Annotated in this window: 219 protein-coding genes and 3 tRNA genes (2 of these 222 only partly in view); 158 read left to right on the top strand and 64 right to left on the bottom strand. The window is 45.4% G+C overall.

The window, feature by feature from the left end:
- Positions 1-35 carry the end of an LPP20 family lipoprotein gene (locus LSG37_RS01360; protein ID WP_233078066.1) on the top strand. It extends 424 nt beyond the left edge of the window, so only the last 35 of its 459 coding nucleotides appear in the window; the start codon falls outside the window, past its left edge; it ends in the stop codon at positions 33-35.
- 67 nt (positions 36-102) lie between these two features.
- Here LSG37_RS01360 and flgN read toward each other — a convergent pair whose 3' ends face one another.
- The 3 genes from flgN to flgA form a co-directional block, all read right to left on the bottom strand.
- On the bottom strand, positions 103-537 hold the full coding sequence (gene flgN / locus LSG37_RS01355) for a flagellar export chaperone FlgN (RefSeq protein WP_233078065.1): 435 nt from the start codon (positions 535-537) through the stop codon (positions 103-105).
- On the bottom strand, positions 534-875 hold the full coding sequence (gene flgM / locus LSG37_RS01350) for a flagellar biosynthesis anti-sigma factor FlgM (protein WP_233078064.1): 342 nt from the start codon (positions 873-875) through the stop codon (positions 534-536). The genes flgN and flgM overlap by 4 nt, the downstream gene beginning before the upstream one ends.
- Positions 876-951: 76 nt before the next feature.
- Entirely contained in the window at positions 952-1,632 is a 681-nt protein-coding gene (gene flgA / locus LSG37_RS01345) for a flagellar basal body P-ring formation chaperone FlgA (RefSeq protein WP_233078063.1), read from the bottom strand.
- 168 nt (positions 1,633-1,800) lie between these two features.
- On the opposite strand from flgA, the gene LSG37_RS01340 reads away from it, so the two are divergent.
- From LSG37_RS01340 to LSG37_RS01160, 37 genes are all read left to right on the top strand, one after another.
- Positions 1,801-2,730 carry a chemotaxis protein CheV gene (locus tag LSG37_RS01340; protein ID WP_233078062.1) on the top strand — a complete coding sequence of 310 codons (930 nt, stop codon included), beginning with the start codon at positions 1,801-1,803 and terminating at the stop codon, positions 2,728-2,730.
- Between the two features lie 7 nt (positions 2,731-2,737).
- A complete protein-coding gene (locus LSG37_RS01335; RefSeq protein ID WP_233078061.1) occupies positions 2,738-3,577 on the top strand; it encodes a CheR family methyltransferase in 840 nt (279 codons plus the stop codon).
- Between the two features lie 61 nt (positions 3,578-3,638).
- Positions 3,639-4,040 (top strand): flagellar basal body rod protein FlgB, encoded by a 402-nt coding sequence (gene flgB, locus LSG37_RS01330; protein WP_233078060.1) that lies wholly within the window; start codon positions 3,639-3,641, stop codon positions 4,038-4,040.
- Positions 4,040-4,456, top strand: coding sequence for a flagellar basal body rod protein FlgC (flgC, locus tag LSG37_RS01325; protein WP_233078059.1), 417 nt, complete (start codon positions 4,040-4,042; stop codon positions 4,454-4,456). Before flgB ends, flgC begins: the two co-directional genes overlap by 1 nt.
- Before the next feature lie 10 nt (positions 4,457-4,466).
- Positions 4,467-5,210, top strand: a complete 744-nt coding sequence (locus LSG37_RS01320) for a flagellar hook assembly protein FlgD (RefSeq protein WP_233078058.1) — start codon at positions 4,467-4,469, stop codon at positions 5,208-5,210.
- Between the two features lie 20 nt (positions 5,211-5,230).
- Positions 5,231-6,532, top strand: a complete 1,302-nt coding sequence (flgE, locus tag LSG37_RS01315; RefSeq protein ID WP_233078057.1) for a flagellar hook protein FlgE — start codon at positions 5,231-5,233, stop codon at positions 6,530-6,532.
- A 127-nt stretch (positions 6,533-6,659) separates the two neighbouring features.
- Entirely contained in the window at positions 6,660-7,064 is a 405-nt protein-coding gene (locus LSG37_RS01310) for a hypothetical protein (protein ID WP_233078056.1), read from the top strand.
- Positions 7,065-7,224: 160 nt separating this feature from the next.
- Complete coding sequence (locus tag LSG37_RS01305) at positions 7,225-7,968, top strand: flagellar basal body rod protein FlgF (protein ID WP_233078055.1); 744 nt, start codon at positions 7,225-7,227, stop codon at positions 7,966-7,968.
- A gap of 21 nt (positions 7,969-7,989) precedes the next feature.
- The gene (gene flgG / locus LSG37_RS01300) at positions 7,990-8,778 is read left to right on the top strand and encodes a flagellar basal-body rod protein FlgG (protein WP_008898555.1); all 789 of its coding nucleotides are present in this window, start codon (positions 7,990-7,992) and stop codon (positions 8,776-8,778) included.
- Between the two features lie 10 nt (positions 8,779-8,788).
- Complete coding sequence (gene flgH / locus LSG37_RS01295) at positions 8,789-9,469, top strand: flagellar basal body L-ring protein FlgH (protein ID WP_233078054.1); 681 nt, start codon at positions 8,789-8,791, stop codon at positions 9,467-9,469.
- Between the two features lie 13 nt (positions 9,470-9,482).
- Positions 9,483-10,580 (top strand): flagellar basal body P-ring protein FlgI, encoded by a 1,098-nt coding sequence (locus LSG37_RS01290; RefSeq protein WP_233078053.1) that lies wholly within the window; start codon positions 9,483-9,485, stop codon positions 10,578-10,580.
- Positions 10,581-11,597, top strand: coding sequence for a flagellar assembly peptidoglycan hydrolase FlgJ (gene flgJ / locus LSG37_RS01285; RefSeq protein ID WP_233078052.1), 1,017 nt, complete (start codon positions 10,581-10,583; stop codon positions 11,595-11,597).
- A gap of 74 nt (positions 11,598-11,671) precedes the next feature.
- A complete protein-coding gene (gene flgK, locus LSG37_RS01280; RefSeq protein ID WP_233078051.1) occupies positions 11,672-13,699 on the top strand; it encodes a flagellar hook-associated protein FlgK in 2,028 nt (675 codons plus the stop codon).
- A 2-nt stretch (positions 13,700-13,701) separates the two neighbouring features.
- Entirely contained in the window at positions 13,702-14,928 is a 1,227-nt protein-coding gene (gene flgL / locus LSG37_RS01275; RefSeq protein ID WP_233078050.1) for a flagellar hook-associated protein FlgL, read from the top strand.
- Positions 14,929-14,968: 40 nt separating this feature from the next.
- Entirely contained in the window at positions 14,969-16,516 is a 1,548-nt protein-coding gene (locus LSG37_RS01270) for a glycosyltransferase family protein (RefSeq protein ID WP_233078049.1), read from the top strand.
- A gap of 310 nt (positions 16,517-16,826) precedes the next feature.
- The gene (locus LSG37_RS01265; RefSeq protein ID WP_233078048.1) at positions 16,827-17,657 is read left to right on the top strand and encodes a flagellin N-terminal helical domain-containing protein; all 831 of its coding nucleotides are present in this window, start codon (positions 16,827-16,829) and stop codon (positions 17,655-17,657) included.
- A gap of 249 nt (positions 17,658-17,906) precedes the next feature.
- On the top strand, positions 17,907-18,737 hold the full coding sequence (locus LSG37_RS01260) for a flagellin N-terminal helical domain-containing protein (RefSeq protein ID WP_233078047.1): 831 nt from the start codon (positions 17,907-17,909) through the stop codon (positions 18,735-18,737).
- Positions 18,738-18,974: 237 nt separating this feature from the next.
- On the top strand, positions 18,975-19,802 hold the full coding sequence (locus LSG37_RS01255) for a flagellin N-terminal helical domain-containing protein (RefSeq protein ID WP_233078046.1): 828 nt from the start codon (positions 18,975-18,977) through the stop codon (positions 19,800-19,802).
- Between the two features lie 327 nt (positions 19,803-20,129).
- Positions 20,130-20,963 carry a flagellin N-terminal helical domain-containing protein gene (locus tag LSG37_RS01250; RefSeq protein ID WP_233078045.1) on the top strand — a complete coding sequence of 278 codons (834 nt, stop codon included), beginning with the start codon at positions 20,130-20,132 and terminating at the stop codon, positions 20,961-20,963.
- A 77-nt stretch (positions 20,964-21,040) separates the two neighbouring features.
- Positions 21,041-21,451 (top strand): flagellar protein FlaG, encoded by a 411-nt coding sequence (locus LSG37_RS01245; RefSeq protein ID WP_233078044.1) that lies wholly within the window; start codon positions 21,041-21,043, stop codon positions 21,449-21,451.
- Between the two features lie 14 nt (positions 21,452-21,465).
- Entirely contained in the window at positions 21,466-22,926 is a 1,461-nt protein-coding gene (gene fliD / locus LSG37_RS01240; RefSeq protein WP_233078043.1) for a flagellar filament capping protein FliD, read from the top strand.
- A gap of 12 nt (positions 22,927-22,938) precedes the next feature.
- Positions 22,939-23,379, top strand: a complete 441-nt coding sequence (gene fliS, locus LSG37_RS01235) for a flagellar export chaperone FliS (protein ID WP_233078042.1) — start codon at positions 22,939-22,941, stop codon at positions 23,377-23,379.
- Positions 23,379-23,678 (top strand): hypothetical protein, encoded by a 300-nt coding sequence (locus LSG37_RS01230; RefSeq protein WP_233078041.1) that lies wholly within the window; start codon positions 23,379-23,381, stop codon positions 23,676-23,678. The genes fliS and LSG37_RS01230 overlap by 1 nt, the downstream gene beginning before the upstream one ends.
- A gap of 17 nt (positions 23,679-23,695) precedes the next feature.
- The gene (locus LSG37_RS01225) at positions 23,696-26,530 is read left to right on the top strand and encodes a 6-hydroxymethylpterin diphosphokinase MptE-like protein (protein WP_233078040.1); all 2,835 of its coding nucleotides are present in this window, start codon (positions 23,696-23,698) and stop codon (positions 26,528-26,530) included.
- A 180-nt stretch (positions 26,531-26,710) separates the two neighbouring features.
- Positions 26,711-27,661 carry a glycosyltransferase family 2 protein gene (locus LSG37_RS01220; protein WP_233078039.1) on the top strand — a complete coding sequence of 317 codons (951 nt, stop codon included), beginning with the start codon at positions 26,711-26,713 and terminating at the stop codon, positions 27,659-27,661.
- The gene (glf, locus tag LSG37_RS01215) at positions 27,658-28,833 is read left to right on the top strand and encodes a UDP-galactopyranose mutase (protein ID WP_233078038.1); all 1,176 of its coding nucleotides are present in this window, start codon (positions 27,658-27,660) and stop codon (positions 28,831-28,833) included. Before LSG37_RS01220 ends, glf begins: the two co-directional genes overlap by 4 nt.
- A 2-nt stretch (positions 28,834-28,835) precedes the next feature.
- Positions 28,836-31,121, top strand: coding sequence for an HAD-IA family hydrolase (locus LSG37_RS01210; RefSeq protein WP_233078037.1), 2,286 nt, complete (start codon positions 28,836-28,838; stop codon positions 31,119-31,121).
- Between the two features lie 7 nt (positions 31,122-31,128).
- The gene (locus LSG37_RS01205; protein WP_233078036.1) at positions 31,129-32,640 is read left to right on the top strand and encodes a glycosyltransferase; all 1,512 of its coding nucleotides are present in this window, start codon (positions 31,129-31,131) and stop codon (positions 32,638-32,640) included.
- On the top strand, positions 32,637-33,938 hold the full coding sequence (locus LSG37_RS01200; protein ID WP_233078035.1) for a glycosyltransferase family A protein: 1,302 nt from the start codon (positions 32,637-32,639) through the stop codon (positions 33,936-33,938). The genes LSG37_RS01205 and LSG37_RS01200 overlap by 4 nt, the downstream gene beginning before the upstream one ends.
- A complete protein-coding gene (gene rfbF / locus LSG37_RS01195) occupies positions 33,935-34,705 on the top strand; it encodes a glucose-1-phosphate cytidylyltransferase (RefSeq protein WP_233078034.1) in 771 nt (256 codons plus the stop codon). Before LSG37_RS01200 ends, rfbF begins: the two co-directional genes overlap by 4 nt.
- A 2-nt stretch (positions 34,706-34,707) precedes the next feature.
- The gene (gene rfbG, locus LSG37_RS01190; RefSeq protein WP_233078033.1) at positions 34,708-35,778 is read left to right on the top strand and encodes a CDP-glucose 4,6-dehydratase; all 1,071 of its coding nucleotides are present in this window, start codon (positions 34,708-34,710) and stop codon (positions 35,776-35,778) included.
- The gene (locus LSG37_RS01185; RefSeq protein ID WP_233078032.1) at positions 35,763-36,326 is read left to right on the top strand and encodes a dTDP-4-dehydrorhamnose 3,5-epimerase family protein; all 564 of its coding nucleotides are present in this window, start codon (positions 35,763-35,765) and stop codon (positions 36,324-36,326) included. The genes rfbG and LSG37_RS01185 overlap by 16 nt, the downstream gene beginning before the upstream one ends.
- Positions 36,323-37,546 (top strand): class I SAM-dependent methyltransferase, encoded by a 1,224-nt coding sequence (locus LSG37_RS01180; RefSeq protein WP_233078031.1) that lies wholly within the window; start codon positions 36,323-36,325, stop codon positions 37,544-37,546. The genes LSG37_RS01185 and LSG37_RS01180 overlap by 4 nt, the downstream gene beginning before the upstream one ends.
- Positions 37,543-38,658: a DegT/DnrJ/EryC1/StrS family aminotransferase gene (locus LSG37_RS01175; RefSeq protein ID WP_233078030.1), complete on the top strand. Its 1,116-nt coding sequence runs from the start codon at positions 37,543-37,545 to the stop codon at positions 38,656-38,658. The genes LSG37_RS01180 and LSG37_RS01175 overlap by 4 nt, the downstream gene beginning before the upstream one ends.
- On the top strand, positions 38,645-39,310 hold the full coding sequence (locus LSG37_RS01170; RefSeq protein ID WP_233078029.1) for an acetyltransferase: 666 nt from the start codon (positions 38,645-38,647) through the stop codon (positions 39,308-39,310). Before LSG37_RS01175 ends, LSG37_RS01170 begins: the two co-directional genes overlap by 14 nt.
- A 9-nt stretch (positions 39,311-39,319) precedes the next feature.
- Positions 39,320-40,105 carry a cephalosporin hydroxylase family protein gene (locus tag LSG37_RS01165; RefSeq protein WP_233078028.1) on the top strand — a complete coding sequence of 262 codons (786 nt, stop codon included), beginning with the start codon at positions 39,320-39,322 and terminating at the stop codon, positions 40,103-40,105.
- A gap of 236 nt (positions 40,106-40,341) precedes the next feature.
- Complete coding sequence (locus LSG37_RS01160) at positions 40,342-40,533, top strand: hypothetical protein (RefSeq protein ID WP_233078027.1); 192 nt, start codon at positions 40,342-40,344, stop codon at positions 40,531-40,533.
- Here LSG37_RS01160 and LSG37_RS21350 read toward each other — a convergent pair.
- The 10 genes from LSG37_RS21350 to pseC all read right to left on the bottom strand — a co-directional run bounded on the left by LSG37_RS21350 (position 40,530) and on the right by pseC (position 48,606).
- On the bottom strand, positions 40,530-40,721 hold the full coding sequence (locus tag LSG37_RS21350; RefSeq protein ID WP_366515539.1) for a TylF/MycF/NovP-related O-methyltransferase: 192 nt from the start codon (positions 40,719-40,721) through the stop codon (positions 40,530-40,532). The genes LSG37_RS01160 and LSG37_RS21350 overlap by 4 nt on opposite strands.
- A gap of 20 nt (positions 40,722-40,741) precedes the next feature.
- Positions 40,742-41,515 (bottom strand): TylF/MycF/NovP-related O-methyltransferase, encoded by a 774-nt coding sequence (locus LSG37_RS01155; protein ID WP_233078026.1) that lies wholly within the window; start codon positions 41,513-41,515, stop codon positions 40,742-40,744.
- Between the two features lie 119 nt (positions 41,516-41,634).
- The gene (locus LSG37_RS01150) at positions 41,635-42,360 is read right to left on the bottom strand and encodes an SDR family NAD(P)-dependent oxidoreductase (protein ID WP_233078025.1); all 726 of its coding nucleotides are present in this window, start codon (positions 42,358-42,360) and stop codon (positions 41,635-41,637) included.
- Positions 42,353-43,639 carry a class I adenylate-forming enzyme family protein gene (locus tag LSG37_RS01145; protein ID WP_233078024.1) on the bottom strand — a complete coding sequence of 429 codons (1,287 nt, stop codon included), beginning with the start codon at positions 43,637-43,639 and terminating at the stop codon, positions 42,353-42,355. Before LSG37_RS01145 ends, LSG37_RS01150 begins: the two co-directional genes overlap by 8 nt.
- Positions 43,640-43,642: 3 nt before the next feature.
- On the bottom strand, positions 43,643-43,903 hold the full coding sequence (locus tag LSG37_RS01140; protein WP_233078023.1) for an acyl carrier protein: 261 nt from the start codon (positions 43,901-43,903) through the stop codon (positions 43,643-43,645).
- Positions 43,904-43,919: 16 nt separating this feature from the next.
- Positions 43,920-44,504, bottom strand: a complete 585-nt coding sequence (gene pseH, locus LSG37_RS01135; RefSeq protein WP_233078022.1) for a UDP-4-amino-4,6-dideoxy-N-acetyl-beta-L-altrosamine N-acetyltransferase — start codon at positions 44,502-44,504, stop codon at positions 43,920-43,922.
- 4 nt (positions 44,505-44,508) lie between these two features.
- Positions 44,509-45,570 (bottom strand): pseudaminic acid synthase, encoded by a 1,062-nt coding sequence (gene pseI, locus LSG37_RS01130; protein WP_233078021.1) that lies wholly within the window; start codon positions 45,568-45,570, stop codon positions 44,509-44,511.
- Between the two features lie 28 nt (positions 45,571-45,598).
- A complete protein-coding gene (gene pseG / locus LSG37_RS01125) occupies positions 45,599-46,690 on the bottom strand; it encodes a UDP-2,4-diacetamido-2,4,6-trideoxy-beta-L-altropyranose hydrolase (protein ID WP_233078020.1) in 1,092 nt (363 codons plus the stop codon).
- Entirely contained in the window at positions 46,687-47,376 is a 690-nt protein-coding gene (gene pseF, locus LSG37_RS01120) for a pseudaminic acid cytidylyltransferase (RefSeq protein WP_233078019.1), read from the bottom strand. The genes pseG and pseF overlap by 4 nt, the downstream gene beginning before the upstream one ends.
- A gap of 6 nt (positions 47,377-47,382) precedes the next feature.
- Positions 47,383-48,606 carry a UDP-4-amino-4,6-dideoxy-N-acetyl-beta-L-altrosamine transaminase gene (gene pseC / locus LSG37_RS01115; RefSeq protein ID WP_366515538.1) on the bottom strand — a complete coding sequence of 408 codons (1,224 nt, stop codon included), beginning with the start codon at positions 48,604-48,606 and terminating at the stop codon, positions 47,383-47,385.
- A gap of 239 nt (positions 48,607-48,845) precedes the next feature.
- Here pseC and LSG37_RS01110 point away from each other — a divergent pair, with 239 nt between their 5' ends.
- From LSG37_RS01110 to galE, 59 genes are all read left to right on the top strand, one after another.
- A complete protein-coding gene (locus LSG37_RS01110) occupies positions 48,846-49,643 on the top strand; it encodes a flagellin (RefSeq protein ID WP_233078018.1) in 798 nt (265 codons plus the stop codon).
- 128 nt (positions 49,644-49,771) lie between these two features.
- Positions 49,772-51,223 carry a sigma-54 dependent transcriptional regulator gene (locus LSG37_RS01105; RefSeq protein ID WP_233078017.1) on the top strand — a complete coding sequence of 484 codons (1,452 nt, stop codon included), beginning with the start codon at positions 49,772-49,774 and terminating at the stop codon, positions 51,221-51,223.
- A gap of 122 nt (positions 51,224-51,345) precedes the next feature.
- A complete protein-coding gene (locus LSG37_RS01100; RefSeq protein ID WP_233078016.1) occupies positions 51,346-52,464 on the top strand; it encodes a sensor histidine kinase in 1,119 nt (372 codons plus the stop codon).
- The gene (locus LSG37_RS01095) at positions 52,451-53,806 is read left to right on the top strand and encodes a sigma-54-dependent transcriptional regulator (RefSeq protein ID WP_233078014.1); all 1,356 of its coding nucleotides are present in this window, start codon (positions 52,451-52,453) and stop codon (positions 53,804-53,806) included. Before LSG37_RS01100 ends, LSG37_RS01095 begins: the two co-directional genes overlap by 14 nt.
- Before the next feature lie 241 nt (positions 53,807-54,047).
- The gene (gene fliE, locus LSG37_RS01090; RefSeq protein WP_233078013.1) at positions 54,048-54,389 is read left to right on the top strand and encodes a flagellar hook-basal body complex protein FliE; all 342 of its coding nucleotides are present in this window, start codon (positions 54,048-54,050) and stop codon (positions 54,387-54,389) included.
- 16 nt (positions 54,390-54,405) lie between these two features.
- Positions 54,406-56,124, top strand: coding sequence for a flagellar basal-body MS-ring/collar protein FliF (gene fliF, locus LSG37_RS01085; RefSeq protein ID WP_233078012.1), 1,719 nt, complete (start codon positions 54,406-54,408; stop codon positions 56,122-56,124).
- The gene (gene fliG / locus LSG37_RS01080) at positions 56,117-57,151 is read left to right on the top strand and encodes a flagellar motor switch protein FliG (RefSeq protein WP_233078011.1); all 1,035 of its coding nucleotides are present in this window, start codon (positions 56,117-56,119) and stop codon (positions 57,149-57,151) included. The genes fliF and fliG overlap by 8 nt, the downstream gene beginning before the upstream one ends.
- Positions 57,152-57,173: 22 nt before the next feature.
- Positions 57,174-57,977: a flagellar assembly protein FliH gene (gene fliH / locus LSG37_RS01075; RefSeq protein ID WP_233078009.1), complete on the top strand. Its 804-nt coding sequence runs from the start codon at positions 57,174-57,176 to the stop codon at positions 57,975-57,977.
- A 42-nt stretch (positions 57,978-58,019) separates the two neighbouring features.
- Positions 58,020-59,357, top strand: coding sequence for a flagellar protein export ATPase FliI (fliI, locus tag LSG37_RS01070; protein ID WP_233078008.1), 1,338 nt, complete (start codon positions 58,020-58,022; stop codon positions 59,355-59,357).
- A gap of 3 nt (positions 59,358-59,360) precedes the next feature.
- Positions 59,361-59,801 (top strand): flagellar export protein FliJ, encoded by a 441-nt coding sequence (fliJ, locus tag LSG37_RS01065; protein WP_233078007.1) that lies wholly within the window; start codon positions 59,361-59,363, stop codon positions 59,799-59,801.
- 123 nt (positions 59,802-59,924) lie between these two features.
- Positions 59,925-61,820 (top strand): flagellar hook-length control protein FliK, encoded by a 1,896-nt coding sequence (locus tag LSG37_RS01060; RefSeq protein WP_233078006.1) that lies wholly within the window; start codon positions 59,925-59,927, stop codon positions 61,818-61,820.
- Positions 61,821-61,979: 159 nt separating this feature from the next.
- A complete protein-coding gene (gene fliL / locus LSG37_RS01055) occupies positions 61,980-62,504 on the top strand; it encodes a flagellar basal body-associated protein FliL (protein WP_233078005.1) in 525 nt (174 codons plus the stop codon).
- A gap of 12 nt (positions 62,505-62,516) precedes the next feature.
- The gene (gene fliM, locus LSG37_RS01050; protein ID WP_233078004.1) at positions 62,517-63,605 is read left to right on the top strand and encodes a flagellar motor switch protein FliM; all 1,089 of its coding nucleotides are present in this window, start codon (positions 62,517-62,519) and stop codon (positions 63,603-63,605) included.
- Between the two features lie 2 nt (positions 63,606-63,607).
- Positions 63,608-63,997 (top strand): flagellar motor switch protein FliN, encoded by a 390-nt coding sequence (fliN, locus tag LSG37_RS01045; RefSeq protein WP_008898500.1) that lies wholly within the window; start codon positions 63,608-63,610, stop codon positions 63,995-63,997.
- A complete protein-coding gene (gene fliO, locus LSG37_RS01040) occupies positions 63,997-64,443 on the top strand; it encodes a flagellar biosynthetic protein FliO (RefSeq protein WP_233078003.1) in 447 nt (148 codons plus the stop codon). The genes fliN and fliO overlap by 1 nt, the downstream gene beginning before the upstream one ends.
- The gene (gene fliP / locus LSG37_RS01035; RefSeq protein ID WP_233078002.1) at positions 64,444-65,190 is read left to right on the top strand and encodes a flagellar type III secretion system pore protein FliP; all 747 of its coding nucleotides are present in this window, start codon (positions 64,444-64,446) and stop codon (positions 65,188-65,190) included. It abuts the gene before it with no gap.
- A complete protein-coding gene (gene fliQ, locus LSG37_RS01030) occupies positions 65,187-65,456 on the top strand; it encodes a flagellar biosynthesis protein FliQ (protein WP_233078001.1) in 270 nt (89 codons plus the stop codon). The genes fliP and fliQ overlap by 4 nt, the downstream gene beginning before the upstream one ends.
- Positions 65,456-66,229, top strand: coding sequence for a flagellar biosynthetic protein FliR (gene fliR, locus LSG37_RS01025; protein WP_233078000.1), 774 nt, complete (start codon positions 65,456-65,458; stop codon positions 66,227-66,229). Before fliQ ends, fliR begins: the two co-directional genes overlap by 1 nt.
- Before the next feature lie 9 nt (positions 66,230-66,238).
- Positions 66,239-67,366 (top strand): flagellar biosynthesis protein FlhB, encoded by a 1,128-nt coding sequence (flhB, locus tag LSG37_RS01020; protein ID WP_233077999.1) that lies wholly within the window; start codon positions 66,239-66,241, stop codon positions 67,364-67,366.
- Between the two features lie 73 nt (positions 67,367-67,439).
- Positions 67,440-69,545, top strand: coding sequence for a flagellar biosynthesis protein FlhA (gene flhA / locus LSG37_RS01015; RefSeq protein ID WP_233077998.1), 2,106 nt, complete (start codon positions 67,440-67,442; stop codon positions 69,543-69,545).
- A gap of 10 nt (positions 69,546-69,555) precedes the next feature.
- Positions 69,556-70,962: a flagellar biosynthesis GTPase FlhF gene (gene flhF / locus LSG37_RS01010; RefSeq protein ID WP_233077997.1), complete on the top strand. Its 1,407-nt coding sequence runs from the start codon at positions 69,556-69,558 to the stop codon at positions 70,960-70,962.
- Positions 70,955-71,836, top strand: coding sequence for a MinD/ParA family protein (locus LSG37_RS01005; RefSeq protein ID WP_436286411.1), 882 nt, complete (start codon positions 70,955-70,957; stop codon positions 71,834-71,836). The genes flhF and LSG37_RS01005 overlap by 8 nt, the downstream gene beginning before the upstream one ends.
- Positions 71,833-72,552 (top strand): RNA polymerase sigma factor FliA, encoded by a 720-nt coding sequence (locus tag LSG37_RS01000; RefSeq protein WP_269836413.1) that lies wholly within the window; start codon positions 71,833-71,835, stop codon positions 72,550-72,552. Before LSG37_RS01005 ends, LSG37_RS01000 begins: the two co-directional genes overlap by 4 nt.
- Before the next feature lie 54 nt (positions 72,553-72,606).
- Positions 72,607-72,978 (top strand): chemotaxis response regulator CheY, encoded by a 372-nt coding sequence (cheY, locus tag LSG37_RS00995; RefSeq protein WP_008898490.1) that lies wholly within the window; start codon positions 72,607-72,609, stop codon positions 72,976-72,978.
- Positions 72,979-73,003: 25 nt separating this feature from the next.
- On the top strand, positions 73,004-73,756 hold the full coding sequence (locus tag LSG37_RS00990; RefSeq protein WP_233077996.1) for a protein phosphatase CheZ: 753 nt from the start codon (positions 73,004-73,006) through the stop codon (positions 73,754-73,756).
- A 15-nt stretch (positions 73,757-73,771) separates the two neighbouring features.
- Positions 73,772-75,979, top strand: a complete 2,208-nt coding sequence (locus LSG37_RS00985; protein WP_233077995.1) for a chemotaxis protein CheA — start codon at positions 73,772-73,774, stop codon at positions 75,977-75,979.
- 11 nt (positions 75,980-75,990) lie between these two features.
- Positions 75,991-77,187 carry a protein-glutamate methylesterase/protein-glutamine glutaminase gene (locus tag LSG37_RS00980; RefSeq protein WP_233077994.1) on the top strand — a complete coding sequence of 399 codons (1,197 nt, stop codon included), beginning with the start codon at positions 75,991-75,993 and terminating at the stop codon, positions 77,185-77,187.
- The gene (locus LSG37_RS00975; protein WP_233077993.1) at positions 77,180-77,923 is read left to right on the top strand and encodes a flagellar motor protein; all 744 of its coding nucleotides are present in this window, start codon (positions 77,180-77,182) and stop codon (positions 77,921-77,923) included. Before LSG37_RS00980 ends, LSG37_RS00975 begins: the two co-directional genes overlap by 8 nt.
- Positions 77,924-78,913, top strand: coding sequence for a flagellar motor protein MotB (locus tag LSG37_RS00970; RefSeq protein ID WP_233077992.1), 990 nt, complete (start codon positions 77,924-77,926; stop codon positions 78,911-78,913).
- Position 78,914: 1 nt separating this feature from the next.
- Positions 78,915-79,694 carry a ParA family protein gene (locus tag LSG37_RS00965; RefSeq protein ID WP_233008846.1) on the top strand — a complete coding sequence of 260 codons (780 nt, stop codon included), beginning with the start codon at positions 78,915-78,917 and terminating at the stop codon, positions 79,692-79,694.
- 1 nt (position 79,695) lies between these two features.
- A complete protein-coding gene (locus LSG37_RS00960) occupies positions 79,696-80,439 on the top strand; it encodes a chemotaxis protein CheW (RefSeq protein WP_233077991.1) in 744 nt (247 codons plus the stop codon).
- A 40-nt stretch (positions 80,440-80,479) separates the two neighbouring features.
- Positions 80,480-80,974, top strand: a complete 495-nt coding sequence (locus LSG37_RS00955; protein ID WP_127021573.1) for a chemotaxis protein CheW — start codon at positions 80,480-80,482, stop codon at positions 80,972-80,974.
- Entirely contained in the window at positions 80,974-81,462 is a 489-nt protein-coding gene (locus tag LSG37_RS00950) for a DUF2802 domain-containing protein (RefSeq protein ID WP_233077990.1), read from the top strand. The genes LSG37_RS00955 and LSG37_RS00950 overlap by 1 nt, the downstream gene beginning before the upstream one ends.
- 168 nt (positions 81,463-81,630) lie before the next feature.
- Positions 81,631-84,342 carry a PKD domain-containing protein gene (locus LSG37_RS00945; RefSeq protein ID WP_233077989.1) on the top strand — a complete coding sequence of 904 codons (2,712 nt, stop codon included), beginning with the start codon at positions 81,631-81,633 and terminating at the stop codon, positions 84,340-84,342.
- Positions 84,343-84,472: 130 nt separating this feature from the next.
- On the top strand, positions 84,473-85,888 hold the full coding sequence (locus LSG37_RS00940) for an MBL fold metallo-hydrolase RNA specificity domain-containing protein (RefSeq protein WP_233077988.1): 1,416 nt from the start codon (positions 84,473-84,475) through the stop codon (positions 85,886-85,888).
- A gap of 92 nt (positions 85,889-85,980) precedes the next feature.
- Positions 85,981-87,105: a non-hydrolyzing UDP-N-acetylglucosamine 2-epimerase gene (gene wecB, locus LSG37_RS00935; protein WP_233077987.1), complete on the top strand. Its 1,125-nt coding sequence runs from the start codon at positions 85,981-85,983 to the stop codon at positions 87,103-87,105.
- Between the two features lie 500 nt (positions 87,106-87,605).
- A complete protein-coding gene (locus LSG37_RS00930) occupies positions 87,606-90,248 on the top strand; it encodes an SLBB domain-containing protein (protein WP_233077986.1) in 2,643 nt (880 codons plus the stop codon).
- Between the two features lie 83 nt (positions 90,249-90,331).
- Complete coding sequence (locus tag LSG37_RS00925) at positions 90,332-91,276, top strand: Wzz/FepE/Etk N-terminal domain-containing protein (RefSeq protein ID WP_233077985.1); 945 nt, start codon at positions 90,332-90,334, stop codon at positions 91,274-91,276.
- Between the two features lie 118 nt (positions 91,277-91,394).
- Positions 91,395-92,582: an oligosaccharide flippase family protein gene (locus LSG37_RS00920; RefSeq protein WP_233077984.1), complete on the top strand. Its 1,188-nt coding sequence runs from the start codon at positions 91,395-91,397 to the stop codon at positions 92,580-92,582.
- Between the two features lie 25 nt (positions 92,583-92,607).
- Positions 92,608-93,612, top strand: coding sequence for a hypothetical protein (locus LSG37_RS00915; RefSeq protein ID WP_233077983.1), 1,005 nt, complete (start codon positions 92,608-92,610; stop codon positions 93,610-93,612).
- On the top strand, positions 93,613-94,635 hold the full coding sequence (locus LSG37_RS21345; RefSeq protein WP_366515537.1) for an EpsG family protein: 1,023 nt from the start codon (positions 93,613-93,615) through the stop codon (positions 94,633-94,635).
- Positions 94,636-94,638: 3 nt separating this feature from the next.
- Positions 94,639-95,835: a glycosyltransferase gene (locus tag LSG37_RS00910; RefSeq protein WP_233077982.1), complete on the top strand. Its 1,197-nt coding sequence runs from the start codon at positions 94,639-94,641 to the stop codon at positions 95,833-95,835.
- A 9-nt stretch (positions 95,836-95,844) separates the two neighbouring features.
- On the top strand, positions 95,845-96,879 hold the full coding sequence (locus tag LSG37_RS00905) for a polysaccharide biosynthesis protein (RefSeq protein ID WP_233077981.1): 1,035 nt from the start codon (positions 95,845-95,847) through the stop codon (positions 96,877-96,879).
- A 3-nt stretch (positions 96,880-96,882) separates the two neighbouring features.
- Positions 96,883-97,989 (top strand): UDP-2-acetamido-2,6-beta-L-arabino-hexul-4-ose reductase, encoded by a 1,107-nt coding sequence (gene wbjC, locus LSG37_RS00900; protein ID WP_233077980.1) that lies wholly within the window; start codon positions 96,883-96,885, stop codon positions 97,987-97,989.
- Between the two features lie 2 nt (positions 97,990-97,991).
- Positions 97,992-99,122 (top strand): non-hydrolyzing UDP-N-acetylglucosamine 2-epimerase, encoded by a 1,131-nt coding sequence (gene wecB / locus LSG37_RS00895; RefSeq protein ID WP_233077978.1) that lies wholly within the window; start codon positions 97,992-97,994, stop codon positions 99,120-99,122.
- Entirely contained in the window at positions 99,122-100,327 is a 1,206-nt protein-coding gene (locus tag LSG37_RS00890; protein WP_233077977.1) for a glycosyltransferase family 4 protein, read from the top strand. Before wecB (LSG37_RS00895) ends, LSG37_RS00890 begins: the two co-directional genes overlap by 1 nt.
- Entirely contained in the window at positions 100,328-100,930 is a 603-nt protein-coding gene (locus LSG37_RS00885; protein WP_233077976.1) for a GNAT family N-acetyltransferase, read from the top strand.
- A gap of 13 nt (positions 100,931-100,943) precedes the next feature.
- On the top strand, positions 100,944-102,110 hold the full coding sequence (locus tag LSG37_RS00880) for a DegT/DnrJ/EryC1/StrS family aminotransferase (RefSeq protein ID WP_233077975.1): 1,167 nt from the start codon (positions 100,944-100,946) through the stop codon (positions 102,108-102,110).
- Positions 102,103-102,696 (top strand): sugar transferase, encoded by a 594-nt coding sequence (locus LSG37_RS00875; RefSeq protein ID WP_233077974.1) that lies wholly within the window; start codon positions 102,103-102,105, stop codon positions 102,694-102,696. The genes LSG37_RS00880 and LSG37_RS00875 overlap by 8 nt, the downstream gene beginning before the upstream one ends.
- Before the next feature lie 309 nt (positions 102,697-103,005).
- Positions 103,006-104,346 carry a UDP-glucose dehydrogenase family protein gene (locus LSG37_RS00870; RefSeq protein ID WP_233077973.1) on the top strand — a complete coding sequence of 447 codons (1,341 nt, stop codon included), beginning with the start codon at positions 103,006-103,008 and terminating at the stop codon, positions 104,344-104,346.
- A gap of 139 nt (positions 104,347-104,485) precedes the next feature.
- The gene (locus LSG37_RS00865; protein WP_233077972.1) at positions 104,486-106,411 is read left to right on the top strand and encodes a polysaccharide biosynthesis protein; all 1,926 of its coding nucleotides are present in this window, start codon (positions 104,486-104,488) and stop codon (positions 106,409-106,411) included.
- Between the two features lie 247 nt (positions 106,412-106,658).
- Complete coding sequence (locus LSG37_RS00860; RefSeq protein ID WP_233077971.1) at positions 106,659-108,575, top strand: polysaccharide biosynthesis protein; 1,917 nt, start codon at positions 106,659-106,661, stop codon at positions 108,573-108,575.
- A 131-nt stretch (positions 108,576-108,706) separates the two neighbouring features.
- Positions 108,707-109,126, top strand: a complete 420-nt coding sequence (locus tag LSG37_RS00855) for a hypothetical protein (protein WP_233077970.1) — start codon at positions 108,707-108,709, stop codon at positions 109,124-109,126.
- Positions 109,127-109,198: 72 nt separating this feature from the next.
- Positions 109,199-109,885: a YjbF family lipoprotein gene (locus LSG37_RS00850; protein ID WP_233077969.1), complete on the top strand. Its 687-nt coding sequence runs from the start codon at positions 109,199-109,201 to the stop codon at positions 109,883-109,885.
- Positions 109,882-110,643, top strand: coding sequence for a capsule biosynthesis GfcC D2 domain-containing protein (locus LSG37_RS00845; protein WP_233077968.1), 762 nt, complete (start codon positions 109,882-109,884; stop codon positions 110,641-110,643). Before LSG37_RS00850 ends, LSG37_RS00845 begins: the two co-directional genes overlap by 4 nt.
- Entirely contained in the window at positions 110,640-112,736 is a 2,097-nt protein-coding gene (locus LSG37_RS00840) for a YjbH domain-containing protein (protein ID WP_233077967.1), read from the top strand. Before LSG37_RS00845 ends, LSG37_RS00840 begins: the two co-directional genes overlap by 4 nt.
- 60 nt (positions 112,737-112,796) lie before the next feature.
- Positions 112,797-113,342, top strand: a complete 546-nt coding sequence (gene rfbC, locus LSG37_RS00835) for a dTDP-4-dehydrorhamnose 3,5-epimerase (RefSeq protein ID WP_233077966.1) — start codon at positions 112,797-112,799, stop codon at positions 113,340-113,342.
- 22 nt (positions 113,343-113,364) lie between these two features.
- Complete coding sequence (rfbD, locus tag LSG37_RS00830; protein WP_233077965.1) at positions 113,365-114,258, top strand: dTDP-4-dehydrorhamnose reductase; 894 nt, start codon at positions 113,365-113,367, stop codon at positions 114,256-114,258.
- A 2-nt stretch (positions 114,259-114,260) separates the two neighbouring features.
- Positions 114,261-115,274, top strand: coding sequence for a UDP-glucose 4-epimerase GalE (gene galE, locus LSG37_RS00825; protein ID WP_233077964.1), 1,014 nt, complete (start codon positions 114,261-114,263; stop codon positions 115,272-115,274).
- A 44-nt stretch (positions 115,275-115,318) separates the two neighbouring features.
- On the opposite strand, the gene rfbA is transcribed toward galE, so the two are convergent.
- The 5 genes from rfbA to LSG37_RS00800 form a co-directional block, all read right to left on the bottom strand.
- A complete protein-coding gene (gene rfbA / locus LSG37_RS00820) occupies positions 115,319-116,200 on the bottom strand; it encodes a glucose-1-phosphate thymidylyltransferase RfbA (protein WP_233077963.1) in 882 nt (293 codons plus the stop codon).
- A complete protein-coding gene (gene rfbB / locus LSG37_RS00815; protein WP_233077962.1) occupies positions 116,187-117,254 on the bottom strand; it encodes a dTDP-glucose 4,6-dehydratase in 1,068 nt (355 codons plus the stop codon). The genes rfbA and rfbB overlap by 14 nt, the downstream gene beginning before the upstream one ends.
- A 66-nt stretch (positions 117,255-117,320) precedes the next feature.
- Positions 117,321-118,937, bottom strand: coding sequence for a response regulator (locus tag LSG37_RS00810; protein WP_366515536.1), 1,617 nt, complete (start codon positions 118,935-118,937; stop codon positions 117,321-117,323).
- A 95-nt stretch (positions 118,938-119,032) separates the two neighbouring features.
- Positions 119,033-120,058 carry an MJ1255/VC2487 family glycosyltransferase gene (locus LSG37_RS00805; RefSeq protein WP_233077960.1) on the bottom strand — a complete coding sequence of 342 codons (1,026 nt, stop codon included), beginning with the start codon at positions 120,056-120,058 and terminating at the stop codon, positions 119,033-119,035.
- A gap of 13 nt (positions 120,059-120,071) precedes the next feature.
- Positions 120,072-120,653, bottom strand: a complete 582-nt coding sequence (locus LSG37_RS00800) for a thymidine kinase (protein WP_233077959.1) — start codon at positions 120,651-120,653, stop codon at positions 120,072-120,074.
- A 158-nt stretch (positions 120,654-120,811) separates the two neighbouring features.
- On the opposite strand from LSG37_RS00800, the gene LSG37_RS00795 reads away from it, so the two are divergent.
- The 6 genes from LSG37_RS00795 (at position 120,812) to LSG37_RS00770 (ending at position 124,470) form a co-directional block, all read left to right on the top strand.
- Positions 120,812-121,231 (top strand): MAPEG family protein, encoded by a 420-nt coding sequence (locus tag LSG37_RS00795; RefSeq protein ID WP_233077958.1) that lies wholly within the window; start codon positions 120,812-120,814, stop codon positions 121,229-121,231.
- A 16-nt stretch (positions 121,232-121,247) separates the two neighbouring features.
- Complete coding sequence (locus LSG37_RS00790; RefSeq protein ID WP_233077957.1) at positions 121,248-121,679, top strand: YqaA family protein; 432 nt, start codon at positions 121,248-121,250, stop codon at positions 121,677-121,679.
- Positions 121,680-121,698: 19 nt separating this feature from the next.
- Positions 121,699-122,586 (top strand): peptidylprolyl isomerase, encoded by an 888-nt coding sequence (locus tag LSG37_RS00785; RefSeq protein ID WP_233077956.1) that lies wholly within the window; start codon positions 121,699-121,701, stop codon positions 122,584-122,586.
- Between the two features lie 87 nt (positions 122,587-122,673).
- The gene (locus tag LSG37_RS00780; protein ID WP_127685695.1) at positions 122,674-123,066 is read left to right on the top strand and encodes a DUF2750 domain-containing protein; all 393 of its coding nucleotides are present in this window, start codon (positions 122,674-122,676) and stop codon (positions 123,064-123,066) included.
- A 153-nt stretch (positions 123,067-123,219) separates the two neighbouring features.
- Positions 123,220-123,444, top strand: coding sequence for a bacterioferritin-associated ferredoxin (locus LSG37_RS00775; protein ID WP_233077955.1), 225 nt, complete (start codon positions 123,220-123,222; stop codon positions 123,442-123,444).
- A gap of 135 nt (positions 123,445-123,579) precedes the next feature.
- Positions 123,580-124,470: an aspartoacylase gene (locus LSG37_RS00770; protein WP_233077954.1), complete on the top strand. Its 891-nt coding sequence runs from the start codon at positions 123,580-123,582 to the stop codon at positions 124,468-124,470.
- Between the two features lie 53 nt (positions 124,471-124,523).
- On the opposite strand, the gene gloA is transcribed toward LSG37_RS00770, so the two are convergent.
- The 4 genes from gloA to LSG37_RS00750 all read right to left on the bottom strand — a co-directional run bounded on the left by gloA (position 124,524) and on the right by LSG37_RS00750 (position 128,752).
- The gene (gloA, locus tag LSG37_RS00765; RefSeq protein ID WP_233077953.1) at positions 124,524-124,925 is read right to left on the bottom strand and encodes a lactoylglutathione lyase; all 402 of its coding nucleotides are present in this window, start codon (positions 124,923-124,925) and stop codon (positions 124,524-124,526) included.
- Between the two features lie 466 nt (positions 124,926-125,391).
- Positions 125,392-126,372 (bottom strand): L-threonylcarbamoyladenylate synthase, encoded by a 981-nt coding sequence (locus LSG37_RS00760; RefSeq protein ID WP_233077952.1) that lies wholly within the window; start codon positions 126,370-126,372, stop codon positions 125,392-125,394.
- A gap of 30 nt (positions 126,373-126,402) precedes the next feature.
- The gene (locus tag LSG37_RS00755) at positions 126,403-127,233 is read right to left on the bottom strand and encodes a DUF6671 family protein (RefSeq protein ID WP_233077951.1); all 831 of its coding nucleotides are present in this window, start codon (positions 127,231-127,233) and stop codon (positions 126,403-126,405) included.
- Position 127,234: 1 nt separating this feature from the next.
- Positions 127,235-128,752: an NADP-dependent isocitrate dehydrogenase gene (locus tag LSG37_RS00750; protein ID WP_233077950.1), complete on the bottom strand. Its 1,518-nt coding sequence runs from the start codon at positions 128,750-128,752 to the stop codon at positions 127,235-127,237.
- Positions 128,753-128,888: 136 nt separating this feature from the next.
- Between LSG37_RS00750 and LSG37_RS00745 the strand changes: the two genes are divergently transcribed.
- A complete protein-coding gene (locus LSG37_RS00745; RefSeq protein ID WP_233077949.1) occupies positions 128,889-129,878 on the top strand; it encodes a LysR substrate-binding domain-containing protein in 990 nt (329 codons plus the stop codon).
- Positions 129,879-129,888: 10 nt separating this feature from the next.
- Here the strand turns inward: LSG37_RS00745 and nth are convergent, their stop codons facing one another.
- From nth to LSG37_RS00690, 11 genes are all read right to left on the bottom strand, one after another.
- Positions 129,889-130,521 (bottom strand): endonuclease III, encoded by a 633-nt coding sequence (gene nth, locus LSG37_RS00740; RefSeq protein ID WP_233077948.1) that lies wholly within the window; start codon positions 130,519-130,521, stop codon positions 129,889-129,891.
- Between the two features lie 25 nt (positions 130,522-130,546).
- The gene (locus tag LSG37_RS00735; protein ID WP_233077947.1) at positions 130,547-131,242 is read right to left on the bottom strand and encodes an electron transport complex subunit E; all 696 of its coding nucleotides are present in this window, start codon (positions 131,240-131,242) and stop codon (positions 130,547-130,549) included.
- 26 nt (positions 131,243-131,268) lie between these two features.
- Positions 131,269-131,901 carry an electron transport complex subunit RsxG gene (gene rsxG, locus LSG37_RS00730; RefSeq protein ID WP_233077946.1) on the bottom strand — a complete coding sequence of 211 codons (633 nt, stop codon included), beginning with the start codon at positions 131,899-131,901 and terminating at the stop codon, positions 131,269-131,271.
- Positions 131,901-132,965, bottom strand: coding sequence for an electron transport complex subunit RsxD (rsxD, locus tag LSG37_RS00725; RefSeq protein WP_233077945.1), 1,065 nt, complete (start codon positions 132,963-132,965; stop codon positions 131,901-131,903). The genes rsxG and rsxD overlap by 1 nt, the downstream gene beginning before the upstream one ends.
- Positions 132,962-135,223 carry an electron transport complex subunit RsxC gene (rsxC, locus tag LSG37_RS00720; RefSeq protein ID WP_233077944.1) on the bottom strand — a complete coding sequence of 754 codons (2,262 nt, stop codon included), beginning with the start codon at positions 135,221-135,223 and terminating at the stop codon, positions 132,962-132,964. The genes rsxD and rsxC overlap by 4 nt, the downstream gene beginning before the upstream one ends.
- A 1-nt stretch (position 135,224) precedes the next feature.
- A complete protein-coding gene (gene rsxB, locus LSG37_RS00715; RefSeq protein ID WP_233077943.1) occupies positions 135,225-135,779 on the bottom strand; it encodes an electron transport complex subunit RsxB in 555 nt (184 codons plus the stop codon).
- A complete protein-coding gene (rsxA, locus tag LSG37_RS00710; protein ID WP_233077942.1) occupies positions 135,780-136,361 on the bottom strand; it encodes an electron transport complex subunit RsxA in 582 nt (193 codons plus the stop codon).
- A 260-nt stretch (positions 136,362-136,621) separates the two neighbouring features.
- Positions 136,622-138,478, bottom strand: coding sequence for an EAL domain-containing protein (locus LSG37_RS00705; protein WP_233077941.1), 1,857 nt, complete (start codon positions 138,476-138,478; stop codon positions 136,622-136,624).
- Positions 138,479-138,601: 123 nt separating this feature from the next.
- Positions 138,602-138,678 (bottom strand) — tRNA-Asn (locus tag LSG37_RS00700).
- A gap of 35 nt (positions 138,679-138,713) precedes the next feature.
- Positions 138,714-138,790, bottom strand: a tRNA-Asn gene (locus LSG37_RS00695).
- 26 nt (positions 138,791-138,816) lie between these two features.
- Positions 138,817-138,893: transfer RNA gene (locus LSG37_RS00690), tRNA-Asn, on the bottom strand.
- A 535-nt stretch (positions 138,894-139,428) separates the two neighbouring features.
- Here LSG37_RS00690 and LSG37_RS00685 point away from each other — a divergent pair.
- The 4 genes from LSG37_RS00685 (at position 139,429) to LSG37_RS00670 (ending at position 144,467) form a co-directional block, all read left to right on the top strand.
- Complete coding sequence (locus tag LSG37_RS00685; protein WP_233077940.1) at positions 139,429-140,793, top strand: MATE family efflux transporter; 1,365 nt, start codon at positions 139,429-139,431, stop codon at positions 140,791-140,793.
- A gap of 64 nt (positions 140,794-140,857) precedes the next feature.
- Positions 140,858-142,849, top strand: coding sequence for an excinuclease ABC subunit UvrB (gene uvrB / locus LSG37_RS00680; RefSeq protein WP_233077939.1), 1,992 nt, complete (start codon positions 140,858-140,860; stop codon positions 142,847-142,849).
- 136 nt (positions 142,850-142,985) lie between these two features.
- Positions 142,986-143,759 (top strand): putative porin, encoded by a 774-nt coding sequence (locus tag LSG37_RS00675; protein ID WP_233077938.1) that lies wholly within the window; start codon positions 142,986-142,988, stop codon positions 143,757-143,759.
- A 213-nt stretch (positions 143,760-143,972) separates the two neighbouring features.
- Positions 143,973-144,467, top strand: coding sequence for a transposase (locus LSG37_RS00670; protein ID WP_233077937.1), 495 nt, complete (start codon positions 143,973-143,975; stop codon positions 144,465-144,467).
- Between the two features lie 129 nt (positions 144,468-144,596).
- On the opposite strand, the gene LSG37_RS00665 is transcribed toward LSG37_RS00670, so the two are convergent.
- Complete coding sequence (locus tag LSG37_RS00665) at positions 144,597-145,481, bottom strand: LysR family transcriptional regulator (RefSeq protein WP_233077936.1); 885 nt, start codon at positions 145,479-145,481, stop codon at positions 144,597-144,599.
- 104 nt (positions 145,482-145,585) lie between these two features.
- Between LSG37_RS00665 and LSG37_RS00660 the strand changes: the two genes are divergently transcribed.
- The 4 genes from LSG37_RS00660 to LSG37_RS00645 all read left to right on the top strand — a co-directional run bounded on the left by LSG37_RS00660 (position 145,586) and on the right by LSG37_RS00645 (position 153,207).
- On the top strand, positions 145,586-146,665 hold the full coding sequence (locus tag LSG37_RS00660; RefSeq protein ID WP_233077935.1) for an efflux RND transporter periplasmic adaptor subunit: 1,080 nt from the start codon (positions 145,586-145,588) through the stop codon (positions 146,663-146,665).
- A 3-nt stretch (positions 146,666-146,668) separates the two neighbouring features.
- Positions 146,669-149,734, top strand: coding sequence for an efflux RND transporter permease subunit (locus LSG37_RS00655; protein WP_233077934.1), 3,066 nt, complete (start codon positions 146,669-146,671; stop codon positions 149,732-149,734).
- 154 nt (positions 149,735-149,888) lie between these two features.
- Positions 149,889-151,661 carry a M14 family metallopeptidase gene (locus tag LSG37_RS00650; RefSeq protein WP_233077933.1) on the top strand — a complete coding sequence of 591 codons (1,773 nt, stop codon included), beginning with the start codon at positions 149,889-149,891 and terminating at the stop codon, positions 151,659-151,661.
- A 124-nt stretch (positions 151,662-151,785) separates the two neighbouring features.
- Complete coding sequence (locus LSG37_RS00645; protein ID WP_233077932.1) at positions 151,786-153,207, top strand: mannose-1-phosphate guanylyltransferase/mannose-6-phosphate isomerase; 1,422 nt, start codon at positions 151,786-151,788, stop codon at positions 153,205-153,207.
- A gap of 59 nt (positions 153,208-153,266) precedes the next feature.
- Here LSG37_RS00645 and trpA read toward each other — a convergent pair whose 3' ends face one another.
- Genes trpA through LSG37_RS00615 form a run of 6 tightly spaced genes read right to left on the bottom strand, consistent with a single transcriptional unit; the run spans position 153,267 to position 159,876 of the window.
- Complete coding sequence (trpA, locus tag LSG37_RS00640; protein ID WP_233077931.1) at positions 153,267-154,067, bottom strand: tryptophan synthase subunit alpha; 801 nt, start codon at positions 154,065-154,067, stop codon at positions 153,267-153,269.
- Between the two features lie 10 nt (positions 154,068-154,077).
- Positions 154,078-155,295, bottom strand: a complete 1,218-nt coding sequence (gene trpB / locus LSG37_RS00635; protein WP_233008954.1) for a tryptophan synthase subunit beta — start codon at positions 155,293-155,295, stop codon at positions 154,078-154,080.
- Positions 155,288-156,670: a bifunctional indole-3-glycerol-phosphate synthase TrpC/phosphoribosylanthranilate isomerase TrpF gene (gene trpCF, locus LSG37_RS00630; RefSeq protein ID WP_233077930.1), complete on the bottom strand. Its 1,383-nt coding sequence runs from the start codon at positions 156,668-156,670 to the stop codon at positions 155,288-155,290. The genes trpB and trpCF overlap by 8 nt, the downstream gene beginning before the upstream one ends.
- Positions 156,663-157,694 carry an anthranilate phosphoribosyltransferase gene (gene trpD, locus LSG37_RS00625; RefSeq protein WP_233077929.1) on the bottom strand — a complete coding sequence of 344 codons (1,032 nt, stop codon included), beginning with the start codon at positions 157,692-157,694 and terminating at the stop codon, positions 156,663-156,665. The genes trpCF and trpD overlap by 8 nt, the downstream gene beginning before the upstream one ends.
- Positions 157,691-158,299, bottom strand: coding sequence for an aminodeoxychorismate/anthranilate synthase component II (locus tag LSG37_RS00620; protein ID WP_233077928.1), 609 nt, complete (start codon positions 158,297-158,299; stop codon positions 157,691-157,693). Before LSG37_RS00620 ends, trpD begins: the two co-directional genes overlap by 4 nt.
- Positions 158,296-159,876, bottom strand: a complete 1,581-nt coding sequence (locus LSG37_RS00615) for an anthranilate synthase component 1 (protein WP_233077927.1) — start codon at positions 159,874-159,876, stop codon at positions 158,296-158,298. The genes LSG37_RS00620 and LSG37_RS00615 overlap by 4 nt, the downstream gene beginning before the upstream one ends.
- A 521-nt stretch (positions 159,877-160,397) precedes the next feature.
- Between LSG37_RS00615 and rnm the strand changes: the two genes are divergently transcribed.
- The 9 genes from rnm (at position 160,398) to LSG37_RS00575 (ending at position 165,881) form a co-directional block, all read left to right on the top strand.
- Positions 160,398-161,261, top strand: coding sequence for an RNase RNM (gene rnm, locus LSG37_RS00610; protein WP_233077926.1), 864 nt, complete (start codon positions 160,398-160,400; stop codon positions 161,259-161,261).
- A 69-nt stretch (positions 161,262-161,330) separates the two neighbouring features.
- Complete coding sequence (locus LSG37_RS00605) at positions 161,331-161,951, top strand: L-threonylcarbamoyladenylate synthase (RefSeq protein WP_233077925.1); 621 nt, start codon at positions 161,331-161,333, stop codon at positions 161,949-161,951.
- Positions 161,952-161,962: 11 nt separating this feature from the next.
- The gene (locus tag LSG37_RS00600; RefSeq protein ID WP_233077924.1) at positions 161,963-162,784 is read left to right on the top strand and encodes a segregation and condensation protein A; all 822 of its coding nucleotides are present in this window, start codon (positions 161,963-161,965) and stop codon (positions 162,782-162,784) included.
- A gap of 38 nt (positions 162,785-162,822) precedes the next feature.
- Positions 162,823-163,404 (top strand): SMC-Scp complex subunit ScpB, encoded by a 582-nt coding sequence (gene scpB, locus LSG37_RS00595; protein WP_233008962.1) that lies wholly within the window; start codon positions 162,823-162,825, stop codon positions 163,402-163,404.
- 3 nt (positions 163,405-163,407) lie between these two features.
- Complete coding sequence (rluB, locus tag LSG37_RS00590; protein WP_233077923.1) at positions 163,408-164,349, top strand: 23S rRNA pseudouridine(2605) synthase RluB; 942 nt, start codon at positions 163,408-163,410, stop codon at positions 164,347-164,349.
- 159 nt (positions 164,350-164,508) lie between these two features.
- Entirely contained in the window at positions 164,509-164,703 is a 195-nt protein-coding gene (locus LSG37_RS00585; RefSeq protein WP_053424663.1) for a hypothetical protein, read from the top strand.
- 168 nt (positions 164,704-164,871) lie between these two features.
- Positions 164,872-165,054, top strand: a complete 183-nt coding sequence (locus tag LSG37_RS21170) for an aspartate/glutamate racemase family protein (protein WP_269836412.1) — start codon at positions 164,872-164,874, stop codon at positions 165,052-165,054.
- A 1-nt stretch (position 165,055) separates the two neighbouring features.
- Positions 165,056-165,568, top strand: a complete 513-nt coding sequence (locus tag LSG37_RS00580) for an aspartate/glutamate racemase family protein (RefSeq protein ID WP_269836411.1) — start codon at positions 165,056-165,058, stop codon at positions 165,566-165,568.
- Positions 165,569-165,593: 25 nt separating this feature from the next.
- Positions 165,594-165,881 carry a hypothetical protein gene (locus tag LSG37_RS00575; RefSeq protein WP_233077922.1) on the top strand — a complete coding sequence of 96 codons (288 nt, stop codon included), beginning with the start codon at positions 165,594-165,596 and terminating at the stop codon, positions 165,879-165,881.
- Here the strand turns inward: LSG37_RS00575 and LSG37_RS00570 are convergent.
- Complete coding sequence (locus LSG37_RS00570; protein WP_233077921.1) at positions 165,878-166,207, bottom strand: EscU/YscU/HrcU family type III secretion system export apparatus switch protein; 330 nt, start codon at positions 166,205-166,207, stop codon at positions 165,878-165,880. The genes LSG37_RS00575 and LSG37_RS00570 overlap by 4 nt on opposite strands.
- A gap of 275 nt (positions 166,208-166,482) precedes the next feature.
- The gene (locus tag LSG37_RS00565; protein ID WP_233077920.1) at positions 166,483-168,453 is read right to left on the bottom strand and encodes a flagellar hook-length control protein FliK; all 1,971 of its coding nucleotides are present in this window, start codon (positions 168,451-168,453) and stop codon (positions 166,483-166,485) included.
- 173 nt (positions 168,454-168,626) lie between these two features.
- Here LSG37_RS00565 and ccmA point away from each other — a divergent pair, with 173 nt between their 5' ends.
- The 11 genes from ccmA to LSG37_RS00510 all read left to right on the top strand — a co-directional run bounded on the left by ccmA (position 168,627) and on the right by LSG37_RS00510 (position 178,291).
- Entirely contained in the window at positions 168,627-169,253 is a 627-nt protein-coding gene (gene ccmA, locus LSG37_RS00560) for a cytochrome c biogenesis heme-transporting ATPase CcmA (RefSeq protein WP_233077919.1), read from the top strand.
- On the top strand, positions 169,247-169,912 hold the full coding sequence (gene ccmB, locus LSG37_RS00555; RefSeq protein ID WP_233077918.1) for a heme exporter protein CcmB: 666 nt from the start codon (positions 169,247-169,249) through the stop codon (positions 169,910-169,912). The genes ccmA and ccmB overlap by 7 nt, the downstream gene beginning before the upstream one ends.
- A gap of 1 nt (position 169,913) precedes the next feature.
- Positions 169,914-170,666: a heme ABC transporter permease gene (locus tag LSG37_RS00550; protein ID WP_233077917.1), complete on the top strand. Its 753-nt coding sequence runs from the start codon at positions 169,914-169,916 to the stop codon at positions 170,664-170,666.
- Positions 170,666-170,866 (top strand): heme exporter protein CcmD, encoded by a 201-nt coding sequence (gene ccmD / locus LSG37_RS00545; protein ID WP_233077916.1) that lies wholly within the window; start codon positions 170,666-170,668, stop codon positions 170,864-170,866. Before LSG37_RS00550 ends, ccmD begins: the two co-directional genes overlap by 1 nt.
- The gene (gene ccmE / locus LSG37_RS00540) at positions 170,867-171,361 is read left to right on the top strand and encodes a cytochrome c maturation protein CcmE (RefSeq protein ID WP_233077915.1); all 495 of its coding nucleotides are present in this window, start codon (positions 170,867-170,869) and stop codon (positions 171,359-171,361) included.
- Positions 171,358-173,325 carry a heme lyase CcmF/NrfE family subunit gene (locus LSG37_RS00535; RefSeq protein ID WP_233077914.1) on the top strand — a complete coding sequence of 656 codons (1,968 nt, stop codon included), beginning with the start codon at positions 171,358-171,360 and terminating at the stop codon, positions 173,323-173,325. Before ccmE ends, LSG37_RS00535 begins: the two co-directional genes overlap by 4 nt.
- Complete coding sequence (locus tag LSG37_RS00530; protein ID WP_233077913.1) at positions 173,318-173,887, top strand: DsbE family thiol:disulfide interchange protein; 570 nt, start codon at positions 173,318-173,320, stop codon at positions 173,885-173,887. Before LSG37_RS00535 ends, LSG37_RS00530 begins: the two co-directional genes overlap by 8 nt.
- A gap of 3 nt (positions 173,888-173,890) precedes the next feature.
- A complete protein-coding gene (locus LSG37_RS00525; RefSeq protein WP_233077912.1) occupies positions 173,891-174,367 on the top strand; it encodes a cytochrome c-type biogenesis protein in 477 nt (158 codons plus the stop codon).
- Positions 174,367-175,575 (top strand): tetratricopeptide repeat protein, encoded by a 1,209-nt coding sequence (locus tag LSG37_RS00520; RefSeq protein WP_233077911.1) that lies wholly within the window; start codon positions 174,367-174,369, stop codon positions 175,573-175,575. Before LSG37_RS00525 ends, LSG37_RS00520 begins: the two co-directional genes overlap by 1 nt.
- A gap of 242 nt (positions 175,576-175,817) precedes the next feature.
- Entirely contained in the window at positions 175,818-177,236 is a 1,419-nt protein-coding gene (locus tag LSG37_RS00515) for a peptide MFS transporter (RefSeq protein ID WP_233077910.1), read from the top strand.
- Positions 177,237-177,301: 65 nt separating this feature from the next.
- Positions 177,302-178,291, top strand: coding sequence for a Kelch repeat-containing protein (locus tag LSG37_RS00510; RefSeq protein ID WP_233077909.1), 990 nt, complete (start codon positions 177,302-177,304; stop codon positions 178,289-178,291).
- 58 nt (positions 178,292-178,349) lie between these two features.
- On the opposite strand, the gene LSG37_RS00505 is transcribed toward LSG37_RS00510, so the two are convergent.
- From LSG37_RS00505 to tsaA, 6 genes are all read right to left on the bottom strand, one after another.
- Positions 178,350-179,102: an MlaA family lipoprotein gene (locus LSG37_RS00505; RefSeq protein ID WP_233077908.1), complete on the bottom strand. Its 753-nt coding sequence runs from the start codon at positions 179,100-179,102 to the stop codon at positions 178,350-178,352.
- A gap of 172 nt (positions 179,103-179,274) precedes the next feature.
- Positions 179,275-180,084, bottom strand: coding sequence for a TetR/AcrR family transcriptional regulator (locus tag LSG37_RS00500; protein ID WP_233077907.1), 810 nt, complete (start codon positions 180,082-180,084; stop codon positions 179,275-179,277).
- A gap of 123 nt (positions 180,085-180,207) precedes the next feature.
- Positions 180,208-180,504 carry a DUF6170 family protein gene (locus tag LSG37_RS00495; RefSeq protein WP_233077906.1) on the bottom strand — a complete coding sequence of 99 codons (297 nt, stop codon included), beginning with the start codon at positions 180,502-180,504 and terminating at the stop codon, positions 180,208-180,210.
- Between the two features lie 59 nt (positions 180,505-180,563).
- Entirely contained in the window at positions 180,564-182,336 is a 1,773-nt protein-coding gene (locus LSG37_RS00490) for a proline--tRNA ligase (protein WP_233077905.1), read from the bottom strand.
- Positions 182,337-182,405: 69 nt separating this feature from the next.
- Positions 182,406-183,500 (bottom strand): Kelch repeat-containing protein, encoded by a 1,095-nt coding sequence (locus LSG37_RS00485; RefSeq protein ID WP_233077904.1) that lies wholly within the window; start codon positions 183,498-183,500, stop codon positions 182,406-182,408.
- Positions 183,430-184,179, bottom strand: a complete 750-nt coding sequence (gene tsaA / locus LSG37_RS00480) for a tRNA (N6-threonylcarbamoyladenosine(37)-N6)-methyltransferase TrmO (protein ID WP_233077903.1) — start codon at positions 184,177-184,179, stop codon at positions 183,430-183,432. The genes LSG37_RS00485 and tsaA overlap by 71 nt, the downstream gene beginning before the upstream one ends.
- 317 nt (positions 184,180-184,496) lie before the next feature.
- Between tsaA and purU the strand changes: the two genes are divergently transcribed.
- From purU to LSG37_RS00465, 3 genes are all read left to right on the top strand, one after another.
- A complete protein-coding gene (purU, locus tag LSG37_RS00475) occupies positions 184,497-185,330 on the top strand; it encodes a formyltetrahydrofolate deformylase (protein WP_233077902.1) in 834 nt (277 codons plus the stop codon).
- A gap of 96 nt (positions 185,331-185,426) precedes the next feature.
- The gene (locus LSG37_RS00470; protein ID WP_233077901.1) at positions 185,427-185,912 is read left to right on the top strand and encodes an acyl-CoA thioesterase; all 486 of its coding nucleotides are present in this window, start codon (positions 185,427-185,429) and stop codon (positions 185,910-185,912) included.
- Positions 185,909-186,436 carry a hypothetical protein gene (locus tag LSG37_RS00465; RefSeq protein ID WP_233077900.1) on the top strand — a complete coding sequence of 176 codons (528 nt, stop codon included), beginning with the start codon at positions 185,909-185,911 and terminating at the stop codon, positions 186,434-186,436. The genes LSG37_RS00470 and LSG37_RS00465 overlap by 4 nt, the downstream gene beginning before the upstream one ends.
- A 5-nt stretch (positions 186,437-186,441) precedes the next feature.
- Here LSG37_RS00465 and can read toward each other — a convergent pair whose 3' ends face one another.
- Positions 186,442-187,098 carry a carbonate dehydratase gene (gene can, locus LSG37_RS00460; protein ID WP_233077899.1) on the bottom strand — a complete coding sequence of 219 codons (657 nt, stop codon included), beginning with the start codon at positions 187,096-187,098 and terminating at the stop codon, positions 186,442-186,444.
- Between the two features lie 187 nt (positions 187,099-187,285).
- Between can and galU the strand changes: the two genes are divergently transcribed.
- Positions 187,286-188,188 carry a UTP--glucose-1-phosphate uridylyltransferase GalU gene (gene galU, locus LSG37_RS00455; RefSeq protein ID WP_233077898.1) on the top strand — a complete coding sequence of 301 codons (903 nt, stop codon included), beginning with the start codon at positions 187,286-187,288 and terminating at the stop codon, positions 188,186-188,188.
- Between the two features lie 197 nt (positions 188,189-188,385).
- The gene (locus LSG37_RS00450; RefSeq protein ID WP_233077897.1) at positions 188,386-188,913 is read left to right on the top strand and encodes an H-NS family histone-like protein; all 528 of its coding nucleotides are present in this window, start codon (positions 188,386-188,388) and stop codon (positions 188,911-188,913) included.
- Between the two features lie 157 nt (positions 188,914-189,070).
- On the opposite strand, the gene LSG37_RS00445 is transcribed toward LSG37_RS00450, so the two are convergent.
- The gene (locus tag LSG37_RS00445; RefSeq protein WP_233077896.1) at positions 189,071-189,814 is read right to left on the bottom strand and encodes a YciK family oxidoreductase; all 744 of its coding nucleotides are present in this window, start codon (positions 189,812-189,814) and stop codon (positions 189,071-189,073) included.
- Between the two features lie 219 nt (positions 189,815-190,033).
- Here LSG37_RS00445 and LSG37_RS00440 point away from each other — a divergent pair, with 219 nt between their 5' ends.
- From LSG37_RS00440 to LSG37_RS00430, 3 genes are all read left to right on the top strand, one after another.
- The gene (locus tag LSG37_RS00440; RefSeq protein WP_233077895.1) at positions 190,034-192,442 is read left to right on the top strand and encodes a VolA/Pla-1 family phospholipase; all 2,409 of its coding nucleotides are present in this window, start codon (positions 190,034-190,036) and stop codon (positions 192,440-192,442) included.
- Positions 192,443-192,610: 168 nt separating this feature from the next.
- Complete coding sequence (gene sohB / locus LSG37_RS00435; RefSeq protein WP_233078213.1) at positions 192,611-193,600, top strand: protease SohB; 990 nt, start codon at positions 192,611-192,613, stop codon at positions 193,598-193,600.
- 3 nt (positions 193,601-193,603) lie between these two features.
- Positions 193,604-194,254 carry a thiopurine S-methyltransferase gene (locus tag LSG37_RS00430; RefSeq protein WP_233077894.1) on the top strand — a complete coding sequence of 217 codons (651 nt, stop codon included), beginning with the start codon at positions 193,604-193,606 and terminating at the stop codon, positions 194,252-194,254.
- A 270-nt stretch (positions 194,255-194,524) separates the two neighbouring features.
- On the opposite strand, the gene LSG37_RS00425 is transcribed toward LSG37_RS00430, so the two are convergent.
- Positions 194,525-195,832 carry a dicarboxylate/amino acid:cation symporter gene (locus tag LSG37_RS00425; protein ID WP_233077893.1) on the bottom strand — a complete coding sequence of 436 codons (1,308 nt, stop codon included), beginning with the start codon at positions 195,830-195,832 and terminating at the stop codon, positions 194,525-194,527.
- A 168-nt stretch (positions 195,833-196,000) separates the two neighbouring features.
- On the opposite strand from LSG37_RS00425, the gene LSG37_RS00420 reads away from it, so the two are divergent.
- Positions 196,001-198,253 (top strand): Ig-like domain-containing protein, encoded by a 2,253-nt coding sequence (locus LSG37_RS00420; RefSeq protein ID WP_233077892.1) that lies wholly within the window; start codon positions 196,001-196,003, stop codon positions 198,251-198,253.
- 114 nt (positions 198,254-198,367) lie between these two features.
- Here LSG37_RS00420 and astB read toward each other — a convergent pair whose 3' ends face one another.
- Entirely contained in the window at positions 198,368-199,711 is a 1,344-nt protein-coding gene (astB, locus tag LSG37_RS00415; protein WP_233077891.1) for an N-succinylarginine dihydrolase, read from the bottom strand.
- 387 nt (positions 199,712-200,098) lie between these two features.
- On the opposite strand from astB, the gene topA reads away from it, so the two are divergent.
- A complete protein-coding gene (gene topA / locus LSG37_RS00410; protein WP_233077890.1) occupies positions 200,099-202,696 on the top strand; it encodes a type I DNA topoisomerase in 2,598 nt (865 codons plus the stop codon).
- Positions 202,697-202,743: 47 nt separating this feature from the next.
- On the opposite strand, the gene LSG37_RS00405 is transcribed toward topA, so the two are convergent.
- A complete protein-coding gene (locus LSG37_RS00405) occupies positions 202,744-203,505 on the bottom strand; it encodes a hypothetical protein (protein ID WP_233077889.1) in 762 nt (253 codons plus the stop codon).
- Between the two features lie 90 nt (positions 203,506-203,595).
- Positions 203,596-204,288, bottom strand: a complete 693-nt coding sequence (locus tag LSG37_RS00400) for a sensor histidine kinase (protein WP_233077888.1) — start codon at positions 204,286-204,288, stop codon at positions 203,596-203,598.
- A 158-nt stretch (positions 204,289-204,446) separates the two neighbouring features.
- On the opposite strand from LSG37_RS00400, the gene cysB reads away from it, so the two are divergent.
- Both cysB and LSG37_RS00390 read left to right on the top strand, forming a co-directional pair.
- Positions 204,447-205,424: an HTH-type transcriptional regulator CysB gene (cysB, locus tag LSG37_RS00395; protein WP_233077887.1), complete on the top strand. Its 978-nt coding sequence runs from the start codon at positions 204,447-204,449 to the stop codon at positions 205,422-205,424.
- A 337-nt stretch (positions 205,425-205,761) separates the two neighbouring features.
- Positions 205,762-206,640 (top strand): LysR substrate-binding domain-containing protein, encoded by an 879-nt coding sequence (locus tag LSG37_RS00390; RefSeq protein ID WP_233077886.1) that lies wholly within the window; start codon positions 205,762-205,764, stop codon positions 206,638-206,640.
- On the opposite strand, the gene queC is transcribed toward LSG37_RS00390, so the two are convergent.
- Positions 206,628-207,305, bottom strand: a complete 678-nt coding sequence (gene queC, locus LSG37_RS00385) for a 7-cyano-7-deazaguanine synthase QueC (RefSeq protein ID WP_233077885.1) — start codon at positions 207,303-207,305, stop codon at positions 206,628-206,630. The two genes, LSG37_RS00390 and queC, sit on opposite strands and share 13 nt — an antisense overlap.
- Before the next feature lie 87 nt (positions 207,306-207,392).
- On the opposite strand from queC, the gene queE reads away from it, so the two are divergent.
- Positions 207,393-208,058 (top strand): 7-carboxy-7-deazaguanine synthase QueE, encoded by a 666-nt coding sequence (queE, locus tag LSG37_RS00380; RefSeq protein ID WP_233077884.1) that lies wholly within the window; start codon positions 207,393-207,395, stop codon positions 208,056-208,058.
- 6 nt (positions 208,059-208,064) lie between these two features.
- On the opposite strand, the gene LSG37_RS00375 is transcribed toward queE, so the two are convergent.
- The 9 genes from LSG37_RS00375 to LSG37_RS00335 all read right to left on the bottom strand — a co-directional run bounded on the left by LSG37_RS00375 (position 208,065) and on the right by LSG37_RS00335 (position 216,133).
- Positions 208,065-208,655: an LON peptidase substrate-binding domain-containing protein gene (locus tag LSG37_RS00375; RefSeq protein WP_233077883.1), complete on the bottom strand. Its 591-nt coding sequence runs from the start codon at positions 208,653-208,655 to the stop codon at positions 208,065-208,067.
- A gap of 55 nt (positions 208,656-208,710) precedes the next feature.
- Entirely contained in the window at positions 208,711-209,139 is a 429-nt protein-coding gene (locus tag LSG37_RS00370) for a DUF2069 domain-containing protein (RefSeq protein ID WP_233077882.1), read from the bottom strand.
- A complete protein-coding gene (gene wrbA / locus LSG37_RS00365) occupies positions 209,136-209,723 on the bottom strand; it encodes an NAD(P)H:quinone oxidoreductase (protein WP_233077881.1) in 588 nt (195 codons plus the stop codon). The genes LSG37_RS00370 and wrbA overlap by 4 nt, the downstream gene beginning before the upstream one ends.
- A complete protein-coding gene (gene arsC / locus LSG37_RS00360; protein ID WP_233077880.1) occupies positions 209,720-210,067 on the bottom strand; it encodes an arsenate reductase (glutaredoxin) in 348 nt (115 codons plus the stop codon). The genes wrbA and arsC overlap by 4 nt, the downstream gene beginning before the upstream one ends.
- Positions 210,068-210,083: 16 nt before the next feature.
- Positions 210,084-211,544 carry a beta-barrel assembly-enhancing protease gene (gene bepA / locus LSG37_RS00355; protein WP_233077879.1) on the bottom strand — a complete coding sequence of 487 codons (1,461 nt, stop codon included), beginning with the start codon at positions 211,542-211,544 and terminating at the stop codon, positions 210,084-210,086.
- Between the two features lie 303 nt (positions 211,545-211,847).
- A complete protein-coding gene (locus tag LSG37_RS00350) occupies positions 211,848-213,878 on the bottom strand; it encodes a TonB-dependent receptor family protein (RefSeq protein WP_233077878.1) in 2,031 nt (676 codons plus the stop codon).
- A gap of 16 nt (positions 213,879-213,894) precedes the next feature.
- Positions 213,895-215,007: a PQQ-dependent sugar dehydrogenase gene (locus LSG37_RS00345; protein ID WP_233077877.1), complete on the bottom strand. Its 1,113-nt coding sequence runs from the start codon at positions 215,005-215,007 to the stop codon at positions 213,895-213,897.
- Positions 215,008-215,110: 103 nt separating this feature from the next.
- On the bottom strand, positions 215,111-215,584 hold the full coding sequence (bcp, locus tag LSG37_RS00340; RefSeq protein WP_233077876.1) for a thioredoxin-dependent thiol peroxidase: 474 nt from the start codon (positions 215,582-215,584) through the stop codon (positions 215,111-215,113).
- 21 nt (positions 215,585-215,605) lie between these two features.
- Positions 215,606-216,133, bottom strand: a complete 528-nt coding sequence (locus LSG37_RS00335) for a glycine cleavage system transcriptional repressor (protein ID WP_233077875.1) — start codon at positions 216,131-216,133, stop codon at positions 215,606-215,608.
- A 142-nt stretch (positions 216,134-216,275) separates the two neighbouring features.
- Here LSG37_RS00335 and dapA point away from each other — a divergent pair, with 142 nt between their 5' ends.
- The 13 genes from dapA to LSG37_RS00270 form a co-directional block, all read left to right on the top strand.
- Positions 216,276-217,157, top strand: a complete 882-nt coding sequence (gene dapA, locus LSG37_RS00330; RefSeq protein ID WP_233077874.1) for a 4-hydroxy-tetrahydrodipicolinate synthase — start codon at positions 216,276-216,278, stop codon at positions 217,155-217,157.
- Positions 217,158-217,167: 10 nt separating this feature from the next.
- Positions 217,168-218,229, top strand: a complete 1,062-nt coding sequence (gene bamC, locus LSG37_RS00325) for an NlpB/DapX family lipoprotein (protein ID WP_233077873.1) — start codon at positions 217,168-217,170, stop codon at positions 218,227-218,229.
- 318 nt (positions 218,230-218,547) lie between these two features.
- Positions 218,548-219,183, top strand: a complete 636-nt coding sequence (locus LSG37_RS00320) for a YchE family NAAT transporter (protein WP_233077872.1) — start codon at positions 218,548-218,550, stop codon at positions 219,181-219,183.
- Positions 219,184-219,209: 26 nt separating this feature from the next.
- Complete coding sequence (locus LSG37_RS00315) at positions 219,210-220,331, top strand: DUF2066 domain-containing protein (RefSeq protein ID WP_233077871.1); 1,122 nt, start codon at positions 219,210-219,212, stop codon at positions 220,329-220,331.
- Positions 220,331-221,038 (top strand): DnaA regulatory inactivator Hda, encoded by a 708-nt coding sequence (hda, locus tag LSG37_RS00310; RefSeq protein ID WP_233077870.1) that lies wholly within the window; start codon positions 220,331-220,333, stop codon positions 221,036-221,038. Before LSG37_RS00315 ends, hda begins: the two co-directional genes overlap by 1 nt.
- Positions 221,039-221,210: 172 nt before the next feature.
- Positions 221,211-222,191, top strand: a complete 981-nt coding sequence (pheS, locus tag LSG37_RS00305; RefSeq protein WP_233078212.1) for a phenylalanine--tRNA ligase subunit alpha — start codon at positions 221,211-221,213, stop codon at positions 222,189-222,191.
- Between the two features lie 13 nt (positions 222,192-222,204).
- A complete protein-coding gene (gene pheT, locus LSG37_RS00300; protein ID WP_233077869.1) occupies positions 222,205-224,592 on the top strand; it encodes a phenylalanine--tRNA ligase subunit beta in 2,388 nt (795 codons plus the stop codon).
- Positions 224,593-224,594: 2 nt separating this feature from the next.
- Positions 224,595-224,891, top strand: a complete 297-nt coding sequence (gene ihfA / locus LSG37_RS00295; RefSeq protein WP_008898181.1) for an integration host factor subunit alpha — start codon at positions 224,595-224,597, stop codon at positions 224,889-224,891.
- Positions 224,892-225,217: 326 nt separating this feature from the next.
- Entirely contained in the window at positions 225,218-226,807 is a 1,590-nt protein-coding gene (locus tag LSG37_RS00290) for a S8 family serine peptidase (RefSeq protein ID WP_233077868.1), read from the top strand.
- A 497-nt stretch (positions 226,808-227,304) separates the two neighbouring features.
- Complete coding sequence (locus LSG37_RS00285; protein WP_233077867.1) at positions 227,305-228,246, top strand: YbgA family protein; 942 nt, start codon at positions 227,305-227,307, stop codon at positions 228,244-228,246.
- Positions 228,247-228,325: 79 nt separating this feature from the next.
- Positions 228,326-229,759, top strand: coding sequence for a deoxyribodipyrimidine photo-lyase (gene phrB, locus LSG37_RS00280; RefSeq protein ID WP_233077866.1), 1,434 nt, complete (start codon positions 228,326-228,328; stop codon positions 229,757-229,759).
- The gene (locus LSG37_RS00275) at positions 229,752-230,201 is read left to right on the top strand and encodes a nuclear transport factor 2 family protein (protein WP_233077865.1); all 450 of its coding nucleotides are present in this window, start codon (positions 229,752-229,754) and stop codon (positions 230,199-230,201) included. Before phrB ends, LSG37_RS00275 begins: the two co-directional genes overlap by 8 nt.
- A protein-coding gene (locus LSG37_RS00270) for an NAD(P)/FAD-dependent oxidoreductase (protein WP_233077864.1) crosses the window boundary here: on the top strand, positions 230,202-230,686 show its 5' end (the start). It continues 769 nt past the right edge of the window; 485 of the gene's 1,254 nt are visible here — the first part of the coding sequence; the start codon lies at positions 230,202-230,204; the stop codon falls past the right edge of the window.

Here is a 230,686-nt window from a genome sequence, read left to right as displayed (position 1 = left end):
CAGCTCGGCGCATAAAAAATGTGAAGTACTATTAATAGCTGGTGCTGCTTGCAGATCAAAAAAACCGTCAGATGACGGTTTTTTTGTCGGGTAACGGAGCCTCTAGGCTTTAATGCCTGGCCCTTTATCTACCTGAGCCGCTTTGCCTTTATTGGTGTAGGTTAACCCTGCACGGCCACGGCTTTGTAACAACTCGGTTTTAAAGCGTTCAATCACTAACTGGCTTTGTTCCACGCTTTGGCTGTTGACTTGATTTTGGAATTTACACTGAGCCAGCTTTTCTTCAAGACGCTGTAAATGCTCTTGAAACCAGCTTTGTTCTTTCGCTTCAGCCAGTTCGGGTACTACTGCTAATTGCTGATCCGCAGCCTGAACCAGTTCAAGGAGTTGGATTTTTTCTTCGGTATTACTTTTGAGTGCTTCAACATCGCGGGTCCGGATGGCGTCCAGCTCCTTCTGAAGCAACAAGAGCAGCACGTCCAGGTGCTGCTCTTGCTCATTTAGCAGGGTGAGAATAGAGGAGTTGGCGGTACTCATTTTTTATTGAAAAACTCGCCTTCAAACTGGACGATACGACGCGCCAGTTGTTCTACATTCACTTTGTATTTGCCTTCAGAAATCTCTTGTTTGATCTTATCAACTTTCTCTTGATCAATACCTGAGCTGGCTTTCGCTTTTTCCTGAGCTTTGCTGAATTGCTGCGCCTGAGACGTCAGCGACACTGAATCCTGTTTTTGTGCAGCTGTGCCTGTAGTGGCTTGCTGCTGAACGGCCTGTTGTTGCACAACCTGCTGTTTTTGAACGTTTTGTTGTTCGGCTTTATCTGCTTTCACTTGTTGAGTGACTGGCAGGCCTGTGTTTACATTGATCGCCATTTTTCTACCCTCTCTATCCGGTTTCGGATCCCTTACTTTGTATAACGGCAGCGGTCGACAGAACTTTAGTAAGAATTTAAAATTTTATTGCAACTTTTTTCACTGCAACTACTTCTGCGACTATCGTTCTGTTGGACTGTCTGTTGGTCACCTGGATCTGGTCACCAAGAATGCCATCCATCTGAGCTATTCCTACAGCCCTGACTTCAAGACCGTTATTCAATCCACTAATTGTAACTATATCGCCTTTACATACAAGACAAAGATCCTGCAATGTCACAACTTGTCCTGCTGACAGGCTTCTTTTCACTCTAGCTCCCAGTACTGAAGCCGGGTTTTTAATTAAAGAACCCCGGGCCAACCTCAGATCTGCTTGTCCAAGCGTTAACATATCGGCAGTGATTAAAGAACCTAAAGCTATATTTCGTAAACTCAGTACAGCTTCTGTTTGCTGGCTAAACCGAACTGCGACAAATAATTGCCATGTTTGCGGGCTTTGACAGCGAATTTGTACTGTCGCCTGATTGCCGACCGGACCTGCAAAACTAAACTGCAAAGGCTGATCACAGGTTTTATGCCCCAGACGTGAGTCCAGAGTTGAGATCTGACTTTGAGCACCTTGTGGAATTTCCTTCTGCTGCTTCAGCCAATCCTTTGCTGCCGCTGTTAATTGTTGAGGGCTGAAACTTGCCGCCTGTAGCGAAAATGCCGCACAAAACACTGCTGCGGACAAAGCGCAAAGCAGGGGGTATCTCAAAAAATTATCGTACATTTTCATATGGTTTCAGCTATGCTTTATCGGCAAAGGGTTATAACATACTTAAGTATGTCAATTTTCAGTCATTTTTCATCCTAGCGTGACCTAAGCAAGAATCGTTCCCGATCTCTTAGGGGGCACTAATTCTTTCAGGCAGGGGAGTCTTCTATGGCGGGTATTCTGGATTCAGTCAATCAGCGCACTCAATTGGTGGGTCAGAACAGACTGGAACTTTTGTTATTTCGCCTGAATGGTCGCCAGCGTTTTGGTATTAATGTGTTTAAAGTACGTGAAGTACTGCAGTGTCCTCCTTTAACCGCTATTCCAAAACGTAATAAATACGTCAGAGGTATTGCCCATATCCGTGGTCAGACGATTTCTGTCATTGACTTGAGTTTAGCCACAGGTGGTCGTGCTATAGAAAATACCAAAGACTGTTTTATTATCATCGCTGAATACAACCGTTCTGTGCAGGGGTTCTTAGTCCAGTCTGTTGAACGAATCATCAATATCAATTGGTCTGCAATTATGCCACCGCCAAAAGGTACTGGTGGTAAACAGAGCTACCTGACCGCAATCACTGAAATTGATAAAGAGCTGGTTGAAATTATTGATGTTGAAAAAATTCTCGAAGAAATTTCACCGTCACCCACAATGATCAGCAGCAATGTCGTTACTTCGACTATTAGTGAAGATTTGGGTGACAGACTCATTCTGATTGCCGATGACTCAGCAGTAGCCCGGAATCAGGTGAAACGCGCTTTAGAAGGTTTAGGGGTGCAGATGCACCTGGTCAATAATGGCCGTGAAGCTTTAACTTATTTACAAGAGACCGCAGCGGCCTGTCAAAATTCGGTCACTGATAAAGTGGGGCTGTTGATTTCTGATATAGAAATGCCAGAAATGGACGGCTATACCCTGACGGCAGAAATTCGCCTGGATCCGAGGCTTAAACCATTGCATGTGATTTTGCATACATCGCTCAGCGGTGTTTTTAATCAGCAAATGGTACAGAAAGTGGGCGCAGATGATTTTATTGCGAAATTTAATCCCGATGAATTAGCCGAATCCGTGCGGAAATGGTTGCATACTGATTAGAGGTTTTATGTTAGTGGCAAACAAAGAGCTGCAGGAAAGTGAATATCGTCTGTTTCGGGATTTCCTCGAACAACAGTGCGGTATTGTGTTGGGTGACAACAAACAATATCTGGTCAAAAGTCGTCTTGCGCCTTTGATGCAGCGTTTTGGTTTGTCGTCGCTGTCTGAACTGTTGAATAAAACGCTCAGCCCTTTTGAGCGGCAATTGCGTTCCGCTGTGATTGACGCTATGACCACCAACGAAACCTTGTGGTTTCGTGATAGTTATCCTTATGAGCTGCTGAAAAATCAAATCCTGCCTGAATTTGAAAAAGATCATAAAACCGTCAAGATTTGGTCGGCGGCCAGTTCCTCTGGTCAGGAACCTTATTCAATCGCAATGACTGGCATGGAGTTCATACAGGGCCGGCCTTCAGCCTTTCCTATGGGCTTGCATATTCTAGGGACTGACATTTCTAATGCGATGTTGGAGCATTGCCAGCGCGCTGAATATGACGGTCTGGCGTTGTCCCGCGGTTTGTCGCCGGAGCGCAGGAGTAAATTTTTTGACGATTCTGGCAACGGCATGATGCGGCTAAAAGATGCCGTACGTAAAAACGTTTCATTCCGTCATTTAAACTTACTGGACAGTTATACGCTGCTGGGTAAGTTCGACATTATTTTCTGTCGTAATGTACTGATCTATTTTTCTCCTGAAGTAAAAATGAAAATTATTAAACAGTTCTCACAGGCGTTAAACCCGCGTGGTTACTTGTTTCTTGGTGCTTCTGAATCCCTCTCCAGCCTGAACAACGACTTTGATATGGTGCGTTGTAATCCAGGCATTGTGTATCGCAAAAAAGTCTGACAAAAAATCTGGCCTGAGTTTTGCTTAGTATTTGCCATCTCTGAAAAACAGGATGGCAATAATGGCAATCAGCTTCGATAACGCATTTGGGCTTCACCCAGAAGCACTACTGATCCGCGACAAACGTTCTCAAGTCTTGGCCGAAAATATCGCAAATGCCGATACTCCGGGTTACAAGGCAAAAGACATGGATTTTCAAACCGCTTTGGCCGGTGCTCAGTCGCGCCAGTCTGGTTCGCTTGGCCGCACAGATCCAAGGCACTTTGAAATCTCTACAGCCCGCCATGCCGAGTCTCAGTACCGTACTCCTAATCAGCCTGATACCGGGGATGGCAACACTGTTGACATTCACGAAGAGCGAAATGCTTTTACGCGCAACAACATGGAATATCAGACGACACTGAACTTCCTGAATAGTCGTATCAGTGGATTGAAAAAAGCCATTACCGGAGCATCACAATAATGAGCCTTTATAACGTTTTTGATATCGCTGGTAGTGGAATGTCTGCCCAGCAAGTACGGTTAAATACTACCGCCAGCAATATGGCTAATGCGAACAGCATCAGCAGCAGCATTGATCAAACCTACCGTGCCCGCCACCCTGTTTTTGCCACAGCGCTGGAACAGGCTCAGCAAGGTCAGGAAAGCGCCAAAGTTCAGGTTTTGGGTATAGTCGAGTCCGACGCGCCGCTGAATGTGGAGTATGCACCTCATCATCCGTTGTCTGACGAAAAAGGCTACATCTACAAGCCTAACGTGAACATTATGGAAGAAATGGCCAACATGATTTCAGCATCACGCTCCTATGAAACCAATGTACAGGTGGCTGATGCCGCCAAACAAATGGTGAGCCGGACGCTGATGATGGGCCAACGCTAAGGGGTAAGGCATGAGTAATGTAACCAATGATAAAAGTGCTTTAGATGGTATGTATTGGGGGGAGAAACCCACAACACCGGAATCGGAAGGCAATGGTGCTTTAACCCAATCTGACTTCTTTGCACTTTTAACACAGCAACTGGCCTATCAGGATCCAACCAAGCCTGTTGAAAATGATCAGATGATAGCCCAGATGACGCAGTTCACTATGGCTGATGGTATTTCACAGCTGAATACTAACTTCAAAGATTTTGCTACCACCATGAATTCCAGTCAGGCGCTACAGGCTTCTTCTCTGGTGGGGCAGTATGTATTGGTGAAGTCAGACGATATGGTCTTTGATGGCGAAAATGCCGTGGTTGCCAGTGCAAATTTCCCTGAAGATGCAACTAACATCAAAGTGCAGATTAAAAATGCAGATGGTGTTGTCGTCCGCTCAGTGACTATCGAGGATGCCGCCGCAGGCCGTTTACAGCTTCCTTGGGATGGAACCACAGATACTCAGGCTTTGAATGAAGATGGTACTCCTAAAGTGGATAAAGATGGCAACCCGGTCATGGAACTCGCGCCGAAAGGTGTGTACACCATCTCTGTGGAGGGCTCTATCGCAGGTAAAAATGAAGCCATAGTCACCTCTGTGTATGCTCCGGTCACCAGTATAACTTTAGGCAATGGCACCACTCAGGGCCTGTTATTAAATGTGTATGGCCAAGGCCAGAAAAAATTATCTGATATTGAAGAAATTGCAACCTAATCAAAGATTTGAGGTGAACTATGAGTTTTAATATAGCGTTAAGTGGCCTGGCTGCTGCTCAAAAAGACATTGATACCACAGCGAACAATATAGCGAACGTCAATACCACAGGTTTTAAAGAATCCCGTGCTGAGTTTGCGGATGTGTATGCAGCTTCGGTATTCAGCTCAAACAAAACTAAAGTAGGTGATGGTGTCACCACTTCTAAAGTGGCGCAGCAGTTTTCTCAGGGCTCGTTAAAATTTACCAATAACTCACTGGATTTAGCTATTACCGGTGATGGCTTTTTTGCGATAGCTCCTGAAATTGGTAACCGTGACTATTCCTATACCAGAGCCGGTGCTTTTAAACTGGATAAAAATAACTTTATCTCTGATAACAACGGCGGCTTTTTGCAAGGTTTCCCAGTGAACCCTGCCACGGGTGAAACAACTTCGGTCAGTTTAAGTACCACTTCACCTATTCAGATCCCAAATACAGCTGGTGCACCACGTGCAACACAAAACGTATTTTTGACCATGAACCTGGATTCACGTCAGCAGCCTAAAGCAGTGCCGCTTCCGGCCTTTGATGCCACTAACTCGGCAACCTATAACAACCAGACTTCGACCACTGTGTATGACAGTTTGGGTGAACCTCATATTTTATCTATGTATTTCCGTCGTACTGATCCGGTTACAGACAATGACTGGGAAGTTTATGCGGTATTAGATGACAATACGGGAACTCCTTTTACCTTGCCTGCGGCTACACCTGTACTGGATTTTGATTTAAACGGTAATCCAACCACTACGCCTATGCCATCTTTGGTGATGCCTAAAGCGACCTTGGACGGTTTATTGGCGAACGGTGCTCAGTTTACCACTGATGTTTCAATCAACTTTACCGATCCGGCTGGCACTAAAAATCCAACTCAGTACTCCTCTAAATTTGAGCTGGGTAGTCTGGATGGTGACGGTACTACAGTGGGTCGTTTAACCAGCGTAGATATTGATGCGACAGGCAAAGTGATGGCGTCTTACTCCAACGGCGATCAAACCTATTTAGCTCAGGTAGCCATGGTGAAGTTTGCTAACCCACAAGGTTTAACCCAGGCTGGCAACACCTCATGGCGTCAAAGTTTAATGTCGGGTGAAGCTTTAGCAGGTGAGGCCAACTCCGGTACTTTTGGTGCTATTAACTCCTCAGCTCTGGAAAGCTCGAATGTTAACCTGACCAACGAACTGGTGGATTTAATAGCCGCTCAGCGTAACTTCCAGGCCAACTCAAGGGCACTTGAAGTGAACAGTACCTTACAAAATACAGTGTTGCAGATCCGATAATAAACGATTTGGAAAAGCCCAAAGTGTTTCACTTTGGGCTTTTTTGTTGCTGGGGTTTATGTGCTCTGTTGGAAAACTCAGGCAGATCTCTGTTCGTAGCTTTTAGTTGGCAACTACCGAGGTGACGATGAAATTCAAAACCCTTCTGACGTTTGGCATGTTCGCGACATTCTGCTGTAGTGGCGCAGAACAGGACGTGCTGATCACCACTGATTTTGTGCTTAAAGCCGGCGCCTCTCAAAGCCGTACCCTGAACATAGCTAAGCCAGAACAACTGGATATGCTGGTTATGGTTGGCTTTAACCCGATCAAGGCCTTATCTGTTGATTGTGTATTTCGATTGTACAGTCCGTCTGACGTATTTATCGGAACCTATAACTGTGGCGAACGCCAAAGTCATGTTTTTAAGCAGCCTTTGCTGGTCACTTCTAAGGTTCGTGTACAAATCGAAGTCACAAATTATAACTTTACTACAGCCACTACGGCGTTTTCCGTTACCAACATATTCAAGTTTGTGGCGCCAGATAACTAGCCAGGTCGGTGTTGACAGTGCAAAATTAAAAACGACGACTATCTTAATTTTTCTATTAAATACAATCATATAAATTTATTCCCTTCTGCCAGACCACAGAGTGTTTTCTTCTTGGCATCAGTCTTGCTTTACTTAACTTATCTCAAATGGAGGCCGGACTATGGACCATTTACTTTATATCGCAATGAGCGGTGCCAAAGAGAATATGAATGGCATCAGCATCAAGGCGAACAACCTTGCAAACAGCACTACGACGGGCTTCAAAGCTGATTTGGAGCAGGCCAGGGCAATGCAGGCTTTTGGTGAAGGTTTACCCACCAGGGTCTTTTCGCTGACAGAACGACCTGGTCAAAATTTTGACGACGGCGCTTTTATTATCACCGAGCGCGACCTGGACATCGCAGTGCAGGGCAAGGGCTGGTTGTCTGTTCAGGATGCAGAGGGCAATGAGGCCTATACCAGAACAGGCAATATGCAGCTTAGCCCTACAGGTATGCTACAAACTGCTTCGGGCTTAAGCGTGATAGGTGAAGATGGTCCTATTCAGATCCCTCTACCCATCAGCAAAATGGAAATTGGCGATGACGGTACCATCAGTATCAGACCAGAAGGCGCGCCAGCCAATGCGATGCAGGAAGTGGCACGGCTTAAGCTGGTTAAGCCTGAATTTCAGGATATAGAAAAAGGCACAGACGGTTTGTTCCGGCGTAAAGATGGTGAAATCGCAGAATTAGATGCAACGGTCAGAGTGATGAGCGGGGCAGTGGAAGGCAGTAACGTCAATGCAGTTAGCGAAATGACCCAGATGATTAGTTTACAACGTCAGTTTGAAGTACAGGTCAAAATGATGAAAACGGCCGAAGATATTGATCGGCAACACAACCAAATTATGAGAGTTATGTAGGCGTAAGCCTGGGAGGTTAGCATGCATCCAGCTTTATGGATCAGTAAAACCGGTTTGGACGCGAAGCAGCGTGACATTTCGGTGATTTCAAACAACCTGGCCAACGCCAGCACTATTGGCTTTAAAAAGAGCCGTGCTGTATTTGAAGATTTGTTGTATCAGAACATTAATCAGCCAGGCGGTCGCTCTTCACAGAACTCAGAGTTGCCTAACGGCCTGATGTTAGGTGCTGGTACCAAAGTGGTGGCGACTCAAAAAAGCTTTACTCAAGGCAATATGATCACCACTGAAGGCAGTCTGGATGTGATGATCCAGGGCCATGGTTTTTTTGAAGTACTGATGCCGGACGGCACTATTTCTTATAGCCGCAATGGTCAGTTCACGACAGACAGTGAAGGCAACTTAGTCACTTCAGGCGCGGGTTACCAAATTCAGCCAAACATAGTGATCCCTGAAGATGCACAAAGCATCACTATTTCTCAGGATGGTGAAGTCTCAGTGCGTTTACCGGGTCAGGTTGATCAGGCTGTTTTGGGTCAGTTAACAGTCACTAACTTTGTTAACCCGGCAGGTTTAGAACCTGTTGGACAAAACTTATTTACTGCAACAGCTGCCAGTGGCGATCCGGTGCAAGGTATTCCGGGTTTGGAAGGCCGCGGTATTTTAGTGCAGGGCGCTTTGGAAACCTCAAACGTCAATGTGACGGAAGAGCTGGTCAGCCTGATTGAAAGTCAGCGGGTTTATGAAATGAATTCCAAAGTAATTTCAACTGTTGATCAGATGCTGGGTACCATGATCCAGCAGCTGTAGGAGTAGGTGGATGAACAAGTTAATTTTGTTAGTACTGACACTGCAACTTTGTATTGGCTGTGCTGGCAGCTTCAATGAACCTATGCCGGATGACCCGAATTTTGCGCCTCTACCACCAGAGCCAGAAGCGGTTCCGCTGTCAAACAATGGTTCATTGTTTGCGCAGGGGTTGTCTAATGGCTTGTACTCAGACAACAAAGCCCGTCGCCCTGGTGACATTATTACTGTGGTACTGAAAGAAAATACTCAGGCCTCTAAAACGGCTAAAACAGAGTTTGGTAAAGACAGCTCTGCCAGTTTTGATCCTATGATTGGGTTAGGTGGCCGTGAGGTCAGTGCACTTGGCAATACCCTGCAGTTTGGTGCTAATTCCGCCTCAGACTTTAAAGGGGACTCCAAAGCAGACCAAAGCAATAGCCTGGTTGGTGATATTTCGGTAAACGTATTGCGAGTGATGGCGAACGGTAATCTGGTGATCCGTGGCGAAAAGTGGCTGACCCTGAATACGGGTAAAGAGTTTATTCGTTTAACAGGTGTTATTCGTGCTGAGGATATAGATTCGCGAAATACTGTTCAATCTACCAAAATTGCTAACGCCCGCATTGAATACAGTGGCACAGGGGCAACTCATGGTGGCCAGGGCCCGGGTTGGTTAACCCGGTTCTTTAATGGTGTGTTGTGGCCGTTTTAATACAGGTGAAATGATGAAACTAATCCAAAGCCTTTTGTTGGTCGTGTTGTCCGGAGCTTTGTCTTTCCCGGCTTCAGCAGCCCGCATTAAAGATTTAACCAGTGTACAAGGGGTGCGCAGTAACCAATTGGTGGGTTATGGTCTGGTGGTAGGTTTGCCAGGCACTGGTGAGCAGAGTCCTTTTACCGAGCAAAGTTTCAGAACCATGCTAAGTAACTTTGGTATCAATATGCCGGCTGGGATGAAGTCTCAGATCAAAAACGTGGCCGCTGTGGCAGTACATGCCGAGTTACCTGCGTTCAGTAAGCCGGGCCAGACCATTGATATCACTGTATCTTCTATGGGCAGTGCCAAAGGCTTACGTGGCGGTACCTTATTGCAAACTTTCCTTAAAGGTCTGGATGGCAATGTTTATGCGGTAGCCCAGGGTTCGTTAATTGTCAGTGGTCTGGGCGCTGAAGGTGCGGATGGTTCACGAGTGATGGTCAATACCCCCACTGTAGGCCGCATTCCAAATGGCGCGACTGTTGAACGTGAAGTGCCGTCGCCTTTTGCTGATGGTGACTTTATTACCTTTAATTTAAACCGATCAGATTTTACGACTGCCAAAACTCTGGCGGAAACCATTAATAACTTTATTGGTCCGGGCACCGCATTGTCGCTTGATGCGTCTTCAGTGCAGGTCAGAGCGCCACGGGATATGGATCAGCGGGTGTCTTATTTATCGACTCTGGAAAATTTAACTCTGGAGCCTGCCAGTCAGTCGGCAAAAATCATTATCAACTCCAGAACCGGCACTATAGTCATAGGTAAAGATGTACGGCTTTTTCCTGCAGCTGTCACTCATGGTGGCTTAACTGTGACCATTGCCGAGAATCCTGTTGTAGTGCAACCCAACGCTTTGGCTGGTGGGGATACTGCGGTTGAACAAAATACTATTATTGATGTAAGGCCGGATCGATCGCGTATGTTTAAGTTCGACCCCGGCACTACACTGGATGACTTAGTCAGCACCATCAACGCCGTAGGCGCAGCGCCAGGTGACTTGATGGCCATTTTAGAAGCCTTAAAAGAAGCGGGCGCCATTCATGGTGAGCTTGTGGTGATCTAAATGAGTAAAGTTGAGCACAAAGTTAACTATCATGATTTAACCAGCTTACAGCAGCTGAAGCATAACTCCGGTGGAGATGATGATAAAGCGCTGAAACAAGCGGCTAAACAGTTCGAATCTATTTTTATGGGCATGTTGCTGAGCAGCATGCGCAAAGCCAATGAAGTATTCGAAGATGACGGTGCGCTCAACTCTAGTGCAACCAAGTTTTATAAAGACATGTATGACAAACAGTTGGCAACGGATCTGTCAGAAAAAGGCAGTTTAGGCTTAGCCGATTTACTGGTACAGCAATTACGGCCAACAAAAGGCAAGACCACGCCAGCTTCTATGCTGAAGGTACCGACTGAAGCCGCTCCGGTGCGTGAATTAACGAGCAGTGTAGCTGCAAAAACTGATGCGGCAGCTGTTGTTGCTCAGGTGAAAAAATCAGCTGATATAGCACAACCTGCAGCAGCCGCACCTGCACCCCCAGTTGTGACCACTGAAACGCTGATTTCTGAACCCGACAATGACGACTGGACTTTTGAAAGCCCTGGCGACTTTATAAAGAAACTAATGCCAGCAGCTAAACAAGCTGCACAGAAGCTAGGTTTAGAGCCATTAGCGTTGTTAGCTCAGGCCGCGTTAGAAACCGGCTGGGGGCAACGTACCTTTAAAACGGCTGAAGGCAATAACAGCTTCAACTTTTTTGGCATCAAAGCGCATAACAGCTGGCAAGGTGACGTTGCTGTGGTGGATACCCTGGAGTATCGTCAGGGTGTGGCACAAAAAGAGAAAGCTAAATTCCGTGCTTATGAATCGCCAGAGCAAAGCCTGGGAGATTATGTCGACTTTATAAAATCCAACCCTCGCTATCAGCAGGCTGTTGCTATGGCGGATAACCCCAAAGCTTATTTTCAACAGCTGCAGGCAGCTGGTTATGCTACAGATCCAAATTACGCTCAGAAAATTCTTTCAGTATTTAACAGTGAAACTTTCAAACAGGCACGAAACCTGCTTGCAAACAACGAGTAGAGAATAAAACCAGATGTTTAACCAGCCATGCCGGTTAATAAAGCAACGATGCACAGGCATCAGCGGAGACTCAGATGTCAGATAACTTACTTCGGATTGGAACCTCAGCCATACTGGCCAGTACTGCTTTGCTTTCGACTACAAGTAATAACATCGCCAATCTGAACACTCCGGGCTACAGCAGACAACGTACAGAGTTTGAGTCGAATATACTGGGGCTTGGAGTAGGGCGTGGCACCACAGAACGTCTGGTCAATGAGTTTGCCCAAAAGCAAATGTGGCGTGATACCTCTTCCGTTGGTTATGCCAACCAGTACTTATCCGAAGCGAGCCGTGTTGATACTTTGATGTCCGATCAGTCCAACAGTATTTCGACAGGTATGTCATCTTTTTTTAGTCAGTTACAAACGGCGATTAATGATCCAACCAATGCAGCTTCCCGTCAGTTAGTGATGGGGAACGCGCAAACTTTGTTGAACAGATTCAACACGCTGTCTAGCCAAATGACAGCGCAAAACAAGTACCTCACTCAGCAACTGGAAACTGATGCTGCAGATGCAAATGAGCAAATTGGTGTGATTGCTCGTTTAAATCAAGAGATTTTTGCTTACGGTAATAATCCGGCCAAGCCACCGCCGTTGGACTTGCTCGATAAAAGAGACCAGGCCATTAAAGAGTTATCTGTTCTGGTTGATATTAATGTGCTGGATGCTGAAAACGGTGATAAACAGGTTTTTCTGGGCAGTGGGCAGTCTCTTGTACTCGGAAACGGCAAGTTTAATTTATTCAGCGTGGCGGGTAACCCGGATCCAAATCGAAAAACTTTACAGCTTAAAGCTGGTACTAATCAGAATGTGATCATTAATGTCTCCGAAACAGATTTAGGAGGCAAGATAGGCGCATCTCTTGAGTTTCGGACTAAAGTGCTGGATCCAGCTCAGCGGGAGTTGGGGCAACTGGCATTAGCCTTCACCGATGCCTTTAACACCCAAAACCGTTTGGGCATGAATGCCGATGGTAATTTGGGCGGTGATTTATTCACCTTACCAAATTTTACTGCTTTGCCTTACGCCGGTAACACTGGCAGTGGGGCCATTACTGCCTCTGTGGCAGCAGGGCAAGGCAAAAATATTCCGGCTAATGACCTGCGTATCACCTTTACCGCTCCTGATGCTTTTACTGTCGAAGCTATGGACGCGTCAGGCAATGTGATACCAGGTACTGCTATCAGCCGGACCGGTGTGACTTTTCCTGTCACTGTAACATCAGACGATACCAACGATTTTTTTGGTTTAAATATTACTTTAACCAATGGTGCTCCGGCTTTTGCCGCGGGTGACCAGTTTGATTTAAAGCCTTTAAGTGTGGCGGCACAGAATATTAGTCTGGCGACAAATCGTCCTGAGGCTATAGCTTTGGCATCTCCACTTAAAAGTGAAAAAACACTGACAAATCTGGGCAATGCTGAAATAGATAAACTATCTATCACCAGCGTAGGCCAGACAGGCAACAGATTATCGCAGCCAGCTAACTTTACCGATGGCCCCATTTCTATTACTTATTTGGGCAATAATCAGTTTCTGATCGAAGACTCAGGCGCTCCTGTTGTCAGTGAGACTATTACCTTCGCCGGCACTGATTATCAGAACTTGTTAGGCGGTTCGGTTAACTTTGCTGATGCTGGTTTTGATTTTTCTGTTAAAGGTGTGCCGCAAGTGGGCGATACATTCAGTATTGCTTACAACGCTGGTGGTTTTGAAGACAACAGAAACGGCTTGTTGCTGGGTGATCTGCAAAATTCCGATATGGTTCGCATCAACGCAGCCACCACAGTCAATGCAGATAAGTATCAAACTTTTAACCAGGCTTATTCGGAGTTAGTTGGCTCTGTTGGTACTCAAACCAGTCAGGCTCGTGTTGCCGCTGCATCGTCTAAATCCTTGTTAGAACAAACGACAGCATGGCATGAATCATTATCTGGTGTCAGTCTGGATGAAGAAGCGGCGGACTTAGTGCGGTTTCAGCAAACTTACGCAGCGGCGGCTAAAATATTGTCGACGTCACAAACAATTTTTGACACGCTGTTGCAGGCGGCGAGGTAATAATGCGTACTACGTTTAACATGAAATACAGCCAGAGCCTGGATTCAATTTTAAGTACACAGGACAAATTACAAACTGCAAGCTTAATGCTGAACAAGCAGACCAAAATTCTGACTGCTGCTGATGATCCATCCGGCGCCGCCCGTGCTATTGGTCTGGAAGCCAATATTCAGCAAACCAATCAGTATCAGAATAACAACACTGCAGCACGTAACAGCCTTGAACTCCAGGAAACTGTGCTTAGCAGTGTTCGGGATGCGATGGACAGAGCCCGGGTTTTAACCTTGTCGTTAGGCAATGGCACCTACGATGAGAACGATCGCAAAGCTATAGGTGATCAGTTAGGCAATATTCGTGATGAATTATTTGATTTGATGAATCGTCGGGATGAACTGGGTGGTTATTTGTTTTCTGGTTTTCAGGATCAAACCCAGCCATACAGCCTGAACAGCGCCACCGGAGACTATGAGTTTAATGGTGACGAAGGTCAAAAATCTATTCAGCTGTCTTTGTCTATTTCGATTGCTGCCAATGACAGCGGCCGCAGTATTTTTGACAGTGTGGACAAGCGTTTTCAGACCAGCAATGCAACTGTTGGCGCTCCTGTGACAGCAGCTAAAGTGACAGTGGCCAACCAGAGCGTGTTCGATAATTTTTACAAGCAAAATTATGACGGTTTAACGCCGGGTAACAATGACTACTCAGTGGTATTTTCTGCGCCATCCAATTATGAAATTCAGCGCAATGGTGCCTCTCAAGTACCAGCAGTCACAGGCACTTACACGCCTGGAGAGCCAATTAACTACAATGGTTTGTCGGTTGATGTCACTGGTGCAGCACCAGGTGGTACTGTGGATTTCAGCCTGCAACCGCCAGAAAAAACCAATATTCTGAATTCTTTAACCGACTTAATTAATGGCATTGAAGCAGGCGACAGCGGGGATGTGCTGAACGAGCGTATTCTGGATGCCACAGTTGAAATTGACAATGCTTCAACAAAAGTCGATTCTGCCGTGTCTTCTATTGGTGGTCGCTTAAATGTGATTGACAGCATTTTTGGCAGTAATGAAGATGTACTCATTGCCACTAAATCTCACAAAGCCGACGTAGTGGAACTGGATTACAGTACAGGCATTACTGAACTGGTAAAACAGGAAACTGCATTGCAAGCGGTACAGGCTACCTTTGGCAGAGTGACTGGCCTGAGTTTATTTGACTATATAAACTAAGCACTTTTCTTAAACTTTTTTCTCCGGCAGGAAGCCAGTTATGTCTTTGCAAGAACTCTCTCGTTTTGATCAACTGTATTTACAATCGAATGACTGGCCAGTGAATGAATTTCATCACTGGGACACAGTCAGCTTTTCTACTCTTGACCCAGAAATCCAACTCAGCCTTTTAAAGAACTTCAGCCCTGATTCTGTGCCTGTTACTTTATGGCGCAAATTACGATTATTGCTGCTTGGTGATCAAAGTGTGGATGGACAAAAACTACTGAACCTTTTTAGTACTCTGCCTTTTCTACAGCAGAACATGCTGTATAGCCAACTGATGCGGGCTAATTTTGTCGGCCAGTCTTTCGCTTTTGATTACGCGTCGCTCTATCAGTTGATGATTAATAAGTTTTGCCAGCAAAGTGCAGAGTTTTGCCATGTAAGCCCTTTGATCGGCTGCGGCAACGAAGACGTTGTGTTACTACTGACCAATCAGTTTGTCACAGTTCAGCACGGGCCTACTCTGACCATTTTAAATTACGCCAGTGCTCTAAAAGCTATGGGTAAACACCCAGTGGTGATTTGTTGTACCAGCGTTGCCAAGTCTGGCCATTATGTGTATCCGATGCCTGCACCGATATTTTTTGGCACAGTGCGTAACGAATACTTTCAAGGCGATACCTTGTTTGATTTGGACGCAGGCAAACAGCAACCTAATGCGGGTGGTGCTGTGGTTAAATGCTGGGATCAATACTTTGATTTTATGCAAATAACACCAATGGACGATACGGAGCATCTGATTGATTTAGTCAATGTGATTAACCAACTCAATCCACGCTTTATTATTGGTGTGGGTGGTTTAAATCCTGTATTGGAGTTTATTGCTCAAAGCCGACCAGTGTTGAACGTGCCTTGTGTTACTTCTTTAGTTACGCCTTTGTATGCGGCGCCTGTGTTGCATCGCGAACTAACAGAAAAAGATCAGTTACGGCTTGATGCACTGTCTTTATCTCATCCGGTACTGACCAGTCGCTTGCCGTTCAGATTACGTAAGTTTGACTGTGTAAAAAGCAGCAAAGTGACAGACAAAGTACTGAAATTTGCCATTGTCGGCTACCGGCTTGAACACGAAATACGCTCCGATTTCATCAACACTTTGTTGATGATTAAAAGGCAGCTTCCGCAGTCGGCTTTTGTCATTATCGGGCCTGATGCGATTGAAGGATTTCCGGCTGAGTTAGAGTCCTGCAGTTATTTCAGTGGCAGAGTCAGCAATGCCATAGACCTCATCGCCAATTGCCACTTTATGCTTAACCCCAGACGCCAGGGCGGTGGTACTTCTGCCATTGAAGCTTTAAGTTTAGGGATCCCGGTATTAACTGAAGCCTATGGTGACGTGTATCAGTATATTGGGGATGACTTTGTGTTTTCATCGGATCAGGAGCGGCTGGAGTTTATTCAGCGTTATCTGACTGATGCAGAATTTGCAGCTGATCACACTCAGACTTGTCTGGATGCTGCAGCAAAAGCCACAGACTCCTTCGCTATAGTTCAGCAACTACTGCTTGATTACGACAGTTACATCTATCAGCTTCAACATTAAGGGCCGCAGAGCAAGCCGCCTGGTGTAGCTCTGCCTCATTGCTCTGTTCCATAAGCCCTCAAACGTCCATTTCCCCAACTTTTTCGCCTATTTTGCTTTAAAACCAGCATTTGAATTAAAGTTCTGAAGTGGCGTGCCGATACTATAGTTAGCTGCAAAAATACCCGCAATAAAATATCCTAAGTCTTTAAATTTATTCAATAAAGTTAAAGAAAATCCTCAAGAAAAACCTCCTGACGTCGATACAGTAATTAAGCAGGGAACAACAAAATAATTACTCTGCAAACATAAAAAACTCAGGAGATATATCATGGCTTTATTTGTTAATACTAACGTTTCGGCGTTAAATGCCCAAAGGCAACTAATCAATTCAGGCAAATCATTAGATACAGCGTTTCAACGTTTATCTTCAGGTTTCCGTATCAATAGTGCTGCAGATGATGCTGCAGGCTTACAAATCAGTAACCGTTTGACCAGCCAGGTGAATGGTTTGGATCAAGCAATAAGAAATGCAAACGATGGTATTTCATTGTCTCAGGTTGCTGAAGGCGCGATGGATGAAATCACCAACGCCTTACAACGAATTCGTGTACTTGCAGTACAGTCACAAAATGGTATCAACAGTTCCAGTGACCGCATTGCGTTACAAAAAGAAGTATCTGCGTTAAAAGCAGAAATCAGCCGGATTGCCGCAACAACGCAGTTTGGTGGTGTGAAGTTACTGGATGGTTTGTACTCTTCCACTTTCCTGGTAGGAGCTAACGCGGGCCAGACCATTAGTGTGAACATATCCAGAACTGGAGGTGGTTTTGGTTCATCAGGTTTAGGTATTGCAGGCTTAAGTATCAGTAGCTTAGCTGGTGCATCCAGAGCTCTGGCAAGTATCGATAGTGCGATTAACGTGATTGACTCTAAGCGGGCAGACTTAGGTGCGATTCAAAACCGCTTCCAGTCAACCATTCGTAACTTATCAAACATTGTTGAAAATATTTCGGCAGCACGAAGCCGGATCAAAGATACCGACTTCGCAAAAGAAACAGCTGATTTAACTCGTGCGCAGATTTTGCAACAGGCCAGTACTACTATTCTGTCCCAGGCGAATCAAAGACCACAGTCTGCACTGTCTTTGTTACAAGGTTAATTATTCAACAATAACTACTACATATTGAATCGATCTTTAGTACGACTCCTGAGCTTTATGCTCTTTGGTCATACGGCTTTACCGTATGGCCTTTTTTATTTGTATCTAATAGTGGAATGTTTATTTTATTAAATTGCTAAAAATGGCTAAAGAAATAATATTGTTTGCCGATACAGTATTTGAGTGGGTTAGATTAAATATAAAATGACGTATCCACTTTTTATTCAATAAACGCTCAGGAGAAATGATATGGCGTTATTTGTAAATACCAATGTCTCGGCGCTGAATGCGCAGAGGCAACTTATAAACTCGGGTAAAACCCTTGATACATCGTTTCAACGACTTTCGTCTGGTTTTCGCATTAATAGCGCAGCAGACGATGCAGCTGGTTTGCAGATCAGTAACCGCCTGACCGCCCAAATACAGGGCCTGGATCAGGCGATACGAAACGCCAATGACGGCATTTCATTATCCCAGGTGGCAGAAGGGGCCATGGATGAGATTACCAATGCGTTGCAGCGCATCAGGGTTTTATCTGTGCAATCGCAGAACGGCATTAACAGTTCAGCTGATCGCGTAGCGCTGCAAAAAGAAGTATCGGCGTTAAAGACTGAAATCAGTCGTATCGCCACAACCACCCAGTTTGGTGGTGTGAAATTGTTAGACGGCATGTATTCATCGACTTTCCTGGTGGGGGCTAATGCGGGCCAGACCATCAGTGTGAATATCTCAAGGACAGGTGGTGGTTTCGGGGCATCTGGGCTAGGAATAGCGGGCTTAAGTATCAGCAGTTTAGCTGGTGCCTCCAGAGCTCTGGCACAAATCGACAGTGCAATTAACGTGATCGACTCCAAGCGAGCCGACCTGGGTGCGATTCAAAACCGCTTCCAGTCCACGATCCGCAACTTGTCGAACATTGTGGAAAATATCTCGGCTGCACGCAGCCGGATTAAAGATACAGATTTTGCGAAAGAAACGGCTGAACTGACACGCTCGCAGATATTGCAGCAGGCCAGCACCACCATCTTATCGCAGGCAAATCAGAGACCTCAGTCGGCATTGTCATTGTTACAAGGGTAACGGACAAAGCAGAACGTTTAAGTTCAGCGACTGAATAGACCCAAGGTAGTTGAAGCGATAGAAGCACAAACTACCAGGATACAACACGAACAGCACTGGATCTGGAAGGCATTGGGCGCCGGATCCGTACGACCAACTTTATGGCACTGCTCTGACGCACCTATAGTGAGGAGCTCCTGCCAAAGGAAAAAAGGAAAGGCTTTATGGCTACTTATTTACTAACCGGAGGATGACACCATGTCATTATATGTCAATACCAACGTATCAGCTTTGAACGCTCAACGTCAGTTAATTAATTCTGGCGGTTCACTGGATACATCATTTAAACGTTTATCATCAGGTTTTCGTATCAACAGCGCAGCTGATGATGCGGCGGGTTTACAGATCAGTAACCGTTTATCAAGCCAAATCAACGGCTTGAACCAGGCCATAAGCAATGCGAACGACGGCATTTCTCTGGCACAAACGGCCGAAGGCGCGATGGATGAGATTACCAACTCTCTGCAGCGTATCCGGGTACTGGCGGTACAATCGCAAAATGGTATCAATAGTTCGGCAGACCGTGTTGCATTACAAAAAGAAGTATCAGCGCTGAAAACGGAAATCAGCCGTATTGCAACAACAACTCAGTTCGGTGGCATTAAGCTGCTGGATGGTAATTTCTCCGCCAAGTTCCTGGTGGGAGCTAATGCCGGACAAAATATCAGCGTGAATTTATCACGCACTGGTGGGGGTTTTGGAGCCTCTGGTCTGAATATCAACACATTGTCGATATCCAGCGTAGGTGGTGCTTCAGCTGCATTAGCCAGCATCGATAGTGCAATCAAAACTATCGATAGCACAAGAGCGGATCTGGGTGCTTTACAAAACCGGTTCCAATCTACCATTCGTAACCTGAGTAATATTGTGGAGAACGTGTCATCAGCGCGTAGCCGGATCAGAGATACTGATTTTGCAAAAGAAACCGCAGAGTTGACTCGTTCGCAGATCCTGCAACAGGCCAGTACTACTATCCTGTCTCAGGCGAATCAGCGTCCACAGGCAGCCTTGTCACTGTTAGGTTAATTTAAAACCGGCTTTGATGACATGGTGAGAAAAAAACGGACCCTACAAGGGTCCGTTTTTTTTGTGCTTAATTAAAAAATGCGAAAAATGCAGGAATTTTTTATTTATTTGAAAAATAATTTCAGAGATAACTTTATGAAAAGTAAGGGAAACTGAATTTATTTGCCGCTCCGTGGAAAAAAATTGCCTTTTTTTATTAAAGTCCTGAAGTTGCTTGCCGATAGCTAGTTAAGCCAAATTGCAGTTTGGCGAGAATTGCGGGGTTCCGCTTAACAATAAAGGTTGTGCCAGGGTTTGCAGACCCATCGCAACTTTAAGGAGTGACTTATGGCTTTAGCAGTAAACACCAACGTATCCGCGTTGAACGCACAACGTCAGTTGTTATCATCTGGCAATTCATTGGATACATCATTCAAACGTTTATCTTCAGGTTTTCGTATCAACAGCGCTGCTGATGATGCTGCTGGTTTACAAATCAGCAACCGTTTAACCAGCCAGATCAATGGTTTAAACCAGGCTATCAGTAACGCAAACGACGGTATTTCAGTCGCTCAGGTAGCTGAAGGTGCGATGGATGAAATTACAACTTCATTACAACGTATTCGTGTATTAGCGGTACAATCACAGAACGGTATCAACAGTTCTTCTGACCGTGTTGCATTACAAAAAGAAGTTTCAGCTTTAAAAACTGAAATCAGCCGTATTGCTCAAAATACACAGTTTGGTAGCATTGACTTACTGAAAGGTAACTTCTCTGCCAAATTCCTGGTGGGTGCAAACGCTGGCCAAACGATCAGTATAAACCTGTCTTCTAATGCACCAGACGGTGGTTACGGTGCTTCAGGTTTAGGTTTAGCTGCACTGTCAGTTTCAAGTGTTGGTGGTGCATCAGCTGCATTGGCAAGTATTGACAGCGCGATCAAAACTATCGACTCAGCACGGGCAGATTTGGGTGCGCTGCAAAACCGCTTCCAGTCTACTATCCGTAACTTAAGCAACATCGTTGAAAACGTATCTTCTGCCCGCAGCCAGATCCGTGATACAGATTTTGCGAAAGAAACTGCTGAATTAACCCGGGCACAGATATTGCAGCAGGCGAGTACTACTATCCTGTCGCAGGCTAACACCAGGCCTCAAACTGCACTATCTTTATTAGGTTAATACTGGCCTTTTAGGTAAAACGTAAGGGAGGCGACTACTTATTCAAGTTTTCGCCTTGCTTGCCGATACAGAGGTAGATGCAAATGAGTTCAGTAATTACGGGTAATTTTGGTTATCAGCCAACAGCCCCCAAAGCTGCTGCTAGTGATGCAGTTGAGCTGAACAAAATGAAAAGTGCTCCAGAGACTGCCGCTCCTGAGTCCAAGGTAAAGGCTGAGCCTGCGCAAGCAGAGCCAGTTATTACAGCGGATGAATTAGGTGAAGCCGTTGAGAATATTAACCAGTTTGTTAATTCTCAGGGACGTACTTTAAATTTTTCTGTTGATGAAGAATCTGGAAAACCAGTAGTGAAAGTGGTTGATTTTGAAACCAAAGAAGTCATTCGTCAGATCCCGTCTGAAGAAGTACTGACTATGGCCAAAGCAATCAAAAGATTACAGGAAGATCTGGGAGCTTCGACAGGTTTGATGATCGACAAAACGATATAAAGAGAGGATGAATCATGGCTATCCGGTCATTAGGTGCAGCATCAGGGCTAGATCTTGAAAGTTTGGTTTCACAGTTAGTGACAGTGGAGCGAAACAGTAAAGTCAGTCGTCTGGACACTACGAAAAAGGAGCTGGATTCATCGCTTTCTGGTTTTGGTAAATTAAAATCCGCTTTAACAAAATTTAAAGATACGATAACTGCTTTGGGTGACGATAAACTCAGAGCCAGAACGACCAGCATTAAACAACCTACAGATACTAAAACTTATCTGGAAGCTACATCCAGCAGTACAGCTGCGCCAGGTAACTTTGATATTAAAGTCAAAGCGCTGGCTACAGGCAGCCGGATTGAAAGCGCCAATAGCGCCTACACCAGTGCATCTGCAGTGGTCAGTACCACAGCAGGTAAATTAACTTTTAGCGCTGATGGTAAAAATTTTGATGTAAACGTGACCGCTGGTATGACACTGGATCAATTTCGCAAGGCTGTGAACAATGCCGATGGCAATTTTGGTGTCAGTGCCAATATCATTAATGCCGGTGATGGCATAGGCACTAAATTAGTGCTGACATCTTCAATTACCGGTTTGGATAATGGTTTAAAGATTACTAACGACAACGCCGACCTTAACAGCATTTCGACCAGAGCTTTTGGCAACGATACTGATGGTTCGGGTGGATTGGGTGAGGCTATTGCAGCTGCCAACGCCGAAGTGGTGATTGACGGCATCAGCGTATTCAGTAAAAACAATACTTTTACTAATGCGATTCAGGATACTGAGCTGACAGTGCTTGCAGTGACGCCTGACGATAACAATGCCACTTTGTCTATAGAAACAGATAAAAAAGCGGCTGAAACTAAAATTAAAGCCTTTATGGACGCCTACAACGGTTTGTTGACTGAAGTGAACAGCTTAACTAAAAACCGCACCATAGGGGATGATGGTAAAACAGTAGTTGCTGAAGGCGGAGCTTTAAGCAGTGATCCTATGGTTCGCAGTATTATGAGTCAGGTTACCCGAACTTTAGGCAGCGCTTTTTCTTCAGGTGGTGATGAGCTGAACAACTTATATGCCTTGGGTATCACTTTTAATGACCAGGGTAAAATGGAGATATCCAGCACCAGTTTATATGGCGCAGACTCTGGCCGTGAACGTTTTGATAATGCGCTGGAAAATAATTACGATAAGATTGCCGACTTATTTGGTGCTTCAGGGGGTATTACCCAGTCTTTGGACAAAGTGATTTCCCAGTTTACGGACCGTGATGGTTTATTAGTGAACAAAGAAACCTCCTTAAAGGACCAACTGAAAAAAAATACTAAAGATCGTGAGGCCTTTGAACGATATATAGTGAGCTACGAAGAAACCTTGCGTCAGCGTTACGGAGCTTTGGATTCCACTTTGGGTCAATTACAAAGCACATCCAGTTATCTGGTGCAACAGCTGGCAAACCTGCCACGGTATGGTAGTTAACAGGAGCTTGCCATGAGTTACGGTATTAAGGCCTACAAATCGGTAGGCATCAAAGATGATTTAGCTGTCGCAGATCCGCATCGAGTCATTCAGTTACTGATGCAGGGGTCGCTTGAAAATATGGCAAAAGCTAAAGGGGCGATGGAACGGAAAGATTTTGCGGAAAAATCCCGTACTGTATCAAAAGCAATGAGTATTATTTCTGCATTACAGCACTCACTTGATATGGATGTTGGTGGTGATGTTTCACAGAATTTATGGTCTCTGTATGATTTTATGGTCAATCATCTGATGCAAGCTAGTCGTGAAAGTAGTCCTGCTAAAGTAGATGATGTGATTGAGATTATGCTAAAAATCAAGTCAGGCTGGGATGCTATTCCGGTTGATGACAGGCAAAAAGGCTTTCAGTTGCTTGCCGAGCGTCAGAGTCAGAATGCTTTGGCGTCAGCTTGATGAGCGATTCCGTGACAGAGCTGCAAACCAAACGCCAGCAAATACTCGATTTGCTGGCGCAGGAAGAATACCCCACAGAAGAATTTTCACTCTATTGGCAAGAGTTCGATCAGCTACTTCGAAAACTCTGCGAAACGTTACCACAAACATCTGATCTACAAAGTATATTGGCAGATAACTTGCAGTGGGTTAGTCTTATCACTGAACGAGTCACTTCCGAACGAAGTACGGTAGCTGTCAGGATGTTGCAATTACGCAAAGGTAAAAAGGCACATCAAAGCTACGGAGACAACAATTAAGCAGGTGCCAGACCTTTATGCTGAAATATATCAATTACCAAATCCTCGATAATGCTGACCAGCAAGCAGCTCTGGAAAAGAAAGTCTCTGCCACCATAGCCCATAATATCCGCCAAAACATTGACGCTTTCAGGCTACATATTCCAAGTTTAGTCAATCTCATCAACGACCATGAAATACAGCAATACTCTTTGTTTTGTACCAAAGATGCTGAACTTAATATTGTTGATTTTGCCACCGGCCGAGTGTTCTATCAGAGTCTTGCCCAGCAAGAAGTCATGGCCGAAGTGCAGGACTACTATAGTCATGCAGCCTATTTCAATTTAAAAGAGCCACAAGATGACCGCTGCTGGCGGCATCAGGCGTTGCCGCAGCAGGTGGATGCGCTATTGGTCTTTGGGTTGGGGCTTGGGTATCACCTGAATGAACTGCTGATGAACTGCAGGATACGATATCTGGTGGTCTATGAGCCTAATGTAGATATTCTGCTGTGTTCTGTGCAGGCCAATAACTGGCTGCAATTGCTGGAAACAGCTCAAAGTATGGGAACCCGCATTTTCCTGCAAATGGGCTCTGATGCGACTGCCGTTCCGGCTGAGTTAGCTGAGTTACTGGAGTTTGATCAGAACATTAATCAGGTGTTTATTTACCGCCACCAGTTTCATCCGATGATGGACGAGGTGATTCAGTATCTATTGCAGCATTCAGGTAATAAAAGTGCATTAACCCAGGCTACGCGTCAATTTACGGGATACAAAGACTACGGCGACTATGTATCAGAGCGTGCCGGTAATTTGCTCGGTGATTATCAGCCTGTTAGTTATAACAATGAGCAAGCACAGGCTTTGTATAATGCCAATATGGCGGCTTTAGAAAAGTTTTACCCCAAAGTGCATAAGGCGATGCTCGAGCATAAAACCAGAGCCTGGCAATTGGTTCAAGACAATAATGGCTTACCCAATCTTTACCATCAAAAACGTAATGCTTTGTTTCATCAAGATTTGCCAGACGAATCTGAGCAATTAGTAAACTACTTTATTGAGCATCCTTTTAAAGACGATGTGGTGCTCAGTCAGGGAACCAGCCATAAATTCAGGAATTATCTGCATTTCTCAAAAATAGCCGAGCTGCAGCCGCTTATTGCAAAAATACTCACCCAACAGGGTAAATTTCCTGAGCAGGTCGAAACTCTGATTGTTTTTGGCGTGGGCTTAGGCAAACACATTGAACTCTTGACTCAGCAGCGTCAAATTAAAAATCTGTTTGTCTGTGAACCTAATCTGGACTTTTTTGCTGCCAGTCTTTGGGTGTCGGATTGGGCTGGTATTATCCAGAAAGCAGATGATAACGGTGGGCGCATCTACCTGAATCTGGGGGGCGACGGTAGTCACTATTTTTATGATTTGATGTCGCAGTTTTATCAGGTTGGTGCTTATGCGATAGCTGACACTTATATGTTGAGCAGCTATTACAATGTAGGCATGCAAAAAGCGATAGCAGATTTACGTGCCGAACTGAAAGTAGTACTGGCTATGGGTGAATACTATGACCATGCCCGCTACGGTATCGCACACACCTACCACAGTCTTTCGTCAGGTCAACGCTTCCTGAAGCAAGCAAACAATGAATATAGTCATCACAAGGCGCTGAATTTGCCTGTGTTTATTGTCGGTAATGGCCCAAGTCTGGATGATTGTTTTGATTACCTTAAAGAATATCGTGACCAGGTTATTATTATCAGCTGTGGGACAACTTTGAAGTCTCTGTACAAAAACGGTATTCGCCCCGATTTTCATGCTGAAATTGAGCAGAACAGAGCAACCTACGATTGGATCACTCAGATCAACGATATGGACTATCTTAGTCAGATCAATTTGCTGAGTGTTAATGGTATTCATCCTGATACCAGTGCCTTGTTTAAAGCAACCTATCTGTGTTTCAAGGATGGTGAAGCCTCTAGTTATATTTTCAATAATGGCCTGAAAAAACATGGTTACCAGATCGCGTCTCTGGCCTATGCCTATCCTACAGTCACTAATTTGGTGGTGAACTTTGGTATTAAACTGGGCTGGAAATGCTTTTATCTGTTCGGTGTTGATCTTGGTTTTGTTGACATTAACCGTCACCATTCACAACATTCAGCCTACTTTAAAGTTGACGGCTCTGCGGTCTATAACTATCAGGCTCAGCATGGCGGTGGCATTCCTGTTGCAGGTAATTTCAGGCCGCAACTGTATACCAAGCCTGAATTTGATGTATCGCGTAAATTAATAGAACAAGCCATTGCTAAAGCTGGCAGAGTAATTGAGATTTATAACTGTAGTGACGGTGTAAAAATCAAAGGTGCTACTGCACTACGACCTGACAATATTTTGTTAGAACAAATTTCCGCTCATGATAAAGATGATCAGTTGAAGCTGTTGCTTGAAGAAGCATTTTATCCCGCTTTACCTGATTTAGCGGACAAAATTTATGGGCAACTGTCTCCTGAGTTGTACAAAGCATCTATGGAACAATGGCTGGATTTATTTGCTGAAGATGCCACCGATATAACGTCTGCACGCGCTCTGATCAGTGAACAATGGAACTTTATGCGTTCAAGAGCTGTTACAGACAAAGACATTACATTTTGCCTGTTTCATGGCAGTGCTAACTTTATCGCTGCAGTTTTAACCAAAACGGCAGCCAGTATCAGTGCTGAAAACGAAGACGCATTGGAAACATTTAATCAGATTTTGGCACTATGGCGGCAATATTTACAGCAAGGGATGGAGTTGTATTTATCGGAGCCTTTAGCTTTGGATAGGGTTGATGTCAGTGATTTGTTTACTCCACCTAAGCTAGCAAATTGAAATTAAACATAATGAAATAAATAGTTTAATTAGTGCTGCACGGGATTTGATCATGCGTGCAAGATACTGCGGCATCTTTGTTTATGCCGGCGCAAGGAAAGTAATAGCAAGACAAAACTGGCGCATAGACGAACCTGTACAGAATTAGTCGCCGGCTTTCTTCAGACTTAGGAATACTTTATGAAATTATCTGTGATCGTTCCGGCATATAAACTGGCACCTTACATCCATGAATGTTTATTGAGTCTTCTTGCTCAGCAGACAACTTTTGATTTTGAAGTCGTGGTTTGTGACGATGCTTCACCAGATAATACCTACGATATAATCAGTTATCTGCAATCAGCCTTCAGTAACCTGATTGTACTGCGCAATGACGTAAATCTAGGATTAATAGGCACTATGCGCCGACTGCTAGAAACAGCTAAGGGGCAGTATATTGCGTATGTGGATGGCGATGATATCGCCTTACCAGGAAAGTTACAGCAGCAGGTCGATTATCTGGAACAACACCCAGGTTGCAGCATGGTTTATCATGAGTCAGATATGTTCGATAGTGCAACAGGTGAGCGTTTGAAGTGGTACTCCAGAGATTACTACAACTATCACTATATTCCTCAGCAAGCTGATATTACTCATTTGATCCGTTATACAGTTTTCCTACAGGCCAGCAGCGTGATGTTCCGGCGCCATGCTTCTTTGACACAAGCGTTACAGCATGACTGCAAGATTATTTGTGATTTCCCATGGCATATTATGAATGTTGGTTTATTAGGGGGGACTATAGATAGACTGGACGCAGTGTTGGGGCGTTACCGCATTCATAGCAACAGTTTTGGTGCACAGACACAACAGAATCATCAACGTCGATTAAAGGTTACTGAAGAGTTGGCTTCAGCCTGTCGTTTAGGTCAACAATTTGGTGTAGCTGCCGATATTATCGAATATGGTGTGAACCATGTATATTTTTCAGCAGCTCTGTATTTTCTGCGATTAAACGAAACAGAATTGTTCAGGCAAATGATAGAGCAATCTGCGACCAGTGAGCTTTATTTTGACCACCGTCATCAATTGGTGTTTGAACACCGGGATCAGCCTGATTTAGTAAAACAGCAATTAGGTTGGGTTGTATGAGTTACCAGGCAATTGTTATTGGTGCTGGTATCTCAGGAGCGGTAATGGCTGAACAAATGGCCAGTAAGCTCGGTTGGAAAGTATTAGTGTTAGAGCAACGTGAGCATCTCGGCGGAAATTGTTATGACCATTTGGATGAAGATGGCGTAATGATCCACAAATATGGGCCTCATTTGTTTCATACAGATAAACAGCGGGTTTGGGACTATTTGTCGCAGTTTACCGAATGGCGGACTTATGAACATCGAGTGCTTAGCCAGATTGATGGCCAACTACTTCCTATTCCTTTTAATCTGACCAGTATCCGTAAAAGTTTTGCTGCCCCTGTGGCTGAAGGCATGATTCAAGCGCTCAAACAACGTTTTGGCGAAGGTGCCAGAGTACCTATTTTACAGCTCAGACAAGAGCAAGAACCCTTGTTGTTACAGTTGGCTGAGTTTATTTATCAGCGTGCTTTTGTCAATTACACCAGCAAACAATGGGGTGTCGGGCCTGAAGCTATTTCCCCTGATGTAACGGCCAGAGTGCCTGTTGTGGTTAGTGAAGACGATCGTTATTTTACTGACCCCTGGCAGGCAGTGCCTTTACATGGTTATAGCGCCATGATTAGCAAAATGCTCTCGCACCCGGGTATAGATTTACAACTGTCATCTCCTATGCATACAAGAGTTCAATTGGACTGGAGCACCCGACAAATATTACTTGATGAGCAGCCATTTGAAGGTCCACTGATATATTGTGGGATGATTGATCAGCTGTTGCCTGATAGCTCAGTTTTATTACCTTACCGCTCTTTACGTTTCGAACACAAACATCTGAAGCAGGAATGGTTCCAGCCTGTAACCACAGTCAATTATCCGAACGAACATGCTTATACCCGCATTACAGAATTTAAGCACCTTACGGGGCAGCATCACACAGGAACCAGCATCACCTATGAGTATCCTTGTGACTATAAACCAGAGCAGGGGCTGGAACCTTATTATCCGATTTTTACCGAGTTTGCTCAGCAGCAATATCAACAATGTGTGGAGCAGTTACATCAGTTCCCACAAATTCTCGCGCTTGGCAGGTTAGCTGAATATCGTTATTTTGATATGGATGACGCGGTGGATAATGCACTTGAACGATTCCTCTATTTGCAAGAGTCAGTTTTGAGGAAGGATTTTTAGTCATGACTTTGCCTCATCTGCCTTGGCCTGAGGGCCTGAAAGACGATATTAAGTTGGTAAGCTTTGATGTCTTTGATACTTTAGTTTTTCGCAAGTCTGGAACCCCTGACGATTTTTTCCTGCATCTTGCTGATGAAGCTGCTCAGCTGGGGTTTTGGCAACAAGACGATAATCAGGGTTTTGTTAAGCTTCGTCGAAAAGCTGAAGATAGTGCTCGCCGTGCCCGTTTTGCGGAAAGTGGTCATAGAGAAGTTACACTGGCGGAAATATATAGCAATTGGCCCTCTATTGCGGGAGCAAAACTCTGTGTGCTGGAAGCAGAATTAGAGTTGGCTGGCTGGACCATAAATCCTGTTGCGATTTGCTGGCTTGAAGAGGCTTTTACTGAAGGTAAAAAAGTTGCTCTTGTATCTGATATGTATCTTGATTCGGACCTTATCGTATCGTTTATCAAAACACAGCTTCCATCACTCGTGCTGGATTTAGTTTTGGTCTCTGGTGAGTCTGGCTGTAGCAAACAAGATGGAGGGTTGTTTGCTACATTGATAAATAAGTCTGGTGTCAGAGCTGCAGACATACTTCACATTGGAGATAATGCAATAACAGATGGCCAGATGGCGCAAGCTGCAGGCATTCATCATCTGGTTGTGACACCTCCAGAATACTTTCTCTTGTTGACAAACTATGAGCATCGTTTAGGTAGCATTCCTTATGGAGTCGATGCACTTAGACGACGCTGGCTCTGGCATTATCCCGATGAAAGTTTTGCAGCCAATGTGAGTGCTTTAGTTTACGGGCCATTCTTGTTTCATCTTGTTCATTGGTTGCAAATCCGTTGTAAGGCGTTGGGTATTGATACTCTATTTTGTCTTCTTCGGGAGGGGGAAGTTATCTCTTCGCTTTTGGCATCAATGAATTGCCCTGGGTTTGACGTTAAAACTGTTTATATTTCGCGTCGCTCAAGCTTGTTACCTGCGCTCCTTGAGGTCACTCCTGAGGTATTGCATCAACTAAGTCAACGAAGAGGTTACACTCTTTTTGAATGCATTGAAGATGTTGGGCTTGAATTACCAGATAACTGGCAATCGATGGCGGCGACTTGCCTTTCAGATCTGGTCGGGACTCAGTTGTGGGATGAGCTCTTGACTACAGTGGCAGATAAAAAAGATGTAATTAGAGAGTATTTGCAATCGCAGCGTCAGCTATTAATCAGCTATCTTATTGATTTAGGTTTAGAAAATAGATCTGGAGTCGCATTGTGGGATTGGGGTTGTGGTGCCAGTATGTTTACTAATTTGGCTCGATTAATGCCACTCGAACAGCCTCGGTTCTTCATGACTTACGCCAGTGCTAAATCAGAGGCTTTCTCTTTGCAGCATCATTTAGAAGTCTTTATGCCTATAGATGAACGCGCAATCGCTTTGAGCAAAGCTCCCGAACTCTCAGAGATTTTGCTGAATGGTTCTCTGTGCTCAACCCGTGCTTACCATGCAGACGGAGGCGTAATCTATCCTGAGTTAGTACCAAATCATACAATGACAACGTCTCACGCCACTTTGCTCAATGATTTTCGACGTGGTGTACATTCGTTTGTAGCCTTGGCCATGAAGAGCGGTATTGTTCCACTCATTGATTTTTCATCTCGAAAAGCTGTCGCCTCTATACTCTATCGGCTTGTCCGTTATCCACTATCTTCAGAGGCTATTTGCTTGGGGCAACTTCAAGTACCTTTATCTTCAGGTATAACAAGGAAACTGATTGGTGAAGATGTTGTGAAGGCATTTAAGCAACATTACTCAAGGGCTGATGAAGCCTTTGCAGATGTCAACTTAGGGCGATTAGCTTCTTCTCTTCGTGGTTTTTGGAATGAAGGAGCTATAGCTCAGGCATTCCCAGGGAGCACAGGACTCTTGGGCGAGCTTGGCATGAGTGCAGGTGACGACATTGTTGCTCCGTTATTATTAGCAAATCTGCAGCATAGTAATATCATACACACAGCAGTTTATGGTGCAGGGGAGTTAGGGGCACAAGTCTTGCAGTTATTAAGAGAGCAGGGAATCACTGTGAGTGTAGTTATTGACCGTCGGGCTGCAGCAGGTAGTTTTGAACTGGACGGTTTGCCCGTTGTTACACTTGCCGAAGCTTTCAGTCGTGGAGAGAGAGTGTTTGCGGTCGCATCTAAAGTATTTGCAAATGAGATTATCTCTGAAATCCAGCATAAATATTCTATGTATGAACCCGTCGTTATTTCTTATTTAGGTTTGTCACCTATGAAGATAGAGGCTTAGGCACTATATGATGTTGGACGCTGGTTGTAGAGTTGCGATCGTAGGCTTAGGCGGAGTATTTCGTTGTCTTGAAGCTACTCTATTTAGAGATTATAAAGTTGTTGCTTTGTGTGACAACGATCCCAGTAAGCAAGGAAGTATATACAACAGCTTACAAATAAATAGTTGTGAGCAAATGCAGCTTGATGGCTGGGATTTTATTTTGATCACGAGTATGTTTTCTAAGGAGATAGCTAATATTTTTCTTTCTCGGGGAGTACCTCAGAGCAAGATCGTATTGTTTAATCAGATTTATCCGGCCTTAGGACTCGAACGATTTGACACAACAAGCTTCAAAGCAAAGATAGAGCAGAAATGGGCAGCTATTGATTCACCTGTTAAGAGAGCTAGGTTGCTGTTTGTTATAAATTCTATGGTTTGTGGCGGAGTTGAGCAAGCGCTGTTATCTCTGTTAAGTGTTCTGGATGAAAATCGCTACGAAGTCGTTCTTGTTGTGCTGTTTCCTCATGGTGAACTTCTCTCACGTATACCTTCTTGGGTAAAGGTTTTGGGACTTTTTGATCAAGAGAGCGAACGAATAGAGGCTATGTTGTATCTTTCCTCAGAGCCATCACCTAGGCTCTACGATACGTTAATCCGCAGACGCTTCGACTTAGAGATTTCTTTTATAGAGGGGTTGTCCGTTCGGATCTTGGCAGGACATCCGAAAAAAGGTGCAGTTGCTTGGATCCACACGGATTTTGAATCAGATCATTGGACTCACCCATATTTTGATTCAACAGAGGAGCGAGTTTGTTTTAACAGCTTTCGGCAGATAGTTTTTGTTTCAAAAAATGTGCGGGAATCTTTTTCAAGATTTTTTGATATGCCAGCTGCGAGTATGAACCCGGTGATATATAACATAGTCGACAGTCAGCACATAAAGACTTTAGCTGAAAAACCTATACCGCTGGATGTAAGTTTAATAACAGTCCCTATTATTTTGCTCGTTGGGCGTCTTCATCCGATAAAAGGATTTGAACGAATGCTGGCCATTCATGCTCGTTTGTTGGCTCGCGGGCTTGAGCATAAGTTGTGGATTGTTGGGGATGGGGTATTGTCTGAGAAGTTAAAGACAGAAATTAAGAGACTAAAAATTGAAGATTCAACCTTGATGCTGGGATTCCAAGATAATCCATATGCATGGATGAATAGAGCAGATATCTGTGTTTCTGCCTCTTACGCTGAATCATTTGGACTAACTATGATTGAGGCATGTTTTTTGGGGAAAGCAGTGGTAGCGACTCAGACCGCAGGTAGCGCCGAAGTATTGCTAGATCGCAGACATGGATTGGTTGAAAACTCAGATGAAGCGTTGTTTCAAGCTATTGCTGATTTATTAACCTATCCTAGGTTAATAGAGTGTAGGGCGTCCGTTGCTGAGGACGTTACCAGCCGCTTTTCTTCAGAACAACTCATATCAGAATTAAACGAGTTCATCGACAATAGCCTTATAAGATTTTCAGGAGAAGCTAGATGAGCTCGAAACCTTTGTTCAGTATTGTTTTACCCACGAGGGACAGGCCTGATTTGGTCCGTCGTGTACTTGAATCCTTAGTTGCACAAACTTTTACCGATTTTGAAGTCATAGTGTCAGATAACGCACTGAATAATCCGTGCTTACATGAAGTTAGTCGATTTCTAGTTGATAAAAGATTTAATTATAAAAGGACATTAAAGCCGATGGATATGTGCAGCCATTGGGATTTTGCTCTGGAAGGTGCGACGGGAGAGTATGTAACAATATTCAGTGAGAAGTTCATGCTGCGGCCTGATGCTTTGGAGCTAATGTCACAGGAGATTATTAGCTCCCAGCCAGATGTGTTGACCTGGCAATACGAAATATTCGATGTTAGTTTTATTGACGGTTTAAATTTATATGGTGATTATCATCCATTAATCAAGCCCGGTAATCCTATAAACTACGATCCTGTTAGTGAGCTGAAACGAAGAGTCTGTTTCGATTTTCCTTTATTTTGCCGTTACAATAAACAAAAAGACAGCTACGGAAAAATATATTCTGGTGCAATTCATCGAAATGTTCTGGCGAGGATTAAGAATAACTACGGAAGGATTTTTCATCCACTAAGCCCTGATTTTACCTCTATGATTGCTATTCTTAATGAAAGCAAAGTATGTGTTGATATGAATCAGAGTCTTATGTTAGTTGTTAATATGGCTGGTACATCGAACGGAGAAGCAACAAAGCGCTCAGTAGTAGCGACGCGACAATTCATAGAGAGCTTTGGGTTAGATATTGAAAAATTTAGATTGCAATTACCTATTCCTGGTTTTTGGATTGGACATCAGGTAATTGTTTCTGCTGATTATGAGCTCATTCGTAGCCTAACTTGTTATGGCCCGCTCAAAAATATAAAGCTAGATAAAGGTTCATTGGCATTTTGGGCTCAATTCGATCTTGAGCATATTAAAGAGTGGGAAGATGAAACAAATGACGAATTCCAAATCTTATTAAGACCGTTTTTGAGGTCTTTAAGCAGAGTGCGTTTAGAGGAGTTAGGGCACAATCTTAAAGTTAGCGTGAGTCCTTCAAAAAATGAGATATATCACTCGGGACTAAAAAAAGTAAATTATTTTAGTCCCGGTACAACTGCCGAGAGCCTCGCTGACATTCACTGGAGGGAGGGCTTTGCACCTCCAAGGAAGCCTGTTAGCATTAACTCAATGGAGCTTTTTCAGGCTTTAGAATATCTCTACTTTTATAATGTTCATTCATCCACATTGCTCGAATTAGGCAAAAACGGAGGCCAGAGATGAAAGCAGTAATACTGGCTGGGGGCTTAGGAACTAGAATCAGCGAAGAGTCGCATTTACGACCCAAACCCATGATTGAAATTGGTGGTAAGCCTATTTTATGGCACATCATGAAAATCTATTCTGCACATGGTATCAACGATTTTGTGATTTGTTTAGGTTATAAGGGATACATTATCAAAGAGTATTTCGCGAACTACTTCTTGCATATGTCCGATGTCACTTTTGATATGGCAGCAAATACCATGGAAGTGCATGAGAAACACGTAGAGCCTTGGCGCGTAACACTCGTAGATACTGGTGAGAGCAGTATGACTGGAGGTCGTTTGAGGCGGGTTAAGGATTATGTTGGCAATGAATCTTTTTGCTTCACATACGGGGATGGTGTCTCTGATCTTAACATCCGCCAAACCATAGAGGCACATAGAGCCTCGGGTAAAATTGCAACAGTGACAGCTATTCAGCCCCCCGGACGCTACGGAGCTTTAGATATCAAAGGCTCTGCAGTGCAAAGCTTTCAGGAGAAACCCGCCGGAGATGGAGCCTGGATCAATGGCGGATTTTTTGTACTGGAGCCGCAGGTGTTTGACTATTTGTACTCCGATCAGGATAGTTTTGAAGGTGAACCTTTGTTAAAGCTGGTTCGCGAAGGTCAGCTGAATGCACATCAACACAAAGGGTTTTGGCAGGCTATGGATACCCTGAGGGATAAGAATCAGCTTGAGGCATTATGGGCGAGTGGTCAGGCGCCTTGGAAACAATGGGAATAACAATGTTTTCTGATCAGTTTCGCGGGAAAAAGGTCTTACTAACCGGACATTCAGGCTTTAAAGGCAGCTGGCTGGCATTATGGCTGAAACAACTAGGTGCAGAGGTCTATGGTCTTTCGTTGCAGGTAGAGACGACGCCTTCGCATATAGAATTGCTGGCGCTTTGTCATAAAGAGCGGATGCTAGATATCAGAGATCAGGTTGCAGTGCATCAGGCTATTACTGATATTCAACCGGATTTAGTGTTACATTTAGCTGCTCAGGCTTTGGTTCGTAAATCCTATCTGCAGCCCTTAGAAACCTGGCAAACCAATCTTGACGGCACCTTAAATTTACTGGAATCCTGCCGATATAGCAGCTCAGTCAAAGCTATTGTGGTGGTCACCACAGATAAAGTGTATTTAAACAAAGAACAAAGTGATGGATATTCTGAGCAAGATGCGTTGGGTGGCTATGATCCATACAGCGCCTCTAAAGCGGCTTGCGAAATTTTAGTACAAAGTTACCGTCAGAGTTATTTTTCACAGCAAGGCGTTTTGGTGGCGACAGCAAGGGCAGGTAATGTGATAGGCGGTGGTGATTGGTCTGAAGACCGATTGATACCAGATATTATCCGGGCATCCGTCTCAGGTACACCCCTTACTATTCGTTATCCGGATGCCGTGCGTCCCTGGCAGCATGTGTTGGATTCGTTGTCCGGTTATCTTTGTCTGGCTGCTAAGTTATTAACGGGTGACTCCCTGTGTGCTAAAGCATGGAATTTTGGTCCGGCATCCGATGCTATTTTTAGCGTGCGCCAGGTTTTACAGACGATGCAGCAGTACTGGCCGGAGCTTAGTTGGTTGCAAGGTACTGACGTTCCTTTAAAAGAGACTAACCTCTTAATGATCAACAGTACTTTGGCGCAAGAAGATTTAGACTGGGCTCCTGTATGGGATTTTCAGCAGACAGCTCTGCAAACCGCACTTTGGTATCAAAATTACTATCAGACGGGAAGTGTATTATCACAGTATCAGTTAGAGCATTATCAGCAATGTGCCCGCGAAAAGGGGCTGCCATGGGCGCTAAGTTAAGCGTTTGCTCTACTCAACTGCCCGGCGTGATGCTGATAAAGTCGGAGCGTTATTCGGATGAACGTGGTTATTTCAGCCGTTGGTTTTGCCAGAACGAGCTGGAACCCTTGATGAAGGGGCAAAGAATTCAACAAATAAATCACTCTGTGAATTTGAGTCGTGGCACTGTACGCGGTATGCATTTTTTGTATCCACCGCTACGTGAGTTTAAGTTAGTTCGCTGCATTCGTGGCGCTGTATGTGATGCAGTGTTGGATTTACGCAAAGGGTCTGCCACATTTTTACAACATCAGCTGTTTGAACTTGATGAACATCACGATCAGATGATTCTGATCCCAGCCGGTTGTGGCCATGGTTTTCAGGCTCTGCAGGACAATAGTCAGCTACTTTATCTGCACAGTGCAGAGTATCAGAATGGTTATGATGGGGGGTGTCGGGCTGATGACCCCAGAGTTAATATCAGCTGGCCTTTAGCTGTAAGCCGTATATCCAGTCGTGATCTTGAATTCGATTTACTGACCGATAAGTTTGAGGGATTAATTTTATGAAGTGCCGGCATTGTCAGCAGAACTTAACCATACCACTGGTTGACCTTGGTTCTATGCCTCCCTCGAATGCTTATCTGAATTCAGTACAGCAATTTGCTGATGAAGTTTCCTATCCTTTGAAGGTGTGGGTCTGTCAGCATTGCTGGTTAGTGCAAACGGAGGATTTTACCAGAGCTGACGAGCTGTTTACGGAAGATTATGCCTACTTCTCTTCTACTTCAACCAGTTGGCTTGAACATGCTAAATCTTATACGCAAGAGGTGATACAGCACAGGCAACTCAACTCTGACAGCTTCGTCGTTGAAATCGCTTCAAATGACGGCTATTTACTGCGCAACTTTGTTTCCGCTGGTATTCCTTGTTTGGGAGTGGAGCCTACGCTAGCTACAGCGCAAGCTGCCCGCGCTTTGGGTATCGACGTTGTATCCGACTTTTTTGGTGTCAGCCTGGCGCAGCAATTAAAACAACATTACCGAGCTGCAGATCTAATTATTGCGAACAATGTGTTGGCCCATGTACCTGATATTAATGATTTTGTCGCAGGGATTTCAAATTTGCTTGCTGCAGAAGGGGTCTGTAGTTTTGAGTTTCCTCACCTGCTGAATCTGCTGCAATACCATCAGTTTGATACCATTTATCACGAGCATTATTCCTACTTGTCATTGCACAGTGTGTTATCGATAACACAGCAGGCCGGTTTGAGAATCTGGAAAGTCGAGACGTTAGCCACTCATGGGGGGAGCCTGAGGGTCTGGGTTTGTGCAAATAATAGTGGCATAACCTCACACCAAAGTGTGCAAGACATGTTGCACTACGAGGCTGAATTTGGTTTAACTGATGCTCTTGTCTATCAGCACTTTCAATCTAAGGTTGATCAGATAGCGCAAAGTCTGAAGCTGTTTTTACAACAAGCGAAAAAACAGAATAAACAGGTGGTCGCTTATGGTGCCGCAGCCAAAGGCAACACTTTGTTAAATTACAGCGGAGTTCAGATTGACGATTTGCCAGTGGTGTTAGACGCAGCTAAATCGAAGCAAGGTAAGTACCTTCCGGGCAGCCATATTCCGATTCTGTCTCCAGAGCAATTAATAAACTATAAACCCGATTATTTACTCATATTGCCATGGAACATCCGTGATGAAATACAGAAGCAATTGGCTGGACAATTGCCTGAATATTGTCAGTTTGTCACTCTTATTCCCGAGTTATTGATCGTATGAAGAACAAAATTGTATATACCAAACCCTCCATCAGTAAGCTGGAAATTGCTTATGTGACAGACGCAGTCACTCACGGCTGGGGGGACAAATGTTATGACTATATCCATAAACTCGAGCGCAATTTCTCAGAATATCTGGGAGTAAAACATTCTATCGCGACCTCAAGCTGCACTGGTGCTCTGCATATGGGCCTGGCGGGTTTGGGTATAGGTCCGGGCGATGAAGTGATTCTGGCTGATACTAACTGGATTGCCAGTGTTGCGCCTGTCATTCATCTTGGTGCAACGCCCGTATTGGTTGATATAGACCCTACTAGTTGGTGCATCAGTGTGCAGCAGGCAGAACGTGCAATTACGGCAAAAACTAAAGCTATCATCGCTGTGCATTTATACGGTAATTTGTGTGATATGGATGGACTGAAACAGCTGGCAGAAAAACATAAGCTCGCTTTAATTGAAGATGCTGCTGAAGCCTTGGGATCCGAATACAAAGGCTATAAGGCGGGCAGTATGGCCACCTTTTCTACCTTCTCTTTTCATGGCACCAAAACCATGACCACAGGAGAGGGCGGTATTTTTTCCACCAATGATAAAGCTTTGTATCAAAAAGTTCTGACTTTAAGTAATCATGGCCGTAAAGCAGAACAGACTAAACAATTTTGGCCGGATGAGTTGGGTTTTAAATACAAAATGTCCAATATTCAGGCTGCACTGGGTTGTGCTCAATTGGAGCGAATTGAGTATCTGGTCGAGCGAAAGCGCCATATTTATGCCTATTACCGTCAGGCTTTTGCTTATGATACGAATATTTGTATCAATCCTGAACCAAAATACTGTTTGAACTCAGCCTGGATGCCCACTCTGGTCTTCTCTAAAAAAAGTGGCATCACCCGACAGCACTTATCAGAAGCTTTTGCAAAAGAGCAGATTGACGCTCGGGTATTTTTTTGGCCTTTAAGTAGTCTGCCTATGTTCATAGCTCAACCTGAACACGTGCACAGTTATGATATTTGCCAACGTGCCATTAATTTACCCAGTTATGTCGATATGACTGAGGATGACATGGACAGGGTTATTGCTGTGGTCAGAGGTTTACTTGATGCAAACACCTGACATAACCAAGCCTTTGTTGATATGGGGAGCTCGTGGTCATGCCCGGGTGTTGAAAGACTGTCTGGATTTGTATAACCAGACAGTCGTTGCCCTTGTTGACAGGGATCCTGACTGTCGCAGTCCTTTTCTGGCGGTTCCTCTGATGCACTCCCTTGTTCAGCTGGATCTGTGGTTAAGCCAACATCAAAGCTCACCGAAACCAGATTTTCTTATTGCCATTGGAGGGCAACGGGGCGCTGACAGGTTATATATAGCGTCGCAACTAGAACAATTGGGTTTAACGGCTCACACTTTAATTCACCCTACAGCCGTTATTGCTGCTGACGTCAGTATTGCGAGTGGCAGCCAGATACTGGCATTAAGTCATATAGCTGTGGGGGCCAGTATTGGCCGTCAGACTATTATTAATCACAGGGTGAATGTTGATCACGAGTGTCGTATTGGTGATGGTGTCCATCTGGCTCCCGGAGTCACGCTCGCCGGAGAAGTTGTTATTGCAAATAATGCGACTGTGTTTACGGGCGCCTGTATCGCACCCAGAGTTCAGATTGGGGAAGGTGCTTTGATTGGTGCTGGATCTGTGGTGTTGAATAATGTTCCGGCTTACAGCCTTGCTTATGGTAATCCGGCCAAAGTCATACGAAAATTATAAGAGGGTTTTATGCATAGTTCTAATCCGGTAAAAGAGTTTCAACAACGTAATCAAGAATTTATTGAGAAATCCAGTCAAGACGAAGAACTGCAACAGTTAGCACAGCAGTGGTTTTTACGAGCTAATTCGTACGAATACTCTTACCACTTTACAGCCTGTGGACGACCTATTATCCAGTATCCTCAGGATATGGTGGCGTTTGCCGAATTAGTCTGGCAAATAAAGCCAGATCTTATTATTGAAACTGGAATAGCACACGGGGGGTCGCTGATTTTAAGCGCGTCACAACTCGCTCTTCTTGATTATGTCGATGCGGTGAACAATGGCACTGTATTAGACCCCAAGGCTAAAGGTCGCAAAGTCATTGGCATTGACATCGATATTCGAGCCCACAACCGAGCTGCAATAGAAGCGCATCCTCTGGCGCATAAAATTGAAATGTTTCAGGGCTCGAGTATCGACCCTCAACTGATTGATGCAGTAAAAAAAGCGGCTAAAGGCTACAACAAAATTTTGGTTTGCCTTGATTCAAATCATACTCATGAGCACGTACTTGCTGAACTTGCAGCCTACGCGCCTTTGGTCAGCACCGGTAGCTATTGCATAGTGTATGACACTGTGATTGAAGATATGCCTGCAGAGATGTTCAATAACAGGCCATGGAAACCCGGTAACAGTCCCAAAACCGCAGTTTGGAGTTATTTGAAACAGCATCCTGAATTTGAGGTTGATTTATCTATAGATAAAAAATTACAAGTCACAGTAGCTCCTCATGGTTTTTTACGTAGGCTCTAGAGTCAATTGAGTTTTTTCAAGCTAATTTAACCTGATGTGATGGTCTCCTCCCACCTCGGCATCGATGTACCATGATTGAATTGCAAGCAATCAAAAATTGGAGAAGACCGCATCCCAGTAAGCTCATATCAGGCCTGTTGCAAGCAAAACAGTGGAACAACAGTAAGCGTAATAACAACCATACCGCAAGGTGTGATTGTTATTACGCTTAAGATGAACGCAGGTTAATGCCAAGCATGCATCAGGTTGTTATCATTATTTCCCAAAGCGGTGCTGCCAACGACCCGTTTACGAAGTCTGAGTCGGTAAAGTTTTCCGTGTTGTTGGTTTTTTATGGCTGCCAGAGCTCGTTGTATTCATCTGAAGTGCAATCCTTTTTTAAAGTAAAGTTATCAGCCTATTTTTTACTGACGGAAGCTGAGTTTTAACCGACCTTAGTAATCACAATTGTGCCACCTTGATCCGGTACCGGTACTTTTGCCAGTTTGCCATGCTTTGCTTCATAGTCGGCGACAGCCTGTTTTACTCCTCGAAAGTCAGCATGATTATAATCATGTAACATCAAATAGCCGCCGGCTGTCAGTCGGGGGTAAAAGTACTCAATTGCATTTAACATTGGCGTGTATAAATCTACGTCTATCGACACCAGTGCAAGTTGTCTTCTAAGCCGTCGAGGGATTCAGGGAAGAAGCCTACCTTTGGGATGCAACGTTCAGGATGTGGCATTCGTTGCATAACCAGTTCAACACTAGTATCGACAAAATTATTATTACGAGTAAAAAATTCAGGGGCGGAATAGCCGTTTTGAATATCGGTTTCCCTTTCTGTGGGATCAAAACCGGCAAAAGTATCGAACAGGTATAAAGTTCTGTTGGCAAACAGCGTGTTGATAACTCTGGCAAAGTTACCTCTGAATACTCCTACTTCAGCCAGGTTGCCGCTGATATTTTGCTGCTGGATTTGTTCTGTCAGTAGCTCAAGTAATTTGAACCGAACATAATCATATTCAGAGCTATATATGGCCTCTTGGTTAGCCGCATCCTGATACGACATTGCCAGAGAATAGTAGGCTGCAAGCGGTAGCTCTGGATTTTCATATTGCCCAAAGTAGAGTTGAGATTCTTTGCTCATCACTTCCAGTAAGGATTTGTGATAAATAAACTTAATTTTTTGTAAAGGAATGGATAAATCTCGTAACACATAAAATGTAGCTGCGTACTCGTTTGCTAAGACGACATAGTCATATTCGCTCTTCACTAATTCTGTTGGAGCAATTACCGGCAAATTGCAAAAGGGGTCGCTATTAACTCTTGCATTTGAGTCAACAAAACCTAGGACCTCATATTGATGGTTGTTGTTGTAATATTTGCGAGCACCACTGCCGGTGCCGTAGATATATATTTTGTCCATCGTTGCTCCTTTTGGATTTTGAAGCCTTTTTCAGGCTTTATTGGCACTGTAAATAAGCCATATCGTGTTGACAAAGATTAAGGTCCGCGTTGAAATCTATCTTTATACTTATTTAGTACTCAGGCCGTACTACCAGCATCCACTGTAATCACAGTACCTGTGATAGCAGCAGCCTGCTCGTTAAGCAAATACAAGACTGCAGCCGCAGCATCATCCGTAGTAGCCAGCCTGCCCAGCGGGCTGCGGCGTTTGACGCTTTCCAGCTTATCGCCTTGCAGGCTATTGGTCATGTCAGTTTGCATATAGCCGGGTGCAACGCAATTCACGGTAATACCTGCTTTGCCAACTTCTCGCGCCAGCGATTTGCTGAAACCTTCCAGTGCGGCTTTGCTGGCGGCGTACACACTTAATCCATTAAAACCAGTTCGGGCGATAATAGATGAAATATTAATGATACGTCCGCTCTGATTTAGCAGCATTGGCCTTAACAGGTATTTGCTGAGCAGAATTGGGGCCTGCACATTAATATTCAGCAGACTGGAGATTTCACTGTTGTGCATGGTTGCCAGCACACCGTCATAACCGACTGCTGCATTATTAATCAGCGCATAAGGACGACCGTATTGTTTTACCAGCGCGCCGCAAAGGGTTGGCAGCTGTTCCAGGTCGGCCAGATCTACAGCAGTAAAATATAGTCTTTTATCGTTATGCAGCTGCAATTGCTGCAATTCGTTCGACAAGGTACGGGCAAGTGCAAGCACTTCATAACCTGCAGCAAGTAGTTGACGGCAAATAGCTAACCCCAGACCTCGGCTGGCGCCGGTAACAATCACTAACTTAGCCATGAGGCTCCTTTCTACTCAATTTGCCAGTGGCATTCGTACTTAAGCTATCAACAAAGTTAAATCGGGTGGGGATCTGGTAGCGTGCCAGTTGCTGCTGGCAATGTTCAACTAGTAAGGGTTGCAGTTTGGAGTGATCAGCGTTAGCGACAACAACAATATCCGCCACCACCAACTGGCCAAGCACACTGCTGGCTTTGGCATATACTTTGGCCTGTAATACATCCGCTATTTGCAATAACACCTGCTCTACTTGTTCAGGGTGTACTTTATTGCCACCAACATTGATGACGCCACTGTCGCGGCCTAGAAATTGTACGCGGTCATTTTGAATATGGACTAAATCGCCTGTGTCCAGATAACCCTCGCTATCAAGACGTTTGGCGAGGTTGCTATCTGGCGTGTGAGGAAGTTTTAGCCAAAGGTGTTGTTGTCCGTCGATTTTAAATGCCAGGCCACTATGATTAGTACCTAACCAGCTCAGCGGAAAACCTGTCTTTTGGTCAGAAACAGCAAAGCCCACGCCTACTTCTGTCGAAGCATAAATATGTAATATACGGGCGGAAGGAAACAAAGTAGATAGCTTGTTCAGCAAGCCCTGATCGGCAATTTCGCCACCTAGTGTCAATTGGACAAGGGGGAGTTGATGCAAGCGGCCAGTCATCAGCAATTGACGCCATAACGACGGTGTTGCTGATAATGCTGTAACATCTGAGCTTAACATCATCTCTATACGCTGTTCTGCATCGCCACTGCTGCAATCGCTGATACAAGCTCCAGACATCATACTTTGCAGCAATACCTGTAAACCGGCAAAGCGGGTGGGTTGATAACATAGTCCCCAATGCAGTGTGCTTTGATCAACCGATATCTTGACCGCGCGGCTTAAGCTGGCAAAAGTATGTGCAATCCATTTAGGTGTTCCGGTAGTGCCCGATGTTGCCAAATACCAGCGGGTTTCTTGGCTACCAATAGTTGAGTGCATTGCAGAGTGCTGTTTAACTGAGGTTTCACTGGGCCATTGTTGAACCAGCTCCGGTATATCCAGAGCAGTTTCAGGCAATAGATACAAGGCGCTGCTCCAGCCATCAAATGCCAGCAGTGCGATAAGAAACGATGGCAGAGTCGTGTAGTGTAAAGCTATTGCCTGTTTCTGTAACTGTGGATACTGCAGACGTATTGCTATGGCACCTGCAATGAGTTGCTGGTAGCCGACCTGTTCACTACCGGTCAGTGCTGTACCACTGTAATTTGCTTGCTGTAATTGTTGCAGCAGGTCCATTATCTATTCGTTCCCGCCCTGCTGTGCCTGACGATAAATAGTAACGAATTCGGCAAAGGTGCGTGGATACACAGCAATCTGCATTTGGCTGAACGGGTCAATGCCCAGATCTTCTTCCAATTGGGCGACCAGCATGGCAAAGCCAAGAGAATCAAGACCACTTTGAAGAAGCACTGTGTCATCGGTGATATCAGCTATCAGCTTGCAGTTGGCGATAATGGCTACCTGAGCCAGAGTATTACGAATAGTTTGTTCCAGTTTCACGGTATCAATCAGCCTATTAAGTAAATTGAATAAGATCGGCGGCAGCACAGATTTGTTTGGGCAATCTCGCCAATACCCGAATGCGATTTTTCCGCCATTCATCAAGTTCATAGCTGAATACGTTAACCATATAAGGTTCATCGTTACGCATTTGACCCGGTCGGTCTGGCAGGGGCTGATAGCCAAAAAATTCATGCATCCTTACGACACTTTGGTTAAAGGATAACACTTCGGCATAAAGACTGCTTAGCTCGATTTGAGTGGCAGCATAATCCAGCGCAGCAATTTCAAGCAATAAACCTGAGCCTGGCCAGACATCGGTTTCGCCGAGATAACAGCCCCATTCGATCACTCCCTGACTGCGCTGACTAAAGTTTAATACGCCTATAGGTCGATCGTTCTGTTTAAAGATAAATACTTGCCGGCTTTCATCAGATTGCAGCTTATCAAACCAACTTAAATGTTCTTGCCAACTGATAGGAGCATCATTGTGCATATTGCGCCGAATTTCACTCTGATTACGCCAGTGCCATACTCTTTCTAAATCTGCAGCGGTTAAAGCACTAAAATGGCTTATCGGATAAGTTTTGATGCCAGTCATAAACTTACAAATACTCCCAGCTCATTGCAGTGCCTTTTTTCGCTGATTTTTTAATGGGTTTACCCAATAGCATTGGCAGATATTTCGGCTCCAGTCCAAGTCCTGGCCGGATTGAACGTAGGTTTTGCGGTGTGAACATATCACCAGCCTGCATATCTTCAGCGATGTACAGCGAGCGGCGGAATTTGCGTGAAGCTTGTTCTTTTTCTGTGCCACCATAAGTCACTTTCCCCAGAGCAACAGCAGTGCGTTTGCATTCCTTGACCAGAGCACTGAATTCTTCCGGCTCAAGCGAGAACTCTGCATCGACTCCACCTTCAGCTCTATCCAGAACAAAGTGTTTTTCAATCACGGTCGCACCCAAAACTACACTTGCGACCGCAACACCAATGCCTGCCGTATGGTCAGATAACCCTACCTGGCAATCAAATAAAGTAGCCATATGTGGGATGGTAGCCAGATTGGCGTCAACAGGGTCTGCCGGGTAATGGCTGGTGCATTTTAATAAAATTAACTGTTGGCAGCCGTTGGCTCGTAATACTGCGACTGATTCTGACAATTCGGTTTGTGTAGCCATACCTGTTGACATAATTACTGGTTTACCAGTTTTCGCAACGGCGGCCAGTAAAGCATGGTCGCTGTTTTCAAAAGAGGCAATTTTATAACAAGGTACATCCAGTGATTCTAAAAAATCCACCGCGGTTAAATCAAAAGGGGTGCTGAACGCCAGCATGCCGTGGCTTTTGGCTCGTTCAAAAATGGCTTTATGCCAGTCCCATGGTGTATAGGCGATCTGATACAACTTATACAAAGTGGTGCCGTGCCAGAGGCTGTTTTTATCTTCGATGTAAAACTCGCCTGTGTCTATATCCAGCGTCATGGTGTCGGCTGTGTAGGTTTGTAATTTAATGGCCTGAGCGCCAGCCGCAGCTGCTGCATCTATCATCTCCAGCGCTTTATCCAGTGACTGATCATGATTGCCGGACAGCTCAGCAATAATTAAAGGCGGATGAGAAGGTCCAACCCAATGCTGGCCTAACTGAATATCCAAAAGTGCTTTGCTCATCTGTATTTTCCTGTACTGCTGTTGGCCTTTAATGCCGGCCCTGAAATTCTGTGTTGAGTAAATCTACAATAGCAGCACAACCGCCGCCTTGCGGCACCAGTTGTTTGGCTTGTTTTGACATCTGTTGCAACTGCTCTGGATTATCCAGCAACTGCTGCAGCTCTTGTGCTAGCAACGCTGCTGTTAAATCCTGACCTGGCCCCAGATAAACACAAGCTCCTGTATCGGCTAAGCACAAGGTGCTGGCCAACTGGTTTTCTGCCAAAGTCACCACCACAGCAGGTAAAGCCAAAGCACAGCGCTCCCAATGGGTGGAACCACCTGCACCTATCATTAAAGTGGCTTGACTCATCAACTTTGCCATCTGTGGCGTATTCACATATAAAGTAAAACGACTGTCTTTAGCACAGAGCTTTTCAAGCTCAATCCTGTGTGGATTGGCCAAGCCTATGACTATATCGGCATGAAAGTCAGTTTTCTGAAGTTGTTGTAAGGCCAAAATGGTTAAATTGGTTAAATTCAGCTCGTCTGTACCACCGTAAAACACTAAAAAGCGCAGTTGATCGGCTTTTGTCGTTCGTTGATAAGTTGCAAATTCCGGACGTAGCAGCACATAAGAGGGGCCTAACAGCAGCTGAGCGTCTTTATTCACTAGTAAGTCATACCTGTTGTGCAGCTGCGGGTAAAGGTTTTGATCCAACAAATAATCACAGTGATGAGGCCTGTTAGCTAAGTCATCAATCACCAGCAATTTGCGATAAAAACTTGTCATTGCCTGTTCAAATGTTTTGGACAAGCCGTAGTGGTCAATCACTAATAAATCGACAGGTTGTTGCAGTTGCCCAATAAGCTCTGTCGCATCCTGCTGCTCTGTTACGCCAAGCCAGGCGGCATAGCCTGTGGCTTGGGTATTTGTCGCAGGAGCTGTTAATTCAAGGACGTCTAAACCTTGATCACGCAACCACTGAATTAAATTGCCGGAATGAGCGCGACAGGCAAAAACAACAGACCAACCTGATTGCTGTAATGCTTTGGCCAGGGTCAGGCAACGCATCAGATGGCCTGAACCTATCACTGCGGATGCATCGACCCGAAATAGCGCTTTTCTGCTGACTGTCATAGCTGCCTTAACAGCAGTTGATGTAAAAGTTCAGCCCGCAGCCAGTCGTCTGCTGTGTCTATATCCTGCACCAAATACTGTGGCAGCTCATACAAATATGAGCTTGGCGAAAACACCGGTTTTGCATCTTGCCAGCTTTGAGCACGACCACAATAAAACTGGCCTGCATCATGAAAAGTTTCAGGCAAGTCCTGTGATCGTTTAGGAATAGATGCTGGGTCTACTGCACTGACTTTGCCTGACTCAGAGCGATACAAAGCACGCTGAATAGGAAAACTAAAACGACAACCAGAGAATACATAGTCTAAAGCGGGATCCTGCTGCAGTTGCTGCATGGCCTCTTTTAGCATATCCGCTTGAAGCAGAGGGGCTGTGGCGTAGATGCAGGCAACCAATTCGGGTTTGAGTTGATGCTGCTGTGCCCAGCTGATCGCATGGCGAACTACAGCTGAGGTGCCAGTGTGATCGTCTGATAATTCGGCAGGGCGGATAAAAGGCACTTTGGCGCCAAAGCTTTGCGCCACAGCTGCAATTTCTGCATCATCTGTTGATACCCACACTTCATCAAAAGCCGCAGATAACAAAGCGGCTTCGATAGACCAGCCAATCATGGCTTTGCCATTAAAGTCTTTGATGTTTTTACGCGGAATACGTTTACTGCCGCCGCGTGCCGGAATAATGGCCATTTTCACTTAATGTAAAAGCTCAATGAGGTTTGAACAAACAAAATCAATTTCATCCTCTGAAAGTTGAGGATGAAGGGGTAACGTAAGAATCTTTTTGTAAAATAGTTCAGCTTTGGGGAAATCGCCTTCCTTAAATCCAAGGTTTGTATAAAAAGGCTGTAGATGTACAGGAAAATAGTGGACATGAACCTGAATCCCTCTAGCTCTCATAGTATCAAAAACACTTCGTCTAATTGATTCATCATGAAGCTTTATGATTTGCAGATGTCTTGCGCTAAAACAATCGTGTAAAGGTTCAACTATGTCCAGTGGCTGCTCTTTAAGTAATTTTCGGTATTGACCTGATAAGGTGTTTCTTCTGGCAGTAAAGCTGTCTATCGATTTCAGTTGGCTTAAGCCCAGAGCTGCCTGTAAATCAGTGATTCTATAGTTGAAACCAAGGCTATGTTGTTCATAATACCAATCTCCCTCATCTAGTCTCACCAGTTCATTTTGTTCTTTTGTTATACCGTGACTGCGCAACATCATTAAAGTTTTTGCTAACTCAGGGTCATTTGTTGTGGCTAATCCTCCCTCAGCTGTAGTTATTATTTTTACAGGATGGAAACTGAATACACATATATCGCTGAATTCACATGCTCCAATTTTTTTGTGATTGAAACTACCTCCTATTGCATGAGAGGCATCCTCAATAACTCGAAATCCGTATATTTTGGCAAGTTTATCAATCTCTTCCATATCACAGCTATGGCCAGCCAGATGGACGGGTATGACCACTTTAGGGAGTCTGCCTTGCTGTTTGGCTTGTGCCAGTTTCGCAGCTAAGGACAATGTACACATATTTCCTGTGGCTATGTCCACATCTACAAAGTCAATCGATGCCCCGCAATAAAGAGCACTATTTGCCGAAGCCACGAATGTTATTGGGGATGTCCAAACCAGATCTCCAGGGCCTACGCCTAAGGCTAAGTTTGCGATATGCAAGGCGGAAGTTGCGCTGTTAACGGCAACAGCAAACTTACAATTGGTATAGTCGCTAATGGCCTTCTCAAACTCTTTGATTTTAGGCCCCTGCGTCAGGTTACTATTTTTAAGGACGTCAACTACAGCGTTGATATCGGCATCACTTATACATTGTTTACCGTAAAGAATCATGTTCGCCCCAGTTTGTTGTAATTGTTCTGTCTGCCGCAAGTAAGAACTTTGTGACCCACATTTGTGGTGTTTCACAATGTGCTCTTGTCGTCATAAAACTGACAGTCATATTGGATCTATACCCACTGTAACAAACCTTAGCATAATTTATTCCACTATTAAAAAATCCTTTTTAAATAGGCGCTTAGCTTAGAATCATCTGGTTATAACTTTATTGTCTAAAAAAAGCACAGTTTAAAGCTTGGGCAGACAGCTCATTTTGAGGTAGACTCCTTTCATAGCCAATCCGTTTCGGAATAGCCTGAGGTAGTAGTATGAAAATCGGTAGCTCTTTCGCCAATGAAAACCAGCTGAAATTCAATTCCAATGAATCTGAAAATTTGCTGAAGAAATTAGCCACTGCACGTCGTATCAACAGCGCTGCTGACGATGCTGCCGGATTACAAATTGCCAACCGTTTAACTCAGAGTGCCAATGCTTCAGCTCAGGGCACCCAGAATGTGTACGATGGTATCTCTTTAGCTACTGTGGCCGATCAAGGCTTGCAGGGCGTGACAGATAATCTGAATGAAATGGGCCGTTTAGCTGTGCAGGCTGGTAGTGGTATTTTAACTGCTTCAGACCGTCAGGCCTTGCAAAAACAAGCTGATGCTTACTCCGCCAGTATTCAGGACCAAATTAAAAATACTGAATTTGCCGGCATCAAATTATTTGATCAGGATGGCTCTATCCCTGTAGGAACAGGCAATGGCAGTATCAGTATTAAAACTCAGGATTTATCCACTAAGTTAACTGATTCAGGTGCTTTTAGTATTGATTTGTCTTCTGCCGAAAGTGCAGAGGCTTCGCTGAAGTCTATTCAGAGTTCTTCACAACTGGTGGATAACAACAGAACGGATTTAGGCGCTACTATTAACGCTTTACAGTCTACAGCCCGTAATTTGCAAACGCAGAATGTAAACGAGCAGGAAGCCATCAGCCGTATTCAGGATCTGGATTATGCTAAAGCGGTCACAGAACAAGTGGCAGCCGGTGTTCGTGAACAAGCTTCTATTTCTGTGATTAGCCAGGGCCGTGTTTCTGAACAACAAGCCTTAAAGCTGTTAGCTTAATTTTTAATTCTGTTTTCCTCTTATAAAACGCTATTTTTTTGACACCAGTGTCAAAAAAATAGCGTTTTACCTTGCAACCTCAGACAAGCTTTGTAGAATGATAAAAAAGCAGTAAAAGTCTGAGTCTTATGACCACCAAGCTCTACATTCTTGATCAGCAGGAACAACGAACCTCTCGTTTAGGCGCTGTGCTGAGTTTTATTTCTGAAACTCATCAGTTGTTGAACTACCACGAACTGGACCAGCATTTACATGCAGGCTCACAAGCTGTGATTTTATTAGGGGCTTTGTCCAGTCAGGATCATGAACAGCTGATCCGTCGTTATCCGGCTTGTGCTTTTTTGTTGCTGGGTGAAACTCTGAAACATCATTTAGGTTTAGCCAATGTGGTTGGCTTACTGACCGAACCTTTCTCTTACGCTTCTTTTACCCAGTTACTGCGGGATTGTCAGGAGTACCAACGGTTATTGCCAGGCCAGAAAGGCCAATGTGAGCAATCGCGTTTTATTGGCATGGTTGGCCAAACTCAGGCTATGCAGCAGGTCCGTTTCCTGATCCAACAAGTGGCCAAAACTGACGCAAATGTATTAATTCTTGGAGATTCAGGCACAGGAAAAGAAGTGGTTGCCCGTAATATTCATGTGTTATCAAACCGTCATCAGGGGCCTTTTGTACCACTGAACTGTGGTGCTATTCCGGCCGAACTATTAGAAAGCGAGTTGTTTGGTCATGAAAAAGGTGCTTTTACCGGTGCGATTTCCACCCGTAAAGGCCGCTTTGAATTGGCACAGGGCGGAACTCTGTTTCTGGATGAAATTGGTGATATGCCTTTGCCTATGCAGGTGAAGTTATTAAGAGTGCTGCAAGAGCGGATTTATGAGCGGGTAGGCGGCAGTCAGCCTATTCGTGCTGATGTGCGTATTATTGCGGCGACTCATAGAGCGCTGGAAAACATGATTGAAGAAGGGCGTTTTCGTGAAGACTTATTTTATCGCCTGAATGTCTTTCCTATTGAAACCCCGGCTTTACGTGACAGAAGCGATGACTTACCTTTGTTGGTACAGGAACTGATTATCCGCACTGAGCAGCAAGGTCATGCCAAAGTAAAATTTACCGAAAGGGCGCTGGAGAGTTTAAAACTGCACCCATGGCCTGGTAATGTGCGTGAGCTGGCTAATCTGGTGGAACGTATGGCTATTATGTTTCCAAATCAAGTGGTGGATGTGGCTGAACTCCCACAAAAATACCGCCATCTGGAAGTGGAAACTTATGTGCCTGTTTATCCGGATGCCTTGCTGGAGCGGGATGCCATTAACGAATTATTCCAAAGCAGTGACGATGACGACGAAAGCACTGACGAGCTGATTTTCCCTCAAGCAGGCAGCATTGAAGTCTTGCCGGAGCAGGGCATGGATTTAAAAGAGTTTTTAGCTGAACTGGAAATTTCTTTAATTACTCAGGCACTGGAACGGCACGACTATGTAGTTGCAAGAGCTGCAGATGTTCTGTGTTTGCGCCGTACAACTCTGGTAGAGAAGATGCGTAAATACAATTTAATGCGTGATGAAAGCCAAGCCTGATAGCTGAACTGTCAAAAAAATGACCTGTTAAGTTATTGATTTTACATACCTTAAATCTGTAATGAATTGTGGCATGTCTTGTGCATTTGAATGGCTAGTGTCAATTCATTTGCAGAGACGTTATGAGTACCGCCAAAGCTTATGCTTATGTTGCAGCAGAAATGCAGCCACAAGCGCAGCCAGAAGTACCGGCAGCAACTGCCATTCATACGGCCCGTCAGGCCCGTCGCCTGCAGCATTTAGTCAATAACCTGCCAACAGCCGTTATAGTGCTGGATGAGCGGGGTTATGTGGCTGAGGCTAATCCCGTTGCTATTTCTATCTTAGGCGAACCCTTAGTGGGGCAGCGCTGGCTGGATGTGATAGCGCGCTCGTTCCGGCCCCGCAGCGATGACGGTATGGAAGTGTCCTTATTAGATGGGCGCAGAGTCAAACTGGCAATCAGTTCCTTAGAGCCTGAAGCAGGGCAGTTGATTGTATTAACTGATCTGACTGAAACCCGTCAGTTGCAAAGCCGACTGGCTCATTTACAGCGTTTATCTACCCTTGGCAAAATGATGGCGTCCTTGGCGCATCAAATCCGCACTCCATTATCCTCAGCTTTGTTATATGCCCAGAATTTAACCAGTCCTAAATTGAACCCAAATTCGCGTGAGCAATTTCAGCATAAGCTGGTGGCCCGTCTGGTGGATTTAGAACAGCAGGTCAATGACATGCTGTTATTTGCCCGCGCAGGACGAGAGCAGCAAGTAGAAGCCTTATCTTTGCAGCAACTGCTGACCGAGGTGTTTGCAGGTGTTGAGGCTTTGGTGGAGCAACAGCAAAGTCAAATCAGTGTGCAGCTACCAGAACCTGATGTGCAAATTCTGGGAAACCCACGCAGCTTAGCTGGTGCTATTCAGAATTTATTGCAAAACAGCATGCAAATCATTGGTCAGGGGGCGGTGCTGAAACTCGAAGCCCGCTTAGATACTGTTAATCCTCAGTTAGTGATGATAGCGGTCGAAGACAATGGCCCTGGTGTACCAGAGCATTTACAACAACAAATTTTTGAACCCTTTTTTACCACCCGTAGTCAGGGCACTGGCCTTGGACTGGCGGTTGTGCAGGCCGTGGCTCACTCTCACAATGGCACTATTCGTTATTGCACTTCAGCCCAGGGGGGCGCTCGTTTTGAATTATTGTTTCCCGTCTATGTGCCTGTAACTGCAGGTCAGGAGTTAAGTTATGCAAACAACTAGTATTTTGGTCGTTGAAGATGATGCCGGTTTACGCGAAGCATTGTGTGACACGCTGAGTCTGGCGAATTATCAGGTGGTGCCAGCCCAAAGTGCTGAACAAGGCTTGCAGCTGTTAAAAGAGCATAAAATCTCTTTGCTGATCAGTGATGTGCAAATGGGCACTATGTCAGGTTTAGATTTACTCAAGACGGTGAAACTGAATTACCCCTCTTTGCCTGTGTTGATGATGACGGCTTACGCTAACGTCAATGACGCGGTAGTGGCAATACGCAATGGTGCTGTGGATTATCTGGCGAAACCATTTTCTCCTGAAGTACTGATCAATATGGTAAGCCGCTATGCGTTAGGCGCAGAAGTGGCGACTATTGAACCTGTAGTGCATTCAGAGCAGGGCAAACAGCTGGTCAAATTGGCAGCGAAAGTCGCCCGTTCTGATGCCAATGTGCTGGTGTTGGGGCCAAGTGGTTCTGGTAAAGAAGTTCTGGCACGTTATATCCATCAGCAAAGTGGTCGTCCCGATGGTCCTTTTGTGGCTATTAACTGTGCTGCTATTCCGGAAAATATGCTGGAAGCCACCTTGTTTGGTTACGAAAAAGGTGCTTTTACCGGCGCTATACAGGCTTGCCCCGGCAAGTTTGAACAAGCCCAGCAAGGTACTATTTTGCTGGATGAAATCAGTGAAATGGATTTAAACCTGCAGGCGAAATTACTGCGGGTGTTGCAGGAACGCGAAGTGGAGCGTTTAGGTGCACGTAAAACTATTAAACTGGATGTGCGGGTGATTGCCACAAGTAACAGAGATTTAAAACAAGCTGTGGCCGAAGGCAAATTCCGCGAAGATTTGTACTATCGTCTGAACGTATTCCCTCTGACCTGGACTGCATTAGCAGAACGTCCGGCTGACATAGTGCCGCTGGCGATGCATTTATTAGAAAGGCATTGTCGTAGCACAGGTATGCCTCAGCCTCTGTTAAGTTATGCAGCTCAGCACAAACTGACGCAACATTACTGGCCAGGTAATGTGCGTGAGTTGGATAACATAGTACAACGCGCACTGATTATTTGTGATGGCGAACAAATTAATGCGGCCGACATTTTGTTGGAATCAGCCCCCAATATGATGGACAGCATGCCTGATGCAGCTCTGACTCAGGCCGGTGAGCTGGATGTCAGTGTGTTTAAATCTGAAATTTACGAGCAGGAACACCGTATTATTCTGGAAACTATGCGTGCTTGTGCCAATAGCCGCAAAGAAGTGGCCGAGCGGTTGGGGATCAGTGCCCGTACCTTAAGATACAAACTGGCCCGGATGCGAGAGTCTGGTATTCAGTTACCTGCTTAAACCCACAGGTCAGAGCTTCGGCTCTGACCTTCTGTTTACTGCCTTCAAATCAGTATTTCAGCCCCTGCCTAACCTTCCTTGCTTTAATTTAAGTAACTGTTTTAAATTGACATTTAAACTCTGCAGCCTCCTTGAAACCCTATTAAGAGCAGAGCCAAAGTTCAGACCCTCAATACTGGCACGATCCCTGCTTTATCTCTGTTAATCGTAGTAATAGCAATATTTTGACAGGTCACAGCAGATGAACATTCAAGGTCAAGGTCACAGTCTTTATCAGGAACTTCAGTCCCTCGCTTCACAAGCCCGAAGTGTGCCTTCAGAAATGGCCATTCCGGCTATCCCTGAGCAAAATACCAGCCAATCTGATTTCTCCGCCATGCTCAAAGGTGCGCTGGATAAAGTGAATGGCTTGCAAGGAGAGAGTCGGCAACTTAGTACGGCCGTTGAAATGGGTGACCCTAAAGTGTCTTTGGCTCAGGCCATGATTGCCGGGCAAAAAGCCTCTTTAGCCTTTGAAGCCACAGTGCAGGTGCGAACCAAGCTGGTTGAAGCCTATAAAGAAATTATGTCGATGCCGGTCTAAGGCGGGGGATTAAAACGTGGCAGAAAGTACCTCAACTGAACTGGCAATTTCGTCAGATGATTTTGGCAGCAGCACTGCGGTGCAGCAAGAGCAGAAATCCGGCTTCCTTGGCTCTATGGGCGGTGGCATGGATATGGTGCGGCAAATCAGTCTGATTGTCGCTTTAACTATCTGTATTGCATTAGCTGTGCTGATTATTTTGTGGGCCCGCGAGCCTGATATGCGTCCTTTAGGTACTTTTGAAACCAAAGAGCTGATTGAAACTTTGGACTATCTGGATAGCCAGAAAGTAGATTACAAACTCGAAGGCCAGGTGGTGATGGTGTCCGGTAAAGAATATCAGGATATTAAGCTGAAACTGGCACGTGCTGGTTTACAGCAGCAACAAACCACCGGCGATGAAATTCTGATGCAGGACAGTGGTTTTGGCGTCAGCCAGCGTTTAGAGATGGAACGGTTAAAACACAGCCGCGAACAGCAACTGGCCCGTACTATCGAACAATTCCAAAGTATTGCTACCGCCCGTGTGCTGCTGGCAATTCCAAAAGAGAATATTTTTGCCCGCCGTGAAAAACAACCGTCAGCTACTGTAATGGTGACAGTTCGTGGTGGTAAAAGCTTAAAAGACGGTGAAGTCGATTCGATAGTCGATTTAGTGGCTTCTGCGGTACAAGGTCTTGAACCCAGCCGTGTGACTGTGACGGATCAAAATGGTCGTCTGCTGAATAGTGGCTCGCAAGACGCGTCATCAGCCCGTAGTCGCAAAGAATACGAGATGGAACGCGCTCGTGAAGAAGAATATCGTCAGAAAATTGACTCCATTTTAATCCCTGTGCTGGGCGTAGATAACTACACAGCTCAGGTTGATTTATTAATGGATTTTACTGCTGTTGAACAAACGCAAAAACGTTTTAATCCTGATTTACCTGCAGTGCGCAGCGAAATGAGCATTGAAGAAAACAGCGTGGGTGGTGGCTTAGGCGGCATTCCTGGTGCTTTAACCAACCAGCCGCCACTGAACAGCGCTATTCCTGAACAAGCAGTGGGAGCGGATGCCAGTAAACCTGTGGTGCCTGGTCGCAATACCAAAGAAATGACCCGTAACTATGAACTGGATACCACCATCAGTCATTCGACTCAGCAGTCCGGTGTGATCCGTCGGATCAGTGTTTCTGTTGCTGTGGATTATATGCCAGGTACAACAGCAGCCGATGGCACTGTGACTGAACCACAAATACGTTCTCAGGCTGAAATTGCCAATATCCGTCGTTTATTGCAAGGAGGCATTGGTTTTGATGTACAACGGGGCGATACTATAGAAGTTGTCTCTGTGCCTTTTGCCCGCAGTATTATGGCTGAAGCTGTTGAACCTCCTATTTACGAGCAGGAATGGTTTGCCCGTATGCTGAAGCTGGTGATGGGTACACTGATTATTATCGTGTTGATTGTTGCTGTGGTTCGTCCAATGTTGAAGAAACTGATTTACCCTGAAGATACTCAGGATGTTTATGATGAATCTTCTTTAAGCAGTGGTCTGGATCTGGGTGACGATACTCTGGATATGTTAACCCGCGAGTTTGATGCGAAGTCTGTAGGTTTCGCTGCGGATGGCACATTGATGCTGCCAGACTTGCATGGTGATGAAGATCTGTTAAAAGCGGTTCGGGCTCTGGTTGCGAATGAACCTGAATTGTCCTCATTGGTCGTTAAAAATTGGTTAGCCGAAGATGAGTAATGTTGAAAACACCAAGCCGAGCTTTGACGTAGGCAAATTAGATGGCGTCGAGAAAGCCGCCATCCTGTTGCTGAGTTTGTCAGAAGAGGACGCTGCACAGATTTTAAAACACCTGGAGCCAAAACAAGTGCAAAAGGTGGGCATGGCGATGGCGCAGATCGATGATCTGAACCAGGCCAAAATTGCCGCTGTGCACCGGCTTTTTATCGAGCAAATTCAGAATTTCAGTACTATCGGCTTCCAGAGCGAAGACTTTATCCGCCGTGCTTTAACTGCGGCCTTAGGTGAAGAGAAAGCCTCGAATCTGATTGACCAGATTATTCTGGGTGGTGGCGCCAAAGGCCTGGACTCATTGAAATGGATGGACTCGAAGCAGGTGGCGAATATCATCCGCAACGAACACCCTCAGATCCAGACTATTGTTTTGTCCTATTTAGAGCCGGAACAGTCTGCCGAAATTCTGTCGCAGTTCCCGGAAAAAGTGCGTTTAGACTTAACTATGCGTATTGCCAACCTGGAAGAAGTACAACCAGCGGCACTGCAAGAATTAAACGAAATTATGGAGAAACAGTTTGCTGGTCAGGCTGGTGCTCAGGCCGCGAAAATGGGCGGCTTAAAAGCTGCGGCCGATATTATGAACTACCTCGACACCAATGTTGAAGGTCAGTTGATGGATGCTATTCGTGAACATGACGAAGAAATGGCACAACAAATTCAGGATCTGATGTTTGTATTTGAAAACCTGATCGACGTGGACGACAGGGCCATTCAGACCATTCTGCGTGAAGTACAGCAGGATGCGTTGATGAAAGCATTGAAAGGCGCTGATGGTGACTTAAAAGAGAAGATCCTGAAAAATATGTCCAAACGGGCGGCTGAATTGCTGAACGATGATTTGGAAGCCATGGGACCAGTTCGTGTCAGCGAAGTGGAAGCGGCACAAAAAGATATACTGTCAGTGGCGCGTCGTCTGGCGGATGCCGGCGAAATTATGCTGGGTGGTGGTGGTGGTGAAGACTTCCTGTAACAGGATTGTGGAGTAAAGCTGTATGACCATGGATCCTTTCAGAACCAAACAACCTTTTGCGCCAACGGATGAGTTATTGGAACTACTCAAACGTTGGCCAAGTCCTGAACTGACATCAGATAAAAAGGCTCCGCTTGGAAAAACCAATGCGTTGAATAAAACACTGCCAACACAAAAGGTTGCCGCAGTAGCAGTAGAAGAAGACACTGAACTGGACATCAAGCCTCTGACGGCTGACGATATTGAACAAATACGTCAGGCCGCTTTTGATGAAGGTTTTGCTCAAGGTAAAGAAGAAGGTTTTTCTAAAGGTTACGAAGAAGGCCGCGAACAGGGCAGTGCTGATGGTTTGACCCAAGGCCAGGCCGAAGGTAAAAAACTGGGCTTAGAGCAAGCCACTGAAGAAATCGAGCAGAAAAAGCAGGAACTGGCTGCCTTGCTGGATCAGTTGCAACAGCCTTTATTGCAAATCGATCAGCAGGTAGAGCAGCAACTGCTGCAACTTTGTCTGGCCATGGCAGAAGCTGTGATTGCTGTTGAAGTGAAAACTAATCCACAGGTTATTTTAAAAACACTGTCTGATGCGACGGCTGTATTACCACTGCAAACCGAACATATTCTGATCAAACTTCATCCTGATGATATTGCTGTGCTTGAACAGCATTTCAGTGCAGAGCAATTAGCAGAGCGGCATTGGCAATTGCGCTCAGACCCGGCTATTGAACGCGGTGGTTGTCTGCTGGAGACCCCATTATCTTCGATGGACAGAAGTATTAAACACAGATTGCAAAGCAGTCTGGAGCATTTCTTGCATTCTCCTGATTAATATCAAGCTCTGTCTTGTTGCAGGCTTTGTTTAAGGAGTTTTATGTCGTCGTCACAGTTAGCCGCTAACTTAAAGCAACAGCTGCAGCATATTCAAAAAAGCAGGCCCAATCTGGCCGGACGTTTGGTTCGGGTCGTCGGGCTGACTCTGGAAGCTACAGGCTGCACCGCGGCTATAGGCCAGACTTGTCATGTTGAAACCGCATCCGGTCAGTTATTTGCAGAAGTGGTGGGTTTTGCCAACGATCGTATTTTTTTAATGCCTAAAGATGATGTGTCAGGTGTAGTGCCTGGTGCAAAAGTGACTCCTTTAAATGATTTCAAAGGGGTGCCTTTAACCATGGCATTGCTCGGGCGGGTTATTGACGGTGCGGGTAAACCACTGGATGGCAAAGGGCCGATTTTAAGTCAGGAATTTGGCGGCGCGAAAAAACCTCCTATTAATCCATTACAACGTCAGCCTATTCATGCCCCGCTGGATGTAGGCGTACGCGCTATCAACAGCATTATTACCGTAGGCAAAGGCCAGCGTATGGGGTTGTTTGCAGGCTCAGGTGTAGGTAAGTCTGTGCTTTTGGGCATGATGACCCGCGGTACTGCCGCTGATGTGATAGTGGTTGGTTTAGTCGGTGAGCGGGGCCGTGAGGTTAAAGAGTTTATTGATGAAATTCTCGGTGAAGAAGGCCGCAAACGTTCTGTGGTCGTGGCGGCTCCTGCCGATGTATCACCACTCATGCGTTTAAAAGGCTGCGAAACTGCAGTGCAGGTGGCTGAATATTTCCGGGAGCAAGGGCTTGATGTGTTACTGCTGCTTGATTCCATCACCCGTTATGCTCAGGCGCAGCGGGAAATTGCTTTGGCTGTAGGTGAACCCCCAGCCACTAAGGGCTATCCGCCTTCGGTATTTGCCAAATTACCGGCACTGGTCGAAAGGGCTGGTAATGGTGCTGTGGGTCAGGGGTCTATCACCGCTTTTTATACCGTATTGTCTGAAGGCGATGATTTACAAGACCCTATTGCTGATGCGTCCCGTGCTATTTTGGATGGTCACATAGTTCTTTCGCGTCAGCTCGCTGACAGCGGTCATTTTCCCGCCATCGATATTGAAAAGTCGATCAGCCGGGTTATGCCTGCGGTGACCAGTATGGAACACCAAAAACTGGCCCGTGCTGTAAAGCAGTTATATGCCTCTTACCAGCAAAGCAAAGATTTAATTTCAATTGGTGCTTATGTCAAAGGTGCCGATCCGCAACTGGATGCCGCTGTAACACTAATGCCAAAGATCCGTGGTTTCTTACAGCAGGAAATGAAAGATATTGTGCCTTATGACGAAAGTCTGACACAACTGGATAAACTCTTGCCTGCTCACTTAGGACGCTAATTTATGGCCCTTGCACAGCTTCAATTGTTGGTGAAAGTCCAGCAGGAAAAAGAAGACAAATTACATGCACAGTACAGAGCTGCACTACAGAACTACCAGTCGATGCAGCAAAAATATCAGGGGCTGGCCGATTATCGTATTGAGTATGTACAACAAACTCAAAGCCGCGGCCAACAAGGTATGGCGGGCCGCAGTTTTAATCAATATCTGAACTTCATTGGTAAGCTGGATGCAGCTTTAACGGCGCAGCAGCAGTACGTGCAACAAGCCAAGGCCAGTGCCGATCAGCGTTTGCTTCAGCTACTGGAGATGCAGAAAAAACGTAAAGCGCTGGAAATACTGATTGAACGGGAACTGGCAGAAGTACAACGTAAAGCGGACAAACAAGAGCAAAAAATGTTGGATGAAATAGCCTCTCAGCAATTTTTCCGCAGAGTCAGTTAAGTGTGGCGCGTATTTTGTATGTCTTTTCTATTATGTAGTTTGCTCATTCATGTATTGCCTGCTCCATACAGGCACTAACAAGCAAAAGCAGCACAGCTGCTTGCATCCGGACCGGAGTGATCGATGGCTGAATTATTATCAATGACACTGCTTAGCCCTGAGCCCGTCTTAGCAGCAAAGCCACAAGCTGGGTTGTCAAACGACGGTTCTACAGAGCCGGATCAAAGTTTTGCCGCTACTTTGGCTGCTGAGGTAAATGGCAAAGCGCCGGAAAAATCAGCTAAATCTGTTGCTAAAACGCGGCAGAATAATGCCTCAGAAGTGTCGGATCTGCACAAATCGTCTGAAAACCAGAGTGCTGGCACAGCCGACACTAAAAGCGAGGCCGCCGGATCTGCGGTGACTACTAGCCCTTCAGAAGTTAAAGATGACAAAACACTGACTGAAGCTGAAGTGGAACTGGTGATCGCTGAAAAAGGCGAAGCAGAACAATCACATTGGTTAAACTTGCTGGAAAAAGCAAAAACTTTGCATGAACGTTTAACCAAAGCTGAAAAAGCAGAACCCGATTCTATAGTAGTCGTAGGGCCGAAAGTTGATAAAAACTGGCCAGGAATGATAGGCGACCCGGCAGAGATCAAGGCCGCAGGAAAACAGGTGGCAGATCCAGCAACAACGGCGCAAGGTGCTGAGGCTTTAGCGGCCACTGAGCACGAAGGTGCTGTTGTGCTGAAAAATCTGCCGCTGGCAAGTCAAGACTCAGAGCAGCATCTGACAGCAGAAGAGTTAAAAGCTTTAAAGCTGATTTCGCCAGCAGATAAAAACCTGTCAGTAAAAAATGACGCTGTTGATACCCCATTAAAACAAGCCAGCGTAGCTCAATTGGCTCAAAAAACACCGCAGGATGGTCAGCAGAGCTTGTCTGAAACCCTAACGGAACAGGCTGCGGACCAGGCTCTGGTTAAAATCCAAAAAGACACAAGCCTTGATCAGAGCAAAGTTTCAGCTCAGATTGAGAAATCATTAAAAAGCCTGGTTGATACCGGGAAAACTGAGCCTGCAGAGGCTGAAACTAAAGAGCCGACTGCAGTGGTAGGGATTAATAAAGCTGTGGTTCAATCAGAGCAGCCCAATTTGCCTAAAGGGGTTAGCCTGACTGTTGCACAGTCTGAAGAGCAGGAGTCTGAGACCGAAAACCTGAGCACACAAGCTTCGACTGCTGATCCAAAAGCCTCAATACAGGCTCAAAGTGCAGCTGCAGTATTAGCTCCGGTGGTCAAACAAAGCAAAGTTGTGCCATCAGAAGCTAAAGTGACGACTGAAGAGGTCTTAAAACAAATTCAAACAGCTACTCTGTCCGCTCAGGGAGAGCAAGGAGCATCATCTTCTTCCGGTGAGTCCGGTCAGCAGAGTAAAGCTGAAACCTTGCTCAGCGTTATTGAGCAGCAAAAAAGCAGTAACCCTGTCGCGACAGAAATCAATACATTTAGCAGTCAGTTAAAATCCAGTCTGGAAAAAGCCAGCGCAGCGCTTACTGTCACAGCTCGTGACCTCGTGTCAGAGCAAAGTCAAAAGCCGGTGGACCCGCTTGGACAGAAACTGAATTTGATCCAGCCAGAAGCTTCAAATCAGTTAAAAGAAAAGATGCTGATGATGGTAAAAGACAAAGTGCATACCGCTGAAATTCGACTGGATCCTTCAGAATTAGGCTCGATGCAGATCAAAATAAGTTTGCAGCAGGACCAAATGTCGGTGCAGTTTATGGTGCAGCAGGGCAATGCCAAAGAGTTGATGGAGCAACAAATGCCAAAACTCAAAGAATTATTGCAACAGCAAGGCATTGAACTGAGTCAGGGCTCGGTACAGCAGCAAAACCAATCTTCTTCAGGTCAGGAAGGAGGGCGCCGTACCGCCGGTGGTCAAGCTGTGGGCACTGCTGCTGATGGTTCTGAGCAGGTAAATGATCCAGCCCTGGTGCCGACGAAGAATCCAGACCGCGTGGTGGACTATTACGCCTAAAGATCAGAAAGCAGCTGGTTTTGAGCAGAGCAAAACAGGCCGTATCCCTTTTGTTTTTGTTCATAAGAGCAGAAAAACGGCAGATGCACAGTTAGAGATTGCCTTTGATGAATGGCGAGGTCAATAATACGGTTTGATCACAGTGGATAAGGAATAAAAATGGCGGCGGGTAAAGACTTAGAAATTGGTGACGGTAAAGCGAAAAAGAAAAAGCTGATCATCATCATAGGTGCAGCTGTTGTACTTGCCGTTGGTGCTGTAGTTGCTGTGCTGATGATGTCAGGTGGTTCGTCTGAACCAGCTCCGGCTGAAGCTGGTGCGGAGACAGCTGCAGCAGTAGATCCAAATGCATTGGCAGCCAAAGGTACCGCCTTGTACGTCAGTATGCCGCGGCCTTTTATCTTTAATGTGCCTGGTGCTTCTAAAGATCGTCTGGTGCAAATTAAAGTACAGTTGTTAGTACGTGGCAGCAACAATGAAGAGATTGCCAAAGTGCATATTCCATTAATTGAAAGCACCTTGTTACGTAACTTTAGTACCAGCAATGCCGAAGAACTGATCACAGTTGAAGGCAAAGAGAATTTAAAGAAAAAAGCGCTGAAAGATGTGCAGGAAGCCTTAACTGGCGTGGCTGGCAGTGAAGTAGTGGAAGAAGTGCTTTTCACTGGTTTTGTGATGCAATAAGAGAGCAACAGCTTGACTGATTTATTGTCCCAGGACGAAATTGACGCGCTACTGCATGGTGTCGATGACGTCGAAGAAGAAGAGGTCGAGGAAAGTGGCGACGGTCGCGGCCGATCTGCGACCGAATACGACTTCTCCTCCCAGGATCGTATCGTGCGTGGTCGTATGCCCACGCTCGAAATGGTCAACGAGCGTTTTGCCCGTCATATGCGTATCAGCTTGTTTAATATGATGCGCCGTACTGCCGAAGTTTCCATTAACGGCGTACAGATGATTAAATTCGGTGAATACGTGCATACCCTCTTTGTTCCAACCAGCTTAAACATGGTGCGGTTCCGTCCGTTAAAAGGCACAGGCCTTATTACAATGGAAGCGCGTCTGGTGTTTATTCTGGTAGACAACTTCTTTGGTGGTGATGGTCGTTACCACGCCAAAATCGAAGGCCGGGAATTTACGCCAACGGAACGCCGCATCATTCAAATGCTGCTGAAGCTTATCTTTGAAGATTATAAAGAAGCCTGGGCACCAGTGATGGACGTCTCCTTTGAATATCTGGATTCTGAAGTCAACCCGGCTATGGCTAATATCGTCAGTCCAACCGAAGTGGTGGTCATCAGCTCTTTCCATATTGAACTGGACGGCGGTGGCGGTGATTTCCACGTGGCCTTACCTTATTCCATGCTGGAACCTATCCGCGAGCTTTTAGATGCCGGTGTGCAAAGTGATAAAGAAGACACCGACTTACGCTGGAGTAAGGCGCTGCGTGACGAAATTATGGATGTGAAAGTGGATTTGACCACCAAAATGCTGGATGTGGACATTACGCTGGAACAACTGATGAATCTGCAGGCTGGCGATATTATTCCGGTGGAAATGCCAGATCATATTACGGTGTTGATTGAAGATTTACCGACCTACAGAGCAAAAATGGGACGTTCCCGCGACAATATTGCCTTAAAAATCATCGAAAAAATTAAACGACCTGAGTCCGTGAAATCAGAGATGCATGTGTTCACTAAAGGCGGTCGTCGCCTGGACAGCGATGCGGATATTACTGAACTGGAAGCGGATTTAAACTTATCTGAACGTGGGGAGAGATAATCATGGCGAATGAACAAGATACCATGGACGAATGGGCCGCGGCTTTAGCGGAAGCTGAAGTGGACACTGGTGTTTCGGCTGTTGAGCTGGATGAACTAAAAGAAGAACCGGCTCAGCTGACTGTCGATGAAAAACGTAAACTCGATACTATTTTAGATATACCTGTCACTATTTCTATGGAAGTAGGACGCGCCAAAATCAGTATTCGTAACTTACTGCAACTGAACCAGGGTTCAGTGGTGGAGCTGGAACGTCTGGCTGGTGAACCGCTGGACGTATTGGTAAACGGCACTTTGATTGCTCATGGCGAAGTGGTTGTGGTGAACGACAAATTTGGTATTCGTCTGACCGACGTGATCAGTCAGATCGAACGTATTAAGAAGCTGCGCTAATGCGGTTAAGTCGTTGCGTTATGACCTTGGGTCTGGCTGCCTTTAGTCCTTTTCTGACAGTCGCTGCTGAAACTGTTGCTGAAGTATCAGCCACTGCAGCACCTTCAGTTCAGGGCAACGGCATGAATGCCATGAACATCATGAATGTATTTGGCTCGTTAATTATTGTGTTGGGGCTGTTGTTTGGCTTGGCCTGGTTGTATAAAAAGCTGGCGATAAAATTGCCAGGTTCCAGCCATATTAAAATTGTCAGTTCTGTGATGCTGGGTCCACGTGAACGCATTCTGGTGATTGAAGTGCAGGGCAAACAGCGGGTGTTGGGTGTGACGGCAAACCAAATTAATATGCTGTTTGAATTAGAACAACCACTAGTTGACGATCCGGCTGCGCCAGACTGGCGCACTCAATTTCAGGCGTTACTACAAAAACAGAAGTCGAGCTCTTAAATGTGGCCATTACTTGCACTAGTACTTTTACTTTTATCCCCTGATTTGCTGGCACAGCAGGGCGGCTCTTTGTCCGCTTTATCTGTTACGACAAATCCCGATGGTTCTCAGGACTACAGCGTAACACTGCAAGTTTTGGCAGTGATGACAGCCCTGAGTTTCCTGCCAGCCATGGTCATTATGATGACCTGTTTTACCCGTATTATTGTGGTGCTGGCTATTTTGCGTCAGGCCATAGGTTTGCAATCTTCACCATCCAACCAGGTGTTGATTGGTATTACGCTGTTTATGACCTTTTTTATCATGGCTCCGGTTTTTGATGAGGTAAATCAAAAAGCGCTGCAACCCTATCTGGCTGAAGAAATGACCTCGATTCAGGCCTTTGATGAAGCAATAAAGCCGATGAAAGCTTTTATGCTGCATCAAACCCGAATGAAAGATTTGGAAACTTTTGCAGAAATAGCGGGCACGCCCAGAGTAGACAATGTGGCAGATTTACCTATCACAGTGGTGATCCCGGCTTTTGTCACCAGCGAGTTAAAAACTGCGTTCCAAATTGGTTTTATGATTTTTATTCCGTTTTTGATCATCGACTTAGTCGTTGCCAGTATTCTGATGGCCATGGGTATGATGATGTTATCGCCAATGATTATTGCCTTGCCCTTTAAACTGATGATGTTTGTGTTAGTGGATGGCTGGTTATTGGTAATGGGAACTTTAGCCACCAGCTACGGAGTGGGGACATGAGTCCAGAGGTTTTTGTTGATATATTAAGTGACGCGCTTTGGCTGGTGATTTTAATAGTCTCCATGGCCATTATTCCGTCGCTTATTGTGGGTCTGATCGTATCTATTTTTCAGGCCGCAACCTCTATCAACGAACAAACCTTAAGCTTCTTACCTCGTTTAATTGTTACTTTGCTGGCGCTGATGTTTGGTGGCCATTGGTTAACTCAAACCATTATGGATTACACCGAGAGGCTCTATATGAGCATTCCCACGGTTATTAGCTGATGGAATACCCTCTACAGCAATTACTGCAGGTTATTGCTGACTTTATGCTGCCTTTTGCCCGAGTCTCAGCCATGATGTTTATTATGGTAGCCTTTGGCGCAAAAAATATTCCTACCCGTGTCAAAGCTGCATTTTGTGCGGCTTTTATTGTGATGATTATGCCAGTGGTGCCGCCGGTGAAAGACGTCAATCTGATGTCGCTGAATCTTGTGGTGCAAATGATCCAGCAAATTCTGATAGGGCTGGCCATAGGTTTTATTTCGCAAATTTTTGTGCAGGCTTTTGTCACCGCAGGCCAAATACTGGCCACTCAAACCGGCTTAGGTTTTGCTGCCATGGCCGATCCGGCCAACGGTGTGTCAGTGCCGGCTATAGGCCAGTTTTATCTGATTTTAGCCACCTTATTGTTTCTGGTGTACGACGGTCATTTGATTATGTTTCAGATGGTGGTGTTCAGTTTTGAAACTTTGCCTATTGACGGGCAGTGGCTGGATGTTAATAAATACTGGCAAGTAGCTGAGTTTGGTAGTTGGATCATTGTGACGGCCCTTGCCATTACTTTGGCTCCTGTCACCGCTATGCTGGTAGTGAATATTGCTTTTGGTGTCTTGACCCGTACCGCGCCGCAATTAAACATTTTCTCCATAGGTATGCCTATCAGTATGTTGGCAGGTTTATTGATCATGTGGATGACGATGGATACCTTTTTGTTTCATTTTAACCTGAACTGGCAGCATGGTATTGAATACACCTGCAAGTTAATTGGCTGCTAGGAGAGCGTTATGGCAACCTCTGGTCAGGAAAAAACCGAAGAACCCACCAGTAAAAAACTGGAAGACACCCGAAAGAAAGGTCAGGTTGCGCGTTCCAGAGATTTAGCCACTTTCGCAGTACTGGTCGGCAGCAGCGCAGGTCTTTTAATCTTCGGCAAAGAAATAGCAGCGTCAGTGCTGGAAGTTTGTCGTCGTTTATTGTCGCTGGATGAAAAGGACATCTTTAATCCCAATTCGATGTTTTCAGTCTGGGGCGATGCGCTGGTTGAGTTATTTCCCGGCTTATTAAAGTTTTTCCTACTGATTATGCTGGCGGCTTATGTAGGCAGTGTGCTGATTGGCGGCTATAACTTTACCTGGCAAGCTGTTGGGTTTAAGGGCAGCAAGCTCAATCCTATAGCTGGCTTCAAACGAATGTTTGGTTTGCAGGCCATGGTGGAATTGATTAAAAGTATTGCCAAGGTACTGGTGATAGGTGGTTTAACCTTCGCACTGCTTGCGACCTTTTTTGACGATATTATGGCGTTATCCCTGATGACCAGCCCTGAAGATATTTTTGCATCAGCGGAAATTCTGGCCTGGGTGTTTTTTGGTATTTGTTTTAGCGTCATTGTTATAGCGGCCATAGATGCGCCTTATCAGATGTGGAAACATCATAAAGAACTGAAAATGACGCTGCAGGAAGTCAAAGATGAATACAAAAACTCTGAAGGTGATCCAAGGGTGAAGGGGCGGATTCGGAGCTTGCAGTATCAGGCAGCACGGCGCCGAATGATAGCTGCTGTTCCTACCGCTGACGTGGTTGTCACCAACCCGACTCACTTTGCTGTGGCGCTTAAATACGATCAGGCGAAGTTCAGAGCTCCTGTTGTCGTCGCCAAAGGTGCAGATGAAGTCGCGCTATACATCAGACGTCTGGCCGATGAAAACAAAGTGCCGGTGCTGGAGTCGCCCGCTTTAGCCCGCTCCATTTTTTATACCACTGAACTTGATCATCCTATTCCGGAGCAGTTATTTGCTGCGGTCGCACAGGTATTGGCTTACGTTTATCAGTTGAATATGTACAAAAAAGGCAAAGGAAAACGTCCGAAAAATCTGGCGAGAGACTTACCTATACCTGAAGATTATCGGCATTAAATAGCAGAACCCTGAGTAAGTGGAACGGTTTTTGTATAACAGCCTGTAGCGTCAGTAATTTGTCAGGCTTTTTATGTCGATGACCCAAGTATTTTCCCGTATAAACCCCGAAGTTTTGTCTTATATCAAAGGCATTGGCACTCCTTTAATGATCCTGGCCGCTTTGGCTATGGTGGTATTGCCATTGCCGCCTTTGATGCTGGATATTTTATTCACCTTTAATATTGCGCTTGGACTGATAGTACTGTTAGTCACCATATACACCCGAAAACCTCTGGATTTTGCCATTTTCCCCAGCGTTATTCTGGTGGCTACCATTTTGCGTTTAACCCTGAATATCGCCAGCACCAGGGTGATTTTACTTGAAGGCCATAATGGTCCTGATGCTGCGGGTAAGGTGGTAGAAGCATTCGGTGAAGTGGTTATTGGTGGCAACTACGCTGTGGGTCTTGTGGTTTTCATTATCCTTGTGATCATCAATATGATGGTAGTGACCTCTGGTGCTGCCCGAATTTCCGAAGTGACAGCCCGTTTTACCTTAGATGCGATGCCCGGTAAACAAATGGCAATAGACGCCGATTTAAACGCCGGTTTCATTGACGCTGAGCAGGCCCGCAAACGCCGTGAAGAAATAGGCGAAGAAGCCGATTTTTACGGTTCAATGGACGGTGCGAACAAATTCGTTAAAGGCGATGCGATGGCGGGTATCGTGATTATGGTGATCAATATCATCGGCGGTCTGACCATTGGTGTACTGCAACACGACTTGCCCTTTATGGAAGCCGTTGAAATTTATACCTTATTGACCATAGGTGATGGTCTGGTGGCACAAATACCAGGCCTGTTGTTGTCGGTCGGTACTGCCATTATCGTGACGCGTCAAAACAAAGAAGGGGATTTTGGCACCCAAATGGCAGGCCAGTTCAGTAACTTCAAAGTACTGGTCATCGCGACAGCTATCCTTGTCATTATGGGCATTGTGCCCGGCATGCCTCATGTCGCTTTTTTAAGTCTGGCTGCTATTGTTGGCGGCGCTGCCTATTACCTGTACAGAGTGGAAAACCCAACGGCAGAAAAAGCAGCAGCTATTAAAAAGGCCGAAATGACGACTCCTGTTGAAATGGCTCCTGTCAAAGAAATTGGTTGGGACGATGTGCAGCCAGTTGACACTATAGGTTTAGAAGTCGGCTATCGGTTAATTCCTTTGGTCGATAAAGCTCAGGGCGGTGAACTCCTGACCCGCATTAAAGGCGTGCGCAAAAAGTTATCTCAGGAACTAGGTTTTCTTATTCCTGCTGTGCATATTCGCGACAATCTGGACTTAGAACCTAATACCTACCGTGTCACCATGATGGGTGTGACCACTGGCGAGTCAGAGCTTCGGCATGATAATGAGCTGGCGATTAACCCTGGTCAGGTGTTTGGCACTGTCAAAGGTATAGCGACGAAAGACCCTGCTTTTGGTCTGGAAGCGGTTTGGATAGCTAAAAACCAGCGTGAACATGCACAGACCTTAGGTTACACAGTAGTGGATGCAGCAACAGTAGTCGCCACCCATTTAAGCCAGATTTTAACCAATAACGCAGCTCAGTTGCTGGGCCATGAAGAAGTACAGAACCTGCTGGATATGCTGGCCAAATCTTCTCCTAAGTTAGTGGATGCCTTAGTACCAGATACGCTGCCGTTGACTGTGGTGGTGAAAGTACTGCAAAACCTGTTGCATGAAGGTGTACCTATCCGCGATATGCGTACCATTGTACAAACTTTGGTGGACTATGGCGCTAAGAGTCAGGATGTTGACGTATTAACAGCCTCTTGTCGCGTAGCGCTTAAACGATTGATTATTCAGGAAGTGGTAGGCAGCGCTCCTGAAGTACCTGTGATCACCTTCGCGCCTGATCTGGAACAGATGTTACATCAGTCGATGCAGTCAGCAGGCAATGACGGTGCAGGCATTGAACCTGGTTTAGCTGAACGTATTCAGCAGTCTCTAGCTACAGCTTGTCAGAATCAGGAATTGGCTGGCGAACCTGCAGTTTTATTAACATCCGGCATTTTGCGATCAGTTATGGCACGATTCGTGAAGTACAGTATTCCAGGATTACGGGTTTTGTCCTACCAAGAGATCCCTGACAACAAACAAATCCGTATTGTCAGTGTGGTAGGCCAGTCGAATTAGGAGTTAAGCTATGAAAATCAAACGCTTTGTTGCCAAAGATATGCGTACCGCTCTGACAGAAGTCAAAGAGTTTTTAGGCCCTGAAGCCATTATCCTGTCGAATAAAAAAGTGGCTGGTGGCGTTGAAATTGTAGCAGCGATAGACCCCGAGGCCGCGCCAGCTAAGGAACAGCCTGAAGTTCAGGCCACAGCTCAGCCTGCGGTAGGCGGTCGTTTGAATATCAAAGTTGATGATGAACCAGAACAAGTGCCTGCTGATTCTCTGCAAGCTTTGCTCGCCCGTCAAATCAGTAAACAACCAGCAGCTGCTCAGGCTATCTCTGCCAATAAAATGGCGGCTGTAAAAACCGCTGCTGCAACCAATGCTTTATTTTCGGTTGCAAATTCAGCACCTTCGGATCTTGAACGTCAATCTTCCGGCGCAGCTGCGGTAAATTTAAACGAATTAACCCGCTATCAAGAGCAGCAAGCCAAACTGATGCAAAAGCAGTTCGATGCGATGCGCAGCGAAATGTCATCGATGAAACAACTATTGCAACATCAGGTCTCTGGTTTGATGTGGCAGGATCTGGCGCGTCGTGAACCTGTTCGTGCCATGGTGATTGAAAAACTGCTGGCGTTGGGTTTGTCTGAGCCTGTCGCTGACCAGATTGCCTGCTTTATGCCAGAGGATATCAGTGACTCTGAAGCTTGGGACAGCGCATTAGAGCTGTTAACAGGGCAGTTGATCACCACCAATGACGACATTATGCGCCGTGGTGGAGTCGTGGCTCTGGTTGGCCCAACGGGTGTGGGTAAAACCACTACTGTGGCTAAGCTGGCTGCTCAGTTTGCCAAACGTCACGGTGCTGATCAGGTGGCTTTAATTACCACTGATTCATTTCGTATCGGGGCTTACGAGCAGTTGGCCACTTTTGGCCGCATTATTGGTTGCCCGGTCAAACAAGTGAAAGACAGCGAAGAGTTAGCCATGCTGTTAAATCAGTTGCAACAACGTAAATTAATACTGATTGACACTGCAGGCATGAGCCAGCGTGACGTTCGTCTTGCTGAAAAACTTGCGTCCTTAGTGCATAATTCGCGTGTCAAAATAAAAAGTTATCTGGTATTGTCTGCAACATCTCAAGCTCGCGTGATGCAGGAAACCGTTGAACATTTCAAACGTATTCCATTAGCGGGTTGTATTTTCACCAAACTTGATGAATGCTTAAGTTTGGGAGAAATCATTAACGTGGCAATACAAAATGCGTTACCGGTCAGTTATTTGACCCATGGCCAACGAGTCCCTGAAGACATCGAAATGGCCGACGCAAAAACAATGGTTGCCAAGGCAGAGCAGTTACGGACCTCTAACAGTAGTACGGGTTATCAGTGGTATTCAGACACGACTGCCCGGGTGGAAGGAACCTATGCATAATCTTCCGATGAATGATGATCAAGCCAGTGGCCTGAGAAGAATGAACCAACAACAGATGGTAAAAGTCATAGCGGTGACAGGTGGTAAAGGCGGCGTGGGTAAAACTAACGTCACGCTGAATCTCGCCATGGCTATGGCCCAGTTGGGCAAAAAAGTATTAGTACTAGACGCTGACCTTGGGTTAGCAAACTGTGACGTGATGCTTGGACTTCGGGTTCAGCAAAACTTATTCCACGTATTATCCGGCGAAGCTGAGCTGGATGACATTCTGATTGAAGGCCCTTTTGGTATTAAAATTGTACCAGCGACTTCAGGTACTCAGTCCATGACCGAATTAAAACCGGTGGAACACGCTGGTCTTATTCGTGCTTTTAGCGAAATGCGCACCCGTTTTGATGTGTTGCTGGTCGACACTGCCGCAGGCATTTCCGATATGGTATTAAGTTTTTCCCGAGCTTCGCAGGATGTGTTGGTGGTGGTCTGTGATGAACCATCCTCCATTACCGATGCTTATGCGCTGATGAAAATTTTAAGTCGTGAGCATGGTGTACAACGCTTTAAAATTGTCGCTAATATGGTTCGCAGCTTAAAAGAAGGTCAGGAGTTATTTGCTAAGCTAAGTCGTGTGACCGACCGTTTTTTAGATGTCAGTCTGGAATTAGTTGCTACTATTCCTTTTGATGAAAACGTCAGAAAATCGGCTCGTAAGCAAAAAGCTTTTGTCGATGCCTTTCCAAAAACTCCGGCGTCTCTGGCTATCCGCACCTTAGCCACCCGCGCTGTGCAATGGCCTGTGCCTCCTGTGGCCTCAGGGCATCTGGAGTTTTTCCTGGAACAACTGGTGCAACAACCTGAAGCGAGAGGTCTGGTTTGAATAGCAAACTTGCGGCCTACGGTGCCGCGGATCAACTGACACTGATGGTTGAGCGGCATGCGCCTTTGGTGAAGCGTATTGCTTACCATTTGTTAGCCCGTTTACCCGCCAGCGTTTTAGTCGATGACTTAATTCAATCTGGCATGATTGGTCTGATTGAAGCAGCAAAGAATTTTGATGGTAGCAAAGGTGCAAGCTTTGAAACCTTTGCTGGTATTCGTATTCGTGGTTCTATGCTGGATGAAATTCGCCGTGGCGATTGGACTCCACGCTCTGTCCACCGCAATTCCCGCATGATAGCTGAAGCCATTTCTGAACTTGAATCTGAACTGGGTCGTGATGTAAAAGATAGTGAAGTTGCTGAAAAACTTGATATATCTTTAGATGAGTATCATCATATGCTTAGTGACGCCAGCAGTGGTCGCATTATTGGTATCGAAGATCTGGGCATCTCGGATGATGTGTTAGTGACGGCAAATGATAAAGATGACGATCATTTGTACGAACAACAGGCAACTGATGCATTTCAACAGGCGTTGATAAAAAATATCAGTAGCTTACCGGAGCGAGAAGCGATAGTGTTGTCGCTGTATTATAATGACGAACTAAATTTGAAAGAGATTGGTGCTGTACTGGATGTCAGTGAGTCCAGAGTCAGTCAAATTCATAGTCAGGCGCTGGTGCGTTTGCGCTCCAGGATGCAGGATTGGTTGTAATAGTTTGAGTTAGTCCAGCTTGGGCTCTCACCGGAGGGGATTTTGGATAAGAATATGAAAATTCTTGTGGTTGATGATTTCTCAACCATGAGACGCATTATTAAAAACCTGCTAAGAGATCTTGGCTTCACCAACGTGTCTGAAGCTGATGATGGCAGTACTGCTTTGCCTATGCTGCAAAACGGTGATTTTGATTTTGTCGTCACTGACTGGAACATGCCAGGCATGCAGGGTATCGATTTGTTACGTGCGATTCGTGCCGATGCAAAGCTGAAACATATTCCTGTGCTGATGGTTACTGCTGAAGCGAAAAAGGAACAAATCATTGCAGCCGCTCAGGCTGGAGTGAATGGTTACATCGTTAAACCTTTTACTGCTGCAACCTTACAGGAAAAACTGGCTAAAGTATTTGAACGCCTGGGTTAAACCGTAACTGACAAAGGAGTACACCATGTCTGTAGCTACGGCACCCTTGATTTCTTTAGAACAGGCCCGTGAACTGGTTCAGTTACTTGAATTCGGCGAAACCGAATCGGCTAACCAACTGGTGCAACAGCTGGCTGTTCCGGGTTCTTCTGAGTTGTTTGCCGAGGTTGGAAAACTAACCCGGCAATTACACGACTCGCTTAAAAGTTTTCAAATCGATCCATCCTTAAGTTCGCTACTGGAAGATGATATTCCGGATGCGAAAAAACGTCTGAATCACGTCATTGATATGACAGAACAAGCCGCAAACAAAACCATGGATGCGGTCGAAAACTGTCTTCCTATCGCTGACGAACTCAACTCACACTTACAATCTATTTTGCCAAATTGGCAAAAACTGATGAGTCGTGACTTAAAAGTCGGTGAGTTCAAAGCCTTATGTCACAATCTTGATGGCTTTTTGCATCAGGCAACAGGAAACTCTGCTACCTTACATGCACGGCTGACCGAAGTATTGATGGCGCAGGATTACCAGGATTTAACAGGTCAGATTTTACGGCGGGTCATTGAATTGGTCCGGGAAGTGGAAGACAGCTTAATTGGTTTATTAACGGCCTTCGGTCAAACCAATTTAAGTATGGAAGAACGACCAGCCGTAGCGAAAAAACCAAAAGCAGGTCACGAAGCTGAAGGCCCTATTATTAACGCAGCAGAGCGTGATGACGTGGTGTCCGGTCAGGATGACGTGGACGATTTATTATCAAGTTTAGGTTTCTAAAAGGGGAGCTGTAGCATGGGCTTTGATTTAGATGAGGATATTTTACAGGATTTCCTAGTCGAAGCCGGCGAGATCCTTGAACTACTGCAAGAGCAGTTGGTTGAGTTGGAAAATAATCCGGATGACGCAAATTTATTAAATGCCATTTTCCGTGGTTTCCACACTGTCAAAGGTGGCGCTGGATTTTTATCGCTGACTGAATTAGTTGACGCCTGCCATGGCGCCGAAAACGTGTTTGATATTCTGCGTACCGGTAAACGTCGTGTTACCGCAGAATTGATGGATGTTATTTTACAGGCGCTGGATGCGGTCAACGCTATGTTTGCCGATGTGCAAAACCGCGAACCACTGACCCCGGCCGATCCTGCAATTATCGAAGCTTTGCATCGCCTGAGCATGCCTGAGTCTGAAGATGAGCAAGCACCTCATGCTGTTGCCTCAGAACCTGAACCAGAAGCTGAAATAAGCATGGAAGAATTTGATGCTGTGGTTGAGTTCGCCACAGCTCCTGCAGTTGAAAGCTCTTCTATTGATGAAATCAGCGACGACGAATTTGAATCTTTATTGGATGAATTACATGGTGCCGGCGCTCCTGGCCGTGATACTTCAGCCAATCTGCCTCCACCTGCTGTTAAAGAAACGGCCAGTGAAGACATTACAGATGACGAGTTTGAAGCCATTTTAGATCAGTTGCATGGTCAGGGTTCCTTTATCCCTGGTGAAGCTGCAGCAGCTGCTGCTGTAGCTAAGCCGGTCGAAAAAGCTCCTGCTAAACCAGCAGAAAAAGCAAGAGCGGCGTCAGGTGATGATATCTCTGATGACGAATTTGAATCTTTGCTGGATGAATTACATGGCAAAGGCAAAGCGCCTGTTGCGGTAACGCCAGCTCCTGCTCCTGTGGCAAAAGCCCCTGAACCAGTGAAAGCCGCAGCTGCTGCAGCGCCAAAACCAGCTCCTGCTCCTGTGGCTGCTGCGCCAAAAGATCCGGATGCCGATCCTAAAGCTGCCGCCAACCAACCAGAAACTACAGTTCGGGTTGATACCAAACGTTTGGATCAAATCATGAACATGGTCGGTGAATTGGTACTGGTACGTAACCGTCTGGTGAGCTTGTCAGGTTCTGCTCAAAATGAAGAAATGAGCAAAGCTATCGCCAACCTCGATGTAGTCACCGCCGATTTACAAGGCGCAGTGATGAAAACCCGGATGCAGCCGATCAAAAAAGTATTTGGCCGTTTCCCTCGGGTTGTACGCGATTTAGCCCGTTCTCTGCAAAAGGACATTAACCTTGTGCTGGAAGGGGAAGAAACAGATTTAGATAAAAACCTGGTGGAAGCTCTGGCCGATCCATTGGTCCACTTGGTGCGTAACTCGGTCGACCATGGTATTGAAATGCCGGATGTTCGGGTGAAAGCGGGTAAACCTCGTACAGGTTTGGTCCGTTTAGCTGCTTCACAGGCTGGTGATCATATTTTGTTAACCATCACTGATGATGGTGCAGGTATGGACCCGGAAAAACTCAAAGCCATTGCGATTAAACGTGGTGTGCTTGAGCCTGATGCAGCGGCCCGTATGTCAGATACTGAAGCCTTTAATTTGATTTTTGCCCCTGGCTTCTCCACCAAAGAGCAAATCTCCGATATTTCTGGCCGTGGTGTGGGTATGGATGTGGTGAAAACCAAAATTACCCAATTAAACGGTACAGTGCATATCAACTCTAAGTTAGGTCAAGGCACCTTATTAGAAATTAAAGTGCCGCTGACTTTGGCGATATTGCCAACCTTGATGGTGATAGTGGGCGAGCAAACTTTTGCCTTACCATTGGCGACAGTCAACGAAATATTCCATCTGGATTTGGCCAAAACCAACAATGTCGATGGTCAGTTGACGATAGTGGTCAGAAACAAAGCTATTCCGCTGTTTTATCTCGAGCATTGGCTGGTTAAAGGTTCAAGCAAGAAGATAAAGCGCGAACAAGGCCATGTGGTGATAGTGCAAATCGGCACACAGCAAATTGGTTTTGTGGTGGATTCTCTGATTGGTCAGGAAGAAGTGGTGATCAAACCTCTGGATGCTTTATTGCAAGGTACTCCGGGTATGGCTGGCGCTACTATCACATCAGACGGCGGTATAGCGCTGATTTTAGATGTGCCTAACCTGCTGAAGCATTATGCAAAACGCTCCAAAATAAAATTTGATCGCTTTGACAAATTCTCAGCTTAAGAGAGTGCACTATGACCATAAGGGTATTAGTTGTTGATGACTCCAGTTTTTTCCGTCGCCGTCTGACGGAAATACTGAGTCAGGATGCCGAGTTAGAGGTCATTGCCACCGCCAATAATGGTAAAGAGGCGGTGGAAAAAGCTTTAACCCTACGTCCAGACGTCATTACGATGGACATTGAAATGCCGGTGATGGATGGCATTCAGGCCGTGCGTGAAATCTTAAAGGTGCAGCGCACGCCTATTCTGATGTTTTCATCTTTAACCCATGAAGGTGCTAAGGCAACTTTAGATGCGCTTGAAGCTGGCGCCATCGATTTCTTACCGAAAAAATTTGAAGACATAGCCCGCGATAAAGCCGAAGCTGCTGATGTATTACGTCAGCGTGTGAAAACTGTGGCCAGAAGGCGAGTGATCACCAGGCCATCCAGTTTAACCGGCTCTGCAAGCTCGACTTTAGCATCCCGCACTGCAGCAACGCCTGCTGCAAGTTCAACTGCCATACCAGCACGAGCACCTTTGGCTCAAAGTCTGGCTGCCAGAGCTTTAGCTGAACGTGCTGAACTTCAGAGCAGAGCGGCTGAACGTGCGGAATCACAACGTGGGGGCAGTTATGACTCCAGTGGTAAAACCTACAAACTGGTCGCCATTGGTACGTCAACAGGTGGTCCTGTTGCTTTACAGCAAATTATCACTGCTTTGCCTGCCAACTTTCCTTTGCCTATAGTACTTATTCAGCATATGCCTGCCGCCTTTACCGGTGCTTTTGCCAGCCGGTTAAATGGTCTGGCAAAAATTGAAGTCAAAGAAGCTGCAGACAACGATATTTTACGCCCCGGAGTGGCTTATCTGGCGCCAGGTGGTAAACAAATGCTGGTAGATGGCAATGAAAATCAGGCCAGACTGCGGGTACGGGAAGATGACTCTCCGCGTATTACTTTTAAACCCAGTGTAGATATTACTTTTGGTACAGCAGCTAAAGTCTTTAATGACAAGGTGTTAGCCATAGTGTTAACAGGCATGGGGTCTGATGGCCGTGAAGGCGCGCGTTTGCTGAAGCAATCCGGCTCCCGGATCTGGGCGCAGGATGAAGCCAGTTGTGTGGTGTATGGCATGCCGCAGGCTGTGACAGCTGCAGGTTTAACCGATCTTGAAGTGGCGTTATCTGATGTGGCAGCCCGAATAGTTGCTGAAGTAGGTCATGGATAAGCTTACTCTTGCCGGTATTATTATCGCGTTAGTGGCCATAGTCGGCGGCTTCAGTCAGGAAGGTGGCGACGTTCTGAGCCTGTTGCATTGGCCTGCCTTTTGTATCGTTTTTGGTGGTACTTTAGGGGCAGTGCTGATCCAAAGCCCAGCTGCGCAGTTTCGCTTAAGTATGAAGCTACTGCCTTGGGTGATCACTGCACCTAAACTTGAGTTTGACTCCACTATCGAACGTATTACCCAATGGGGGCATTCCGCTCGTCTGCAAGGTTTTTTATCCTTAGAACAGGATGCGCTGAATGAAGAAGAACCCTTATTAAAACGTGGTTTGAACTTGCTGGTCGATGGCACCGAAGCCAAGATACTGCAGGACATTCTCGACACCGAATTGCATCTGGAGAAAGAGCGCTTATTAAGAGCTGCTAAGGTATTCGAAGCTATGGGCGGCTATAGTCCGACTATAGGCATAGTAGGTGCTGTGCTTGGTCTTATTCTGGCCTTATCTAATATCTCCAACCCGGACGAATTAGGGCAGGGGATAGCTACAGCTTTTGTTGCTACTATTTATGGTGTAGGTTTGGCTAACTTTGTATTTATACCGGTATTTAATAAAATCAAAGTATTGGTTGAAGAGCGCGCGTTGTTTCATTCGATGGTGATCGAAGGCTTGTGTTCTATAGCGCTAGGGGAAAACCCTCGTAGTGTGGAATCCAAACTTCAGGCATACAGAGCTAGTTAAATGTACAGGCCTCGCCGTTCTGTCGCTGTGGAAGCGGACAAATCAGATGCAGAACGTTGGTTGGTGTCTTACGCCGATTACATGACCTTGTTGTTTGCGCTTTTTGTGGTGCTGTATTCAATGTCTACCATGGAGCGGGAACAGTTTAAGAAACTGCAGGACACTATTTCTAAGGTGTTTGTCGAAGCGACAGAGAAAAAACAGACGGGTATTCAGGGCCAGTCAGTGCAGCCTGATATCCATCCACAAAGTGATTTTGAATTATATGGTTCTGGTTTAGAAGACGCGACAGGCCCAACTTTGCTGGCCGACAACTCTAAACTGGAACAGATCGACAGAACAAAATTGGGCAGCCCTCTGGCAGGGATGCAAAAAGAGATCAATCGCGCTTTACGCAGCCTGGTTGAGTCGGGCTTAGCTAAAGTGAGCCTTGATGAAGACTGGTTAACAGTTGAACTGAATAGTGGTTTGTTGTTTGGCAGTGGCAGTGCCAGTTCAAACAGCTCTGCTTCAGCAGTGATGGCTGAACTCACGGCTATCTTAAAGCAGACAGACAATTTTATGAGAGTGCGGGGTTATACTGACTCAGTGCCTATTCGCACCGAACAGTTTCCGTCGAACTGGGAATTGTCAGTTGCCCGGGCTGCGTCTATAGTCCGGTTACTGGAAGAGTTAGGTGTTGCACCACAGCGTATGGCGATTGAAGGGTATGGGCAGCATTCTCCTTTTGCAGACAACTCTACTGCACAAGGGCGCAGTCAAAACCGCAAGGTCGTGATAGCTCTGTCAAAATATGCGTACGAGCCCGTAGTGGTCGAAACGCCACAGCCAGTTGAAGCAGAAACTGCATCAGAGCAAGCAGCGGAAGAAACTGCACAACAAGAACAGAATAAAGTAAGGGTGATCCGCTTACCTCATGGTGGCATACGGATCACAACCAGACCGCCTGAACCAGGCGAAGAAGAGCCACCTACACAGCAGGAACAGTAAATTGGTTGTTTGGACTATCGCAAATCAAAAAGGTGGTGTTGGTAAAACTACCACTACGGTCACTTTAGGCGCTTTGCTTGCACAGCGTGGGCATCGTGTTTTACTGATCGATACTGACCCTCATGGCTCACTCACCTACTATTTTGGTATCGACGCCGAAGAGCTGGAAGTCAGTGTGTACGACATTTTCCTGCGTGGTAAAGACATCACTGGCGAAGAAATACTGCAGTCCATGTGCCCAAGCGGTATGCCTAATCTGGATATTTTACCTACCTCTATGGCGCTGGCTACGCTAGACCGTTCCCATGGTCAGCAAGGCGGTATGGGCCTCATTCTGAAAAAAGCCCTGCAAAAAATTGAAAACGATTACGACTATGTGCTGATTGATTGCCCTCCAGTCATTGGTGTGCTGATGGTCAACGCCATGGCAGCCTGCGACCGTATTTTAATACCAGTACAAACTGAGTTTCTGGCCTTAAAAGGCCTGGATCGGATGATTGCCACTATGCAACTGATGCATAGTTCATCGCCGCAGGATTATGCCTTTACCATAGTGCCGACTATGTACGACAAAAGAACCAAAGCCTCTTTGGATGCTTACAAGGCTTTAAAAGCTCAGTATCAGGAGCGTGTATGGTCTGCAGTGATTCCTATTGACACTAAATTCCGGGACGCCAGTCTGGCTCAGACCCCTCCGCCTGTATTCGCGCCTAAGTCGCGGGGTGTGTTTGCATACAATACGCTGCTAACCTATTTATTGCAGTTAGCACCGGAGAACTAAGATGAGCGATTTACAAGCCAGCCAAAAAGTCATGAAGCATTATTTAAATGCTTTATTGACCGATGACGTGGTCGAAACGCCTATTCAGCAAGCCAAAAAACAGCAACTGAATGAACTGCTGGCGCCGGTATCAGCTCCTGTTAAAGCACCGGTGGTCGCAAAACCTGCGGTTGTCGCACCAGTGACAGCCCCTGTTGTTAAAGCGCCAGTTGTAGTTCCAGTGGCTCCTGTTATTGAACAGGTCAAAGTTGCTCCTGCAGCTCCTGTAGTCAAAGCTGCGCCAGTGGTAAAAGAGTATAGAAAAGGTCGTTTTCAGGCGTTGTTTTTTACTGTGGCGGGTTTAAAAATCGCCTTGCCACTGAAAGCCTTGGGCGGCATTCACAAAGTTATGCCCATTAATTCTTTACCTGGTCAGCCTGAATGGCTCAAAGGTGTGATGTTGTACCGCGAACAAAAAATTAATGTGGTCGATACAGCGCTTTGGGTGATGCCAGAAAAATATGACCAAGAGCTGGCAGAAAAGCTAAACTATCAATATGTTATTATGCTGGGCAATAGCCATTGGGGCCTGGCTTGTGATACTTTGGTCAACACAATTGCCTTAGAGCAAGACGAAGTAAAGTGGCGGGAGACCGAAGGCAAAAGGCCATGGCTCGCTGGTTTAATTAAAGAACATATGTGTGCTTTGCTGGATGTCGATGCCCTGATTGCCTTACTGGCAAAGGGAATGAACAGTCAGCACTGAGTAAGAATACAAGAATTTAACCTCTGGGTAGGAGCTAGGCATGAGTAATTTAACAGCACAATCTGGCAAAACTAAAGAAGTCACAGACTTAGTGCTGCAATGGGTGACCTTTAAGCTGCAGGAAGAAACCTACGGTATTAACGTCATGCAGGTGCAGGAAGTTCTGCGATACACAGACATAGCTCCGGTTCCTGGTGCGCCAGATTATGTCATGGGTATTATCAATTTGCGTGGCAACGTGGTCACAGTGATAGATACCCGTGCCCGTTTTGGTTTACCTCCGTCAGAAGTCACTGACAACAGCCGTATTGTAATCATTGAATCTGAGCGTCAGGTCATTGGCATTATGGTCGATAGCGTAGCTGAAGTGGTTTACCTGAAGCAGTCTGAAATTGACACAGCGCCAAACGTAGGCACAGACGAAAGCGCTAAATTTATTCAGGGCGTGTCGAATCGTGATGGCGAGTTATTGATCCTGGTGGATCTGAACAAGCTGCTGTCTGATGATGAATGGGAAGAGATCCGTAGCATTTAATGGCTAATTTTCTGACTGAATTTTCATGGATATGGCTGCTGGGGATCGCAGCCATTTTATTGCTTTCTGTAGTGATGGCTGTTGTTGCTTCTCGTCAAACCAAGAAGCTGCTGGCTATTATCAACGAAAACGCTGCGGCCAGTTGGCAGCAGCAACAAAACCTTGAACTAGTGAGTCAGCAATTGGAACAACAGGCACAGCAGCTCAAACGTGCCTATCAGGATGTGGAAGAGTTACGCTCGACCGTGATTGGCGTAGGCCAGCGTGTGTTAACTATGGAGAGCCACTTAGGCCAGGGAATGCAGCAGGTCGCTGAATTGGCTGAACAACAAAAATCTCTACATTTGTTCGATCCGGAATCAAAAATTTACAGCAGAGCGATGAAAATGGTTCATTTGGGCGCCAGCCTGGATGAAATTATGCTCGAATGTGAACTGCCACAGGCGGAAGCCGAACTGCTTTTTAATCTGCATAAGCAATCTAAGTAAACCATTCGTTATTTGATATAACAGTTTGTAAATTGTTTTTATTTTATCAAATCCAATTTTTTTACAAGCTGGTTTCCTTTGTCTTCGCGATCGGGAATAAGGCTACTTTTCTGGCGAAATAGTGATTGTTGTCTAGACTCACGTGGGAATTACCCGCAAGGAGTCACTATGAAAAACAAGATCTTAGGTCACATCTCACTCAGTATGCTCGCATTTGCAGTGTTAGCGGGATGCGGTTCGGATGATAAAGACGAATTACCAACAGTGTCAGTCGCAGCAGCAGTTGCATTAAAAGAAAGCCGAACAACCACCATAGCTGCCACAGCAACAGATGATGATGAAATTGTCAGTTACAGTTGGACTCAGGTATCAGGCCCTACGCTCAACCTTAGCAACACCTCAACGTCGACTGTGAGTGTTACTGCCCCCGCTGTGGATGCCAATGCGGCCGCAGTATTGCGCGTAACAGTCACCGACAGTGGTGATCAAACAGCAACTGCCAATGTTACTGTCAATATTGCCAATAATATTCTGCCCGCTGTTACAGCTGCCTTTGAAAGTGCAGCTGAAAAATCAGCTGTCACCCTTACTGCTGTTGCAACAGATACAGATGGCGAGATCACGGCTTATAACTGGACACAAACCGCAGGCCCGGCCGTTACTCTAACTGGCACTGATACCGCAGCACTCAGCTTTACTGCTCCCAGTGTCACGGAAGATACAGAATTAGCTTTTAGTGTCACAGTCACAGATGACGATGAAGAAACCTCATCAGTTGCAGGTGTGGTTACCGTCACTCAAATGATGACAACCTTTACAGTGTCAGGAACTGTGTCTGATGCGTCTTTCGCCAATGCCCAAATTAGTGGCGTGCTGGCAGGTGAAACCTTTAGCACAACGGCTGACGCAGCAGGTGCTTTCAGTTTGCCATTACAAGCTGATGATGATGAAACCAACTTATTTGCCGATATCACAGCGAGCTCTGTTACGGTAACTGGCCTGGAGTTCTATAAGTTTGTGCCAGGCCTTAATGCTGATGCTGCAGTGGTCGAGTCATCAGTGGCATCGAAGCTGTCATCTGTCATTGCAGGCCTGTTTGACTCGTCAGAATTAGCGGACGACTCTAGCCCAAACAGCATAGCTATCAATGCGGTATCTACTGCGTTGTACTCGCTGATTATTGCAGGGAATGGCGGCGTTGCTCCAACAGATCTGGATAGCTTTACACTGGTTGAAAAGTCAGTCAGCCCAGATGAATTAATTGAAGCTGCTGCAGTGGTGAAACTGGTGGCTCAGGGCGGCGCTTTTGCTTTACCTGAAGGCGTGACCAATGTGCTTGAACTGCTGACCAATACAGAAGCGTACAACAGCTACGTCGCTGCTGCTGAAGTCACAACACCAGGTATTATCACAACCACTATAGAGGCAATCATCGCCGATCCTGAGTTGACTCCGCCAGTGGACGAAAGCAGTTTAGCTAGTACTTACTTTGAAGTATTCCCCGCAGCGGAAGGTTTCTTATCCCGTGGTGGTAACAGATATGACTTCAATGCAGATGGTACAGGTGCAGAAACTTATGGCCGTGGTGTCGATGAGTTTGACTGGGAACTGATAGATGGTGTCATTGAGTTAAGTTACACCGGAGATACAGGCCCTTATTCTTATCCGACGACTGCTGTCGGTGTTGCAGGCCTAACTCAGGAGCAGGTGACACAACTGCGTGGTGCCGGGTTTAATCAGGTAGAGGTCAGACGTATTCCTTATACCGCTTCGATGAAACGAATTATTGAAGGCGAAAAAACAGACACCTATCGTATTACGTCCTCGGTTCTTGAATTGTTGACGCCGGTGCAGCTACCTGGTGGCACTATTATTTCTACTCAGGGTATTACGCTGGAAACCACTTCTGATCAGTTGTTGCGTAACGCAGACAAATTAGGTGACATTAAATTTGCCGAGGCAGATATGGCAGGCGACTGGGTGTTTGAGCACTATTATTATGCCGGGGACCCGGATTTTGGCTATGCAGGAATGTTTGCAGATATATTTGATGTCAATGCAGACGGTACTGGTATGGCGCTGGTACGGGATAAAAGCTTTGAGTGGGAAGTAAATGCTTTGGGCACCTTTGTTCTAACCTTTGCGGATGGTTCCAGTGTGCAAGTGATCAAACTGGATCAGTTGGGCACAGACGTGCAGGTGTTCAGTTCGTCTTATGATGCGGAAGGCAATTTAGTTGCTGCAGAAGCAGATTATGCGCTGATCCTGGATGGCAGTGACTTCAAAAACTTTGATCAAACCAACCCAGATGACATGTACTGGCAGACCACGATCAACCAATGGACCAAAAGGGCCTGGGATGGTGATGTGTTATTGTGGGATAACGGATCGGCATATTTTGGCTGGCAGTTGCTGGAGGATGGCTCAGGTTATCAGATGGGCAGTGCCAACAATGCGCCGCCAGCCTTTGAACCATTGTTTAATACGCCTTTAGGCTGGACAAAAGATGCAATGTCTGACGATGTATCTATTGTCTCTATCAATCGCTGGATGTGCTCCGATGACAACACTAAACCTTGCGCTCAGCGCCAATGGCGACTACTGAAAGCGGCTGAAGGTATACTTGGACCACGTATTTATGTGTTTGAAATTGAAGATCGCAGAGACAGCAGCACATCTCCCTGGTATATCGCGAACGGCTTAGGACCTCGTATCAATATTTACGAAGAGATAACCTTTGATTACTGGAATGAAACAGCAGTTGTAACAGAAACCGATTCATCTACAGTGTCGGGCAGCAGTACAAGTTTTGCGACAGGTAAAAAACCAGCAGCACGCACTTTGGTTGAACCTAACCAAGAACCTGCAGTTGGTTTGTAAGTAAGGCAGCAAGACCACAGTTTCGCTGTGGTTCAACTGAAAAAGCTATCTCATGTTGAGGTGGCTTTTTACTTTTCAGAGACAGCAACTATAGTTTGGGAACAAGGATGACCCATGCCGGGGCTAAGCTATGTATCACCCTACTCTTATCCATCATGGCGCCGTAGACGGAGTTACAGGTTCTTGCCATCAGTATTTTTTTAACGAACAACAAAGCGTTCTGATCGATTGTGGCTTGTTTCAAGGCGTAGAGCAGGGCAGGGGCAAAGCAGGAGCCGATTGTGCTCAAATCAATTTTCCTCTCGATGGTATTCAGGCGCTGCTGCTTACTCATGTGCATATTGATCACGCTGGTCGTATTCCTTATTTAATAGCCGCAGGCTTTCAAGGTCCTATCTATTGCAGTAAAGCCTCAGCAGTACTGCTGCCGCTGGTGTTAGAAGACGCATTAAAAATGGGCATCACCAGAGATAAAAACCTGATCAGTGGTTTTCTCAAAGCAGTATCACGCCAAATTCGACCTTGTGACTACAACTGCTGGTATGAATTAGAAGCAAGCTTATCAGGTGTGCAGGTACGTTTTCAGAACGCCGGACATATTTTAGGTTCTGCTTACGTAGAAATTCGTCATCAAATCCCGCCTACAGAGCCGGATCAACTGCCTGGCTTGTATAAAGCTGTTTTTTCAGGCGATTTGGGAGCCCGTGATACACCATTATTGCCTGATCCGACTCCACTTGATTATGCTGATTTACTGGTGCTTGAAAGCACCTATGGCGATAAAAACCATCAGGACCGTAAACAACGTCAGCATCGTTTGCAGCAGGTATTGGAAAAAGCACTGAGTGATAATGGCACAGTGCTGATCCCGGCATTTAGCATAGGTCGCACTCAGGAATTGCTCTACGAGTTGGAAGATATAGTTCACCGCATGCAAGGTCAGCCAATTCATAAAAGTTTGGACTGGGAGCAACTGGATATTATTGTCGATTCGCCCCTGGCGGCAGACTTTACCTCTGTATACAAAGAGTTAAAACAGTTCTGGGATGACGAAGCAAAACAGAGATTACAAAGTGGCCGGCACCCGTTGCAGTTTGAGCAACTGTTGACTGTCAAAAGTCATGATGATCACCAAAAAGTAGTACAACATTTAGCAGATACAGGCAGGCCAGCGATAGTGATAGCTGCAAGCGGTATGTGTGCTGGCGGCAGGGTAGTGAATTATCTGAAAGCATTATTGGGTTCACAGCGCCATCAAATTTTGTTTATGGGTTATCAGGCACGTGGCACTCCGGGGGCTGCATTACTTAAGTATGCAAAAACAGGGGGCTATCTGCAGCTCGATGGTGAAGACTACCCAATACTAGCTGAAGTGCTACAACTTAGTGGTTATTCTGCTCATGCCGACCAGCAAGACTTATTGCATTTTGTCGGACAGATGCACAAAGCTCCGGAGCAAATCCGTCTGGTGCATGGAGATAGTGACGCCAAACTGGAGCTGAAACGACTGCTTGAAGCGAAAGGTCATACAGTGGTGATTGGATAGTTTAAGTTCCTGTTCAGCTAGTGCACTTTACTCTGCCGCCATCGCATAAACTCTGATACCATTTCAGCAGTTTCAGTTTAATGGAAGTCCCTATGATAAAAGTATTGAGTGTGTTTGGTACCAGACCCGAAGCTATTAAAATGGCACCTTTAGTTAACTTATTAAAAGAAACCTCTGGTATTGAAAGCAAAGTTTGTGTGACTGGCCAACACAGAGAAATGCTCGATCAGGTGCTAAAGCTGTTTAACATAGTGCCGGACTACGATCTGGCCATCATGAAAGCAGGGCAAGATCTGTATGATGTCACCACCAGTATTTTGTTGAACATCAAACCTGTATTGCGCGATTTCAAACCCGATATAGTGTTGGTACACGGTGATACCAGTACCACTTTTTCTGCGGCTTTAGCCTGTTATTATGAAAAGACCGCTGTGGGGCATGTGGAGGCTGGGCTTCGCACCGGCAATATTTACAGCCCATGGCCAGAAGAAGCCAACCGTAAGTTAACTGGTGCTTTAACTAAACTGCATTTCGCGCCAACTGAGACGTCAAAACAGAACCTGTTGAAAGAAAACATTGATGCTGCAGGTATAGTGGTGACTGGCAATACTGTGATTGATGCCTTGTATCAGGTGGTGGCAAAAATTGATGGCGATGCCAATTTAACCAAAAACTTTGAGCAACAATTCCCTTATGGCTTAAACGGCCGTCGTTTAGTGCTGGTTACAGGCCATAGACGTGAGAGCTTTGGTGACGGTTTTGAACAAATTTGTGCAGGCTTAAAACAAATTGCTCAGCAATTCCCCGACACAGACGTGGTCTACCCTGTGCACTTAAACCCGAATGTACGCGAACCTGTATTTCGGTTATTAAGCGACACTTCTAATGTTCATTTAATTGAACCTCAGGATTATCTGCCTTTTGTTTACCTGATGAGCCGCAGTACATTAGTGCTGACCGACTCTGGTGGTATTCAGGAAGAAGCCCCATCTTTAGGTAAACCTGTATTGGTCATGCGCGACACCACAGAACGCCCTGAAGCAGTGACTGCTGGTACAGTCAAACTGGTAGGCACTGATGCAGATGTGATAGTGCGAGAAGTCAGCCGGTTATTAACTGATAAAGCCTATTACGAACAAATGAGTTATGCCCATAATCCTTATGGCGACGGCAAAGCTTGTGAACGTATTATTGAGGCGATAAAAGCAGGTTTTTAAAAAACGGACGGTGGAACTCTTTATGATGTCCACCTTTTTTCTGATAGACAAGCACAACGGAATTCGCTAAAGTCCCGCCCGGTTTTTAGTGAAAAGCCTTAAAGGACAAGTAGCATCAGGATGTGCAGAAAAACTTTCTGCTTTAACTCTGCTTTACGCCGTTTGTATTAATTTGTGTATTTAAAAGAAACTGTTTGCGGGTAAATGCACTTACTATTTGTAATTAACAAGTTAATAATCATAGTTTCTCGCTGTGTTCAGGCCAGTTTTTGCTTGGAAATACAGCTAAAGCAGGTAAACTAGACGAAGTTTTTTGCTGGATCTAACTACTATAAAATCTGGAGTTGTAGGTGCTGAAATTTGTAAAAATCACTGTCTTTGCTGCATTGTTTACCGCTTTGCCTGTCTTCGCTGTTACACCGTCACCAGCCATGATAGCTCAGTTCCAAAACTTGTCCCCGGCAGAGCAGCAACGCTTAGCTAAGCAATATGGTATTGAATTGCCAGCCGGTTCATCTGGCGCTTCAGCAACTCAGCAGGCTCAACCACAAGTTTTAGCACCACAGCAAAATTCACTTAATTCAGAGCGGGCGAAGCCTGCTCCGGAAGTAGCGGCTACTCCCGCTTCCCGACGTTTCGGTATGGCTATGTTTGATGCTGAAATTAGTACTTTCGCTCCTATAGATAATGCTCCTGTAGCAGAAAACTATCGTTTAGGCCCTGACGATATTGTTTTATTACAGCTATTCGGTAAACAGAACAGCAGTGATGAATTAAAAGTAAGCCGCACTGGCACAGTAAGCTTGCCAGAAATAGGCCCTGTTAATGTTAATGGTTTAACTGTCGCCCAAGCCTCTGACCTTATAGTAAATAAAGTGCGTGAAGCCATGATAGGTGTTGATGCAGTTGTCACCATGGGTAAATTACGTACTATCAATATCTTTGTTGCAGGTGAAGCTAAAACTCCTGGTATGTTTGCAGTTTCCGCTTTAACTAATGTCACCCAGGCTTTGTATGTGGCTGGCGGTGTTTCCGAAATAGGCAGCTTGCGAGATATTCAGATTAAGCGCAATGGTGAAACTGTCGCCCGTTTTGATTTATACGATCTATTGCTGCGTGGTGATAACAGCGCCGACGTTCAACTAAAGCATGGTGACGTGGTTTTTGTTGCACCATTAAAAGCCACAGTTGAAGCGACAGGTGAAGTAAAACGCCCAGCTATTTATGAAATTAAGTCAGGCGAGACCATAGATAATCTATTGTCTATGGTTGGCGGCACCAAAGCAGGTGCCTATCCTCAGTCTGTAATGTTAGAGCGCTTTGATAGCAATAATTTACGTAATTTGTTAAACCTAGACCTTACTAATGCAGTTAACAAACAAATGTCATTGCGTGACGGCGATGTATTAAGGGTGTACGCAACCTCACCACGAGTCGAACATCAGGTTACTTTGGCAGGTGCCGTGGTGCGGCCTGGTCATTATTCATGGCGACAAGGCTTAAGAGTCAATGACCTGATTAAATCCTTCTGGGCTGATTTGCATATGACTGCAGATCTAGATTATGCATTGATTGTGCGTGAAACCAATGACGCAGGCGATGTAAAAGTAATGCAGTTTGCGTTAGCTAATGCTGTCGAACAGCCTACAGGCTCCAACAATGTTGAATTAAAGCCCCGTGATCTGGTTTTAGTTTTTAACTACGCAGAACAAGCTGTAAATCGAAACGCCTTAAATGATTATTTACGCAAACAAGTGCAAAAAAGATATAGCACCAGCGAAGAGATGCGTTGGGCTGCCAGTGATGATCTATCGAGTGTCGGTTTTAACAACTTAGTGCAAGAAAACGAAAACCGGGTAGCTAGACGTGCTTCTTTAAGTGCTACCGATTCAATTGCCGGTCAAAAAATTGTTGATGCTCAGCTTTATGATAGCCAACCTAAACGCGCTATGTTTGATCAGACTGAAGTCGGAATAAGTGTTGGCGAAAGTGCATTACCAGATATTATGCAGCAAGTGATGTTAAAGCTTTATTATGATGGTGAGCTATTGAGCTTATCAGCGAGTTTTAATCGTACAGAGCTGATGTATCCACTTATTGAAAAGCTAAAAATGCAGGCAAGAAATGGCGTTTCACCTTTGCTGGTTCGGGTGAGTGGTGAGGTGAAAGTTCCTGGTGAATATCCCTTAGTTGAAGGTGCGAATTTAAAACACTTAATTACCGCCGCCAGTGGTTTAACTGAGTCAGCCTATTTAGGCCGTGCCGAATTAACCAGAGCTGAAGGTGTTAATCGTGACAGTAATTCTATAGAAGTAAAAAATATAGCTGTGAACCTTGAAACATCCTTTAAAGGAAATGATGTATTCATGCTACAAAGCAGAGATCGTTTAAGTGTGTTTCCTATTCCAGACTGGAACATTGAGCGGGCTATTGAAATTCGTGGTGAGGTTAAATTCCCCGGCCGTTATACCATTCAACGTGGAGAAATGTTATCTGATGTTATAGAACGTGCTGGAGGTCTAAGCCGCAGTGCATTTATGCAGGGTGTCGTTTATACCCGTGAAAGTGTAAAAGAGCGTGAACGTTTGCAACTTAAGAAACTTACAGAGCAATTACGAGCCGACATCGCTACAAAAAGTTTATCTGAGTCTGGCATCCAAACCTCACCGCAAGATGCTCTGTTAATGATTAATCAATTAGAGAGACAACCTCCTGTAGGCCGTCTGGTACTTGATGTTCCAGCAATTTTAGCTGGAGATGTAACTGCTGATATTCCGGTGGAAGATGGCGACTTATTCTATATACCTCGAACAGACTATACAGTTTCTGTTGTAGGTGAAGTTCAACATGCTAGTAGCCATAGATTTAAAGATAATATGACACTAGAAGAGTACTTAAACTTAGCTGGTGGGTTACGTAAACGTGCAGATGAGGAGCGTATTTATGTAATTAAAGCAAATGGTTCAGTTGTAATGCCCTCAGCTAAAGGATGGTTTGCAGTTAAGGGGTCACAACTAGAGCCTGGTGACACCATTATTGTGCCTGTTGACACTGAGTATAAAGATAGCTTGTCATTGTGGACTGCTGTAACTCAGATTTTTTATCAGTCTGCTGTTGCAATTGCTGCGATAAATAGTTTTTAAGTAGAGCCTTTTGTATCGTCTAAATGGTGTTTGATGCAACATTTGTGATTATATGATTCTGATTTAGCAAAAGAGTCTTCGAAATGGATAAAGATAATTTTAATGAGTTACATACAGGTAATATTATTAGCGTTAGTGATATTGTCAGCCATATATGGCGAGGAAAGTGGATCATTGGTTCTGTAACATCTATATTTTCTATCGCTTTTATATTATACGCATTGTCGCTGCCTAATATTTACAGAAGCGAAGCGCTTTTAGCGCCTGTAACCGCTAGTGCAGGTATGGAAATACCAGGCCAACTCGGTGGACTTGCGGCAATAGCTGGAATTAACTTAAATGGCCTAGGTAGCGGAAAAAATAATACTGTGCTTGCTTTAGAGATAATAAAATCCCGCGATTTTATTAGTCAATTTATAGAAAAAAATAACATTCTTGTACAGTTAATGGCTGTAGATGGCTGGGATATGTACAGTAATGAGCTTATAATAGATTCTAATGTATATGATTCTTCGAATAATGAATGGAAGCGAAAAGTAAAACTTCCTTTTAAGCCTAAACCCTCTTTGCTAGAAGCTCATGAGTCATTCATTGACATTTTAAATGTTTCTAGAGATAAAACTACGGATATAGTGAAAATAAGTATTGACCATTATTCTCCCTATATTGCTGAGAAGTGGCTGAAACTGTTAATTCATGATATTAACGATGAGATGCGTCGGAGAGATATCTATGACTCTACAGCAAGCATCAATTATCTACAGGCTCAATTAAACAAAACTAACGTTACAGGTATACAGGCAGCGTTATACTCGCTTATTGAAGAGCAAACAAAAACATTGATGCTAGCCAATGTTAAAGAGGAATATGTATTTATAACCATAGATCCTCCTGTCGCTCCTGAAAATAGAGTAAGTCCGCGTAGATCACTGATCGCGATTATAGGATTTATTTTTGGTCTTACATTCAGTTTGCTTTCTTTGATGGCATTAAATACTTACAGAAACACACATAGAAATAGAACATGAGTTGTTATATTTCTATCTGTATCTGGCTTAAGTTAATTTTTCTACCGAGGTTATTTTGTTAACGCGCTTTAACTCTTTGCTTCGAAATAATTACGCAATTATTTCGAATTATGCGCATATGACTATATTGCAGATTGTTAATACTTTTTTTTACCTTTTGATTTATCCATTCGTGCTGGGAGTAGTTGGTTTAGAGGCTTTCGGTTTGTATGTTTTTTTCTCCAGTATAATAGCTTATTTTTCTGTAATTATTAATTTCGGTTTTGACATGCATGCGGCAAAGGTAGTATCACTTGGTGATAACTACGAACACTCGAAAATTTTGTCGCTTGTTACTTTAGGTAAAAGTATATTGTTTTTAAGTTGTGTCGTTTTGTTTTTGGGATTAATTTACAGTTTCGATATTTTTAAAAATAATAAAGAGTTATTTGTTTTTTGTTTTATTAATTGTGTTTCATCTATTTTCCTTCATTCTTGGTTTTTTCAAGGAAAACAGAAAATGAAATATCTAACAGTTATACAACTTTTATTTAAAGTTGTATCGCTGCCATTTATGTATGTTTTTTTGGAAAAAGCTGATGATATATATATATATGCACTGATTATCAGTTTAGCGAATGTTGGGTCTGCTATAGTATCCTATCTTTTCATATATTATAAATTTGATGTGCAGCTTGTTTCTTCTTCTACTAGAGAAGTTTTTTCTTTGTTCGTGGAGGTTAAACATTTCTTTTGGAGCGCTGCTGCAAATGCATTTAAACAGAAAAGCATCGAGATTATCATCGGGGCGCTATTTGGCATGAAAGTGCTAGCAATTTATGATTTGGCTAATAAGATATATTCGGTACCTAGCTTACTTGTGTCTAATATAAATGCTGCACTATTTCCTAAAATGGTCGGACTGCCAGTCGGTTTACTTGCAAAAAGAATAATAATTATTGAAAGCCTTCTTGCTATAGTTGCTATTTTTTCAGTTGTTGTTTTTGGTTACTATGTTGTTGATATATTGTCTGAGGATAAATTGATTGACGCATACTATGTTGCAATCATAATGAGTTTTAATATTGTAACTTACCTAGTGGTTGGTGCTTGCATATATTTTATTTTTATACCCAAGATGATGTATGATTTGGTCTTTAGAAATCAGATTGTCTCGTTCGTTTCTTTTTATGTAATATGTTCTTTGTTGTTGTTTTTTTATGAAAGTATGTATTCTGTTGTTCTTTCAATGGTTTTAGCTGGCTTTGCAGAAATTCTTTTTTGTTTTTATCAAATAAAGAAAAGAAAACTGCTTAGTCAATATTAATGACAATACTGGCTGAGATATTTTAATGAATGATTTTGATGTTCCTGTTGTTTTGTTTCTGTTTAAACGTATAGATAAGTCAGTTGAAATTATTCGGCAGATATCGAAGGTAAAACCTATGCGCATTTATTTGTTATCTGATGCGGGTAGAAATGACTCAGAACAGAAGCTAGTAGAAGAATGTAGGCGATTAGTAGAGAGCGAGATTACATGGGAATGTGAGATTGTTCGTAAATATGCAACAGAAAACATTGGCGTTTTTGGTAATATTGCTGAAGGTGCTAGATGGGTTTTTGAGCAGGAAAGCTTTGCTATCTTTTTAGAAGATGATAATTTACCTGAGTTAACATTTTTTCAATTTTGTAAAGAAATGAAAGATAGGTATGAGAATGAAGAACGTATTCTTTGGGTTTGTGGCACTAATTATTTAAAAAGCTATGAGCCAGAAAACGGTGCAAGCTATGTCATCACCAAGAATATGATGCCATGCGGCTGGGCATCATGGTCTAAAAAGTTTTTAAAGTATTATGACGGTGAATTAAAACTATACCAAGATGTATATTTAAGAGAACGTGTACGACATGAATATAGATCTGAAAAACTCTATATTCAAGATACGTATAATCTAAAATATGAACTCGAACATAAGCTGTTAAACGGTCGGTTTTACTCTTGGGATTACCAGATGAGCTTCAGTATTCGAGTCCATAATCTTTTTGCTATTGTGCCAAAGTACAATCAGATAAAAAATATAGGTATTGATGATGATTCAACACACGGAGGTTCAGATTCAACAGATTTAATGTTAAAAAGATTTTGTAATCTAGATACTAAACCAATGGTTTTTCCTTTAATTCATCCAAAATCTTTACTTATAGATCTGAAATTTGAAGACGCTGTTTCAGATATAATCGTCGATCCTAGATTTTTTTCGTTAAAAGCAAAGGCTTCACGTTTAATTAGAGACAAGTTAAATTTAGGTTTAACAAAAAGCCTACTATATAGCTTAAAAGAACGATTTATGAGATAGATGATGCTCGTTAACAGACTGATATCATGTTCTATAGCCTGCGTATTACTACTTGTAATGTGGGTAATGTATGGGTGGAATTCCTGGAATGGGGATAGAGATGCATATGAAATGTATTTCTCAAGAGAGCTCCTGTTTTCGTGGGGGTTAGAGATCGGCTATGGCTATTTGAACTTGCTAGCTAAAGATTTCAATTTGGATTATCAGGCATTTCAGATCTTATTATCGTTCTTTACACTGTTATTATTTTGTCGTTATTTATTGAAAACATCAGTCAGTCCTGTTTTCAGCTTACTCGTGTTTGGAATGGTTTTTTTCCCTATTGATTATGTTCTTATGAGAAATTTTCTCTCTTTTGTAATCATTTTACAAGGCATAATCGAATTATTGAAGGGAACATTTCAAGGAAGGTTGTTTTTTGTTCTACTTGTTTTGCTGGCGACAACTTTCCATCAGTCAGCTATAGTTTTTTTGATCTTCTATTTCGTTCCTGTTAACGGTTTTTTCTCTTTGAGAAAGTTCTTTATATTTTTTAGTGTAATAGTGTTGATCTATATACCGTTTAGAACTTCCGTAGCGTTGCCCAGCGCTATTCAATCTCATTTTGATATGTATGCTGTAACACTTCAATCAGCAGTATATAAGATAATAGTTCATGTTTTTTTTAGTTTAATAGCAATCTTTATAGCTCGAATGCATTGTTTATCTATCGCTGATAATAAATATCCAAATTATTTAGTTAAAATGTCCTTTTTTATATTTAACATGAATCTCGTTTCATTTTTTTTCGTTTTTTTATATTTTGAAGCGGAGATATTTATAAGGGTTTTACGGTATGTGATTTTTTTCAATGTTTTTTACTGCCTTAATATAGTTTTTTTTCCAAAGGTAAATCATTTATTTGTTTCTGCGTATGTTTTTTTGTGTGTTTGTTTTTTGTTTTTTTACTTTATATACCCTGTAATGGATTTGTCACTTTTTCCTTTGTTTAATAGAAATATTATATTTAATTCGGTGGTTTGATTTATGAATGTTTTATTCTTAGGTGGAGTTTTTACCGATTCTTTGGTAAGGCAAGTTCTTGTTGATACTCTTTCTCCTGTTCAAAATGCGGCAGATAATTTACAAAAAAACTATATTCAAGGTTTGAAGGAATCTCAGCGAGTTGAGAATGTCACAGTCATTAATCTACCTTTCGTCGGCTCTTATCCTTTTTTGTATAAAAAAATGCTGTTTACAGCAGACCTTAAAGTAGAGTCATTGAAAGGAGTTAAAGTAGTAAATTTATCGTTTTTTAATTTCTTATTTTTAAAAAACTTTTTCAGAATTTATAAGTCTCTTACAGCAATTTTGGCCGAGGTGAAAAAAAATAGAGAACAAAAAAATTATTTGTTCTGTTATTCAATGCATCTTCCTTTTTTAATCGCGTGTTATATGGCAAAATTGATTAATCCAAGCATTACTGTTTGTATAATAGTTCCAGATTTGCCTGAATTTATGGCTGCTAGAAAAGGCTTTTCCGCTTTTGTATTTGGAATTTTTTCGAAAATTTCTTATGCTATAGTAAATAGAGCTGATTTGTGTGTTTTGTTGACAGAACATATGAAAAATTCGTTTTCAGATGAGCTTCCTTCGGTAGTGATCGACGGTATAGCTGATGAGCGTTTTATTTCTCAAATCGAAGAACATGACACTCTTAATTATTTCCTTTACACAGGGACTTTAGATTCGCGATATGGGATTAGAGACCTGATTCAGTCATATATAGATTCAGGGGTTGTGGATCACGAATTACATATTTGTGGTGACGGTTCAGAGCGAGAGTATGTTGAGCGTGTTGCTGCTGATTTTCCTAATATTAAGTATTTTGGCCAAATGCCTAGAGAACAGGCGCTTGCCAAACAGCACAAGGCTAAGTTATTAGTCAATCCTAGAAACAATAATTCCGAGTATACTAAGTACTCTTTTCCATCAAAGGTAATTGAATACATGTCATCAGGAGTTCCGGTATTGATGTATAAGCTTGATGGCATATCAACAGAATATTATGAATTCGTTTATACGATTCCAAATGTTGATGGAGGCATGGCGAGTTGTTTCAGTTATATTGCTTTATTAGAATCATCGGAACTGAAAAAAAAAGGTGCGGATGCTAAGCAGTTTATTTTAAATAATAAAATGCCTCTGCAACAGGTTGAAAAGATTTTACATTATTTAGCATAAGGAATAGAGATGTTTAAAGATAAAACATTATTAATTACAGGCGGTACTGGGTCATTTGGTAATGCCGTATTACGCCGTTTTCTGGATACCGATATTGCAGAGATTCGTGTGTTTAGTCGAGACGAAAAAAAGCAAGATGATATGCGTAAGAAGTATAATCATCCAAAGTTGAAGTTCTACATCGGCGATGTGAGAGATTACAATAGTGTTTTAAATGCAACACGTGGGGTGGATTTTATCTATCACGCCGCTGCGTTGAAACAGGTTCCTAGCTGTGAGTTTTACCCAATGGAAGCGGTGAAAACAAATGTGCAGGGTACTGAGAATGTGTTAGAAGCGGCCATTGTTAATGGCGTTGCTCGTGTTGTCTGTTTAAGTACTGATAAAGCAGTTTATCCAATCAACGCTATGGGTATTTCTAAAGCTATGATGGAAAAAGTCATGGTTGCGAAAGCTCGCAATCTTGACTCTGCAAAAACAGTGATTTGTGGTACACGTTATGGCAACGTGATGGCATCCCGTGGCTCAGTTATACCTTTGTTCGTTGATTTAGTTAAAAATAGTAAGCCTATTACTATCACAGATCCGGAAATGACACGTTTTATGATGACATTGGAAGATGCTGTTGATTTAGTGCTTTATGCATTTGAACATGGCGACAATGGTGATATTTTTGTGCAGAAAGCTCCTGCTGCAACAATAGATACTCTGACTAAAGCACTATTACAACTGATGAAAAATGAAAGTCACGAGGTCAATGTAATTGGGACTCGCCATGGCGAGAAGCTTTACGAAGCACTTTTAAGCCGAGAAGAAATGGCCTGCGCCATAGATATGGGCGATTATTACCGCGTACCACCAGATAACCGCGACTTAAACTATGGAAAGTTTTTTGATGTTGGTGACCAAAAAGTTAGCCAGTTAGAAGATTATAACTCGCACAACACTGAGCGGTTGGATGTAGAGGGTATGAAGCAACTGTTATTGAAGCTTGATTTTGTACAAGCGATAGCTCGTGGCGAATCGGCAATTGCAGAGGACTAACATATGAAGGTTTTAGTAACAGGTGCTGATGGCTTTGTTGGCAAAAATTTATGTATCAGTTTATTGCGAAATTCAGCCATAGATATTCTGCGCTTTACTCGTGAATCTGATTTGAACGAGCTTAAGGACATGGTAAGTCAAGCTGACTTTATTTTTCATTTGGCAGGTATTAATCGTCCTGTCGATGAAAACGAGTTTGCTATCGGCAATGCTGATCTAACAGCAACTTTGTGTGAATTTATTAAACAGTCAGGTCGCAAAATACCAATTGTCTTGAGCTCTTCGACTCAGGCTGAGCGCTTAAATGCCTACGGTAAGAGCAAATTGCAAGCAGAAATGCATCTGTTAAATCTGCATATGCAAACGGGCAATAAAGTTTATATTTATCGCCTGCCCAATGTATTCGGCAAATGGTGTAAACCAAATTATAATTCTGCGGTAGCTACCTTTTGTCATAACATTAGCCGCGGTTTGCCAATACAGGTTAATGATCCTTCTGTACATTTGTCACTTGTGCATATTGGGGCGGTGGTTACGTCTTTCTTGGAAATACTTTATCGTAAACCTGACGATAAGTTGTATGTTAATGTTGAGCCGATTTATCAGGTCACTTTGGGTGAGCTTGTTGAGCAGTTGTATAAGTTCAGAGATAGCCGAGAAAGTCTTATTACTGAGCCTGTGGGGGACGGTTTTATTCGTGTGCTTTATGCAACTTACATTAGCTACATTCCACCAAACAAGTTCAACTATAGTCTTACAAAGCATGAAGACCAACGTGGTTGTTTTGTTGAAATGCTAAAAACGAGAGACTCCGGCCAGTTTTCTTTTTTCACTGCGCATCCTGGTGTAACGAGAGGTGGTCATTATCATCATGTGAAAACTGAAAAATTTCTGGTGATTAAAGGCAAAGCTCGTTTTGGTTTTAGGCACATTATTACTGACGAAATCCTAGAAATAGTAACTTCAGGTGATAGTCCTGAAATTGTTGAAACCGTACCTGGCTGGTCTCATGATGTGACTAATATTGGCGACGATGAGCTTGTTGTAATGCTTTGGGCAAATGAAAACTTTGATCGTCAAAACCCTGATACTGTCGCATATAAGGTATAAAAATGAACAAACTAAAAGTAATGACTGTTGTAGGTACAAGGCCTGAAATTATTCGATTGTCCAGAGTCATGGCTGCGCTAGATCAACATTGTGAACATATTATCGTTCACACAGGACAGAACTACGATTTTGAGTTAAATCAGGTTTTTTTTGACGATTTAGGTGTACGCAAACCAGACTATTTTCTTAATGCGGCTGGTTCTAGTGGTGCAGAAACGATAGGCAATGTGATTATCACTGTAGACAAGGTTCTGGCAGAGGTTAATCCAGATGCCATGCTGGTTCTTGGCGATACGAATAGTTGTATGGCGGTAATTTCAGCTAAACGTCGTAAGATCCCTACCTTTCATATGGAAGCTGGCAACAGATGTTTTGATATGCGGGTTCCGGAAGAGATTAACCGTCGTATTGTAGATCACACTGCAGATGTTAATCTCACGTACAGTTCTATTGCACGAGATTATTTGCTTGCTGAAGGATTACCAGCAGACAGAGTGATCAAGACTGGCAGTCCAATGTTTGAAGTGTTAAACCACTACATGGCTCAAATTGATGCCTCAGATGTATTAAAACGTTTGTCATTAAAAGAGCGTGAATTTTTTGTGATCAGTGCTCATAGGGAAGAAAACGTAGATACACCAAAAAATTTGCATAAATTAGCTGATATCTTAAACGGCCTTGCTTCAAAGTATGGCTTGCCCGTAATCGTATCGACTCATCCGCGTACTCGTAAGCGTATAGAAGAACAAGGAGTGAGTTTCCATCCATTGGTTCAATTACTAAAGCCTCTGGGTTTTCACGATTACAACAAGCTGCAGAAATTAGCAAAAGCAGTGTTGTCTGATAGCGGTACTATTAGTGAAGAGTCTTCTATTATGAACTTTCCTGCGCTAAATATACGCGAAGCCCACGAAAGGCCAGAAGCTTTTGAGGAAGCATCAGTAATGATGGTCGGGCTCGAAGTTGAACGTGTGTTTCAGGCCTTGCAGGTACTGGAAAGTCAGCCGTCAGGTAACGTGCGCTTATTGCGCCCTGTTTATGACTACAGCATGCCAAATGTATCCGATAAAGTGGTAAGGATTGTCCACAGCTATCGGGATTATGTTATGCGGGTGGTTTGGAAGCAGTTTTAATGAAGATTTTATTTATCAGCCAGCTTTTTGATCCTGAATACTCGATCAAAGGACTCGCTCTGATGAAACACTGGGTAGCATTGGGTTATGACGTCGAGGTAATAACAACTTTTCCAAACTACCCAAAAGGTAAAGTCTTTGATGGCTATAAAGTAAAATTTAAAGAAGTTAAACATGTAGATGGTGTCAAAATTGTGCGACTTTGGTCGCACATTTCACACTCAAAATCTAAGGTTTCAAGGGCTGCAACTTATCTGTCATTTACTTTTATGGCGCTGTTTACAGCATTATTTACGAAAAAGCCAGATTTGGTATATACCTATCATCCTCAATCGACAACAGGAATCATTGGTTTTTTAATGCTCTTTTTCCGTAAGGTTCCATTTGTTACTGATATTCAGGATCTTTGGCCTGATGCCTTGATTGCCACAGGAATGAATAAAGAAGGGATGCTGTTAAAGTTTATCGATTTTTGGTGCAAATTGATCTACAACAAAGCCTCGCAAATAGTCGTGTTGTCTGAAGGCTTTCGTCATGCCCTTATTGCAAGAGGAGTTTGCGATGAAAAAATCAATGTCGTTTATAACTGGTGTCCGGAAGAACAACGTATTGAAGCTGTTGTGTCAGATTTGACTCAGAATACCGCGTCTAATGGAAGTGCAAAACTGGTTTATGCTGGTAATATGGGGGCTGCACAGTCGCTTTTCGCATTAGTTGAGGCTGCAGGCGGGTTTTCTGATACAGAGCTTAGTTTGACGATGGTTGGTGGTGGAGTAGAAAAACAGAAGTTGCAAGATTTTGTTGTCCAACATGGTTATACCAATGTTAAAATCGGTGACTATATTCCATCAATTCAGGTTTTCGATTTTTTAGCTCGCGCTGATGTTTTAGTTGTTCATCTCAAAGATGATCCATTGTTTCAAATTACTATTCCATCTAAGACTCAATCTTCACTGGCAATGGAAAAACCTTTGCTTATGGCTGTTGGTGGTGAAGCAAATCAATTGATAGTCGATGCAGAAGCTGGCGAAGTAGCAGAACCTTGTAATGTAGATAGCATTAGAAAGGCTATTAGAGTGCTGCTTAGCAGACGTAGTGAATGGTCTACAATGGGACGTAACGCAAGAACGTTGTATTTGAACAAATTTTCGTCCGCAGTTGGATACAGCAAACTTACTGAAGTAATTATTAAGGCTGTTAAATAAATGGATATAAGACAAGCAACAGAGGCTGACGTTGAAGCTATTGTCTCCACGCACATTGTGGCGTTTCAGGGTTTTTTTCTGACAATGCTAGGGCCTGTATTTTTGAAAAAAATGTATTCCGCATTTATAAATCAGCCTAATGGTTTGATGAGAGTTGCTGTTGATCCTGAAAGAGGTATTGTCGGTTTTGCTGCAGGCTCTGTTGCACCAGAAGTTTTTTTCAGCGTCTTGCGAAAAAAACAGTGGCATGGTTTTTTGCTGGCAGCACTACCTAGTATTCTCAAAAACCCAGCAAAGGTAGTCAAGAAGCTTTATTACGCGCTTTTCTATAAAGGAGATAAACCCAAGACTCTTAAGAAAAATGCTTTACTGAGCAGTATTGCTGTATGCCCCGACATGTCTGGAAAGTCGATCGGTAAAGCTCTGCTTAGGGACTTCGAGTTGCAAGTCCGTCAAGCCGGTCTAGATGGCTTGTATCTGACAACTGATAAATTTGGTAATGATAACGTTGTGGCTTTTTATCAAAAAGCTGGTTACCAAATTGAAAATGAATTTACTCAGCCGGATCGTCGGCAAATGTTACGTTTAGTCAAATCGATATAATTTTTGAGGCTTTATGTCAGCAAATAATTTTCTTCCTTTTGCTTTGCCTGAGATTGGTGAAGAAGAAATTAACGAAGTAGCTCATTCGCTTAGGTCCGGTTGGATTACTACAGGTCCCAAGACTAAACAGTTTGAAGCTGATTTTACTGCATTTTTGGGTGATCCGACACTTGAATCTATCGCTGTTAATTCAGCGACCTCTGGTTTACATCTGGCTTTGGAGGCCTTAGGGATCGGTCCTGATGATGAGGTGATAGTTCCAACTTATACTTTTACGGCAACTGCTGAAATTGTTCGTTACCTTGGCGCTACGCCGGTTATGGTCGATGTTGACGAAACAACATTTAACATGACGGCAGATAGCTTTTCCAAAGCTATTACTAGTAAAACTAAAGCGGTAATGCCTGTGCACTTTGCTGGTCTTGCTTGTGAGATGGGACCAATCATTGCGTTGGCTAGACAACATAATATCAAAATTATTGAAGATGCAGCGCATGCATTACCAACAACTTATCAAGGTAAGATGATCGGTACGCTCGAAAGCGATATTACGGTATTTAGTTTCTATGCAAATAAGACTATGACCACAGGTGAGGGGGGGATGGTTGTTACCCGACACCCTGAGCTTGCTCAACGCTGTAAAGTTATGCGTTTGCATGGTATTAGTCGGGATGCTTTTGACCGTTATGTATCTACAAAACCAGCTTGGTTTTATGAGGTTATAGCGCCAGGATTTAAATACAACATGCCTGATATTTCCGCCGCGATTGGTATTCATCAGCTAAAGCGTCTCCCTGACTTTCAAATAAAGCGCGAACAAATGGCGTCTGTATATCAGGAAGCGTTGGCTGATTTACCTTTAGAGTTACCAGTAAATGCTCCTGTGGGAGATGTGCACGCTTGGCACTTGTATCCAATGAAATTGAAAGTAGAAAGTGGTATCGAACGAGGTGTTTTTATTGAGAAAATGGCTGAACTTGGGATCGGTTGTTCGGTTCATTTTATACCTTTACATTTGCATCCGTACTGGCGCGATACTTATCAATTAACTCCAGGAATGTTCCCTGTTGCCCAGCGTATTTTTGAACAAGAAGTATCATTACCCTTGTACACCAAGATGACTAAAGAAGATCAGGAACGAGTTATTGCTGCAGTTCGTCAGGTGTTATCAAATGTCTAAACGCTGTTTTGACTTTTTATTTGCCGCATGTGGTCTTTTGACCCTGCTGCCATTGTTATTACTAATAGCTCTTTGGGTTAGGTTTGATTCCTCAGGCCCAGTATTTTTTCGGCAGCAAAGAGTAGGGCGTTTCGGAAAACCGTTTCTTATCCATAAGTTCAGGACAATGAAGACAAACACGGAGGGTGAAGGTCGATTAACTGTTGGGAAGGATACTAGAATTACTCGTTCAGGTTTTTTTTTACGTAAGTTCAAGCTCGACGAATTACCGCAATTGATAGATGTGTTGATTGGGAGAATGAGCCTTGTTGGTCCTCGGCCTGAGGTTCAAGAGTTTATAGATTGTTATCCCGACGCTATTAGACAAGAAGTACTGTCGGTTAGACCTGGTATTACAGATAGAGCGTCTATCGAGATGGTTGACGAGAATGAGATTCTTGCTAAGTATGACGATCCGCGTCAAGCTTATATCGAACAGATATTACCTATAAAGCAACGCTACTATGTTGACTATGTTAGAAATAATAGCGTATTAATTGATCTTGAAATAATCTTCGCCACATTGTTGAAGATAGTTCGGCGGTAAGCTGATACTAGATACTATGACACGCTATAGAATTAATGAGATTGTTAATGTTCTTTTTAATTGTTTCTTAAATATTTTTGCAAGTGTTATTTGGGCAAGGTTTATTATCTAAGTAGGTAGCACAAATGCTCTGTTTGGGTATAGGTTTGTGCTACCTTTGTTTGTTGTGTTTTAGTTTGCATGAAAGTCTAGATGACGCAAAAACAAGACGAATGTTTTCATTTTTTGTTGGCGCCAGAGAGTTCCTAGTTGTATGGTCGGCTTTCTTTTCGCTTTAATGTGTCTCATAAATGATTTTTGAGGTCGCTCATGAAAGTAACTGTTTTTGGTATTGGATATGTTGGTTTGGTGCAAGCTGCTGTTTTAGCCGAAGTCGGCCATGATGTGGTGTGTGTTGATGTGAATGCTGAACGTGTTGAAAAACTGAATCAGGGTATTATTCCAATTTATGAGCCAGGCCTGACGCCACTTGTAATCAATAATTTTCAAGCTGGCCGTCTTCGTTTTACTACTGATGCAGCATTTGGTGTAGAGCATGGCTTAATTCAGTTTATTGCAGTTGGTACGCCACCTGACGAAGACGGGTCTGCTGATTTAAAGTACGTGTTAGCTGTAGCGAAAACTATTGCCAGCTATATGACCTCGCCTAAAGTGGTTATCGATAAATCTACCGTCCCCGTAGGCACTGCCGATAAAGTCAAACAGCATATCGCCGCTGTGTTGGCTGAACGCGGTTTAGATATTCAATTTGATGTAGTGTCCAACCCTGAATTTTTAAAAGAAGGTGCTGCAGTTGCGGACTGCATGCGACCAGACCGTATTATTATTGGAACCTATAATGGACTGCCTATTGACGTAGTGCGGGAGCTTTACGAGCCTTTTAATCGTAATCACGACAAAATGATTTTTATGGATGTTCGTAGCGCTGAGCTTACTAAGTATGCTGCTAATTGTATGCTGGCAACTAAAATTTCATTTATGAATGAAATGGCAAATCTGGCTGAACTGCTTGGAGCTGATATTGAAGCCGTACGTAAAGGCATAGGTTCAGACCCCCGTATTGGTTACCACTTTATATATCCTGGTTGTGGCTATGGTGGTTCTTGTTTCCCTAAAGATGTGCAGGCTCTGATTCATACTTCAGAACAAAATGGGTATACACCAAAAATTTTGCAAGCAGTTGAAGCAGTTAACAACAAGCAGAAGTACAAGCTACCTACGTTGGTGAAAAAACACTTTGGTGAAAATTTATCAGGTAAAACTTTTGCGGTATGGGGACTTAGCTTTAAGCCCAATACAGATGATATGCGGGAAGCGTCAAGCCGTGTTTTAATTGAAGAGTTGTGGGCAGCAGGTGCTACAGTGCATGCCTTTGACCCACAGGCCATGGAAGAAACTCAACGCATTTATGGTGTGCGTCCGGATTTTGTGCTCTGCGGTACGAAAGAATCCGCATTACCAGGTGCCGATGCTTTGATTATTTGTACTGAATGGCAACAATTTAAAGCGCCTGATTTTGACTTTGTAAAGCAGCAACTTTCTACTCCTGTCATTTTTGACGGGCGTAATTTATTTGACCCAGAACGCCTGAAACAAAAAGGCTTTAGTTATTATGCGATTGGTCGGGCAAAAAGCGTCAAGTCTTTTTAATTTTGTATTATGAGTGTTTAAAATTTTTTCATAAGTAAAACTGCAGAGGATTGCGGTTTTTTAGCCTGGTTACATTTGTTTTCTTCATAAAAAACTAGGCTTTTTTTATATAAAAATAGTTTTTTATTTGGAGCGTGTTTTGCGTAATTTTACTTCTGCCTTTTTACACCAGTGTTTGCCGCCTATGATGGAATGGTCACGTTTTTCAAAACGTACAGTTTCTATTAGTATTGACTGTGTTATTTTGTTTGCATCCTGGGTGCTTGCCTATTACTTACGCTATGACAGCCTTGAATTAATTCGGGACGAATCTTTTGTTTTAAGTTTTATGGCAGTCATTCTTGCAACTATAGTAGTTTTTAGTCTGTCTGGTCTATACCGGACTGTAGTGCGTTTTATCGGTTTGCGTTCTATGGTTGCTATAGCTACAGGTACTGTGGTTTCGGGGGTTCTACTGCATTTTGCAATTGATGCGAATGCGTTTTTATATAGCTTGTCAGGCAACTTAAATTATGTGTTTTTTGCCTTTGCAGGTATAGCAGGATCACGATTGTTACTTCGTGAGCTGGTGACTGCTAGTGGTCGCAATGCACAGCATAAGGTGCTGATTTATGGTGCTGGAGCCAGCGGCAGGCAGTTGTTACTTGCACTGGCCAGCAGTGTAGAGTTTCGCGCTGTAGCTTTTGTAGATGATGACCCTTCATTTCATGGTGTAATGATTCGGGATGTTAAAGTTCACTCGCCCGATTGTATTGAAGATGTGATTAAGAAATACGGTATTAGCCGAATATTGCTGGCTGTGCCTTCTGCAAGCCGCGGCACCAGAGCAAAACTTATCGAACGTTTAGAGTCACTTGGTTTACCTGTATTAACTATTCCAGGTATGACTGATTTGGTTGATGGCAAAATGAAAATTGATGAGCTGCAAGACGTTAAAATAGAAGATTTGTTAGGCCGTGATGCCGTTACCCCGGTACCGTCGTTATTAACGGCTAATATTACAGGTAAAGTAGTAATGGTCACAGGTGCTGGTGGTTCGATAGGTTCAGAGTTATGCCGGCAAATTATTTTGCAGTCACCGCAAAAACTGGTGTTGTTTGAATCTTCTGAATTTGCATTGTATGAAATTGATAAAGAACTGACGGCAACTTTAGCAAATCAGCAACTGGATGTGCAGCTGCTGCCTGTGTTAGGTACTGTGCTGGATCAGCAGCGGTTGCAGCAAATTATGCAAAGTTATCAGGTACAAACTGTCTATCATGCGGCCGCTTATAAGCACGTACCTTTGGTTGAGTTTAATGTGATTGAAGGTTTACGAAACAACCTGTTTGGAACCTGGCATACAGCTGAAGCTGCTATAGCTTCACAGGTTGAAACCTTTGTATTGATCTCCACCGACAAAGCGGTACGACCAACTAATGTGATGGGCACAACTAAAAGGTTAGCTGAGTTAGCATTACAGGCACTTGCAACAAGGCAGCAGAGTACAAGATTCTGCATGGTACGTTTTGGTAATGTATTGGGATCATCTGGTTCTGTTGTGCCTTTGTTTCGTAAACAAATTAAAAAAGGCGGGCCAATTACTCTTACTCATGAAGACATCACCCGCTACTTTATGACTATTCCTGAAGCTGCGCAGCTGGTGATCCAGGCTGGGGCTATGGGAGAAGGTGGGGATGTGTTTGTTTTAGATATGGGCGAACCTGTAAAAATTTATGATCTGGCAAAAAAAATGGTACACCTGACCGGATTAGAAATTAAAAACAAACAAAACCCGCATGGTGATATAGAGATTAAAATTACCGGTCTAAGGCCAGGTGAAAAGTTATACGAAGAGTTGCTGATTGGTGATGAAGAAAAAGCAACCCGCCATCCGCGTATTAAAGCGGCTAATGAAGTTTGTTTAAGCTGGACTGAGATGCAAGCGCTGTTAAGTGAATTTAGCGAGGCATCTATTAACTATGATTTAGTAAAAATCCGCGAGTTAATGCTCAGTGCTCCTACTGGTTTTAATCCAACGGATGGGATTTGTGATTTATGGTGGCAAGCCAATAAAACTATATAGTGAAGTGAATTTGCAAACGAAGGTAAAAAGTAACGCTTAGTTACTAATTTGCTGTTGTACTAAATTCGAGAAATATGTAATGTTGCTGTAAATAGCGAACTCAAAGGACATTTTTATTCATAGAAAGTTCATTTTCAGTGGGCTAAAACTGGTAGATAGTCAGAGGCTGTTCTAAGCTGATGTTCTTAAAATCAGTCATATTACTGACAAAAGTGGATAGTTCTATGAATAAAGAGGGAGTGAAAGCGTGACTTGGATTATGTCGCTACCCCGCACAGTAAAAAGGGGCATTTCTGTAGTATCAGATTCAGCTTTTTTGTTAAGTGCTTTATTTTTGGCCTTTTGGCTAAGTGGCATTTTACAGCCTTCTGTATTTATAGCCTCTCATAGTTTGGCCTTGTTAGGCTGGCTCGCTGTTAGTATCGCTGTTTTTCACTTCCTTGGTTTGTATAGAGCCATCTTGCGATATATGGCACCACAGGCTGTTGCTACCGTAATGAATGGTGTTCTTGCCAGCTCGTTGGGTGTTATAGCCTTATGCTGGTTTTTGCCTCTGCTTGATATAGTACGCATTGTGTTGTGTTTTACTGTTATTGCAGTATTACTTATCGGTGGCAGTAGGTGGGGGTTTCGCAGCGCCTTCCAAATGCAGCGGCACAAAACAAAAAGCAGGGTACTTATTTATGGTGCAGGCTGCTCTGGCAGGCAGTTGTTGTATGCGCTACAAAGTGGTGACGAATATAAAGCTGTAGTTTTTGTTGATGATAACACCGAACTACAAAAAACTACGGTGTGTGGCTTAACAGTGTTGCCTTCTGAGCTGCTTGAAAAGGCTGTTCAACGTTACCGTATTGACCGGGTGCTTTTGGCTATGCCCTCAGCCGGCCGCGGCCGCAAACGCGAATTGCTTGAGTTGTTGTCCAGGCTTCCTGTGCCTGTGCAAAGTATTCCTGGCATGGCCGATTTAGTGGCCGGACATATGAAAATTGATGATTTGCAGGATATTCGTATTGAGGATTTATTAGGCCGCGAAGTGATAGAGCCGGATCAACAGTTGTTGCAGGCTAATATTAGGCACAAAGTGGTTATGGTGACCGGCGCTGGTGGTTCTATAGGTTCTGAGTTATGCCGCCAGATTATTCGTTGTAAACCTGATGTATTGGTGTTGTTTGATGTATCTGAATTCTCTTTATATTCAATAGAACGTGAATTAAATGCAGTGAAGCGCCGTTTTGGTTATCAGTGTGCCATTAAGCCTGTATTAGGTTCTGTGCAGCAGCAAAAGTTGCTTGAGCAAGTGATGACCAATTTTCAGGTGCAAACCGTTTATCACGCTGCAGCCTATAAGCATGTGCCTTTAGTTGAATATAATATGGTGGAAGGGGTGCGCAATAATGTATTTGGCACCTGGGCTTGTGCTGAAGCAGCCATTTCAGCAAAAGTTGAAAATTTCGTGCTGATTTCTACCGATAAAGCGGTGCGCCCTACCAATGTAATGGGAGCCAGTAAACGTATGGCTGAATTGGTGCTGCAAGGTTTGGCCAGTAGGCAGATGACCACTCGTATGTGCATGGTTCGTTTTGGTAATGTATTAGGTTCGTCCGGCTCTGTGGTACCTTTATTCGCCCAGCAAATTAAGGCTGGTGGCCCTGTAACTTTAACTCATAAAGAAATTACCCGGTTTTTTATGACTATTCCTGAAGCTTCACAGTTAGTGATTCAGGCCGGAGCTATGGCCAAAGGTGGTGAAGTTTTTGTGCTGGATATGGGCGAACCGGTACGTATTTACGATTTAGCCAAACGTATGATCCATTTAGCTGGTTTAAAGTTAAAAGACAAAAACAATCCGAATGGTGATATTGAAATTCAGATCACAGGTTTACGACCAGGTGAGAAGCTCTACGAAGAGTTATTGATTGGTAACAACGAAAGCAGAACTGAACATGCCAGAATTCGGGCAGCAAAAGAACAATTTCTGTCATGGTCGGCCACTATGTTGCTGCTGAATAGTCTGGATGTTGCCTGTCAGAGTTTTGACCAGCAAATGCTCAGGCAAATTTTACTGGATGCACCAACAGGCTTTGCACCCAGCAGTGAAATTTGTGATTTATTATTTGTCAGCGGACCTGTCAGTGACTCTTTGAAAAAAGAGCTGGTGCATTAGGTAAATGCTTAAGACAACAAAGTTTTCCTGCTTAATTTAAGTTGGAATGTTGTAAACCACAGGCAAAAAATGCTTGTCGGTTGTACGAAAAACCTCTATGCTAGAGGCACTTTTTTAAAAGGGATGATGTGATGAAAAAATTAAGTGTGTTAATGGCCGCTATGTTAGTGGTTTCAGGCGCAGCAATGGCTCAGGGTGAAGAAACTGGTGCTGCTGGTGCAGGTTCAGGTGCTTCTGCTGCTGGTGCAGGTTTAGGTGCTATCGGTGGTATCGCCACTGGTACTATCGTAGCTGGTGCTATCGCTGCTGGTGTATTAGCTGCTGTTGTTTCTAACAACCGTAGTGAATCTCCTGTAGATTGCCCTACAGGCCAAACTTTGGTTAATGGTACTTGCCAAGCTAACCAAACTTTACAATGTGAAGGCAGTGACCCATTAGTGGGTGGTGTTTGTACTGGTACAACTTCTACTGTAACTGTGTCTGGTACTGGCACCGCTACAGCTACTGTTACTGTTCCTGTAACTTTCACTTACGCACCAACATTACGTTAATTGATTGGTATTTTAAAAAGCCGCCTGATGGCGGCTTTTTGTTATCTATAACTTTTGCTTGAAATGGATCTTATGCACAGATTAATACGGCTTTTTTTATTCTTCGCGTTAGCCAGTCTGGTTGGTTGTTCCAGTACTTTCCGCACTTATACCCAGACATTAGAACTGGCATTTAATTCAGGTGATGGCGCCAGCCTAACCAAGCAAGAGTTAGCATCAAGAAATGTTGATGCTTTGTACGCCAAAGTTGGCTCCTTGCCCAACGCTGTGCTGGTCCTTGAATATATTGAGCATGGCCAACATAAGTGGGTATCAGCGGATGAGGCCATGTTGGTGCTTGAAAAAGGCCGTTTGGTAAAGACAACAGGATTTGAAAACAACCTTCTGTATCAATCTAATACCGAGCTTGATCCATTAAAACAAAGTATGGCGAAAATACAGGTTGGGCAAAGCTGGCAAAGCCGGACTGATTGGTCCGACCGCTCTGAAACTGGCCACCTTGTCAGTTATGAAGTGGTGTATACCGAAGTAACCAGCCTGGATTTATTGGATTATCGCTTTCAGACCAAATTAGTGACAGAGCAAGTAACTTTTGCAGACGGTAAAACGGCTATCAATCAGTTTTGGTATGATTTAAATAGCGGTTGGTTATTAAAAAGCCGTCAGACCATTGCGCCTAACTGGCCGGAAGTCGAGCTGGTACATATCAGTACTGCGGGTCGTCTATTAGGTGTAATTAAAAAAGGAAGTTTAAGATGAATCGCTTAAGCTGTTTTTATATTGCGTTGAGTCTTGTTGGCTGTTTTAAATTAAACGCCGCAGCACCGTTAGTGCTGGTTGAGCACCAGGGAAAATACCAGGGATATTTCGAGAAACCCAGGTTAGGTCTGGTGGTAACGCAAGTAAATAGTGCCGCCCCTCTCTATTGGCCTGCCGCAAAGTTGTTTAAAGTTGATGTTGAGACTAAACAAAAACTTGAGCAACAAAGGGTGTTTGTACTGAGACAACTTGCAGCGTTAAAACAAACATTTCAGCAAGATAACGAGTTTGAATTAGCTGCAAGTGCAGAAAAACTAGAAAGAGACATTGCGAGCTGGGAACTGGCTGGACGAATGATGTTACCTCTGGATCCTGACAGGGTACGGCCTAAAAAGTCGTTAAATCCTTTGTTAACAGCCGGACAATACAAGTTGGTCGTTGGTAGTCGACCAACAGAGATACAAATTGAGGGCTTAGCTACTGAAGAAAAGACGCAGCTGTTAAACGCTGCTTCTGTTGATACTTATCTTGATAGCCTTTCTGTGCTTGAAGGCGGCAGTACTTCTTTTGTTTATGTTATTCCTGCTTCTGAGCAGTTTTATATTGCTAAAACTGGTCTGTGGAATAAAAGTTATCAGGAAGTATCTGCCGGCTCGGTATTATTTGTTCCTTTTGAACAGCGCAACTTGCCCAGCGCCTATGAGCACATCAACGAACAGATTGTAGAACTCTTGTTACACAAGGTTGTTGCCCAATGAAGAAGTCCTGTTTAGCTGGTTTGTTTCCTATCTTACTGTGTTCTGCCGTTTCTGCGGAAGAACGCTTTTCTCCTGCCGCAAATAATTACTCACAAGGTAACCATGGTGGTATTGGCTTAATTCAGATGCCAACTGCGCGTATGAACGATGCCGGTGCTTTTAGTCTGAATTACCAGGATAGTGAAGAGTACAGATTTTGGTCAGCGTCTTTGATTTTATTTCCCTGGATGGAAACGACATTCCGTTATTCGGATGTACGAACTCAACTTTATAGTGATGACCCTGGTTTTAGTGGCGACCAGACTTATAAAGATAAAGGGATAGACGTTAAATTCAAGTTGTGGCGCGAAAGCGAGTTTTTGCCTGATCTTTCTGTAGGGTTTCGTGATTTTGGCGGTACTGGTTTATTTGAAAGTGAATTTATTGCCGCCAGTAAACGTTTTGGCCCTTTTGACTTGCATTTGGGCATAGGCTGGGGCTATTTAGGTCGCAAAGGTAATATAACTAATCCTTTTTGTGAGTTAGCAGACCGCTTTTGTGAAAGGCCTGGTGGATTCAGCGGTTCTGGCGGAAAAATTGATTATCAGCGTTTTTTTAAGGGCCCTGCCGCTTTGTATGGTGGTATTGAGTACCAGACTCCCTGGCAACCTTTGCGTCTGAAACTGGAGTACGACGGCAATAACTATTTACAGGATTATGCTGGTGTATTGCAGCAAGATTCCGATTTTAATATTGGAGCCGTTTATGCTCTGAATGACTCATTTGATCTGAATTTAAATTACCAGCGCGGTAATACCTTTGGTTTTGGAGTGAATTACAAACTGGATTTTAATAATCTGAAACAGATCAAACTAGACCCACCTGCCAAAGAAGTTCCAGATATACGGGGGGCTTCTATAGAGGTATTAGATAAAGCTCAGCTTCGGCAAGATTTGTATTTAAATGCTGGTTTTGTCGTAAACAACTATGTATTAAAAGACGACGAAATTATTTTAAAAGGCTCACAGATTGCTTACCGTGATGAAGACGTAGCAATGAATCGTATAGGCAGAGTTCTGGCTACACATTTACCTGAATCTATTAAAACCTATAGAGTAATCACTTTGGCTATGGATTTGCCTATGGTTGAAACTGTAGTTAATGCAGAACAATTTGTAAAAGCTGCCCGCTATGAATCACCAGAAGCTGATGTGAAAACAACTTACCACAGAACTGAGCCTGTTTTAGCCAATCAGGAGCAATGGGCTGTAGAGCGAAATGAAAGTGGTTTTGGTTATAACGCAGATATTTTCTGGATCCAGACTTTTGGTAACCCTGAAAGTTTCTATATGTACCAGGGCGGCTTGTTGTTAGGCGGTGGTTATCAGTTTAATACCAATTTTAGTCTGCAAACCACAGTGAAAGTAAACTTGCTAACTAACTTTGATGATTTTAACTTTAAAGTTGATGCTCAGGAAACCGGCGTGCCTCGTGTCCGGACTTACATACGTGAGTATGTTAGTCGCAGTGATGTGACTATGGAGAATTTATACGGTCTTTGGAAAGATGAAATTACTGATAATTGGTATGGACAAGCTTATGCTGGTTATTTAGAAACTATGTATGGGGGTGTAGGAGGCGAGGTTTTATACAAACCAATAGATTCTTCTTTAGCCATAGGTTTTGATATTAATTATGTGCAGCAGCGGGACTATGACAGTGACGTGGCATTTTTTGACTACAAAACCCTGACTGGTCACTTAAGCTTTTATTGGACGCCGCAGTGGTTAAAAGACACTATGATCACCGCAAGTTTTGGCCAGTATCTGGCAAAAGATAAAGGTGTGACTGTCGACTTTGCTAAACGTTTTGATAGCGGCATAGTGGTAGGTGCTTATGCGGCTATTACCGATATGTCGTCCGAAGAATATGGTGAAGGTAGTTTTACCAAAGGCTTCTATTTATCCATCCCCTTTGATTTATTCTCGCTTAAATCAGCAACTGGCCGTGGTCGTATTCCATGGATCCCTATAGCCAGGGATGGTGGGCAGATGTTAAATAAACCAGTGAATTTAAATACGTTAACGGAATCTCGTTCTCCTTTTATGCGCTAAGCTGTGACTGATAAAATAAAGCCACTCTTTTGAGTGGCTTTATAATTTGGTGGACAAAACATGATGATTCAGACGACAGCTTTACCACTGCAAGGCTTATTGCTACTGCAACCTCAAGTCTTTACAGATGAACGCGGCTATTTTTTTGAAGTAAACCGCAACTCTGAATTAAAACAATTGTTAGGTGATATAGACTTTGTGCAGGAATCGCAGTCGGGTTCTTGTCAGCATGTGCTTCGGGGTTTGCACTATCAACTAGATAAACCTCAGGCCAAATTAGTTCGGGTTTTAACTGGTCGTATTTTTGATCTAGTGGTCGATTTGCGGCAACAATCTGCAACTTTTGGCCAGTGGTTTGGTATGGAGCTTTGCAGTGAAAAGAAGCAGCAACTTTTTATTCCTGCAGGTTTTGCTCATGGCTTTTTAACTCTAAGTGATTATGCTGAAGTGGCCTATAAAACAGATCAGTATTACGACCCTGCGTCTGAACGTTCTATCAAATGGGACGACCCAGAATTAGCTATTCAATGGCCTTTGCAGCAAGCCCCTATACTTTCTGCGAAAGACGAGAGCGCCCAATCTTTCGCCACTGCCGGCTTATTTTGAAAATGGGGTCAGATCAGACTAAATGCTAAATGTATTGCTGCTTGGACAAACAGGACAACTGGCTTCTGAGCTCAGACTAACCACACCCGCCTCAATAAGACTTAAGGTGATAAGTTACTCCGAGTTTTCTATTCTGTCTTATGTTGAATTGAGCCGCATTTTCCTGAGTTATAAACCGGATTGGGTGATCAATGCAGTAGCTTGTAATCAGGTAGACCAGGCTGAACTGCTGCCCGAGTTGGCAATGGCAGGGAATTTTTATCTGGTTCAGAGGTTACAACGGCTTTGTGTTTTAACAGATAGCAAATTACTACATATTTCCACTGACTATGTGTTTGATGGCTCCCAAGCGCAGCCTTATAAAGAAATTGTTCAACCAAAGCCATTAAACCACTACGGTAAAAGCAAGCTGTTGGCAGAACAATGGTTGCAGCAGGAATACGCAGAGTCCAGCGTTATTATTCGGACCAGTTGGCTCTATTCGGCTTATGGTTCTAACTTCGTCAAAACTATGCTGAAGCTGATGCAGGCTAAATCACAGCTGCAAGTGGCACAGGATCAAACAGGTTCTCCCTGCCGGGCATACAGCCTGGCCTGCGTGATTTGGAAAATTATTGGTAGTAAAACTGTTTTGTCTGGTGTGTACCATTGGGCTGATTCTGGCTATTGTTCAAGGTATGAATTTGCTACTGTGATCCAGGCATTTGGTTTACAACTAGGCTTACTTAGTCACAAAGCTGAGTTAATACCAGTGAACTCTGAACAATTTAATAGCCCAGCGGTGCGGCCAGCTTTTAGTGCCCTGGACAGTAGCTTATTGAGAGAATTATTGTTTTTGCCGGAAGTGACATGGCAACAGCAGTTATTGCAGGCTTTACTGTTGTTTACGCCTGCATCCATAGATAAAAAGGACTGAAGATGAGTTATGTAGTGTTAACAGGTGGTGCCGGTTACATAGGTAGCCATACGGCCTTAGCTTTGCTTATGGCTGGCGAGCAGGTGATTAGTTTTGATAACTACAGTAACTCCAGCCCTGAATCTTTAAAGCGGGTAGAGCAATTAACGGGCAAATCAATCATTCAGATTGAAGGGGATGTGCTGGACGCCGATGCTTTGGCCGCAGTATTTGCACAATACCCTGTTAAAGCTGTAGTGCATTTTGCCGGTTTAAAAGCTGTTGGGGAATCTACGCAAAAGCCTTTGTGGTACTACGAAACTAATGTGGGTGGCACTATAAAACTTTGTCAGGTGATGGCGCAATTTGGTGTCAAGAATCTGGTATTTAGTTCGTCTGCTACTGTGTACGGGGATGCACAGAACAGCCCATTGCCTGAGACCACGCCTACAGTGGCGATGAATCCTTATGGTCAGTCTAAACTGATGACAGAATGGGTGCTGCGGGATTTACATCATTCAGATAACAGCTGGAATATCGCCGTATTGCGTTATTTCAACCCTGTGGGTGCCGATGAGAGCGGCCGTATTGGTGAAGACCCAAATGGTATTCCAAATAACCTGATGCCTTTTATTACCCAGGTTGCCGTAGGTAAAAGAGCAGAGTTGCAAATTTTTGGTAATGATTATCCAACTGTGGATGGCACAGGAGTGCGGGATTATATCCATGTTACAGACTTAGCCGCTGGCCATGTCGCGGCGTTACAGCACCTGTTCACAGACCCAGGTTACGATAGCTTTAACTTAGGCAGCGGTGAAGGTTTATCTGTGCTGGATATAGTGACCCGGTTTGCTGCAGTGAATCAGGTAGAAGTGCCTTATCAGTTCGCACCAAGACGACCCGGTGATGTCGCTCGTTATTTTGCCGACCCTTCAAAGGCAAAAGCTCTATTAAACTGGCAAACAGAAAAAACACTGGATGATATAGTTCGCGACAGCTGGAACTGGCAAAAAAATAACCCTAATGGATATAAGTAAACTGGAACAGATCGCATTTTTTAACGGATGCGATCTGTGTTCCGCTATGCCGAATAACCCACAGTATCCAGCAGATATTTACCATAAGCATTTTGTTGAAAAAGTTTTGCGCGAGCCACGACTTGCTCTTTAGTCAGCCAACCCATTCTAAAAGCAATTTCCTCAAGGCACGCAATTTTTAAACCTTGTCTTTTTTCTACAGTTTCGACGAATTGGCTTGCATCCAACAGCGAATCATAAGTACCGGTATCGAGCCATGCAAAACCGCGGCCCAGTAAACTGACTTTTAAGTTCTTCTTGTGGATGTAGCTCCGAATCACCTCAGTAATTTCCAACTCCCCACGTTTTGATGGAGTAAGACTTTTTGCCGTAGCGACAGATGTATAGTCGAAAAAATATAAGCCAGTGACTACATAGTTCGATTTTGGCTGAGCTGGCTTTTCTTCAATACTGAGTACATTTTGCTCTTCGTCTATTTCTATTACGCCAAAACGTTCTGGATCCGTGACATGGTAAGCGAAAACAGTGCAGCCATTTTCCGCTTTCATCGCCTGATGCAGCCGTTCAATAAAGTGTTGGCCGTAAAAAATATTGTCACCTAATACCAGACAGCAATTGTCACCAGCGAGAAATGACTCTGCCAGAATAAGAGCCTGCGCTATACCCTCTGGTTTTTCCTGAACCACATAAGTAAACTCGACCCCAAAGTCTTTACCTGTACCTAACAAATTTATGAAACCGGGCAAACTTTCCGCCGTGGTGATAATTAATATTTCACGGATCCCTGCCAACATCAGCACAGAGATAGGGTAAAAAATCAAAGGTTTATCGTAAATAGGCAGCAACTGCTTTGACAGCGATAAGGTCAGCGGATACAACCTGGTACCAGAGCCTCCAGCCAAAACTATGCCTTTATACTTTGCCATCAGAAAGACCTTTGCGGTTGAGTTGATAATGGCCCGATAAAATATTCTGCCACCATTGAGCATTGTTCAAATACCACAACAGAGTTTGTTTTAAACCAGACTCGAAACTTTGTATTGGAGTCCATTGCAGTTGCTGCGAAATTTTTGTGGTATCAACCGCATAACGTCTGTCATGGCCTGGCCTGTCTTTGACAAAACGAATTTGCTCTGCATAAGATTGGTTTGTTGTCGAAGGGCGTAATTGATCCAATAAGCTGCAGATGGTGTGTACTACTTCGAGATTGGTTTTTTCTGCATTGCCGCCAATCATATAAGTTTCGCCAACCGCCCCCTGACGTAACACTGCCCACAAAGCAGTTACATGATCCTCCACATGTAACCAGTCACGGATCTGGCCGCCGTCGCCATATACAGGTAATTCTTTGCCTTGTATGGCAGATAAAATAATGTGCGGGATCAATTTTTCCGGGAACTGATAAGGGCCATAGTTGTTGGAGCAATTGGTGATTAAAACCGGCAGGCCGTAAGTACGATGCCAGCTACGAACCAAATGATCTGAAGCTGCTTTTGAGGCCGAATAGGGAGAACTTGGGGCATATGCTGTTTCTTCATTAAACTTCGCCTCTGTGCCTGCTAAATCACCAAAAACTTCATCAGTAGAAATATGATGAAAACGAAAAGCCTTTTGCGCTTCAGGGCTTAAGCTTTTCCAATAATGCAGGCTGGCTTCCAATAGCTGGAACGTGCCTTCTATATTGGTTTGAATAAAACTGCTTGCGTTTTCTATGGAACGATCGACATGAGATTCCGCGGCCAAATGCATAATGCTATCGGGCTGAAACTGCTCAAAAATAGTCGTCAGTTGCTGGCGATTGATGATGTCTGCTTGATAAAACTGGTAGTTGCTTTGACACTGAACATCCTGCAATGACTCGAGGTTACCTGCATAAGTAAGCTTATCCAAGTTGGCTACAATAACATCGGGTTGATTCAGTAAAAATCGGACTAAGTTTGAACCAATGAAACCTGCGCCACCTGTAACCAGTATTCTCATAATCTACCTGATGTAGTCTAACTAATTGATTGAACGATCATTACATAAACAATAGCCTAAAGAGAACTACAACATCTGCTGAATTTGATCTTTGATGAACTGGTATCTTTTGCGTTGATCTTTGGGCAGTTCGGTTTCGTCTATCACGTTCATACATTTATGCGCCAGATAGATTAAATCTTCGTTTAAACGGCCGCGCTGGCTGATCGCCTGCAGTAAATTCAGGGCTATGCTGGCGTTGGCTGGCATGGTCTTTTGCGCTTCGATAAAGTAGGTAATAGCCTCTGAGTACTGGCCCAGGCTGTAGGCTTCCATGCCTGCGTTGTGGCTGGCCATCATAGTGGATCTTTTGTGGCTGTATTTGTCCTGTTCGGATAAAAACATCATGTTCAGTGCTTTGTTGTATAAATCAGAACTTTGCGACAGGGTGTTGAGTGAGCCCATATAATGGTCGCTCATCGCCAGATTGCCGGTTTCAAAATAAGCTCTGGCTCTGTCCAGTAACGCAGAAGGTGATAGAGTGCGGCCTAAGCTTTGCTCTTCACTTTGTTGCAGTAAGTTTTTAGCTTTGTCTGTTTTGCCCTCAAGTACTGCAACACGGGCTTCTATCACCAGCTTGTCATGCTCATAACTGGCCGGGTTAAAACGCTTTTTAACGTCTTTGAGAAAATACTCTACTTTCCCTAAGGCCGTGCGTTTGTCGCGTACAGATAAAAGCTGGGCGTTTTGGATAATAGCGCGGGCATAGTTCAGCATATTGTCGGCGGTGTCGTAGATGGAATATTTAGCCGCTTCCAGTAATTTGGAATGAATACGTACCGCCAAATCCGGCTGATTGTTGATCACAGCTAAATTAGCTAATACATGCTGGCGCAGATAGTTTTTGGGTGACGCTTCAGCAACGATACGCACTGTATTAAAAGCTTCTTCCGCTTTGTTCTGGCTTAAATACAAACGGGTGAGCCAGTCCAGCGCTTCAATTTTAGTTTCAGCCTGTTCAGTAAGTTCAATCAACATACCTTCAGCTTCGGTATCTTGCTCCTGATAGCCTTTAGCCACAGCCAGACCCAGTTTAGCCCAGGGTAAGTCACGAAAGGCCAATACCTCGCTATATAAAGTTTCGGCTTCTTTGTAGCGCCCAACTTTAACTAAAAGCTCGCCTTTTAAGCGTTGAATGTAGGCCTGATGCACAGGGTATTGTTCCAGGGAAACGTCGCAGGCCTGAATTGCATCCGGGTAGTTTTCTTCGGCAATCATCTGATAAGCGTACTTTAACGCCCGTTTCACTTGAAAAGCACGGCCAATACGGCGCTCCAGTTCGGCGTAGCTGAAGGGTTTTAACAGGTAATCGTCGGGCAGAAATTCGATCATGCCATACACGGCCTGGCGATGACGCTCACCACTGACCACAATAAAGCAGCAACTGTGTTTTAAGCTGTGTTCGGCTTTTAAGGCTTCAAATAACTGGTAACCGTCGCGGCCTACACCTAAGTTGTAGTCGCATAAAATAAAGTCGAAATCGGTTTTGCGGCAGGCAGACATGGCTGCTTCGGCGTTACGAGCCACAACCACATGGTCGAAACCAATCAGCGCCAACATGCTTTTCATGTACGCTATTACTTGTTCGTAATCTTCAATGACCAGAACTTTTTTAGACCGGTAAAATGCTTGCTTGGATACCACTTAGCTCAACTCTCACGCCAACAGCCGTTAGCCTACCACAACATAAACCTGCTTTGGGTATAAGTGATTTTTTATATGGTCAGCTCGTTAGCGGCTCAGTCCTGGTGGTTTTGCCATAAATTCAGTTGTTGCAATTCGGTAGGGCAGGCGCCAGCTCGGATCCATGTGGCTAAAGCCAAAGCCACATTGGCGTAGTGCACTGTGTTGCCTTGAACGGGAGAGGCCAGCCAGTCAGCAATCACTTCTGTATTGAGCATGCTGGTGCTTTGGCCTAGTTGTAATTGAGTCAAGGCTAACGCATTCGACTCCTGCTCCATCTGACCTCGTAAGGCTTTCACCAAGATACGTTTTTGTAGCTGTAACGCTTCGCTTACCAATTCAAAACCAGCGTTACTCAGCACTGCACTGGATTGATGTAAATCGCGCTTAAACTCATCAACACAAGGGCCTGAGCACTGAATATGCCCAAGCTGGTTTTTACTCAGGCCTGGGCCATACAGATAAAACTGATACTGGGTCAGAGGTTGTAACCAGCGGATCACTTGTTGTTGATCCTCAAACGGCAGGTAAACCAGCACTTTGTTGGCATCTGCCGTATTGGCTGCAGGTTCTAAATCGACAATAGGGGGCAAAATTGGCTGATTAAAATGATGCCAGTGCAGGCCTATTTGTTGCTGAGCCGGTGCAAACCATTTAAATATACTGCGGCTAAGCGGGGTATCATGAATTTGTGGGATCTGATGTAAAAAGGCATATTGATGACCAATGGCGACAGAGCGTTTTTTTTGTCGTCGTGCCGCCCAGGCGGTGATGGGTTCAAAGTCGGTCAGCACTAAATCATAAGCTGAGCAGTCAAGCGCGCGGATATCACGCCACAGCTCCAAAGGTTTGGCTTGAGCAGCGGTTTTCAGGTAGTTGATATGTCCTTGTTCAGTCACAAAGGTTAAACCGGTTTTTACCTGAAAATCGCCAAACTGCTGCATATCAAACAACTGATCAGCAGGGCGGCCTGAAAACAGAAAGTCTACTGCTATGCCCTCAGCTTTCAGATACTTGCCCATAGCGCGGGCTCTGCTGATATGTCCATTGCCAGTTGCCTGCACACCATACAAAACCCGCATTCAAGTACTCCTGTCAGTCCCTCCAGACCAGCGCTTTAAAATGAACGCGGCACATAGAGATGTATTGATTATTTCCGCCTATCTGCACCTGACTGCCTGTGGTGGCGGCGTTACCATGTTCATCCAGCCGCACCACAAAGTTGGCTTTGCGGCCACAGTGGCAGACAGTTTTTAATTCCACTAATTTATCCGCCCATGCCAGCAACGCCTGACTGCCAGCAAAGGTTTCGCCTAAAAAGTCGGTTCTAAGACCAAAAGCCAGTACTGGCACATTCAGATCATCAACCACATAAGTGAGCTGCTTGACCTGGGCTTTGGATAAAAACTGTGCTTCATCAATCAGTACACAGTCCAAAGCGCCTTGTTGTTTCAAGGTTTTACAGGCTTCGATAAAGTCAAAGTTGGCATCAAATATTTGCGCATCCATCGACAAGCCAATGCGCGAACTAATTTTGCCTACCCCAAACCTGTCATCAATAGCGGCAGTAAATAACGCTACTGTCATGCCTCTTTCCTGATAGTTGTAAGCACTTTGCAGTAAAGAGGTCGATTTGCCTGCGTTCATCGCCGAATAATAAAAATACAATTGCGCCATCTGCGTGGTCTCGGTTTTTTAAAAGTCCGTCGCAGTATAACCAAAAGCCTTACTCTGTCGTAGCCTAACGTCGGAAGATGACAGTAAGAAGACAATTGACGTACACTGCCACTTAACGCAAATTGGGCCAATATGGTGCTAAAACTTTAGGGGAAACAATGGACAAGTGGTTATTTGGAACAGTGCTGGTGCAGGTGGTGTTAACACTGTTCATGATGGTGTTGATGGGTAAACGTCGGTTTAAAGCGGCGAAAAACCGCGAATTGCCTTATAAGGCATTTAGAGTGATGGATTTAACAGGCGCCAATGAAAAAGTGATTACGGCCAGTCGTAACTTTGATAATCAGTTCCAATTACCCGTCTTGTATTTGTTTGCTGTCGCTTTTGCGCTGCAGTTTGGTGTTGTTGATTTGAGCCTGGTTGTTCTTGGCTGGCTGTTTGCCGTAAGCCGTTTGATGCATGCTTATGTGCATGTGGGGGCTAACCATGTTCGTTTGCGTTTTGCAGTTTATGTTTTTGGTGCCTTGATGTTGCTGCTGTTCTGGCTGAAATTAAGTCTGACTTATTTACTTGCTTAACTCAGCTTAATTACAGATGGATTTGTTTTGGCCTTATCTAAGCCTGGCGCTCAGCGCTTTTGTGTCTGCAACCTTGTTGCCTTTTGGTTCAGAGCTGGTGTTGATGGGCTTGGTTCATCAAGGGTATTCGTTGTTACTGCTATGGCTGGTGGCCACTGTATTTAATACCCTGGGTTCTGTGCTGAATTGGTATTTGGGCAAACAATTGCTGAACTTTCAGCACAAAAGCTGGTTTATGTTTAAGCCTGCTCAAATAGAGCAAGCCAGCAACCGGTTTCAGCGGTGGGGTTTACCTTCTTTATTGCTCGCCTGGCTGCCCGTCATTGGCGATCCACTGACTTTAGTGGCGGGAGTACTTAAGGTTCGTCTGCTTTGGTTTGTACTCTTGGTGGGTTTAGGTAAAGGTTTGAGGTATGGTGTTGTTATAGGACTGATGCCTGCGGTTTGAATTAAATTGAGGAGAACTGATGAAAGCTTTATCTTTTTGCGCTTTGGTTGTGGCTTTAGGTTTTGGTAGTGCCGCTGCGCAACAAAGCCCGGCAACCGCCACTGCAGCAGCGCCTTCTGTGAATTCTGCATGGCAATTGTTGCCACAGGATGATTTACTTTATTTAGACACAGATCAGGGCCGTATTGTCATTTTATTAGCGCCGCAGTTTGCTTCTGAACATGTAAAACGAGTCAAAGAGCTGGTTAAAAACCGTTTTTATGATGGCGTGACTTTTTATCGGGTGATTGAAGGTTTTGTTGCTCAGTTTGGTGTGCCTGAGCATGAATGGGGAAACCGGGCGAAATTAACACCTATGAAAGCTGAATTCAGCTGGCCTGTGCGTGGTGGTGATCCTTATCTTTTAGTGCAACGCCCTGATTTATTAGCTGAAGAGACAGGTTTTAATCAGGGCTTTGCTGTTGCGCGTGAACAAAATCAGGAATGGTTGGTGCATTGCCCTGGTGTCGTGAATATGGCGCGTGCCAATGAGCCTGATACCGGTGTTGCAGACATTGCTATTATGATGGGGCAGGCGCCGCGCCATCTGGATAAAAATATGTCAGCATTTGGCAAAGTTATTTGGGGCCAGTATGCAGTGAATCGTGTGCGTCGTGGTGAAACTGCAGATGGCGGGGTAATTGGCTCAGCGGCAGCACGCACAGTGATTAAACAAGCACGTTTAGGTTCAGAACTGGCAGCAGACAGACAGTTACAACTGGAGATGCTTAGTACTACGAGTTCCGAGTTCTCGCAGTCTCTGGCAGAGCGCCGTTCACGTACTCATGTGTTTTATCAGCACAAAGGCAACGGCAACATGGATGTTTGTTATCCGCAGGTGCCTGTGCGTTTGATAAAAGCTGTATAAAGCCTGTAAAAGACAAAATTTACTGGTCGATGACGGCCTTTTCAGTCATTATGTGCGCCTTTTCTGTGGCGCTCCGAGGGGATAGCAATGAACTACGAATTAACGGCTGACGATTTAAACAAACTCAGTTTATTGGACGCTGAACAGCGTTACGACTACTTCATTCAGGCTGTGGCCGATCTGGAAAAGATCTGGATCCTAGTCGATGAAGAAGGTTTTGTATTGGTTGATGCTGACGAAGAACGTTGCATCCCGGTATGGCCACATGCTGAATTAGCACAACTGTGGATCAACGGTGATTGGGCTGAATGTCAGGCTCAGGCAGTAGATATTGCCACTTGGTTAGACAAGTGGACTTCAGGTTTAGACGGTGACGAATTAGCTATCGCTGTATTCCCACATGCGGCAGAACCTGGTGTGGTGATTGGCCCTGAAGAGTTTGCAGAAACTCTGATTGAAGCGACACAAGACAACGAATAACAGTGTCAGGGTCAGAGCTATCAGCTCTGACCCTTCTATTGATTCTGCCCCGATATATCTTATGCAAAGTTGCACTTCTATTTTTACTTGAAGCTATTGATAACCATTCTTGATTAGATTACTATGCCTGCAGTTTATTACGCAGGTGCATTTATGTACGTTTGTCTTTGTAAAGCAGTCACAGATAAAGCCATTCGCCAGCAAGTTGAAGCGGGCGCTTGTTCTATGCGTGAGCTGAAGCAAAATTTGGGTGTCGGTACTCAATGCGGCAAATGTGTTTGTCAGGCCAGCGATATTCTTGACTCTGCTTTATCTAAACAGTCATCACAACAACGTATTCCGGTGTTGATGATCAATAACTCTCGCCCTGCCGCTTAATTCATTTTTGAATTTCGACGTAGCCTAAGCACTATTTTTCATTTTTATTCATAAAATCAGCATTTAAAGTTAAATTGGCTGCATTTATTGCTTTGGCTAGGCATAATGTTGGCATCTTTTCCTGAGGTGAGCCTTATGACTAAAATTGCTAAGGTTGCGATAGTGGGCGGCACCCACGGCAACGAATTCTCCGGTATTTATGCTATTCGTCAGTACCAAGCCAACCCGGCTTTAATTCAACGTGCAAGCTTTGAAACCAGCACTTTGTTTGCCAATCCTGAAGCTTTTAAAGCCAATAAGCGTTACATCCACAGCGACTTAAACCGTCAGTTTAAAAACGTCGATTTGGCCAATCCAGAGCTCACCAATTACGAACAAAGCCGTGCCAAAGTGATCAATGAGATTTTGGGGCCAAAAGGCAATGCCAAAACCGATCTGGTGATTGATTTACATAACACCACCAGCAATATGGGTGCTTGCCTGATTATGACGCAGGCTGGTGCTTTTTATAATCTGATGGCGGCTTATGTGAAGATGAAAATGCCTGAAGCTATTATCTCCCGCGATGAAGACCATTTAGCGGCTGAAGATCATGCGCTGATGTGTACGCTGGGCCGTTATGGTGTGATAGTGGAAGTAGGGCCGCAATCTCAGTCTGTGCTGCGTCAGGACGTGTTGGAGCAAATGCACGAGATGACGGCACATATTCTGGACTTTGTGGAGCTGTATAACACCCAGAGCCTGCCAGAGCTGCCAAAACGCACTGAAGCTTATCTGTATTTGCACAGCATTAAATTGCCGATGAATGAAAAAGGCGAACGTTTGGGCATGGTACATAAAAATGTGCAGGATAAGGACTATCAGCCTATTCACCCAGGCGATCCTATCTTTACCTTATTTGATGGCACCGAAGTACCTTATGACGGCGATACCGTAGTGTATCCAACCTTTATCAATGAAGCCGCTTACTACGACAATAATCTGGCAATGTCGCTGAACGACAAAATCTGGATTGAGCTGGAGTAAGCCAGCGAGTAATTGAAAAAGGAGCCAATCGGCTCCTTTTTGCTATCAGTTGATTAAAGCTGAACGTAGCTGGCTTTTTTCTGGATAAGCTCGATAGCGTAGTTGTCCGGGTCGCGTACAAAAGCAATTTCTGTGCTGCCGCCTTTCACCGGGCCAGGTTCGCGGCTAATTACACCACCTTTAGCGCGGATCAACTCACAAGCAGCGTAGATATCTTCTACTTCTAAAGCAATGTGGCCATAAGCTGTTCCCGGCTCATAGCTGTCAACGCCCCAGTTGTAAGTTAATTCCAGTACGGCACCTTCGCTTTCATCGCTAAAACCAACAAAAGCCAGAGTATATTTGTACTCTGGATTTTCTGAAGTACGTAATAACTTCATGCCTAGCACTTCAGTGTAAAAGGCTAAAGAGCGTTCTAAGTTGGTGACGCGGAGCATGGTATGTAAAATGCGCATAAAAATTCCTTAATCTATTGTTTCAGCAAATGCGGACCTGTCTTCGATCAGGCAAGTGCTGGTTGAATTGTACAAATGCTTTCATCTGCTGAAGTTCACAGTAGTGTCGAAGATTTTAGCATGACCTGGTATACGGGAGGGCAGCTGCACCGCATAAATAGGATGGGCTGTGCCTATCTGTCGATATTATGTGATTAAGCATCACAGATTGAATGCACAGCGCAGACAAACCTTAGTTAACCTGAACTCGGGATAAGCAGCGCCGCTGAACGAGCATCTTTTCGTGCCTCTCTGCGTTGCTGTGTCTAACCATAGCTCGCTATGGCGTACGACAAAGCGCCTTGATATGCGCAAAAATCTGCGCATTCAGTGAGCAAAGACTTAAGTTACGTCAACAGATTGGCTTATCTATTTGATTTATATGGTTAAATACAAAGTATTCGACACTCATTATCCCGAGTTCAGGTTAGTTATCCTGATGAGCTGCACGCATCAGTCTGTTCTGAACAGCAGCCCATTTGTCGTCCAGAGGGGGCGTTTCCAGCACAATAAGTTCAGCGCCGCTCTGATCTGCCAGATAAAGCTGTTTATACAAAACCCGACCATAGTGTTTTGCGTCCTTTGGCATAGTGCAGTACCAGTGAGGTTGTACACCAGAAGGCAAATCATTTAGAGACAGGACTGCAAGTTGCGAAGTGGTAGTTTTGAGTAGTTCAGTAAGCTCAGTTGTTGACACACAGCGTAATTTTGTTTGAGGCTGATAATGGGCCGCAACATTACCTGATACTTTGACCTGATGATGCAAAGGGCTCTCAACCTTCTGTCCTAATACGTCTTCTAACTGTGCCACGCTGACAGGCCCTGCACGCAACACTTGAACAGAGTTATCCACCAAACTGACAATAGTGGATTCAAGACCAAACTCACAGTCGCCTCCATCCAGTACTGCATCAATTTTACCTGCCAGGCAATCCATCACCTGATGAGCGCTGGTTGGGCTTAATCTTTTGTAGGGATTGGCTGAAGGTGCAGCTACCGCTAATTGCTCAGCTGCTAGCAGCTGCAACAATACAGGATGTGCCGGCACTCGTAAGCCTATGGTATCCAAACCTCCAGTCACAGAGCCGTCGACGTGATCTGCTTTTTTTAGTAACAGGGTGAGCGGGCCCGGCCAAAATGCCTTTGCAAGTGTAAAAGCCTGTGCAGGGATATCTTTGGCCCAGTCTTTCATCGCTGTGGCTGCATGCAGATGGACAATTAACGGATGATCAGCGGGCCTGCCTTTGGCCACAAAAATTTGCTTTACTGCCTCTTTGTTACGGGCATCTGCGGCTAAGCCATAAACAGTTTCAGTAGGCACTGCGACCAGTTTTCCTTGCTTTAATAGCTCTGCTGCAGCCTGGACATCTTCGGCAATTGCAGAGTCTAACATCAGGGTATTCAACACAATTTGGCTCCAGTATAGGGTAGTCGGTAGTTAAGGGTTACAAAGTGGACAATAAGCCGGTTCTGCATAGGGTTCGGCTGGATGCTCATGCTCAGTATGACCACAACAATCACATCTTTTTATATAGTATTTCACGCGCTGCGTTGGGTAAGAACACGCGGAGCAGGGCAGACCCAGCTCATGGGCTTTACGCCAAAAATCGGCCGCCTGACACACAGGGCAAAGTGCACTCAACCTTTCAGCAAGTTGGACTGCAGCTTTCTGAATGTAGTGCTGTCGGGCTGGGCAAAAATGTGCGCGTAAATCTGGTGAAATACGAATAACTTCCGTCAGTTGCAAAGAGGTACTCAGCACGTTTGCATGCTGCAAAGCCTTATGCAGAGCTTCAAAGCCTTGCAGGCCTTTTATTAAGCCTGTGCTGCAATTGACGACCCAGCCTTGTGTTGCATCATGCTGCTCCAGGTGGGAGCGGATCAAAGCAAGCTGGTCTGTTTCGAGATCAGACAGAGGCACCGGACCTGATGCGTATGCCATAATGAATTGCTGCTTATCCTTGTTAAACAGACACAACACCTCATCATCCCAATTCAGCAAGCCAGGTGCCGGGCCACCACCAAAGCTGCCTTCACTGCCAATACCTATCGCAAGGCCTGTCGCTTCGCAGGCCAGTTTCGCCTTGGTTTTTGCGCAGTCCAACGGGCTTTGTGTACGAGGAGTTTCACCAGAAAATGTACCCAAAGCGTCAGTATCAAAAGCTTCGGTCAGCTCTACGCTGATACCGACCTGAGCTAAAGCAGGCGCTATTAAAGCTAACTTTTGATGTTTTGTCAGTAGCGCTGCCCGATGTTCTGCTGGTTTCATCTTATTGCCCTTGCCCCAAAGTAAAACCCGGTTCACCGTTAAAGGTACAGAGGTTCTCGGTTTTAATCACGTCCAGATTATTGGCAGAGATAAGACTTAGCAGGCGAATGATATCTGCATATACGAGTTGCGTTAGGCCTGCTTTGAGCATAAAACGGCAACGCCAGTGGTCTGTACAGAAGGTTTCAGGGAAGCCATCAGGCCAGACCTTTACACCCCGGTTAGTGATCATTTCTAACTGAAGTTCTGGTGTTTCCAGCCGCTTCAGTCGCTCAGCCAGCATGTCGGCTGAGAGTTGGTGTTTATGCAAAAAAACGTCAACGCCGACGATAATTTTTTCCGCAGGCGCTTTCGCTTGATAGGCTGGAGTAACTGGCTTTTGCTGGAGTTCTGAGTTTTGATAAGTCACGGGCGTAAATCTTTGAGGGCTGGCTCCAAGTCGTGCGATGACGGCAGCAGCAAACTGGTCGGTGTTCACCAGAACTTTGGTTTGTTCACTTTTTAAGTCTGTGGTGTGAATGCCATCTTCAATGGTTTTTAACCAGGCGTTCTGTATTTTTCGCGCTATGTCGGCTTGTCCAATGTGAATGAGCATCATCACAGATGCCAGCAGCAATCCGCTTGGGTTTGCGATATTCTGGCCTGCAATATCCGGAGCGCTGCCATGAATGGCTTCAAACATCGCTACATGTTCACCTATATTAGCGCTGCCCGCTAAGCCAATACTACCCGAAAGTTCAGCCGCTATATCGCTGATAATGTCACCGTATAAATTAGTGGTGACTATGACATCAAAAAGTTCAGGCTGGGTTGCCAGACGGGCGCTACCAATGTCAATGATATAGCGGTCCTGAGTTATATCCGGGTATTGTGCACCAATCTCCTGAAATACCTTATAAAACAAACCGTCAGTCATTTTCATGATGTTGTCTTTCACCATGCAGGTGACTTTTTTCCGGCCATGACTCCGGGCATATTCAAAAGCGTAGCGGATAATTTTTTCACAGCCCGGTCTGGTAATGAGTTTAAGGCACTGGTAAACCTCATCCGTTTGGCGGTGCTCAATACCGGCGTATAGATCTTCTTCATTTTCTCTGATAATCACCAGATCCATAGCCGGATGCAGTGTATGCACATAAGGTGAGTAGCTGATGCAGGGCCGGACATTGGCATAAAGCCCAAGAGTTTTGCGGATGGTGACGTTCAAACTTTTGTAGCCAGAGCCTGAAGGCGTAGTGATAGGGCCTTTCAGAAACACTTTGGTTTGACGCAGGCTTTGCCATGCCTGTGGCGTAATGCCAGCACTATGACCTGCCAGGTAAACCTGCTCTCCAATATCAATAAACTCCGGAATAATGCGTGCCTTAGCCGCGGTCAGGATCCGCAGGGTTGCACGAGTAATTTCCGGCCCTATGCCATCTCCCATAGCAACAGTAATAGCGATATCTTCGCATTCGAAGCTCTGCTGCTGATTGCCATTGTTTCTATTGTTTTCAATAACAAGTTGCTGGTTACTCATGATACTGACACTCCATTTTGCGACTGGGCGCACTTTATGTCAGCAAACCTATAAATAAAAATACTTTGTTTTAATTGAATGCATAGCCTGCAAGCTATACATTGGTGCTATCTTTAATCTGAAGTTCGAATTCATTATGCCGTCTTTAACTCTTGCCCGATTTCAGCGTATTACTCCGCAGCAACTGCGTGCCTTTGAGGCTGCTGCCCGTTTGTTATCTGTCACTAAAGCTGCTCAGGAACTCTATGTCAGTCAACCTACTGTCTCGGTGCAATTACGTGAACTATCAGTGACGACGGGGCAGCGATTATTCGAAACAACAGGCAGGCAAATACGCTTAACTCAGGCCGGCGAAGAGCTTTACAAAGCGGTGCGTGAAGTCGCTGCCTGCTGGCAACGCTTTGAATCCAGAATGGCCGAAATCAATGGGCTTGTCAGTGGCCGTTTACGTCTTGCTGCTGTAACTACGGCAGAGTACTTTGTGCCGGATCTATTAGGGCCATTCTCTGCAGCACATCAGGGGGTAGAAATTGAACTGGCTATTGAGAACAGAGACAGAGTGGTAGGGCGACTCAGTCAAGGTGTGGATGATCTGGCGGTGATGATGATGCCCCCTGATGACCTGCCGCTGGAGCGCATGCAGTTTCAAATTAACCCTTTAGTGATCATCACTTCGTCAAAGCATGCTTTGGCGGGCAAAACTGTTGAGCTGAGTGAGTTAAATAATGAGCGTTGGTTGATGCGTGAACCCGGCAGCGGCACCCGCATGGCGGCAGAACAGCATTTCAAAAAGCACGATTTTAAACCTAATGTAGTGATGAGTTTGGGCAGTAATGAAGCGATAAAACATTCAGTTGCCGCAGGCTTGGGTATTGCAGTGTTGTCGCAGTTGGCAATACAACCTTCAGCATGGTCAGGCAGTCAGCCTGCTGCAATCACAACCCAAGGTGCATTGCCACTGGACGCTGAGGTGTTGCGTCAGGCTGGATTGAGCATAATAAAAGTCAAAGACTTTCCAATTATCCGACATTGGTCAGTGGTCTGGCGTAAAGATAACCCATTATCGGCTACAGCACGTCATTTCCTTGACTATCTGCAAGCGGCGGCAGCACAGCATAGGACTTGAGAGGGATGCATTAGTCTACTTTGTCTTTAAACTCACAGAGATCCTCAATGAGACATGAGCCACATTTAGGTTTACGGGCTATGCAGGTATAACGACCATGCAAAATAAGCCAGTGATGCACATCCAGCTTAAATTCGGCTGGCACCACTTTGAGTAACTTCTGTTCCACTTCATCGACATTTTTGCCTGGCGCAAATTTGGTTCTGTTGCTAACGCGAAAAATATGGGTATCGACCGCTATAGTCGGCCAGCCGAAAGCAGTGTTCAGCACCACATTCGCCGTTTTACGGCCTACGCCAGGCAAGGCTTCCAAAGCTTCGCGGTTTTCCGGCACTATGCTGTTGTGTTGGTCGATCAGGATACGGCAGGTTTTAATCAGGTTCTCGGCTTTTGAGTTAAAAAGCCCTATGGTTTTGATGTAGTGTTTTACGCCGTCAACACCCAAATCAAAAATAGCCTGTGGCGTATTGGCGACAGGATAGAGCAGGCGGGTGGCTTTATTGACGCTGACGTCCGTGGCCTGAGCCGATAACAACACGGCGACCAGTAATTCAAAAGGTGAATTAAATTCCAGCTCTGTGGTGGGGTTTGGGTTGTTTTCCCGCAGACGCTGTAATATCTGAATACGTTTTTCTTTATTCATTCGACTTTATTCAAATCCCTTGCTGCTAGGTGGACACGTGAGTGACACGAGCCCGGCTGATTTTTTGTTCGACAGGTTTAGCTTTGGCCGCAATTCGGGCATCCACAGCGTTTTTCCCTGCAATCAGAAAGCCCATCACTAAAAAAGCGCCTGGTGGCAATATGGCCAATAAAAACTGGTTATCGGCCTGATACAGATGAATGGTCAGCACTTTGGCCCAATCACCCAGCAGTAAATCTGCTCCGGCAAACAAAGTACCAGAACCTATGACTTCGCGTACCGCACCTAAAGTACATAATACTAATGCAAAACCAGTGCCCATCATCAGGCCATCAAAAGCCGCTGGTGCCACCGCATTTTTTGAGGCAAAAGCTTCAGCCCGGCCAATCACTATGCAGTTGGTGACGATCAGTGGAATAAAAATGCCCAAAGCCTGATACAGGTTATACATAAAAGCATGCATTAAAAGCTCTATCACAGTCACCACAGAAGCAATCACCATCACAAAGACCGGGATACGGATTTCATTCGGCACATAATTGCGGATGAGCGACACTACAGTGTTGGTGCTTAATAACACCAGCATAGTGGCCAAACCTAAACCTAAGGCGCTAGCCAGGCTGTTGGTGACTGCAAGTAAAGGACAAAGTCCTAATAACTGCACCAGGCCAGGGTTGTTTTTCCACAAGCCCTGACGGACTAACTCCTGATATTGATTCATTTTGTTTTCCACTACAGAGGCTTCCATCACAATAGGGCTGCACAATCTGAGGGCAGGCTGGCAAGTTCCGGATGTTGCTGAATATAAATAGCAGCGTTTTTAACTGCTTTCACTACAGCTCGTGGCGTAATAGTAGCGCCGGCAAACTGATCAAACTGACCACCGTCTTTTTTTACGGCAAAACTACGATCATCTTTTGAACCCAGAGTCTGACCATTAAAGCTCAGCACCCATGGACTTTTTCTCAGTTCGATTTTATCGCCAAGGCCCGGAGTTTCTTTATGGCTCAGTACCCTGACACCAATAATCTCGCTATCCGGACTGATAGCGGCTAGCACTTCAATGGCGCCGCTGTAGCCATCTGGTGCTGTGGTTTCGACTAAATAGGCTTTGACGGCGCCGTCAACCCGATAGCGGTAGATATTCTGTTTGGCTTCTTTACCTAATAACTCCGTATCCAGTGCAGCCACACAATCATTCAAAATAGCTGTATTACCCGCCAGTTCTGGCATCACTTCCACTAAGGTGCGAAGTTTGCCGTCAAGCTGCTGTTGAGCTATTTCGCTTTTTGTCACTTCATTGACAGCAGCCACCGCAAAGACACAAAGCACAGCCGCAGTGCCGAGCAATAGTGCATTTTTACCTACAGAACTTAGCATCAGCGCGCTCCTTTGCTTTTATGGCCATAAGTTCGGGGCTGGGTGTAGTAGTCAATCAGCGGCACAGTCATATTGGCCAGCATCACGGCGAAGGCAAAAGCATCTGGATAGCCACCGTAACTTCGGATCACAAAAGCCAATCCACCTATTAAAGCCCCAAAAATCAGCCTGCCTTTTTCTGTGGTTGAAGCGGACACAGGATCGGTCGCTATAAAAAACGCAGCCAGCATAGTAGCGCCGGAAAATAACTGAAACAGCGGGCTGGCATTGGTGTCTGGCGATAGTAACCAGGCGATTAAACTAAAGCCAAACAAGGAACCTAATACAGCCACCGGAATACGCCACTGAATCACTTTTTGCTGTAGTAAAAACAAGCCACCTAGTAAATAAGCCAGATTGACCCAAAACCAGCCTTCACCGGATAACCAGCCAAACACAGGTTTTTTCATACTTTCTTCTGTGGTGTAGCCTTGAGACAGATCGGTTTTTAACGTATCCAGCGGCGTAGCCATACTGATGCCATCTGCATCCTGACGCAGCTGGCTGATGCTATAGCCACTGCAGCTAAAGTTGGTAAAAATAGTGCAGACTGCATCGGCAGGACTCAGGCTCTGTTGCTGCAAAGGTGCAGCGGGTAACCAACTGGTCATAGGCAGAGGAAAAGACACCAACAGCAACACATAAGCGGCCATAGCAGGGTTAAATAAGTTGTTTCCTAAGCCCCCGTACAGTTGTTTCACCACAATAATGGCAAAAGCTGTGCCTATCACCACCAGCCACCAGGGGGCGTAAGAGGGGATGGCAACAGCAAGCAACAAGGCCGTGACCAGAGCGCTGTGGTCCAGCAATTTAGCTTTGACTTTTTTCCCACGAAGCGCCAGTACTGCAGCTTCACAAAGCAAAGCCGTGATGATGGCCAGCAGCAGTTGGATCAGTACTCCGTAACCAAAAAAGTAAGCCTGCACTGCAATACCAGGCACGGCGGCCAAAGCCACCAGTTTCATCAACTGGGCGGTCGTTTTTTGGATGTGCTGGTGCGGGGAGCTGGCGATCTTAAAACTCATAACGGCTCGCTGTTTTGTTGTTTTTTAGCTTTGGCCCGGGCTATAGCAGCTGCTATGGCGGCTTTTTTTGCATCTTGTTCTGGCGTTGTTGCAGGCTCTTGACGCTCTGGTGGCAGAGCACGCTCCGTTGTCGCCTTTGCTTCTGTTTGCAGCGGCGCTTCAGCCTGTTCAGCTAATTTTTTAGCCTTAGCGCGAGCTATAGCGGCGGCGACTGCAGCTTTTTTCGCATCCACTTCTGGAGGCGCTATTTCAGCTGGAACTGATTGCTCAACAGCTTCAGGCTGTGCTTCCGCCAGTTTTTTAGCTTTAGCGCGAGCTATAGCTGCAGCCACTGCTGCTTTTTTCGCATCCACTTCAGGAACTGCTGTGTCAGCTGGAGTTGGTTGCTCAACAGCTTCTGGCTGTGCTTCAGCTTGTTTTTTAGCTTTAGCACGAGCTATAGCGGCGGCTACTGCCGCTTTTTTGGCATCCATATCAGGCGCTATTTCAGCTGGGGCGGTTTGCTCAACAGCTTCTGGCTGTGCTTCAGCTTGTTTTTTTGCTTTAGCGCGGGCTAAAGCTGCGGCTATAGCGGCTTTACGTGGATCTTCGGCAGTACCTGGTGCTTGGTCTTCGGCCGGCGTTGCAATTTGAGCCTGCTGTTTTTGCTGCTGATAGGCCAAAGCTTCGGCTTTTTTACGTTCACGCTCTGCAATAATTTGTTCTTTATCCAACGACTGGCCACTTTGTTGCTGAGTGCGCTCCAAGGCTTGTTGCACTGCTGCTGCGCTCTGAGTTGCCTGACCGCTGGCTTGTTGCTGTGCGACCCGCTGAGCTGCCAGTTGTTGATTGCGCTCTAAACGTTCTTGTTTTTCGCGCTCTAAACGTTCAGTACGGGCATCAAAACGGGCTTTGGCTTGTTCGGCTTTTAAGGCTTCACGTTGAGTCTCACGAATGTCGGCTTTGGCAACACGGTAATAATGCACTAATGGAATTTCGCTTGGGCATACATAAGCGCAGGCACCACATTCAATGCAGTCAGATAAATTGTATTCAGCCAGTTTGTCCTGATCTTTGGCTTTGCTGTACCACAACAGCTGCTGCGGCAATAAGCTGGCAGGGCAGGCATCAGCACAGGCACCACAACGGATGCAGTCCATTTCGTCGCTGGCGGCACCCAGCTCGTTTTCAGTAGGGGCTAAAACGCAGTTGGTAGTTTTGACTACGGGCACAGACCAGTCGGCTATGGCAAAGCCCATCATAGGGCCGCCTATAATAATGCGCTGTTGCGGTTCGGCCTGAAAACCACAGGCGTTCAACAGATCTGAGATAGGTGTGCCTATCAGCGCCAATACGTTTTGCTGCTGTGCAAGGGTTTCACCTGCCACTGTCACCACGCGGTGGATCAGCGGAATATCATCCAGCACCGCCTGAGCTATGGCAAAAGCAGTACCGACGTTTTGCATCACTATGCCAATGTCTAAAGGCCTGCGACCAGCTGGTACTTCTTTATTGGTCAGTAACTGGATCAGTTGTTTCTCACCACCGGATGGGTACTTGGTGGGGACTTCCCGAACGAAGTAGTTATCTTTTTGGCCTATAGCAGCTTTTAATGAGGCTGCCGCTATAGGTTTGTCGTCTTCTATGCCTATCAATACTGCTTTTGGACTCAGCAGTTTCACCAGTATCTCAATACCGGCAATAATATCGCTGGCGCGTTCCTGCATCAGCATGTCATCTGCGGTGATATAAGGCTCACATTCCACAGCATTGATGATCAGATAATCAACGGGCTGTTTTACATTCACTTTAATATGAGTTGGAAAACCCGCACCGCCCATACCAGAAATGCCAGACTCCTGAATACGTTCCAGCAAGGTATACACATCTACCTGCTCTGGATCCAATGGCTTACGCGGCCGCCATTCATCCATGCCATCCGGAGCCAGCACTAAGGTGGGTTCGGCTAAGCTAGACGGGTGCGTGCTGGTATGCAGGTCAATTGCCAGCACCATGCCTGAAGTAGGGGCATGTACAGGCACTGCCATGGCGTTCTCGGCCTGAGTTAAGGCCTGACCTTTAAGTACACGATCGCCCACTTTGACCAGCACTTTGCCTGCCACACCTATATGCTGGCGCAACGGGATATATAAACGGTCAGGAATATCCAAAAGCGCTACAGGTTTTTGATTGGTGCGCTCTTTACGGCTTGGAGGATGAATGCCGCCATGAAAATCCCAGACTTTTCCTGCCTGAATTTGTTGAAATAAAGTAGGCAAGTTACGACTCCAGCACTTTTACCGGAATGGCATTTAAGTCCCATTTCCAGCGTTCAATACTGCTGGCCAAGGGCACCATATCAATGCAATCCACAGGACAAGGTTCAACACATAAATCACAACCAGTGCATTCGTCGACAATAACGGTATGCATCTGCTTAGAGGCGCCCACTATGGCATCCACAGGGCAGGCCTGAATACATTTTGTACAGCCAATACATTCATCTTCGCGGATATAGGCTACACGTTTTACCGCCGGAGTTTGGGCTGCATCCAGAGGTTTGGCTTCGACACCCATTAAGTCGGCCAGTTTTTTAATGGTCGTGTCGCCACCCGGCGGGCATTTATTAATGTCATCCCCATTGGCAATAGCTTCGGCATAAGGCCGACAACCGGGATAACCACATTGACCGCATTGAGTTTGCGGTAAAATTTCATCAATTTGTTCAACCAGTGGATCTGCATCCACTTTAAAACGAATAGCGGCATATCCCAGCGCAGCACCAAATATTAGCGCCAGAATACCCAAAGCCCACAGGGCTGTGATAATAGACATTTACGCTTTCACCAAACCAGTAAAGCCCATAAAGGCTAAAGACATTAAACCCGCGGTAATCATACCGATGGCGGCACCTTTAAAAGACACTGGCACATCGGCTGCGGCCAGGCGCTCGCGCATAGCTGCAAATAAGATCAGCACTAAGGAAAACCCTACTGCAGCGCCAAATCCATAGACTACAGATGAGAAAAAATCATGACGGGCGTTGACGTTTAATAGAGCCACACCTAACACCGCACAGTTGGTGGTGATCAAAGGCAAAAAGATACCTAATAAACGATACAACGTAGGGCTGGTTTTATGTACGACCATTTCGGTAAATTGCACTACTACAGCGATCACCAAAATAAAACTTAAAGTACGCAGGTAGATTAAATCCAGTGGCTGTAATAAGTAAAAATCTACCAGATAACTGCAGAGGGAAGCTAAGGTCAGAACAAAAGTAGTGGCCATCGACATGCCAATAGCAGTTTCGAGTTTTTTTGATACACCCATCACAGGGCATAAGCCGAGAAACTTCACCAGAACGAAGTTATTCACCAGCACTGTGCTGACCAGCAACAGCAAAAATTCCGACATAAAAGAACCCCAGAAAAAAGTCGCGCTATTATGCGGCTTTGTTGTTATTGAAACAACAGCGCTGAACGCGAATGGCCCATATCTGAGCCTATGGCGCCGGATAATAAAGTAGGGGCGGGGTTTATCCCCGCCCGAACGTTGCCGCAGTAAACATGCTGACAGGTATTGGATTAAAACCACGGACGACCATAAAGGTCGCCCCTACAATAATTCTGTTCAACATCAACAGATTGTCGATGCGGGGTTTATCGCCGCCCGTTTTATTCCAGTGGCGCAGGCTTACTTAAGAAGTAGCCTTGTATGCCATCAATCAACAACGACTCCAGCATTTGTTTTTCTGCAGCAGTTTCTACATTTTCGGCAAATACAGCCACGCCAATGCGGTGCGCTAAGTCGACCATCAGCCGGACAAAATACTGGTTGTTTTTATCTTCTTCAATTTGTCGGGTGTAACTGCCATCCATTTTGACAAAATCAGGTTTTAAATCGCGGAAAAATTTAAAAGAAGTAATACCTGCGCCAAATTTTTCGACTGTCACCCGAGAGCCACACTGATGCAGCATATCAATCAGGCGTTTGCTTAATTTCAGGTTTTGCTGCAAACCCCATTCACTGATTTCAAATACCAGTCGGGGTGTCAGTTCGGTTTCCTTTAATAGCCGTCGTTCCAGATAACTGATAAAGCCTTCGTCCTGCACTGAATAGGCTGACAGATTCAAACCAAAACTTTGTTCCGGATGATTCGCCACTATCGTCAAGGCTTGTTCTACGATCATCTGCTCAATGTCGATGAGTTTGTCGAGTTTTTGCGCCATCTCCAAAAACAATGCTGTGGGTAATAGCTGATCTTCATTACTGCGAAAGCGCACTAATAATTCGGAATAGGTTTTACTGGTTTTATTCAGTGGCTGGATAGGTTGGGCTAATAAACTCAAACGCTGACCTTGCAGCACATCGTCAATAAGACTGCGCCAGTTTTTGGTACTGAAGGATGACTGAGCCGTTTGCTCCTGAGCATCGCTAAATAAGTACCATAAATTGCTTTGTTTGGTGACTTTGCTTTGTTTGGTTTTTGCCAGCCCTAAGGCTGTGTCTGCCATGGCCAGTAATTCACCTAAAGGTTTGCCTTGGGCGACTTGAACTAAACCTGTTAATGCCACCGAATCCAGCAGTTTTTGCTGCTGATAGCTGTCAAAGTTCTGCTGCAGCAGTAACACCAGCTCTTCAGTTTGTTCAGTGGTCATTTGTGGAAACAACACACAAAAGTCAGTGTTATTCAGCCGGAACAAAGGGCTTTCGTCTGACAACTGAGGTAGCTGCTTTAATAAGTCCGCCATCTCTTTAATATACAAATCACCTGCCAGATAACCTTGTTTGTGGTTGATCTGGGCCAGCGAGTGGCAACGGACCAGCAAAAATACGGACTGATGCACCGCATTAGCGGCTTTGAGTTGCTGTTCGTAATAGCGGACAAACTGCTGACGGTTAGGTAAAGAGGTCAGTTGATCATACAAGGCCAGTTCTAATAAATAGTCGGTGCCTGAAGTGGTTGCCTGAGGCTGCAATTGTTGTACGACCGCTGGCGCTTGGTGCACTGCAGCTTCGATAGGATGAGGTGGCAGGGCTTTTTGCTTTTTTGGCCGGCCTGGCTGCAGGTAATAAGGCAATACACCTAAAATCAGCGGACCAAAAAACAAAAACAAACTAAAAAGCTCCAGCGTACTTAACTGCTCCGAAAGTTGCGGTAAAAACTCGACCTGTAAATTATGTGCCTGATCTTTGATGGAAGCCGCAGTGATAGGGCGGTCAAACTGGTTCAGTACCCAGGAGGCCATAGTATAAGCAGGCATAGTATTGCTTTGTTCATGCAGTACTACACCATCCAGTTGGCTGACTTTTAAATAAGGTAAATCAAAACTGCTGCTTAACTGACGAGTCAGAATTTTTGTATCGCCGGTTAAATCACTGGCTAACATTTGCTGAATCGCACTGTAATGCAGCTGATACAAGCTTTGAATTTGTTGAGCTGCGGCAAACCAGAACAGCCAAAGCGCAAGCACTGCTGACAACAAAGCGGCAGTCCAGTGACTTAAAGCAATAAAGGATGGAGACTTCATAGCAGGCAACCCATGCTGAATTTTTTGTCCGGGCTTGAACATCAAAAAATAAGCTTAAGGTATTTCACAGAAAAACACTAAGAAAAATAGATAATTAAGGGAAGGAACAAGATGTGATTTAGGTGGCTCCCCAGGTTGGACTCGAACCAACGACCTACGGATTAACAGTCCGCCGCTCTAACCGGCTGAGCTACTGAGGAATTGTATACGGTTATCAAATTGTGATTATTTCAGTTGGCTCCCCAGGTTGGACTCGAACCAACGACCTACGGATTAACAGTCCGCCGCTCTAACCGGCTGAGCTACTGAGGAACTGAAATAATATGTTGAGACTACAGTGGCTCCCCAGGTTGGACTCGAACCAACGACCTACGGATTAACAGTCCGCCGCTCTAACCGGCTGAGCTACTGAGGAACTGTGTTCTGCAACGGGGCGCAATACTAATGCCCGTCTCAAACACTGTCAACACTTTGGCAGGTGCTTTTTCATAAAAGAAGTTTACTTGCTGCTTGTTTAGCCAAAGCGGGCAGAAAAGCTACACAAAACCAATTTTTGCATATGCAAAAGCTATTCGTGCTTTAGTAGCATGAATGATTTTTGGCAAAGTCAGGCCACTCAAGGGCTGGCGTAAGTTACCCACAGAATCTGTGGATAAGTCTGTGAATTGTTGGCCTGATGGATAGGCTAAGCCTTAACAGATAAGGCTTAGCGCCAGATCAATAGGTTTGAGACTAATTTTTTATTCTATATAAAACAATGATTTACGAATTTGAAAGAATTGAAACCTTATGCAATACAGTCTTAATGAAACAAAATTTCTATGCAAAAGCAGATTGTGAACATTTTTTCTTATTCTTGCTCAGTTTTAGCTCAATTTGGTCGCATCCTAGGTAGTGCGAGCTCTGACTTTTCTCTACAATAGCGGCCACTTGCGCTTAAGCTGACTGTTATGACTCAATCCACTTCGACACGCCCTGATCTGCTCAAAGGTGATATTCAGGCCACTATGAAACAAATGACGGTACCTGTGCTGTTTGGCATGATTACGTTAATGTCATTTAATTTGGTAGATACCTTTTTTATAAGTATGTTGGGCACGGCAGAACTGGCTGCAGTCAGTTTTACTTTTCCTATTACCTTTACCGTGATTAGCTTAGCCATAGGCTTGAGCATTGGTACTTCAGCTGTGATTGCCCGGGCTTTGGGCAGTGGCGATCAGCAAAGTGCCCGTAGTGATGGTTTAGCAGCGTTATGGTTGTCAGCATATTTAGTCATTGCTTTGTCTGTGGTGGGCTATCTGACTATTGAGCCCTTATTCCGTTTATTAGGCGCTAAAGACGATACGTTGCCTTTTATCCATGACTATATGGAGATCTGGTTTTTTGGCGCTGTGTTTTTAATTACCCCCATGATTGGTAATGCGGTGCTGCGCGCTGCCGGAGATACCAAAACCCCCAGTATTCTGATGGCCAGTGCTGGTTTATTAAATGCCGTGCTGGACCCGATATTTATTTTTGGCTGGGGGCCTGTGCCGGCGATGGGCGTAGCCGGAGCATCTATAGCCAGCCTTATTTCCTGGCTACTGGGTTTTGGCCTTATTCTGTATTTGCTGATGGTGCGTCGTAAGCTGGTGGATATAGGGCATCAGCCTTTGAAAGAATTTATTCAAATAAGCCGTAAAATTTTACATATAGGCCTGCCAGCAGCGGGAGCCAATATGCTGACCCCATTGGCTATGGCTATTTTAACTGCACTGATGGCAAGTTATGGCGCTGAAGCTGTCGCTGCTTTTGGTGTCGGTGCCCGCATTGAGAGTATTGCTTCCTTAGTCGTACTGGCACTTTCGATGACCTTACCGCCTTTTGTCAGTCAAAATTATGGGGCCTGTGCTTATCAGCGCATTGATGATGCATACAGAAGCTGCATCAAATTTATTCTGGCCTGGCAGTTAGTGGTTTATATAGGATTGGCCGCTGGTGCCTGGCTGGTGGCGGATCTGTTTACTGACGATCCTTTAGTGGCACAGTATATTCGCTACTTTATCTGGATTTTGCCTTTAGGCTACGGCTTGCAGGGCATTATTATTCTGACTAATTCCTCTTTTAACGCCTTACATCTGCCGATGAGTGCGCTGCAACTCAGTGTGGTTCGCCTCTTTGTATTTTATGTGCCTTTTGCTTATATAGGCGGTTTGCTGGGCGGAGTGATTGGGGTCTTTGTTGGCGGGCTTATTGCGAATGCCTTTACTTCCGGTCTGGCGTACAACTGGTTTAAGCGTAAACTGGCTGCTTTACGAATAAGTGGGGAGTCCTGATGAGTCGCGGTAGTAAATTGGTTTTGCATGATCCGCATGTCATAACTTTGAGTGGTGGATGTCGATGAGTCGCGATTTTGAATTGGTTTCCCATTATCAGCCTGCCGGCGATCAACCTACAGCCATCGCCAAGCTGGTGGAAGGCTTAGAAGCAGGCTTGGCCCATCAAACTTTATTGGGTGTCACCGGTTCTGGTAAAACTTTCACTATGGCTAATGTGATAGCGCAAGTGAACAGACCCACACTGATTATGGCGCATAACAAAACATTGGCTGCTCAGCTCTATGGTGAGATGAAAGAGTTTTTCCCGAATAACTCGGTGGAATACTTTGTGTCTTATTACGACTACTACCAGCCTGAAGCTTATGTGCCTTCCAGCGATACTTTTATCGAAAAAGACGCTTCTATTAATGAGCACATAGAGCAAATGCGTTTATCGGCCACCAAAGCCTTGATGGAAAGACGGGACGTAGTGATTATCGCCTCAGTGTCGGCTATTTATGGTTTGGGCGATCCGGAATCCTATATGAAGATGCTGTTGCATCTCAAAGTGGGCGATATAGTTGATCAGCGTTTTATCTTACGCCGTCTGGCCGAGCTGCAATACAGCCGCAATGATTCGGCCTTTGAACGCGCAACTTACCGTGTACGAGGTGATGTAATTGATGTATTTCCGGCTGAGTCGGATGAAATTGCAGTGCGTATCGAGCTATTTGATGAAGAAATTGAGCGCATCAGTTTATTCGACCCGCTGACAGGCTCAGTGGAGAAAGTGGTCAGCCGTTACACTATTTATCCAAAAACTCACTATGTCACGCCACGGGAAAAAATTCTGGCCGCCACTGAACGTATTAAAGTGGAGCTAAAAGAGCGCCGTGCTCAATTGCTGGCAGAAAATCGTTTGATAGAAGAGCAGCGTATAGGCCAGCGCACTTTATTTGATTTAGAAATGATGGTTGAGCTGGGTTATTGCTCCGGCATTGAAAACTACTCGCGCTATTTATCTGGCCGGGCAGAAGGTGAGCCGCCTCCAACCTTGCTGGATTATTTTCCGGCTGATGGTTTGATGTTTATTGATGAGTCGCATGTCACCATTTCACAAATTGGCGCTATGTACAAAGGCGATCGTTCGCGTAAAGAAAACCTGGTGAACTATGGTTTTCGTTTACCTTCGGCTTTGGATAACAGGCCACTGAAGTTTGATGAGTTTGAATCTATAGCGCCGCAGCGGATTTATGTGTCGGCCACACCAGCAGATTACGAGTTAAAACAATCAGCCGGTGAAGTGATAGAGCAGGTGGTGCGGCCAACAGGTTTATTAGACCCTGTCATCGAAATTCGGCCTGTAGCCACACAAGTGGACGATTTAATGTCAGAAGCTTTCCGCTGCGCCAAAATTGGTGAGCGGGTTCTGGTGACAGTACTGACCAAAAAAATGGCTGAGGATTTAACAGATTATTTAGCAGGTCATGGTGTTAAGGTGCGTTATTTGCACTCCGACATCGACACAGTCGAGCGGATGGAGATTATCCGCGATTTACGTTTAGGCGTCTTTGACGTGCTGGTCGGCATTAATTTGCTGCGGGAAGGTTTGGATATTCCTGAAGTGTCGTTAGTGGCTATTCTGGATGCGGATAAAGAAGGCTTTTTACGTTCAGAGCGTTCGCTTATTCAAACCATGGGCCGTGCCGCCCGTAATTTGTATGGGAAAGCTGTGCTCTATGCCGACCGCATTACCGGTTCTATGCAACGCGCTATTAATGAAACCGAGCGTCGGCGCAATAAACAGATTGCTTATAACGAATTGCATGGCATCACACCTACGGCCATTAAGAAGAAGGTGTCGGATGTAATGGATCTTGGACAGGATGCTGATTTGCCTAAAGTGGCGGAAAAAATCAAACTGGCCAAAGGCAAAACACCTTATCAACTGCAGGCTGAAATTAAGCAACTGGAGCAGAAAATGCTGCAGCATGCCAAAGATCTGGAATTTGAACTGGCAGCGCAAGTACGGGATCAAATCCATCAATTACGCCAAGCTTTGCTGGAAATTTAACAGGATCCATCGGAGTTTTCCTGTTTTATATAGTTATCTGTTTGATATTTATACAGTTCTTTACAGAGTCGTTCAGAGAGCATTAACTTTCAGAAGTTTACACTGCCTGCGTTTTCTCAACCAAAAGGTAGTATTTATGAAACGTTCCATGCTCGCTTTACTTATCGCTGTAGTCTCAACCGGTGCAGCAGCGAACAGCTATCAAAATGAATCTTCCGTGGATTATATCAATGGTGATTTCGGCACCTCAGATATTGATTCATGGACACTGAAGCACCAGTATTTCTTTAATGCCGTAGATACATCCGGCAAAACACCATTAGCTGAAGCTGCATTTATTAATAAAAACGCCAGCGTATTCGGTACTTTGTCTCGCACTTCGATCGGTGATTTTGATCAAAACGCCTGGTCTGTCGGTGGTGAGTATATGGATCAAAGCCATAACTTCTACGGTAAATTGGAATGGACACATTTCAGTGGCACGGATCAACAAGATGTTGATGGTACTGTAGGTTACTTCATCAGCAATGACTGGTTAGTAGGTGCCATTTTTGAGCACGACAGACCAGAACAAGGCGGCAGCAGCACTAACTATGGTGTGATGACCAAAAAACTGTGGGATTTAGGCACAGGCGATATGATTAATCTGGAAGCAAGCATTCTTGATTATCGCCATGCTTCAGTGACCCGTTATGGTGTAGGTGCTGACTATTACTTCGGCAAGAATTTCTCTGCTGGTGTAGGTTATGAATGGATCTCTGATAACGTGTTCAGCGAAAGCGATGACAGCCTGAGCATGCGTGCTAAATGGTTTGCACTGCCAAATCTGTCATTATCAGCAGGCGTAGCCTTTGATGCGCTGGAGACGGGCGATGATCTGTATCAGTTAGGTGCAAGCTACCGCTTCTAATGCCCGTCGTACTTGAAGCTGCAGTATTCGGGCGGGGATAAACCCCGCCCCTACAATTTATTGATTGTAATTAGAATTATTGTAGGGGCGACCTTTATGGTCGCCCGTATTTTTTAATCAACTCACACTAGTGCCCAGCAGCGACTAAACTTAGTGACTAAAAGAAGTTTGTTTATCAGATAGACAGATGGAATATTTTCATAGGGGGCTGGGATGCTGAACTCTGTTTTACCTCAAAGGCGCTCTGTGCGTTTAAAAGACTTTGATTACAGTAGCAATGGTGTCTACTTCATCACTTTATGTTGTTATAAACGTTTTTTACTTTTTGGTGAGATTGTTGACCACCAGATGCAAACCAATGCCATAGGCTCACTTGTTGCTTTGCAATGGCAAAAAGTACCGGAACGTTTTCCTGCTGTAGAGCTACATCCATGGGTTCTGATGCCGAATCATTTTCACGCTATCCTCGAGCTTTCCCATGAGCCAGAAACACAACGCACAAAGTTAGGCGCTGTGGTTGGTGCTTTTAAATCTTTATCACAAAAAGCGGTTCGTGGAACACTTGGTCAGAATGCACCGCAACTTTGGCAGCGGGGCTATTACGATCATGTGATCCGGAATGAAGAAGCGTACCAACATATAGCCAACTACGTTCAAACCAATCCACAAAGCTGGCAAACGGATTATTTCAACCGTTCAGGCCAGTAATTTTAATTAGAATTATTGCAGGGGCGGCCTTTATGGTCGCCCGTGGTTTTTAACCAATACCTGTTATCGTATTTGGCGGCGCAACGTTCGGGCGGGGATAAACCCCGCCCCTACAATTTTTTTACGGTATTAAGTTGCGGTCAGTTGTTGCCAGATGGCTTTTGCCACTGGGCCTAATAACTGATCTTTATGCCGCACTAAATGTACTTCGCCCTGAATAAATTTTGGAAACTCCATGGGTTTGAGCTGCACCAAAGCGCCACTTAACAGCTCGTCTACGATTTGATGCCGTGCCACCATGCCCCAGCCTAAATGGGCTAACAGCGCTTGTTTCATACATAAACTGTTGTTCACTTTCACGCGGCGTGCCGATTGCAGGGGGAGTAATTTTCCGCTGTCAAAATTCAGTGCTTCTGAATTAGCCACCAATTGGGGCAGTTCGGCTAACTGAGCCTGATGAGTTAAAGGGCCGCCCAGTTGTTTTAAAAACTCTGGGCTGGCGACACATAAAATATCAAAATGACCAATAGCCACTGATTCAAAATCGCCCAGACTGATAAAAACCGGGTACCAGGGGCTGATGGCTAAATCAACCTGCTGGTTTTTTAGTTTTTCCAGCGCTTGCAGCCGGTAATCACAACTTAACAATAATTCGGTATGAGGAAATTGCTGCTGCGCCTGGCGGATAGCACTCATATAAGGCTGCAGGTCGACCGCTTCGTCAAAGGCTAAACCTAAACTGGCTTCAGCGCCTCTGCTTAAGTGTTGAGCCAGAGATTTTAATTGGGCACTTTGATGCAGAAGTTGTTGAGCCTGTTGATAAAAACGTTTACCAGCTTCGGTAAATTGCAGGCGATATTGACTACGATCCACTATAGTAAAACCGCATTCCTGTTCGAGCTTTTTCAGTGCCATGCTCAAAGCTGGTTGGGTTTTATGTAGTTTTACCGCGGCTTGCAGCAAGCTTTCACTGCTGGCCACAGCGTCGAGAATATAAAGCTGAGTTAAGTTCATCAATTTTTCTTATATAGAACTGAAGTAAATATAAATTTTAATCTTATAGTGGCTTTTGTATAGTGCCAGCGCAAATTAAGTGGTGTGACAAGGGAGAGCTTTAAATGTCCAGACAAAAAATGATCTATGCAGTCTTAGTTATGGGGCTGGTTGCGGGTTGTTCCAAACCGGTTGCAACCGCTGAGCAAAGCCTGAATAGGCCGGTAAAACTGCATCTGGTGCAGGACGGTCAGCAAAAATTGATCCGGCAGTTTCCTGCTCTGGTCGAACCCACTGAAAATGCCCGTTTAACTTTTCGAGTCAGCGGTAAACTGACTCAATTTTCTATTCGTCCCGGCCAGGAAGTACAAAAAGGTGATGTGCTGGCGCGTTTGGACCCGACTGATTTTAAACTCAGGGTCGAACAAGCTCAGGCAAAATATCAGTTGTCCAAGGCTCAGTTTGATCGTGCTGCCAGCCTGATTGGCCAGAATCTGGTGTCACAAGCCATGTACGATGAAGCTAAGGCTCAGTTGCAGGTGGCGGATGCAGATTTAAAAACAGCGCAAGCGAATTTAAGTTACACCGAATTAGTGGCGCCTTTTAGCGGCATAGTGTCGCGCTCTTTAGTTGAAAATCATGAAAACGTCGCCGCTCAGCAAGCTATTCTGGAATTGCAGCTTAAAGGTATGGTGGATGTGGTGATCCAGGTTCCTGAAGATGTGATAGCGCTGGTGAAAAAAGACATCAGTTATCAGCCAGAAGTGATTTTTGATTCCTACCCAAGTTTAAGTTACAAAGCCAGCATTAAAGAGTGGGACACCAGAGCAGACAGTGCCACCAACAGTTTTAAAGTAGTGTTCAGTATGGCTGCGCCTGAAGAGTTTAATGTGCTCTCCGGTATGACTGCTAATGTAGTGGCTGATATGAGCCAACTGATGCGGGCTCAGGCCTCAGCTGTTGTAGTGCCTGCCACAGCTGTATTTGCTGCCAATGATCAGCCAGTGGACGCTACAGAGCGTTTTGTCTGGGTGTTTAGTGAAGGCAAAGTGAATCGTCGTGCCGTTACAGTTGGGCGCTTAACAGAGCAGGGTATTGAAGTGCTGTCTGGTTTAGTCGCCGGTGATCAGGTGGTGACAGCAGGTGTACAGCAACTGACTGAAAACCAGCAGGTGCGTCCATGGCAACGTGAGCGGGGGCTGTAAATCATGGATGTGGCTCAGTATTTTATTAAAAACAAAACCTCGTCCTGGCTGGTGACCGCTATTTTACTGATAGGCGGCACTATAGCTTATTTTGGCCTCGGCCGGTTGGAAGATCCGCAGTTTACCCTCAAACAAGCCTTGATCATTACATCCTATCCAGGTGCTTCACCTTTACAGGTGGAAGAGGAAGTCAGTTACCCTATTGAAAATGCTATCCAGCAACTGCCTTATGTCGACCATGTGACCTCTATTTCTACCACTGGTACCTCACAAATCATGGTGGAGATGAAAGGGATTTATCGTGCCAAAGAGCTGAAGCAAATTTGGGATGAACTGCGCCGTAAGGTGAATGATTTAAAACCACAGCTGCCGCCCGGCGTGCAGAGCCCGGTGGTAAACGACGATTTTGGTGATGTGTATGGCATGTTGTATGCCGTGACCGGTGATGGTTACTCAGACGAAGAAATTCGCGACTATGTCGATTTTTTACGCCGTGAGCTGGTGCTGGTAGAGGGCGTAGGCAAAGTCTCTGTCAGCGGTCGCCAGCAAGAGCAAGTTGTGGTCGAAATCTCCCGCTCTCGTCTGACTGCTTTAGGCATTCCGCCGACACAAATTGCCAGTTTATTGCAAACTCAGAATGTCGTATCCAACGCTGGAGCTTTGCGGGTAGGGCCAGATCGGATCCGTATTCATCCAACAGGCGAATTTCAGTCGGTGCAGGAACTGGAGCAGCTGATTATCAGCAACCCAGCCGCTAAAGAGCTGATTTATTTAGGAGACGTAGCCAAAGTTTACAAAGATGTGCAGGAAGTGCCGAGCCAGATTTTAAAGTTTGATGGTAAAAACACCCTGACCCTGGGGGTCTCCTTTAGTAAAGGCGTAAATGTTGTCGATATAGGCGCTTTAGTGACACAACGTATGGCCGAACTGGACTATGCGCGGCCTGTAGGCATGGAAATCAATACCATTTATAACCAGCCCGCTGAAGTGGAAGCCTCAGTCGGTGGTTTTGTATTGAATCTGCTGGAAGCTGTGGTCATTGTTATCGTGGTGCTGTTGATTTTTATGGGACTTCGCAGTGGTTTGCTGATAGGGCTTATTTTACTGCTGACGGTACTTGGCACTTTTATTTTTATGCAGCAGATGCAAATTGAGCTGCAACGCGTCTCGCTTGGCGCCTTAATTATTGCTTTGGGTATGCTGGTGGATAACGCCATTGTCATTACCGAAGGGATTTTGATTGGGATGCAAAGGCGCTTAACCATCAGCCAGTCGGCTTCCGCCATAGTCAAACAAACCAAATGGCCTTTGTTGGGTGCAACTATTATTGCTATTACTGCTTTTGCGCCTATTGGTTTATCCAGTGACGCCACAGGGGAATTTGCTGGTAGTTTGTTTTGGGTGTTATTAGTTAGTTTGCTGCTGAGCTGGATTACCGCTATTACCCTGACCCCATTTTTCGCCAGCTTATTTTTTAAAGAAGAACTGAAAGCTGATGCGGACGAGGCGCAGGGGGAACCAGAGTTGTACCGTGGTTTTATTTTCGACGGCTACAAGGCGGCTTTAACTGCCGTACTTCGGTACAGGTTTTTAAGTTATGCTTTGATGATCCTGCTGTTGATCCTGTCTGTTTTGGGCTTTGCCAAAATAAAACAGGTATTCTTTCCTCCATCTAACACGCCGATTTTTCTGGTTGATCTATGGCAACCTGCTGGTACTGATGTACGCCAATCTGACCTGGAAGCTCTAGAGGTTGTGCAGCATTTAAAAAGTCTGGATGGTGTGGAAGCTGTGACTTTAACTTCAGGCCGTGGTGCTGACCGTTTTATGCTGACCTATCAGCCAGAACGTTTTTATGCCGCTTATAGCCAGTTAATAGTAAGGGTAGAGGATAAATCCTTGCTGGCAGGTCGTATGGCCGATCTCAGCCAGTATATTGCTGAGCAACATCCTGGCTTACAACATAAATTAAAACGTTTAGATGTAGGGCCATCAACTGCGGCTAAATTGGAAGCTCGTTTTAGTGGCGCTGATCCTGACGTACTGCGGCAATTGGCTGAGCAGGCCAAAGCTATTCTGGCGCAAGATGCAGGCACCAGGAATTTACGTGATGACTGGAGTAACAGAGTCAAAGTGATCCGGCCACAGTTTAACGAAGCTTTGGCGCGCAGGGTTGGTATCAGCAAGCAGGATATTGACGATGTACTACTAACTCATGTCAATGGCCGTACTGTGGGGATTTACCGTGATGGCACTCACTTATTGCCCATTATCACCAGAGCGCCAGATTCAGAACGGCAAAGTGTCGATGCGTTGGCCGATCTGCAGGTCTACAGTCCTAAGCTAAACCGCTATATTCCGATCAGCCAGGTAGTCAGCAGTTTTGCTCTGGAGTGGGAAGATCCACAAATTATGCGCCGCGATCGCAAACGAACCCTGACTGTGATGGCCGATCATAATATTTTAAGTGATGATACGGCCGCAGCTTTATTGCATAGAATACAGCCTCAGATCGAAGCTATTCCTTTACCTCCGGGTTATACCCTGAGCTGGGGAGGGGAGCTGGAAGCCCAAAACAAAGCACAAAAAGCCTTGTTCAGTTCCTTACCTATGGGTTATCTGGTGATGTTTGTGATCACTGTGCTGCTGTTCAGTTCAATGCGGGATGCACTGGTAATTTGGGCTTGTGTACCTATGGCATTGATTGGCGTCACGCTAGGCCTGTTGGTGGTGAATGTGCCTTTTGGCTTTTTAGCCCTGCTGGGTTTTTTAAGTTTATCGGGCATGTTAGTTAAAAACGGCATAGTGCTGTTGGATCAGATCAAACTGGAATTAACTCAGGGTTTAGCACCTTATCAGGCCGTATTTAACAGCGCCGTCAGCCGGGTTCGTCCTGTGTCCATGGGAGCCATTACCACTATCCTTGGTATGTTACCTTTGGTCACTGATGACTTCTTTGCCAGCATGGCGGTGGTGATTATGTTTGGTTTAGGTTTTGGTACTATCCTGACCTTACTGTTTTTACCTTTGATGTATTGTTCTGTTTATCGGATCCCTTCAGAACACTGATAGTTTTGCGGTATGAATATGGGGGCAGACAGATTGTTTACCACAAACAATCTGTCTGCCCCCTTTTTTCTGTTCTTAGCTATGGCTTGTGTTGGCTGTTAGTGGTAAAAACTGGTTCGATATGAATTAAAGCCCCGAAACGGATCTGTTTAGCATGAAAAAACTCGCCCTTGTTCTGGCGTGCAGCTTTGTCTTCTCTGTTACTGCTGCCGACCATTTGCCGCCTTTGCCTGACTGGCAAGGCGCCAGTTTAAGTTTGATTAAACCAGCCCAGCACCCCTGGGTGACTCCGGCAGAAGTGTCTGATCTGTCGGAAACACCTGACTACGAAACGACCATCAAATATCTGGAACGCCTGGCCGCAAGCACCTCATCAGTCAAGCTGGAAGTGATAGGCCAAAGCCCACAGGGCCGGGCGATTTATCTGGTAAAAGCTGGTACAGATCCCGACATGATAGGGCGGGATAAAAAGCCGGTCCTACTGGCTCAGGCTGGTATTCATAGTGGCGAAATTGACGGTAAAGACGCTGGACTGATGCTATTACGTGACATAGTTCAGGGCGACAAGGCGGATTTATTAAAAGAAGTAAATTTGTTATTTATCCCTATTTTTTCGGTCGATGGTCATGAGCGCAGCGGCAAACACAACCGAATGAATCAACGTGGCCCTGAACTACAGGGTTGGCGTGCTACAGCGCAGAACTTAAATTTAAACCGCGACTACATGAAAGCGGAAGCGCCTGAGATGCAGGCATTACTGAAATTGCTGAACCGTTACCAACCTGATTTATATCTGGACCTGCATGTGACTGATGGTGAGGACTATCAGTACGATATTACTTTTGGTTTTAATGAGCCTTTTGCGGCTTTAAGCCCTAATAGTGCCAGTTGGCTGGCCAGTACATTCCGCCCTGCTATGGATCAGGCGTTAAATGAAGCCGGTCATATTCCAGGCCCTTTGGTGTTTGCGTATGACAGTAAAGATTTCAGTAAAGGCTTGGCTGGTTCTACCTCTAGTCCACGTTTTTCTAATGGGTACGGTGATGTCCGGCATATCCCCACTGTATTGGTGGAAAACCACAGTTTAAAACCCTATAAGCAACGGGTTTTAGGTACTTATGTGTTATTGGAGCAGAGTTTAAAACTGTTACAACAACAAGGTGCTGTGCTGAAACTGGCGAAAAAGGCCGATGAAAATGCACGGACAGAACGCCAGGTTTTAGGCTGGAAAGCCAGTGAAACACCAGACTTTATTCGTTTTAAAGGCGTTGAGGCTGTACAGAAACAAGATCCAATCACCGGGGTTAGCTATCAAACCTGGACCGGTAAGCCTGTCATATTTGAACAATTGCCTGTGTACTGGGAAAAAGAGCCAGCCGCTGAAATTGATGTGCCTAAAGCCTACTGGATCCCACCAGAGCAACAGGAGGTAATTGCCAAACTGGCTTTGCATGGCGTGCAATTTACCAGTTTAAAATCGGCTAAAACCCTACAGTTACAGCAGTTGACTGCAACCTCACACCAATTTGCCACCAAACCTTTTGAAGGTCGTTTTGGCGTAACCGCGGAATTTAGCCGCAACTGGCAAAAAATCCGTTTACCTGCGGGTTCAGTCCGGGTCAGTACGGATCAACCGCTGGGCGCTTTAGCTGTCGCTTTGCTCGAGCCAACGGCGCCAGACTCGTTATTCAGCTGGGGCTATATGCCGGGTATGTTTGAGCGGGTAGAGTATTTTGAAACTTACGCCATAGTGCCGTTGATTGAAACTGCGCTGAAGCAGGATAAAAAACTCAAAGCTGAATTTGACGAAGCCCTGAAGCAGGATAAAAAGTTGGCTGCTGATCCACAAGCCAAACTGCAATGGCTGTATCAACGCTTACCATACTACGATCAACACTATCTGAAATACCCAGTGTTGATTGAGTAAGGCTATGACCCTGTAAGCTGCGTATATAGTCGCGACTGATTGAGCAAGGCAAACAACAGTCGCGTTTTTAATTGCCAGACAAAACGCAGAGACATCAGTCGACGACAACCCTGAAAAGGCTCTTATGATTTATCCTATTGTGATTGCAGGTGGAAGTGGCACCAGGCTATGGCCTTTGTCGCGCAGCCATTACCCAAAACAATTTATTCCGCTGTGTGGCGAACAAAGCATGTTGCAGCAAACCTTGCTGAGATTACATGGTTTATCTCATCAGCCGCCGCTGATTATTTGTAATGAAGATAACAGGTTTATTACAGCGGAGCAGTTAAAGCAGTTAGCACTGCACAATGCCACTATTTTGCTTGAACCCGTCGCACGAAATACTGCGCCAGCTGTTGCGCTGGCTGCTTTTATGGCCCAACAACAAGGTGATGACCCCCTGTTGTTGGTGTTGCCAGCTGATCATCTGATCCTCAATGTTGCTGCTTTTCATGCCGCAGTAGAGCAGGGCATAGCGTTCGCCAATCATGACCAATTAGTCACTTTTGGTGTGATGCCCACGCATGCAGAAACGGCTTATGGCTATATCCGCCGCGGCGATATGATGCCAGAAACTGAAAAGGCTGCGCCTGCTTATCAGGTCGCTGCTTTTGTGGAAAAGCCTGATATTCAGACCGCAGAACGTTATCTGGCCAGTGGTGATTTTTATTGGAACAGCGGTATCTTTTTGTTTAAAGCATCGCGTTATTTGGCACAGCTACATCAGTACAGACCGGATATTTATCAGGCTTGTCAGGAGGCTGTCTCACAACTTAGGGAAGACCTGGATTTTATCCGCATTGATCAGGATGCATTTCACCGCTGCCCGGCAGACTCTATTGATTATGCCGTGATGGAAAAAACCAAAGATGCGGTGGTGGTGCCTTTGGACGCTGGTTGGAATGATGTGGGTGGTTTTGCTGCTTTATGGCAAGTGGCTGACAAAGACGAGCAGAACAATGTGCTGCGTGGCGACGTTTTTACCCATCATTCTCATGATTTATATGTGTATTCTGATGACAAAATGGTGGCGACTCTCGGAGTTAAAGACTTAGTGATTGTCAATACCAAAGATACTGTTTTGGTAGCACATAAAGATCATGCTCAGGATATGAAAGAGTTGCTGAACCAACTGACGCTGGCCAATCGTTCTGAGCTGCATCTGCACCGGGAAGTCTACCGGCCCTGGGGCAGCTATGATTTGATCGACAGCGGGCCGCGTTTTCAGGTGAAGCGTATTCGTGTAAAGCCCGGCGCCAAGCTGTCGGTTCAAATGCATCACCACAGGGCTGAACATTGGGTGATAGTGTCTGGTACTGCCAAAGTCACTATTGATGGGAAAGAGCAATTACTGACTGAAAATCAGTCTGTTTATATTCCAGTGACCGCTGTGCATTCGCTGGAGAATCCGGGGAAAGTGTCACTGGAATTGATCGAAGTGCAGTCTGGCAGTTATTTAGGCGAGGACGATATTGTGCGTTTCGAAGACAGTTTTGGCAGGGTTTGATGGCGCTGGAATTCCAGCGCCCGACTTTCAGTTCATTCTGGCCTGCTCGGTGTTGTGGATTAGGTCGCAGCTTTCATCGCGCTGACAAAAGCAGACAGCTCGCTGAGCAAGGTTTGAGGCTGATGTTGATGTTTTTCAATAATCTGCACTATAGCCGACCCTGAAATAGCGCCTGCTGCACCGCTTTCAATCGCAGCCTTCACATGTTCAGGTTTGGAGATGCCAAAACCCAAAAGCGTAGGGGCTGCGTTGTATTCTTTGAGCTGATTAATCAGGGTGCTGGCGGGCATAGTGGCCTGAGTTTCTGTGCCTGTCACACCGGCTCGGCTCAACAGGTAGGTATAACCACGGCCATAGGAGGCCAGTTCACGTAAGTTCTCGTCTGTGATATTCGGCGGTGCAATAAAAATAGGCGCTATGTCATGTTTCATCGCCGCATTTCTGAATAACTTGCTTTCATGCAAAGGCACGTCGGCAATCAGAATGGAATCGACACCCGCTTGTTGTGCTTGTTGATAAAAATTATCGATACCACGTGCCATCACCAGATTGCTATACAGCAACAAGCCAATAGGAATGTCTTTGTTGTACTGACGAATACGGCCAATCAGCTCAAAACACTGGGCTGGAGTCACACCTGCGGCCAAAGCGCGGATATTGGCGTTTTGGATCACAGGGCCGTCGGCTATGGGGTCGGAGAACGGAATACCCAGCTCCAAAGCGTCGGCGCCTGCATCTATCAAGGTTTTGATAATGTCAAAAGACAGCTCAAGACCAGGATCGCCCATAGTGACGAAAGGTACAAAAGCGCCTTGGTTTTTGGCGGCAAGGCGGCTGAATAACTGCTGATAACGTTGCATAAAAATCTCCTTAGCTGCGCTCTGCCATGTTGTTTGGTTTGATATGGGCTTCGCCAATAATGGAATAAACGTGGTTTAAATCTTTGTCACCACGACCGGATAAGTTGACTAAAAGCACCAGCGGTTCAGTGGCTGCAGCTGCCATTTTTAGTGCGTGAGCTAAGGCATGTGAGCTTTCAAGTGCCGGGATAATACCTTCAGATTTGGCCAGATGCTGGAAAGCGGCTAAGGCTTCGTCGTCGTTAATAGCCACATATTCAGCGCGGCCAATGCTTTGCAGATAAGTATGTTGTGGTCCAACGGCCGGGTAATCTAAACCTGCAGATACAGAATACGACTCTTCAATCTGGCCATCTTTGGTTTGCATAATGGCGGTATAAGCGCCGTGCAAAATACCAAAGCTGCCTGTGCTTAAGGCCGCGCCGTGCTGATGGGTTTCAATACCCATACCACCAGGCTCAATACCAATTAAACGTACGCCTTCTTCTTTAATGAAATCGGCGAACATCCCAATAGCGTTGGAACCACCGCCGACACAAGCCAGCACTGCGTCCGGTAATTTACCTTCAGCTTCAAGGATTTGTTGTTTGGCTTCTTCACCAATCATTTTCTGAAATTCGCGCACTATGGTTGGGAATGGGTGAGGGCCAGCCGCAGTACCTAATAAATAATGGCTGGTGGCATAACTACCTGACCAGTCGCGCATGGCTTCATTGACTGCATCTTTTAAGGTGCCTGAACCTGCTGTGACCGGAATAACAGTAGCGCCCATCAGCTTCATACGAAACACGTTCGGTTGCTGACGGTCAATATCTTTAGCGCCCATATAAATTTTGCAGTTCAGGCCCAATAAAGCGCAGGCGAGTGCTGTGGCCACACCATGCTGACCTGCACCGGTTTCAGCAATAATATCTTTTTTGCCCATACGTTTTGCCAGTAATGCCTGACCCAACACCTGATTAGTTTTATGTGCGCCACCGTGCAATAAGTCTTCACGTTTTAAGTAAATTTTTGCCAGTGGATTAGGCGACACGTTGCGGCATAAAGTCAAAGGGGTAGGGCGACCTGCATAGTCTTTTAACAAGGCCTGAAACTCTGCAATAAAAGCTGGATCCTGTTGTGCATCAACAAAAGCCTGCTCTAATTGCACTAAAGCAGGTACCAGCAATTCAGGTACAAACATGCCACCAAAATCGCCAAAATAGGGGTTTAAATTGAGTTTAGTCATGACTGAATTCTCTGATGTTCACAAAAGCGTGTTGAATTTTGCCCGCATCTTTGATGCCGGGAGCGGATTCGAGGCCTGAATTTAGGTCAACGGCCAGTACCTGATGTTTAAGTGCTGCAATGACATTGTCCGGGCTTAACCCCCCAGCCAGCATCACCTTTTTGTTGAGCAGTTGCTCGTCTAATAATTGCCAGTCAAATTGTTGGCCTGTGCCGCCGGCCTGCTCTGGATGATAAGCGTCCAACAAATAACGGTCGGCATAACGGCTCAGCTCTGGCAGTTTGTGTTGCACACGGTAGGCTTTCCATATTTCTGTAGTTTTTGGCAACAAAGGCCGTAACTTTTGTAAATACAGGTCAGATTCCTCGCCGTGCAATTGCACTGCGGCCAGTTTTAAATCCCGTGCTGTCGCTGCCACTGTCTCTACGGCTTCATCAACAAAAACACCGACATAATGCAGAGCTGGTGCGCCTTGTTGCACAGCTTTGGCTTGTTCGACTGTGACAAAACGTGGTGATTTAGGATAAAAAATCAGACCGCCAAAATAAGCACCCGCGGCGTATACAGCTTTACTGTCTTCGGCTCGCGTTAAACCACAGACTTTATGTTCGCCCCGAATAAGCGAGCGACAGGCATTGGCTAAGTCGTGCTGTGCCATTAACGAGCTGCCCACCAGATACGCATCTGCCACTTTGGCCAGTTGCCGAACCTGCTGCGAGCTGTAAATGCCTGATTCGGATACGATAGTAATACCATCAGGGATCAGGCGAGCCAGCTTGAAACTGGTTTCTAAGTTGGTATCCAAAGTACGTAAGTCGCGGTTATTGATACCAATCAGTTCAGCACCTAAAGCTACAGCCCTTAAGGTTTCGGCTTCGTTGCTGACTTCGGTCAGTATCGTCAGGTTTAAGCTTTTCGCAACCTTTGCCAGTTCCAGATACTCCAGATCATTCAGCACAGATAACATCAAAAGCACGGCGTCCGAACCTTGCAGGCGGCCAAGGTAAATCTGATAGGCGTCGATAATAAAGTCTTTATGCAGCAGCGGTTGATTTACTTTGGCTCTGACTTTTGCCAGATAATCGTAACTGCCCTGAAAAAACTTCTCGTCGGTCAGCACAGAAATACAGTCGGCATATTGACCATAAGCAGCACAAATTTCTTCTAAATCAAAAGGGCTGCGAATTAAGCCTTTTGAAGGCGACGCCTTTTTGCATTCCAGAATAAAGCGTGGGCCTTTTTGTTGCAGCGCTTTTAAGAAATTACGCTGGCTGGGTTGCACCAACTGCTGAAACTGCGCCAGTGGCAGCTTTTGCTTGCGCTCTGCCACTTCCAGTTTTTTGTGATCGATAATAGTGGTTAACACATTAGCCATGACTAAGTTTCCTTAACTGCGTCAATGTCGAAAAAGCCTGGCCTGAAGCTAAATGCTCAAGCACAGATTGGGTGAGCTGTTTTAGATCTTTGCGCTCTTTATCAGCGCCACTGATATACAGCATTGCCGCTACATTCGCCGCCACAGCTTGATTGTGCGCTGTTTGACCAGTGCCTTGTAAAATCGCCAAAGTGGCTGCTGCATTTTGTGTAGGGTTTCCCCCGGCAAGCTCGGACAAGCTTACCGAAGGCAAACCAAAATCAGCAGGCGTCAGTTCAAAGTGTTCAATAGCGCCTGTGCTGGTCACGGCGCTGACGTTAGTCACGCCATGCAAAGCTATTTCATCACAACCACTGCCATGTACGACCCAGGCGGCTTTTACACCTAATTGCTGCAGCGCTTCTGCCATCACTGGTGTTAAGGCCGGATCATAGACACCTAGCAACTGATAATCAGGTTTAGCCGGATTAATCAGTGGCCCTAATAAGTTAAAAATGGTGCGGCTTTTTAATGCTGTGCGCACTGGCATCGCATGCTTAATGCCCGCATGATACAAAGGCGCAAATAAGAAGCTGCTGTTGCACTGACTTAAGGTATTGGCTGCTGTTGCCGGGCTCATTTGAATATGAATGCCCAATTGTTCCAGCAAGTCGGCTGAACCGGACTGAGAGGATACGCTTCTGTTGCCATGTTTGGCCACTGGCAATCCCATACTGGCTGCCACAAGAGCTGCAGTGCTGGAAATATTAATGGTGTTGGAGCCGTCACCGCCTGTGCCACAACAATCTATAGCGCCAGCAACACTAGCCGGAAATTCAGTAGCGGCGGCGCGCATAGCAGCGGCAGCGCCGGCAATTTCATCCGCTGTTTCGCCACGCATTTTCAGCGCCACCAAAAGCGCTGTCAGCAATACAGGTTCCACTTCACCTTGCACAACGGCGCTAAAAAAAGCATGGCTTTGCTCAAAGGACAAAGCTTCACCTTTCAGGCTTTTTTGCACTAATTCTAAAATTGACTGACTCATGCTGTTGCTCCCAAGCTCATTGGGCTTTTCATTAAGTAGTCCAGGCTTTGTTTTAGCAGAGGCTTACCTAAGGTGGTCAGAATAGACTCAGGGTGGAATTGATAGCCCAAAGCTTTGTGCTCTTCATGCACTATCGCCATAGGAATATGTTGATAGGCGGCTATGACTTGCAATGAATTGGGGACTTCAGTCGCCATTAAAGAGTGATAACGCGCCACAGGGAATTGTTTAGGTAAAGCGCCAAACACTGGATGATCACTCAGTTCAATAATAGAGGTTTTACCATGGACTGTTTCACCAGCCCGACCAACCACACCGCCATAATGTTCAACCAGCGCCTGATGGCCTAAACAAATCCCCAGCATAGGGAATTTGCCAGCGCAAAGTGCGATAAGCTCTGGCATTGAGCCTGCTTGTGCAGGTGCGCCTGGGCCTGGTGATAATAACAACACTACAGGCTGGTGTTCCTGCTGCATTTTTTCAAAGATATAAGCAGCAGGCACAGTATTGCGGTACAGCTTTAAGCTAAAACCTAATTGCGCCACTTCATCCACCAGGTTGTAGCTGAAGGAATCTAAGTTATCTAACAGATATACAACGCTCATACAGCAGCTCCTGCAGATTGAATAGCGTTAATCACAGCCTGAGCTTTGCTGCGGGTTTCGTCCGCTTCGGCTTGCGCTACGCTGTCGTACACCACACCAGCGCCGGCCTGAATATAAGCCATGCCGTTTTGCACATAAGCCGAACGGATGACGATGCAGCTGTCAAAATCACCATTGCCTGCCAAATAACCTACAGCGCCACCATAACTGCCACGGCGTTTTTTCTCGACACCACGAATAAGCTCAGCTGCACGCACTTTAGGCGCCCCTACTAAAGTGCCCATATTCATACAGGCCTGATAGGCATGCAAAGCGTCCAGTTCTGGTTTTAAAGTACCAACGACACGGGAGACTAAATGCATGACATAAGAGTAACGGTCGACTTTCAGCAGTTCTTTGACATAACGACTGCCTGGCACACTGATACGGGCTACGTCGTTACGGGCTAAATCGACCAACATTAAATGTTCGGCTTTCTCTTTTTCGTCCTGACGCAGTTCCAGCTCAATGCGGCTGTCTAAGTCGCGGTCAATACTGCCATTGGCGGCAAAACCACGACGGCGGGTGCCTGCTATAGGATAAATCTCTACTTGTGCTGTTTTTGCTTCATATTTCAAAGCCGACTCAGGAGAAGCGCCAAACAGGCTGAAATTTCTGTCCTGCAGGTAAAACATATAAGGGCTGGGATTTTGTTGTTTCAGTTTGGCGTAAGCCGCTTGTGGATCAGGGCAGGGCAGGCTGAAACAGCGTGATGGCACCACCTGAAATACATCCCCTGCCACTATATTGTGTTTCAGTGCTTCGACCTGGGCGACAAAGTCGGCGTCGCTGATATCGACTTTGACTTCAGCTTTGGCTGCTGGCTCTGTTGCTGTTGTTGTATCAGTTGATTGCTGCAATAACTGCTGCAGCTCTGATAAACGCTGACCTATAACAAAATACTGCTGCTGGGCTTGAGTGCCACAAAATACATTGCCAATCAGACGGCTATTGCCGGCCTGATGATCGACCACTAACAAAGTTTCAGCTAGATAAAACAGGTAGTCAGGACATTGGTTTTCAGCGCTAGGCACCTGGGGTAAGTCTTCCACCATGGCCACTAAGTCGTAACCAATAACACCACCTAAAAAAACGGCTAGTGGCTCGTCACTATTGTTCTGCAGCTGTTGTTGCAGTAAACGCAAAACAGTCAGTGAGTTAGGCAGCAATAAGCGGCTTTCTTCATCAAGCAGTGAATCGGCTTTGGCAAACTCTACTTTGAGTTGGTTGGATGACAAATCAAGTTCTGCTTTGCCTTGCAGCAAAGACGCCAGATAAGGCAGCAGGGTTTTACCGTTGTCGGTTAAGGCTTCAATCTGCACCTGCAACGCATTGCATTCAATACGCAGAGCAGCATCAATCAGCATCAGGCTTTTTAAACTGTTTTTACTGTCTATTTCTGCCGATTCAAGTAACAACGCCATTTGGCCCTGACTGGTTAAAGCTCTGAAGCTTTGCAGCGGATCAGGCTGAATGCTCAGGGTTTGACTGAAACTGGCCACTTGCCCTGTGGTGGTAGTTATTTGCTGTAAATTCATGGTTTTCCCTAAAAATTTCAAATAAAAAAGCCCGCATCAAGCGGGCTTTTTGGCTGTATTCGGACAATAGTTGTCCGGCCCGCTAAACAGGAAGTCGCCACCAGTGCCAACGTGTTACTTGAGAATTCATTATGATTTTTCCTGTATTTAAATTTCTACAAAGCTTAAAAAACGAAAAGGCCCGTATCTTTCGAAACGGGCCTGGTTTTATAGCGAATACAACGCCTCCACACGCCCGTTAAGGAGTATGCCACCACCAAATGTGAGTTTGAGTTGTTGTCTGAAATTGCATTGGCTATAAATCCGTTGTTAGTCAGCAACTCGGAAGTGAGTCGCTCTGAAAACGCCTCTATAAAACCCTGAAATCAAATGGCCGTCAAGAGTTGTTTAGTTATAAGTGCAAAAAAATACGTATAAGCGGATAGATGGCTAAAAAGCACCTTGGTGTAGCGCTGCAGAAACCCAAGCTCAGCCAGCGCTTTTGTGGCACAATGACGACCGTTTATTCAGGCAGCCTTCTCATGAAAATTGATTTACACAGCCACACTTATTGCTCAGATGGTGTATTAAGCCCAACCGAACTGGTTGAGCGTGCCGTCAGCAAGGGCGTGGATGTGCTTGCTATTACCGATCACGACACTATTGCTGGCCTGGCTGAAGCCCGCGCCGCTATTGCTGAAAAAAAGCTGCCTTTAACCTTGATCCCCGGTGTGGAAATCTCGACCAGTTGGTACGAGTTTGAAATTCATATTGTTGGTTTACATATCAATACCGATTGTCCGGAGTTTTTACAGCATTTAGCAGCTCAGCAGCAGCGCAGGGTAGAAAGGGCCGAAGAGATGGCGCGTCGTCTTGAGAAAAACAAAATACCGGACGTGCTGGAAAATGTATTAAAAATTGCCAATGGCGCAGCTTTAACCCGCACTCACTTTGCCCGTTATCTGGTGCAGATTGGCAAAGCCAGCTCGATGAATACAGTATTTAAAAAGTACTTAAGCCGCGGTAATACAGGTTATGTGCCGAACAACTGGGTGCCTATGCAGGAGGCTGTGCAGTGGATTTTAGCTGCAGGTGGTACTCCGGTGCTGGCGCATCCGCTGAAATACAAACTGAATGGCCGTTGGCTCACCCGTTTAGCTGAAGAGTTTTCTGCTGCTGGTGGCAAAGCCATGGAAGTGGCGTCTGCTCAAATGACTCCGGTGCAAAAACGTCAGGTTTGGATGCTGTGTCAGAAGTTTGGTTTAACGGCGTCGGCTGGTTCTGATTTTCATCAGGAAACGCCATGGAATGAGCTGGGGCGTCAATTGTATTTTACCGACGATGTCACTCCTGTATGGCATGACTGGCCCTTGCCACAGCCTGAATCAGCACAGCTTTCATCTTGATTTTTAACAAATTTATTGCTATTTCTTAAACATACTTTAGTTAGAAGTGCAGAGAATAAGAAGAGTTTTATGAGCCAGTTTTTTTATGTTCATCCTGAGAATCCACAGCAACGTTTAATTAAACAGGCTGTGCATATTATTCAGCAAGGTGGGGTGGTGATTTACCCTACAGATTCAGGTTATGCGCTGGGTTGTCATATAGGTGATAAAGCGGCGCTTGAGCGTATTTTACAAATCCGTCAGATGAGCGCTGAGCATCACTTTACCCTGATGTGCCGCGATTTTTCTGAGTTGTCTGTGTATGCCAAGGTAGAAAACAGCGCCTTTCGCTTAATCAAAAACCATACGCCTGGTGCTTACACTTTTATTTTAAAAGGCACTAAAGAAGTCCCTAAGCGTTTGCTCAATGAAAAGAAAAAGACCGTAGGTTTACGTATTCCGCAAAACAAAATTGCGCTGGCGCTGTTAGAAGAGCTGGGTGAACCTTTGATGTCGAGTTCCTTAGTGTTGCCTGGCAATGACTTTGCTGAATCGGATCCGGAAGAAATGCGTGATCAATTAGAACGTCAGGTGGATTTAATTATTCACGGTGGCGTGATAGCTGAAAACCACACGACAGTGATTGATTTATCAGAGGATAATCCCGTAGTGATACGTCAAGGTGCAGGCGATAGCAGTGCCTTTGTCTGAGTTCAAGCATAATGTCTGAGCCACTCGCCGACAGCTTTGCCAGCCTGACGATACAGCAGCCTTTGCCGCTGGCTTTTGTTCGCGGCGAAGCTGTGCTGGATAAGCCGGAAGATTTGTATATTCCGCCTGAAGCACTGTCGGTATTGCTGGAAAGTTTTGAAGGCCCGCTCGATTTTCTTTTGTATTTAATTCGTCGTCACCGCTTTGATATTGTCGATTTGCCCATCAACGAAATCACCCTGCAGTATATGGAGTACATTGATTTAATGCAGGATATGAACTTTGAACTGGCAGCAGAGTATTTGTTAATGGCCGCTATGCTGGCGGAGATTAAATCGCGTTTATTACTGCCGCAGCACGACCATAAATCGGATGACGAAACCGACCCCAGAGCTGATTTAGTCAGGCGGTTGCAGGAATACGAAATTATCCGAAAAGCAGCCACTGACGTGGATTTATTGCCACGCCAGGAGCGGGATTATTTTCCTGCCAAAGCGGGTTTGGACGATAACTTCGAACCTTATGTGATTTTGCCTGAAGTGTCGTTGCAGGAGATTTTGTTGGCACTGAAAGACATAGCCAAACGCGCCAAAGATTTTCAGCATCACCAAATTAAAAAAGAGCATTTATCCACCCGCGAGCGCATGAGCAAAATTCTGGAGTTGCTCAAAGGCCGCTCCGACTACCTTGAGTTTGCCGAGTGTTTTGAGTTATCAGAAGGACGGCAGGGTGTGGTGGTGAGCTTTTTGGCTATTTTGGAGCTGGTGAAAGAAAAGCTGATCCAAGTCATTCAGGTAGAAGCTTATGGTCAGATCCACGTGAAATTGGCATAATGGCCAGCGTATTTGAAGCTACAGACTAAGGAGCAGGCATGGCGAAAAAAATTAACGAGCAACAACTGCTGCAGTTAGTCGAAGCCGCTATTTTCGCCTCTGATAAACCTTTGTCTGTGAATGACTTACAAAGTACTGTGCTGGAAAGTTTTGAGTTAACCCGAAAACGTCTGCAGCAGGCTTTAGCGCAGTTGCAGCAGGATTATTTAGGCCGGGGTATTCAGTTGATTGAAACGGCCTCTGGTTTTCGGTTTCAGACCCGTGCTGATTTAAGTGAATACCTGGCGTTACTCTGGCCAGAACGTTCGCCACGTTATTCCCGTGCCGTGCTGGAGACTTTGGCCTTGATTGCTTATCGTCAACCTATTACCCGCGGCGAAATTGAAGAAGTGCGGGGGGTAACGGTTAGCAGTCAGATTATGCGTACTTTGCTCGACCGTGGTTGGGTCAAAGTGGTAGGGCATAAAGAAGTACCTGGTCGTCCTGGTTTGTATGCCACGACGCCGACATTTTTAGATTATTTTGGCTTAAAGGATTTAAGCGATTTACCTGCTCTGGCCGAGTTTCAAGCAACGCCGGATTTTTTTAACCCAGTCGTGATGACTGAAGAGATACATTAAATCATGAGTGAAAAACTACAGAAAGTGCTGGCGCGATCCGGTGTTGGATCCCGCCGCGAGATGGAAGAATACATCAGTGCTGGACGTGTGACTGTGGATGGCAAAGTGGCGTCATTAGGCGACCGTATTAATGCAAATCAACAAGTGCGGGTCGACGGCCATCCGGTCAAAATTGCAGCTGAAGCTGAACAGGTATGCCGCGTTATTGCTTATCACAAACCGGAAGGCGAAATTTGTTCGCGTATCGACCCTGAAGGTCGTCCTACTGTATTTGACCGCCTGCCAAAAATTAAAGACTCACGCTGGATTGCCATTGGCCGTTTAGATATCAATACCAGCGGTTTATTGCTGTTCACCACAGATGGTGAAATGGCCAACCGTTTAATGCATCCGAAGTTTGAAGTAGAACGTGAATATGCGGTACGGGTATTTGGTGATGTCAACGATGCAATGATCCAGAAACTACGTTTAGGCGTGGAGCTGGAAGATGGTAAAGCCAACTTCAAAAAAATTAAAGCTATGGGCGGTGAAGGCATTAACCGCTGGTTCCATGTGGTGTTGACTGAAGGTCGTAACCGTGAAGTTCGCCGTATGTGGGAATCACAAGGCGCTGTAGTGAGCCGCTTAATTCGTATTCGTTACGGTGATTTGTTATTGCCTAAACATTTACCCGCCGGTGGTTATGCCGAATATCCGCTGGAAGATGTGAACTACTTACGTAAGCTGGTGCATTTATCGGCTGAAACTGAAAGTTTAATGAAACCGGAAGACCGCGACGAACGTCGTCGCCGTATGGCAGGCATTAAGCGTGCAGTACGTAAGCATCAAATCATGGTGCAGTCGGGTGTTAAACCTGAAGTGGTGAGAGCAGAAAAAGCAGCGGCAGCAGAAAAAGCCAAAGCGAAAAAGCCAAAACAAACTCAGAAAAAACGTACCCGCATCTAATCCAGTCCTGTTTTGGGTCAGAGCAAACACTCTGACCCAAACTAAATTCTGCTTTATTTCATTCAGTTAGCATTAATTTATCTGGTCGGACATCAAAATGACATCTTTAGGCGTCTAACTAAATACCTGCGTTAAATTTGAAGCCTGAGGAGAAGTGCAATGAATGTATTAGAGCTGAAATTAGGCATGGTTTGCCAAACCAAAAAAGGCATAGGTGTAGTGAGTTGGATTGATGCACAGGACAGAGCTGTGTATTTGTCTGATCTGGATAATAAAGATCAGCATATAGCCGTCTCTTTTGATGATCTGCAGGACGAACCTCAGTTGCATCAAAAAGCGGATATTTATTACTGAGAGTTCATTCCACTCTGCTCACAAAAGCCCGCCTGCTTATGCCGCGGGCTTTTTTTACAGAATTTTCTGCTTGGCCATTTTTACTTCGATTCTGATTTGCCAGAGCTGCTATACAGTTCCTGCCTGAATTGATACTGTAGTTTGCATCAATACTTCAGAGACAAACCAATGAAAACCATAGGGTTAATAGGCGGCATGAGCTGGGAGTCGACTATTCCTTATTACCGTCAGATCAATCAGCGTATTAAGCAGCGATTGGGTGGTCTGCACAGCGCCAAAATCATTTTATACAGTGTGGATTTTGCCGATATTGAAGCGTTAGCGCAGCGGCGACTGGGACAAAGCCGGTGAGTTGTTAGCTGATGCTGCACTTAAGCTACAGGCTGCTGGTGCTGGTGCTGAGTGCATCGTGCTTTGTACCAATACCATGCATAAAGTGGCTGCGGCCATAGAAGCTGCTGTGGCTATTCCACTGTTGCATATTGCTGATGCGACGGCTGAAGCTATACAACAAGCTGGCCTTAACAAAGTCGCTTTGTTAGGCACCCGTTTTACCATGGAGCAGGATTTTTATAAAAAACGCCTGACAGAGTCTTATGGTTTAGAAGTACTGGTACCGGACGAAGAGGGCAGGAACCTGGTGCATCAGGTCATTTATCAGGAGTTATGCCTCGGGATAGTGAAGCCGGAGTCACGCCAGCAATATCAACAAATTATGGCGGATTTGGTGACTCAAGGCGCAGAAGCTATTATTTTAGGCTGCACTGAAATAGGTTTATTGGTCAGTAGCGAAGATTGCGCTGTGCCGTTATTTGATACCACAGCTTTGCATGCACAAAAGGCTGCAGACTACTCTTTACAATAAAAAGCGGCAGTAGAAGGAATTGATGATGTTGTATTTATACCTTGAAGTGGATTTGTCGGACGATGATGCCGATTTAGACGAAGTCGCACGGGATTGTGGTCACACCCTGGAACATCCGAAACTTGCTGACTGGCATTTATTAGGCGTGACCCACTGGCATGGGCATGCTTGCCTGGAATTTCAGCTGGAGATGACAGAGGCCATAGTGCAAGCAGAACTGCATAGGCTTATCAGTGATATCAAAGTGCAGATCTCACACCCTGCTGTGTCGGCCAGCCGCACTATGCTGGTCAGTGATAAACAAGAAAGTTAGCTTTTTAAATCGATACGCTGGTGAATATTGTGCCACTCGTCCGGGAATTTGCCCTGTAGCACATAAGAAAAGGCGATAAGCTCGGCGATGATGATATAGAGCTCTTTGGGGATATCGCTGCCAAGCTCAATACGTTGCAGCACTTTTACCAGCTCTTCATCCTCATGCACCAGAACGCCATGTTCTTTGGCTGTGGCAATAATATCCTGTGCCAGTTCGCCATGGCCTTTGGCAACAATCTGCGGTGCATTTTTACCGTCATAAGCCAGAGCTACTGCGCTGGCGTCTATGTCTATGCTATCAGGGGTTTTAGTCACGTCTTTCATCTGTATCCTAGAGAGCGTGTTAACGTTTCGAGATTAAATTTTGTTCGCTCTGGCGCCGCTTTGAACGCGAAACGAGGAGCGAAGTTTAGTTATTCTAAATGAGCGACGAGTGACAAAGTTCAGGGCGCCGCCAGACGAACCCGAAGGGCAGCGCCTGGCCGGCCTTTCTGCTGCGTTAGCACTCGTTTATGTAGAATAACTACACTGCACTCGCGCTGCCTTGCATAAAAACCGGCCAGACTGCTGCAAAAATAACCCTGAAACGTCAACACGCTCTACACCCGAATGGCCAGCAAGCTGGTGGTTTTAGGCATTAAACTATCCGGAATTTTTCCAAGCTGACAATGGGCTTCTGTCACCTCTATACCTTGAGCTTTGCATCTGTCTTTTAACAGCGGCAGGTATTTTTCGGCTAATAACTTCAGCATGGTGGTGTCGGTATACAACTGCAACGACAAGGACGAGCCAGATAACTTGCTGATCGCCAACAACTGCCCCAGCTGTTTTAAATCAAACTTCATCGACAGCTGCCACTGGGTTGATTTACCTTTGCCTTTTTCCTGCTCTTCTTCTTGCTGTGTTATGGCTATCTGGCAAAAGTCAGATACCTGCTGATTCTGGATCGGCAAGGTTAAGAAGATCTGCTGCAACGGGTCTTTGCTTTGTTGTTCAAGCGTAGCTAACTGGGCTTGTTGCAATGACGAGCTTTGACTGGATAGTTGCTTTAGCAACTGGCTGCTTTGAGTTTGATCGAGCTGTGCAACAAATTCCTTCAACTTATGATCTTTGTTTGGGCCTTTGTCATTTTGCGGCAGACTTTGCCCCAAGCGGCCCAATAATAACTGAATGGCGACGGCTAAGGTGCCTGCTGCAGTTTGCGGCATAGTGACATTTTGCAGCGGATTAAATTGCAACAAGGCCTGCAGTTGGGCTGGCAACTGAGTCAGATTGGTCAGCTTGCTGGCATCAGGTTGACTTTGCCGCACCAGTTGTAAAATGGCCTTCACTGCTTCCGGTAACTCTGGTACTTCAGCCAGATTTTCCCATTCTGGATTAAGCATCGGCAGTAATTGCCGCCAGGCCTGATTGAGCACAGCTGGCTCTATTTGCGGTTTTATAAACTTTGTCGCTTCGACTGAACCTGACACAGCCTGGCTTGGTTCTGTTTTAGAGCTTTGCAATTGCAGCACTTTGGGCTGAGGGTCTATCTGTATGGTTTTTTGCTCAGGGATAGCTTTGAGTTGTAACTGGCCTTGTGGGGTGAGTTGCAACTGATACTGCGGATCGGCCAGTTGTTGTTTCATCGCCAGCGGTATGGGCAGCTGTTTTAACTCGTTTAAACTCAATACAGTGCCAGATGCTGCGTTGGTCAGCTGTGGCAATACCAAAGGCAAAACCCGTTGCTGCACTGCAGCGGATAACGGAATAATAGTTTGCTGCTGCGCTGAGCCTGCTGCTGGTGTTTTTGTCGGTGCTGCAGTCGGTGACGATACAGCAGGCTGTGGCTGAGTTTTTATCTGGCCTGATGTGGGTTCGCTTTTCAGCGGAACAGTCAGTAATTCAGGTGCTTTTGCAGATAATGGGCCAGAGTTTTTGCCCTGAGTGGTATCAACCGAATGTGGCAGCAAGGCAGCTTTTGGCAACACCAGGCTTAATTGCCCGGCCTTTAACTGCAGCTTAGCATCCAGCCATTGGCTTGGTGGCAAGCTTTGCAACGCTGCAGGTAAGGGCAACTGAACTTTATTTTGCCCCAACTGCAAAATCAGTTGTTGATCCTGACGCTGAATTTGTACCTGCACTTGCACGACTTTGGCCAGATTGGTGCTTGCCTGCGTGTGCAGCTGGGCTGCTGATTGAGTGTTCAGTTGAGTGGTGAGCTGAGTACTGAGCTGGGAGCCTGGTTGAGTCGATATTTGCGCACTGAGTTGTGTCACTAGCTGTTGCAATTGCGGCTGAGTTAACTGCACCGGCATAGGCTGAGGGCCGTTCTGACTGAGTTTTAACTGCAGCTGGCCAGATAACGCCTGAGTCAATTGCACCATGAGCTGACCTTGCAAGGCCGGTAAATTCAGTTTGGCATCCTGAATAAGCACCATGCCAGCAGGGGTGTGCAGCTTTAACTGGCCTATGCCATCTTTGCCAATATTTAACAGCGCCTGATAGTTGTGTTCTTCCACCAGCACAGCTGCGGGCACAGACCCTTTGGTTTGGGCACTTAACGCGCTATCTATCGTTATCTGGTTCACTTATAGTCAGGTCCATTGTTGGTCATCAGGCATAGTTGCACAAATATATCGGCAGTTGTGGTTTTGATCTGAAACATTAATTTCGACAATGCCTGCGGTTTCAAGGTTATAGCGCATTCGTATTCTATTGCCAATATGCTAAGATGCCGCGACTTTTTTTGGGAGTTTGCCCTTTGTCGATAATTTTGGCCGCCGAAGCACTAAGCTGTGTCCGCCAGGACAGAGTGTTATTTGAAAACTTAAATTTTCAGTTAAGTGCAGGGCAAGTGCTTTATATTCAAGGAAAAAACGGAGCTGGTAAAAGTTCGCTGTTGCGACTGCTGGCCGGTTTGAGCTTGCCTGAAGACGGTCAGATTTTATTCCACGGTAAACCTCTAAGCTCTGTGGCTGAGTTTTTTGCAGAACAGTTGCTGTTTATCGGCCATCAGAGTGGCATTCATCCTCAACTGACCGCCTTACAAAATTTAGCTTTCTGGTCGGCTTTAACCGAACAGCAGGTGGCCGATCCTTATCAGTTATTAGGCTCTTTAGGCTTAGCTGGTTTGGAAGATATTCCTTGTTTTATGCTCTCTGCCGGTCAGCAGCGCCGTGTCTCTTTGGCTCGATTGTGGTTTACAACTAAACCACTGTGGATACTGGACGAACCTTTTACCTCCTTGGATCAGCAGTTGATTGCCAAACTGGAACAGCATTTTTTACAGCATCTGTCGGCAGGCGGGGTGATTGTTTTGACCAGTCACCAGGCCTTGTCCGCTTCTTACCCACAGCTTCAGGCGATAGAACTGGAGTACAGATGGTGATGTGGCGCTCTTTAATCAAACGCGAATTACAATTGCTGGGTCGGCAAAAGGCCGACTGGTTAAATCCGCTGGTGTTCTTTTTATTGGTGCTGAGCTTGTTTCCGCTGGGGATTGGACCCGAACCCGGTATGCTGAAACAAATAGCACCAGGTTTAGTCTGGATAGCAGCGCTTTTGAGTGTGTTGTTGTCGGCTGAACGCTTATTTAAAGATGATTACCGTTATGGGGTGATAGAACAGTTGGTGGCAGGACGACAAGGTTTGTTCAGTTATGTCACGGCGAAAATTTGTTGCCACTGGTTATCGACCGGTGTGCCCTTAATTCTGGTGTCGCCTTTAATTGCAGTGTTGCTTGGGCTTGACTGGCAAAGCTGGCAGGTTTTAATAGTGACCCTGATACTGGGGACTCCCGTATTAAGTTTATTGAGTGTATTGGGTGCTGCATTAACTATGGCCGCAGATAAAGGAGGTATATTGCAGGCTCTGATTATTTTACCTTTGTATATTCCACTGCTGATTTTTGCCAGTGGGGCTATGGAAGCCGCAGCAACAGCTTTGCCTTATACAGGGCAGCTTGCTGTACTGCTGGCCTTTTTATTATTTGCCTTAGCGCTGGTGCCTCTGGCCGTGCGTCAGGCACTTCGAATGAATGTGGGGTAGTATGTTCCGTTGGTTAGATCCTTACGCCAAACCTGAAACTTTGTACCATCTGTGTGGCCGCTTATTGCCTTATTTGATGGGACTGGCGGTATTTACCTTAGTGCTGGGCAATATCTGGGGCCTGGCTTTTAGTCCTGCTGATTATCAGCAAGGCGATAGCTACCGCATTATTTATATTCATGTGCCTTCGGCCATTTGGTCCATGGGCGCATACAGCAGTATGGCGATTGCTGCTTTTATTGGCTTAGTCTGGCAAATCCGGGTGGCGCAATGGGCCGTATTGGCCATAGCTCCTATAGGTGCTGTGTATACCGCTATTGCATTAATAACCGGAGCCGCCTGGGGCAAACCTATGTGGGGCACCTGGTGGGTATGGGATGCTCGTTTAACCTCTGAGCTTGTATTGCTGTTTTTGTATTTAGGTGTCATTGCGCTAGCTGGTGCTTTTTCAGAAGCGGCGCGTGGTATTAAAGTCGCGTCTTTGCTGGCAATAGTGGGGGTGGTGAACTTACCTATTATTCACTTCTCGGTGGAGTGGTGGAATACGCTGCATCAAGGCGCCACTATTACCAAGTTTGCCAAACCTTCGATTGACCCTTCGATGTTATGGCCACTTTTGGTCAGCCTGTTAGGTTTTGCTTTGTTGTTAGCTGCGCTCACCTGTTTACGATTACGCAGTCAAATTTTGATGTTTGAACAGCACAGACCCTGGGTACGACAGCTGGTTGAGTCAAAAAATGGGGAGCAGAACTAATGGCTTTTACATCCTGGGCAGACTTTTGGGCCATGGGCGGTTACGCGCTTTTTGTCTGGTTATCTTTTGGTAGCACTTATGGATTGCTGCTTGGCCTGTGGTGGTACAGCAAGCGGCAACATAACAATATACAACAACAAATCCGCGCCAAAGCAGCGCGGGAGCAACGGGTGCGGCAACATCAGGAGAGAGAGAAGTAGATGAATCCGAGACGTCAGAAACGCTTAGTGGCTGTAACGGCCTTTGTGTTGTTGTTAGGTGGTGCTATAGGCGCCATGCTGTATGCATTGCAACAAAATATTGATTTGTTTTATACGCCCAGCCAGTTGATAGAGGGCATAGGTGATAAAAAAGTAAAACCTGAAGTGGGCCAGCGCCTGCGTATAGGTGGCATGGTCGTCAAAGGCTCGGTACGCCGTGTTCCTGACTCGCTGAAAGTCAGCTTCGATTTAGTCGACACAGGTCCTATAGTGACAGTGGAGTACGAAGGCATACTGCCGGATTTATTCCGTGAAGGGCAGGGCATAGTAGCGCAAGGTGTGCTGGTGGATAAAACCACCATACTGGCCTCAGAAGTGTTAGCCAAACATGACGAAGAGTATATGCCGCCCGAAGTGGCTGAAGCGATGAAGGGTATTAAGCATGTACCGCCATCACAATTGTATAAAGAGTCTGATAAAGGTCAGCAGCCATGATTGCAGAATACGGTCAACTAGCGCTGACGTTTGCGTTTTGTATTTCTCTGGCTTTAGCTGTGGTGCCATTGTATGGCAGCTTTAAAGGCAATCAAATTGCTTTAGAGCTGGGTAACCCGCTGGCCTATGCACTATTTTTTCTGACTGCCTTTTCATTCTGGGCATTGTCTTACGCCTTTTGGGCCAACGACTTTACTGTCGTTTATGTCGCCAGCAACTCGAATTCTTTATTGCCTTGGTACTACCGCTTAACGGCTGTCTGGGGCGGACATGAAGGATCTATGCTGTTATGGCTGCTGGTTTTGGCGGGCTGGACAGCTGCAGTTGCCTTGTTTTCCCGCAGTTTACCTCTGCAGTTTCAGGGGCGTATTTTAGGTGTGATGGGCTTAATAGCTGTGGGTTTTTATGCCTTTGTGCTCTTTATGTCCAACCCTTTTATGCTCAGTCTGCCGTATTTCCCGGTTGATGGTCGTGACTTAAATCCGCTGTTGCAGGATTTTGGCATGATCATTCATCCGCCTATGCTGTATATGGGCTATGTAGGTTTTGCAGTGTCTTTTGCTTTTGCCATAGCGGCGCTAATGGGCGGCAAGTTTGACAGTACCTGGGCACGTTGGGCCAGACCCTGGACTTTAGCGGCATGGATGTTCTTAACTCTGGGCATTATGCTTGGCAGCTGGTGGGCTTATGCTGAATTAGGCTGGGGCGGCTGGTGGTTCTGGGATCCGGTTGAAAACGCTTCTTTTATGCCATGGCTGGTGGGGACTGCGCTTATCCACTCTTTAGCTGTAACAGAAAAACGCGGTACCTTTAAATCCTGGACTGTGCTGTTGGCCATAGGCGCCTTTTCGCTCAGCTTATTAGGTGCCTTTTTAGTACGTTCAGGCGTGTTGGTCTCTGTGCATTCTTTTGCGGCCGATCCGGATCGTGGTTTGTACCTGCTTGCATTTTTACTGGTGGTAGTGGGTGGTTCGTTACTGCTTTACGCCATTCGGATGAACTCAGTACGCAGTCAGGCCCGTTACGAATTGTTTTCCCGTGAAGTGCTACTGTGGGGCAATAATATTTTCCTGTTAACCGCGACCTTGGTGGTGTTATTGGGCACTTTGTTCCCGTTGGTGCATAAAGAGCTGGGTTTAGGTTCTATTTCGATAGGTGAGCCGTTTTTTAATCAGCTGTTTTATTACCTGGTGATCCCTTTTTCATTATTGCTGGGCTTAGGCCCCTGGGTGCGCTGGAAACAGCAGCAAGTCCAACCTTTGCTAAAGCCGATGAGTTTAGTGGCTATCGCCACTTTAATTCTGGCCTTGGGCACTATGGCGGCAACCCAAAGTATTCAGGCTAATTTAGCTTTATTAGGGTTGTTGTTGGGAGCCTGGGTTGGTTCATCCGCTATTTTTGAGTTGCTGCAGCGTTTGCAGCAATTTGGTTCGATCAAACAAGGCTTAACTAAACTCAATGCCAGTCACTTTGGCATGACGCTGGCGCATATTGGTTTTGCTGTGCTGGTGGTTGGGGTTGCTATGACCAAAACCTACAGCGTAGAAACCCAGGTCCGAATGAAAGCTGGCGATCAGGTCGAACTGGCTGGTTATCAGTTTAAGCTGGTGGAAGTCTATGATTTAAAAGGTCCTAACTACAGCGGCGAAGCAGCTGAGCTGGATGTCAGTTACCAGGGCGACTACGTCACGCATTTGCATGCAGAAAAACGCTTTTATACAGTGCAGCGCAGCGTAATGACCGAAGCCGCAGTACATGCTCGTTTAAGCCGTGACTTGTATGTCGCTTTGGGTGAGTCGCTTTCCGAAGACAGCTGGGCTTTAAGTTTGTATGTGAAGCCTTTTGTGCGCTGGATTTGGTTGGGTGGTTTACTGATGTCGCTGGGCGGATTAATAGCGCTTTGTGATAAGCGTTATCGCCGCCGCAGCACGTCCGTCGAACAGAAGGACACTGCTGATGCGTAAACTGGCATTTTTTATCCCATTTGTGCTCTTTATTGGTTTGTCGGTATTTTTGTTCAGTGGCTTGTTTTCTGATCCTATGGAGCGTGAGTCCTCGGTATTAAATAAACCACTTCCGGCATTTACCTTACCTGATCTGCAGCAGCCGGATAACCTCTGGACTGCAGAGAAGCTTAAAGGTAAGCCTTATTTGCTGAATGTCTGGGGTACCTGGTGTGTGACCTGTAATGCAGAGCTGGCTTATCTGACCGAACTGCGTGAGCAGGGTGTGATGATTGTAGGTTTGTATTATCAGCAACCCAGCGATGCCGCTTTTGGCGAGGTGTTTAACCTGGCAGCACTGCAACAGGAGGTGGCACTGAAGCTGGAACAGCAAGGCGATCCGTACCAGTGGAATATTCTGGATAAAGACCGCACCCTGATTTTTGATTTAGGGGTCACAGGTGCGCCGGAAACCTTTTTGATCGACGCCAAAGGCATTATTCGTTATCACCATATAGGTGATATTAATCCGCAAGTCTGGCAACAGAAGCTGGCCGCGGCTTATCAAAGTTTAGAGGAGTAGGGCATGAAAGCATTTTTTCTAAGCCTGCTGTTGTTCACTGCAACAGCCCAAGCCTCACAAGCTTTGATCGAGTTTCAAAGCCCAGAGCAGCAAGCTTTGTTTAAAGAGCTGACTCAGGAATTACGTTGCCCTAAGTGTCAAAACCAGAATATTGCCGACTCCAATGCTGTAGTGGCTGTGGATATGCGCAATAAAACGTTGGAGCTGGTGCAGCAAGGGCAAGACAAAGAGCAGGTGCTGGAGTATATGAAAAGCCGCTATGGCGATTTTGTGCATTACCAGCCACCACTGAATAAATTTACGCTGATTTTATGGTTGTTACCTGCATTAATGGCTTTTGGTCTGGTGCTGGTATTGCTGCTGCGACGCAAAGCAGAACGCAATGCTGTGGCTATGGAGTCTGGCGATAAAGCTCAGCCACAGCAGCAATTAGAGCAACAACTAGACCAGCTGATTGAGCAGTACAGGAGAAAAAGCTGATGCTGATGTCGTTAAGTTTTGCCGGCGCGTTAATGCTGGCACTTATTGTCTTGTTACTGCTGTTTTTTCGTCGCAAAGGCGCAGGAGCTCAACTAAGTCCTGTGGTTCAATTTGAAGAGAAACTGCAGCTGTTGTCTCAGGCGCGGGATAATGGAGAATTAGCCGAACAGGACTTTACGCTGGCGGCTGCTGAATTAAAAACTCAATACTTGCAGCAGCAACAAAATCAGCAGCGGGTTTCAGGATCTGCAACTGGCTGGGTTTTGGTAACCAGTGTTCTGGTGTTATTAGGTACAGTATGGCTTTACAGCCTGACCGGTCATTTTACCGCGCTGCAAAACTGGCAAACTGCGCAGCAACAGCTGCCAGAGTTCGGTGAGCGTGCGCTTTTAAATAAAGGTGAACCTTTAACTGAAGAAGAAATTAACTTGTTTGCTTTGGCGCTTCGCACCAAGATCAGTAAAGAAGGCGATGACGCAGTAGCCTGGTTTGTGATTGGCCGGATCTGGTTATCCAAAGGCATGTTAGATGATGCCATTGAAGCTTTTGAAAAGGCGCTGGCTTTAACGCCGAACCGTATTAATGTGTTGATCAGCTACAGCCAGGCCTTGTTAGTGGCTGCTGGTGATGAAAATCTGGCGAAAGCGGCACGCAGTTTGTCTGCTGTGTTGCAGCAGGATCCGGATAACGCAGATGCGCTATCTATGCTGGCTATGGTGGCTGAAGAGCGGGGCGATAAAGAACAGGCACAGCAAGCATGGAAATTATTGTTGCCTAAGCTGGAGACCAATGACCCACGCTATGCGCTGGTGCAGCAAAAGCTAGGGCTGACACCTGCTCAGGAGCAAAACACCATAGCACAAGTATCAGGTCGTCAGGTCAGTATCGAATTAACCATCAGCCCTGAATTAGCCGAGCAATACAAAACCGGTACTTTGTTCGTATTTGCCAAAGCTGTGGCTGGGCCGCCTTTGCCTTTGGCTGTGCAAAAGCTGGCGGTATTTAGTGGTACTCAGACCATAACATTGAGTGAAGCTCAGGCGATGCAGCAAGGCTGGACTTTAGCCAACGCAGATCGTATTCAAATCAGTGCCCGTTTGTCTTTATCAGGCCAGGTGCTGAATGATGAAAATGGTCCGCAGGTACAGTCTGACGAACTCAGTTTTGACGAATCAGCACTTCGTCTTAGCCTGAGCTTGCTGCCTTAATACAAGCTGAAGTTCAGTAAAAAAAACGCTTCAAATTGATGCTTAAATAAGCAAAAGGTCATGCTCTGGCCTTTTGCTTCCCCCTTCTGTCCTGTTGCCTCTTTTCATTTGATCTGCAATAGGCTATAACACGGCAGCTAAAAAACTATGTCCTGCTGTTTTGGCCCCTGTAATAGAGGCTTGCGAAGGATGTATTTACTCCAAACCATAATTAAAATAAACCCACAATCTAGGATTACGTTATGAATCAACCGCCAGCTTCGGGGACTTTATTCGGTCATCCGAAAGGACTCTTCCTGCTTTTTTCCACAGAAATGTGGGAGCGTTTTTCCTACTACGGGATGCGCGCTTTACTTATTCTGACTTTAGTTGCCGCCACTGAATCCACTAACCCGGGTTTCGGCCTGAGTAATGGCGATGCATTATTACTTTATGGTTACTACACAGGTTTGGTCTATGCCGCTACTTTGTTTGGTGGTTTGATTGCAGACAACATGCTAGGCCAGCGTAAATCTATTATTTTGGGTGGCGCTTTAATGGCCATTGGCCAGTACACTTTGTTTGCTGCCACACCACACAGCATGTCGCTGTTTTATGTAGGTTTAGGCTTTATTATTGCCGGTAACGGTTTATTTAAACCAAATATCTCTGCCATAGTGGGTGATTTATATCCGCAAGGCGATGCACGTCGTGACGGCGGTTTCACTATTTTCTATATGGGTATTAACTTAGGTGCTTTTATTGCGCCTTTAGTCACCTCTTCTTTAGGTGAAAGTGATGCATTCGGCTGGCGTTATGGTTACTTGGCTGCCGGTATTGGTATGACCTTGTCTGTGGTTATTCAGCTGTTGTTTGCTCAAAAGTACTTAGGTGATTTAGGTAAAGTGCCAGGCCGTATTTCATCCCGCAATGCTTCAGGCACGCCAACACCTTTAACTAAAGTAGAATTTGACCGTTTACGTGTGGTGTTATTCCTGTTTGTGTTTGTCACTATGTTCTGGTTGGCCTTTGAGCAAGCTGGTGGCTTAATGAGTTTGTTTGCTGCTGAGCATACCGATCGTATGGTAGGTGCTTTTGAAGTTCCTGCAGGTTGGTTCCAGTCATTAAACCCTCTGTTTATCCTGATGTTTGCACCACTTTTTGCCTGGTTATGGGTAAAGCTGAATGCGATGAACAAACAACCTGATGCACCTATTAAAATTTTGTTTGGTATGTTGCTGACCTCTATCGGCTTTATTTTCCTGATCGTGGGTGTATTTGAGATGCAGGTGAACCCTTCAGCTAAATCCAGCATGATGTGGTTAACTTTAGCGTTTTTATTCCATACCTTAGGTGAGCTGTGTATTTCTCCTGTGGGCTTGTCGTTAATGACCAAGCTGGCTCCGGTGAAATTAGCTTCTCTGGTGATGGGCGTGTGGTTCCTGATGCCTGCTGTAGCTCATTATCTGGCTGGTTTTGTTGGCGCTTATTCAGATACTGCCGGTGACAACAATGCAGTGGTTGAGTTCGCCGCATCCTTTGGTGTACAGGCCGCTCACGCCGGTTTATTGGTGGTGTTTGGTGGTATAGCTGTCGCACTGGTATTTTTTGCCGCCTTGCTGTGGATGTTGTCCGGTACTTTAGTACGCTGGATGCATGGCGCTGAGCGTATGCAAAGCTAAAGCTGCAGAGCTATAAATAAAGGCCAGACGGAGAAATCCTCTGGCCTTCTTTTTTGGAGTGGAAGATGAAATTAGTTTATGTGTTGTGTGGCTTGCTGAGTTTTCAGCTCATGGCGGGCACCCTGAACTGGCAAAGAAAAGCCGATCTGTTAATTCCGGTCCAGGAAATTTATCCGGCAGTATTTCAGGGCGAAATTTATGTTGCGGGTGGCCTGAGTTCTGAACTGCCAAAACAGCAGGGCCAGATGACAGATGCAGTGCAAATTTACAATGCAAAAAGCAATACATGGCGTTATGGCCCTGCGTTGCCTGAAGGGCGCCACCATGGTCAGTTGGTGGCTGTAAAGGAGCAGTTGTTTTTATTTGGTGGTTTTACTCAGGCCAATGGCGGCAACTGGAGTGCCAGTGCTGATGTACTGAAGTTGGATCTGCAACAGCAGCGTTGGTTAAAGGTTGCCAGTTTGCCACAGCCGTTAAGTGAGACCGTCAGTTGGGTGCTTGAAGATAAAGTTCATTTGCTTTCTGGTCGCTCGCCTGCGACTGAAGCAAATGGTCAGTGGCAGGACCAGGGCGATGTGGCTATACATTGGGTTTTTGATCCGGACAGCTTAACAACGGTAACTGCGCCAGCAGTACCACAAGCTAAAAATAGTGCTGCAGCAGTGGTCTATGACTCAAAAGGTTATCTGCTGGGCGGACGGCAAGTGCAGGCTGGCAATAAAGCTGATGTACATAGTTTTGACGCAAAAAGTCAGCAATGGCTGGCGTTAGCACCAATGCCGGAAGCTCAGGCTGGCTTAGCCTCAGCAGTGCTCAATGGCAGGCTATGGGCACTGGGTGGTGAGTTTTTTCAGCAGGGAGGTGGCGTATTTAGCAAAGTATGGGCTTATTCTTTTACTGAAAAAAGTTGGCAGCAGCAGGGAGATATGCCAATACCACGTCATGGCTTAGGTGCTGTTGTCATGGATAACAGTATTTATGTGATAGGTGGTGCAGCAGCTGTGGGTTTAAAACAGAGCAGTGCTGTGCTGGAAGAGTTGACGGTGGTTCAATAAGAGTGGTTAAGGCTTAACTAAAAGGCCAGCAGTGGCTGGCCTTTGTTATGTTTGCTTGTTATGGCAAATATTCATCCAGATAAGCTTCGTCTTCTTCAGCTTTTTTCGGTGGATTGCCGTCGTAGACTTTAAATTCAACCCGCTGGAAATAAGCTTCTTTAATGAAGGCGTATGGGTCTACTGATTCGTTCAGCAACTGTTCCATCGACATCATTTGCTCACGACCATCCAACGCAGACAGAGTAAAACGAGTGATTGTCAGATTTGAATTTAACAAGCCCAAAGGGAAATAAAGCCCGTCGACCACTCCAGCCACCAGACCTCTTGTTGTAGTAGGCCCCATAGCAGGAACCATCAGGTAGCCGCCATCACCCACACCCCAAACCGCCAATGTCTGATTAAAGTCTTCATCTTGCGCGTTTAAATCAATATGGCTTGCGACATCAAATAAACCAAATAAACCTAAGGTGCTGTTTAAAACAAAACGGCCGAGGCTGATGGCTGCACTTTTAGGTTTGGCTTGCAGTAATCCATTGACGAAACTAGCAGGTTCGCTCAGGTTGTTAACCACGTTAGCAAGACCGGTTCGGGCAGGTTTCGGCACGACCGTCATATAACCTACAGTGACGGGGCGCAGCACATAAGCATCCAGCACATCGTAGTTAAAATCCCAGATATTGCGGTTAACGGATTCGATAGGGTCCCGTGGATCCTGATAATTGCTTTGTGCTTGTTGTTCGTCTGCTGCTTTTTTGCTGGCGCAACCCGTTGCCATCAGCAGTACCAGGCACGACACTAAAGCAGGCTTCATGCGTAAGACCATAAATTTGCATCCGTTTTTTTGGGGATAAATAAAGATAACAGGTTGATGATTATACTGGTAAAGCATGATTTGGATCATCCGCTTTACTGCACTGATTTGTACTAATTAGTAAGAAAAAGTTGCATCTGCCTGAAAAAAATACCTGAGCAGGAAGACTAACCTATTTTAATACGTCTGGTATAGCTTTAGATATTTGCTGCAGTTCAGTGGCAAAGAGCTGTTTTTCAATCCGCAGCCAGCTTTGGTTGTAATCCCAGTCAGTACTTTGTGGTAACCAGTTCATGCCATCTAACATGCAGTTTAAATTAAATAAAAAAGGGTGAGTTCCTTGCAGTCGGTCAATGCTGTAGGTTTCACTGGCACTGCTCAGCAGCGCTATACTGCCAAAGGAGATAGCCCAATTCGCAAAGGCCATCAGATCAACTGTAGCTCCGGCTTTAGGTTGCAGCTCATTGGCAGCTATGGCTTGTTGCAGCAACACATCAACCATCTGAGAGATTTCTTTTTCCAGCTCCTGCTGCACAGTTAAACGAGCTGGTGAGCTTTTTTCCTGGACCCAGGGCGATTTGGCTGTCAGTACACAGCTAAACAAAATCGGTTGCAGTTTCGCTGACAATAAATAAGCCTGATGCAACGCCAGCGCTTTTTCTCTGGTGTTTCCCTCAAACTGCAGGGCTTTTTTAAATAAACTAATTTCATGTCGTAAAGAGGCATTACACAAGGCTGTGATCACATCTTCTTTACTGGCAAAGTGATTGTAGATAGTGCCTTTGGAATAGGGGCTGGCTGCCGTCAGTTTATCCATCGTCAGATTGGCATAACCTTCAGCTTCGACCAGTTGCTTGGCAATATGCAGCAGTTCCTGCTCACGATCGGCTATTGCCTGCTGTTTTTTGCTGAACCGCTGCTGTAAAGGGCAACTGCGGCTTTCTTTACTGCTATTAGCGATGTCACACAAAAACTTCAGCATAAAAGACAGTTTTTCCTATTTATTCATATCAGTATTATCTGATGCAGCATACCTCAACCAGTTCAGGTTGAGGCTGTATTGTCTGTTGGAATAACAAAACCCTGCGGTAACAGGGTAACTGCATTAATGTAAATTCAGCTTAGTACGGGCTTGCTGTAAGTGGGGGCGGCATAAAGCAAAAGTCAGAGGGCGGGTCAGTAGCGGATAAGCGGCCAGCAACACTGCTATGGTGACAGTACTTTGCCATGAATCCCATTGCGCTATCACTAAAAACAGCGGAATTAAAATAGCCAGTTTGAGCAAATTCAACAGCAGTTTTTGTGGTATAGGCACTTGTTCTGTGGCGCTACGGATCACCTGCATACGCTGTCCAAACTTAAGGCCTTTGAGTTCAGGAATATTCTGACTACTAAAATACATGGGCAGACTCCAAAAAAACAAGCCCCGTTACTACAGGGCCTTTTTTACATACAACAAAATCAGAGCGATTTTAACTGAGCTACAACGTCGCCAAGTGGCAGCATTAATTTGTCACCTGTCAGGCGGTTCTTCAACTCAACTTTCTGCTCATCCAGATTACGTTCACCTACTATGATGTGATACGGCACACCTAACAGCTCCATATCGGCAAACATCACACCAGGACGCTCTTTGCGGTCGTCAAACAGTACTTCAAAACCAGCTGCAGTCAGTTCTTTGTAAATCTGCTCCGCCGCTTCCTGAATACGCACCGACTTGTGCATATTCATTGGCACTATAGCGACCTGGAATGGTGCTATAGCCACAGGCCATTTGATGCCATATTCATCATGATTTTGCTCAATAGCGGCAGCAACAATACGAGACACACCCACACCATAACAACCCATGGTCATGATCTGGTGTTTGCCTTCTTCGTTTAATACGCCAGCTTTCATGGCTGATGAATAACGGTCGCCCAACTGGAAAATATGACCTACTTCAATACCACGGCGAATGACTAAATGGCCTTGACCGCATGGGCTTGGATCGCCTTCGACCACGTTACGTAAGTCAGCGACCTGATAAGCCGTGATGTCACGGTCGAAGTTTACTCCTGTGAAGTGGAAACCGTCTTTATTAGCGCCCGTCACAAAGTCAGCCAAATGAGCTGCTGCATGGTCTACAACCACAGGAATAGTTAAAGCCACAGGGCCAACAGAACCTGGTTTAGCACCAGTGACAGCAATCACATCTTCTTCTGAAGCAAACTGCAGCGGGGAGGCCACCAATGGGTGTTTTTCTGCTTTGATTTCGTTTAAATCGTGATCGCCACGCAGCACCAAAGCCACTACTTTAGAGCGCCAGGTGTTTTCCAGTGTTTCAGCAGCTGCATTGGCTAATAAAGCTTTTAACTCATCAAAGCTAAGTTCAGGGTTCAGCTGTACCAACAAAGTTTTGGCGATAGCAGAGGCATCCACTGCTAAAAAGGCGGAGACCTCTTCAATGCTTTTGGCATTAGGCGTTGCCACTTCTGTTTTGTTTTGTGTCGCCGCAGGGCGAGCACCTTGAGGTGGCAGGGCTTCAGCTTTTTCGATATTGGCGGCGTAATCGCTGCCATCAGAAAATACAATAGCGTCTTCGCCAGATGCTGCCAGTACATGGAATTCGTGTGACATACTGCCACCAATAGCGCCGGTGTCCGCCAATACAGGGCGGAAGTCCAAACCTAAACGGGTAAAGATATTGCAGTAGGCCTGATACATAGCGTCATAGGTTTGCTGCAAACTTTCCTGGCTTAAGTGGAAAGAGTAGGCGTCTTTCATTAAAAATTCGCGGGCACGCATCACACCAAAACGTGGACGACGTTCGTCACGGAATTTGGTTTGAATTTGGTACAAATTAATAGGCAGTTGTTTGTAGCTGCTGATTTCTTTACGGACTAAATCAGTTACTACTTCTTCGTGCGTTGGACCAAGCACAAAGTCACGCTGGTGACGGTCTTTAAAACGCAGCAGTTCAGCGTCCATCTTTTCCCAGCGACCCGACTCCTGCCACAGTTCAGCATGCTGTACTACAGGCATTAATATTTCGATGGCACCGGCTTTGTTCATTTCTTCGCGGACAATGTTCTCAACTTTACGCAAAACCCGCAAACCACTGGGCAACCAGGTATATAAACCTGATGCCAGACGACGTACCATACCGGCACGTAACATCAATTGATGGCTGATAATTTCGGCATCGGCCGGGGTTTCTTTCATAGTGGAGAGTAAATACTGACTTGTCCGCATAAATAAATAGTTCCGTGTTTTTTAAGTTTAATTGCTTTGGAAATTGACCGTATTCTAGCAAGGTCGTTACTAGGGCAATAGCTTAATCTGATGTTTTATCCACTCTGCGGTCAGATTTTGTCCTGCGACCATGCCACCTAAGCTATAGAGCTCGTTGTTCATGCTCACTAGTGTGCGTAAATCCATCACCGCAGTGGTATTTTCAGCTTTTAGCCAGTTTTTGTCTGTTATTGAATAAGCCCAGACTTGAGCTGAAGGCTCTGCCGGAGTGCCGTTATAGCCTATGCCATTGTAGTTATAAGCGGTTTCGCTGCCGCCAATAAACACAATCAAGTCTTTACCATCCTGCTTCACGGCCGCCGCCGCCATACGATAACGGGCTTTGCCTGTTGGGTGCTGAATTTGCTGCCAACTGATACGGTTGGCGTTGGATGCATTGATTTCACCTAACCAGCATTGAGCTTCGGTTTCATACTGGCGTGGCAAGGTCTGATAATTAACTTTTACGCCATCACACAACAGCATATGCTGGCCTGATAACGCGCCTGCGAGGCCAAAAGTCGGGGTGCCTGGAAAAGGTGTCGCCTGACTCCATTTCTGCGTGAAGTTATCAAACAGCTGTACTAAGTTAACATTGCCATCCTGAGACCAGCCGCTCGCCAGATAGATATATCTGTTTTTGTAGGCCAAAGCCACACTGTCATCCACAGCCACCGGCATATCTGGCAGTTTGTTATAGGCCTTGGTGACGGGGCTGTAACGGTAGCCTTCGCTACTGGATACTTCAGTGCCATTGGCCGCTACTGTGTAGCCACCAAATATAAAAAAGTGATTTTGTAAGGTCACGCCAGAACTGGCTAACCGGCCACTTAAACGTTGGCGGCTCGGAACTACAGGGGCTTTCAGCCAGGTGGGTTCACCTACAGTCCATTGCCAGACTCTGTTATGGACATCGGCATGGGTTTTCCCTGAAGAAAGCCCCATAAAGCTGCTGACATAAGTGCGGCCTGCTACGCTGGTGCTCATCACCAGATTATTACTGACGGCTTCAGGTAAGGCCGGTAACTCAGCAGCATGAAGCCATAAAGGTGCGCTAAGAGTCAGACAGAGGCTGAACTTCATGATCCTGTTGTTTTTCTTTGACATGCCTGATTTCTGTAACATGATTGTGTACTCCGTTCACTGTCCATTTGATATTAAAGTGATACAGCGTCATGCCGTAGCTTTGTTGCTCCGCTTTTTGTTTTTTGTAAGGAGGGCGCGGGTCTTGTTTTAACACCTTTTCTATCAATACTGCTAATTCCGGCTGATCTTTTTGCCGCTGACAAAATTCCAGCACTGCAGGTTCAAAACTGACCGTCATGTCCGTTTCTGGTGCCGCGTCGGCAAAACCACCTGCTGCATCCGGCAAGGCATCGGCATAAGGCAGGTAAGGTTTAATATCCAGTATGGGCGTGCCATCCAGCAGATCTACACCGGACAATTGAATGATCAAACGGCCTTGTTTACGCACTACGCCTTCAAGTTTTACGACAGAAAGGCCAATTGGGTTTGGTCTGAATGTGGCGCGGGTGGCAAAAACGCCTTTTTTTTCATTGCCACCCAAACGCGGCGGCCGCACCAGCGGTGACCAGCCTTTGTCTGCGGTTTCATGAAATACAAACACCAGCCATAAATGACTAAAGGCTTCAATGCCCCGTACTATGGCATCATCGTCATAACCCGCTTCCAACACCAGTTCAGCTTTAGCTTCGGCAATCAGGCCCGGCTGGCGGGGGATGGCGAATTTTTGTTTGTAGGGTGAGCGAATGGTGCCCAGCACCTGCATTTGATAAGAGGGCATCAGATCCTCAGTAGATAAAAAGCCAGCAGACGGCGAAAAACGAAGTCTATTATGGCGTTGCAAGAGTTAAAGGACAAGCAAAGTGCTAAAAGCCTGAAGTTGAAAATAACTTTACAACGGAGTTAAAACTTGGGATTAATAACAGGCGATTGCATCATCTGTTGCCACTTTGATTGGTAACAGGTTCGCAGTAAGCAGCAAAGAGCGGTTACAGCCGCCTGATTATACCCAAGTGACAACAACCAAAACCACCTGAATCCACTTTGTTTTATGCAGCGCTTTGCTGTGTTTTTGCTATGGCTTGACGAGAGTTGATAATGGAAAAGAAAGTTTTATTAATTGAATGCCCGGATTCAAAAGGTTTAATCGCACAAATTACCAATATCTGCTACAAACACCAGCTCAATATTATCCGCAATACGGAGTATGTTGATCCGGATTCAGGGCAGTTTTTTATGCGTACTCAGCTCGAAGGTATTTTTAACGACAAAACCTTGATGCTGGATTTAGACCGGGCTTTACCGAAAGGCAGCAGTCGTCAGTTGGTTGCCGCTGGGCGAAAAAAAGTAGTGATACTGGTGACCAAAGAAGCGCATTGCCTCGGTGATATTTTAATGAAGGTCTACGATGGCTCGCTAAAGCTGGACATAGCAGCTGTGGTGGGAAATCATCCGGATTTGCAAAGCCTGGCAGAGAAGTTTGATATTCCTTACCATTTTGTCAGCCATATCAACTTAAGCCGTGAGCAGCATGAAGCGGCCTTGCAGCAGGCGATAGACCCTTATCAGGCTGATTATCTGGTGCTGGCTAAGTTTATGCGGGTATTAAGCCCGGCTTTTGTCGCGCACTACAAAGAGCGCATTATCAATATTCATCACAGTTTTCTGCCCGCTTTTATTGGTGCTAATCCTTATCATCAGGCGCATAAAAGAGGCGTTAAAATTATTGGCGCTACAGCTCATTTTGTTACCGATGATCTGGATGAAGGCCCTATCATCAAGCAACTGGTAACACCGGTGGATCATACCTACAGCGCTATGGATATGGTGAAGGCGGGGCGGGATGTGGAGAAAAACGTCTTGAGTAAAGCTTTGCAACTGGTGCTCGAAGACCGGGTGTTTGTGCATGGCAATAAAACAGTGATTTTATAGCAGATATTTTATAAAACGGGCCGCAGAACAGCGGCTTGTCTCGATTTTTCCGCTAAAACGGCTATGCTCAGAAAAACAAAAATAAGGCCCCTTCAGATGTCAGGTAAAAGAGAAGTTGAATTTAGATTTTTAGCAGAACCTACCCATGTCAACTTCGGTGGCAAAGTTCATGGCGGTATGGTGATGAAATGGATAGATCAAGTCGCTTATGCTTGCGCTGCCGGCTGGAGTGGTTTGTATTGTGTCACCATCTCTGTGGGCACTATCAGGTTTCGCCGGCCTATTCTGGTGGGGCATCAGGTGGAGCTGATCGCCCGTATTGTCTACACAGGCAATACCAGTATGCATGTGCTGGTGCAGGTGCGCTCTGGTGATACCAAAGGCGGTGACATGCTGGAAACCAACCACTGTATTATCAGTTTTGTTGCGCTTGATGCTGAAGGCAATACGGCCGCTGTGCCAGCCTGGGTGCCACAGACAGAGGAAGACCGATTTTTGCAGGCCTATGCAGTCAAAACCAAAGCCTTTTCGCAGGAAGTTGAACAAAACATGTTGGATTTTTATCAGGAGAAACATCAATGAAAGCCCTGTGTTTAATCCTTGCACTTTTCAGTTTTTCATCCATTGCTGCAGAGCCAGTGCTACACCCTGAACTGGAAATATTCCGGCCTTATATTGACAGTCATTGGGAAGGGGATTTAACAGAACCTGGCAAAGAGAAAAAAATGATTGATCGCTCCATCTGGAGCAGGGCGTTAAATGGTCAGGCCATTAAAACGGTGCATTCGGTGAATAATGGGGAATATGGCGGTGAGACGATGATCTTCTGGGATCCGAAACAGGAAAAAATTGCGTATTACTATTTCACTACCGCTGGTTTTTATACCCATGGCACTATGAGTTATAACGCGGTCACTAAAAGTATTGAGGCTGTAGAGCAAGTAGAAAATAATGCTCAGGGGATCACGCAAGTACGTTCATATTCAGTGCTGGATCAAAGCGGAAAACTGGAAGTTAGTTCAGAGTATTTACAAAATGGCCAATGGCTAAAAGGGCACAGCGCTTTGTATAAACGTGTGCCCAACACTGAAGTGAAGTTCCACTAAGGCAGTTATTTTTCGATAATAAATTCTTCAGTCGGTTCCAGCGCATAGATATTATCTATTTGTGTCGCGCTGGAATGACTGACGCGTAAGTCTTTAATATGGCCGTTACGCAGGCTGTATACCCAACCATGCACAGTCAGCGGCTGACCACGCTCCCAGGCGTCTTGTACAAAACTGGTATGACAGACATTGCGTACTTGTTCCATCACGTTGAGCTCACAAAGCCGGTTGACTCGTTCACCATCATCGGCAAAACCGTCCAGCTCTTCTCTGTGCAGCGCATACACATCTTTAATATTACGCAACCAGTTATCGACAAAACCAATACGCTGTTTGTTCATCGCAGCGGCAACGCCACCACAGCCATAATGGCCACAGACAATAATATGTTTGATTTTTAAGATATCGATAGCGTATTGCAGTACAGATAAACAATTGATGTCGGAGTGCAGCACCAGATTGGCCACATTGCGATGAACAAAAAGTTCGCCCGGCAATAAACCTACGATTTCATTGGCCGGAACCCGACTGTCGGAGCAACCTATCCATAAATATTCAGGCGCCTGTTGTTCTGAGAGTTGCTTAAAAAAACCAGGAGCTTCCTGCTCAACCCGCTCAGCCCATGACCTGTTATTGGCAAATAAATGTTTTAAGGAACGCATGGAATCACCCTGTAGAAAACTGGCGCTACGATAACAGATCTTACCTGTTGGAGAACACCGACCAGCACTGAATCTAGAGATGGGGCAGACAAACAAATTCAGCGGCTGTAAATCTGTCTGGCTGCTTAATGATGGTCACTGTATGATAGAACAATAAGTTAAAGCTCATCTGAAGGAACTATACAGCATGGTAAAGCTGAAAAAAGCGGTGATCCCTGTGGCGGGTTTAGGCACGCGAATGTTGCCGGCCACCAAAGCTATTCCAAAAGAAATGTTACCAGTGGTGGACAAGCCATTGATCCAGTATGTAGTGGAGGAAGCCGCTGCTGCTGGGATCACAGAAATAGTACTGGTGACTCACTCCAGTAAAAACTCGATAGAAAACCATTTTGATACCAGTTTTGAACTAGAAACTCAGCTTGAAAAACGGGTAAAAAGGTCTTTGTTGGAAGATGTTCGCTCTATCAACCCAAAAAATGTCACAGTGATTTCGGTACGCCAGCCTGTGGCTTTGGGCTTGGGTCATGCAGTTTTATGTGCCGCACCTGTAGTGGGCAATGAACCTTTTGCTGTCATTCTGCCCGATGTATTGATCGACAAGTATCATGCAGATGCCCGCATTCATAACTTAAAAGCCATGATTGAACGTTTTGAAACCACAGGGGCCAGCCAGATTATGGTGGAGCCAGTACCTGCACTGGAAGTAAATAAATATGGCATAGTTGATATTTCGGGCGAAGAACTGCTGCAAGGGCAATCTGCTTTAATCCGAACTATGGTGGAAAAGCCTGAGATTGAAGATGCACCTTCTAACCTGGCGATTACCGGGCGCTATGTTTTATCGGCTAAAGTCTGGGATTTGTTACGACGAACAGCTCCGGGGGCTGGTGGCGAAATTCAGCTGACAGATGCTTTACATCATTTATTATTGATTGAAAAAATTGAAGCCTATCATTTACAAGGCAAGTCACATGACTGCGGTAGTAAAATAGGCTATCTCAAAGCTGTGGTGGAGTATGCGCTGCAGGACAAAAAATTGTCCGATGAATTCCGTAACTATTTGAAAGAATTGTATCTGTTAAAAGACTAACTCGGGAAAGATGAAGGTTATTTTTATTTGGCTTACCATTTTTTCATGAACCTCACTATGAGTGGTGGCGCACAGTTAGATTTTATCTCGACTTCGCTGCATACAATCTTATTTAGTGAATAAGATTGTATTTAAGCTTTAATTTAGCAGAATGATTCTGTACTATCCCTGATAGTATTTATCCATTGGAGATTTTCATGTCATTGTTACTCGATAAAAAAGAACTGAAAAAAGCCGCGAAAGAAATCACTACAGTTAAACTGCACGAAGTCATTGAGACGTTAAATTCAGTATTGGTAGAGCGTCAGAAAGAAACTGAAGTTTTATCTCAGATCCGTGCATTAGCTAAGGCTCAGGGTTTTACTCTGGAACAGCTGGGCTACCAAATGAATGCTGATGTAGTTGTAAGCCATGACGATGATTCGGATTCAAAGGGTAAACGTCCGGTTAAGCCTAAATTTAAAACGATCAATAAAGAGAGCCAATTTTTCTATGTAGATGCAGGTAAATTAAATTTACTGAAAACACATACGATGAAAAAGGCCTTAGTTGACCGTGGTATTAAAGTGGTGCCATTTCATAAAGTGGAAGGCAAATACAGCAAGGACATCGAAGCTTTATTAGCTGAAGCTGGTACTCAAGCTGTTGAAAACTTTAATAGCAAAGTTGACGTGTGGAACGCATGGGCTCAGGCCAACGGCGAAGAAATTCTGTCGAAGAAGTAATTTTCGCAGAAGTATGAAAAAACCGGCCATTGAGCCGGTTTTATGTCCATGGAGGGACGGTATGCCGCAACTGCAGGAGCGTTGTTGCGGCGATGTCCATGGAGGGACGGTATGCCGCAACTGCAGGAGCGTTGTTGCGGCGATTCATCGCTACGCACTACTTCTGCTGGGCATCCAGTGACTGGCCATTCACGGCCTTGCTGTCGTCACTCATTAAATACAAATACAACGGCATAATTTGTTCTGCTGTTGGCAAAGTTAACTGATCTTCACCCGGATAAGCTTTGCTGCGCATTTTTGTGCGGGTGGCTCCAGGATTAATTGCATTCACCCTTAGCGTGGTGCCTTCATACTCTGCAGCCATCAGTTGCATTAAACCTTCAGTGGCGAACTTTGACACTGCATAACCGCCCCAATAGGCTCTGGCCTGACGGCCAACACCTGAAGAGGTAAAGACAACTGAACTTTGTGGGGCTAATTTTAGCACTGGGATCAGAGCCTGACTCATCAGCATGGCTGCTGTGACATTGACCTGTAAAATATCCTGCCAGGTGGGTAAATCAAGATGTTCAAAAGGGCTTAATACCCCCAGAATTCCGGCGTTGTGCAGTACTCCGTCCAATTTACCAAATTCTGCTTTAATAGTGCTCGCCATGTCTTGATAGTGTTTGGCTGTTGCGCCTTTTAAATCCAGCGGAACAATAGCGGGTTCCGGCCAGCCAGCGGCCACTATTTCATCGTACACAGCTGTAAGTTTGGACGTGGTTTTGCCTAACAATATAACAGTAGCGCCGTGTTTAGCGTAACAAAGAGCTGCAGCTTTGCCTATGCCGTCGCCAGCGCCTGTTACCAGAATAACTTTGTCTGCCAGTGCTTGTGGCTTAGCTTGATAATTAAACATAGAAAGGGGTCCCAGACGTTGAAAAACGGCGGCAGCATACCTGCTCTGTATTAATTTTGCACCTTTCTTCAACAAGCTTGAATTTGAGCTAGCGAATTTTTTCTGATTGGGTTAAGTTTAACTGGTCGTAGCTGTTAAAAGCTAATATCACAAAACGAATGACTCCTTTAGGTAACTATCGGGGCAGAATAAGAAAAATACAGGACACGGGGAGAAGATATGAACAAGCTTTTGCTTAGCTTTGCTATTGCCAGTGCGTTAGGTTTAGCCGGTTGTGGTGGCGAATCACTGGACGAAATTAAAGACGATACTCAAACAGGTGGTGAGGTTCAGATCCCTTTATCACGTGTTGTTTATGACCCGGCCAACGGCGTGTTATCACCACCTAACGATTTGTTATTACAAGGCACTACAGATGGTACCTTGTTTATGCCAGGTGAAAAAAATGCAGCCGGTGCCCATCTTGATGCACCTAACTACGCCGATCCTTCAACAGCGTTAGGCGCATTAGATGGCTGGTCTACCCAAAACCCATTTACTATTGCACTGAGCTTTACCTCTGGTGTCAGCTTAGATGCAGCCAGTGTGCAGCAACCAGGTTCAGTTTATTTAGTGGAAACCCTGATGGGCGACCCTGCTTCACCTGATGCAGATTGTCGTACTGTTCCTCGTGGCGCTGCCTGTAAGGCTGTGGGTAGTCTGACCTTTGGTGTTGATTATGTGACCCGAGCCAGCGGAAACAGCATTGCTGTGATCCCGTTAAAACCATTAAAACCTGCCACCACTTATATTCTGGTGTTCACTGATGCGTTAAAAGACAGTGAAGGCCGTTCTGTCGCACCTTCTACCACCTATGAGTTGGTTAAACAGGACATTACCACTAAGCCATTAGGCACTGCTGCCCAGCTGGCTTTACAAGGCGTAATTAACAGTTTTGAAAATGCAGTCTCTGCGCAGTCGATTAACAAAGCTGGCATTATCTACACTGCTGCTATTACGACTCAATCTACGGCTCCGGTATTTGCTACTATCAAGCAATTGATGGCACCAAGTCCGTTAAATAATAATACTCCTCCTTCAGTTGCGATTGCAGATACTGGTGCAGTGGTCTCTGATCTGTTGTTCCCGGGACAAACCGTCGCGGATAGTCTGGCTGACCCACGTTTTATTTTTAAACTGGCAAAACTGTACAGCGGTACTATTAACCTTCCGTACTATTTGGGTGCTGCAACAGCTGAAAACCCAATGGCTCCTTTAAGCACTCGCTGGATGGCCCGTTGTGATTCAGGCGCAATTATTGCCTCTTTGAGTCAGGCGCAAATTACTGCGTTAGAAAACAGCATCACTGATCCGGCGCAAGCTGGCAATGATGCTTTCTGTAAGGCGGCTTCAAATGGCGCTTTGCGAGATTTTGGTCTGGATAAACAACGCCATCTGACTAAGTTTAACGTGATCCCTAAAGTAAACAGCACTCAGACTTTGGCTGTGCAGGTCACTGTACCTGACGACGTTCGTGGTGCCGCTTTAGGTTTGGTTAAACCTGCAGCAGGCTGGCCTGTAGTGATACTGCAACATGGTATTACCTCTAGAAAAGAAGATATGCTGGCCATCACAGGTGCTTTATCTGCCCGTGGTTTTGCCACTATTGCGATTGACCATCCGTTACATGGTAGTCGCGGTTTTACAGTGGGCGATTTGGTGATCAATGCTTCAACTAACAGCGCCACAGACTATATGAATCTCTCGAACCTGTTAGTGACCCGAGACAATTTACGTCAGAGTATCGCTGATATGTTGGGCTTACGTTTAGGCATGAATTTTAATAACCAACCAGGTTTATTAAACACTCAGGATGTGCAGTTCTTAGGTCACTCGTTGGGTGCAATCTCTGGTACTGCTATGGTGGCCTTGGCCAACAGTACAACCGGCAGCGCGCAACTGGATGCCTTATATAACATTCGCTCAGCAACCTTAGCTATGCCTGGCGGTGCTGTGGCTAACTTCCTGTTGGATTCAGCTTCTTTTGGCCCAACCATTAAAGCCAGCGTTTTGTTAGGTGCTGGTGGTGCTACTGCTCAGGGTTACATCGACTTTGCTACCAACAATGCGTGTGGCGCAGGTCAGACAGCTCCTTATGCAGCTTGTTTTAATGACTTTGTTCAGGCGCTTGCTGTATCTAATCCGGCGGCACTGGCTGCATTAAACGCTTCGTTCTCGTCTTTTGCTTTTGCAGCGCAGACAGTAACAGATGCAGGTGATCCAAATAACTATGCTTCTATGCTGGTGGCTTCTGAAACCCCAACTTATATCATTGAAGTGGTAGGCAACGGTTCGGATCAGTTACCGGACCAGGTGATCCCAAATCGCTCTGCTGCTATGCCTTTGGCTGGTACTGAGCCTCTAGCTGCTTTATTAGGTGCTTCAGCTGTCAATAATGTGGCAGGTACTTATCCTGTGACTGGCACAGCGTTAAGCCGCTTTATTGCAGGTGGACACAGCTCAATTCTGAGTCCTGCTGCCAGTGTTGCTGCCACTACAGAAATGCAAGGCCAAAGCGTCAGTTTCTTTATGGGGCGTGGTGCTGGTGTTGTGGTTGCCAACGGTGATGTAATGGCTCCTGCCAACTAATATTTTGATGTCTGTAAAAGCCCGGCTCTGATGCCGGGCTTTTTTTATGGCAAAAAATAAAGTGTCGATGTGCCTCAGGTCGGGTCTCGTGTCGACTGTGTTATAACCATAGCGATTTTTTTTAATACTACATCAGGCTACAATGCCAATAGTTTTTCTTTAAAAGGAATAGAAGTGGAATTTTTATATCAATACGGTTTATTTTTAGCGAAAACAGCCACAGTCGTCATTGCTGTGGCTGTTATTGTTGCTGTTGTGGTGTCTGCCAAACAAAAAGCTAAAAAAGGTGAGTTGGAGTTTAGCGATCTATCTGAAGATTATCGTGATTTAACCGCTGATTTGCAGCAACAACTGCTGGATAAAAAAGCTTATAAAGTTTGGGTTAAAAGCCAGAAACAAAAAGACGTGCCAAAGGAGCGGCTTTTTGTGCTGGATTTTAATGGCAGTATGGATGCGCATGAAGTCGAAGCATTACGTGAAGAAGTCACAGCTGTGCTTGCCGTTGCAACAGAAACTGATGAAGTGTTGATCCGGCTGGAAAGCCCGGGTGGGGTAGTGCATGGTTATGGTTTGGCTGCATCGCAACTTGACAGAATTAAGCAGCAAAATATCCGTCTGACGGTAGCTGTAGATAAAGTTGCAGCCAGTGGCGGTTATATGATGGCTTGTATTGCTGATCGTATTTTAGCTGCACCTTTTGCTATTGTTGGTTCTATTGGTGTCGTGGCTCAACTGCCAAATTTCCATAAATTGTTGAAAAAAAATCATATAGATGTCGAACAGTTCACCGCAGGTGAATTTAAACGCACAGTGACAGTCTTTGCGGAAAACACCGACAAAGGCCGCGAGAAGTTTCAACAGGAGCTGGAGCAAACTCATATTTTGTTTAAAGATTTTGTGTTTAAACACAGGCCTGTACTGGTGATGGAACAAGTGGCCACAGGTGAACATTGGTTTGGTTATCAGGCTCTGGATTTAAATTTAATAGACCAGTTACAAACCAGCGATGACTATCTGGTGCAGCAATTCAAAACCAAAAAAGTAGTGCAGGTGAAATACCAGATCAAACGCAAACTAGCGGAAAAAGTTGGTTTAGCTGCAAGCTCTGCGCTGACTGCCAGCCTGAACAAATTGTCGCAACTTAGTTTCTGGCGTTAAGTTATGCAGTCTGAGTTTTGGCACAATTGCTGGCAGCAACAAAGAATAGGCTTTCATCAACATGGAATTCACCCGCTGTTGCCTGTAGTATTGTCTCAACTGAACTGGCAGCAGTCTAAAACTGTTTTTGCGCCTTTGTGCGGTAAAAGTCTGGACCTGTGGTGGTTGGCCCGGTATGGAAAAGTGATTGGAGCTGAATTATCTGAACTGGCTTGTCAGCAGTTTTTTCATGAACAGCAGCAAGAGTTTTCCATTTCTCTACAAAACGAATTTCAGCACTTTAGTCATCCGGCTGTTGATATATGGCAAGGTGACTTTTTCGCTTTAGAACCACAACAGTTAGGCCATATCGGGCTGATTTATGACAGAGCTGCACTAATAGCTCTGCCTGCTCAGATGCGAATTGACTATGTGCAGCAGATAAAACGCTTGTGTACAGCACCCGTTTCTTTGTTACTGCTGAGCCTGGAATACCCGCAAGCAGAAATGTCCGGCCCGCCGTTTTCGGTGACAGAGCAGGAAGTCAGAAGCTTGTTTGATTTTGCCGAATCAATTCAACTGCTGGCTTTACGTAATCTGACAGGACGACCTTTTGCGCAGCGCCAGTTCAGCGTCAGCAACCTTGTTGAAAAGGCGTTCTGGATCCGGTGGTAACATCACAAAAGACATAAAAAACGCCGCATTAAGCGGCGTTTTTTATGTCCATGGAGGGACGGTATGTCGCAACTGTCGGGAACGTTGTTGCGACGATGTCCATGGAGGGACGGTATGTCGCAACTGTCGGGAACGTTGTTGCGACGATGTCCATGGAGGGACGGTATGTCGCAACTGTCGGGAACGTTGTTGCGACGATGTCCATGGAGGGACGATATCACGCCTTCGCCTCTGGCGGAGGCCGGGTGCTTGTTGCGACGATGTCCTTTATTAAACGTTTCTGCCTGCATCCGGGTTGTTAAAACACTCGGCATCAAACTGATTTTCACTTTTAGCGATAATGCAAGACACCATAGCATCACCGGTAATATTCACTGCGGTACGGGTCATATCCAGTAAACGGTCCACGCCAATAATCAGCGCTATACCTTCGACAGGTAAGCCTACTTGCTGCAATACCATAGCCAGCATAATTAAACCTACACCAGGCACACCAGCAGTACCTATAGAGGCTAAAGTGGCGGTCAAAATCACCATCAGGTAATCCATAGTGGTTAAATCCACCTGAAACACCTGAGCGATAAATACAGTAGCAACCCCTTGCATGATGGCTGTGCCATCCATATTGATGGTTGCACCCAAAGGAATAGTGAATGAAGCGATGTTGTTGTTGACCCCCAGTTTTTTGGTGGTGGTTTCCATATTAACAGCCAGAGTCGCATTGCTGCTTGAGGTGCTGAAGGCAAACAAAGCTGCATCTTTCATCTTGCGGAAAAACATCAGCGGGCTTAAGCGGCCAAATACTTTTAACAAGGTGCCATAAACTACAAAACCGTGGAAAACTAACACAAACAGTACAGTAGCGAAATACCAGACCAAGCTACCCATGTCTTTCATATCAAGGGTGGTGAATAACTTCGCCATAAGGAAGAACACACCATAAGGTGCTAAAGCCATCATAAAGCCAACCAGCTTCATCACTACTTCGTTTAGGTCATTAAAGAAATACCGAACCCGAACTCCGGCTTCGCCGCTCATGGCAACAGCCAGACCAAACAATACTGAGAATACAATGATTTGCAGCATTTCCCCTTTAGCCATCGCATCAACAGGATTGCTTGGGAACATGTTAATAAAAACTTCGGCTATTGAAGGGGCTGTTCCGGTTTGAAACGTTGAGTCGGCAACCATGTTGACGCCAGCGCCCGGTGAAATCAGTACGGCAAAGAAAATGGCCAAGGCAATGGCTATAGCTGTGGTTAATGTAAATAAGCCCATAGCTTTTGCACCCAAACGCCCCAGCGTGTTTGGATCACTTAGCGAGCTGGTACCGCAGACCAAGGATACAAAAACCAAGGGGACAACCAACATCTTCAAACTGGCGACAAATATTTGTCCGCCCGCGTGAAAAATGCCGTCGACAAAAAATGCCCGTAAACCCAGCTCTGCACCAAACAAACTTAAGGTTCGTTCTGCTTCGCCTGCTAGCAGGAATTTAAATAAAGCACCAACCAGAATACCCAGTGCCATACCAATCAGAATACGTGGGGTTAGACCTAATTTCTTTTTTGCAGTCATTTTTATTTTGTTATCAGCCCGGAAAATGCCGCTTAGCCTAACAGTTTGCGAGCCAAAAGAAAAACCGCAACTGACGGAATTATTTTGCGCTTTGACTTAGCCCACTGAATAAGTTTCGACTAAGCTAGAATAATTACAATAAGTTAGCGCATCCAATGGAGAATCCAGATGCTTAGAGTCAGGTGCTACTTTATCGTCGTTTTGTTGTTCCTGTTAGCTGCTTGTGGTGGTGGAGGCACTATTACTGATGACGACGACGACGGTGGTACAACCGAAGTGATCACTATCAGTCTGGTACTGACCAACGCAGCCGCAGTGGTATCCTCTGAAGTAAGTAAAGCGCAGCCCCTGACATTAACAGCCACTTTAACCTCGTCAACCGGTCGCTCTATGGCAGGGCAACTGGTGACTTTTAGTCTCAATGATGCACTTTTAGCCAACTTTAATAATGAAGCGGGCACAGCGCAAACCAACAGCAATGGTGTTGCTGTGATAGGAGTGTTGGTCGGAACCAAAAGTGGTGCCGGTACCATAGCCGCTACTTTAACAGGTGGACAATCCACTACCATTAGTTTTACTTCCGCGGGGGATGCTGATGATGTAGAACCTGAAAAGCCGGTCGGTTCACTGCGCTTAATTGCTGATACTTTGCAGTTAGGTTCCGGCAGTACAGCACAAGTCGCTTTGTCTGCAGTGGTTCTGGACACCAATAATGTCTTACAACCCGGAGTCACAGTACAGTTCAGCTCATCCTCAGGGGAGTTGGAAGTGGTTAGTGCTGTCACAGAATCAGATGGAGTCGCCAAGGCCAATTTATCCAGCAGTGTAGACCCATCATTGCGCACAGTCACAGTGACTGCTGCGGTCGGGGATAAGAGCGCGACTGTAGATATTAATATAGTTGGCACCTCGATTCTGATCAGCGCTCCGCGCTCCATGGTATTGTCTGACGAAGTAACTATTACCGCGGATTTAACCGACTTTGACGGCAAAGGTATTCAGGGGCGGACCTTAGCTGTGACTTCTTCATTGAATAACCCTATTACCAGTACTTCACTGGTGACTGCTGGTAATAGTGGCAGGGTGACTTTTACCTACAGAGCAACACAGGGCGGCACAGATGAGCTCCGAGTGACAGGTTTAGGTGCTACTGCAGTGGCAGCTATTAGCATTCAATCCGACCAGTTCAGGTTTTTGAGAACAGATGCGATAGAGGTCGATTTAGGTACCGTAGCGGATCTTGACCGTATGCTAAGTCTGGAGTGGTTGGTCAATGGTAATGCTAAAGAAGGAGGTGAACTGACTTTTACAACCACTCGAGGCACTCTCAGCGACAGTGAAGATGAAGCGGGGACATCTATTTCCATAGCTGCACAAACTGTTTTGGGGAGGGCGGATGTGTTTGTTCATTCAGACTTTGCTGGTTTTGCAAATATAGTAGCAACTGAAGTTTTGGAGGGGTCTGTTAATTTGTTAACAACTCAGACTCGTGTTGAGTTTATCGCAACTATTCCCGATAACATTGAACTCCAGGCTTTTCCTGCTCAGCTTGGCCCCGGAGAACAAAGTATTGTGCGCGCAATAGTTCGCGATCAAAATAAAAACCCCGTGAAAAATACAACTGTTGCATTTACTTTAGTTGGTGCTCCTGGAGGGCAAATCAATCCGGCTACATCGATCTCCGATTCACAAGGTCTGGCAACAACAGTGTTTACATCTGATAGCTCAACAGGAGCAGGCACAGGTGCCAACCTAAACATACAGGCAACAGTTCTTGATAACTCCGCTATCAGTAAACAGGTACCCGTCTCTGTCGGTGCCAGAACATTATTTTTCCGTTTTGGTACAGGAAATACAATTAAAGCTCCAAGCACCACTTTATTTGCACAAGAGTTCTCTGTTTTGGTAACGGACTCGTCCGGTAATCCAGTTGCAGGACAAGATCTCAATGTTTCAGTATTACCTTTGAGTTATGACAAAGGGGAGTGGGATGAATTTCCTGATCCGATTGAATTTGAATATTGGGTTGCAGATAGCTCCGAAGCTGCTACTAATTGCGCCAGTGAGGATGTGAATAACAACGGAATTTTGGATGAAGAAGATACCGATGGCGATGGAGTGATAGATGTTACGGAAGATACGAATGGTGATGGGCAGCTAACCCCTGGTAACGTTGCATCGGTGCCAAGGACAGTAAGAGCTGATAGCAATGGTATTGCAACTTTTGATATGACTTATCCAAGGGATATTGCTCCATGGACTGAAGTTCTCATTACCGTCTCTGGCTTTGCTGATGGCACCGAAAATATATCAAGCCGAGAGTTCAGAACCCGGGTGTCTGGAGAATATATTTCTGATCAAACTGCTACACCAGCAAAAAATCCATTTGGTGAGGGGGAGTTCTGTACCGATATAAATTAAAGGGTATTTTGGTGTAAAAAAAGGCGGAAATCGGTTCCGCCTTTTTTATGCCCATCAATAACAGTTATGTCGCAACCTTTATAAACAGTGTTACGACAATATGGTTGTTACCATCTAATTACGCTGGAATTGATACACAGACCCAAGTTTTAAGATTTGTGTTAGTTCATCCAGTGCCTGACGACTTTCAATCAGCAGTTGCGGATCGGCTAAATCTGCTTCGCTGATCTGGTCACGGTAATGCGTGTCTACCCACTGATTTAAGCGGATAAACAAGCTGTCGTTCATCAGCACAGCCGGATTCACCGCCTGATGTTCAGCAGCACTCATTGCCACACGTAGGCGTAAACAGGCTGGACCGCCGCCATTTTGCATACTTTGTTTCACATCAAAGTAATGCACCTGACGTACCGGAGTACCCCGGCCTGTCAGTTGCTCCAGATAAGCCGACACAGTGGCGCTGTCGCGGCATTCTGTTGGCGCAATAATAGCCATATCGCCATTTGGCAAAGTGACCAACTGAGTGTTAAACAGATAGGTTTTCACAGCTTCTGATACTGATACTTCAGAGGTTTTTACTTCAATAAAGTGTAAATCTGCTGCTGTGCCAAACTTGCGGCGAATTTCATCCAGTTTGCTTTGGGTATCAACAAAAGCCTGTTCGTGGAAAAACAACACGTTTTGGTTGCCAACTGCGATCACATCATTGTGAAAGACGCCCTGATCAATGACGTCAGGGTTCTGTTGCATCATCACAGCGCCGTTTTCTGACAGTCCATGCAAACGAGCGACTGCTTCACAGGCTTCCAGGGTATGGCGGGCCGGAAAGCGTTTTGGCGCTGGTTTAGACGAATCAAAGGCATAACGACCGTAGACAAACAACTCAACGCCAGCATCGCCATAATCACTGCATAAGCGGGTATGGTTGGCCGCGCCTTCGTCACCAAAGTGATCGTTATCCGGCAAATGCTGGTGATGAGCAAAGTGTTTGTCATCACTGAACATAGCTTTAAGGATACGGCCTGTGGTTAAAGGTTCGAGTGAACGGTGAAACTTGTTGGTTAAGTTCGCCGGCGTAAAATGGATTTTACCGTCCGCTGTGTCTGCACTGGGTGAAATAGTCGCAGCATTGGCAGTCCACATACTGGAAGCCGAACAGACAGCTTTCAGCACAGCTGGCGCTTGTTTGGCCGCCAAACTTATCACTTCACTGTCTGTGCCGGTAAAACCTAAACGTCTTAACGTATAGACATCAGGTCGTTCCTGTGGAGCCAGTACGCCTTGTACTAAACCCAATTCAGACAAAGACTTCATCTTCTGCAAACCCTGCTTAGCGGCTTGTTTCGGACTGGAGGTGTTTTTGGCGTTATTTAGCGAGGCAACATTGCCGATGGATAATCCGGCATAGTTGTGCGTCGGCCCGACCAGGCCGTCAAAGTTTGCTTCAAAGAACTTCATTTTTGCTTTATTCCTTCATTTTTGGGAAGGGGCACTGCTTTTATTATTATTGCGGCCGTTGCTTCATTTTGTCCCTGCGTACTTAAAGCCACAGCGTTGTTGACTGCACTACTCGCCCCAGTCACATAGGACAACTATGCTCCAAAAGTTTCGCTCGCTCCTGTCACATAAGGCATCTATGCTTCCGGGTCTCGCTCGCTTGTCGGTATGCTGCGACTTTTATTACTTTATGCAGGTCCCGCTGATTTATTCAGCGAAAAGTCACTAAATTGTGACCTTCTGGCATAATAATGAACTTATTCTCTTGTCACAACTTGAGTTTACGGATATACGTTAAAAAAGAAGTGCCCACCGGCACGCCAAAAGGTCAGGGATCTCAATCACAAAATGGCGAAATCACTAGTCATAGTCGAATCACCGGCGAAAGCTAAAACCATCAACAAATACCTTGGAAATGACTTTATCGTCAAATCCAGCGTTGGTCATATCCGCGATCTGCCTACCAGCAGTAACAAAGATAAAGTCAAAGAAGACAAAACGAAGCTCAGCAAAGAGCAAAAAGAGTATCAGGCTCTGGTTGAACGTATGGGCATAGACCCAAACAATAACTGGCAGGCCCGTTACGAAATTTTGCCCGGCAAAGAGAAAGTCGTCAAAGAGCTGAAAGCTCTGGCTGAAAAAGCGGACACCGTTTATCTGGCAACAGACTTAGACCGCGAAGGGGAGGCGATAGCCTGGCACCTTCAGGAAATTATTGGTGGCGAGCATCAGAAGTTTAAGCGAGTGGTGTTTAACGAGATCACTCAAAATGCTATAAAAAATGCTTTTGTTGAACCTGGTGAAGTCAATCAGCATCGCGTTAATGCTCAGCAAGCCCGTCGTTTTTTAGACCGGGTTGTTGGTTTTATGGTCTCGCCATTGCTGTGGAAAAAAGTAGCCCGAGGCTTATCTGCTGGTCGTGTGCAGTCTGTGGCTGTGCGGTTGGTGGTGGAGCGTGAGCGCGAAATTAAAGCTTTTGTGCCGGAAGAATACTGGACTGTTGCTGCTGATACGCAAACCAAAGCTGGTGTTAACCTGCAGTTGGATGTAGCTAAACAAGCCGGAAAAGCCTTCAGACCTGAAAATAAAGCTCAGACTGATGCTGCCGTTGCCATATTGCAAAAAGCCAGCTACGAAGTCATTGAGCGTGAAGATAAGCCATCGAGCAGTAAAGCTCAGGCGCCTTTTATCACCTCAACCTTACAACAAGCCGCCAGTACCCGTTTAGGCTATGGCGTGAAAAAAACCATGATGCTGGCCCAGCGCTTATACGAAGCTGGCCATATTACTTATATGCGTACCGACTCGACTAACTTAAGTGCCGATGCACTGACAGCTTGTCGTGACTATATCGAACAAAATTTTGGCACCAAGTATTTGCCAGAACAGCCATTAAGTTATGGTAGCAAAGCCAATGCCCAGGAAGCGCACGAAGCCATTCGTCCATCAGATGTTTTTGTTTTGGCCAGCAGCCTGCAGGATATGGAAGCCGATGCCCGTAAACTTTACGAGCTGATTTGGCGCCAGTTTGTCGCTTGTCAAATGCCTTCAGCCCAGTATGATGTCACTGTGATCACAGTGGCTGCAGCTGACTTTGAATTAAAAGCCAAAGGCCGGGTATTACGTTTTGATGGCTGGACTAAAGTGCAGCCTGCGCAGAAACGCAAAGACGAAGAAGAGCTGGAATTGCCGGATGTAAAACCTGGCGAAAGCTTAAAGCTGGAGCAATTAACTCCAGCCCAACACTTTACCAAGCCACCGGCTCGTTTTAGTGAAGCCAGTTTAGTTAAAGAGCTGGAAAAGCGCGGTATAGGCCGTCCTTCAACCTATGCTGCTATTATTTCGACTATTCAGGAACGTGGTTATGTCAAAGTCGACAACCGCCGTTTCTACGCCGAAAAAATGGGCGAAATTGTCACTGACCGCCTGGTTGAAAACTTCGGCGATTTAATGAGTTACGACTTTACCGCCAATATGGAAGTGCGCCTTGATGATATTGCTCATGGTGAATTGCAATGGCGTAAAGTGCTGGATCAGTTTTATGGCGATTTTTCACAGCAGTTAAAAACGGCGGAATCTGACCCGGAACAAGGTGGTATGCGCACCAATCAGTTTGTGCTGACGGATATTGCTTGTCCAACTTGTGGCCGCCAGATGGGTATTCGTACTGCATCTACTGGCGTGTTCTTAGGCTGTTCAGGTTACAACCTGCCGCCAAAAGAACGCTGCACCACCACTATGAACCTGACTCCTGGTGATGATGCGGTAGAAGTAGCAGATGAAGACGAATTAGAAACCGAAATACTGCGTCATAAAAAACGTTGTGCTAAATGTGGCACTGCTATGGATCATTACCTGATTGACGAGCAGCGTAAGCTGTATGTCTGTGGTAATAACCCGGGCTGTGACGGTTATTTGGTTGAAGCTGGTGTGTTTAAACTCAAAGGCTATGATGGCCCGCTAATCGAATGTGAGAAGTGTGGTTCGGATATGCAGCTGAAATCAGGACGTTTTGGTAAGTATTTCGGTTGCACCAATGACAGCTGTAAAAACACCCGTAAACTGTTGAAAAATGGTGAAGCTGCTCCGCCAAAAGAAGATCCTGTGCATTTACCTGAACTCAAATGCGAAAAGTCAGACACATATTTTGTGCTGCGTGACGGCGCTGCAGGTTTATTCCTTGCTGCCGCTACTTTCCCTAAATCGAGGGAAACACGAGCGCCACTGGTGTCTGAACTGGCGCGTTTTAAAGACCGTATTATGCCGAAGTTCCATTATCTGGCTGAAGCGCCGGCAGCTGACGCTTCAGGCAATCCGACGATCATCCGCTGGAGTCGTAAGACCAAGCAGCAGTATGTAATGACGGAAAAAGATGGCAAAGCCACTGGCTGGTCGGCATGGTACGAAAATGGTCGCTGGGTAGTGACAAAAGAAAAAGCGAAGTAATTTCAAGGTATTAAAAAGGGCGCTTAGGCGCCTTTTTTAATACCACATTACCACTTACGTTTAGGTGCAAATAGCACATCCAAATCGTTGTTTTCCTGTTCTGCTTTTTTCTGCCGATCGCGCAGATTACCTTCTTTTAATTCAGTCGCTATATCTTCAAGTATGGTCATCACTTCACTTTTACGAGTCGCAACATAGTCGTCAGCATGGGCACAGTTTGACAAAGTAGTCAGTGCTTTTTCGTAACATTGACGTGCTGAACCCAACATATTGCCTGCGCGAGCCTGATTGCCTCGTTTCACCTGACTTTCGACATTAATGCGCAGCTGCAACATCTCAAGTCGTCTATCTTCCTGCACTACTGTTTGAGTATCAATATTGCCGCGGGCATGTTCGCTTCGCAAAATAGTCCGTAGCTTTTTAATCCCCTGGATCATGCCAATAATTTGCTTGTCATTATCCGGCATGGTTAAACCTTCGACTGTCATATCGCCGACAGCGGTATCATTTAAGCGGGCTTCAGTCTCTCCAATACGTTTTTTCAGATCCTTTGAATTGGGCTCCAGCTCCAGCATGGCTTTGAGTGTAACCACTATACGTTTGAGCAGCATTTGTATGATGCCTTTGGTGATAGGTACGTTGGCTGCATTCAGCAGAATGTCTTCTGTATCTTCCAGCAAAGTGCGGAGCTTAGAAAACTCAGCTCTTTTCAGCGCTGCCAGCCGCTCTTTATGTTGCTGCACAGCGTTGACAATCACGGCGATAATCACCAGTGCAACAACCAGCACAATGATAATAGTAAAAAGCATCCAAACTCCGTTGCCCCCGGATTCATCGGGGTATTTCAGCTGTGGCCGATTTTAAGCCGAGCCTTGAAAAATATCTATGTTAAGTGCAAATCAAGGTAGATACAGGCTGAACATAGCGCCGCCGTACAGCCCCCCATTACTTAAACGAATAAAACCAGTTTTACCATGATTTTTATGCGCTTTGGCGATTAACCCTGCAAAAAACAGGCCTAAACCAGTACGACCAGCGGCTAAATTTAAGTCTTTCATCAGGGTATCGGCATTTTCCAGCATAAATTCAGGATAACCCGGCCCATCATCATGCAGTTCTATCGCCAAACCATGTTCTGTCAGCTCTGCCCTTAATAATAATTTACTTTTGGTGTAGCGTAGCGCGTTGACAAACATATCATTGAGCAGGTTACTGATCAGATCGCTGTCAAAATACCAGAGTAAGTCGCTGCCATCCTGCACTTCCACCTGGATATCTTTTTGACTGCTGTACATTTCATTTTTCAGAAGGATTTCTTCAAATAAATCAGAGATATAATACTGGTCGATTTGCAAAGGTAACTGGTTTTTTTCAATACGATACAAGGACAGTAACTGCAACAGATTGATATTCAGCCTGTTGGCTTCGTAATGAATACGGGACAATTCTTCCCGGCCGTTGCTGTCCAGTTGTTGCTGCTCTTGTTGCAGGTTATCAATGGACTGGATCAATAAACACAAAGAGTTTTTCATATCATGTGCAGCGGATGCCAGCACTGTTGCAAAGTCGATGGATGAGTCTGAAGTTGACATACAGTCCCCGATGATCCCGTTGTACTGCCATGGATAACTAAACAGCAGTTTTTTTAGTTACTATTGGTTATATATTCCAAGTAAATCAAAATAAGTTGGAATATCCAGATGAATATGTATAGTGTTTATATCATATGCCAAGAACGGATCACTGACACATGAAATTACAACAGCTACGTTATATTGTTGAAGTTCTGAACCACAACCTGAATGTCTCTGCAACAGCAGAGAGTTTGTATACCTCACAGCCTGGCATCAGTAAACAGGTGCGGATGCTGGAGGATGAGCTGGGTATCCAGGTCTTTGGCCGTTCCGGTAAACATTTAACTCATGTTACACCAGCTGGCAGAGATGTTATTGAAATCGCTCAACAAATACTAGGAAAAGTTGAGAGCATCAAGGCGGTTGCCAAAGAACATACCTTGCCTGATCAAGGTAAGCTGAACATAGCTACGACGCACACTCAGGCCCGTTATGCCTTGCCTCCTGTGATCAGTGGCTTTATGAAGAAGTTTCCCAAAGTCTCTTTGCATATGCATCAGGGCACTCCATCACAAATTGCCGAAGCGGCATCCCGTGGTGATGCGGACTTTGCCATTGCCACTGAAGCTATGCACTTATTTAATGACTTAGTGATGCTGCCTTGTTACCACTGGAACCGCAGTGTGATAGTGCGACACGACCATCCGCTGGCCACCTTAAATCGTAAAATTGCAGTGGAAGATGTAGCTGAACATCCTATTGTCACTTATGTGTTTGGTTTTACTGGTCGTTCTGAGTTGGATCGTGCTTTTGGTGAAAAAGGCTTAGAACCTAAAATTGTGTTTACTGCCACAGACGCGGATGTCATTAAAACTTATGTCCGTTTAGGTTTAGGCGTTGGGGTGATTGCCTCTATGGCCATGGATAAAGAGCTAGATAAAGATTTAGTCTCTATAGACGCCAGTCATTTATTTGCTGCCTCCACCACTAAAATTGGTTTCAGAAAAGGGACTTTCTTGCGTACCTATATGTATGATTTTATTGAACGTTTTGCGCCGCATTTAACCCGTGAAGTGGTAGAAAAGGCCAATATGTTACGTAATCAGGATGATATAGACAGAATGTTTGCCAAATTTGAGCTGCCGATTAAGTAGCCTTTCCAGACAACACAGAGGGCCTTGTTGGCCCTTTCTGTTTCTCTGCAGCTAAAGGGGCAAACTCTTGCCGCTGCTCCTGGCAGATTTTCAGCATGTTTACCATAAATCTGAATAATGCCAACACCCGCCTGCTTTACATTCTGCACTTCATCAGTAAATGCCAACGCAATTTGCACGGGGATTGTGCGAAAGTTATGTTATTTTTCATTTGTGGATATCTAGATGTTTACATGGCTTTTATTGCTGGTTATGCTAAATAAAGACAAACAAATACATGCATGATCAGAATGAAGAAAACTGAAGATGCGCGAGTTCGACATACAGAGAGTGAAAGATGATCGATTTAAAACTGCTGCGTACCTTACAGGCGTTGCAACAGACTGGCACTTTAGTCGCTGCGGCTGATCAGCTGTATCTGACACAGTCGGCTTTATCGCACCAGCTCAAGGAGGCTGAGTCTTATCTTGGCGCTGCACTTTACCTGCGTAAAAGCCAGCCTGTGAGTTTTAGCCCGCAAGGTCAGTTGCTATTGGATTTAGCTGCACAAGTCCTGCCTTTGGTGGCGCAGGCGGAAGCACAGCTCAAAGGTAAAAGCTTAAACCGTATTCGATTGGCTGTGGAATGCCACGCTTGTTTTCACTGGCTAATGCCTGCTGTGAAAGCTTTTGGGCTGTTGCAAAGCGACTGCCCGGTCGAGTTTTCTGCTGAAATTGAACACAATGCGCTGGATGCCTTATTAAGCGATGAGCTGGATTTGGTGTTGACCACAGACCAACGTGAGCTGACAGGTTGTTATTTTTCAGCTTTATTTGAAATGGAATTGTGCCTTGGGGTGAGTACCGACCATCCACTGGCGCAGCAGTCTTTTATTCAGGCGCAGCAGCTAAAGCAGGACACTTTATTAGGCTATCCATTGCCTTTGGACCGGCAGGATTTATACCGTTATGTAATGGCTCCCGCTGGTTTGGAGGCAAAGTTCAGAACTGTGGCGCAAAGCAGCCAGATTTTGCAGTTGATTGCTGCGGGGCAGGGGGTGGCGTTATTACCACGTTGGCTGATGGAGCCTTATAGGGCTCAGGGCCTGCTGGCGGTTCTGCAGATAGGAGAGCAAGGTTTATTCAGAACTATGTACGCAGCCTGTCGACAGGGGCAGCAAGAGGCTAACCCGCTGCGACAGTTGTTAGAGCAAATAAGTCTGCATCAGCCTTCGTAAGAAAGAGGATCTGTCGCTTTGTTTAATTCAAAAGCTTCGAGGCGTTCCTGACAAGAGCCACATTTACCACAAGCTTTTTCACGACCGTTGTAGCAGGTCCAGGTTTTGCTGTAATCCAGTCCCATGGCTAAACCATCCCGTAAAATTTCAATTTTGGTCTGGCTTAAATAAGGGCTGACAATATCTACCGGCTCGTAGTTTGCGACCTGACAAACTTCATTCATTTTATGCACAAAATCAGGACGGCAATCCGGATAGATAAAATGATCACCAGAGTGCGCACCGTAATACACAGCGCGTGCATTGAGTGATACTGCATAACCTACGGCCAACGACAATAAAATCATATTGCGGTTAGGTACTACAGTGGATTTCATCGTATCTGCAGCGTAATGACCTTCAGGAATTTGAATATCCTCATGAGTACTGTCCGGCGCCATCAGGCTGGAACCTGCCAGTAACTGATTTATCGCGGAAATATCTACTACTTTGTGTGGTACGCCTAATTCTTCACAGACGCTTTTGGCGCAGACCAGTTCTTTAACATGGCGCTGTCCATAGTTAAAAGACAGGGCATAAACTTCATGACCATCTGCTATGGCTTTGTGCAACACGGTAAATGAATCCATACCGCCGGAATAGATCACAACAACTTTTTGCGGCATCTGTCAGGCTCTCTCGCTATAATAGGCAAAATTTCGGGCGCGCATTGTACTGTATCTGAGCCTGTAGCTAAAGGAAAACCCCATAAAGTGTATAAAGTAAACGAGATTTTCGAGACCATTCAGGGTGAAGGCAGTTACACCGGTACTCCAGCTATTTTTCTGCGTTTACAAGGATGTCCTGTAGGCTGCTCCTGGTGTGATACCAAACAGACCTGGGAAATAGATCCGGACTTGCAATTAAGCCCCGCTGCCATTTTAGAGAAGAAAGCCGATTCGGATCACTGGTGCAGTTTATCTGGTGCCGAAGTGCTGCAGTTGTTTGCCGACAAAGGCTACCGCGCTAAACATGTGGTGATCACAGGCGGCGAACCTTGTATGTATGACTTAAGGCCTTTGTGTGAGCTGTTGCATGAACGTGGTTTTTCTACGCAAATTGAAACCAGCGGTACCTTTGAAATTCTGGCACCCCAAAGTACCTGGGTCACAGTATCACCTAAAGTGAATATGAAAGGTGGCTATGAAGTGCTGCGTACAGCGCTGGAGCGCGCTAACGAAATTAAGCATCCGGTAGCTATGGAAAAACATATAGACGAGTTACTGCAACTGCTGCAAGGCCTGGATTTAACCAACACGCTAGTGTACTTGCAGCCGATCAGCCAAAAAGCCAAAGCCACCCAGCTGGCTATTGAATTCTGTAAACAATACAACTGGCGTTTAAGTGTGCAAGTGCACAAGTATCTTGGCATTAACTAACAAAGACTAGCTAATTTCCTCCAGACTGTCTTCCAGCCAGAGTTCCAAATCTTTGGCTGTGTCAGTCAGCTCTTGTCTCAGCCACTGACGTTTTAAGTGGGGCGTCAGTGGTAACAGCTCCATCCAACGTGATACCAGCCAGCATAAGTTGTGTGGTTCTGGTTGAGGGTAGAGTGTGGCCAGTTCAGGATACTGTTTAAAAACCAGTTGTAATTTTTGCCACAACAGCTGTTGCTCCGCGCTGGTGTTTTGCGCAGTCCAAAATGGGATCGGCGTCAGCTCTGCTACATGCAACTGATCATATTCCTGCCACCTTTTGCTTATTTGGTAACGTCCGGTTCCTTCGACTGTGATACCAAGTAAACCATCAGGTAATTGTTCAAAATCGACAATAGAAACCAGTGTGACTTCAGGACAAATTCTGTCCTGATGATGCTGGCTCACCAAAGGATTAATACTGGCGATGGCAAAAGGCCGGGTGCCGCTACTGGCTTCTTTCATCAGGCGTAAATAGCGAGGTTCAAATAAACGCAGACGCATTCTGCCGTCAGGCAGCAGCAAAGTATTGAGTGGAAATAAAGCTATTGTTGGGTTCATAACCGCATGTCGTTAACTACTCTGCGGTTATGTACGCTGGCGTTGTTGCTTTAGATTAGTCTTTGACTGTTCTTATTGGATCATCTTTTAATTTAGGGATTTTTAAGCCCAGTTCCCTGCCTCTGTTGCGGGCATAATAAGTGCAGCCAACAAACATCAGGCAGGAAAACAGCAGCTCCAGCAGCGCCAGATAAAACTCAGTACCGGAACTTACCCACAAATGGGTCAGGCTGTGGATCATATAGAGCATCACAATAAAATTCGCCCAGGCAAATGTATAAGCTTTGCCAGTGATCATGCCCCAAAGCGGGAACCACAAAGGTGTCCACAACAAAGCAAGCAGAACTTTGGCACTGCCAAGCTCTGGCGGGGCTAACCATAAAACCCAGAGAGGGATAAGTAGAAAAAGCCCGCTAAAACCAAGACGGCCAAGCCAAAGATAAAGGCGTGTAGAGGAGGCCATAGCTACAGAAGAATGTGTCATAAAGTACTGAATCCGGAAGTTTTTAATGCGATAGCAGCTAATGCCAAACGTTTGCCAAATTGAACAGCCAACTGATGTTCATCTTTACTTAACTTGTCTGAACCAGACAAACCACTCACATGGCTTGGGCCATAAGGAGTGCCACCAGTTTGGGTATGATGCAATTCTGGTTCAAGGTAAGGTAGCCCAACAATCAGCATACCGTGATGCAACAAAGGTAACATCATACTGAGTAAATTCGCTTCGTTACCGCCATGCATACTGCCAGAGGAGGTAAATACACCTGCAGGTTTGTCCATTAAAGCGCCTTTGAGCCACAGACCACTGGTGTTATCCCAAAAGGCTTTGAGTGGGGCGGCCATATTGCCAAAACGTACCGGACTGCCAAAAGCAAAAGCGTCAGCATCGAGCAAATCCTGCTCTGTCACGACCGGATGAAGACCCACTGCACAACCATCCAAAGCTTGTACTGTGCGCAGTACTACTTCAGCTCCGGCTTGCTGAGCACCAATAGCAATTTTTTCAGCCAGAGCAGCGACAGAACCATGACGGGAATAATATAAAATCAGTAACACAGCTTTCATGCCAGCAGCGCCAGCATTTTATCGGCTGGACGGGCTACCACAGCTTTGCCGCCCACCTGTAAAACAGGTCTTTCCATTAATTTCGGATGAAGCACTATAGCTTCAATCAATTGCTGTTCCGACAAAACAGGGTTTGCCAGATCCAGCGCCTTGTATTCATCTTCCTTGCTGCGCAATAAATCACGCACAGGTAACTGCAGCGCTTTGAGTAAAACAGTCAGCTCATCTGCAGATAAAGGTTGTTCCAGATAAAAACGAACTGAAAAATCTTTACCGCTTTGTTCCAGTAATGCTAATGCTTCACGACTTTTTGAACAGCGATTGTTGTGATACAGCGTAATCATAAATAGTGCCTTGAGTTTATAAACGTTTCAGACGGTTTAATTCGGTTTGCCATTGTTTTTTCTTGGCTTCAATCCGTCGGTTTTCTAAGCTGTTATTTGGCTCCAGATGATTTAACGCCTCGTTTAAATCATCAATAGCTTTAGGGTAGATTGCCATTTGGTAATACACATCAGCTCTGGCTTCGTAGTAACGCGCAAAATCTTCCATCGCTTTGTAGGTATCTGCCAGCATTTCATAGGCTGGGAAAAGATCATCTTTGTAATAAAGTAAATTGCGCAGCAAGTGAACAGCCAGTCGGTAGGCTTTCCCCTGAATAGCCGCATTGGCATAATTCAGTGTCACCACCTGATTGTTTGGTTTGAGTAAATACTGTTGCTCCAGCATGGTCATTGCTTGCTCAGCTTTGCCTTGTGCTAACAGAATGTCAGTGTAAGCATCAATGTAATACAAATTATCTGGTTCTTGCTGACGCAGCTTAGTGATAATTTGATCCGCTTTACCCACTTGCTTGTCATCAAAATAAGCTAAAGCCAGGCCATATTGGTTGGCCTTGGTATTGCCGCCTGGTTCTTCCAGTTTACGCAAAAAATAGCTTTGTGCGTCTTTGGTTTTGTAGTGATAGCGCGCCATCACCCGGGCTTTGGCCAGTGCATAATCCTGACTGTCTGCAACAAAACGTTTAGGGTATTGTTCAGCCCTTAAGCGTGAGTCGGCCACCCGGGATTGTGACAAAGGGTGAGTGTATAAAAACGCCAGTTGAGTATTAGCAAAACGGCTTTTTTCCGCCAACTTATTAAAAAACTCAGGCACAGCATAAGGGTTGTAGCCTGCATCGGCCAGCAGTTGAATACCTATACGGTCTGCTTCCTGCTCGTTACTGCGGGTAAAATTAATCGCACTTTGTTGTGCCAGCCCCTGAGACGCCATAATCCCGGCCATACCCGCTTCAGGATTAACTGTCGCCAGCAAAATTGAACCTAAAATACCAGCAAGGGTCAATGGACCGTTTTGTGAACGGGCTTCAACAGAGCGGGCTATATGGCGCTGCGTGACGTGAGAAATTTCGTGTGCTATCACCGAGGCGAATTCACTTTCACTGTCTGAAACAGCCAGAGTTCCGGTATGAGAGGCTATATTGCCGCCGAGCGTGGCAAAGGCGTTAATGTTCTTATCATTAACCCAATAAAACCGAAACGGAAATTTGACGTCCTGAGCTTTAGCAACCATTTGGTTGCCCATGGAGTTCAGGTATTCGTCGAGTAAGGGGTCATACACCATAGGCAGCTGGCTTTTGGTTTGACGCATCATCACATCGCCCAACTGTTTTTCTTTGTCAGGCGTTAAGGTGGAAAAGGCATTGCCGCCAATATCAGGCAAAGCAGTGTTTGCCTGAACTGCGTTTACGGAGGCCAGAGCTAAACATAAACTGAACAGGCTCAGTTTCACGAGTTGTGTTTTTACTGCAAATTGCTTCATTTATTTTTTGAACTCAGTCATACCGGCTTTAAACACAGGCAATTTTAATTCACTTGGTCTGCTTACCCCAGCTTTTTTTGATAAATCTGCAACCAAAGCAAAGGCATAGATCATCTCTATGCTTGTGCCATGGTGTTTAACAAAGCAAAGGTAAAACAGAGTCTACAGTGGTTCAGTTAAATGTTGTTAAGCCACTGATTAATTTCAGTGTCTTTGGCAGAAAAAAAACGATGAAGTTCAACAAAATCTGCATTTTAGCTGGAGACAGAGCTTATCCTTTGCAGGATAAGCTCTGATTTGTGATTAAAAACTCAGGCTAAGACCCAGAGAAACTGAGCGTGGCAATGCGGGTTCAAAAGCACGACCGTTGGCCTGATTGACGACAACTGCTCCGACATAGTTTTTATTGGTCAGATTATCCAGACCTAGCCAATAGCGCAGTTGCACAGCAGACAAGGTGGATTCTCCCATCAGTTTCAGGTGATACACAGTTGAAGAGGGAGCAAACAGCAGATTTTGATCAGTGGTTGCTACTTTACTGCGATACAGAGTGTCCAACTGAAGCATCCATTCTGAACTTTGCAATGGCATCCAGCTGATTTGCCACTGAGCCTGTTGCTTAGCGACACCTGGCAGTAACTTACCGTCCAGATCGCCCTGTACAAAACTGGCATTGAGTTGAGTCAAAGTCCATTGATGTTGCCATGAAGCAGAAGCAAACCATAAGGCCGATAATTCGACCCCGGTACGTTTTGTCTCGCTGGCATTGCGGTAGCTGGTGCGACCGCCAAGCGACTGATCCACCACTAACTCATCTTCACTTTCAACTAAAAACACAGCCACACTGGAACGCCAGTTATTCTGCTGCCACTTATTCCCCAGTTCCCATTGCTGATTAGTGCTGGCTTTGAGGTCAAGATTCAGACCGTCGCTATTACTCTGGTAGGCCATTTCAGTAAAGGTCGGGGTTTCAAAACCACGGCCTGCACTGATATACCAGGATAAATGCTCAGTCTGGGCAAAATTAAGGGCTAAAGCTGCAGAGGTTTTGCCAAAAGAAGTGGAACCGCTGTCATCCGGGTTTTGTGCTGTGATATAAAAATCTGTCACATCAAAATCCAGTTCAGAGTGTCGTACTCCGCCGCTTAATTGCCAGGCAGAGCTTAAATCCAAGACAAAACGGCTATACAAATCAGCTGACTGTACTTCGCCTTCTTCATCGCGGCGTAAATCCCCTTGTATGCCCTGATTATTGACATAACCCCGGCGTTCGTCTGTGCTTTGTTCCAAAGCGCCGCCGATACTGAAACGAAGCTGCTCCAATTGCCAGCTGTACGACGCATCCAGTCCCTGATAAGGCCTGCTCAAATCAACCACACCACCAGCAGAGGTTGGGGCTATGCCATCAAAACCTAAGTATTGACCCACATCACGTTGACCAGACCAGGCTGCCAGACGCCAGCTTTTCTGATCCAGTTGTTGCGACAGGTTCAGGCTCCATTGCTGTTGTTTGGTAAATTTACGGGTATCAAAAGTCAGCGCATTGGCCGCAGTCTGGCGAGGATTGTCCTGCCATTCTTGAGCAGTTAAGCCCAACGGGTCCTGTAACAGTGGATCATAAGACCAATCGTAGCGCAGCTGTAGTTTAAGCTCATTGTCAAAACTGCTTTGCCATAACCACTGCGCCTGTTGTTTTTTTGCATTGCTGTGGGGGCGTGAGCTTTGTAACTCTGCATTCTTCAGGCTCAGGGACGTCGCATGATTGCCCTGCACCAAAGCGCCCGATAGCAGCTGCTGGCGGGCAAACTGGTTATGGCTGAGTTGCACTGATGCAGAATTCTCTGTTGGCCAGCGGCTTTGTAGCGCGACTACACCTCCAGCTGCATTGCCGTACAAGACTGCAAGCGGGCCTGTGAGCACTTCAACGGATGCTAGTTGATCCAACAACACTGAACTGAATTGGCCTTGACCATCCGGGCTGGACAGAGGAATGCCGTCCTGTAACAGGCGAATGCCCCGAATGCCAAAACTGCTACGGCTACCAAAACCTCTGGCACTTAACCGGCTGTCCTGTGCATAGTTGGCTCTGCTGTCGGCCTGAATGCCTGGAATATGTTGCAATAAAGCGGCAGCATCTATCTGCAGAGATGGGCTGTTAAAGTCTTTGCGAAAACTGCTGGCAGCGCTGCTCAGCCAGGGCGATTGTTGTGCCTGAGCAGTGATCACTATTATTTCGTTCGGGATTTCATCGGGAATTTTATTTTCTTCTGCGCTTAGGGCGACAGAAAAAAAACTGAGCGCTAAAGCGCTCAGTTTAAAAGGTAAATAATTCATTTAGAGGAGGTTCTCATCACTGTGGTGATAAACGTAATAACTTACCGTCATTTTCATCTGTCAGCAGATAGACTGCGCCATCAGGTCCTGCCTGTACGTCACGTATCCGCGAACCGATACGAATACGTTCTTCGTGGCTGACTTTATCGCCGGTCAGTTCTAAACGAACCAATTGGCCAAATTTAAGTGAACCAACCAACAGGTTATTTTGCCAGCCATTAATTTGAGTGCCGGTGTAAAAGCTCATACCACTTGGGGCTATAGATGGCACCCAGTAATGCAATGGTTGTTCTAAACCTGCTTTGGTTTTGTTGCCTATTACACCACCGCCATATTCCTCACCATAGGTGATCACAGGCCAGCCGTAGTTTTTACCAGCAGTAGCGATATTAATTTCATCGCCACCCTGAGGACCATGTTCATGAGTCCATAACAGGCCTGTTTGTGGGTGAATTGCAGCACCTTGAATATTACGATGACCATAAGACCAGACATCGGCTTTGGCATCAGCCTGGGTTGCAAAAGGATTACCAGCAGCGGCTGAGCCATCTTTGTTTACTTTGACTACTTTACCAAAGTGACCTGACAATTTTTGAGCATCATCACGACGTGAGCCCCGATCACCCAAAGTGATAAATAATTCACCGGCAGGGGTAAATACCAGACGGCCACCGTAATGGTGGTTGCTGTTGATTGCTTCAGCCTGACGGAAAATAACCTTCACTTCTTTTAATGTCTGGCCATCCAGTATTGCGCTTGCCACAGCTGTTGCATTGACATCGCCATCGCGAGGTTCACTGTAGCTGATGTAAATAGTCTTATTTTTGGCAAAATCCGGGTCCAGTACCAGGCCTAATAAACCACCTTGACCTTTAGCGTGAACAGCTGGAACACCTTGAATAGGCTCACTTTTTTCGCCGGTTTTGCTAATGTAGCGCAAAGTGCCTGTGCGCTCTGTAACCAGGAAGGAACCGTCAGGCAAAAACTGCATAGCCCATGGGTGACTGAGTCCGGAGGATAGCGTTTGCATGTCCAGAGTGGCTTTTTCAGTTTTTAAAGATTCGGCCAACAGAGGTTGAGCGGTCAGACTAAGGCCCACAATCAGGCTGAGTAGAGACAGTTTATGCATACAACAGATCCTTTTTTAAACAAATTAAGAAATTGAGCATAATGGATACCGAAAAAAAGTACCGAAAATGCGGCTGTTATCCGGATGGACGGGATTAACGGAGTTAAGCCTGACTTTTCAGGTAAGCTAACACCACATCATGGTGATTGCTTGTTTTGAAGTCATCAAAGACTTTGCTGACTGTACCATCCTGTTCCACTAAAAAACTAATACGATGAATACCGTCGTAAATCTTGCCCATAAATTTCTTTTCACCCCAAACCCCAAAGGCTTCAGCTGCTGTGTGATCTTCATCACCCAACAAGGTAAAATTTAGCTGCTCTTTTTGTTCAAATTTAGCCAGACGGGCAGGGGCGTCGATGCTGATCCCCACAACCTGAACCTTGTATTGTGCAAGCTGTGTTTTGCTGTCACGTAAACCACAGGCCTGGACTGTGCAACCTGGTGTCATGGCTTTAGGATAAAAGTACACCAACACACGGCTTTGTTTTAACAAAGTGCTGAGTTGTACTATCTGACCTTTTTGGTCTGGCAAACTAAAATCCGGTGCTTGTTGTCCTGCTGTTAATCTGTTCATGAGGTTTCACTTTTCCTTTAATTAAAGCTGGGCTTCAAAACGCCCTGTCAGTTGAAGCTGGTCAAGTAATGCAAACAGGTCCTGCTTAATCAGCTCAACTTGTGCACCTTGTGGCAGCTGTACCGTCATAGTGCAATGGTTTAAAAGCTGTTGAGTCTCAGCCTGGGTTAAAGTTTCGGTGCGCAGTGCACCTATATAAATCTGGTGATTGGCAAGCAAAGTGGCGATGGCGCCCAACGTGCCTACTTTATCTTTCCCTGTGTATTCCAGCACATAATGTGCACTGACCGCTGCGGTTGGCTGAGCTGATGTACGTTTGGTCATGGTAAGCAGATCAAGTTCAAAACCTAATCCAGGCAATAAATGTTCAATACGGCTGATGGCCACTGCATCACCGGATAACAACATAATAAAAGTGAATTCATTACCAAAAATAGCCATACGACTATCGACTATATTGCAGTTACAGTCTGTAACCAGGCGGGCAAGACGGCTGACCAGCCCTGTTCTGTCTGCACCTATTGCAGTGACGACCAATTGTTGTGGCATGCTAAGTTGATGTCTCTGAATGAAAAACGGCTGCGAAGTTTAGCATATTTAGCGTAAATTTCACCTGTGTGACAGTCCCTTGCTTGTGTTTGTTGTCGTGCGTCATTACCATAGGCAGCCTGAAAATTATGGAGCCTTTAGCATGTTTAGCGGAAGTATTGTTGCTTTGATCACCCCTATGGATCCTGATGGTGCTGTGGACTATGACAGCCTGAAGCGGCTGGTAGACTTCCATCTGAACAATCAGACCGACGCTTTGGTGATTATGGGCACCACTGGCGAATCCGTTACTTTAAGTTTTTCCGAACAATTAACAGTGCTCAAGGCGGTTTTGGCTCAAGTCGATGGTCGCATTCCTGTGATTGCTGGCAATGGCTCGAACTCAACTGCTGATGCGGTGGAGAAGACAAAAATCTTATCCGCATTACCAGTAGCAGGTTTTTTAACAGTGACGCCTTATTACAACAAACCTATGCAAAAAGGCATGTTGGCGCATTATCAGGCCGTTGCTGCATCCACAGACAAGCCTGTTATTTTATATAACGTGCCCGGCCGTACTGGGGTGGATTTGTTGCCGGAAACTGTGGCTGAACTGGCGAAAACCCCGAACATTGTTGGTATTAAAGAAGCTACTGGCTCTATGCAACGTCTGGCTCAATTGCAGGCTTTGTGTCCGGCAGATTTTTTATTATTCAGCGGCGACGATGCCAGTTGCTGCGAATTTATGTTAAAAGGTGGTCATGGCGTCATTTCGGTGACCAGCAATATAGCGCCAGCTTTAATGGCCCAGATGTCAAAAGCAGCGATAGAAAAAAATACAGAATTGGCTCAGCAGATCGATCATAAGCTTCAAGGCTTACATCATCAGTTGTTTATTGAAGCCAATCCTATTCCGAGTAAGTGGGCGCTGCTGAAGATGGGGTTAATTGCTGATGACATGGCAAGATTACCTTTAACCCGATTGGAACCAATTCATCAAAGCGTAATCGAACAAGCGCTGAAACAAGCCCAGATTAATGTGTAGGAGTTTTATAGTGCAGTATTGGATCCCGGCAAGCTTAGTTGCCTCTTTGTTTATATCTGGTTGTTCTTTGTTCCCTGAAGATGTCGCTGAGCAAGCTCCAGAGACAAAACCAGTGGCTGAGTTAAAAGTACCAGCCGGATTGGTTGCAGCGAAAAAACCTGCACAGTTCGATATTCCTGCTGCTCCAAACGCCCCCGTGACGGAAGTGGAACTGAAATCACCTATGCAGGTGCTTGCACTTGCGACCAATAGTAGGGTAGAGGAAGAAGAAAAAGAAGCCCGGATTTGGTTTGAACGCTCGGAGTTTACCGGCGAGTTATTACCTTATTTGAGAAAGAATGTGCAGGATTTTGGTGCTGAGAAACAAATCGAAATCACACAGAAAGATCAGGACGCTTTAGTCTTTGAAACAGGTTGGGTCAGCCGTTTTGAAGAAGAAGGTTTTTGGCTGTGGAAAGATATGGTTGAAAAAGAACAAAGCCGTTTTCTGGTAGTTCTTGAACCTAAAAGTCACGGTCGTTCTGTAGGCCTTCGGGTACAGTTGCTGGAGCATCGCTTTATTGACAATGACACTAAGTTGTCTGCGATAGCGCAAAAACGTGAAGAAGTGTACTTCCTCAATCGTTTGGTGGATAAAGTTGCGACTGTAGAACTGGCACAGATCAGACAGAAGAAAGCTCAATCCCGTCAGATCACCCTGACTACAGGATTTGATGCTGAAGGTAACGCTGCTATGTTGACAGGTCAGCCTATTGATTCTGCTTGGTCACAATTAGAACTGATGTTTGAACAGAACGGTTTTTTGGTGAACGATCTGGACAGAACCAATTACACTTTCTTCCTGACTTATCAGCAGCCTGAAGCTGGTTTCTGGGACTCCTTGTGGGGCAGTCAAGAAACTATAGCCGTGCCTTTAACACCAGGTGACTATCAGTTAGTGTTGTCAAAAAGCCAGGTTGGAACCAGTCTGAGCTGGCGTGACAGTTCAGGAAAAGCATTTACAGCAGACCAAATCACGGCTTTGCATCAGACTCTGGTGCAAATTATTAGAAAAGATAATATAGATCTGTAATAGCTCCGGACAGGCAAAAGGCGATGCCACTGACGCCTGTTTTGTTTACTCCAGGTCACAGTGCAGAAAAAGTGACAGATGCGTTTGAGATTGAAGCTTGAAACAGAGTCCAAAAAACCACCCGCGGGTGGTTTTTTTATGTACATGGAAGGGCGGTATATCGCAACTGTCGGCAACAGTGTTGCGATTATTACTGCCTTCTTTAACTCTACAGCAAGCAAATAAAGCTGACCTGCCCAAGCCCCATGCAGGAAGAATAAAATAACGCTATGATTAGGCTCAATTTAATCACTTTCATAAGCAAATAAAGGACAGCAAATGCTTGATGTGCAGGATTACCTGAAAATTTTTATCGGCATCATTGCTATCTTAAATCCTTTGGGTGCTTTGCCGATGTATTTGTCTTTAACTGCGGATAACAGTGAGCAGGACAAAAAACAGGTAGCGATGACAGCAGCCAAAGCTGCTACTGTGATTTTATTGGTCACGTTGTTTTTCGGTGAGTTTATCCTTGGTTTTTTTGGTATCTCAGTGAATTCGTTTCGGGTGGGTGGCGGTATTTTAATACTGCTGATGGCGATTTCGATGCTGAACGCTCAGACCAGCGGAGCCAAAAGCACCGAAGCAGAGCGACTGGAAGCAGCACAAAAGTCTTCTATTGCGGTGGTGCCGCTGGCGATGCCTATGCTGGCAGGTCCGGGTGCTATCAGCTCTGTTATTTTGTATGCCAACAGAGCTGACGGCTGGCTTCATTACCTGATAATTTCAGTAGAAATAATAGTTGTTGGTATTCTGTTGGCGATCCTGATGCGCTTATCAGGTAAAATAGCGCGCAGATTAGGGCAAACCGGGATGAATATTATCACCCGGGTGATGGGGCTTATTTTGGCGGCCATCTCCATTGAGTTTATCAGTCTTGGCTTAAAGGGTATTTTCCCTGTTTTAGCTGGTTAAGAGTATTAGCAGGTTAAGGGTAAAAGATGAGATTACTTAGTGCTGTGTTATGTTTTATATCGTGCCTGAATGTTGCGCACGCAAAACAATTAACTGATTTGTATCAGGCTGTAGTGCCAGCAGGTCAAAGCCAAAGTGCCTGGCAACAACAGGCTCTGGCGCAGGTCTTGGTGAAAGTGACAGTCAATCCTCAAGTGATTGAACAGGCTTCTATCAAAGCCGAGCTGAAAAATGCCGGTAACTATATTAAAACCTTTGCTGCTGTCAGCTCAGAGCAAGGCCCTGCATTAAAAGTAGGGCTGGACGAGCGAAAAGTACAGCAGTTGTTAAGTCAGCACCAGATAGCGATTTGGGGCAGCCGACGTCCTGCCATAGTACTCTGGGCTGTGGAGCAAACCTCTGAAAGCCGGATATTTATGCAAGGCGCAGCTCATCCGGTACTGGCTCATTTACAGCAACAGGCGTCAGCCATTGGTTTGCCATTGGATCTACCCACAGCAAGCGACACTTATGTGCCTCCTTTATCTCAAGACGAAGTCTGGGCTGGTAATTGGTTGCTGATTGAGCAAGCTAGTTTGCCATTTAGTGCCGATCAAACACTGATCTTGTTGTTTGACCAGCCTTCCGCAGCCCAATACCGATTAACCTGGCAAGGTTATGAAGCAGGCCAATTGGTCAGTAATGAGTTACTGGCAAGCTCACAGCAGGAATTAGCCAGTCAGTTTTTAACCGATTTAACGGCGCAACTTGCTGGCAAATTTGCTGTTCAACTGGGCAGCCAACAGGGCCAGACTGAGCTGGAACTGGATATCGAAGGCCTCACTAATTTCGTGGATCAGGTCAAGGTCCAACAGCTACTGAGCGCTATGTTGTCGGTAAAACAAGTCACAGTGCAGGAGCGTAAAGCCGATTTACTAAAGTTTAAAGTACAACTGGCGGCAGACCGCAGTGCCTTTATTAACTCTTTATCGCTGGAACGTCGTTTCCAATCGCTGCAAACCCAGGCTGAGCAAACAACCCCAATTGAAACAACAGATGCAGCGGATGAGCTGTTTTCTGAAATGGCGGCGGAAATGGCGACAGAAGTTGCAGAACCGCAGCAAGACGCTCTGCCTGCTGTATTACGTTACAGGTATGTTCCGAACTAATGATTCCAATGCAATACACTCTGGCCGTGACTCTGCCGGAAGACGAAACCCTTGATACCTTCTATGGGGCTGAAACCAGCCCTGTAGTGGGTTATATCAAACATTTTCTAACCACTCCTTTTGAACACCGTCTGCCTGTGTATTTATTCGGTGCCAGTGGCAGCGGTAAATCCCACTTGTTATACGCGGCTTGCGTCCAAGCACAAGAGCTGGGATTAACCAGCCAGCTGTTGAGTCTGGAAGATTTTAAGGCCTGGAGTCCACGGATTTTGGATCAGTTGGAAGAGCTGGATCTGGTGTGTCTGGATAATATTCAGGCCATAGCAGGGGATCTTAGCTGGCAAGTGGCGGTGTTTGATTTATACAATCGCATGACAGAGCAGGGTAAAGCACTGATTATTGTCGCCGATCAAGCGCCAACCGAACTGGGTATTACCTTGCCGGATTTGGTCTCGCGTCTGCAGGCCTGTACCAGTTTTCAGCTGCGCTTGTTAGGCGATGAAGATAAACAAAAACTGCTGCAACAAAAAGCCCGTTTACGTGGCATGGAGCTGCCGGATGAAGTAGCGCGGTTTTTACTGAACCGCCAGCAACGTGATATTCGTGAACTGGTGCAAATTCTCGATTTACTGGATAAAGCCTCGATAGTGCATCAGCGTAAGCTGACCATTCCTTTTGTCAAAGATATGCTGAGCTTATCTCACTGATTTTTCGTCCTTTGAACTAAAAAAAGCCTTATTTTACGCAAGCTCTGAGCGTAAATCTGGTGTATTATTGCCACCTTTTTATACGACTTATCTACCCGAAGTTATCGATGCTGTAGCCGACAAAGCTGCCGCTTCAGGTAGCAAGGGGATTAACGCTGGTCTGAGGATAGCGATGAACTTAACCGCCATTTTAGAAGATGCCTTACAGGCAGTCGCTGTAGCGAACGATATCAACGCACTGGAAGACGTGCGCGTGGCCTTTATGGGTAAAAAAGGCAGCATCACTGAGTTGCTGAAATCTTTAGGTGCCATGGATCCGGAAACCCGCAAAACTGCCGGTCAACAGATCAATGACTTAAAACAGCAAGTGCAGGACGCGTTAAACTCTAAACGTGATCAGATGCAACAGGCTGAACTGGCACAAAAACTGTCAAAAGAGCAGATTGATGTGACGTTGCCAGGCCGTGCTTTAGAAGCCGGTGGTCTGCACCCTGTGACCCGCACTATTCGCCGTATTGAAAGCTTTTTTGGTGAATTGGGTTTTGAAGTCAAACATGGCCCGGAAATAGAAGATGATTTCCATAACTTTGATGCACTGAATATTCCAACGCATCACCCGGCCCGTGCCGATCACGACACCTTTTATTTTAATCCTAAGTTGATGCTGCGCACTCAGACCTCTGGTGTGCAAATTCGTACTATGGAAACAGAACAGCCACCGCTGCGGATCATCTCCCCAGGCCGTGTATACCGTAATGACTACGATCAAACCCACACGCCGATGTTCCATCAGGTGGAAGGGTTGATGGTGGATAAAAACGTCAGCTTTACTGAACTCAAAGGTATTTTGCACGACTTCCTGAATAACTATTTTGAAGAAGACTTGCAAATCCGTTTCCGTCCGTCCTTTTTCCCTTTTACTGAACCTTCAGCTGAAGTGGACGTGATGGGCAAAAATGGCAAATGGCTGGAAGTATTAGGCTGCGGTATGGTGCATCCAAATGTATTACGTTCTGTTGGCATCGACCCTGAAGTGTACAGCGGTTTTGCTTTTGGTATGGGCGTTGAGCGTCTGACCATGTTGCGTTATGGCGTAACAGACCTTCGTTCATTCTTCGAAAACGATCTGCGTTTTCTAAAGCAATTCAGATAAGCGGGAGCAGATAATGAAATTCAGTGAATCCTGGTTACGTGAGTGGGTCAACCCGCAGTTATCGACCAATGAGTTAGCAGAACAAATTTCGATGGCCGGTCTGGAAGTAGACGGTGTTGAGCCGGTTGCAGGTGAGTTTAGCGGTGTCGTCGTGGGCCATGTGGTTGAATGTGGTCGTCATCCTGAAGCCGACAAATTACAAGTCACCAAAGTGGATATTGGCACTGGTGAATTATTAGATATCGTTTGTGGTGCAGCCAACTGCCGTCAGGGCTTAAAAGTTGTGGTTGCCACAGTAGGCGCTGTATTGCCTGGCGATTTTAAAATTAAAGCCGCTAAATTACGTGGTCAACCATCGAACGGTATGCTGTGTTCTTTATCTGAGCTTGGCATGGCTGAAAGTTCAGAAGGCATTATTGAACTGCCTGCAGACGCACCTTTGGGTCAGAATATTCGCCAGTACCTGACGTTAGACGACAATGCCATTGAAGTGGATTTAACGCCAAACCGTGCGGATTGTTTAGGCTTAAAAGGTTTAGCCCGTGAAGTCGGTGTGCTGAATAATCTGGATGTGTGCCAGCCTGAGATTGCTGCTGTTGCTGCAACAATCAGCGACGTGAAAGCTATTCAGTTGTCTGCTCCACAAGCTTGTCCACGTTATTTAGGCCGTGTGATTCGTAACATCAACACAGCTGCTGTCACACCACTTTGGATGGTGGAAAAATTACGCCGCTCTGGTATCCGTTCTATTGATGCTGTGGTGGATGTGACCAACTTCGTATTGCTGGAGCTGGGTCATCCAATGCACGCTTTTGATTTAGCAAAAATCGAAGGTGATATCGATGTGCGTATGGCCAAAGATGGTGAAAAACTGGTGCTTTTAGACAGCAACGAAGTCACGTTAAAAGCCAATACGCTGGTGATTGCGGATAGCCAAAAAGCCTTAGCAATGGCAGGTATTTTTGGTGGCCTGCACAGTGGTGTAACCAAAGACAGCAACGACATTTTCCTTGAGAGCGCATTCTTCTCTCCGGTTGAAATGGCAGGTATTGCACGTCAATACGGTTTGCACACTGATGCTTCACACCGCTATGAGCGTGGTGTTGACCCAGAATTGCAACGCACTGCGATGGAAAGAGCAACAGCATTGCTGTTAGCTATTGTAGGTGGCGAAGCAGGCCCTGTGGTTGAAGCTGTATCTGAACAGCATGTGCCAAAAGCAGCCCAAATTGCGTTAACCCGCACTAAGCTGGATCGTATTTTAGGCATTTCTATTGTAACCGAGACAGTGACTGAAATTTTCCAGCGTTTAGGTATGCAGGTTCAGGTATCAGGTGACGAGTGGCAAGTCACAGTACCAAGCTACCGTTTTGATATCTCTATTCCTGAAGATTTAATCGAAGAAGTGGCTCGGGTCTATGGCTACAACAATATTCCTAATGTAGCGCCACAAGCTGCGCTTGCGATGAGCAAACATCAGGAAAGCCGTATTTCTGTGCACAGCTTACGTGATTTGCTAGTGGCCCGTGGTTATCAGGAAGCTATTACTTATAGTTTTGTTGACCCTAAAGTGCAGGAAACTTTGTTTCCTGGTAAGACAGCTTTAGTTCTGCCAAACCCAATTTCTGTCGATATGTCAGCAATGCGATTAAACCTGTGGCCTGGTTTATTGCAAGCAGTGCAGTACAATCAGAATCGTCAGCAGACCCGTATTCGTTTATTCGAATATGGCCTGAAATTTATCCCGGATGCCAATGCTGAAGGCGGTGTACGTCAGGTGCCAGTTTTAGGTGGTGTGATTGTTGGCAGTTATGGCAACGAACATTGGACCATAGCTGAGCGCGCCGTTGATTTTTATGATATTAAAGGTGATGTGGAAGCGCTGTTAAGCTGCACTTCAGCTACAGAGTGTTTTACTTTCGCTACAGGTCAACACAGCGCCTTACATCCGGGTCAAACGGCTCAGTTAAACCGGGATGGCAAAGCTGTAGGTATACTTGGCGCCTTGCATCCGGAAGCGGAACGTAAATTGGGTATTAAAGGCAAAGCCTTTTTATTTGAAGTAGAGCTGGAAGCATTTGGTGATAAACACATTGTTTTAGCTCAGGAAACTTCAAAATACCCCGCAAACCGTCGCGATTTAGCTATTGTTGTGAAATCTGATGTGCGTTTTTCAGATATCCTTGCTACTATTAGAAAAGTTGGCGGAAATCAATTAGTTGACCTAAAATTGTTTGACGTCTACACAGGGCAGGGTGTCGCTGAGGGCTATAAGTCATTAGCAATAGCTTTAACCTTGCAGGACAAGGCGCGAACGCTTGAAGATAAAGATATCCAACAGGTTATCTCTTCTGTGGTCGAGGTGCTGAGCAAAGAGTTCAACGCAACGTTGAGGGATTAAGAATGGCGCTTACCAAAGCCGATTTAGCAGAACGTTTATTTACCAAGTTTGGCATCAGCAAGCGCGATGCAAAATTAATAGTCGAATCTTTTTTTGAAGAGATCCGCATTGCTTTGGAAGCAGGCGACCAGGTAAAACTGTCAGGTTTTGGTAATTTTGACCTGCGAGTGAAAAACCAAAGGCCAGGCCGCAACCCAAAAACAGGTGAAGATATTCCAATCTCTGCCCGTTGTGTGGTGACCTTCAGACCAGGCCAGAAGTTAAAAAGCAGAGTCGAAGTAGGCACCGCCAAAAAGTAATGTCTTATTCTGTCGTTAAAAAAGGAGTGTACCTTGCGGGCACTCCTTTTTTCATTGTACAAACTTCCGCTTCCCCCATGTTTAGTCTAACCAGAGTGGTCAGAGCAACAATTCTGTCCTACGGCCACTCTTCATCCATTTCCTCGTGCGATCACTACAGAGTTCTGCACAAAAAATCACAAGTTTTAATAAATTCAATAAATTGTAAAAAATTTATAATAAATATATAACTTTAATATAAAGAATAAACTTCATGCCTTGCTAAGTTTGGAGCCGCAGGATGCAACTTCACATCATGGACTTCAAAATTCTTACAAGGTACACATATGAAAAATAGAAACAAAGTACTGTTACTGGGAACTGCTGGTTGTTTTGCATTATCTTTAACTTCAGTGGCTGTTGCTGCTGCGGTTGATGCAGAGCCAGAATTTGTCACTGCTGCCAGTGTTGCTTTAATTGACCCAAGTGACGACAGTACCACCCGTTATATCGTCAAATATAAAGATGGCACCACAGGCACATTGCAAAATGGCGCTCAGTCAGCCCCTGCTTTTTCAGTGCAAAGAGCGGAAACCTTTGCGCGTAAGTACAAAGGCAAAGTGATCCGGCACTTAAGTTCAGTCAAATCCAGCGTGCTGGAATTAAATCCACGCCAGTTAAAGGCTATGGTGTCCGACCCAGAAGTGCAGTACATCGAAGTGGACCAAAAACGTTATCTGTTTGATTTGATCACGCCAATGGCGCAAAGCACGCCTTATGGTATTCCAATGGTTCAGGCCAATCAGGTCAGTGATAACAATGCGGCTAACACTCCGGTTTGTGTTATTGACACAGGTTATCGTTTAAATCATGTCGATTTACCGAGTTCAGGCGTGACAGGTTTTGCTTTCTCTGGTCATGGCAATTGGTCCACTGATGGTAACGGTCACGGTACCCATGTAGCGGGCACCATGGTGGCGCTGAATAACAATGATGGTGTAGTGGGGGTGTTACCTTCAGGCCAGGCTGGTGTTCACATCGTCAAAATATTTAACGACTCTGGCAACTGGACTTTTGCTTCTGATTTGATTGATGGCATTCAGTCTTGCCAGGATGCAGGCGCTAAAGTGGTGAATATGAGTTTAGGTGGCGGCAGTTCCAGCCAGACTGAACAAACTGCCATGACGAATTTCTACAATGATGGCATGTTGCTGATTGCCGCTGCGGGTAACGCCGGTAATACCAGTTTGTCTTATCCTGCCTCTTATAACGCTGTAGTGTCGGTGGCGGCTGTGGATTCAAACCGCAATCTGGCCAGTTTCTCCCAGCGTAACGCTCAGGTGGAATTAGCAGGTCCTGGGGTCGCAGTGAATTCAACCTGGAACAATGGTGGCTACAACAGCATCAGCGGTACCTCTATGGCCTCCCCGCATGTTGCTGGTGTGGCTGCTTTAGTCTGGAGTAACCATCCACAATGTACAGCTCCACAAATCCGCAGTGCTTTACAAGTAACAGCACAAGACAGAGGCACCGCAGGTCGCGATAACTCATTTGGTTTTGGTATAGTTCAGGCTAAAGCGGCAGTGGATTATCTGACAGCCAATGGTTGTAGCGGCGGTGGTGGTGGTAATCCTCCGCCAACAGGTGGCGAAACTTTCCCTAATCTTTCTGCCACCACTGGCAACTGGTTAAGGGGTTCTTACGTGATCCCAGCTGGCGTCAGCACCTTAACCTTCACTATTTCTGGGGGTACTGGTGATGCCGACTTGTATGTGCGCTACAACAGTCAGCCTACAACAAGTCAATACAATTGCCGTCCTTACTTAAATGGCAATGCTGAGCAGTGCACTATCACTAATCCGCAAGCTGGTACCTGGCATGTGGGAGTGAGAGCGTATACGACTTTTAGTGGTGTAACTCTGAGCTACTCTTACTAAAAGCTATTTGGTCTTGAACAAAAAGCTGCGGTTTATTCCGCAGCTTTTTTACATTTTGCTGTCCTTGCAAAATGCCTGTTCAGGCCATCGTCGCTGCGCTCTGATGTTAACAATCGCTCCCGGCGATTGTTTTACATTTTGCTGTCCTTGCAAAATGCCTGTTCAGGCCATCGTCGCTGCGCTCTGATGTTAACAATCGCTCCCGGCGATTGTTTTACATTTTGCTGTCCCTGCAAAATGCCTGTTCAGGCCATCGTCGCTGCGCTCTGATGTTAACAATCGCTCCCGGCGATTGTTTTACATTTTGCTGTCCTCGCAAAATGCCTGTTCAGGCCATCGTCGCTGCGCTCCTATGTTAACAATCGCTCCCGGCGATTGTTTCTGACAAAAATAGCTATATTTGACTTTCAAAAATTTTCTCTTGCAGTGATCCAATGAACCTGCTGATCTGTAAACAATTCTAGTCATCTCCGTGGTTTTTTCTGTGAGTTCTTATTATGAGTATCCAAATCGGTGTCAGTGCTTGTGTGCTTGGGCAAAAAGTACGTTTTGATGCCGGACATAAAGCGTCAGAGTTCTGCAACAGCACCCTTGCTCCTTTTGTGTCTTATGTTCCGGTCTGTCCTGAGCAGGCCATAGGTTTAGGTGTGCCTCGTCCCGCTATTCGTTTGCAGTTAAATGCTGATCAGCAAGTGAGATTGGTGAATAGCAAAGACAGCAGCATTGATCATACTGACACTATGCTTCAGTTTACCCAAAAGCTTTTGCCAGAGCTCAAACAGCTGTCCGGTTATATTGTCTGTGCCAAGTCACCCAGCTGCGGTATGGAGCGCGTGCGTTTAAATGATCAAAATGGCCACCAGTTGGGTAAGGTCGGAGTAGGTGTTTTTACACAACAACTGATGAATAGCTATCCCTGGTTGCCTGTGGAAGAAGATGGCCGTTTGCTCGATAGCAATTTACGGGAGAACTTTGTTACCCGTATCTTCGCCTGTCACGACTATCAGCAAATGCTGCAATCGGGTTTTACTGTCGGCAAGTTGGTGGCTTTTCATAGTCGTTACAAGTTTTTAGTGATGGCGCATAGCCCAACAGCGTACCGCGAATTAGGTCGCTTAGTGGCTCAGGCGAAACTCTTTGCTCCTGACGAATTGGCACAGCGTTATTTGCTGGATTTAATGCAGGCTTTAAAACAACAAGCCACCCGCAAACAGCAGGCCAATGTGCTGATGCATTTACAGGGCTTTTTTAAGAAAATGCTAAGTAGCAGTGCTAAGCAGGAACTTTTGGCCCTTATTCATAAATACCGTCAGGGGCATCTGCCTTTGTTGGCGCCATTAACCTTATTGCGTCACCATTTGGCGCAGCATCCGCATCAGTATGTGGCGGCGCAGCAGTACTTACAGCCTTTCCCTGATGAATTGGGGTTACGCGCCTGATGAATATGACATTCTCTTTAGATTGGCTGCTTAGTGATCTACAGGCATTTCTTCCTGACGAACTGGGGTTACGCGCCTGATGAGTAACATCGCATTTTCTTTAGTCTGGTTGCGTAATGACTTACGTGTCTATGACAATCAAGCCTTATATGAAGCCTGTCAGTCTGGTTTGCCTGTAGTGGCGCTTTTTGTCGCCACGCCGGATAGCTGGCAGCAGCATGTTATGGCGCCGATGAAACAAGATTTTATTCGCCGTCGTGTATTGCAGTTACAGACTGAATTGGCTGCGCTGAATATCCCATTGTTAGCAATTGAATGCGGTCATTACGATGCGTTACCTGCGCTGATGCAACAATTTATCGACGCTGGGGCAGAGGCTTTATATGGCCATAACGAATACGAATTACGTGAACGGGTTCGTGACAACAAGGTCAGTGCCACTTTTGCTGATGCAGGCAAAGCCTGTTTTTGGTTTGACCGCAAAGCTGTGATGCCGCCGGGATCAATCTTGAGCAAAACCGGTGGTATTTATCAGATTTTTACCCCTTTTAAGAAAACCTGGCTGGCGCGTTTACGTGAAACTGGAGTGCGCTGTTTCCCTAAGCCTAAAGCTATGCCAGAACTGAAGCTGCAATTGCCTGAATGGCCTGTGATGCAACAAGGGGATGGCAGTTCGCTCGCTTATGCGGTGGATGAGCTGCAGGTTCTGGAACAGATGCGGCAATTTTGCCGTGACAAAGCGGCTTTTTATCAAGCAGAGCGGGATTTTCCGGCTTTAGATGGAACTTCGTCTTTGTCGGCTTATCTGGCGATAGGGGTTATTTCAGCGCAGCAGTGTATTAGTCGGCTGCAACTGGAAGCCGCTGCAGAGTGGGACAAGGAAAAATCAGGTGCTGCCGTCTGGTTATCTGAACTGGTATGGCGGGATTTCTATCATCATATTCTGATGGCCTTTCCTGATCTGATTAAACACAAAGCGTTCCAAAAAGATACAGACGGTATTGTTTGGCCTAATAACCTTGCGCTGTTTCAGGCCTGGTGTGAAGGAAAAACCGGCTACCCTATAGTGGACGCCGCTATGCGTCAGTTGAATCAAACTGGCTGGATGCATAACAGACTACGTATGATAGTGGCTAGTTTTTTGGTCAAAGATTTACATATCGACTGGCGCTGGGGTGAGCAGTATTTTATGTCCAAGCTGATTGATGGTGACTTTGCAGCCAATAACGGTGGCTGGCAGTGGGCCGCTTCTACAGGCACAGATGCCGCACCTTATTTCCGCATTTTTAATCCTGTCACTCAAAGTGAACGTTTTGACCCGGATGGCGTATTTATAAAACGTATGTTGCCAGAGCTTGCTGATGTGCCAAAAAAACAAATTCATTGGCCACATCCGTTGCCACTGTGGAGCGACTATGTCAAACCTATAGTGGATCACAGCAAAGCGCGGCTTCGCACCTTAGAGTTGTTTCATACAGTTAAAAAACCGCAGGATATGCCTGATCATGAATGAGCACCAAACAGCAGAACGGCTGGATAATTTTTTGAGTTTTTACAATAACCTGAGCCAGAACAACTTAAATTCACTGGCTGAGTTGTATGCTGGTAATGTTGAGTTTATTGACCCTGTGCATCATATGCTGGGGTTAGAGCAGTTACAGCAGTATTTCTCTCACGCTTATGCGCGTTTAAGCAGCTGTCATTTTATCGCCACCTCAAAAATAGCCAATGAAAGTCAGGGGTGCCTGAGCTGGGTTATGACCTTTACCCACGATGCTATTGGCAATGGCAAAGCGATTTCTGTGCATGGGTGTTCAGTGTTGCATTGGAACAGCGAAGGTAAAATCGCCTACCACAGAGATTATTACGACTTAAATGAAATGGTGCTGGAGCATATTCCGCTGCTGGGCTGGGTCACTAAAAAAATCAAACAAAAAATGGCAAAGGAAGCGTAGATGAAAATTGCAGTAGTAGGCGGTGGTATTTCCGGCATGATCAGCTGGTATTTGTTGCAGCGCCAACATGATGTCACTGTATTTGAAGCGGGGTCTTACCTCGGTGGTCATACCGCAACTGTAGATGTGACTGTTGAAGGGAAAGACTATGCTGTAGACACAGGTTTTATTGTGTTTAATAACTGGACATATCCGCTGTTTAATAAGTTTTTAGCCGAACTGAAGGTGGAATCACAGCCTACCCAAATGAGTTTTTCGGTGAAAAAAGCCGACACAGGTTTGGAATACAATGGCCATACACTGGCCACTTTGTTTGCCCAGCGCCGCAATCTGTTTCGCCCGTCGTTTTGGCGTATGCTGTTGGATATAGTCAAGTTTAATAAGCTGGGTAAGGAGTTGCTGGAGCAAGACCACCCGGATTTGGACTTGTTGATAGATGAGTTTCTGGCTAAACATAACTTAGGCAAAGAGCTACGTAACGACTA

This window comes from Rheinheimera soli (assembly GCF_021290985.1).
Taxonomy (GTDB): domain Bacteria; phylum Pseudomonadota; class Gammaproteobacteria; order Enterobacterales; family Alteromonadaceae; genus Pararheinheimera; species Pararheinheimera soli.
This window is presented reverse-complemented; position numbering and strand designations above follow the sequence as displayed.

Excerpts from the sequence above, each read along its gene's own strand:
- flgN (WP_233078065.1), bottom strand. The coding sequence starts at position 537 with ATGAGTACCGCCAACTCCTCTATTCTCACCCTGCTAAATGAGCAAGAG.
- flgM (WP_233078064.1), bottom strand. The coding sequence starts at position 875 with ATGGCGATCAATGTAAACACAGGCCTGCCAGTCACTCAACAAGTGAAA.
- LSG37_RS01340 (WP_233078062.1), top strand. The coding sequence starts at position 1,801 with ATGGCGGGTATTCTGGATTCAGTCAATCAGCGCACTCAATTGGTGGGT.
- LSG37_RS01335 (WP_233078061.1), top strand. The coding sequence starts at position 2,738 with ATGTTAGTGGCAAACAAAGAGCTGCAGGAAAGTGAATATCGTCTGTTT.
- flgB (WP_233078060.1), top strand. The coding sequence starts at position 3,639 with ATGGCAATCAGCTTCGATAACGCATTTGGGCTTCACCCAGAAGCACTA.
- flgC (WP_233078059.1), top strand. The coding sequence starts at position 4,040 with ATGAGCCTTTATAACGTTTTTGATATCGCTGGTAGTGGAATGTCTGCC.
- LSG37_RS01320 (WP_233078058.1), top strand. The coding sequence starts at position 4,467 with ATGAGTAATGTAACCAATGATAAAAGTGCTTTAGATGGTATGTATTGG.
- flgE (WP_233078057.1), top strand. The coding sequence starts at position 5,231 with ATGAGTTTTAATATAGCGTTAAGTGGCCTGGCTGCTGCTCAAAAAGAC.
- LSG37_RS01310 (WP_233078056.1), top strand. The coding sequence starts at position 6,660 with ATGAAATTCAAAACCCTTCTGACGTTTGGCATGTTCGCGACATTCTGC.
- LSG37_RS01305 (WP_233078055.1), top strand. The coding sequence starts at position 7,225 with ATGGACCATTTACTTTATATCGCAATGAGCGGTGCCAAAGAGAATATG.
- flgG (WP_008898555.1), top strand. The coding sequence starts at position 7,990 with ATGCATCCAGCTTTATGGATCAGTAAAACCGGTTTGGACGCGAAGCAG.
- flgH (WP_233078054.1), top strand. The coding sequence starts at position 8,789 with ATGAACAAGTTAATTTTGTTAGTACTGACACTGCAACTTTGTATTGGC.
- LSG37_RS01290 (WP_233078053.1), top strand. The coding sequence starts at position 9,483 with ATGAAACTAATCCAAAGCCTTTTGTTGGTCGTGTTGTCCGGAGCTTTG.
- flgJ (WP_233078052.1), top strand. The coding sequence starts at position 10,581 with ATGAGTAAAGTTGAGCACAAAGTTAACTATCATGATTTAACCAGCTTA.
- flgK (WP_233078051.1), top strand. The coding sequence starts at position 11,672 with ATGTCAGATAACTTACTTCGGATTGGAACCTCAGCCATACTGGCCAGT.
- flgL (WP_233078050.1), top strand. The coding sequence starts at position 13,702 with ATGCGTACTACGTTTAACATGAAATACAGCCAGAGCCTGGATTCAATT.
- LSG37_RS01270 (WP_233078049.1), top strand. The coding sequence starts at position 14,969 with ATGTCTTTGCAAGAACTCTCTCGTTTTGATCAACTGTATTTACAATCG.
- LSG37_RS01265 (WP_233078048.1), top strand. The coding sequence starts at position 16,827 with ATGGCTTTATTTGTTAATACTAACGTTTCGGCGTTAAATGCCCAAAGG.
- LSG37_RS01260 (WP_233078047.1), top strand. The coding sequence starts at position 17,907 with ATGGCGTTATTTGTAAATACCAATGTCTCGGCGCTGAATGCGCAGAGG.
- LSG37_RS01255 (WP_233078046.1), top strand. The coding sequence starts at position 18,975 with ATGTCATTATATGTCAATACCAACGTATCAGCTTTGAACGCTCAACGT.
- LSG37_RS01250 (WP_233078045.1), top strand. The coding sequence starts at position 20,130 with ATGGCTTTAGCAGTAAACACCAACGTATCCGCGTTGAACGCACAACGT.
- LSG37_RS01245 (WP_233078044.1), top strand. The coding sequence starts at position 21,041 with ATGCAAATGAGTTCAGTAATTACGGGTAATTTTGGTTATCAGCCAACA.
- fliD (WP_233078043.1), top strand. The coding sequence starts at position 21,466 with ATGGCTATCCGGTCATTAGGTGCAGCATCAGGGCTAGATCTTGAAAGT.
- fliS (WP_233078042.1), top strand. The coding sequence starts at position 22,939 with ATGAGTTACGGTATTAAGGCCTACAAATCGGTAGGCATCAAAGATGAT.
- LSG37_RS01230 (WP_233078041.1), top strand. The coding sequence starts at position 23,379 with ATGAGCGATTCCGTGACAGAGCTGCAAACCAAACGCCAGCAAATACTC.
- LSG37_RS01225 (WP_233078040.1), top strand. The coding sequence starts at position 23,696 with ATGCTGAAATATATCAATTACCAAATCCTCGATAATGCTGACCAGCAA.
- LSG37_RS01220 (WP_233078039.1), top strand. The coding sequence starts at position 26,711 with ATGAAATTATCTGTGATCGTTCCGGCATATAAACTGGCACCTTACATC.
- glf (WP_233078038.1), top strand. The coding sequence starts at position 27,658 with ATGAGTTACCAGGCAATTGTTATTGGTGCTGGTATCTCAGGAGCGGTA.
- LSG37_RS01210 (WP_233078037.1), top strand. The coding sequence starts at position 28,836 with ATGACTTTGCCTCATCTGCCTTGGCCTGAGGGCCTGAAAGACGATATT.
- LSG37_RS01205 (WP_233078036.1), top strand. The coding sequence starts at position 31,129 with ATGATGTTGGACGCTGGTTGTAGAGTTGCGATCGTAGGCTTAGGCGGA.
- LSG37_RS01200 (WP_233078035.1), top strand. The coding sequence starts at position 32,637 with ATGAGCTCGAAACCTTTGTTCAGTATTGTTTTACCCACGAGGGACAGG.
- rfbF (WP_233078034.1), top strand. The coding sequence starts at position 33,935 with ATGAAAGCAGTAATACTGGCTGGGGGCTTAGGAACTAGAATCAGCGAA.
- rfbG (WP_233078033.1), top strand. The coding sequence starts at position 34,708 with ATGTTTTCTGATCAGTTTCGCGGGAAAAAGGTCTTACTAACCGGACAT.
- LSG37_RS01185 (WP_233078032.1), top strand. The coding sequence starts at position 35,763 with ATGGGCGCTAAGTTAAGCGTTTGCTCTACTCAACTGCCCGGCGTGATG.
- LSG37_RS01180 (WP_233078031.1), top strand. The coding sequence starts at position 36,323 with ATGAAGTGCCGGCATTGTCAGCAGAACTTAACCATACCACTGGTTGAC.
- LSG37_RS01175 (WP_233078030.1), top strand. The coding sequence starts at position 37,543 with ATGAAGAACAAAATTGTATATACCAAACCCTCCATCAGTAAGCTGGAA.
- LSG37_RS01170 (WP_233078029.1), top strand. The coding sequence starts at position 38,645 with ATGCAAACACCTGACATAACCAAGCCTTTGTTGATATGGGGAGCTCGT.
- LSG37_RS01165 (WP_233078028.1), top strand. The coding sequence starts at position 39,320 with ATGCATAGTTCTAATCCGGTAAAAGAGTTTCAACAACGTAATCAAGAA.
- LSG37_RS01160 (WP_233078027.1), top strand. The coding sequence starts at position 40,342 with ATGCATCAGGTTGTTATCATTATTTCCCAAAGCGGTGCTGCCAACGAC.
- LSG37_RS21350 (WP_366515539.1), bottom strand. The coding sequence starts at position 40,721 with ATGTTAAATGCAATTGAGTACTTTTACCCCCGACTGACAGCCGGCGGC.
- LSG37_RS01155 (WP_233078026.1), bottom strand. The coding sequence starts at position 41,515 with ATGGACAAAATATATATCTACGGCACCGGCAGTGGTGCTCGCAAATAT.
- LSG37_RS01150 (WP_233078025.1), bottom strand. The coding sequence starts at position 42,360 with ATGGCTAAGTTAGTGATTGTTACCGGCGCCAGCCGAGGTCTGGGGTTA.
- LSG37_RS01145 (WP_233078024.1), bottom strand. The coding sequence starts at position 43,639 with ATGGACCTGCTGCAACAATTACAGCAAGCAAATTACAGTGGTACAGCA.
- pseH (WP_233078022.1), bottom strand. The coding sequence starts at position 44,504 with ATGACTGGCATCAAAACTTATCCGATAAGCCATTTTAGTGCTTTAACC.
- pseI (WP_233078021.1), bottom strand. The coding sequence starts at position 45,570 with ATGAGCAAAGCACTTTTGGATATTCAGTTAGGCCAGCATTGGGTTGGA.
- pseG (WP_233078020.1), bottom strand. The coding sequence starts at position 46,690 with ATGACAGTCAGCAGAAAAGCGCTATTTCGGGTCGATGCATCCGCAGTG.
- pseF (WP_233078019.1), bottom strand. The coding sequence starts at position 47,376 with ATGGCCATTATTCCGGCACGCGGCGGCAGTAAACGTATTCCGCGTAAA.
- LSG37_RS01110 (WP_233078018.1), top strand. The coding sequence starts at position 48,846 with ATGAAAATCGGTAGCTCTTTCGCCAATGAAAACCAGCTGAAATTCAAT.
- LSG37_RS01105 (WP_233078017.1), top strand. The coding sequence starts at position 49,772 with ATGACCACCAAGCTCTACATTCTTGATCAGCAGGAACAACGAACCTCT.
- LSG37_RS01100 (WP_233078016.1), top strand. The coding sequence starts at position 51,346 with ATGAGTACCGCCAAAGCTTATGCTTATGTTGCAGCAGAAATGCAGCCA.
- LSG37_RS01095 (WP_233078014.1), top strand. The coding sequence starts at position 52,451 with ATGCAAACAACTAGTATTTTGGTCGTTGAAGATGATGCCGGTTTACGC.
- fliE (WP_233078013.1), top strand. The coding sequence starts at position 54,048 with ATGAACATTCAAGGTCAAGGTCACAGTCTTTATCAGGAACTTCAGTCC.
- fliG (WP_233078011.1), top strand. The coding sequence starts at position 56,117 with ATGAGTAATGTTGAAAACACCAAGCCGAGCTTTGACGTAGGCAAATTA.
- fliH (WP_233078009.1), top strand. The coding sequence starts at position 57,174 with ATGACCATGGATCCTTTCAGAACCAAACAACCTTTTGCGCCAACGGAT.
- fliI (WP_233078008.1), top strand. The coding sequence starts at position 58,020 with ATGTCGTCGTCACAGTTAGCCGCTAACTTAAAGCAACAGCTGCAGCAT.
- fliJ (WP_233078007.1), top strand. The coding sequence starts at position 59,361 with ATGGCCCTTGCACAGCTTCAATTGTTGGTGAAAGTCCAGCAGGAAAAA.
- LSG37_RS01060 (WP_233078006.1), top strand. The coding sequence starts at position 59,925 with ATGGCTGAATTATTATCAATGACACTGCTTAGCCCTGAGCCCGTCTTA.
- fliL (WP_233078005.1), top strand. The coding sequence starts at position 61,980 with ATGGCGGCGGGTAAAGACTTAGAAATTGGTGACGGTAAAGCGAAAAAG.
- fliN (WP_008898500.1), top strand. The coding sequence starts at position 63,608 with ATGGCGAATGAACAAGATACCATGGACGAATGGGCCGCGGCTTTAGCG.
- fliO (WP_233078003.1), top strand. The coding sequence starts at position 63,997 with ATGCGGTTAAGTCGTTGCGTTATGACCTTGGGTCTGGCTGCCTTTAGT.
- fliP (WP_233078002.1), top strand. The coding sequence starts at position 64,444 with ATGTGGCCATTACTTGCACTAGTACTTTTACTTTTATCCCCTGATTTG.
- fliQ (WP_233078001.1), top strand. The coding sequence starts at position 65,187 with ATGAGTCCAGAGGTTTTTGTTGATATATTAAGTGACGCGCTTTGGCTG.
- fliR (WP_233078000.1), top strand. The coding sequence starts at position 65,456 with ATGGAATACCCTCTACAGCAATTACTGCAGGTTATTGCTGACTTTATG.
- flhB (WP_233077999.1), top strand. The coding sequence starts at position 66,239 with ATGGCAACCTCTGGTCAGGAAAAAACCGAAGAACCCACCAGTAAAAAA.
- flhA (WP_233077998.1), top strand. The coding sequence starts at position 67,440 with ATGTCGATGACCCAAGTATTTTCCCGTATAAACCCCGAAGTTTTGTCT.
- flhF (WP_233077997.1), top strand. The coding sequence starts at position 69,556 with ATGAAAATCAAACGCTTTGTTGCCAAAGATATGCGTACCGCTCTGACA.
- LSG37_RS01005 (WP_436286411.1), top strand. The coding sequence starts at position 70,955 with ATGCATAATCTTCCGATGAATGATGATCAAGCCAGTGGCCTGAGAAGA.
- cheY (WP_008898490.1), top strand. The coding sequence starts at position 72,607 with ATGAAAATTCTTGTGGTTGATGATTTCTCAACCATGAGACGCATTATT.
- LSG37_RS00990 (WP_233077996.1), top strand. The coding sequence starts at position 73,004 with ATGTCTGTAGCTACGGCACCCTTGATTTCTTTAGAACAGGCCCGTGAA.
- LSG37_RS00985 (WP_233077995.1), top strand. The coding sequence starts at position 73,772 with ATGGGCTTTGATTTAGATGAGGATATTTTACAGGATTTCCTAGTCGAA.
- LSG37_RS00980 (WP_233077994.1), top strand. The coding sequence starts at position 75,991 with ATGACCATAAGGGTATTAGTTGTTGATGACTCCAGTTTTTTCCGTCGC.
- LSG37_RS00975 (WP_233077993.1), top strand. The coding sequence starts at position 77,180 with ATGGATAAGCTTACTCTTGCCGGTATTATTATCGCGTTAGTGGCCATA.
- LSG37_RS00970 (WP_233077992.1), top strand. The coding sequence starts at position 77,924 with ATGTACAGGCCTCGCCGTTCTGTCGCTGTGGAAGCGGACAAATCAGAT.
- LSG37_RS00960 (WP_233077991.1), top strand. The coding sequence starts at position 79,696 with ATGAGCGATTTACAAGCCAGCCAAAAAGTCATGAAGCATTATTTAAAT.
- LSG37_RS00955 (WP_127021573.1), top strand. The coding sequence starts at position 80,480 with ATGAGTAATTTAACAGCACAATCTGGCAAAACTAAAGAAGTCACAGAC.
- LSG37_RS00950 (WP_233077990.1), top strand. The coding sequence starts at position 80,974 with ATGGCTAATTTTCTGACTGAATTTTCATGGATATGGCTGCTGGGGATC.
- LSG37_RS00945 (WP_233077989.1), top strand. The coding sequence starts at position 81,631 with ATGAAAAACAAGATCTTAGGTCACATCTCACTCAGTATGCTCGCATTT.
- LSG37_RS00940 (WP_233077988.1), top strand. The coding sequence starts at position 84,473 with ATGTATCACCCTACTCTTATCCATCATGGCGCCGTAGACGGAGTTACA.
- wecB (WP_233077987.1), top strand. The coding sequence starts at position 85,981 with ATGATAAAAGTATTGAGTGTGTTTGGTACCAGACCCGAAGCTATTAAA.
- LSG37_RS00925 (WP_233077985.1), top strand. The coding sequence starts at position 90,332 with ATGGATAAAGATAATTTTAATGAGTTACATACAGGTAATATTATTAGC.
- LSG37_RS00920 (WP_233077984.1), top strand. The coding sequence starts at position 91,395 with ATGACTATATTGCAGATTGTTAATACTTTTTTTTACCTTTTGATTTAT.
- LSG37_RS00915 (WP_233077983.1), top strand. The coding sequence starts at position 92,608 with ATGAATGATTTTGATGTTCCTGTTGTTTTGTTTCTGTTTAAACGTATA.
- LSG37_RS21345 (WP_366515537.1), top strand. The coding sequence starts at position 93,613 with ATGATGCTCGTTAACAGACTGATATCATGTTCTATAGCCTGCGTATTA.
- LSG37_RS00910 (WP_233077982.1), top strand. The coding sequence starts at position 94,639 with ATGAATGTTTTATTCTTAGGTGGAGTTTTTACCGATTCTTTGGTAAGG.
- LSG37_RS00905 (WP_233077981.1), top strand. The coding sequence starts at position 95,845 with ATGTTTAAAGATAAAACATTATTAATTACAGGCGGTACTGGGTCATTT.
- wbjC (WP_233077980.1), top strand. The coding sequence starts at position 96,883 with ATGAAGGTTTTAGTAACAGGTGCTGATGGCTTTGTTGGCAAAAATTTA.
- wecB (WP_233077978.1), top strand. The coding sequence starts at position 97,992 with ATGAACAAACTAAAAGTAATGACTGTTGTAGGTACAAGGCCTGAAATT.
- LSG37_RS00890 (WP_233077977.1), top strand. The coding sequence starts at position 99,122 with ATGAAGATTTTATTTATCAGCCAGCTTTTTGATCCTGAATACTCGATC.
- LSG37_RS00885 (WP_233077976.1), top strand. The coding sequence starts at position 100,328 with ATGGATATAAGACAAGCAACAGAGGCTGACGTTGAAGCTATTGTCTCC.
- LSG37_RS00880 (WP_233077975.1), top strand. The coding sequence starts at position 100,944 with ATGTCAGCAAATAATTTTCTTCCTTTTGCTTTGCCTGAGATTGGTGAA.
- LSG37_RS00875 (WP_233077974.1), top strand. The coding sequence starts at position 102,103 with ATGTCTAAACGCTGTTTTGACTTTTTATTTGCCGCATGTGGTCTTTTG.
- LSG37_RS00870 (WP_233077973.1), top strand. The coding sequence starts at position 103,006 with ATGAAAGTAACTGTTTTTGGTATTGGATATGTTGGTTTGGTGCAAGCT.
- LSG37_RS00855 (WP_233077970.1), top strand. The coding sequence starts at position 108,707 with ATGAAAAAATTAAGTGTGTTAATGGCCGCTATGTTAGTGGTTTCAGGC.
- LSG37_RS00850 (WP_233077969.1), top strand. The coding sequence starts at position 109,199 with ATGCACAGATTAATACGGCTTTTTTTATTCTTCGCGTTAGCCAGTCTG.
- LSG37_RS00845 (WP_233077968.1), top strand. The coding sequence starts at position 109,882 with ATGAATCGCTTAAGCTGTTTTTATATTGCGTTGAGTCTTGTTGGCTGT.
- LSG37_RS00840 (WP_233077967.1), top strand. The coding sequence starts at position 110,640 with ATGAAGAAGTCCTGTTTAGCTGGTTTGTTTCCTATCTTACTGTGTTCT.
- rfbC (WP_233077966.1), top strand. The coding sequence starts at position 112,797 with ATGATGATTCAGACGACAGCTTTACCACTGCAAGGCTTATTGCTACTG.
- rfbD (WP_233077965.1), top strand. The coding sequence starts at position 113,365 with ATGCTAAATGTATTGCTGCTTGGACAAACAGGACAACTGGCTTCTGAG.
- galE (WP_233077964.1), top strand. The coding sequence starts at position 114,261 with ATGAGTTATGTAGTGTTAACAGGTGGTGCCGGTTACATAGGTAGCCAT.
- rfbA (WP_233077963.1), bottom strand. The coding sequence starts at position 116,200 with ATGGCAAAGTATAAAGGCATAGTTTTGGCTGGAGGCTCTGGTACCAGG.
- rfbB (WP_233077962.1), bottom strand. The coding sequence starts at position 117,254 with ATGAGAATACTGGTTACAGGTGGCGCAGGTTTCATTGGTTCAAACTTA.
- LSG37_RS00805 (WP_233077960.1), bottom strand. The coding sequence starts at position 120,058 with ATGCGGGTTTTGTATGGTGTGCAGGCAACTGGCAATGGACATATCAGC.
- LSG37_RS00800 (WP_233077959.1), bottom strand. The coding sequence starts at position 120,653 with ATGGCGCAATTGTATTTTTATTATTCGGCGATGAACGCAGGCAAATCG.
- LSG37_RS00795 (WP_233077958.1), top strand. The coding sequence starts at position 120,812 with ATGGACAAGTGGTTATTTGGAACAGTGCTGGTGCAGGTGGTGTTAACA.
- LSG37_RS00790 (WP_233077957.1), top strand. The coding sequence starts at position 121,248 with ATGGATTTGTTTTGGCCTTATCTAAGCCTGGCGCTCAGCGCTTTTGTG.
- LSG37_RS00785 (WP_233077956.1), top strand. The coding sequence starts at position 121,699 with ATGAAAGCTTTATCTTTTTGCGCTTTGGTTGTGGCTTTAGGTTTTGGT.
- LSG37_RS00780 (WP_127685695.1), top strand. The coding sequence starts at position 122,674 with ATGAACTACGAATTAACGGCTGACGATTTAAACAAACTCAGTTTATTG.
- LSG37_RS00775 (WP_233077955.1), top strand. The coding sequence starts at position 123,220 with ATGTACGTTTGTCTTTGTAAAGCAGTCACAGATAAAGCCATTCGCCAG.
- LSG37_RS00770 (WP_233077954.1), top strand. The coding sequence starts at position 123,580 with ATGACTAAAATTGCTAAGGTTGCGATAGTGGGCGGCACCCACGGCAAC.
- gloA (WP_233077953.1), bottom strand. The coding sequence starts at position 124,925 with ATGCGCATTTTACATACCATGCTCCGCGTCACCAACTTAGAACGCTCT.
- LSG37_RS00755 (WP_233077951.1), bottom strand. The coding sequence starts at position 127,233 with ATGAAACCAGCAGAACATCGGGCAGCGCTACTGACAAAACATCAAAAG.
- LSG37_RS00750 (WP_233077950.1), bottom strand. The coding sequence starts at position 128,752 with ATGAGTAACCAGCAACTTGTTATTGAAAACAATAGAAACAATGGCAAT.
- LSG37_RS00745 (WP_233077949.1), top strand. The coding sequence starts at position 128,889 with ATGCCGTCTTTAACTCTTGCCCGATTTCAGCGTATTACTCCGCAGCAA.
- nth (WP_233077948.1), bottom strand. The coding sequence starts at position 130,521 with ATGAATAAAGAAAAACGTATTCAGATATTACAGCGTCTGCGGGAAAAC.
- LSG37_RS00735 (WP_233077947.1), bottom strand. The coding sequence starts at position 131,242 with ATGAATCAATATCAGGAGTTAGTCCGTCAGGGCTTGTGGAAAAACAAC.
- rsxG (WP_233077946.1), bottom strand. The coding sequence starts at position 131,901 with ATGCTAAGTTCTGTAGGTAAAAATGCACTATTGCTCGGCACTGCGGCT.
- rsxD (WP_233077945.1), bottom strand. The coding sequence starts at position 132,965 with ATGAGTTTTAAGATCGCCAGCTCCCCGCACCAGCACATCCAAAAAACG.
- rsxB (WP_233077943.1), bottom strand. The coding sequence starts at position 135,779 with ATGTCTATTATCACAGCCCTGTGGGCTTTGGGTATTCTGGCGCTAATA.
- rsxA (WP_233077942.1), bottom strand. The coding sequence starts at position 136,361 with ATGTCGGAATTTTTGCTGTTGCTGGTCAGCACAGTGCTGGTGAATAAC.
- LSG37_RS00705 (WP_233077941.1), bottom strand. The coding sequence starts at position 138,478 with ATGAAGTCTCCATCCTTTATTGCTTTAAGTCACTGGACTGCCGCTTTG.
- LSG37_RS00685 (WP_233077940.1), top strand. The coding sequence starts at position 139,429 with ATGACTCAATCCACTTCGACACGCCCTGATCTGCTCAAAGGTGATATT.
- uvrB (WP_233077939.1), top strand. The coding sequence starts at position 140,858 with ATGAGTCGCGATTTTGAATTGGTTTCCCATTATCAGCCTGCCGGCGAT.
- LSG37_RS00675 (WP_233077938.1), top strand. The coding sequence starts at position 142,986 with ATGAAACGTTCCATGCTCGCTTTACTTATCGCTGTAGTCTCAACCGGT.
- LSG37_RS00670 (WP_233077937.1), top strand. The coding sequence starts at position 143,973 with ATGCTGAACTCTGTTTTACCTCAAAGGCGCTCTGTGCGTTTAAAAGAC.
- LSG37_RS00665 (WP_233077936.1), bottom strand. The coding sequence starts at position 145,481 with ATGAACTTAACTCAGCTTTATATTCTCGACGCTGTGGCCAGCAGTGAA.
- LSG37_RS00660 (WP_233077935.1), top strand. The coding sequence starts at position 145,586 with ATGTCCAGACAAAAAATGATCTATGCAGTCTTAGTTATGGGGCTGGTT.
- LSG37_RS00655 (WP_233077934.1), top strand. The coding sequence starts at position 146,669 with ATGGATGTGGCTCAGTATTTTATTAAAAACAAAACCTCGTCCTGGCTG.
- LSG37_RS00650 (WP_233077933.1), top strand. The coding sequence starts at position 149,889 with ATGAAAAAACTCGCCCTTGTTCTGGCGTGCAGCTTTGTCTTCTCTGTT.
- LSG37_RS00645 (WP_233077932.1), top strand. The coding sequence starts at position 151,786 with ATGATTTATCCTATTGTGATTGCAGGTGGAAGTGGCACCAGGCTATGG.
- trpA (WP_233077931.1), bottom strand. The coding sequence starts at position 154,067 with ATGCAACGTTATCAGCAGTTATTCAGCCGCCTTGCCGCCAAAAACCAA.
- trpB (WP_233008954.1), bottom strand. The coding sequence starts at position 155,295 with ATGACTAAACTCAATTTAAACCCCTATTTTGGCGATTTTGGTGGCATG.
- trpCF (WP_233077930.1), bottom strand. The coding sequence starts at position 156,670 with ATGGCTAATGTGTTAACCACTATTATCGATCACAAAAAACTGGAAGTG.
- trpD (WP_233077929.1), bottom strand. The coding sequence starts at position 157,694 with ATGAGTCAGTCAATTTTAGAATTAGTGCAAAAAAGCCTGAAAGGTGAA.
- LSG37_RS00620 (WP_233077928.1), bottom strand. The coding sequence starts at position 158,299 with ATGAGCGTTGTATATCTGTTAGATAACTTAGATTCCTTCAGCTACAAC.
- LSG37_RS00615 (WP_233077927.1), bottom strand. The coding sequence starts at position 159,876 with ATGAATTTACAGCAAATAACTACCACCACAGGGCAAGTGGCCAGTTTC.
- rnm (WP_233077926.1), top strand. The coding sequence starts at position 160,398 with ATGAAAATTGATTTACACAGCCACACTTATTGCTCAGATGGTGTATTA.
- LSG37_RS00605 (WP_233077925.1), top strand. The coding sequence starts at position 161,331 with ATGAGCCAGTTTTTTTATGTTCATCCTGAGAATCCACAGCAACGTTTA.
- LSG37_RS00600 (WP_233077924.1), top strand. The coding sequence starts at position 161,963 with ATGTCTGAGCCACTCGCCGACAGCTTTGCCAGCCTGACGATACAGCAG.
- scpB (WP_233008962.1), top strand. The coding sequence starts at position 162,823 with ATGGCGAAAAAAATTAACGAGCAACAACTGCTGCAGTTAGTCGAAGCC.
- rluB (WP_233077923.1), top strand. The coding sequence starts at position 163,408 with ATGAGTGAAAAACTACAGAAAGTGCTGGCGCGATCCGGTGTTGGATCC.
- LSG37_RS00585 (WP_053424663.1), top strand. The coding sequence starts at position 164,509 with ATGAATGTATTAGAGCTGAAATTAGGCATGGTTTGCCAAACCAAAAAA.
- LSG37_RS21170 (WP_269836412.1), top strand. The coding sequence starts at position 164,872 with ATGAAAACCATAGGGTTAATAGGCGGCATGAGCTGGGAGTCGACTATT.
- LSG37_RS00575 (WP_233077922.1), top strand. The coding sequence starts at position 165,594 with ATGTTGTATTTATACCTTGAAGTGGATTTGTCGGACGATGATGCCGAT.
- LSG37_RS00570 (WP_233077921.1), bottom strand. The coding sequence starts at position 166,207 with ATGAAAGACGTGACTAAAACCCCTGATAGCATAGACATAGACGCCAGC.
- ccmB (WP_233077918.1), top strand. The coding sequence starts at position 169,247 with ATGGTGATGTGGCGCTCTTTAATCAAACGCGAATTACAATTGCTGGGT.
- LSG37_RS00550 (WP_233077917.1), top strand. The coding sequence starts at position 169,914 with ATGTTCCGTTGGTTAGATCCTTACGCCAAACCTGAAACTTTGTACCAT.
- ccmD (WP_233077916.1), top strand. The coding sequence starts at position 170,666 with ATGGCTTTTACATCCTGGGCAGACTTTTGGGCCATGGGCGGTTACGCG.
- ccmE (WP_233077915.1), top strand. The coding sequence starts at position 170,867 with ATGAATCCGAGACGTCAGAAACGCTTAGTGGCTGTAACGGCCTTTGTG.
- LSG37_RS00535 (WP_233077914.1), top strand. The coding sequence starts at position 171,358 with ATGATTGCAGAATACGGTCAACTAGCGCTGACGTTTGCGTTTTGTATT.
- LSG37_RS00530 (WP_233077913.1), top strand. The coding sequence starts at position 173,318 with ATGCGTAAACTGGCATTTTTTATCCCATTTGTGCTCTTTATTGGTTTG.
- LSG37_RS00525 (WP_233077912.1), top strand. The coding sequence starts at position 173,891 with ATGAAAGCATTTTTTCTAAGCCTGCTGTTGTTCACTGCAACAGCCCAA.
- LSG37_RS00520 (WP_233077911.1), top strand. The coding sequence starts at position 174,367 with ATGCTGATGTCGTTAAGTTTTGCCGGCGCGTTAATGCTGGCACTTATT.
- LSG37_RS00515 (WP_233077910.1), top strand. The coding sequence starts at position 175,818 with ATGAATCAACCGCCAGCTTCGGGGACTTTATTCGGTCATCCGAAAGGA.
- LSG37_RS00510 (WP_233077909.1), top strand. The coding sequence starts at position 177,302 with ATGAAATTAGTTTATGTGTTGTGTGGCTTGCTGAGTTTTCAGCTCATG.
- LSG37_RS00505 (WP_233077908.1), bottom strand. The coding sequence starts at position 179,102 with ATGAAGCCTGCTTTAGTGTCGTGCCTGGTACTGCTGATGGCAACGGGT.
- LSG37_RS00500 (WP_233077907.1), bottom strand. The coding sequence starts at position 180,084 with ATGCTGAAGTTTTTGTGTGACATCGCTAATAGCAGTAAAGAAAGCCGC.
- LSG37_RS00495 (WP_233077906.1), bottom strand. The coding sequence starts at position 180,504 with ATGTATTTTAGTAGTCAGAATATTCCTGAACTCAAAGGCCTTAAGTTT.
- LSG37_RS00490 (WP_233077905.1), bottom strand. The coding sequence starts at position 182,336 with ATGCGGACAAGTCAGTATTTACTCTCCACTATGAAAGAAACCCCGGCC.
- LSG37_RS00485 (WP_233077904.1), bottom strand. The coding sequence starts at position 183,500 with ATGTTACAGAAATCAGGCATGTCAAAGAAAAACAACAGGATCATGAAG.
- tsaA (WP_233077903.1), bottom strand. The coding sequence starts at position 184,179 with ATGCCCTCTTATCAAATGCAGGTGCTGGGCACCATTCGCTCACCCTAC.
- purU (WP_233077902.1), top strand. The coding sequence starts at position 184,497 with ATGGAAAAGAAAGTTTTATTAATTGAATGCCCGGATTCAAAAGGTTTA.
- LSG37_RS00470 (WP_233077901.1), top strand. The coding sequence starts at position 185,427 with ATGTCAGGTAAAAGAGAAGTTGAATTTAGATTTTTAGCAGAACCTACC.
- LSG37_RS00465 (WP_233077900.1), top strand. The coding sequence starts at position 185,909 with ATGAAAGCCCTGTGTTTAATCCTTGCACTTTTCAGTTTTTCATCCATT.
- can (WP_233077899.1), bottom strand. The coding sequence starts at position 187,098 with ATGCGTTCCTTAAAACATTTATTTGCCAATAACAGGTCATGGGCTGAG.
- galU (WP_233077898.1), top strand. The coding sequence starts at position 187,286 with ATGGTAAAGCTGAAAAAAGCGGTGATCCCTGTGGCGGGTTTAGGCACG.
- LSG37_RS00450 (WP_233077897.1), top strand. The coding sequence starts at position 188,386 with ATGTCATTGTTACTCGATAAAAAAGAACTGAAAAAAGCCGCGAAAGAA.
- LSG37_RS00445 (WP_233077896.1), bottom strand. The coding sequence starts at position 189,814 with ATGTTTAATTATCAAGCTAAGCCACAAGCACTGGCAGACAAAGTTATT.
- LSG37_RS00440 (WP_233077895.1), top strand. The coding sequence starts at position 190,034 with ATGAACAAGCTTTTGCTTAGCTTTGCTATTGCCAGTGCGTTAGGTTTA.
- LSG37_RS00430 (WP_233077894.1), top strand. The coding sequence starts at position 193,604 with ATGCAGTCTGAGTTTTGGCACAATTGCTGGCAGCAACAAAGAATAGGC.
- LSG37_RS00425 (WP_233077893.1), bottom strand. The coding sequence starts at position 195,832 with ATGACTGCAAAAAAGAAATTAGGTCTAACCCCACGTATTCTGATTGGT.
- LSG37_RS00420 (WP_233077892.1), top strand. The coding sequence starts at position 196,001 with ATGCTTAGAGTCAGGTGCTACTTTATCGTCGTTTTGTTGTTCCTGTTA.
- astB (WP_233077891.1), bottom strand. The coding sequence starts at position 199,711 with ATGAAGTTCTTTGAAGCAAACTTTGACGGCCTGGTCGGGCCGACGCAC.
- topA (WP_233077890.1), top strand. The coding sequence starts at position 200,099 with ATGGCGAAATCACTAGTCATAGTCGAATCACCGGCGAAAGCTAAAACC.
- LSG37_RS00405 (WP_233077889.1), bottom strand. The coding sequence starts at position 203,505 with ATGCTTTTTACTATTATCATTGTGCTGGTTGTTGCACTGGTGATTATC.
- LSG37_RS00400 (WP_233077888.1), bottom strand. The coding sequence starts at position 204,288 with ATGTCAACTTCAGACTCATCCATCGACTTTGCAACAGTGCTGGCATCC.
- cysB (WP_233077887.1), top strand. The coding sequence starts at position 204,447 with ATGAAATTACAACAGCTACGTTATATTGTTGAAGTTCTGAACCACAAC.
- LSG37_RS00390 (WP_233077886.1), top strand. The coding sequence starts at position 205,762 with ATGATCGATTTAAAACTGCTGCGTACCTTACAGGCGTTGCAACAGACT.
- queC (WP_233077885.1), bottom strand. The coding sequence starts at position 207,305 with ATGCCGCAAAAAGTTGTTGTGATCTATTCCGGCGGTATGGATTCATTT.
- LSG37_RS00375 (WP_233077883.1), bottom strand. The coding sequence starts at position 208,655 with ATGAACCCAACAATAGCTTTATTTCCACTCAATACTTTGCTGCTGCCT.
- LSG37_RS00370 (WP_233077882.1), bottom strand. The coding sequence starts at position 209,139 with ATGACACATTCTTCTGTAGCTATGGCCTCCTCTACACGCCTTTATCTT.
- wrbA (WP_233077881.1), bottom strand. The coding sequence starts at position 209,723 with ATGAAAGCTGTGTTACTGATTTTATATTATTCCCGTCATGGTTCTGTC.
- arsC (WP_233077880.1), bottom strand. The coding sequence starts at position 210,067 with ATGATTACGCTGTATCACAACAATCGCTGTTCAAAAAGTCGTGAAGCA.
- bepA (WP_233077879.1), bottom strand. The coding sequence starts at position 211,544 with ATGAAGCAATTTGCAGTAAAAACACAACTCGTGAAACTGAGCCTGTTC.
- LSG37_RS00350 (WP_233077878.1), bottom strand. The coding sequence starts at position 213,878 with ATGAATTATTTACCTTTTAAACTGAGCGCTTTAGCGCTCAGTTTTTTT.
- LSG37_RS00345 (WP_233077877.1), bottom strand. The coding sequence starts at position 215,007 with ATGCATAAACTGTCTCTACTCAGCCTGATTGTGGGCCTTAGTCTGACC.
- bcp (WP_233077876.1), bottom strand. The coding sequence starts at position 215,584 with ATGAACAGATTAACAGCAGGACAACAAGCACCGGATTTTAGTTTGCCA.
- LSG37_RS00335 (WP_233077875.1), bottom strand. The coding sequence starts at position 216,133 with ATGCCACAACAATTGGTCGTCACTGCAATAGGTGCAGACAGAACAGGG.
- dapA (WP_233077874.1), top strand. The coding sequence starts at position 216,276 with ATGTTTAGCGGAAGTATTGTTGCTTTGATCACCCCTATGGATCCTGAT.
- LSG37_RS00320 (WP_233077872.1), top strand. The coding sequence starts at position 218,548 with ATGCTTGATGTGCAGGATTACCTGAAAATTTTTATCGGCATCATTGCT.
- LSG37_RS00315 (WP_233077871.1), top strand. The coding sequence starts at position 219,210 with ATGAGATTACTTAGTGCTGTGTTATGTTTTATATCGTGCCTGAATGTT.
- hda (WP_233077870.1), top strand. The coding sequence starts at position 220,331 with ATGATTCCAATGCAATACACTCTGGCCGTGACTCTGCCGGAAGACGAA.
- pheS (WP_233078212.1), top strand. The coding sequence starts at position 221,211 with ATGAACTTAACCGCCATTTTAGAAGATGCCTTACAGGCAGTCGCTGTA.
- pheT (WP_233077869.1), top strand. The coding sequence starts at position 222,205 with ATGAAATTCAGTGAATCCTGGTTACGTGAGTGGGTCAACCCGCAGTTA.
- ihfA (WP_008898181.1), top strand. The coding sequence starts at position 224,595 with ATGGCGCTTACCAAAGCCGATTTAGCAGAACGTTTATTTACCAAGTTT.
- LSG37_RS00290 (WP_233077868.1), top strand. The coding sequence starts at position 225,218 with ATGAAAAATAGAAACAAAGTACTGTTACTGGGAACTGCTGGTTGTTTT.
- LSG37_RS00285 (WP_233077867.1), top strand. The coding sequence starts at position 227,305 with ATGAGTATCCAAATCGGTGTCAGTGCTTGTGTGCTTGGGCAAAAAGTA.
- phrB (WP_233077866.1), top strand. The coding sequence starts at position 228,326 with ATGAGTAACATCGCATTTTCTTTAGTCTGGTTGCGTAATGACTTACGT.
- LSG37_RS00275 (WP_233077865.1), top strand. The coding sequence starts at position 229,752 with ATGAATGAGCACCAAACAGCAGAACGGCTGGATAATTTTTTGAGTTTT.